Genomic DNA, 217425 nt, shown 5'->3' with positions numbered 1-217425 from the left:
TGGCCTCGCCAAACCAACGCTCCGCCGCGGCCGGATCTCCCGCGAGGGCGGCGACCTCACCGCGCGCCCGAACGCAGGCGTAGCAGTCGGTGGGCGTCCTTTCGACCAGTGCTTGCGCGGCGGGAATGTCGCCCATGCGCGCCAGCACCCGCGCCGCCTCCGGCCAGTCGAAAACCGGCCCGCCAACTTCCGCGCCGGGTTGGGGCCTGGCGAGGTCGCGAAAATCGCCGGTCTCCAGGGCAAGGCGACGAGCGAAGATCGCGCTGGCTTGAGGGTCCTTGGCCAAGATCGCGCTGCGCCCCGCCAGGGCCCGCGCCTGGACGACCTCGTGCGCGGCCAGCCGATGCCGAAGCTCATCAAGGGCCGCCTCGGCGGAATTGCCATTCCACTCCGGCAAGTTCTTTTCGATCGCGTAGAAGTCGGCGGCGGCTCGATTATCTCCCAGCGTTCCGGCGACTTCGCCCAGAGCCCCGTACTTCACGTGATCGCGCGATACCTGGGTCAGGCGTTCGTCCTTCGCACCGATCTTCAAGATATGCCGACGCGTTTTGAGCAACGCCTCGTCGTGGCCGAGAACCCGATGGATATCGGCGAGATTCCAGTAGCTCTTGACGAAGTCGGGGTACTTTTCCAGCGCCTCTTCGACCGCCACTCGGGCGCCTTGAACTTCCCCATCGATCAGGCGGAGGTTGGCCAGGCCGGTCAAGGCGAAGGGGCGATCCTCCACGGGGCCTGTCTGGCCCAGCTCCTCCAGCAGGACCTTGGCTTCTACCCTTTTTCCTTGCCCCCTCAACCACATGGCGTAGCGATACGGTTGAGTCCGGCGATAGATGTCCTCGGCAGCGCTGGAAATGAGCTTGTCGAACTCGGCCTCGGGTCCGCTGAACGGCTCGGCCGAGGCGTCGCCGACCCGCGCCGTGACGGTTAGTCCCCCCGGCGTTCTGAACACCTCGCCGGAGATATGGGTCTCGCGGCCCAACCAGTCCCGCAGCAGACGTTGAACTTCATCCAGCGAGACGCCGGTGTTGGGAATGGCGACCTTGATCCCGTCGCCCCAGTTGTTCTGGAAGCTGGACGCCGCCCGCGCCGTGTCGGTTTTCGCCTGCATGGCCGACAGCCGATCCAGCACCTGGTTGGCCACCGCGATGCCGTCCAGGCCCCGCGCGGCGAAATCCTGCGGCGTGCGGAACGGCTCGACGATCAAGGTTCTGGCCTGGCTGGCGTCCCAGGCCAGCCAGGCCAGGACGCCGGCGGCCACGACGCCTACGGCCCCCGTCAGAATCTTCAGGCCGAAGCTGGCCGTCTCGCTGGCGACCTGCCACCTCAAAAGCCGTTCGTGTTGAAGCAAAACCCGACGCGCGGGGCTGTCGGGCCGGCTGTCGAGACGCTCGGCCTCCATGGCGATCTCGATGGCGTCAGTCGTCGTCGGCGGTGCTTCAGACCTTCGCGCGTTTCGACGCGGCCGCGCCGCCGTACCGTCCGCCATGTTCGCGCCCCTCGCGTTCCCGAGCAAAGCCGGCTTCGGCGATGCCCGCCCCAGACGTCGAGGATGAGACGCTGCGATTTGCGACATGACCCATCTCCAGGACATGGCGGATCACGTCAACGCAGGTGTTGCCGATCGGGCCGTAGTTGCCGCCCCCAGTGTCAGTCTTGGCGACCTCGGCCGTCGAGTACGAGAGGATGTTGTAGAAGTCAGCCTCGCTGATCGTTTGAGCAGGACTGGAAACGCCCCCCTGGCGGCCGTCGGACGGCATCAGACCCGTGACCGCGGTGAGGTGGCCGTCAGCATTGCCAACCTCGAAATTGCCGCCGAAGCTGTAGCTCTGGGTCCCGTCGCTGATGGTGTAGGAGGCGTGGCCGGTAGGGCTCGTGCCCGCGCTTCCAGGTGCAAAGTAGGTTACGGTAAGCGTGTAGTTAGGCATGAATCACTCGTAAGACTTGCGAAGATTCCCGCCTAGGTGGCATCCAGGACGATTGCAATCCATCTTTGGGCGGATTAGTTGAGCGGTCCTTGTGTCGTGGAATCGCCTATGCCGCTTATCCTGCCGCCCCAAGTTCCGGGCCTCGTCCAGCCGGTTCGCCTCGAACAAACCTGCTCGACACAGACTGTCTCCCCGGCTGGATCGCTGCGAGCATCGTTCAACGCAAAAGGCCACGAGGCCACGGATTACGCGGCGGTCTGGTCAAGTAGCGTCCAGCCGAACCCGGAGATTTCGGGACAGTTTGCTCAGGCCTTGCCGGGCGCGACGGAGGCGCCCTACACCGCCTTGTTCGAAGTGAAGTTCAATCCGAGCCGCATCGACCAGCTGCGCGGCAAGAAGCCCCTGTTTCGGGTACGGTTCGCCGACGGCAGCCAGCAATCCCAGAAGGTCGTCGCCTTCCCCAAGACGGTGTCGGCCACCGGCCCGGCGATCCAATCGTTCGTCTTCAAAGTCGCTTCGCAACAGGCCTTCGACGCCGGGCTCGGCGTCGTCGCCTCTGTCGAGCTGCCGTCCGGCGGCAAGGTCATGAGCGCGACCTTCGATCGAGCGGCCGTGAGGGCTCCGGCGGAGCTCCTGACCCAAGTGAAGAGGGCGCCTTTTGCCTGGAACGGTATCGAGCGCTGGACCTGTACCTACAAGGGTTCGAAGTAGCGCAGATTGGGCGACAGGCCATCATCGTCAGCGCGCCGCGCTCGAACTACTGCACAAAGAACGGCAGAGGCCTTCGAACAAGGGCCGGATCCGCCGCTAACGCCGACTGAAACCAGCTTTTCGGAACCTGGTCCACCGACGCGCCGTATGCTGCGCGGACTGGCGTGCCTTTTGATGGGCTTGGCTTTGATGGCCGCGCTCAGGCTCAACATCGCCGCCAGCAGCGCTCTCTGGAGTTCACCATTAGCTGCTTTCGGCGTCGCCGACCTCGTATCCTAAAGGCTAATGAAGCGTAGGGAAGGTTGAGGCCGATGGTCTAGATCGCGCCACTAGCCGACCTTGGCACCGCTCCAGATTCCGGACATTTAAACACCGGCGCTGATTGCGGCCAGCGACGATGAGCATTGAATAGATTTATACTCATCGCGATTCGAAGGACGGGCATTGGAACAGAGGCCTATTGCACGTCGCTCCTCGCACGACCGTAATTGGCTCTGAATATCTTTAGAGATATCCGTGAATGACGCTAGAATTCCAAGCGCGTCATCACAGCCGAGATGGGTTGGTGGATCCAGTATTCGACCCGCATTTTACCGGTAAGGGTCTTTAGCGCCCGCGCATAGGCGGCAAGCTGCCCCGCCACCGTACACAGCCGCTCGCCATCGACCTGCAGCGTTCCCGGAAAGCTCTTATGGTCGATGATCGCATAGCCGTCGCCCAGATCGATCAGCAGGTCGGCGCGCCCGGCCAGAACCTGCAACCCGCTGAGCGCATGGATGGGCCATTCGGCCAGTTGCGCCGGCTCACCGAACCGCTCGCCGGTAAAGGCCCGCAAGCGATCGGCGATCGTCACTAGGTCGTCGGCCGGAACCTGCGGCACACCCCAACGCATCAGGGTCTCCTGCGCCCGCGCCAGTCTCGTCTCGCGCGCCGCCTGACCGTCATCGACCGCCAGATACCGGTGGATGGCTTCACCCAGCAACTGCAGGTCCGGATCGCCGACGAGAACGATACGCTCGCCCAGTCGCAAGGTTTCGGCGACCACGACCGCGCCGTCGGCCAGCACCGCATCGCTCGGACGGATCCGCAACGGCGGATGCAGCGCCGCCATCGTCTCGGGCCGGGCATATTCAACCGCGCCCGTCGGCGTGGCCGGTTCAGCAGGTTCGGGCGCGGCGCGCGCGGCAAAGGTCTCCGAGCCTGCCCCGACCGCGTCCAGGTCGAGCTTGATCAGGGGCAGGTCATCATCGCTGGTCAGTTCATCGAGCCATGCCTGGGCGCCGCCGGTGGTCGTCAGCGCAAGATGGTCGCGCGGCCTGGTCAGCCCCACATAGAGCACACGGGTGCGTTCCAACTGCTCGTCGATCAGGGCCGCCTGACCCTCCAAACTCGCGGGCGCGGTTTCGTCCAGGCCCACGCCTTTTTGCTGTTCGCCATACGGCCATGGCCAGAACCGCAGCACCCGCTGGGCCAGTGGCTCACGCCAGTCTGGCTTGGCCGCATCGACCGCGATCATTCCGAAAGGCGATCCCTTCGCCGCGGCGTCAAGCTCGCCGAGGATCACGATCGGCCACTCCAAGCCCTTGGCTTTGTGGTAGGTCATGATGTTGACCGCATCGGGATGGCGACTGGCGGGCTGTTGGGCCTCAGCCTGGGCGGCGATCCACTGGCAGACGCCCGTCAGCGTCACCGCCTGACGTTCGGCCTGCTGCTCCGCCTGATAGGTTTTGATCCGCTCCCGGAGCGCTTCGAGATTCTGCAGCCGCTGCTCGGCCTCGCCCCAGCGCAGCATCGTCGCCAGCAAGGTCGGAGCGTGCAGCAATGCGTCGAAGATCTCCAGCGGCGTTAGTTGATGGGCGCGCGCCCGGATCGCTGCGAGGGCCCCGGTGAGCGGCAGAGCGGCGGTCAGACTCGCCCGCGCGTCTGCATCGAACACGGCGGTGAACCAAGCATCGTCATCCGTCGCCAGACGCGCCAGTTCGGCCAAGGCCAAGGTGTCGCTGGCGTCGGCGATCCAGCGCAGCGCAGCCAACGAGAACTCGACTTCCGGCTGATCGAGCAGGCCCGCCCGCTCAACGGCCACCCGTACTCCTTGCGCCGATAGCGCGGCCGCCAAGCGCGAGATTTCCTTGTTGCCACGGCAGAGCACGGCGATGTCGCCGCCCCGGGCCTCGCGAACCCCGCCCTTTTTCAAAGTCACCGGCCAAGCGCCCGGCTCGGCCAGCAAGCCGGCGATGCGACTGGCCAGGAGCTCCGAACGCAGATCCTTGTTCTTGCCGGCGATGCTCCAGACCGAAAGCGCGGGCGGGGTGCCCGGCGGCTCACCGCGCTCCCAGTCCTTGAACTTGACCTCGTCCTCGGTCATGCCCACCCGCAGCATGTTAGGCGCGATGGCCGCGTTGACGAACTTGGCCAGGCTCGGACGGGTGCGGAACGAGCGACGCAGATAGCGGGTAGCGCCGCCGGTCGCCGTGACGATGGCCGCCGAGGCCGCGCTCGTCAGCGCCGGATCGGCGTCGCGGAACCCGTAAATCGATTGCTTGGGATCGCCGACCCACAGGTTCTGCCCAGCAATCTGCGACAGGGCCGTGAAAATAGCGATCTGGATCGGGCTAGAGTCCTGGAACTCATCGACAAACACAGCGCCGATCAATTCGCGCAGACGCGGCCCATTGGCCGGGTCGCTGATGATGTCGAGCGCCAGCATCTCCTGGTCGGTGAAATCTAGCAGGCCGCGCGCCTGTTTATAGGCGGCGAAGGCGCTCAGGCATCGTGCGGCGCAGTCGAAGATCCGCTGAATATAGCTTTCGATGTCCGCCCGCAGCCCGGGATGACGGGCGTGGGCCGCAGCTGCGGCCTTGACCTCGGCGAACATCGCCGCATCGGTCTTGGTCGCGCCCAGTTTCGCCAAGCGGGCCCAATCAGGCCAGGCGATCCGCTCGCCCGCGGTGATCGCACGCAGCGCCCGTTCGACGATCGGAACGTCCTTGTCGAGCGTGCCGCCCTTCAGGATCGCACGGCTTGCCTCGATCCGTCGCGCGCACTCGGCCAAGGCGTTCGCGAGCGCCGCATCCAGCACCTCGGCCGTCTCACCAGGCGCGGCCGCTGGCAACAGCGCCAGAACGCCCGCGGCCGAAAAAGCGGCGCAATGGGGTAACCGCTCCGCCGGCACGCCGTTGGAACGCGCCAGATCGACGGCCCGGCGCACCTCGTCCTGCCAGCCGCGAACATAGCGCTCGTGCAGCACGTAGCCGCGCGCCGGGACGGCGAAGCGCTCCGCGATCTCGGAAATCCCCGCGCCGCAAGCGTCAATGACGGGTCCCGTGGCCCGACCAAAGACCGCCTCTTGGCTCTCCTCGGCGATGACCTGGGTCACGGGCGAACGCCCCAGCTCGAAAGCAAATTCCGCGATCAACGAACCACAGACGGCGTTGACCGTGCCCACCCGCGCCGAAAGCATGGCCGCAGCCAGATCGGGTCGTCCCCGCTCGATCAGCGCGGCGCGTATGCGCCCCTGCAATTCGGCCGCGGCGGACTTGGTGAAGGTGGTCGCCAACAGGCGATGCGGCGCCAACCCGCCCTCGATCGCCGCGACGATGTCCTCCACCAGGCGATAGGTCTTGCCGGTCCCGGCGCTGGCGATGACCGTATCAACACGGCCTTGGGAAACGGCCTCGTTGGTCATGCCAATCCCCTTACGCGGCACAGGGTGGAATAGTCGCAGCGATCGCAGCGCACCTCGCGTCGAAGGGTCAACTGGCCAGGCAGTAGAGCCTCCACTCCCTCCACACCCGTCGCCAGAAGGCGACCTGTCGCCGCGCTCTGTCGCCAGATCGCCCAATCGCTTCGAATACCGTCCCAGGTCTCGGCGAAGGATCGCGCGCCCTCGACCGAACGGCCCACCAGGCCGCTGCCGCGAAGCGTCGCGAACTGGCGCTGATTGAGCAGATAGTAGCCGGCGCGATAGGGCGCATCAGGTGAAAGCAGCGCGCCATAGGTCGCCAACTGCACCGCCAGTCCCGACTTGAGCTCCTCGATCCGATGCCCCTCGCTTCGGGTCCACTTCAGATCGACGATGACCGCACGGCCAGCAGGGTCGCGGGCGACTAGGTCGATGGCGCCCCGCAGCGCGAGCAGCGCCTCGAAGGACCCGCTCACCTGCAGCTCGGCGGCCTCGACCACCAGGTTGTTTTCGGCCAGGGACCGGGCGAGCGCCGCCATGGCCGCCGGCAGGCGCTGGCGCGCGATGTTGAGGTCAACGGCCGCCTCGGGATGACGCAGCGGCGCGGCAAGACGATCGATCAGGCCGTCCAGCAAACCCGTGGCTTGCTCAAACGCCGCCTGCGGATCGGGCGGCGCTCCGGGGGCGAACACCTCGCGGGCAATCGCGTGTGCCAGATTGCCCAACAGCCGGTTGGCGTCGGGAATCGAGCGGACCCGGCCTGGCTGCAGGCGCGCGACATGCCGTAGCGCCCACAGCAGCTGACAAGATAGCAATCGTTCCAGCGACGTCGCCGACTGGGTCGCTTCATCGACGCGCGTGGCGAACCCAGCCGGCGCAGCCCATTCGAAACGGGCCGTCGGCAGCGGGCGGGCCGCGATAGGAGCTCGCTCCAAAACCGCCCCCGCCAGCGCCAAGGTCGGTCCGCGAAGCGCGGCCTCCAGCGTCACGGGCTCCGCGAGCGCGTCGAGCGCCGGCTTCAGACGATGGGCCAACGGATGGAGTCGTTCGTCACTGCTGCAGTCCAGGCCGCCCGTGAACAGCACCAGCCGGTCGCGGGCGTTCAACACCGCCCGCTCCCACCCCGCGCTGGCGGCGGCGGCGGCCAAGGTTGTCTCGTCGGCGGGACAACCGGCGGCGAGGAGTTCATCGCGCTCAACCTGTGTCCACGGCGCCCTGCCTGCCCCTTCCTGGGTGGCCACGAAATTCCACCACGCGACGGTCGAGCGTGGGGCCCATATCGCGCCGGCATGAGCGACACTGCGCCAGGCCGCCGCCTCGGGCGCGGCCTCGGGATTGACCAGCCCATCGGCCATGGCCTGACCGATCACTCGTTCCACCAGCAGCCTTGGCAGACGATCACGGCCGAGCGCCGCCAGGGCGCTGCGAACCTCGCCCGCCAAGCTTGCGGTGGCCGCATGCAAAAGCTCGCCCGTCGCGCCATGACGACGGGCGGCCCAAGAGGTCACGCGATCGCAAAGCGCCAGCGCCTGCGCCAAGGCCATGCCCGCGACCGGATCGGCCGCTTGCGGTTCCGTCCAGGCCCGCCACCGCGCCAGCCGCGCCTCGATCGCCGCCATCTCATCGGCCTGGCCTTGGGCGCGCTCGCGCTCCTGGTCTTCAATCGCCGTCCAGGCCGCCGCCCATTCAGGCCCGCCCCGTCCTGGCGCTTCCATCAGCGCGGCGGCCAGACGTCCGGCGGCCCGCGGGGCGATGGGCGAATCCGGGAAAACCAGCAGCTCCATCAAGGCGTGCGGATCGAAAGGCGCCCAGGCGCCCTTGAACGCCAGCAGCAGCAATTGCAGCGAGCCACGATGGACCGAGCGCCGGCTGCGCCCCGCGCGAGGCTGCCCCGCCGCCGCCAAGCCATGGTCGAGAAGGTCGGTATCCGCCTCTTGAGCGATCAAGGTCGTTGTACCATCGCCCTGCTGGGCGAACCACTGGCCAACGATCTCGGCGGCCAGAGGCTCGCTGGCGGCCGAAGCGAGCGTCACCGTGCCATCGGCCAAGTCCGCATCCGTGATCGTATACTCACCCAGCATCCAGCGTTGAAGCTTGCCCAACGCGCTGTCTGACGGCGCGGCGGGGGACGCAACCATCACCTCGATCGTGCAGCCCAGCACGCCCAGGCGCTCAACCAGCCGTTGTAGGGGCGAACTCAAGACCGCCGGCGGATCCATCATACGGATGCGGGCGAGCGGCGCCTGGTCAATGACCTGCAGCGCCGCCAGCACCGCCTGGACCCGATCGGACAGGCCTGCGGGCAAGTGCTCGGTCGCGCGCGCGGCCTCCGCCAGGTCCTTCAGGCGCGGCGCGACCCAGGCGCGATCAGGGCGCCAGCCCAGCCCGACCAAGGCGTCACGCCAGCCAAGCAGCGTCTGGGCTGTGGACCAAGGGTCCGTGACCAGCGATCGCGACCAGAAATAGCTGCCGTGCAGGCCTTCCAGCGCGGCCTGAAACGCCGCAACCCGAACGACCTGCGGCTTGACGGGGCCGCCAAGGCCCAGGCGCGTCTCCAGGAGCTCGACCAAGCCCAACGGCCCGATCACGGGCTGTCCGAGCCCGCCGTGTTCGCCGCCGCCGTGGTCGGGGCTTGCGCCGCCGTCCGCCCAGATTCCAAAAACGACGTCCATCGCCCGCTCCCCGTCCGCCTCTTTTACCGCCGCGCCTGAGCGCCGCAGCCAATACGGTTGCAACTAGCTAGACCATAATCGCCAGAGTTGTCACGGCGCATGACGGCCAGCGGATCGGGCGCGGATCGCCTCATCGAGGATAGGCGCATTCGCGCATGCCACCGCAGCAGGTCACGCCGCAGGTCTTGGCGTACTGGCGATACCGCGCCATCGCCCGCCGCCGGCGCCGCTCGGCGATGACCAGCTCCAGCAGCAAATTGCGCTGGATGCGGCCCCGCGGCGTCTTGGGCTTTCGCAGCCGGCGGGCGCCGACCCGTCCGCGCTCCCCCAACAGGCCCAACCCCGTGCTGGTGATCCAGGACGGCTGGCCGAAGTAAGCTTCCCAATAGGCCTCCTCGACATCGAGCCGCCGCGCCACCTGCAGGGCCCGCAGATGAAATCCGCCAGCCTCGCCGTGGTCGAGCGCGTTCCGCGGCGGCCAAAGCCCGGTGGCCTGGGCGATGGCCTGGCACGCAAGGAATTGCGACAGGTCCGACCACCAGGCCTCGGCGGCCTTGAGGGTGGTGATCGCTGGCCGGCGAAGGCCAAGGCAGAAGGTCTGATCGCCCTGGATGTGCCGCTCGGGGCAGGCCTTGGGCAGCAGCGTGCCCGGAACCACCTCGCCGACCGTGGGCGAAACGGCCGCCCGAATGGCCAGTTCCAGCCCGGGCGCGAGCCAAGGCTCGACCCGAGCCGTCCCGACAAGACGCTGGGCGTCCTGCGCCTGGGCGACGAACCAGTCCGGGGCGGCTTGCGCTAGCAGGTCGAGCGGCGCGGTCACAGGCGGGCGTGGGCCTGCAAGGCCACGTGACCGCGCGCCACCGCCGGCGCGGCGACACCCTGCAGCAGGCCCTGAGCGGCGGCGTAGGTGAGATTGCGCGCCATCCGGCCCGAGCCGAACAGCTGCTGGACCATCACCCCGCCCTCTCGGTAGGCCCGCTCGCCGATCGCGGTCTCGGCTCCGCCGCAGGACGACTGCATCTCTTCGGACACGCAGGTGGCCTTGCTGGACGAACAGCGGATGCTCGCCTCGCCGCGCACGCCCAGGCGACCGATCGGCGTTGCGCCGTACTCGACCCCGATGGCGATGCCCAGGCTCTCGATGCCGCTCAGGACCCGCTTGCAAAGATCGAAGGAGGAGCGGATCCCGCCGGCCGTCAACACGGCCTCCCGGATCGTCTCGCGCGGATCGACCTCACGCGCGCCGCCCACGGCGAGCACGCCATGCAGACAGTCGCCGATGAACCGGATCTTGCGTCCCTTGAAATCGGCCTGCAGCACCGCGGCCATCTCCGCGCGCAGGACGTGAAGGTTGGTCACGGCGCGGGCCACCTGGCCGGTCTGCATGGCGTTGTCGACATAGGCGGTGAAGCCGTCGATGTCGGCGAAGAGCGAGGCCAGGGAAATGCGGATCGTGTTGCTGGGCGGATGATCCTTGAAGTCGATCGTCCGCAGCGGCGGCTCGCGATAGTGGAAATTGAAGACCGCGGGCCGGACGCCGCCGCTGGCCTTGAGCAGGGCGTCCTGATCGGCCACGAAACCGGCATAGGCCTGATCGAAGCGCCGGCGGAAACGACTGGGTTCGCCGACAGCCCCCTGTCCTAGCATCCGGCGTTCGACCTCTTCGGCGATCCGGCTCGGATACAGGGTAGGCAGGCCGCTGCGGGCTCGGGCCGCCCGGGGCGTGAGATAGATGCCCGGCTCCTCCCCGGCGGCCAGCTTGGCCGCGTGATTGGCGGGCGAGCCGATGAAGAGTGGTTCGGGTTCGCTCCGGCGCCCGCTGTTGACCGCAACCGCCGGCCCACTGTCGATACCCACCCGCACCGCCGTGGCCAGCTCGCCGCCATAGCGACGTCCCGCCAGGGCCACCATCTCGCGGAAAGCCGCAGCGAAGGCGATGGCCTTCTCGATCCGTTCCCCCTCGTTGCTGGCGCCTTCCGGCGTCAGCACCACGGCGTGCAGCCGCGAGCCGTGGAAATCGACGCGCTCGATTTCAAATGCGGCAAGCAGGTGATCGCAGGCGCTGTAGTGCAGGTGCAGCAACTGCAGCGCCCGGGCATGGCTGGCTTCGGTTTCCCGGCCCGCCTCCATCAGGGCGGCGTTATAGTCGAGCAGGTTGGCGTAGACATGCACGCCATGGGTAGTCACAGCGCGGTTTTGCGGGACGAACCAGGCGCGTTCGGTGCGTCCGCCGCCGAGCGCGGCGGACGCTTCGACGACCTGGCGGCGCGTGCGCATGTAATCGGAGAAGTCGGCGACCCGCATATCGCCTTCAGGTGCCGACTGGCGGTGCTTGGCGATACGTTCAAGGGCGACGGATTGAGACCAGGCCATGTTCTTTCCTTTCCTACCGGCGAACGCCGGTGCGTTTGATGTGCTCGGCGATCTCGGTGCAGACCGGCCCCAGTCGCGGACGCAGGTCTTCGACCTTGCCCGGCGGATAGGTGAGCGTGGTGATGCCGCGCAGGTCCGAGGAGAGCTTGACCTGCGCGTTGCGCTGTTCGACCAGAATGGTTCGATCGCGGCTTAGCCGGCCCATGAACAGGCCCAGCTCGAAGGTGACGTTGTCGCGCGGGATCAGGCTGAGGTGATCGCGCGACAAGGTCACGTCGTCTCCGGCGATCACCGCAATGGCGAAATCGCATTGGTCCAAGGAGCGCTCCAAGGACTCGATAGTGTACTCAGAGGCGCGGAACACACCTTCGTCCCAGCGCGTCACCAGCATGTTCTCATATGAAAGGCCTGTCTGAACGGCCTTGGCGACGTCCAGCGCTTCGACCGAACTGATCAGGAAGACCCTGGGTTGGTCGTTGGCGGGTCGGATCAGGGTGTTGCGCTGCCGCAGCCGGTGAGCCTGCTCGATCGCGATTTCCTTCCAGACGGACGGATAGGCGTCGGCGATGTCGCTGAACGCGCGCCCGTCGACCCGCCAGGCGACGCCCGACTGCTCGACCACGATCGAAGCCGAACGGCGCAAGGTCGGGTCCAGCGCCGCGATCTCGCCGACATGATCGCCGGACCTGCGCTTGCTGACAGGCACGCCGGTCACTTCGGCCCGGCACTCGCCGGCCAGGATGAAATAGACCTCGGTGTCGTCACCGCCTTCGGTGATCAGGGTCTGGCCGTCGGTCAGCGGAACCGCCTCGCCGGCGTCCGCCAGCGCTTGAGCCAGCGCGACATCGCCGGCCACCAGCTTGGCCTTCCGGAGAGTTTGGACCACGGCGCGATGGCCATCTTGTCCTGAAAAGCGCTCGATCATCGCCACGTCCTGTCCCATCACCACTTCCACATGCCGCACGATGGTTGCCCCGCCGGCCAAAGCGCGCCACTCTGGTCGCGCATGCAAACTAGATGGGAATGAATTATATTCCCATCTAGTACCGAGATGGGAATATTTTTTATGCGTAAGCCCGACGAGTTTCCGAAGGCGGTCCAGCGCCGGTTCGAGTTCATCGAGTGGAAGACGTTCTGGGACGGCGGCGTACGCCGCGAAAGCTTGGAAAAGGCCTTCGGGATTTCCACGCCCCAGGCCTCGGTTGACCTACGCCACTATCAGGAAATCGCCCCGCGCAACCTCGACTACGACAAGCAGGCCAAGGCCTATGTCGCCGCGCCACGGTTCGCCGAGAAGCTCCTGGCTCTCTCGGCCGACAGATTGCTTCTCCAATTGCGCGCCTATCTGATGGGCGCGTTGCGCAAGGACGACCTTTGGTTTGCGACGCTGCCGACGGTCGACGCCGTGCCGGACATTGTCCGCACGGTCGAACCGCAAAAACTGCGTGGCTTGCTGGCCGCCATCCGCCAACGCCAGCAGATCACCATCGAGTACCAATCGCTGACCAACAGCCGCCGACGTCAGATCGCCCCTCACGCCCTGGCGTTCGACGGGCACCGCTGGCATGTGCGCGCGCTCTGTTGCGAGAACGACGATTTCCGCGATTTCGTAATCACCAGGATCGGTGAGCTTGGTGACGCCAAGCCGGCCGACTTCGATCCCGCCGCCGATCATGAGTGGAACCGCACCATCGAATTGCGGCTGGTCCCCCACCCTAGCCTGACGCCGTCGCAGCGCCAGGCGATCGAGTGCGACTACGGCATGGAAGCCGGCGTGCGGGTCATCAACATTCGCTTGGCCCTGACCTTCTATTTCATCAAGCGGCTGAACCTGGACCTGGAGCCCACGCTGGGTGAAGGCAAGCTCAGCCCTCAGCGCCTGCAGATCCAGTTGGAGAACTATGCGCAGGTGCGGCAGGCCATCGAGGCGGCCCAGACCGAGGCGGCGGCTCAGGTGCGGGCGCGCAAAGCCTTGAAAGCCATGGAGGGCTAGAACGCATCAGAGCCACGCGATCGCGAGCCCTGCCCCGCCACCGCATCGGACTCATGACAACGCCTCCGTTGACGAATCAACGGAGGCGCTTTGTCGTCAGCTGTGGATGCTAGGATCAGGCGCCGCCGGGGAAGCGGAACGGGACCTTCACCGAGCCGGTCTTGGCGCCCATCGGCAGTTTCTCGGCGATGCACATCGCGGCCTTGTCGAAGCCCTTACCGGCGGCGCTGTTGTCGACGACCTTGCACTCGCTCAGCTTGCCGGCGTCGGCGGTGCATTCCAGCATCACTTGCGCCGCATCGCGGGTGTTGGCGAACTGTTGCAGGCAGCGGCCCATCTGGTCCTCGAAGCCGCCCGCGGCCGACGCGGTTTGGGCGACCATCAGGCTGGCGGCGAAACCCGCGACGATGGCGATCGGATACTTCATGGCGCATGCTCCTGGAAGGCAACGTTCAATGAGCAGCGTCTTCGCAGCCGGGCCCTAAGGAAAAGCCAAGCTTTGCGGTTAATCATTTCCGTAAATCATGAACGCCGCGACCGGATCTGCGACACGGCGGCCCATAGGGTTGCGCACTAGCCCACGAAATGGACCCCGGCCATCGTCTGCGTCAGCACAACCCCCTTCTGCAGCACGATCGATTGCTCAACCTTCGCTCGATGCTAAGGTCAAGCTGAGGGGGAGTCGCACGTGCTGTTTGGTGTTCTGGATCCAGAAATCTTCACGGTCCTCTCCGGCCCCAATCGCCGGCTAAACGCCAAGATCCTCCTGAAGGTCTATGTCGAATGCTTTCGCTCGGACTTTCGCTTCCCTTCCCAAGCTGAACTCGTCGGCGTGATCTATGCCGGCCTGGCCGAACACGGCGAGCTCTGGCGTGACGACGATGACCTGGCCCCGCTCGACGACATCGCCGCGCCCAAGGGCCGTCGGTTCCGTCGCCGGCGGCGTCACGAAACCAGCGACGAAGCCACCAGCGTGGCCATGGTGCGGGCCCGCCAGCTCTATGGCCGACTGGTCGACACCGGCTGGCTGTCGGAGACGCGCTTTGGCCTGCGCACGACCGTCGCCATGCCGGCCGGGGCCCTGCGCCTGGCCGAACTGCTGTGTAATCTGGACGAAGGAGTCGCCGAACCCCTAGGCGGCCTGATCGTCGAGGTCCGCAACGCCCTCAACGCCGTTCGCCTCAACGCCGCCGAAAGCGCCCTGGGCCTGAACAAGGCCGCCCGCGACGCCACAGCCTTCGCCCGCTACCTGCGCAGCGTCCTGGCCATGCTGCAGGACGTCGATCGGCAGGTTCTCAATAGCACCACCCTGGCCGAACGGCTGCACCACTATTTCGATGACTTCGTCGAACGGGTGCTGCTGCGCGACTACGCCACCATCCTGACGACCTCGCACCCCTACCGCTTTCGTCGCCGGATCCTGGAGACCTTGCAACAGGTCGAGGACAGCCCCAGCGACCTATCGGCCATCGCCCAGGCCTATCTGGACGCTCGTCTGACGTCGGACATGATCGCCGCCCAGGACCTGGTGCAGGACGATTTGGACAAGATCCGCCGCGTATTCGACAGCATCGACGAGGCGTTTGAACGGATCCAGCAACACCGCTCGCGCCTGGAACTGCGCCTGCGCAACACCGTGCGCTTCGCTGGCCGCCGCGTGGGCGTGTTCCTCGAACGCAGCGAGGCCCTGATCCAGCGCCTGGACCGCCTGCAGGCCCTGCCCGACCAGCACGCCACGCTGGCCCCGCGCGGCCTGCTGTGGACCCAGCAGACGCCGCTGGCCGCCGAGCTGATGGCGCGCCCGCGCGGGCCGCGCTCGGCCGTGACCGGCGGCGCGATCGTTCTGGTGTCGAACGATCCGATCTGGGAACTGCGCCGTGACTTGGAACAACGCTATCTGGAGCGCCTGACCGTACGCCCCGCCCAGGTCCTGCGGTTCCTGGAGCGCCGCGTTCCGCCCTTCGGCCAAGGCGAGGCGGCCGATCTGTCCATCGAGACCATCGACGACTTCCTGGCTTTCGACGCCGTGCGTCAGGCGGCCAATCTCGCCATCGCCGGGGTCCAGGACGACACCTTCACCCGCCGCCTGCTTGAGCACTTCCGCTTCGCGCCCTCGTCGCTGGCGGTGACGCAAAACGCCTGGCTGCGCTGCTCAGGCTTCCAGATCCGCCGGATCGCCGACCACGTCACCCTGGAGGACGAGCTTGCTGCTTGAGTTCCAAGCCCTGGACGAACGCCTCTGGCCGCGGGTCAGGACGGCCATCGGCCGCCTTCTGCGCGACCAGTTCGTCCATACCGACGACCACGGCTCGCGCTCGATTCTGGAAACCCTGCACTCGGCCAAGGTCCGCACCTTCCTGGAATCCTACTTCGATGCGGCCGGTTACCGCATCATCTTCAACCAGATCGAGGGCTGGGCCGGCCTGCTGCCGGACCTGGAGACCAACAGCGCTCCGCGCATGCGCATCGACGAAACGCTGTTGCTGCTCCTGCTGCGCCGGATCTGGGAGGAAGCGGTTCAGACCGGCGACCTGCAGACGCGGGCCTGCGTGCTGATCACGCTCAACGAGGCCTACGACGCCTACCAGGATATGCTGCGCAATCGCCGGCCGGCCCTGTCGATCGGCGATTTCCAGACAGTGCTGCAAAACCTCGAGCGGCGCGCGGTCATCCGTCTGGGGCGCTTTGACGAAGAGCTGCAGGATCGCGAGCTGTCCATTCGCCCCATCGTCACGATCCTGGCCGGGGACGACTTCATGGCCGTGCTGGAACCCCTGCTTACGCGCCCTGAACTGGCCGACGACGACCTGGACGAAGACACCCCGGCGGAGACCGCGCCATGATGCAGCTGAGCCGCATTTCGCTGATCCAATGGCATCTGTTCGGACGAGCCGATCTCGACCTGGAAGGCGACGGCGCCATCCTGGGCCGCAATCGCTCGGGCAAATCGACCCTGATCGACCTGATCCAGGTGGTGCTGACCGGCGGCTCGGCGTCGTTCTTCAAACTCAACAGCTCAGCCGGCGAAGGCGGCAGACGCTCCGACCGGACCTTGAAGGGCTACTGCCTGGGGCAGATCGGGGTCGACAGCTTCCTGCGCAACCAAGGCATCACCCACATCGCCCTGGTGTTCGAGGACGAGACCCGCCAGCGTCGCCCGGTCACCGTCGGCCTGTGCATCGAAACCCCGCCCGGCGAGGACGCCCACGTCGTCGGCCGCTACGTGGCCGATGGTTTTGCGGCGTCATCGGAGGATTTCGTCGAACAGATCGACGATCAGACAGCGTCCGCGCCCTGGTCCGTCGTCCGCGCGCGACTGGAGACGGCTTGCCAGGCGGGCGGCGGCAGCCTGATCTGCTCCAACAGGTCCATCGGCCACGTCCGCGAGCTGATGCGGCTGCTGTTCACCCATCGACGGTCGCCCGATGCCGACCGCTTCGCCCGCGCCTTCGTCCTGGCGCTGTCGTTCGAAGAGATCCGTTCGGTCCAGGAGTTCGTTCGCAATCATCTGCTGGCCCGCAACGACATCGACATCGGCGAGTTGCGCGCCTCCATCCAGCGCTACCGCCAGATCCAACGTGAAATCCACGAACTGCACCGCCGCTTGGAGGCGGTCCGCGTCTTGCAGATCGAGGTCGAACGCTTCGTCGATCTGAGAACCCGCGTCGATATCAGCGCCGGCGTCAATCGCCTGGCCGAACTGCTGGAGTCGACCGCGGCGCTCTACACGCAGCTCGGCGACCTGAAGACCGCTCAAGCCGGCCTGATCTCCACCACCGACGAAATCTCGCGCTACGACGACGAGATCAAGGCCGCCGAAGACGAACTGACGAGCTTGCAGAACCAGCTGGCCATGAACAGCCAGGCCGGCCAGCGCGGCTATATCGAGTCGGAGATCAAACTCTTCCGCCGCGAGCGCGACGGCTACTTGGCCCGGGTGCAGGTTCGGTTCCTGGCCGCTGCGCGCGCCTGCGGACTGCTGCGCATGCGCGAACGCCTGCCACCGCTCAAACTGGGTCAGGTCCTCAACGCGCTCGAGCAGATCAAGACCGAGAGCGCGGACCTGAACCCGCCCGACTGGCCCCGAAATCCCGTCGCCATCGAAACGGCCCTGGCCCAGGCCGCCCATGCGGCGACGGAACGGCGCGCCAATGTCGCCGAACAGCGCAACGAAGCCATCCGCCAGGTCGCTGAATCCCTGGAACGCACCAAAGACCTGGGCCGGCGCCTGAGCGCGGCGCGCGACGGCCGCACCAGCCTCGACCCCAAGACCGAGGACTTGATCGCCGCCTTGCGGGCGGCCGGCATGCAACCGCGCGCCCTGTGCGAAGTCACCGAGGTCGTCAACGAAGACTGGCGCCTGGCGGCCGAGGCCCTGTTGGGACGCAGCCGCGAGACCATCCTGGTCGCGCCCGAGCATGCGGCCAAAGCGATCGAGATGCTGCGCTCGGGACGAGGCCTCTATGGCCAAAGCCGCGTGGCCAACACCCGCCGCCTGGCCACCGCGCCGCGCACCGCCGCCGACGGAACCCTGACCAGCGTGATGCGCAGCCACGACGAGCTGGCCCTGGCCTATCTGGTCTTCCGCTTCGGCTCAGTGCGCCTGGCGACGGATCAAGCCGATCTGCTCTCCGGCGGGCGCGCCATCCTCAAAGACGGCGCCCACTACAACGGCATCGAAGTGGAAATGCTCAAGGCCTATGGCGGGTTCAAGATCGGCAAGTCGGCCGCGGGCCTCATGCTCGAGGAGCTACAGACGGACCTGAAGGACGAGCAGCAGATCCTGTCGCGCCACGAGGACCATGTTCGTCATCTCGAGGAGGTCCTGGCCCGGCTGGACGAACTGTGCGCGCCGGTCGCGGCGGACGATGATCTTTCCAAGCTCACCGACCTGGTGACCCGGTGCGACGATGATCTGGCCAACCGGCATGCGCGCCTGGCCGAAATCGCCGCCACCGTGGATCCTCAACTGCAATCGGCCATGGATGAGGCGAAAAGCCGAGTGCGTCTCGCGCGCGAGGAAAAGGACATTCTGCTGACCGAGGCGGGCAGCTTGCGTTCGGACATCAAGGCGCGCCAGACCCGATTGGACGGCGGAGAGTCCGAGCTCGGATCACGCTGGCATTGCCGCAACAAGCGCCGCCGCTTCCGCGCGCAGGTCACCGGCCCGGCCGACTTCGCGCTGGTCCGCGCCGCCTACGAGCAGCGCCGCGAGGGTCAGACCCCCGCACGGATCGCCGCTCAGGCGCTCAAGGACGTCGAGCGCCTGAGCGAAGAGCTGAAAGTTTGCGACAACGCCATTCGCGACGGCCTGACAAATTATCGCTACAACTTCGACAGCGCCGCGCCGACGCCGGGCGCGGCCAACATCGTCTCGGAGGTCCGCCCCTGGGTCCAGGCCAATGTCGAACGCCTGGAATCCAACGAGCTGCTGGCCTACCGGCAACAGGCCGACGCGGCCGCCCTCCAGGTGGTCAGCCTGTTTAGGTCCGCCTTCGTGCATGAGCTCAACAGCCGCTTCTCGGCGCTCGAGGACGAGCTGGACCTGATCAACACCGCCCTGCAGGCCAGACCCCTGCACAACGAGGTTTATCGGATCCGCGCCGAGGTCCGCGACGACCTCAAGGGCCTGCATCACTTGGCCCGCGAGAGCGAAACCGATGACGCCACGCTGACGGCGTTGCTGCTCAACGGCGAGGCCTCCGACAGCCGGCACGCCGGCGCCCTGTCCTTCATCGAGCGCCTGCTGCAGGACGAGACGCTCGATGTCGCCGAGTATCAGGACTACCGGAACTACTATCTCTACGACCTGCGAAGCCGCGACGTGCGCACCGGCCATGAGCACAGCTTCGAGCGGCGACGCGGCACCGCCAGCGGCGCCGAACGCCAGGTGCCGTTCTATGTGGTCATCGGCGCGGCGCTGTCGTCGATCTATCACGGCACTCGCCGCAACGCCCCGCGCAGCGAACTGGGCATGGGCCTGGCCGTGTTCGACGAAGCGTTCAGCAAGATGGACGGCCCCAACCAACGCACGCTGCTGGAGTTCTACCAAGAAATCGGCCTGCAGATCGTCATCGCAGCGCCGACCGAAAAACGCGCCGCGGTGATGGAAAACCTTGACTGGGTCGCCGACGTCTACCGGGTCGACAACGCCGCCGCCGTCAAGTGCGCCTACGTCAAAGCCAAGGCACGCGAAGCCATGCGCCAGGCCAATCCCGAACACCTGTCCGAAGAGGACCTACGCGCGCTGCTCGCCAAGGCCGATGAGCCGGTCGCGTGACCCGTCGCCACAGCGATCCCCGCGCGCTAATCAACGATCTGATCGATCGGCTTGAGCGCAGACCGCAAGCCCAGGCCCTGCGCGCCTATCTCGACGAGGACGCCTTCCCCAGCGCCGCGGCGCGCGAAGCCTGCATCGAACAACTCTCGGCGATCGAACGCGAAGGCGGCGTCGCCATCCACCGCAAGCGGATCGACGGCGTCGCCCACATCCTGCATGTGCGCCTGACCAATCCCCAGGTGCTCTATCGTCGCCTGGGCCGCACCCCGGCCGGCGAACGCGCCAACCAGGCGCTAGACGCGTTGCGCACGCTCTATGCCGAAGACGCCCCGCTGACCGCGATCCTGGAGGAGGTCCAGGAGGGCTGGAGTCGCAGCGTCGCCAAATTAGGCCTGGAGACCGGTCGCGCCGACCTGCTGGCCAAGGCCCTGTTGCTGGTCGATGCGCTGCGCGCCCGACACAGCGCCATTGACCTTACGCCCTTGGACTATCGCACCTTCTCACGCCAGACGACCCACGACAGCAAGGCCCTGGAGCGTCTCACAACGCCAGTGCGCATGATCCTGGACCGGTTGGGCCTGCTGGACCCGGACGGCGCGGCCGACGAGCCGTTCTCGGTCTTTGGCCTGTCGCGACTGCCCCAGCCGTTTCTGGTCAGCGGCCCCCTTCAACTCGACGGCCAGGCGCTGCCGTCCCTGCTCTATCTCGGCCTGGACCCGGTCGAAGCGCTTCGGCTCGCCCCAGCCCGACCGGTCGCCTATGTGCTGATCATCGAAAACTTCACCTCATTCATCCGGCACGCGCGCGAACTCAATAGTGAGGGTGACGGCCTGGTGTTCTTCGGCGGCGGGTTTCCCTCGCGCGGCTGCCTGGACGCCATCATCCACCTGGCGCGCCAAGCCCAGGCGCCGACGTTCCATTGGGGCGACATCGATCCTGGCGGTCTACGGATCTTCGTCCACCTAGAGCGCGCCCTGGCGCCACACGGCGTCGCCCTTCGGCCGCACCTGATGTCGCCGACGCTGGTGCGGGCGCGGGGCCAGATCAAGCCGGACCGTCTGCGCGGTCTGAGCGGACCCGCGCCGACCGGCAGCGCCGTCAGCGACCTTTGGCAAACCATCGCCGCGATGTCGCCGGCGCTGGAACTGGAACAGGAAGCGCTGGACCCGCGCCATCCCCTCGCGCCAGGCCTCGATCAAGATCCTTAAACTCCGCCACTTCGTACAGCGCCGACTTAAGCGAGGGCGCGTGATAGCCAGACTGCAGACTAGCCGAACAGAATGTCGATCAGGAAAGAGCGAGGCCTGGTCGCTGCAAGGGCCTGAGCCGATCAGGCCGCCTGGAAGCAGACCTTCTTAACGGAAGCGAAGAGTCAAGAATCGACGTAGTCTTTAGCCGTGAAGTTGCGCGTTCTTGACCTCAAGTTGACGCGCTAGCCCGAAATCCAAAGGTCCACCCTGCCAACGCCCCTCAGCATTGCGGAGGCGCATTCGTCTCCGCGCCAACGCGCGATGGAACAGTAGTGAGGGTGTAAGCAACGGAATATGGAATGCCTCCCTGCCCGTTTGATCGGAGAGGCCCCTTTATTTTATCCGGGAAAAATTATAGCAATCTTATAGTACAGCTGGGCGAGGCGCCCACCACCGCAAGGATCCGCACGCGAGCGTGCTCACCCTAGCCTTAGCCAGCAGAAAGGTCCGAAGCTCAAATTCTGTTGAAAATAGCGATGAAAATCACCCCTGGAGGACCGGCTAAGAGTTTGTTTTCAAAGGATTTTAGGAAAATGGCGCGCCCGGAACGATTCGAACGTCCGACCCTCAGATTCGTAGTCTGATGCTCTATCCAGCTGAGCTACGGGCGCGCACTGCCTTTCGGCGAGGCGGGGGAAATAGCCCGTCCCTTCCGGGGACGCAAGCCCGGTTTGAAGGATAATTTCGAAAAGTTTCGCGCACCGGCGTTCGCCGACGGAAAGAGCCCTGCCCGACTTGGCTTCAGAGAGGCGAAATGAGCGTCTTGGGTGACTATCTGCACGTGACAGCGCCGCTCCGTTGGTGTCCATGGACGGCTTCGAACGGCGGGCAGGCCGTTCCCTGCATTCTCTACGAGGATCCGTATGCGTCGTATCGTGTCGCCTTCCCTGCTCGCTCTCGCCGCCTGTGTTCAACTGACGCTCGCCCCGGTCGCCGCCCAGGCCGAGTCGATCAAGCTGGGCATGCCCACGCCCAAGCCGGTGGTGAACTCCACGACCGCCAAGGGCATGGTCGCCGCCGCCAATCCGTTGGCGGTCGAGGCGGGCCTGCGGGTCCTGCGCGAGGGCGGCAACGCCGTCGACGCCGCCGTCGCCATCCAGGCCGTGCTGAGCCTGGTCGAGCCGCAGAGCTCGGGCCTGGGCGGCGGCTCGTTCCTCATGTTCTACGACGCCAAGACCGGCAAGGTGACGGCCTATGACGGCCGCGAGAAGGCGCCGCACGGGGCCGGGCCGGACATGTTCCTGGACGAGGCCGGCAAGCCTCTGCCCTTCGTCCGCGCCGTGGTCTCGGGCCGGGCGACCGGGGTGCCGGGCGCGGTGGCCATGCTGGCCCAGGCTCAGAAGGAACATGGCAAGGCCGCCTGGAACACCCTGTTCAAGGACGCCGAGCGCCTGGCCGCCGACGGCTTCATCGTCAGCCCGCGTCTGGCCGGGATGATCGTCAGCCGCGCGCCCCAGGCCTCGCAGCCCGACGCGGTGAAGTACTTCACCAAGCCGGACGGCGCCCGCTACCAGGCCGGCGACCTTCTGAAGAACCCGCTCTACGCCGAGACGGTGCGCCGCATCGCCGCCGAGGGTCCCTCGGCCCTGTACGAAGGTCCGATCGCCCAGGCGATCGTCGACCGCGTGAGCCAGGGCGAGCTGCCGGGCACGATCTCGCTGGAGGACCTGAAGACCTACAAGCCGCGCTCGGCCCCGGCCCTGTGCCGCCCGTGGAAGGTCTATACCGTCTGCGTGCCCAACCCGCAGTCCAGCGGCGTGGCCGTGATCCAGGCGCTGCAGATGCTGGAGCACACCGACATCGGCAAGCGCGGCCCGACCGACCCGGTGGCCTGGACGCTGCTGGCCCAGGCCGAGCGGGTCATGTACGCCGACCGCGACCGCTATGTGGGCGACCCCTCGTTCGTCACCGTGCCGGTCGAGGGCCTGCTGGACCCGAAGTACGTCGCCCAGCGCGCCAAACTGATCACCGACAAGGCCGGCGCGGCTCCGCCCTTCGGCCATCCCAAGGGCGCGCCCAAGGTCGGGATCGACATGACCAAGGAACCGGGCGGCACGACCCACCTGACGGTCTACGACCTGCAGGGCAACGTGGTGTCGATGACCACCACAGTCGAGAGCATCTTCGGCTCGGGCCGGATGGTCGGCGGCTTCTTCCTGAACAACCAGATGACCGACTTCTCGTTCTCGCCGAAGGAGAAGGACGGCGCGCCGGCGGCCAACGCCGTGGCGGCCGGCAAGCGTCCGCGCTCGTCGATGGTGCCGCTGATCGTGCTGGACAAGAAAGGCAAGTTCGTCGCCGCCGTGGGCTCGCCGGGCGGCAATGCGATCCTGTCCTATAACGTCAAGGCCATGGTCGGGCTGTTCTACTGGAACCTCAACATGCAGGAGGCCGTGTCGCTGCCGAACCTGGTGGCGCGGGGCGAGAACTTCTCGGGCGACGCCGACCTGTTCGGACCGGAGATGCTGGCGGCGCTCAACGCGCGCGGCGTGGCGGTCAAGGTCGGCCAGTTGGAGACCTCGGGCCTGCACGGCGTGATCGTGCGTCCGGGCGGCGTGCTGGAAGGTGGCGCGGACCCGCGTCGCGAAGGCACGGCCAAGGGGCTCTAGAGGCCCCTACTTTCTTTGTCGCGCGATAGCCGCCGAAACCGGCTTCCACTTTCGGCTATCGCGCTTGCCCTTAAGTGTGGGCCTGGTGCTCTTCCAGGCCAGCCTCGACCTCGGCGCGGGAGAAGACCTCCTCCTGGCCGTCGACCAGCAGCTCGGCGTCGGCCGCTTCCTGCACGGCGACCATGGCCGCCACGCGGCGCAGGGCGGTCGGGGCGTCGGGGGCCTCGACGGTGATCTCGTGGATGGGCGCGTGTTCGGGCGAGGCACCGAGCTTCACCGCGATGGTCCAGGTGGTCGTCATCGGATCCTCCTAGGATGCTGACGCGTCGGCTGCCTTGTCGCCAATTTCCGCCGGAGGCTCGGGCAGCGGCTCGGGAACGCCGGCCAGCGTCAGGTCGAACACCGAACCGCCCGGTCCGGTTTCCACCAGGATCAGGTCGCCGCCATGACCTTGAGCCAGCTCGCGGGCGATGGCCAGGCCCAGGCCCGTGCCGCCGCGACGGGCCGAGCCCACGAACGGCTGGAACAGGTTGTTGCGCGCCCGCTCGGGCACGCCGGGGCCGTCATCGGACAGGCGCAGTACGCTGAGGCCGTCGACGCGGCGCAGCTCGATGAACACCTTGCCCTTGCCGCCCCGGTCCGGCGCGCCCTCAATGGCCTCGCGGGCGTTGCGCAGCAGGTTGGTCAGGATGCGGTGCAGCTGGTCCGGATCGGCCGTCAGTTGCTCGCGCGGGCCGATGACGGTCTGCAGCTCCACGCCCTGAGGCATGAGGCCCGCGTCCTCGGCGGCCATATCGAGGGCCGGACGCAGGGCGATGGTCCGCACCACGGGTTCGGGCTCCTTGGACTTGCCATAGGCCATGACGTCCGAAGCCAGGGTGATGGCGCGGTCGAGGGCTCGTTCCAGGCGCGGCAGGGCCTGGGCCACCTTTGGGTCGCCCAGGGCGGCCAGGCGGTCGGAGGCCATCTGGGCGCTGGTCAGCATGTTGCGCAGGTCGTGGTTGATCTTGGCCACCGCCTCACCCAGCGCGGCCAGGCGCGCCTTGGACGACAGGGCGGCCAGCAGGTCGGCCTGCATGCGGTCGAGTTCGGCCTCGGCGCGGCCGATCTCGTCGCGGCGCTGCGAGACGGCGATGCGGGCGGCCGGATCGTCGGGATCGCCCCGGAAGGCTTCCATCGCCCGGGTGATCCGCTGCATCGGGCGGACCAGGAAGACGTTGAGGAAGGCGTAGACCAGCAGGCCGGCCAGGCTGGCGAGGAAGAGCGTCACGCCGGCCAGCTGCCAGAAATAGCCGACCAGCTTGGCCTTCAGCGGCGCATCGGGCAGCACGACCTCGACGAACTCGGCCTTGCGGAAGCGCGGCTCGGCCATCACGCGGACCATGGCGCCCTTGGGGCTGGTCAGGGTGAAGAACGGGGCTGCCAGCCACGAGCCCGGATTCTGGCGGCGCAGGTCCACGAGATAGGGCGTCTCGAATGGCTGCTTGGGCGGCAGGACCAGGCGCCGGGCGCCGTCGACCTGGACGGCGACGGTGACGGCCCCAGCCTGGTCGAACATCTGGTTGGCGACCGCGTCGCTGACCCGCAGCTCCGGATCCGATTCGGCGATGGTCGAGGCCAGCTCCCCGGCCCGCACGCGGTCCAGCAGCCACTGCTCCTCGAAGGCCGCCAGGGCCGGGGGCAGGATCAGCAGGCCGCCAAAGGCGACGACGATGGCGGTGAACAGCAGCAGGCGCGCCGACAGGCCGCCGGGCCACGGAAAGCGCTTCCGGGGCGGGGCGGGACCAGTCTCCGACGGCGGAACCGTTTCGACCATCCGGGGCGGCTACTTCTCGTCCAAAGGCTTTGGCAAAGGCGCGGCCTCGCGCCGTCTGCGCCAATGGCGCCACAACGGCGGCAGAAAGGCCAGAACGCCCATGCCGATAATTGGAACATAGATTCGCGGCGAGAACAGGGTCGCCAATGTCACGGGCCCGCCTTGGGCGAAGAGATGGCCAAGTCCCGCGCCGATTCCGGCATAGACGAAAGAGCTCGGGATCATGCCCAGCACCGAGGCCAGGACGAAGGTGCGGACGGGAATGTTGGCGATCCCGGCGGCGACATTGACCGCGAGCAGCGGGAAAGCCGGGATCAGGCGCAAGGTCAGCAGATAGTTGAACGCGTCTTTCCGAAGACCTTCGGCCATGCGCGCCAGGAAGGCGTCGGGCTTGCGGCGCAGCACGTCGCCGAAGGCGGTGCGGAAGACGAGATAGGTGATGGTCGAGCCGCCGCTGGCGCCCGTGACCGCCAAGGCGCCGCCCAGGGGTCCGAACAGGAAGCCGGAGGTCAGGGACAGGATCAGGGCGCCGGGCAGCGAGACCGCGACCGAGCTGACATAGATCGCCAGATAGATCGCCGCGCACAGGATCGGCTTCTCGGCCGCAAAGGCCTGCATCCGGGCCCCGCTGCGACGCAGAGTCTCCAGCGACAGATGCTCTGGGATACCGCTGGCGAAGGCGACGACAAACAGGATGACGATGACCGCGAGCGGCCCGAAACGGCGCAGCAGCGTCAGGGCCTGTGGTTGCGTCATGGAGCGCCGACGGCGTCCTCGACCGCGGTGAAGCCATCGGCCCGAAGACGAGCGGCGAGGTCGCGCTTGATGCGGGTGACGAGGCCCGGGCCGCCATAGACCAGAGCCGAATAGAGCTGCACAGCCCGCGCGCCGGCCCGGATCTTGGCGTAGGCGCCCGCGCCGTCGGCGATCCCGCCCGCGCCGATCAGGGCGACACGGCCAGCGGCGGCGGCGTGGAAGCGCTTGAGCACCGCCGTCGAGGCGCCCAGCAGGGGCGCGCCGGACAGGCCGCCGCCTTCGCCGGCTCGGGCCGACTTCAAGGTGTCGGGACGGGCGATGGTGGTGTTGCTGACGATGATGGCGTCCAGGCCCGCATCGACCACGGTCTCGACGATGGCCTCGACCTCGCCGTCCTCCAGGTCGGGCGCGACCTTCAGGAAGATCGGATAGTCGGCGCCGGAGGCGACCTTCAGCGCCGCGCGGGTTTCCTCGAGGCGGCCCAGCAACTCCTCGAGCGCCGCCTTGGTCTGCAGGGCGCGCAGGCCCGGCGTGTTGGGCGAGGAGATGTTGGCGGTGAAGTAGTCCGACAGGCCCCACAGGCGGGTCAGGCCGGTGACGTAATCCTGGATGCGGTCGGTCGCGTCCTTGTTGGCCCCGATATTGGCGCCGACGATTCCGCCCTTGCCCTGCCGATCCGACAGGCGCTGGGCGAACGGCTCCAGGCCGCCGTTGTTGAAGCCCATGCGGTTGATCACCGCCTGGTCCTCGGAGAGACGGAACAGGCGCGGGCGCGGGTTACCGGCCTGGGCCAGCGGCGTGACCGTGCCCGCCTCCGCGAAGCCGAAGCCGGCGGCCAGCATGGCGTCCGGAACCTCGGCGTTCTTGTCGAAGCCGGCGGCCAGGCCCACGCAGTTGGGCAGCTCCAGGCCGGCGACCGTCACCGCCAGGATCGGGTCGTCGGGTCCGCTCTCGCGCGGACCCAGGCCCAGCTTCAGGCCCTGGATGGCGAAGCCGTGGGCGTCCTCGGGATCGAAGAGGTGCAGGGCGCGGGCGGCGATGTCGTGAAGGCTCATGCGAGGTGGTCGCCCAGCTGCGGCACGCCATCGGCGTCCAATGCGAGCTCGACCTGGCTCAGGACTTCGCTGACCAGCAGCGGCCGGTAGAGGTGCGGGAACAGCGCCCCGCCGCGCGAGGCTTCCCATTTCAGGTCCTCGCCCAGCTCCTCGGCCTCGACGCCCAGGAGGACGAGGTCGGCCTGGTCCTTGAACCACTTGGCAGCGGTCTCCTGGGCTTGGTCGGCCGCGGAGAGATGGATGAAGCCGTCGGCGTGATCGACGGCCGAGCCTTCGAACTGGCCGGCGGCCTGGGCGGCGTCCCACTCGGCGCGGGACAGGATCTTGTAGATCAGGGTCATTCGCCGCCGGCTCCGCCGTTCTCGTTCGCGTACAGCAGGTGCTCCAGCACCGGCGGACCGCCCGGGTTCCACTTGAAGATCACGACCGTCGAGGTCGGGAAGCGGCCCCGCAGCTTGTTGGTCTGGATCGGCGAGGCGTCGCCCTGCAGGGCCAGTCGCAGGGCCAGCTCGTGCATGCCGGGATTGTGACCGACGACCATCACCGTCGCGGCCGCATCGCCGTCGTCCTCGATCGCCTGGACGATTTCCTCGGGATCGGCGTGATAGAGGTCGCGCAGGTGTTCGACCCGGGCCTTGGGGAAGCTGACGGCGACCTGCTCGGCCGTCTCGCGCGTGCGGCGGGCCGAGGAGACCAGCACCACGTCGGGCGAATAGGCCAATCCCGCCAACACCTTACCCATGACGGCGGCATCGGCCCGGCCGCTCTCGGCCAGGGCGCGTTCGAAGTCGCCGCCGCTCTGGGCGTGCCGCTCGGCCTTGCCGTGGCGCATCAGGATCAGTCGCTCCATGGCGCCCTCCATAGCCGTCTGGCGCGTTCGCAGGAAGCGCGCGGTTGACACCTTCTTCGCCAAGGGGTCCAAGCGGGCCATGGCTGCGCTCGATCTGGTCACACCCGTCCTGTTCGGCGGGGGAACCTGGCGGTTTCCCGCGAACGAACCCCTGCGGCTCGATTCCGGCGGAATGATCGAAGGCCTGGAGATCGGCTACCAGACCTATGGCGAGCTGAACGCCGACAAGTCCAACGCCGTCCTGATCTGTCACGCCCTCACCGGCGACCAGTACGTGGCCTCGCCGCACCCGACGACGGGCAAGCCCGGCTGGTGGTTGCGCCTGATCGGCCCCGGCAAGCCGCTGGATCCGGAACGCCACTTCATCATCTGCTCGAACGTGATCGGCGGCTGCATGGGCTCGACGGGCCCGGCCTCGACCAATCCGGCGACCGGCCGCCCGTACGGCCTGTCGTTCCCGGTCATCACCATCGCCGACATGGTCCGCGCCCAGGCGATGCTGGTGAAGGCGCTGGGCATCGAGACCCTGTTCGCCGTCATCGGCGGCTCGATGGGCGGCATGCAGGCGCAGCAGTGGGCCGTGGACTATCCCGAGCGCCTGTTCAGCGCCGTGGTCCTGGCCTCGGCCTCGCGCCACACGGCCCAGAACATCGCGTTCCACGAGGTGGGCCGCCAGGCGATCATGGCCGATCCGGACTGGCGCGGCGGCGCCTATGCCGACCACGGCGTCCAGCCCGGCAAGGGCCTGGCCGTGGCGCGGATGGCCGCGCACATCACCTATCTGTCCGAACCCGCCCTGCAGCGGAAGTTCGGCCGCGAGCTGAAGCGCGACGGCCTGTCGTGGGGCTTCGACGCCGACTTCCAGGTCGAGAGCTACCTGCGCCACCAGGGGTCCAGCTTCGTCGACCGGTTCGACGCCAACAGCTACCTCTACATCACGCGGGCGACGGACTATTTCGACATCGCCGCCGGCCATGGCGGCGTGCTGGCCAAGGCCTTCACCAAGGCCCGCCACGTGCGGTTCTGCGTGCTCAGCTTCACCAGCGACTGGCTGTATCCGACCGCCGAGAGCCGCCACCTGGTCCGCGCCCTCACCGCCGCCGGGGCTCGGGCCGCCTTCGCCGAGATCGAGAGCGACAAGGGCCACGACGCTTTCCTGCTGGACGAGCCGGTGATGGACGCGGCCCTGGCGGGCTTCCTCAGCTCGGCCGAGCGCGACCGGGGGCTTGTTTGACCAACGCGACCATCCGCGAGGACTTCCGCGAGATCCTGCGCCTGGTGCGCCCCGGCTCGCGCGTGCTGGACGTCGGCTGCGGCGAGGGCGCGCTGCTGGACCTCTTGACCCACGAGAAGCAGGTCGACGGCCGGGGCCTGGAGCTCAGCGCCAGCGGCGTGGCCGCCTGCATGGCGCGCGGCCTGTCGGTGGTGCAGGGCGACGCGGACCTCGACCTCGACCACTTCCCGGACCGCTCGTTCGACTACGCGGTGCTGTCCCAGACCCTGCAGGCGACGCGCAATCCGCGCCACGTGCTGGACGAGCTGCTGCGCATCGCCGACCGGGCCATCGTCTCGTTCCCGAACTTCGGCCACTGGCGCGTGCGCTGGTCGCTGCTGAGCCGGGGCCGGATGCCCGAGACCAAAGCCCTGCCGCTGCCCTGGTGGTCGACGCCGAACATCCACCTCTGCACCCTGGCCGACTTCATGGCCCTGACGGCGGATCTCAACCTGCGGGTCGACGCCAGCGCCGCCTTCGCCGGCAAGGGCGCGGCGCGGGCGATGGACCCGACCAGCGCCATCGAGAACTGGCGGTCCGAGACCTGCCTGTTCATGCTCAGCCGCAATGGCGCGGCGCCTCAAAGAAACCTCTACGAGGGGGAACCTCTGCCCGGTTCGGGCGATCTCTTCGACGGATGAAGACGCTTCGTCTCATGACCTACAACGTCCACCGCTGCGTGGGCACCGACCGCAAGCTCGACGTCGAGCGTGTGGCGGAGGTCATCGCGGCCGAAAGACCGGATGTCGTGGCCCTGCAGGAGCTGGACGTCCTGCGCGCCCGCACCAAGGGCGTCGACCAGGCCCACCGCCTCGCCGAACTTCTGAAGATGAGCTTCCACTTCCACCCGGCCATGACCGTGGAAGAGGAACTGTACGGCGACGCCATCCTGACCGCCCTGCCCGAGCGCCGGGTCAAGGCCAGGGGCCTGCCGCTCTACAAGCGCGTGCCGGGCCTGGAGCCGCGCGGCGCCCTGTGGGTCGAGGTCGAGGTCGGCGGGTCCAAGGTCCAGATCATCAACACCCACCTGGGCCTCGTGCCCCAGGAGCAGAAGCGCCAGGCCGCCGCCCTGCTGGGCCCCGACTGGATGGGCGACGACGCCTGGGTCGCGCCGGGGGTGGTGCTGGGCGACTTCAACGCCACGCCCTATTCGGCCACCTATCGGATGCTACGGACCGCTCTGCGCGACGCCCAGGCGCCGACGCCGGCCTGGCCGCGCCCGGCCACGGCGACCTTCCCGTCCAGTTTCCCGTTCATGCGGATCGACCACGTCTTCCTGACCAAGGGCCTGGAGACGCGCGGGGTCAGCTCGCCGTTCAGCCCGCTGGCCCGGGTCGCGTCGGACCACCTGCCGCTGGTGGTCGAGCTGGAGATCACGGCTGCAAGTGCTCCGGAGGCTCCGGCGGCGGCTCGGTGAGCCGGGCGATGTCGCGGCGCAGGCGGGCGCGACGGCCCCACGGGCGCCAGGCGTCGTCGGGCGAGATCGCGTCGCCCAGGCTCCAGTCGGCGATGAATTTCTGAGGCGCGGTCAGCGTCCGGGCCGGCACGGGCTGCAGCCGGCGCGGCGGGCCGCCCTTCACGTCCAGCGCATTGATCGCCGCCGCCAGGCCGCCCTCGCGCTCCACCGCCTCCAGCACGTCCTCGGCCGAGCGGTCGATGAAGTGGCCGACGAGCCGGCCCAGGAAAGCGCGGATCGTCTCGCGCTCCAGGTCCGAATGCCCCTCGAACGCCAGGTCACACTCGCTGTCCAGGCCGATGGAGCGGTTGTTCAGGTTGGCGCTGCCGATCCGCAGCATCCAGTCGTCCATGATCGTCACCTTGGAGTGGACGATGATCGCCCCCCCCTTCGGCGTATGGGCCGAGAAGGCCGAGAAGCGCTTGTGGACGTCGACCTCGCGCAGGCGGTTGATCGCCGCCGTGCGGGCGCTGTCCATGGTCAGCTGGTCGAAATAGCTGGGACTGCGGGCCGGGCCGATGGTCACCACCTCGGGGCCGTCCGGCTCGGCCAAGCGCTCGGCCAGGGCTTCGACGATGATCGGCGAGGTCAGGTACTGGTTCTCCAGATAGATCAGCCGCTGGGCGCGGCGGATCGCCGAGAGATGCAGCAGCATGCACTCGGTGACCTCCGGCCGGCCCTGCCAGGCGGCCGAGGTGCGCGCCACGGCGACCGGCATCCGGCGCAGGTCGGGCAGCAGGTCCTGGGGCCAGGGCGTCTCGTCCGGGCGCTCGGGGCGCTCGACCGGGTCGCCGCCCGAGGACGTCCAGCGGTCCATGAAAAGGTCGGCCATCGCCTCCCCCGCGCGCCCGTCGACCAGCATCGAGACCTCGTGCCGGGCCGGGTAGTGGCGGCCGGTCGGCAGGCGGCGCAGCGGGTTGTTGTCCAGGTGCCGGCAGTCGTCCCAGCGATCGACGCCGATATCGCCGCCGCTGACGAAGGCCGTGACGCCGTCGATGATCACCGCCTTCTGGTGATGGCAGGCGCTGGCCGGCAGGGTGGCGTCCAGCCGGTACTTCACCCGCGAACCGGCGAAGAACGCCGCCCCCCGATGCGGACCGAACAGCTGCGAGGCGGCGATAGGGAACGGCATGTCCCAGGTCAGCACCCGCACGTCCAAACCCGGGTTCAGCGCCGCCTGCCGCCGCAGGATCAGGCCGATGCGGTCGGCGTGGGTCGGGTCGCGGCTCTTGCGCACGCGGTCGGGATCCAGGCGCGTCAGGGGATCGAACACCCAGGCCAGGATCCAGATCGACTTCTTGGCCGACAGGATCAGCGGCTTCAGGGCGTCGAACGCCTCGTCGTTGTCGATGAACAGCGCCAGCCGGTCCGCGGGCTCGACCCGCCAGCAGTTGTATCCCGGTTGGAAGACGGAGGAGCTGGAACTCATAGGACCTGAACGCCGTGAGATGCGACAACGCGCGGGCCCGTGTTATGGCTCCGCTTGAGAATGGCATCCTGCACATTCGCGACGTGAACCCAACATGACCGCTTTCGACGCACCCAAGACCCCTCACGTACTCGCCGATCGCCAGAGGCTCTGGGCCTTCTGGCTGGGCTGCCTCGTGGTCACGGCCGGGGTCATCCTGCACGTACCGATGTACCTGATGGGCTCGAACAGCGGCTATCATCTGGCCGGCATGTCGATGGACCTAGGGATGACGATCGGCATGCTGATCATCCCGCCAGGCTGCGCCCTGGCCGGCTGGGGGCTGCTGCCCCGTCGCGGAACCGATCACAGCCACGACCACCACACCGTCGAGGTCACACCGCCCGAGGACGCGCCGTTGTCACGCGCTCACTGGGGCCTGATGCTGACCTTGGTGGTCGCCCTGATCATCGACATCATGAAGCCGGCCAGCCTGGGCTTCGTCGTGCCCGGCATGATCAAGGAATACGAGGTCTCCAAGGCCATGGTCGCCTGGCTGCCGTTCGCGGCCCTGACCGGCACGGTGGCCGGCTCGATCATCTGGGGGATCCTGGCCGACATCTTCGGCCGCCGCGCCTCGATCCTGCTGTCGGCGGTGATGTTCGTCGGCACCTCGATCTGCGGGGCCATGCCCGATTTCTGGTGGAACGTCGGCATGTGCTTCATGATGGGCGCGGCCGCCGGCGGCCTGCTGCCCGTGGTCTACGCCCTGCTGGCCGAGACCATGCCGTCGAAGCACCGGGGCTGGAGCCTCGTCCTGGTCGGCGGCCTGGGCGCGGTGGGCGGCTACCTCGCCTCCTCCAGCCTGTCGGCCCTGCTGCAGCCGGAGTTCGGCTGGCGGATCATGTGGTTCCTGAACCTGCCGACCGGCCTGATCCTGATCGCCCTGTCCGGCGCGATCCCCGAGTCCGCCAAGTTCCTGATGACCATCGGCCGGATCGACACGGCCCACGCGATCATGAAGCGCTTCGGCTCGGTCGTGCGCGAACGCGACGAGACCCCGGCCGAGGCGGCGGACCATCACCACGTCCTGACCGCCCCGCCGGTCGAGCGCCGCTACGCCGGCATGACCGCCGCCCTCAGCATCGCCGCCGTGGCCTGGGGCCTGGTCAATTTCGGCCTATTGCTGTGGCTGCCCGCCGAGCTGGTGGCCAAGGGCTACAGCATGGGCGTGTCCAGCAAGCTGCTGGCCAAGTCGGCCCTGATCGCCTTCCCGACGGTGTTCGTCTGCGCCTTCCTCTACAGCCGCTGGAGCACCAAGTGGTCGCTGGTCGGCACGATCGTGGTCAGCGCCATCGGCGTGGCGGGCGTGCTGCTGGTCGAGAACGGCGCCAGCCCGATCCTGCCGGTCGCCCTGATGATCCTTGGCGCCAACGGCCTGCTGGCCATCCTGCTGCCCTATGCGGCCGAGAGCTATCCGCTGCGGGTGCGCGGCCGCGCCACCGGCTGGATCGCGGCGTGCAGCAAGTCGGGCGGCCTGATCGCCCAGACCCTGGGCATCCTCGGCGCGGTGCCGGCCCTGAAGACGGCGGCGCTGATCATCATCGCCCCGCTGGCCCTGGCGGCCCTGCTGACGGCCTGGTTCGGGACCGAGACGCGCGGGCGGGATCTGCGGGAGCTGGAGCGCTAGCTAGCCCGCGATCGCGGCCGCGTCGCGCTCGCCAGTGCGGATGCGCAGGGCCTGCTCCAGGTCCATGACGAAGACCTTGCCATCGCCGATCTTGCCGGTGTTGGCCGTACGCTGCAGGGCCTCGACGACGGGCTCGAGCACGTCGGTCGGCACGGCGATCTCCAGCTTGACCTTCGGCAGCAGCTTCACCTCGTACTCGGCGCCCCGATAGACCTCGGTCTTGCCCTTCTGGCGGCCGTAGCCGCGCACCTCGGTGACCGTCAGCCCCGACGCGCCGGCCTCGGTGACCGCTTCGAGCACCGCGTCGAGGCGGCTCGGCTTAATCACGGCGACGATCATCTTCATGGCGGTGTTCCCGGGGAGCGAACGGTTGTTACGACTCCAAGCTAGGCGTCCGAGCGCTTCGCTCCAAGTAAGATCAGACTTCCAGACCGCTCGGCGCCTTATGAACAGGCGCCGGACGCCCTTCTGAGTGGCGTGCGGGCGTCGGTCCCGCCGGACTCGGCAGCAGAACGCCGGGCGCGAACACCCTCGCCCGAGCCCGATGACCGCGCGGCTTGACCGCGAAGGTCTGCTTGATCGCCTCCATCAGGATCACCCCGGCGAAGCGCGGCCACAGGCGCGCGCCGACCTGCTCAAAGCCCTCGGCCCAGCCAGCCATGGCCCCGAACGGCGGCACGTAGAGCGCTCGGGTCCAGCCGGCCGGCTCTAGGTCGGCCTCGCGGATCAGGCTCTCCAACTGGCTGCGGCTATAGGGGCGGCCGTGGCCGAAGGGCGTGGTCTCGGCCCCCGTCCAGGCGCCGTCGCGCGAGGAAACGGCCACGATCAGGCGGCCGGTGGGGGCCATCACCCGACCGATCTCGGCCAGCAGGGCGGCCGGATCGTCGGCCTCCTCCAGGGCGTGAACGGCCAGGACGCGGTCAAACATGGCGTTGGGCAGCGGCAGGGCGGTCTCTTCGACCAGGCACGCCTGGTTCCGACCGCCGTGCGGCCAGACCTCGACCCCCTGCTGGGCGGGCATGGCGGCCACGACCCGACGGGCTCGAGCCCGCGCCGCGTCCAAGAACGGGGTGGCGTAGCCGACACCCAGGACGTCGAGGTCGCGCGTGTCGCCCCAGGCCTCTTCCACCTTGCGGGTGAGCATGGTCCGCGCCGCACGGCCCAGGGGGGCGGCGTAGAACGCTCGGAGGTCCAGCACGTCGCGGCGCATTGAGTCTCCCAGGATCCAGGGCCATCCTTGTATTCGCGCCCGCGTCGCGGCGATAGAGCAAGCCGATGACCCTGACCGTCCACCAGTTCCCCTGCCTGTCCGACAACTACGGCTTCCTGATCCGCGACGAAGCCACCGGAAAGGTCGCCACCATCGACACGCCGGACGCCGACGCGATCCTCGACGAGCTCGACAAGCTGGGCTGGACGCTGGACCTGATCCTCAACACCCACTGGCATCCGGACCACGCGGGCGGCAACGACGCCCTGAAGAAGGCCACCGGCGCGACCATCACCGGCCCAGCCGAAGTGACGCGCATCGCCCCGTTGGACCGCGTGGTGCGCGATGGCGACGTCGTCCTGCTGGGCGAGACGCGCTTTACGGTCATCGACACCGGCGGCCACACCCTGGGGCACCTGACCTTCCACGACGCCGCCGATGGTATTGCCTTCGTCGGCGACACCCTGTTCGCCCTGGGCTGCGGTCGCCTGTTCGAAGGCACGCCCGAGCAGATGTGGGATTCGCTCTCCCGCGTCGCCGACCTGCCGGACGACACCACGGTCTATTGCGCCCACGAGTACACGGCCTCGAACGCCCGCTTCGCCCTGTCGGTCGACGACGACCCGGCGCTGAAGGCCCGCGCCGACGCGATCTTCGCCGCCCGCGAGCGCGGCGAGGCGACGGTGCCGACCTCCATCGGCGTCGAGAAGGCCACCAATCCGTTCCTGCGCGCGCCGCTGCTGCGGCCGAACGCCGCTACGCCAGCAACGGCGTTCGCCGAGATCCGCGCCGCCAAGGACAGCTTCAAGGGATGACGAGCGTGATCGAGAAGGGCCTCTCGGGCGATCTGGGCGCCAAGGAGATCGTGCGGATGCTGGACCTGGCGCCGCATCCCGAGGGCGGCTGGTACAGACAGACGTTCCAAGACGAGCCGGGTCCCGACGGCCGGGCCAAGTCGACCTGCATCTACTTCCTGCTGGAGGCCGAGCAAGTCTCGGTCTGGCATCGCGTCGACGCGGTCGAGACCTGGCACTGGTACGCCGGCGCACCGATCTCGATCACCCTCTCGCCGCCCGACGGCGCGGGCGTCACGGCCTATGTGCTGGGTCCGGACCTGCGCGCCGGCTGCCGGCCGCAGGTGGTGGTGCCGACCTCGTGGTGGCAAACCGCCGTCAGCCTGGGGGCCTGGACCCTCGTCGGCTGTACCGTCGCGCCGGGTTTCCGGTTCGAGGGCTTCGAGATGGCGCCCCCGGACTGGACCCCTTCTCGCGGCTGACCCCCACCCCTGCGTCAACCCGCCGCACATCCCCGATTGGGGTACCCATGGTGGGTAACTCGGTCGCATGGCGTCGTTACGTAAGCCATGCAAACCTTTTCACACCGGCTAAGATCCGGTCGCGGGGAACTGAGTCACCAAATGTCCGACGAGTACGCCAACGCGCGCGCGGCAACGCGCTACGCCACCGATTACATTCTGCGCTGGGTTGAAATCGCCAACGAGGTCCACGGTTCGGACCTGCTGTACGCCCTGGTCTTCACCACCCTCTGGGCCGGTAACTGCTCGCACATTCGCGGCGGTCTCTATGCCGAGGTCGACGAGGTTCCGCCGGATCACGAGCGCCGTCCGCTGACCGTGCGCCAGGTCGCCGACTCGCTGGACCTGCCCTACGAGACCGTGCGCCGCCGCTTCGTCGAGATGCTGGACAAGGGCATGGCCCAGCGCATCGGCCGCGAAGGGTTCATCGTCCCGCAATCCGCCCTGGCCAAGCCCGAAGTGCTGCAAGGCCTGAAGCGCTCGCACCAGAGCCTCACCCGCTTCCTGAAGGAACTGAAGACCATCGGCGTCGAAGCGGCGTAGGGTCGCGGCGCAACGACCACGCCGGAGGGGCGGAGATGTCTTCCGCCAACCGCGCCCTGCGGGGCCTGACGTGGCTGATGTTCCTGGTCACGGCGATGACCACCAATGTCGTCGGCGTGCTGATCCCCGAGGTCGCCCGCGCCTATGGCCTCAACCTCACCGAGGCCGGCGGATTGCAGTACGCCACCATGGCCGGCATCGCCCTGGCCGGTCTGTTCCTGGGGGGAATGGCCGACCGGCGGGGCCGCCGGACCACGGTGCTGGCGGGGCTGGCCCTGTTCGCCCTGGCCTCGCTGCTGATCGCCGCCAATCGCGGCCTCTGGCCCCTGCTGGCGCTGCTGTTCGTCAGCGGCCTGGCCATCGGGGTCTTCAAGACCGGCGCCCTGGCCCTGATCGGCGATCTGGCCCGCACGCCGGCCGAGCACACCCGCCAGATGAACGTCGTCGAGGGCTTCTTCGCCGTCGGCGCCATCGCCGGTCCACCCATCGTCGCGCGGCTGCTGGCCGCCGGACTGCCCTGGACGGCGCTGTACGGCCTGGCCGGCGTTTTGACCCTGGCCCTGCTGGCCCTGGCGGCGACGATCCGCTTTCCGAGCCACCGGTCGGAAGCGTCCGAGGGCTTCGACCTGTCGGCGACCCTGGCCATCGCCCGCGACCGCCACGCCCTGGGCTTCGGGGCCTGCATCTTCCTCTATGTCGGCGTCGAGACGGCTGTGTACGTCTGGATGCCCAGTCTGCTGGCGGCCGAGGGCGCCGAGGTCCTGCTGCCCGGCGCCTACGCGCTGTCGACCTTCTTCGTGCTGCGCGCCGTCGGGCGCTTCGTCGGGGCCTGGATCCTGGAGAGTTTGGGCTGGACCCGGGCCCTGGCGGTCTGCGGCCTGGCTATCCTGGCCTGTTTCGCCGGCGCCCTGATCGGCGGCTTGCAGGCGGCAGCGGTGCTGCTGCCGCTGTCGGGCCTCTTCATGTCGGTGCTCTATCCGACCCTGAACTCCAAGGCGATCAGCGGCTTCCCGGTCGCGCGGCACGGGGCGGCGGCGGGCTTCATCCTGTTCGTCACCTGCCTGTCGGCGGTGATCTCGCCGCTGGCCATCGGCGCGGTCAGCGACCTGCTCGGCGGACCTCGGGCGGGGTTCGGACTGGCGGCGGGGTTGGCGCTGGCCCTGGCCGGCGTGCTGGTCTTCAACGCCGTGAAGGACCCCAGCCGCGCGCGGCTAGAGGCTGCTGCCGCGCACGATCAGCTGGACGGGTGACAGGGTCGAGGGCGCGTCCTCGCCGGCCATGCGGCGGAACAGCAGGTCGACCATCGCCCGCGCGCCGAACTCCAGGTCCTGGCGGACGGTCGTCAGCGGCGGCGCGCTGTGGCGAGCCAGGACGATGTCGTCGAAGCCGACCACCGCCACGTCGCCCGGCACGGTCTTGCCGACCTCGCTCAGGGCGCCGACCGCAGCCAGGGCGATAACGTCCGAGAAGGCGAAGGCCGCATCGAACGCGACGCCCTTGGCCAGGAAGTCGGCCACCGCCTGCTGGGCCTCCTCAAGGGTGTAGGGCGTGGAGACCACCAGAGCCGGGTCGAAGGCGAGCCCGGCCTCGGCCAGCCCCTTCTTGTAGCCCTCGAACCGCTGGGCGGCCTCGGGCGCGTCCGTGGCGCCGAGGAAGGCGATGCGCTTGCGGCCCTGGGCGGCCAGGTGGGCGACGGCCAGGCGGCCGCCCTCGACATTGTCGCTACCCACCGCGCAATAGCGCTGGCCGAGCAGCTGGGCGCCCCAGACCACCATGGGCTTGTAGGTGTCGGCGACGACGTTCAGCGCTTCGTGCTGGGTGCTCTGGCCGATCAGCACCAGGCCGTCGGCGCGGTGCGACTGGATGATCCGATCCAGCCAGCCCGCCTCGGTGACGATCACCTTGTTGAGCAGCACGGAATAGTTGCGGCGGGTGATCTCGTCGGCCAGGCGGCCGACCATCTCCAGGAAGAACGGATCCGAGATCAGTTGCCCGGCCTCGTGGGCCAGGGGAATGATCACGCCGATGGTGTCGGTCTTGCGAAGACGCAGGCTGCGGGCCGACTGATTGACCACATAGCCGTGGGTCTGGGCGATCTCGACGATCTGGTCGCGCAAGGCCTTGGGGATCAGCGGATTGCCGGCCAGGGCCCGGGACACCGTCGAGATCGACACGCCCGCCATCCGGGCGATGTCGGCCATCTTCAGCCGCCCTCGCTCGGGGGCCTCGGCAATGTCGGGGCGATCCATCAGCAAACAATAGGGCCTTGCAGTCGGGCGGGGGAGCCTCGCTAGCGTCGCAATATGTCCGGTTGTGTTGCGGACGACAGCGCTATCGAGACGAGGGACAAGCGGGCACTGCTAAGACGGTCGGGTAAACGACCGTTGAGCGCTTATGGTTACGCTTGAAGCCCGGCGTTCGCTAGCGGTTGATGACCTTGACGATCCGCTTCGAGGACGGGCGCCCGGCAAGGCCCTGGCCCGGCGCATAGGTGATCACCAGGGAGCCATCCTTCATCTGGGCGCCGGGCTTGCGCCCCTCGGCGAGCAGGACGCGAACGATCTTGCTCAGCATCGAACGGTCGCCCTTGCGCGCCGCGCGCTCGAAGGCCTCGGCGGTCAGGGTCGCGGAGTCGGCGATCATGACTGAGGTCTCGGGGCGGGCGGCCTGGATGGTGGCGAACTCGATATCGTGCTGGGCCGCGCGGCTGGCGCGGGCGGCGGCGATGGCCAGGCGCTGGAACAGGGCGGCGACCGACAGCATGGCCGGCGGCTGGATCGACGAGGCCCGGCCCGACAGGGCCGCGGCCGCGCCCATCGGGGCGTCGTCCGTGAACAGGATCATCCCGCCGAGCTTGGTCACCCGCAGCACGGGCTCGCCCAGGTCGTTGCGATAGATGACGTCGCCGCGCGAGGCGGGCTGAGCCGACAGCACCCAGACCTCGGTGCTGTTGTCGAACTTCATCAGGGGCTGGGGCGCGGCCTGGTCGAAAATAAAGGTCCCGCCGGTCTCGGACGCATAGCGAGCCACGGGCGGAGCTGCGACTCGACGCGCCTCGGCCTGGCCCTTGTGGCCGAGCAGGGCGTCCCGCAACGAGTGCGGCAGCTGCTGGGCGTTCGCCGACGCCGCCATGACCATCAGAGCCGCGATGGTCAGGGACATCCGCGCCCCCAAATCGCCTAGCTCCGCCTTACAGAATTTCATGCGATCCGTACTGCCCGCCGACTGGGGCGAATCTTGGACGTCTTAACGTCCATTCCCCGAAGCCGGGCGCATGAGGCCAAACTGCAACAGCGGCCGTCAAGTCTCGGCTTCGGGGAGGTCGGTCCCTGGCTCTTAGGCCATGTACTGGCCGCCGTTCAGGCTGAGCGTGGCGCCGGTCACGAAACCAGCCCGTTCGCCCGAGAGGAACGAGACCATGTCGGCGATCTCCTCGCCCTTGCCGAGACGGCCGACCGGGATGCCGGCGACGATCTGGGCCAGGACGTTCTCCGGCACCGCCGCCACCATTTCGGTGTCGATATAGCCGGGGCAGATCACGTTGACCGTCACGCCCTTCTTGGCGTTCTCCAGGGCCAGGGCCTTGGTGAAGCCGATAAGGCCGGCCTTGGCGGCCGAGTAGTTGGTCTGGCCCATCTGGCCCTTCTGGCCGTTGATCGAGCTGATGTTGACGATCCGGCCCCAGCCGCGATCGCGCATGCCCTCGATCACCGGACGGGTCATGTTGAAGGCCGAGTCCATGTTGACCCGGATCACTTCCGACCACTGCTCGTAAGTCATCTTGTGCAGCATGCCGTCACGGGTGATGCCGGCGTTGTTGACCAGGATGTCGACGGGACCGAGTTCGGCCTCCACCTTCTTCACGGCCGCCTGGCAATCCTCGAACGAGCCGACATTGCCCTTCACGACCATCACGCCCAGCTCCTTGGCGCAGGCCGCGGCGGCTTCTTCATTGCCGGAATAACCGGCCGCCACCTTGTGGCCGTCGGCGATCAGTCGCTCGCAGATGGCTCGACCGATCCCGCGGGTGCCGCCGGTCACGAACGCAACTCTCGTCATATGTCTCTCCCGATCGCTCTTCTTATGGATGCGGATAATCCGCGCGGCGCACGCGACGCCGGACGCGGATCATCGTCCCGGTCCTAGGTTCAGACCGCTTCGACGCACATGGCAACGCCCATGCCGCCGCCGACACACAATGTGGCCAAGCCCTTCTTGGCGCCCGAGCGTTTCATCTCGTGGACGAGCGTGGTCAGGATCCGCGCGCCCGAGGCGCCGATAGGGTGGCCGATGGCGATGGCGCCGCCGTTGACATTGACCTTGGCCGGGTCGAGGCCCAGCTCGCGGACCACGCACAGCGACTGGGCGGCGAAGGCCTCGTTGCTCTCCACGAGGTCCAGATCGGCGACGGTCCAGCCGGCCTTCTCCAGCGCCTTCTTCGAGGCCGGGACGGGGCCGGTGCCCATGATCTCGGGCTCGACGCCGGCATTGGCCCACGAGGCGATGCGGGCCAGGGGCTTCAGACCGCGCTTGGCGGCTTCGTCGGCGCTCATCAGGACGAGGGCGGCGGCGCCGTCATTCAAGCCCGAGGCGTTGGCGGCGGTGACCGAGCCTTCCTTGGTGAACACCGGCTTCAGGCCCGAAATGCCTTCCAGGGTCGCGCCGTGGCGGATGAACTCGTCCTTGTCGACGATGGTGTCGCCCTTGCGGCCCTTGATGGTGACCGGGACGATCTCCTCGTCGAACTTGCCGCCCTTCTGGGCCGCCTCGGCCTTGTTCTGCGAGGCGACGGCGAACTTGTCCTGATCTTCGCGGGTGATCTGCCAACGGCTGGCGATGTTCTCGGCCGTCTGGCCCATGTGGTAGCCGTGGAAGGCGTCCCACAGGCCGTCCTTGATCATGGTGTCGATGAACTGCAGGTCGCCCATCTTCTGGCCGCCCCGCAGGTTCTGGGCGTGCGGCGCCTGGCTCATGCTCTCCTGACCGCCGGCGACGACGATCGTGGCCGAGCCGTCGGCGATCTGCTGAGCGCCGAGCGCAACGGCGCGCAGGCCCGAGCCGCACAACTGGTTCAGGCTCCAGGCCGGGCTCTCGACCGGGATACCGGCCTTGACCGAGGCCTGGCGGGCCGGGCCCTGGCCGGCGGCGGCCTGGAGCACCTGGCCCAGGATCACTTCGTCCACATCGGCCGGCGCGATGCCGGCGCGCGAGACGGCGGCCTCGATGGCGAGCTTGCCGAGCTCCGAGGCGGGTAAGCTGGACAGCGCCCCGTTGAACGAACCCACTGGGGTGCGGGCGGCGGAAACGATGACGATGTCGCTCATACGATAGCTCCCGTGACGATCTGACGTGACGCCTTCGCTGTTGCGGCGCCCGTTATTTTGCAATGCAGCATCAACTTGCACATACGAACCGTGTTCGTCCACGGACACATTTTCATGGCTTCGCGACAGCTCCAAGTCATCTGACCACTGGCGCCATGCCTTTGCATTAGCGATAGTGCGGTGCGAGAAGCGGATGTAACCGCTGTCCTAGGGAACGAAATGTCCGAGAACCCTGAAAAAGGCGAAACGGCCGCCGGGTCTGAAAAGTCGACCGGCCAGCGCGTGATCATCAAGAAATACGCGAACCGTCGCCTCTACAACACAGCGTCTTCCTCTTACGTCACCCTCGAACACCTGTCGGACATGGTGAAGGAGGGCGTGGACTTCGTCGTCTATGACGCCAAATCCAACGACGACATCACGCGGTCCGTCCTGACCCAGATCATCTTCGAAGAGGAAAATCGCGGCGGCGGCCAGAACCTGCTGCCCATCCAGTTCCTCCGCCAGCTAATCGGCTTCTACGGCAACTCGATGCAGGCCTTCCTGCCGTCGTACCTGGAAATGTCGCTGGAGAGCTTCTCCAAGCAGCAGGAGCGCATGCGCGGCCAGTTCGCGGGCCTGGCGCCTGGCAAGATCCCCGGCATGGGTGTCTATGAAGAGCAGATCCGCCAGAACATGGCGCTGTTCGACCGGGCCATGAAGATGTTCTCGCCGTTCGCCTATGTGCGCCCGGAAGACGCCGCGGCGGCCGCCCAGGCCGAGGCCGCGCCGGCTCCGGCCGCCGCTCCGGCCAGCGACGATTCCCTGGCCGACCTGAAGCGCCAGATGGAGGCGATGCAGGAGCAGCTCGCCAAGTTGGCCAACAAGCCTTAACCAAACCGGTCCAGCCGTTCTTAACCGTCTTGGCCCTAGGGTCCCAAGGTCATGAGCGACCCGATCGATCCCATTCGACGTCCCGGTCCCGCGCGCCGAGCCTTGCCGGCGCCGCGGAAGACCGATCGTCATGAGACCGACGACGAGACGGTGTTCGTGGTCGAGGACGAGGATTCCGCGCCGCAACCTCCGCCGCCGCGTCGCGAGGGCTTCGCCGCCTTCGCCGCCCATGTCCTGGGTCAGCCGGGCCAGAAGCGCGGGCTGCGCGGTGGGCAGGAAGTGCTCGACAACGCCAGATCGACCTATCTCGGCACGGAATATTCCGGCGAGGCCGACCGCCGTCCCAAGGCGGGCCTGCTGAAGAAGACCAACATCTAGCCTTTCAGGCGAGCCAGCTCGGCCTCCAGGGCGGCGACCCGCGCCTCCAGCGCCGCGATGCGCTGGGCGTCGCTCGCCGGCGGCGGACGGACACCGGCGCGCGAGGCGGCCTCGGCCGGCGTGACGCCCAAAAGCTCGGCGAAAGCAGACACTTCCCGCATCGACAGCTCGCGCTGGTCCTTGAAGGCCAGCGCCAGGTCGGCCTCGGTCATGCCGGCGGCGGCGGCGAGGATCACGCGCGAGAGCCCACGCTCGGCCAGCTGCTCATCGTACCAGGCGGCGTCGAAGAACAGAGCCATCAGCGCGCCCCGGCGATCTGGCGCCGATCTTGCTTAATCGAGGAGGCAGTCATCGCCGCGAGTCCGCCATGTCCATCGCCATCCGCATCTTCGACATCGCCGTCGTCGCCCTGATCTTCACGGCGCTGACCTAGGCAGTCCAGCATCCCGGCCCGCCCCCGCCCTTCGACAAGCTCAGGGTGAGGACGACTGGCACGGCGGTTCAATAGAAACCTCACCCTGAGCCTGTCGAAGGACGAGGTTTCGGCGCCTCCGCGTCTAAGCGCTCTCCAGCAGCATCATCGTGCCCTGGCCGCCGTCGGCGCAGATGCTGACGATGGCCCGCTCGCCCTTCGGACGGGCGGCCAGCTCCTTCACCGCCTGGCTGAGAATCCGCGCCCCGGTGGCCCCGAACGGGTGACCGAGCGCCAGACTGCCGCCGAACGGGTTCATGCGATCACGCGGGAATTCGCCCAGCGTCGCCCCGACCCCGGCCTTCTCCGACAGGAACTTGGCGCTCTCCCACGCCGCGATGTGCGACAGCACCTGGGCGGCGAAGGCCTCGTGGATCTCCCACAGGCCGACATCGGCATAGGTCATGCCGTTGCGGGCCAGCATGCGCGGCACGCCATAGGCCGGGGCCATCAAGAGGCCCTCGTGCTTCAGGTCGATCGAGGTGACCTCGTAGTCGACGATCTTCACCCTCGGCGTCTCGCCCGGCAGGCGGCCCATGCCAGCCTCGGAGCCGACCCAGATCGCCGCCGCCCCGTCGGTCAGGGGCGAGGAATTGCCGGCCGTCAGCGTGCCCTTGCCGCTGGTCTTGTCGAAGGCCGGACCCAGCTTGGCCAGCTTCTCCAGCGTCGAGTCCTTGCGCGGGATGGAGTCGCGCTTGGCGCCGCCGATCGGGATGACGAGGTCGTCGAAGAAACCGCTCTCCCAGCCCTTCACCGCGCCCTGGTGGCTGGCGAAGGCGATGGCGTCCTGGTCGGCGCGGGAGAGGTTCCAGTCCTTGGCCGTGATCTCGGTGTGCTCGCCCATCGACAGGCCCGTGACCCGGTTGGCGACCTTGGGGATGAACAGCCGCACGTCCTTCAGGTGCAGCGCCGTCAGGGCGTTCAGCTTGTCCTTGCCGGTCTTGGCGCCCTGGAACTTGCGGATCCAGTCCGAGAGGGCGACCGAAAGGCCGATCTGCACCCGGCTCATGCTCTCGACGCCGCCGACCAAGGCGAGGTCGCGGCCGCGCCCATCGATCATGCCCGCCGCCTCGATCGCGCCGATCATGCTGGTCGAGCAGGCCATGATCGTCGAGAAGGCCGGAATGGTCGGGTCGGCGCCGGCATCCAGCAGCACCTCGCGGGCTAGGTTGCTCCAGGTCAGGTTCGGGATGACCGTGCCCCAGACCGCGAAGTCCGGTCGCGCCCCCTTGGCCAGCATCGCCTTCACGACGGGGACCGAAAGCTCGATCGCATCATAGGACGCCAGCGGCCCGTCGACCTTGGCGAAGGGCGTTCGCACCCCGGCGGCGAGCCAGACGTTCGAGGCTGGCGAGGCGGACTTCTTGGCGGCGGGCATGGGTCAAACTCCGAAGCACGGAAACCTTGGCCTATATGGTGTCCCGCGCCGTCTCTTGTCGAATATCGCCATGACCTGCCGCAAGTTTCGGCTCCGGTCCGTCCCTTAGGCGCGGCGCCCTATTTGCGCGCGGACGCGCGGCGGCTTAATCCGACGGCATGAGCACCGATCTAGACCTCTCCAACCCAGAGCTTGAAGCCAAGAAGGCCCGCGCCCGGGCGTGGTTCGAAAGCCTGCGCGACCAGATCTGCGCCGAGTTCGAACGCCTCGAGGACGAGGCGCCCGCCGACCTCTATCCCGGCGAACCCGGCCGCTTCGAGAAGAAGCCCTGGGATCGCGCGGCCGGCGGCGGCGGCGTCATGGGCATGATGCACGGGCGCCTGTTCGAGAAGGTCGGCGTTCACGTCTCGACCGTGCACGGGACCTTCACGCCCGAAATGGCCAAAACTGTACCGGGCGCGGCCGAGGATCCGCGCTTCTTCGCGACGGGCGTCAGCCTGATCGCGCACATGACCAATCCGCGTGTGCCGGCCGTGCACATGAACACCCGCTTCATCGCCACGACCAGGAGCTGGTTCGGCGGCGGCGGCGACCTGACCCCCCTACTCGGCTACCAGCGCAGCCAAGACTTTCCGGACGCCGTCGACTTCCACGCCGCCTACCAGCGCGCCTGCGACAAGTACGATCCGGAGTGGCACGCCAAGTACAAGGCCTGGTGCGACGAGTACTTCTTCCTCCCCCACCGCAACGAGCCGCGCGGCATCGGCGGCATCTTCTACGACCACCACGACAGCGGCGACTGGGAGAAGGACTTCGCCTTTACCCAGGACGTCGGCCGAGCCTTCCTGGATATCTATCCCGAGCTGGTCCGCCGCCGCATGGGCGAAGCCTGGACGGCGGACGAGCGCGAGCAGCAGCTGGTGCAACGCGGCCGCTATGTCGAGTTCAACCTGCTCTACGACCGCGGCACGATGTTCGGCCTGAAGACCGGCGGCAATGTCGAGTCGATCCTCAGCTCGATGCCGCCCATGGTGAAGTGGCCTTAGAATCTAGAGCTTGATCGACAGCTCGACATCCTCACCGAACGGGATCGACAGGTAGCCAGCGTCCGGCGACCGCACCCGCGCCAGGTATTCCGGCGCGTAGTCGGCGTTGTCAGCGACGATCAGGGCGCCCGGCCGCAGGCGGCTTTCCAGCAGGGCCAGGACTTCGGGATAGAGGGCCTTGGCGCCGTCCAGCAGCACCAGGTCGATGGTCTCGGGCAGGTCGACGGCCAGGGTCTGGAGGGCGTCGCCCAGGCGGATCTCGACCAGGTCCAGCACGCCGCCGGCCGCCAGGTGCTCCTGGGCGCGCTCGGCCTTGGAGGGCTCGAACTCGGTGGTGATCAGGCGGCCACCTCCGTTGTCGCGCAGGGCGGCCGCCAGATGCAGGGTCGAGACGCCGAACGAGGTTCCGAACTCGACGATGTTCCGTGCGCCCGTCGAACGCGCCAGCATGTAGAGCAGCACGCCGGTCTCGCGCGACACCGCCAGCGGGAAGTCCTTCAAGCGACCATAGAGGTCGAGATACTCCGTCTTGCTGCGCATCAGCCGCTCCCGCTCGGCGGCGGGGACGTCGGCGAAGACGGGGCGGGCGTCCTCGCCCAGGGCGAACAGGCGATCCAGCAGGGGCGCCATCTTGGTCAGGGTGGTCATGGAAGTCTCCGAAAGCGCCTTGTCGCGCCGCCCTCAGAAATGCGACTAATTCGTCAGGTTTTGTATTCGCATTGCCGGACCGCACCGTGACCGACCGCTCAAGCCCCCGGATTTCCTCGCGAAAGCAGCCCAAGCAGGCCCGCTCGGCCGAGCTGGTGGCGACCATCCTGGAGGCCGCTGTTCAGGTTTTGGCGAAGGAGGGCGCGGCGCGTTTCACCACCGCGCGGGTGGCCGAGCGGGCCGGGGTCAGCGTCGGCTCGGTCTATCAGTACTTCCCCAACAAGGCCGCGATCCTGTTCCGGCTGCAGAGCGACGAGTGGCGAGCGACCACCGACCTCTTGAGCGACATCCTCGCCGACGGCGCCCGTCCGCCCCTGGAGCGCTTGCGCACCCTGGTCCACGCCTTCGTGAAGTCCGAGTGCGAGGAGGCCGAGATGCGCCTGGCGCTGAACGACGCCGCTCCGCTGTATCGCGATGCGCCCGAGGCGCGGGAAGCGCGGGTCTCGGGGACCGAGATCGTCCGGACCTTCATGCGGGAAGTGCTGCCCGGGGCCGACGAACCCGTACGCGTGGCGGCGGGCGACTTGATCACCACCACGCTGAAGGAAGTCGGCAAGGCTTTCTCCGAAACGCCGCGCACCGAGGCCGAGATCGTGGCCTATTCAGACGCCATGGCCGACATGTTCTGCGCGTATCTGGAAAGGCTCAGATCGGACCGTCGGTGAAGCCGCCCTCGCCCTTCGACGGGCTCAGGGTGAGGACGAATGCAAAGGTCGTTCAGTAGAAAACCTCATCCTGAGCCTGTCGAAGGACGAGGTTTACGGATCCTGGTCCGATACCGAGTTCACCCTAGGCCTTCGGGCACTTGGCCCCCGTATCGATCCACGCCTTGATCAGCTCGCCGAACTGAGCCTGGGTCCCGGGCGCGGGGGCGCGACCGGCGCCGGGGTTCCAGGCCCAGCCGACCAGGTGGTCCTGGGCCATGTGGTGGTGCAGCTCGGCCATCGACTTGCCGCCGTTGGTCGCCGGATTCTTGATCTGGCCGCAGATCACGCCCAGCGACTTGCCCTGCCAGGCCATCTCGGCCGGGGCCAGCGCCCATTTCGGGTCGCCGGGGATGCTCTTGATGTCCTGGCCCCAGGTCGGGACGTTGGCCTGGGTGTGGCACGAGAAGCAGGGCATGCCGGCCGGGCCGTGACCGCTGTCGCCCGCCACCATCGGCGGGTTGTGCGGATGCAAGTCATTGCCCTGCGTCGGCGCCCGCTGGACCGGGTGGCAGTTCAGGCAACGCGGGCTCTGGATCACCTTGCCCGCTTCCTGGAACAGGGCGACCGAGCGCGCTGCGGGGTCGGCGATCGACTGGAAGCTGGCTGCGGTCTTCAGCGCGACCGGGGCAGGAGCTGGTTTGGCGGCGTCAGGCGCGGCCTGAACGCTGGCGACGACAGCGCCGGCGGCGGCCAGGGTCCCTGCCAGGATAGCAATGGTGGCGATACGCATGAGCGTTCTCTCCGGAATGTCCGGACTCGAACGCCCCAGCTTACCCCTGAGTTTCCTGGGCCAGGAACCGACCGATCCACGCGGCCATGCGCGCGCGGTCGTTCTCGGCGCCCAGGCTGGCGATGGCGGCGTCGGCCTGCTCGTCGGTGAAGCGGGTTCCGCGCCTGGCCTCGATCAGCGCCTTGGCGTAGGCCGGCGTGAATTCCGGGTGGAACTGCATCGAGATCGCCTTGGCGTCGTCATAGGCCAGGACGCCGTAAGGGGTGAACGCGCTGCCGGCCAAGACCCGCGCGCCCGAGGGCAGCGCGACGACCTGATCCTGGTGCGAGCCCGGCACGGCGACATGGCCGGCCTCGTCCATCCACGGCTCGCGCTCGGAAACCTCATAGGCCTGCAGGCCCACACCCCAGCCCTTGTCGGACTTCTCGACCTTGCCGCCGAACGCCTCGGCCATGATCTGGTGGCCGAAGCACACCCCGACCAGCGGCTGCTCGCCCTTGGCCTGTTGCAGGAAGGCCTTCAGCGGCTCGATCCAGGGCAGCGGGTCATAGACCCCGGCCGCCGAGCCGGTGATCACATAGGCGTCGTTCTCGGCCGGATCGGCGGGCAGCTCGCCCTTCTGAACGTCGTAGACGCGGTAGCTGTGTTCCGGTCCCAGCAGGTCCTCGAACATCGCCGAATAGCTGCCGTAGGTGTCCGCGAGGTCGCCCGGCGGATTGCCGGTCTCGAGCAGGCCGATCTTCAACACACGCCTCCGAACTTTGGAACAGTGAACGCTAGTAGACCATCCCCTGGGCGACGGTCTTCAGACGTTCGATAGCGCTGAACTTGTCCTCGATGAAGTCCTGGTCGATCCACCAGACCTCGACCTCGCGCATGACCTCGCCGACGAGGGGCCCCTTGGGCACGCCGGCCTTCATGATCTCCTCGCCCGACAGCGGGAACGGCGGCGGCGACCAGGTCTCGGCCAGGGCCAGCAGGGCCCGCCATTGCGGCGCGGTGGAGTCGCGGCCCGAGCCGGCCCAGGCCAGCTTCACCCGGTCGCAGAAGGCGCTGACGCCCAGGTGATAGACGGCCCGGCGAGCCTCGCGCGGGCTCATCCACGAGACGATGCGGGGCTCCTTGCCGACCGCCGCGACGATGCGGTCGCGCTGGGCGTTGGGCAGGCGCAGGCGCTCGGCCAACTGCTCGGCGATCTTCGTGTCGTCGGGTTTCAGAGCGGCCAGGCGCAGCACCGGATCGTTCTCGAACAGCTGCTCGGTCTCGATGGCGATCAGAGCCTCGAAGCGGGCCAGCGACTTCACCGACGGCAGGATCGAGGACAGGACGCTGGTGGCGGCCATCAGGCGGAAGGCCGGGCGCGGATCTTCCGCGGCCAGCATCTTCATCAGCTCCTTCTGGGTGCGCTCGGCGGCGCGGCCCGAGACCATGCCCTTCAGCGCCTTGCAGGCGGCCAGGGCCTTCTGGTCGGGCTCACCCTTGCCGTACCAGGCCTGGAACCGGAAGAAGCGCAGGATGCGCAGATAGTCCTCGCGGATGCGGGTCATCGGATCGCCGACGAACACCACCCGACCCTCCTTGGCGTCGCGGACGCCGTGGCCGGTCGGGTCGTAGATGCGTCCCTCGACGTCGGCATAGAGGGCGTTGAAGCGGAAGTCGCGGCGCTCGGCGTCCTGCGTCCAGTCCTGGGTGAAGGCCACCACCGCCCGGCGGCCGTCGGTCGAGACGTCCTTGCGCAGGGTCGTGATCTCATAGGGCTGACCGCCGGACAGGGCCGTGATCGTGCCGTGGTCGACGCCGGTCGGGATCGCGCGCAGCCCCGCCTGCTCCAGGGCCTCGATGATCAGGTCGGGCGTCAGGGTGGTGGCGATGTCGATGTCATCGATGGGCTTGCCCATGACCGCGTTGCGCACGCAGCCGCCGACGAAGCGCGCGCAGCCGGCGCTGCCTCGCGCCTCCAGGGCGGCGATCACCGCCTTGGTCTCCGGCGACGTCATCCACGGCGCGGGGCCGATCGTCTCAGTGCTCACGCCAGAACTCCAGGTTCCCGACAAGGGAGGGGCGACATAGTTAGATAAATGACGCCCCCGTCACCAGTCAGGAAACACCCTGTTCGGAGGGGTTGTGGTCGCTTTCGTCGTAAAGCGCCTCGTAGAGGGACCGCAGCATCCCCGCCGTCGCCCCCCAGATGAAGCGATCGTTCCAAGGCATGGCGTAGAAATGCCGCTTGCCGCCGCTGGGCGCCTCGCGCGACTGGCGCTGGTGGTTGGCCGGATCCATCAGGAATTCGAACGGCGTCTCGAAGACGTCGGCCACCTCTTCCGGGCTCGGCACGAAGGTCGCCTTGGGGTCGATGAAGCCGACCACCGGCGTCACGTGGAAGCCCGTCACGGTCTGATAGCCATGCAGCAGGCCCGCCACGGTCACGAGGGCCGGATCGAGCCCGACCTCCTCCTGCGCCTCGCGCAGGGCCGTGCCCCAGGGCGTCTCGCCCGGATCGCAGCGACCGCCGGGGAAGGCGATCTGGCCGGTGTGGCTGCGCAGGGTGTCGGACCGGCGGGTGAGCAGGACGGTCAGGCCGTCCTCGTGCTCGATCAGCCCCACCAGCACGGCGGCGGGCCGCAGGGCGTGCGGATTGTCGACCTTCAGGCCCGGATTGAGGTCGTAGTCCGACTTCTTCGGGTTCGCGAGGCTGGGATCGTAGTCCGAGATCGGATGAAGGCGGCTGGTGATCCAAGCGCGGCGCTCGTCGCGAGTCATTCTGGAGTCGACCCCGGCGGAGCGATCGGGAAGAAGGCGCCGTTCGAGGTCACGCCCCAGACGCCGCCATGCGCCTGCGCCATCTCGGCCAGCTCGTAGAAGACTGGGCGGGCGATCAGCGCTTCGAGACCACGGCGCACGTGGACATAGGGGCGCGGCTCTCCGGTCTCGGGATCGATCTCGACACGGATCATGTTCTCGGGACCCGCCGCGACGGTGTCGCCGACATTGGTCTGGAAGACCAAGGCTTCGCCCTCACGGTCCACGCGGGTGGCGATGAACGGCGCGTCCTCGACCGTGATCTTCATCTTCTCGACCGGCGTGACCAGGTGATAGCCGTCCGGATCGAGCCGCAGCACGGTCGAGAACAGGCGCACCAGGGCCTCGCGGCCGATGGGCGTGCCTTCGTGGAACCAAACGCCGTCCTTGCGGATGCGGATGTCGATCTCGCCGCAGTGGGGCGGGCTCCACAGATGCACCGGCGGCAGGCCGCGCTCGCCCGCGGCTTTCGCGGCCTGGGCGACGCCTTCTAGTCCTGCCTTCGGTGGTGCGTCGGTCATCGCTGATCAGTTAGGCCCTTAGGCCTGCCCGCTCAAGCGATCGCGCCGACAGGTTTCGCGCCGGGAGCGATCGCGACAGGACCCGCCAGGCCCTCGTCGCTGGCGTCCTTCAGCGGCAGCAGGAGGACGCGGCGCTGATCCACCGGCCCCGGCATGACGACACCGGCCGTATGGGCGTTGGAGAAGCCGACCCGGCCGAAATAGGGACCATCCCCGACCAGCAGCACCGCGCGCCAGCCGGCGGCGCGGGCCGCCTCGACGGCGGTCTCGACCAGGGCCTGGCCGAGGCCCGCGCTGCGCTCGTCCGGATCGACGGCCAGCGGGCCGAGGAACGCCACCGGCTCGCCGCCGATGGTTACCGGCCACATGCGGCAGCAGCCGACGGGCTGGCCGTCGCGCATCGAAACGAACGAGCAGTCGCCCAGCAGGGCGTTGCCCTCGCGCAGGCGCTCGGACGACTTGGCGAAGCGGCCGGGGCCGAACACCCGGTCGATGAGATGGGTCACGGCCGCTTCCATGTCCGGGGTCTCATGGACCAGCGGCGGGAATGCGGGCTCGGGCGGAAGGGTCTTTTGAACGGAGGTCATCGGCCTTCGGAGAATGCGAAAGAACGTCGGGGGCTCCCGACGCGAAGGCGCGACCGGGAGGGCTTCAGATCGTGGCGCTTTCGCGCGTCATTCGTCGCAGGCGTCGCATCGCCTAGAACCTCCAAAAGAAGAGCGCGCTGTAGGGCCAAGGCTTTCTCAGGTCAATAACGTTGCAGTGCGGCACGAGCGCCCTATGTTGCCAGCCGATGTCCGAGCCCGTCGCCGAACCCGCCCCTGACACGTCTACCCGCGCCTTGTTGCGGGAGCGTGACTTCCTCCTCTTCTGGGTGGTGCGCTTCGTTTCCACCCTGGGGGTGCAGATCCAGTCGGTGGCCCTGGGCTGGCAGGTCTACGCTATCGCCCGCCTGACCCACTCGGTCGGCGAGTCCGCTTTCATGGTCAGCATGATCGGCCTGGCGCAGTTCCTGCCGCTGCTGCTGCTGACCCTGGTCGCTGGCGAGACCGCCGACCGCCGGACCCGCAAGCTGATCGTCGCCGCCACCCTGGCCCTGGACGCGGTCAGCGCCGGGGTGCTGCTGATCCTGGCCCTGATGGGCTCGCACCAGCTGTGGCCGATCTTCGCCATCTCGGTGCTGTTCGGCGCCAGCCGATCGTTCCTGTCGCCCGCCAGCAGCGCCATGGGGCCAATGCTGGTGCCGCGCCCCCTGCTGCCGCGCGCCATCGCCTGGCAGTCGCTGTCCTGGCAGGCCGGCTCGATCATGGGCCCGGCCCTGGGCGGGCTGCTGCTGATCCACTCGCCCGCCCTGGCCTTCGGCGCCGCGCTGGCCTTCTACCTGCTGGCCGCCCTGCTGGCCCTGGCGATCCGCAAGGACACCAAGCCCGAGACCCAGCCCGGCTCGCGCGTCGAGCTGATCAAGGAAGGCCTGTCCTACGTCTGGAACAACAAGATCGTCTTCGGCTCGATCTCGCTGGACCTGTTCGCGGTGATCCTGGGCGGGGCCACGGCCCTGCTGCCGGTGTTCGCCAAGGATGTGCTGCATATCGGCCCGGGCGGCTTTGGCCTGCTGCGCGCCGCCCCGGCCATTGGCGCGACCGTGGTCGGGATCTATCTGGCGTCCGTGCCGATCCGCCGCCACGCCGGCCGGATCATGTTCGCGGGCGTCGCCGTGTTCGGCTTCGCGACGGTCGTGTTCGGTCTTTCCAAGCTGGTGTGGCTGTCGGTCGTGGCCCTGGCCGTGCTGGGCGGGGCCGACATGCTGTCGGTCTATGTCCGCCAGACCCTGGTGCAGATCGTGACGCCCGACGCCATGCGCGGCCGCGTCGCCGCCGTCTCGGGCGTGTTCATCAGCGCCTCCAACGAGCTGGGCGAGGTCGAGAGCGGCGCGGCAGCCTGGCTGCTGGGCCCTATCGGCGCGGCGGTGTTCGGCGGCGCCGGGGCCATGGCGGTCACCGCCCTCTGGGCCTTCCTGTTCCCCGACCTGCGCAAGGCCGACCGGCTAGAGTAGCCCCGCCAGCTTGCGGATCCCGTCACCCGTCAGGCGGCGGATGATCCACTCGTCCATCGCGGCCGCGCCCAGGCTGTCATAGAAGGCGATCGACGGCGCGTTCCAGTCGAGGACCGACCACTCCAGGCGGCCCAGGCCCTCGTCGACGCAACGCCTGGCCAGGTTCGCCAGCAGCGCCTTGCCCGCGCCCGACCCGCGCGCCGACGGCCGCACGAACAGGTCCTCCAGCCATATCCCGTGCCGGCCGACGAAGGTCGAGTAGTTGTAGAACCACAGCGAGAACCCGACCGGCTCGCCATCCAGCTCTGCGATGTCGGCGAAGGCGCGCGGGTTGTCGCCGAACAGGGCCGCGGCCGTGTCGCTTTCGCTGGCCTGGACAGTATCCAGCAGCTTCTCATAGTCGGCCAGATCGAGGATGAACTGGTGGATCAGCCCCGCGTCGGCGGGCGTGGCGGAACGGATGGCGACGGGCATGGCGGTCTCTGCGGACTATCGGGACTTCGTTCTGGAGCAACTGGCCCCGCTGGGCCACATCACCTCGCGCCGCATGTTCGGCGGAGTCGGCATCTATGCGAACGGCCTGTTCTTCGCCCTGATCGACGACGATGTGCTCTATCTCAAGGGCGACGACGCCTTGAAGCCGGAGTTCGAGGCCGCCGGCTCGCACGCCTTCGACCCGTTCGGCGAGGGCAAGCCCATGGCCTATTGGGCGGCGCCGGCCGAGGCGCTGGATGATCAGGAGTTCCTGCTGGAGTGGTCGCGGAAGTCGCTGGAGGTGGCGGCGCGGGCAGCGGCGGGGAAGAAAAAGCGATAGCTACTCCCCGGCCCCTCTCAGCAGCAGGCTGACCAGGGGCCTGTTTACATAGTAGTTGCTGCGCCCTTGGCTATGCTTCTCCAGAAGTCCGTTCGCGGCCAAATCGTCCAGATATTTCGCTGCGGTCTGCCTGACTACGCCCAGTTCATTCTGGAGAAACTCGATACGCGTGTAAGGGTGCCGGAACAGGTTGTTGAGCAGATCCTGAGAGTAGATCTTCGAATGCTCCTTCCGCAGGCGGTCCTTGTATTGCGCCATCAGGAAGCCGACGCCTTGCACGAGCTCCAGCGTCTGCAAAGACGTCTCGGCGACGGCCTTGAGCATGTAAAGAATCCAGGCCTCCCATTGCCCCTCATCGCGGACATGCTGGAGTAGCCGGTAGTACTCGGCCTTGTGGGTCGTGATGTAGCGACTGAGGTACAGGATCGGGATGTCCAGCAGTCGCATCCTGGTCAGATAGAGGACGTTTAAGATACGGCCAATCCGGCCGTTGCCGTCTGGAAAGGGGTGAATACTTTCGAACTGGTGATGGATCAGCGCCATCTTGATCAGCGGGTCCAGTTCGCTGATTTCGTCATCGTTCAAGAACCGCTCCAAGGCGGTCATATGGCCGATGATCTCGTTTCGATCCTGCGGCGGCACATAGACCATTTCGCCGGTCGCGTCGTTGCGCAGTGCGGTGCCTGGCGTTTCCCGAAATCCTCCCTGGCTTCGCTTCAACACTTGAAACATCTCGATGATCGCGTTGTTCGTCAGCAACCTGTCGGTTTCTCGCAACCGGTCGAACCCGCGCTTTAGAGCGTCGCGATAGAGGGCGACCTCCTTTGCCGCCCCACCTTCTGGGCCATCCGGAAACAGTGTCGCTTGGAACATCTCGTCCTGGGTCGTGACGATGTTCTCGATTTCCGAGCTGGCGCGAGCTTCCTGCAGGGACAAGGTGTCGATCAGGATACCTTGATTGGGAATGGCGACCGCACGTCCCTTCAATTCCGCCAGATAGCGATGCGCGCGCGCGGCCTCACGCAACACCGCGACGGTTTCAAGCTCGCCTCGCGGCGGCAATGCCGGAATTTCATAGGTCGGCTTCAACACGTCGAACTCTACATGTTAAAAAAATAAGATTTTAATAACACGATTCCGGCACGTGTAAAAAAGTTCGCTATCCGCGAACGTGTCACCCGATCTTCACCCCCGGCGGCGGCTCGCTGCTTTCCGGCACGAAGAAGTCCGGCATCAGGGTCGCCGTCGGATCGACCTTGTACTGGTCGAAATCGCGCACGCCCTCGCCATAGAGGAAGGTGTCGTCGATCAGGAAGTTGCCGCTGAACTCGCGCGACGGCTTCAAGAACACCGCATGGGCCGCGTCGGCCATGATCTCCACCGTCCGGCAGTGGCGCAGGCCCTCCTCGCCGGTCAGGGCGAACTGGATGGCGGCGGTGGCGATGCCTGTGCGAGGCCACAGCGCGTTGAAGGCGACGCCGTCGGACTTGAACTCCTCGGCCATGCCCAGCACGCACATCGACATGCCGAACTTGGCCATGGTGTAGGCCACGTGCGAGCCGAACCAGCGCGGCGACATGTCCAGCGGCGGCGACAGCATCAGGACGTGCGGGTTCTCGGCCTTCTTCAGGTAGGGGATGCAGGCCTTTGAGGTGACGAACGTGCCGCGCGTGTTGATCTGATGCATCAGGTCGTAGCGCTTCATGTCGGTCGCCAGGGTCGGTGTCAGCGAGATGGCCGAGGCGTTGTTCACGCAGATGTCGATCCCGCCGAACTGGGCGACGGCCTTCTCGACCGCCTCCTGGACGCTGGCCTCCTCGCGGACGTCGACCACCAGCGGCAGGGCCTTGCCGCCCGCGTCCTCGATTTCCTTGGCGGCGGTGTAGATGGTGCCCGGCAGCTTGGGATGCGCCTCGGCCGTCTTGGCGGCGATGACGATATTGGCCCCGTCCCGCGCCGCGCGCAGGGCGATGGCCAGGCCGATACCGCGCGAGGCGCCGGTGACGAAGAGGGTCTTACCCTTCAAGCTCATGCGGATTGCTCCCGGGTTCGGATCAGGCTGAGGCCGGCGCAGACGAAGCCGGCGATGAAGCTCATTTTCGCCACGTGCGCGACGGGACCGTGATCCTTCAGCGCCAAGCCGACAAGCCCGATGACGAGGGCCACGATCCAGAGGCCGGCGGAGACCCGGAAGGCCTTGGCCCGTAGCAGGTCCAGGCTCCAGATCACCATGCCGATCGACCAGACGCTGGAGGCGATCATGTACGAGGCCTCGCCGAAGATCTTGGCCGACGAGGTCCGCACCAGCATCACGCCCAGCAGGCCCAACACGAAACCGGCCAGGCCCAGGATGCTGGCCCGCGCCTGGCTCGCCGACCAGACGCCCAGCATGCCGAGCATCAGCAGCAGGTCGATGGTCACGTAGACGAGGTGCGGCTGCGTCCCCGACAGACGCGGATAGATCAGGAACGGCGCGACGATGTCGATCACTGCCCCGGCGATCGTGGCGACGCCGGCCAGGCGCAGAACGGTGCGCTGCTGCATCAGGCGCCGGCTCCGGTGATCTTCACCGACAGCTCCCAAAGCCGATCGGCCGCTTCCGGGTCGAGCGCGTGGGACATGACGCCGTTCCAGGGCCGCTCCTGACTCCACGGGACGGCCTGGTTGCAGTCCTCCAGATAGAGCCCGCCGACGCCGTCCAGCTCATCGCCGACGGCGGCCCAGACGCTGGTGGCCGCGCCCTGCTCGGTCGACTTGAAGCCGTCGCGCGGCTTGTCGTTCTCGTCCAGCCAGCCCATGGCCCGCTGCTCCTCGATCGACATGTGCCGCTGCAGCGGGGTCATGATGCCGCCGGGCATGACGGCGTTGGCGTTGACGCCCTGATCCTTGAACCGCTTGTCGAAGCCGACCGCGAACAGGCTGTTGGCGGTCTTGGCCTGGCCGTAGGCCTCCCACTTGTCGTAGTCGCGGTGCTCGTAGTTCGGGTCGTCGAAGTTCACGCCGGCGCGGCGGTGGCCGATCGACGACAGCGAGACCAGCCGCGAGCGCTTGCCAGAGGCCTTGGCCCCCGCGACCAGGTTCGGGGCCAGCAGCACCGACAGCAGGTAGTGGCCCAGATGGTTGGTGCCGAACTGCATCTCGAAGCTATCGGCGGTGCGCATCAGCGGACTGGCCATGACCCCGGCGTTGTTGATCAGCAGGTTGACCGGCCGGTCTCCCCAGACGTTGGCGAAGTGGCGGACGGAGTCCAGGCTGGCCAGGTCGACCATGCCGAAGCTGGCGCGCTTGCTGCCCGCCTCTTCGTTGATCGCGTTGGCGACTTCCTCGCCCAGCTCCGGCTTGCGGGCGGCGATGATGACTTCGGCGCCGGCCAGCGCCAGGGCCCGCGCCGTCTCGACGCCGATGCCGGTGGCCGCGCCGGTGACGATGGCGACCTTGCCGGCCAGGTCATGGCCCGCGACGACTTCGCGCGCCGTCGATTTCGCCCCGAAGGGCGAGGTGATGCGATCGCTCATGATGGTCCTCCCTCGTATTTTTGTTGTCTGGAACGCTACATCTGGATGGCGGCGATCCCCAAGGCGATGGCCAGGCACAGCGGGCCATAGGCGCGGCGGTTCAGTCGCCAGAATGGGGTGCCCTCGGCATAGCGGAAGGCCGCCGGGACATAGGTCGCCACGCCTCGACCGAAGAAGACCACGAACAGCCCCCAGCGCGCGGCCTTGAGCCAGAGCGCGTAGGGCGTCGGCGGATAGAGGGTCGCCAGAACGAGCACGCCGCCCGTGGCCAGGGCCAGGGCGACGGCGGCGCTGGCCGCCAGGCTTGGCGCCTTCATGCCGCGCGTGCGGCCCACCACGTGCTCGACCATCGAGGTCTCGTCATGCCCCGGCCAGCGCCCACCGAACCCCCAGTAGAGGTGGATGGCCGCCAGCAGGAACAGGACCCCGGCGACGAGCAGGGCCAGCAGCACGGCTAGCCGACCTTGCTGAAGTCGGGGGCGCGGCGCTCGGCGAAGGCCATGAACGCCTCGCGGGCCTCCGCCGTCTGCAGGCGGGCGGCGAACTCGGCGCCTTCGGTGTCCATCAGGGCGGCGATCTTCTCGGCGTCGCGCATCAGGCGCTTGGTGACGGTCAGGGCGCCCAGCGGACGCTTGGCCAGCTGGTCGGCGGCGGCGCGGGCGCGGGTCCGTAGGTCGGAAAGCTCGGCCGAGCCGTTGGCGATGCCCCAGGCCACGGCGGTGCCGCCGTCGATGGCCTCGCCCAGGGCGAACATGGCGTAGGCGCGGGCATGGCCGATGCGGGCCGGCAGCAGCCAGCTGGAGGCGGCCTCCGGCACCAAAGCGAGGTTGACGAACGGCACGGTCAGGCGCGCGTCCGGCGTCACGAACACCAGGTCGCAGTGCAGCAGCATGGTCGTGCCCACGCCGACCGCCTGGCCCTGCACGGCGGCGACCAGCGGCCGGGTGGCGTGGGCCAGGGCCTTGAGGAAGCGGCCCACATGGCGCTCGCCGGTGAAGGCGCCGGTGGCCTGGGCGGCGAAGTCCTGCAGGTCGTTGCCGGCCGTGAAGCTGTCGCCATCGGCCTGGAAGACCACGACGCGGATGTCGGGATCCTTTTCGGCGGCCTCCAGACTGTCGGCCAGCACGCCGTACATGGCGTTGGAGAGGGCGTTCTTCTTCTCGGGCCGCGCCAGGGTGATGGTCATCACGCCGGCGTCGATCTCGACCTTGACCTGGTCGGTCATCGTTATTCTCCCTTGGGGAACTTGGTCTGCAGGCTGGAGAGCCAGCGGGCGACCACGCGGATCTCTTCGTCCGTGAAGCCGGCGGTCAGATGGGCGTTGATGCCGTCGAGGCCAGCCTTGGCCGCCTCGCGCGCGGCGCGGCCCTTCTCGGTCAGGTGCAGGCGCATGGCGCGGCCGTCCTTGGGATCGGCGCGACGCTCGACCAGCTCGGCGCGGGTCATGCGGTCGATCAGACCGGTCATGGCCGAGGGGGCCAAGTCCAGGGCGTCGGCGGCCTCGCCGATCAGCGCCCCCTCCTGGTCGCCCAGATAGAACAGCACCCCCGACTGAGCGGCGGTGGTGACCCCCTTGGCGGCCATCTTGCCCTCGATCCAGCGCTGGACGCGCCGGTGGCCGGCGTTGAGCAGGAAGATCAGGCGACGGTCGGCGGGCACGGACATGGCGGTCAGACTATGTTTCGCGTGCGAAATGTCAAACGTCTGTTTTTAGGCTTCGCTAGAAATTTCAGCCGCCGGATTGGCCCGGTACCAGGCGACGCCCGCCTCATCGACCTCGCGCCGTACGCGGCCTCGCCCAATCAGGCAATTGAGGTGCGCCAGCGCCTCACCGGTGGCCATGCCCAGAAGGTCGGGCCCGATGGGCCGCGCGAACAAGGCCCCGAAGGTGTCGACCACCCGCTTGGGCTCGGCGAGCTTCTTTTCCAGGCGCGAAAGGCCGCGCTCGTGCCCGGAAATCAGGCCGTCGATGCGGGTGTGCAGCCCCTCGAACGGGTCGTTGTGGGCCGGCAGCACGATGACCTCGTCCGGCACGGCTGCCTTCACCTTGGCCAGGGACCGCAGCCAGTCGCTCAGCGGATCTGCGTCGGGCTCGGTCGGGAACACCGAGACATTGGACGAGATGCGCGGCAGCACCTGGTCGCCGGAGATCAGCACATTGAGCTCCGGACACCACAGGCAGGCGTGGTCGGGCGAGTGCCCCTGCCCCGTCACCACTCGCCAGGTCTTGCCGCCGATGTCGAAGTCTTCGCCGTCCGACAGCCGGCGATAGCTGTCGGGCAGGGCGTAGATCGCCTTGCCGAAGCCGCCGAAGCGGGCCTTGTAGTTCTCGAGGGCGTCCTCGTCCCAGCCGGCGGCGTGGAAGAACTTCACCCCGTCCTCCGGCGCCTCGCGGCCGGTGTCGGCCACCAGCATGCGGCACTGGAAGTACTCCAGCCGGGTCATCCACAGCCGGCAGTCGAACTTGCGCGTCATCCAGCCGGCCAGGCCCACATGATCGGGATGCAGGTGGGTGCAGATCACCCGGGTGATCGGCTTGCCGCCCAGGGCCCCGACGAAGGCGCTGCGCCAAGCCTGGCTGGTCTCGCGGGTCTGGATGCCCGTGTCGACGACCGCCCAACCCTCGCCATCGGCGATCGCCCAGACATTGATGAACTGCAGCGAGCCGCCCAGCGGCATGCGCAGCCACAGGACGCCGGGCGCGACCTCGACCGCTTCGCCCGAGCCCTGCTCCGGCGTGGTCTCGAACGGGTAGACCAAACGGCCGACCTTGCGCGATTCCCGCGCCTCGCCCGTCTCCTCGTCTTCGAATCCGTCGCGCATTCCGTTCCCCTCAGGCGCCGTTCAACCGGCGCTCGTCCTTGATTTGACCCATTTTTTGCCTCCGAACCCAGCCATCATCACGCCTAGGTCGGACGGTATCTTGACCCATGAGGGAAGCACGCGCTTATGTCCGCGCGAGGAATCCACCCAGGAGATGTTATCCATGAAGCGTTTCGCGATCGGCCTGACGGCCGCCCTCGCGGTCGCCATTCTGACCCCTGCTGTCGTCATTTCGGCGCAGAAGGAAGAGAAGGGCAAGCCCGCCGCTGTCGATACCAAGGCGCGCGAAGCCGGGATGAAGGAAGCTCCGGCCCTGATCCAGGCCAGCGGCGCGGGCTGCACGGTCTCTGACGCCCGCTTCATCGGCGAGGACAAGAAGGCCGGCGCTCGCTATTTCGAAGTCGCCTGTAACGAAGGCATGGGCTTCGCGATCATCGCCAAGAAGGACGTGGCCCCGCAGACCTATACCTGCCTGGAATCGAGCCAGCCGGGTCCGGACGGCAAGAAGGGCGGCCTCGCCTGCCTCCTGCCGGCCAACGGCAATCCGAACGCCTCGCTGGCCCCCTACGTGAAGAAGGCCGGCGTCACCTGCGATATCGAGAACGCCCGCGCCATCGGCTCCGGCTCCAAGAACTCGTACTTCGAAGTCGCCTGTAAGGGCGGCGCCGGCTACGTGGTCCAGACCGTCTCGCCGATGAACGTCAACGGCGAAGTCGTCGTGAACAGCTGCCTGCTGTACGAAGAAGGCGGCAATGTCAGCTGCAAGCTGACCAACCGCGAAACCCAGCTGGCCGTCGTCGACACGCTGAACACCGCGGCCGCCGCGGCGGGCACGAAGTGCGATATCAAGGACAAGCGCTACGTCCTCAGCACCAAGAACGACAACTACTACGAAGTCGCGTGCGCCGACGGTAAGGGCTACGTCTATCAGCAGACGGCCGCCACCAGCGCCTTCGCCCGCGTCATCCCCTGCGCCCAAGCCGGCTTCGTCGGCGGCGGCTGCACCATGACCGACGCCGTCGCGGCCCAGACCGAGCAAGCCGGCTTCTACACCAAGCTGGCCGGCAAGGCCGGCTTCCCCTGCGACGTCGAGAAGTACGGCATGCTGCCGACCAACGACCCGAAGAAGGAAGTCGTCGAGCTGAAGTGCAAGAACAGCGACGTCGGCGCCATCGCCGTGTTCACCGCCACCGGCGGCACGATCTTCGATTGCCTGACCTCGGAGTTCAACGGCTACCGCTGCAGCTTCACCAAGAAGGACACGCAGTACGCCCGCCTGTCCAAGGACCTGGTCGGCTTCAACAAGGCCTCGTGCCAGGTTTCGGACGCCCGCATCATCGGTTCGAACGATCAGGCCGGCTTCGTCGAAGTCGCCTGCTCGGACGGCCTGCCGGGCTGGGTGCTGGCCTATCCGGTCGGCGTCGCCAAACCGGCGGCCAAGGAGTTCCTCTCCTGCGCCCAGGCCAAGGGCATCGGCGGCGGCTGCAAGCTGCCGACCAACAAGGTCAAGGGCTGATCCCAGCCTAGAGCCTGAACAAGCGAGCCCGCCCGGAGCGATCCGGGCGGGCTTTCTTTTTGGCCGGTCGCCCGGCTAGGCTCGGGCCATGCTCCGCGCCCTGACCTTCGCCCTCGCCTTGCTCCTCGTCGCCACCGCTGCCCAGGCCGGCGAGCGCTACGTCTCGATGGGCAGCTCCTACGCCGCCGGTCTCGGGATCGCGCCCTACCAGGACGGCGCTCCGGCGCGCTGCACGCGATCGACGCGGAACTACGCCAGCCAGCTGGCGGCCAAGCGGGGCCTATCCCTGGTCGATGTCGGCTGCAGCGGCGCGCGGACCGCCGCGATCCTCCAGCCTTGGGGCGAGCTGCCGGCGCAGGTCGACGCGGTGACGGCCGACACGGCCCTGGTCACCGTCACCATCGGCGGCAACGACATCGGCCTGGTCGGCGGCCTCTACGGCGGTTCCTGCCGCCAGCGGGGCGAGGCCAATTGCGCGCCCCAGACGAGCCCAACCGAAGCCGACTACGCGGCGCTGAAGGCGTCCATGACCGGCATGGTCGCCGCGATCCGTGAACGAGCGCCCAAGGCCCGGATCGTCCTGGTCGAATATCCCGTCATCCTGCCGTCGCAAGGCGCCTGCGCTGCCGCGCCTCTGGCCGATGTGGACGCCGACGCCGCACGGACCAAGGCCGCTCGACTGCTTGCCATTACCCGCGAGGCGGCCACGTCGGGCGGCGCGACCGTGATCACTACGTCGGAGTTCAGCCGAGACCACGACGCCTGCGCGACCGAGCCGTGGATGAACGGCTACCCCGCGCCGGGCGCCGCGCCCTATCACCCCAACCTGGCGGCCATGACCGCCATCGCCGAGGCGTTGGATCGGGCTCTGCCGCGCTAGGGCTGATCGACATTCAGGCTGAGGCCATATCAATCCGCTGCCTTCCTGGGCCTTGTGCCCAGGACCCATGTTTGAGGAAGGCGCGGATATTTTGGGTTTGCGCGGCCGGAAGGCCGTGAACTCTGTCCGACTTCTGTTGCACTTGAACCATGGGTCCTGGGCACAAGGCCCAGGAAGACAGGGATTTGAGCCAGACTGAGTGTCGATCCGACCTAGAGCGCCGCTTCGATCAGGCGCGGACCCGGGCTCGCCATGGCGTGGGCGAAGGCGTCGTCGAAGGTTTCGGCCGTCTCGGCCCGTTCGGCGGCCATGCCCATGCCCTGGGCCACCTGCACCCAGTCGATCCGGGGATCGCCCAGGTCCAGCAGCTTCGAGGCCGCCGGGCCTGGATTGCCGGCGCCGGTGCGGCCCAGCTCGATCCCCAGGATGCGATAGGCGTGGTTGGCGAAGACCACGACCGTGACGTCCAGCTTCTCGCGGACGATCGTCCAGAGACCCTGCACCGTATACATCCCCGCCCCGTCGCCGGTCAGGGCCAGGACCTTGCGGTCCGGGCAGGCCACGGCCGCGCCGATGGCCAGCGGGATGCCCTGGCCGATGGCGCCGCCGGTCAGCGACAGCCACTCGTGGGCGCGCGCGGCCTTGGTCTGGGTGAAGATCGGCAGGCCGGCGGTCACGGCGTCGTCGGAGATCACGGCGCCCGTCGGCATGTGCTTGGCGATCGACGCGCCGATGGCCCAGGCGTCGAAGCGTCCCGCCGGAGCGTCAGGCGCGTGATAGGTTTCGACCGTTCCCGTGGCCGGAGCGCCGATGGCGTCCGCCAGGGCGTTCAACGCCGCCGCCGCGTCGACCTCGCGACCGCACAGGGTCTCGACGGAGCAGCCCTCGGGCACCAGCACACTGGGGCGATCCGGATAGGCGAAGAAGGCCACCGGGCGCTGGGTCGAGACCAGCACCATCAGGTCGACGCCCTCCAGGTCCTTCAGGGCCTGCTCGCCGAAATAGGGCAGCTTGTCGGGCCGGAAACGCCCTTCGCCGCGCGCCTGGCGGGCGGTGAAGGTGTCGGTCAGCACGCGGACGCCGTGGGCGGCAAGCCGGCCGGCGGCGGCCAGGGCGGCCTCACCGCAAGCGCCCGAGCCGAGCAGCAGCACGGGCTTCCTGGCGAAACCCAGCGCCTTGGCGACCGTGTCGACGGCGGTCTTGTCGGGCGCGGCGAAGGCCGGCGGCGTGACCACTGGCCCCTTCACGGTGGCCGCGTTCCAGGCCGCATCGGCGGGCAGGACGAGACAGGCGTTGCCACCCGGCGTCCCGTAGCTGGCGACGATAGCCTCGGCGGCCAGCGGCCCGACGCTGTCGGCGCATTCGGCCGACTTGACCCACAGCGCGTTTGGCGCGGCCAGGGCGGCGATGTCGCTGTTCAGCGGCGCGTCAAAGCCCCGGTGATAAGTGGCGTGGTCGCCGATGACGTTGACCACCGGCGTATAGGCGCGACGGGCGTTGTGCAGATTGGCTGCGCCGTTGGCGTAGCCGGGTCCCAGGTGCAGCAGGGTGCAGGCGGGCTTGCCGGCCATGCGGCCATAGCCGTCGGCGGCCCCGGTCGCCACGCCCTCGAACAGGCACAGGACCGAGCGCATGCGCGGTTCACGGTCCAGGGCCGAGACGAACTGCATCTCGCTGGTGCCCGGATTGGCGAAGCAGGCGGTGACGCCGTTGTCGGCCAGGGTGGTGATCAGGGCGTCCGCGCCGTTCATGGTCTTCTCCGTACCGCTATGCCCCATGTCTCCGATATTTCGGGAAGGCTCTCAACACGATTGCGTCGATGCGGGTCGCCGTCGCAGTCTGTCGGCCAAAATCGGGGGAAAACGTTCCATGCAAGGGATGAGCGCGGCCGCGCGCTGGACGCTGATCGCGTCGGTGATCGCCGGCGTCAGCTATCTGGCGGCCTGGAAGCTGGAATTGCCTACAGGGATCGAGACCGCCTGGAAGGGCTCCGGGGTCGTGCTGCTGGCGCTCCACGCGGCGCTGCGGGCGCGAAACCTGGACGGCTGGCTGCTGGTCGCGGTGATGGCGTTCGGCGCGGGCGGCGACGTGCTGCTGGAGACCCACGGTCTGACCGTGGGGGCGGTGTCGTTCCTGCTGGGCCACGTGGTCGCCAGCGGGCTCTATCTGCGCCATCGCAAGGCCGGCGCGGTGGCGCCGCTGATCCTGATCCCCGTGGTCGTCGGCATCGCCTTCCTGCTGCCCAAGGACCGCGCCGCCGCGCCGGGCATCGCGCTCTACAGCCTGTTCTTGGCGGTCATGGCCGCCACGGCCCTGATGAGCCGATTCCCGCTCAAGACCGTCGGCCTGGGCGCGCTGATGTTCGTGGTCTCGGATCTCTTGATCTTCGGTCGCCTTGGGCCGCTGCCGGACAACCTGGTGGTCGGGCTGGCGGTCTGGGGCCTCTACTATTTCGGCCAGATGCTGATCTGCGTGGGGGTGGCGGGCTCTCTCTCAACCGCTCATCCCCGCGAAAGCGGGGACCCAAGCTGAGCGGACAGAGCTAGCCCTGAAACACCGCTTGGGTCCCCGCTTTCGCGGGGATGAGCGGAGTTGGTGTGATCAGAAAACCAAGACGCTGGAATCCGGGCTTTCCGCGAACAGGCGCGCCAGCTCCGTCGGTCTCCGATCCCGCGCCAGGGCCTGGTTGATGTAGCCCTTGTCGGTCAGCTCGCCGCTGGCCGCGTCGGGCGCGCCGTCCAGGATCAGGGCGCGGGCGACCTTGCCGCCGCCCTTGGCCGAGACGTTCAGGCGCGTGAGCCCCTCGACGATGGCGGTCTTGACCGCATCGCCGTCGCCCCCTCCTTCGGTCTTGAGCCGCTCGCAAGCCTTGGTGTCGAGGAACAGCATCAGGCCGACAACCGCCTGGCCCTCGCCGCAAACCACCGCGTCGGAGACCGCCCCGCCGATGGCCGACACCGCCGCCACCCGCAGGGCGCCAGCAGCCACGAAGGTCCCGCTGGTCAGCTTGAAGTTCTCCACCAACCGACCGTCGAACACCAGGCCCGCTGCCGGGTCCTCCGGATCGGCCAGCCGCGCGGCGTCGCCCAGACGGTAGAAGCCGTCCTCGTCGAAGGCCTGCGCGCTGGCTTCCGGCTGGTCCAGATAGCCCGGCGAGACCTGCGGCCCTTTCACCCGGATCTCGAACTTGCCGCCGTCTCCGGCTGGGACAAGCTTCACCGCCGTGCCCGGCGTCGGCAGGCCGACCATGCCCGAGCGGGCGTTCAGCCAGTGGATGTTGCAGGCGGTTGGCCCGGTCTCGGTCGCGCCATAGCCGGCCGCGAAGGTGATCCGCTCGCCGACGGTCCGCACCGCCACGGCCTGGACGCGGTCAAGGATTGACTGGGCCATCGACGCGCCGCCGTACTGCAGCACCCGGACCTTCTCGAAGAACCGGGCGGCCAGCACGTCGTCGCGCTCCAGCTCGCCGACGAACATCGCCCAGCCGGCCGGGACCATGTTGTGATAGGTCGGCGAGACTTCGCGGAGATTACGGACGGTCTCGGCGAACTTGCCCGCCACCGGCTGGCCGGCGTCGATGTACAGCGTCCCGCCCCGGTGCAGCACCATGTGCAGGATGGCGTTGGCGCCCAGGCTGTGGCTCCAGGGCGCGGAATTGACCAGCACCGGCGGCTCGAGATCGGCGTAGCAGCCCTGGATCTGGGCCGCGTTCAGCGCGATGTTGGCCTGGGTGCAGACCACCGCCTTCGGCAGCCCCGTCGAGCCAGAGGTCAGCAGCAGCTTGGCGACATCGTCGGGTCGGGCGACCGGCGCCAGCGGCGCGCTGTTGAGCAGGTCGCCGAAGGCGACATCGCCCGGCCGCGCATTGCGGCTGACCACCGTCGGCAAGCCCGCCAGGAACGGCGCGGCCAGGGCGTCGCCGAAGGCTTCGGCGTCGTCGGCATAGACCACCGCGGGCTTCAGCCGCTCGACCGCATTCCGCAGGCGCGCCAAGTCCGCGCCCTTCAGCCCGTACTGCGGCGAGACCGGTGCGGCCGGCGCGCCAAGGCTCATGGCGGCGTAGGCGATCAGGGCGTGGTCGATGCCGTTGCGGGCCAGGATCAGCAGCGGCTGACCGCGCGATAGGCTTAAGGCCGCGAGGCCGCCGGTCAGCGCTTCGATCCGGATCTTGGCTTCGGCATAGGTCACCGTCCGCCAGACATCGCCCTCTCGTTCGGCCAGCCAGACCCGGTCCGGCGCCTCGGCCGCCCAGCGGGCCAGGGGCTCGGTCACGGTCCGCACCGCGTCCGAATAGGGCATGGGATTGCGCAGGATCAGCGTCTCGCCGTCTCGCTCGACCTCCAGCGCGCGGGGCGCGTAGCGGGCGTCGCGGAAGGGGGCGGTGTTGAGGGTCGATCCGTCCATCACCCCTTATCCCGCGCTCCCAACGCTTGTTCAATCCGTCGCGAGCGCCTCGCGCCGGCGTTCCAGCCACATCCGCTCGGCGGGACCCGGATCGAGCGCCAGCGCGGCGTCATAGGCCACCCGCGCCTCGTCCGCCCGCCCCAGCCGCGCCAGGAAATCGGCGCGGGATGCGTGATAGGGCGCGAAGTCCTTGAAGGTCTCGGAGTTGAGCCCGTCGACTTCGGCCAGGGCCACCCCTGATCCTTCGACCTCGGCCAGGGCGACGGCGCGGTTGAGGCGAACCACCGCGTCGCCGCGATAGGTCAGCAGGGCGTCGTACAGGGCCAGGACCTCGGGCCAGGGCGCCGGCTCGTCGAGGCTCCCCCGCGCGCACCAGACGGCATGGATGGCAGCCTGCACCTGGCGCTGGCCGGGGCGTCCCAGCTTGGCGGCGCGATGCAGGAGGACCTCGGCCTCGTCGATCAGCGGCCGCCGCCACAGGGCTGGATCCTGCTCGGACAGCGGGACCATCGCCCCGCTCTCGTCCAGGCGCGCCGGCCGCCTGGCCTCGGCGTAGCGGACCAGGGCGGCCAGCCCCAGGCACTCGGGCTCGCGCGGCAGAAGCTCGACCAGGGTCGCGGTCAGGCCGAGCATCTCGCGGGCGTAGCCGGCATGGGCGCCCGCCCCGGCGGCGTCCTCGTGGGCCTTGGCATAGGCGACCTCCAGGGTCGAGAGCACCGCGGAAAGCCGCTCGGGCCAGGCCTCGGGACCGGGAACTTCGAAGGCGACGCCCGCCTCGGCGATCTTGCGTTTAGCCCGGACCAGCCGCTGGGCCAGGGTCGGCTCGCTGACCAGGAAGGCGCGGGCGATCTCGGGCGTCGTGAGACCGCACACCAGGCGCAGAGTCAGGGCGGCGCGGACCTCGGGCGCCACGGCCGGGTGGCAGCACACGAAGATCAACCGCAGCCGCTCGTCGGGGATCAGGCGATCGTCGCTGGCCATCAGCTCCTCCGCCGAGGGTTCGGGCGCGGGCGCATCGGGGGCGAGGCGCTGGCGGGTGCGGCGACGACGGACGGCGTCCAGGGCCGAGCGCCGCGCCACGGCGTAGAGCCAGGCGGCCGGAACGCGCGGGGCGCCATCCTTGGGCCAAAGGGCCGCCGCCTTGGCGCAGGCTTCGGCGAAGGCGTCCTCGGCCAGATCCAGGTCGCGGAACTGGGCGGCCAGGGCGGCGATCACCCGCCCCCCGGCCTCCCGCGCCGCGCGATCGAGGAGCGCCCCCGTCACCCGGCGTCAGCCCTCTTCGATCAGCGGACGGACCTCGATCGAACCGTCGCCGGCCATGGGCAGCTTGCGCGCCCAGGCCAGGGCGGCGTCCAAGTCGTCGACCTCGATGATGTAGAAGCCGCCCAGCTGCTCCTTGGACTCGGCGAACGGCCCGTCGTGCAGGCCGTACTGGCCGCGGGACTTGCGCACGGTCGTGGCCGTGTCGGGATTCTTCAACCCCGCGCCGCCGCGAAGCAGGCCCTTCTGGGTCAGTTCGCCGGCGAAGGCCTGGTGCGCCTTGATGATGGCCTGCCAGGCTTCCTGCTCGCTGTACTGGCTCTCGTCTTCGTAGATCAGCAGCATGTATTGCATCGCTTGGATCCTCTTTCGGTCATGCCAGGGTGGCTTCACCCTGGCTTCCGGACGAGAGACGCGCCGCTCCGGTCAGGTTCGACAAAGCACGGCGAAATTTCTTACAGCGCCATTCCTACATCGCCGGCCGGACTTCGACCTTGCCGCCCGGAGTCAGGGGAATCTTGCGGGCCCAATCCAGAGCCGCGTCGATGTCGGCGACGTCGACCAGATAGTAGCCGCCCAGTTGCTCCTTGGTCTCGGCGAACGGACCGTCATGCAGGCTATGGCCGTCGTCTTCCTTGTACAGCGACTTGGCCGTGGCCACCGGCTGCAGGCGCGCGGCGCTCCAGATGACGCCGGCCTCCTGGAAGCCTGCCTGCAAGGCTTGGTGGCCTGCCAGGATCTCCGGCATCTTCCCGGCGGCGGCGGCCTTCTGGAACTCGGCTTCGACGCCGTAGATCAGCAGCAGGTACTTCATCGCCATCTCCTTGAACCCAGCGCCCATCGCGCCGTCTGGCGGAGAGACGCGCGAGCTTGGCCGGAATCGACAGGGCGCCGAAGGAAAAGTTCGCGGACCTAGTGCGCCAGCGTTTCCAGGAACCGCACCGGCTCGCCGCGGCCTTCGGCGACGATCTCGTCGTCGCGCATGACCACGATGCCGCGCACGATGGTCGCCACCGGCCAGGCCTTGGCCTCGAAGCCGTCGAACGGGGTCCAGCCGGCGCGGTTGGCCATCTGCGCGTGGGTGATAGTCTTGCGGGCCTTCATGTCGACGATGGTGAAGTCGGCGTCGAAGCCCTCGGCCAGGCGCCCCTTGTCGGCCAGGCCGAACACGCGGTTGACGCCGTGGCTGGTCAGGTCGACGAAGCGCTCCAGGCTGAGCTTGCCGTCGACCACGTGGGTCAGCATCACCGGCACCAGGGTCTGGACGCCCGGCATGCCCGACGGCGAGGCCGGATAGGGCCGAGCCTTCTCCTCGCGGGTGTGGGGGGCGTGATCGGAGCCCAGCACGTCGGCGATGCCGGCCTCGATGCCGCGCCAGACGCCGGCCACGTGGTCGGCCGAGCGGATCGGCGGGTTCATCTGGGCGAAACCCTTCAGGCGCTCATAGGCCTCGGGCGCGACCAGGGTCAGGTGCTGGGGCGTGACCTCGACCGAGGCGACGTCCTTGTTCTGGGCCAGGAAGTCGATCTCTTCCTTGGTCGTCACGTGCAGCACGTGGATGCGCTTGCCCAGGTTCTTGGCGATGCGAACCAGGCGGTGGGTCGATTGCAGGGCGGCCTGGGCGTCGCGCACCTCGGGGTGGCTGGTCCAGTCGCCCGGACGGGCGAGAGAGCGGCGCTCGGCCAGGCGGTATTCGTCTTCCGAGTGGAAGGCCGCGCGGCGGTTGACGTGGCGCAGCACGTTCTCGACGCCCTCGTCGTCCTGCACGAGCAAGGACCCGGTCGAGGCGCCCATGAACACCTTGATGCCGCAGCAACCCGGGAGACGCTCCAGTTCGCCCAGGAAGGTCGCGTTTTCGTGGGTGCCGCCGACATAGAAGGCGTGGTCGGTGTGCATCCGGTTCTTGGCGCGCGAGAGCTTGTCGGCCAGGGCGTCCGGATCGGTCGTGGTCGGCTCGGTGTTGGGCATCTCGAAGACGGCGACCACGCCGCCCAGCGCCGCGCCGCGCGAACCGCTTTCCAGGTCTTCCTTCCACTCCAGGCCCGGTTCGCGGAAGTGGACCTGGCTGTCGATCACGCCCGGCAGGACCGTCAGGCCGGCGGCGTCGAAGATCTCGCCCGCCGAAGCCTGGGAAAGATCGCCGATGGCGACGATCTTGCCGCCGCGCACCCCGATGTCGGTGACGCCGCGTCCCGCGTGGTTCACCACCTCGCCGCCACGCACGATCAGGTCGAAGGTCTGGGTCATGGAGACGGCTCCTCGCAACGGGTCTGCGCGGTGGTAGGACCGCCCCGTCCCAGAGGCAACCGGAATTGCGGCTAGCCGGCGCCGCGCTTGGCTTTCCGCTTTGGCGGGACGGCCTCGACGACCGGCTCTCCTTCCGGCGTGACCGTCTCGACGGGCGGTTCCTCGGCCTCGGGCGCGATCACCTCGGCGACCGTCTCGACCGTGGCTTCGGCGAGCGGAACCTCCGCGACGGCGACAGGCTCTTCGGCAACCGCGGTCTCGACCACCGCTTCCGGCGACGAGACCTCGGCCTCAGGCTGCGTGCGGGCCAGCAGCGCCTTGGCGGCGCGGACCACGGTAGCGACCGGCAGGTCGCTCATGTGGCGGATGGCCTGGGACAGGTCGGGATCGATGGCCAGGAACTGCTCGAAGCTGCGCGGGCCGCGCACGGCCACGGCCTTGTCGCCCCAGGGGCCGTAACGCCGCTCGTCCGACGGCCCGAACAGGCCCAGGGTCGGCGTCCCCGCGGCGGCGGAGATGTGCATCAGGCCGGAGTCGTTGCCGATGAACAGCCGGGCCCGCTTCAGGCAGGCATAGGCGGTCAGCAGGTCGACCTTGCCGGTCAGGTCGATGCAGCGGCCGCGCGCGGTGGCCATGCGCAGATCCTCGACCATGCGGGTGTCTTCGGGACCGCCCAGGATCAGCAGCCGGCCGCCGGCCATGGGGCCGTCCTTGTCCAGCAGCTGGGCCGAGGTCTGGATGAACCGTTCCATCGGCCAGACCTTGCCGACCCAGTTCGAGGCCGGGCCCACGGCCAGGATCGGACCGCCTTCGCCCAGCAGCTCGTCGGCCAGGGCCTGCACCTCGGGCGTGATGTAGAGATGGGGCGGCGGCGGCTCGCCGTCGAGCTTCAGGGTGCGGGCGGCGTCGACCACCTTGTGCACCGGCTCGCCGGGCAGCTTCTTCCAGACCGCCCGCTTTTCGCGGCGCAGGAAGTGGGACGTCGCCGAACCGCGCAGGTCGACGATCAGGCCCCACTTCTTGTGGCGCACCTGGCGCCACAGCTTGAACCAGTGGCCCTTGCCCTTCCCCTTGGCCTTTTCCATCACGATCACGCGGTCCAGACCCGGGACGTGGGCGAACAGCGGCGCGGCCAGGGGGCCGGAGACGATCGTGAAGCGCGCGTTGGGGATCTGATCGGCCAGCATTTTGATCAGGCCGGACGAGAGCACCGCATCACCGATGCGTGTGGCCGTGATGAAGAGAATCGGGAAGGCCCGCTGTGTCATCGGTGCATGTATAGGCTGCTAGTTGAGTCGGCGCATCCCACGTTAACGGTTCAGCTTTCGCCTTTTCGGGTACTGGCGCTGGTGGGGACTCGGCGCCACATCTGCGGGCATGAGTTCGCCGACCACCGCCCATTTGTCGTCCCGCGCCGTCATCGCCGTATCCGGCCCGGACTGGCGCAGCTTCCTGCAAGGCCTGCTGACCCAGGATATCGACACCCTGGCGCCGGGCGAGCTGCGCTTTTCCGGCCTGCTGACGCCGCAAGGCAAGCTGCTCTACGATCTGTTCGTGGCGGGAACCGAGGATGGCGCCCTACTCGACGTCGCTGCCCAGCATCGCGACGCGATCCTGCAGCGCCTGACCATGTACCGCTTGCGGGCCAAGGCGACGCTGGAGGCCAGCGACCTGCCGGTCTTCGCCGTGTTCGGCGGCGAGGTGGCGGGCGAAGGCCTCTACACCGATCCACGCCTGCCCGGCCTGGGCGCCCGGGCCTATGGCGAGCGCCCCGCCGCCGCCGACGAGGACGCCTATGAGGCCCATCGCCTGGCGCTGGGCGTCCCCGGTCCCGCCGACTGGGGCAGCGAGGCCAACTATCCGATCGAGGCCGACTTCGACCTGACGGCCGGCATCGACTTCAAGAAGGGCTGTTTCGTCGGCCAGGAGACGACCAGTCGTATGAAGCGGCGCGGCACGATCAAGAACCGCATGCTGCCGATCGTCTTCGACGGCGCCCCGCCCGCGTTCGGCGCCGAGGTGCTGGCGGGCGAGCTTCGCGCCGGCGAGGTGCTGAGCGGACGCGATGGCAGGGCCATGGCCCTGCTGCGCCTGGACCGCATCGAAGGCGCGGAACTGACCGTCGAGGGCCGCTCCGTCCGCGTCGAATACCCGGACTGGCTGCCGCGCCCCTGACATTGCAGTGCGCGCCAAAGCGCACCACATGCTTCACGAAACAACGGTCTCCGAAATGCGGAGCCGGACGCTTTAGGGGCCATTCCAGATGAATCGTCGTGAAATCCTGCGCGCGGGCGTCGCGCTGACCGCCGTCGCCCTCGCCGGCCCCGTGCTGGCCGCCGACATCGACCGCTTCACCGTCGAGACGCGCGGCAAGGGTCCGGATGTCATCCTGATCCCGGGCCTATCGTCCTCGCACGAGATCTGGGAGTCGACCGCCAAGGCGCTGGAAGGCCGCTACCGCGTCCATGTCGTCCAGGTGGCGGGCTTCGCCGGCGCGCCGACCAGCGCCAATGCCGAGGGCAAGGTCGTCGCCGGTGTCGCCGAGGGCCTGGCCGCCTACATCCAGTCGAAGGGCCTGAAGAAGCCGGCCGTGATCGGCCACTCGATGGGCGGCACGATCGGCATGATGCTGGCCGCGCGCCATCCCGACCTGGTCGGCAAGCTGATGGTCGTCGACATGTTCCCGAAACTGGCGGCGGCCTTCTTCGGCCCGGACGCCTCGGCCGAGACCATCGCCAAGAACGCGGCCATGTTCCGCCAGCAGATCGAGAGCGCGCCGCAGGAGCAGTTCGTCGCCCAGCAAACCCAGACCATCGGCGGCATGGTGCTGACCGAAAGCGCCCGCCCGGCGATCGTCGGCCACTCGCTGGCCAGCGACCGCAAGGTGGCGGGGCGTTCGATGGAGGAATTGCTGATCACCGACCTGATGCCGGAGCTTCCCAAGATCACCGCCCCGACCACGGTGCTGTGGGCCTGGAACAAGGCCAGCCCGGCGCCGGCCGCGATGTTCGGCGGCTGGTACCAAGCGGCCTATGCGCCGCTGAAGGGCGTCAAGATCGTCCGCATCGACGACAGCGCCCATTTCATCATGGTGGATCAGCCGGCCAGGTTCATGACCGAGGTCGAGGCGTTCCTGGCTGGCTGATCACGTTCTGGATTTCAGTTAGCGGCAGCTGCCGTAGCGGTCCGGGGACGCGCCCGGGCCGCCGCGCCAGCCGGGAGGATTCTCCCAGTTGGTGCCGGGGCCGCCGCGCGGGCCGGGCGGGTTGTTGTCGTTGTCGAACCAGCACTTGGCGCGCGGATTCCACCAGCCGTGGCGAGGGTGGTAGTAGCCGTAGTCACGGTTGAAGTAGTAGCCATTCTTGTAGCGGAACTCGACGCGCTTGCCGTGCCAGCGGTAGTAGCGCCGGTCGGGCGAAGCGCCGGGACCGCCGCGCCAGCCTGGCGGATTCTCCCAGTTGGTGCCGGGCCCGCCGCGCGGACCGGGCGGGTTGTCGTCGCGGTCGTGGCGCTGAGCCAGGGCGGGCGTGACAGCCATGGCGGTCGTCGCCAGGGCCAGCATGGCCAGGGTCTTGAGGCGCTTCATCGGCGTCTCCTCGCTAGTGTTTTGATCCCTCTGGGGTGTTCAACGCGCGAGGTGTACGGCGCAGTTTCCGATGCGCTGATGTTCATGAAAAGTTCTGGCCAACCGCCGGTCTTTCTGCCAGCTTCGCCGCATGACCGAGATCACCCGCTGCACCTGGAAAGGCATGAACGGCGACCCGTTCTACGAGGCCTATCACGACGACGAATGGGGAGTGCCCGAATGGGATAGCCGCGCCCTGTGGGAGAAGCTGGTCCTGGACGGTTTCCAGGCCGGGCTGTCGTGGATCACCATCCTGCGCAAGCGCGAGGCCTTCCGCGCCGCCTTCGCCGACTTCGATCCGGAGAAGGTCGCCCGCTTCGACGAGACCGACCGCGCGCGGCTGATGGCCGACGCCGGCATCATCCGCTCGAACGGCAAGATCGACGCGGCCATTTCGGGCGCGCGGATCTATCTGGACATGCGCGAGCGCGGCGAGGACTTCGGCAAGTTCCTTTGGGACATGGTCGGCGGCGCGCCGATCCAGAACCAGTGGGAGGCCGGCCAGGTCCCGACCCAGACGCCGCTGGCGGTCGACATGGCCAAGGCGCTGAAGGCCAAGGGCTTCAAGTTCTGCGGACCCGTGATCGTCTATGCGTTCATGGAAGCGACGGGGCTGGTCAACGACCACCTGGTGACGTGCTTCCGCCATGACGAGTGCAAGGCGCTGGGGCACCGCCACTAGCGCTTGAACCCCCGTCCGCCCTGACCGAAGCTGCGCCCCTCAAGCGGGGCGAAGCGGCAATGGGTGTCATGACGAAGTTCTCGGGCGTGAGCCTTGCCCTTGTCCTGGCTGCGAGCGCGTCGATGGCGACGGCTGAGCCCCGTACGGCCGGGATCAAGGATCCCGACACCCGGGCCTGGTGGCAGATCGCCGAGGTCCTGAGTTCGGACGCCATGGACGGCCGCGATATCGGCTCGCCTGGTCACGACCGTGCCGGTCGCTGGGTGGCGGACCGGTTCAAGGCCGCCGGCCTGAAACCCGCCGGCGACGACGGGACCTTCTTCCAGGCCTTCCCCGTGCACGAAAGCAAGGTCGAGGCGGCGACGCTCGGCGTGGCCCGCGACGGACGCGAGACGGCGCTGAAGTTCCTGCACGACTTCAGCCTGCGCGCCGCCGACGACCTGCCGCCCGCCTTGGATGCGCCGTTGATGTTCGGCGGCTATTGCCGTCCGGAAGACCTGACCGCCGTGCGAGGCAAGGCGGTGATCTGCTTCGACAGCCGCCGCGCCGGCATGACGACCGGCGGCCAGCGCCTGGCCGCCGCCCAGGCCGCCGGCGCCGTGGCGGTGATCTCGGTGGCCGATCCCTATTTCACCATCGAGCCGGCGCGCTGGCCCGCCGCCTATGCCCGCTCGGTGACGATCAAGGACGGGCCGCCTCCGAAGACCGGCGGCTTCGTGTCGATCAGCCTGGCCGCGCCGGCGCTGAAGACCTTGATCGACGGCTCTGGCCAGGATGCCGACGCGATCCTCAAGGCCGGCGGGACCAAGGCGCCGCTGGCGGCGTTCGATGTCCCGGGTCGGCTGAAGGCCAGCTTCCGCGTCAGCAGCCGCGACTTCACCGCCACCAACGTCCTGGCCGTGCTGCCCGGCGCCGATCCCAGGCTGGCGGCCGAGACGGTGGTGCTGTCGGCGCACCTCGACGGCTACGGCCACGGCGAACCGGTCGCGGGCGACGGTCTCTACAACGGCGCGCTGGACGACGCGGCCTATGTCGGCTCGCTGATCCGTTTCGCCGAACGGCTGAAGGGCAAGCCGCGGAAGCGCACGATCGTCTTCGCGTCCTTCACCGGCGAGGAAAAGGGTCTGCTGGGCGCCAAGTGGTTCGTGCGCCATCCCACCGTCGCCAAGTCCAGCCTGGTGGCCAACATCAACCTCGACCAGCTGCGGCCGCTGTTCCCGCTGAAGCTGATGACCGTGATGGGCCTGGACGAAAGCGGCCTGGGCGAGACCGCGCGGCAAGTCGCGACGACCCAGGGGATCAAGGTCCAGGCCGACCCCGAGCCCGAACGCCGCCTGCTGTCGCGCGCCGACAGCTGGGACTTCATCAATATCGGCGTGCCCGCCGTCGGCTTCGTGTTCGGCTACGAGCCGCGCACCGAGGCCGAGCGCCGCTATCGCGAATGGTACGAGGTTCGCTACCACCGTCCTCAGGACGACATCGGCCAGCCCATGGACTTCGAAGCCGCCGGGGCCTTCAACCGCTTCTTCTACGCCCTGTCGGAGACGGTCGCCAACGCACCGGACCGCCCCGCTTGGCGCGCCGGCAGCCCCTATGCGCCCAAGCCTTGAGACGTCCTAGGGCTTCTGGCTGACCCGCACCCAGTCGACCTCCATCGTCACCGGCAGCACCGCCTCGTCCACGCCCTTGGCGTTCGCGCCCTCGGGCCAGCGGCCGCCGAAGGCGAGATTGAGGATCAGGTGGAAGGGCTTGTCGAACGGCGCCGCGCCCACGGCCTTGTCGTCGCGTTTCCAGTCGACCGCCGTGGCGCGGGCATATTCGCGGCCGTCGACGGACCAGGCGATCGCCTCGGGCGACCACTCGACGGCGTAAACGTGGAAGCTATCCGGCGAGGCAGGCATCGGGACGTTGTGACTGACCTGCCGGTGCGCGCCCGTGGCGTCGCCCGCGAAGTGGATAGTGCCGAACACCCGGTTCTCGCGACCGTCCGCGCAGCCTTCACAGGGCGCGCCGAGGTTCACCGTCTCGAGGATGTCGATCTCGCCGGACCGAGGCCAGCCGCCATAGGCGCCGGCCTCCGGCATCATCCAAATCGCCGGCCAGACGCCCTGGCCACCGGGGACACGGGCGCGGGCTTCGATCCGGCCATAGAGCCAGCTGGCCTTGCCCTTGGTCAGGATCTTGCCCGAAGCATAGTCGCCGGTCTTCATCGGCCCGGCGGGCCCCGCCCAGGGATTGGCCAGGCCCGTGGTCTTGCGCTTGATCGTGGTCAGCCGCAGCACGCCGTCCTTCACGGACACGACGTCGGGACTGTCGGAATAGCACTGCCGCTCATTGTTGCCGCCGCCCCCGCAGTCGACGGCGTGGGACCACTTGGAGAGATCGAGGCTGCTTCCTCCGAACTCATCGGACCAGACCAACTTCCAGCCGTCCTCGGCGAAGGCCGGCCCGGTCACCAGCACGGTTGAAGCGAGCGCAAGGGCGGCGAGTGGACGAAACACGGTCATGGCCGCGACCCTAGGCCGGGCCGCCCAACAATCCCATACCGGCGACATTCCCATCCTCGGCGAACGCGCCTAAACAGCGCCCATGCCGTCCGGACCCGACATGATGCTGGAGCTGGCCTGCGGACAGGGGCCTGTCTGCGGGGTGGACGAGGCTGGGCGCGGGCCGTGGGCCGGGCCGGTCAGCGCCGGGGCGGTGATCCTGGATCCCGACCGGGTGCCCAAGGGGCTCAACGACTCCAAGAAGCTCTCCGCCAAGGCCCGCGCGGCCCTGGAAGAGGAGATCAAGGCCGTCGCCATCGCCTGGTGCGTCGGCATGGCCTCGATCGAGGAGATCGCCGAGCTCAACATCCTGCACGCCGCCGGCCTGGCCATGCGACGCGCGGTCGAGGGGCTTGCGGTGACGCCGGCCTTCGCCCTGGTCGACGGCAACTACGCCTTCAAGCTGCCCTGCCCGATCAAGACCGTGATCAAGGGCGACAGCCTGTCGTGCTCGATCGCCGCCGCCTCGATCCTGGCCAAGGAGGCCCGCGACCGGATCATGGTCGAGATGGACGCGGTCTATCCGGGCTACGGCTTCGCCGGCCACAAGGGCTATCACGCGCCGATCCACGTCGAGGGCCTGCGCAAGCTTGGCCCGTCGCCGATCCACCGCTTGGGTTGGGCTCCGGTGAAGGCTGCCCTGGCTGGCGGCCTCGTCGTGAACGAAGAGCTAGATCTTTGATCGTCCACAGGTTTTGAGTCTGATCAGACTCAAATGGCGACGTCTTGTTCAGGTTAATGGCCCGGTAACCACGTCTGCTCACGTCGCATTTACCAGGAAGACTCATGATTCCGTTCGCTTTCTAAAGGAACGGGACCATGAAGTTCGGGCCGGAAACCATCATCCTGGGCGACTGCATCGAGCAGATGAACGCCCTGCCGGAGAAGTCGGTCGACCTAATCTTCGCCGATCCGCCCTACAATCTGCAGCTGGGCGGCGACCTGCTGCGTCCCGACAATTCCAAGGTCGACGCGGTCGACGACCACTGGGACCAGTTCGAGAGCTTCGCCGCCTACGACAAGTTCACCCGCGAATGGCTGAAGGCCGCCCGCCGCGTCCTGAAGGACGATGGCGCGATCTGGGTGATCGGCAGCTATCACAACATCTTCCGCGTCGGCGTGGCCGTGCAGGACCTGGGCTTCTGGATCCTCAACGACATCGTCTGGCGCAAGTCCAACCCGATGCCCAACTTCAAGGGCACCCGCTTCGCCAACGCTCACGAGACCCTGATCTGGGCGTCGAAGAGCCAGAACGCCAAGCGCTACACCTTCAACTACGACGCCCTGAAGATGGCCAATGACGAGGTGCAGATGCGCTCGGACTGGACCATCCCGCTGTGCACCGGCGAGGAGCGCATCAAGGGCGCCGACGGTAACAAGGCCCACCCGACCCAGAAGCCGGAAGCCCTGCTCTACCGGGTCATCCTGTCGACCACCAAGCCGGGCGACGTGATCCTGGATCCGTTCTTCGGCGTCGGCACCACCGGCGCGGCCGCCAAGCGCCTGGGCCGCAAGTTCATCGGCATCGAGCGCGAGGCCGAGTATCTGGAACACGCCAAGGCCCGCATCGCCAAGGTCGTGCCGATCGCGCCGGAAGACCTGGACGTCATGGGCAGCAAGCGCGCCGAGCCGCGCGTGCCGTTCGGCACCATCGTCGAGAGCGGCCTGCTGTCGCCGGGCGACACCCTCTACTGCGCCAAGGGCAACCACGCCGCCAAGGTCCGTCCGGACGGCTCGATCACGGTCGGCGACCTGTCGGGTTCGATCCACAAGATCGGCGCCCTGGTCCAATCGGCCCCGGCCTGCAACGGCTGGACCTACTGGCACTTCAAGACCGATGCGGGCCTGGCCCCCATCGATGTGCTCCGCGCTCAAGTCCGCGCGGGCATGAACTAACACCGGTAGTGGGGCGAGGCGTCGGCGTAGATCGACGGCTGGACGCGCTGTGGGAAGCGCTGCCCGGCCGATCCGTTAAGACGGATCGCCTTCCCACCGGGGTTCCTAGATCAGCCGCTCCGCCGCGCGGGCGGCCTTGAGGAAGACACTGGGCAGGGCGCCCAGCCCTTCGCGCGGCGTCCAGACGAAATCGCCGGTATTGGCGCCGTCGGCGGCGAACACCCTCAGCGTCAGCGAGAAGTGCGTGAAGACGTGCTCGACCGCGCCCTGGTCACGCCAGGCGGCGGAGACCGGCGCGGCGGCGATGGCCTCGGCGTCGCTGAAGGGTGTCGCACGCCAGTCGCTGGTCGGCAGGCCCAGCATCCCGCCCAGCAGCCCCTTCGGCGGCCGGCGGACCAGGGCGACGTCGTCGCCGCGCGTCAGGACATAGGCCACCCCGTGGCGGCGGGGCCGGTCGCCCTTCTTGGTCTTTCTCGGATAGGTCTCGGGCGCGCCGCCCTTGAACGCCGCGCACCAGGTCGAGATCGGGCAACGATCACACAGCGGCGACTTCGGCTTGCAGACCGTCGCGCCCAGATCCATCAGCGCCTGGGCCCAGTCGCCGGGGCGGTCGTCGGTGACGAGCTCGCCGGCCAGGGCCTTCAGTTCCGGCTTGCTGTCCGGCAGCGGCGTCTCGACGGCGAACAGGCGGGAGATCACCCGCTCGACATTGCCATCGACGACGTTGGCGGCGCGGTCGAAGGCGATGGCCGCGACGGCGGCAGCGGTGTAGGCGCCCACGCCGGGCAGGGCGCGCAGGCCCTCCTCGGTGTCGGGGAAGACGCCGCCGTGCTCGCCGGCCACGGCCCGCGCGCAGGCCAGCAAGTTGCGGGCCCGGGCGTAGTAGCCGAGCCCCGCCCAGGCGGCCATCAGGTCGCCATCCTCGACGGCTGCCAGATCCGACACCGTCGGCCAGCGCTGGGTGAAGCTCAGGAAGTACGGCGTGGCGTGCGGCACGGTGGTCTGCTGCAGCATCACCTCCGACAGCCAGACCCGGTAGGGATCGCTGCGCACGCCGCCGCGTCGGTCGGCCGGACCCACGCGCCAGGCCAGGGTCCGCGCCTGGGCGTCGTACCAGGCCAGCAGGGCCGAGCGGATTTCATCGCGCGCTTTCATCACTCCCTCGCCTACCGCGAAGGACGGCCGTCGTGCTAGCCTGAAGCATGGCCCGCCGCCCCCTGCCCACCGCCGAAGAAGCGCTCGCGATCCTGCGCAGCAAGCGGACCAAGCCCCAGCGCCGCCCACCGCCGCCCGCCGGCAAGAGCCTGGCGCCGCTGCTGAAGGACCTAGAGAACCGTTTCGGCCAGGGTCCGGCCGCCCTGCAGGCCCGCTGGCGCGAGATCGTCGGCGACACCCTGGCCCGGCGCACCGAGCCGGTCCGCATCATCAAGGGCCGCAACGGCGAAGGCGGTGCGCTGGAGCTGCGCGTCGACGGCCCCGTGGCCTCGCTGATCCAGCATCAGGCCCCGCAGATCACCGCGCGTCTCGACATGCTGCTGGGTAAGGGCGCGGTCACTCGCCTGCGCATCGTCCAGGGCCCGGTGAAGGCCGCCGCCGCGCCGGTCGCGCCGCGCCCCCGCCGCAAGCCGCCGTTGGACGCCGCGCTCGAGAAACAACTAGCCGACAGCCTCGCCGAACAACCCGACGGCGGCCTCAAGGACGCGCTGATGAAGCTGGGGCGCGGGGTGCTGCGCGAGCCGCGCTGAAGCCATTGACAACAGCCCTTCCGTCAAGCTGATGCGCCAGTCACGGTGACGCCCTTTTCGCTCGCTAGCGAGAATCGGGCTTAACTTCTCAATCGACCGCCGAAGGGCCAATTCATGCGTTCGCTGATCACCCGCGTCACCCTCGTCGCCGCCCTGGCGGCCAGCCTCGCCGCCTGCGGCCCCACGGGGACCAAGCTCACGGCCGACGACATGAGCATGGGCAACGCCGCCTCCAAGATTACCGTGGTCGAGTACGCCTCGGTCGCCTGCCCGCACTGCGCCGTGTGGAACGAGGAGGTCTTCCCGGCCTTCAAGGCCAAGTACATCGACACCGGCAAGGTCAACTACGTGGCCCGCGAAGCCCTGACCGGCGAACCGACCCTGGCCAACGCCGGCGCCATGCTGGCCCGCTGCGCCGGCAAGGATAAGTACTTCCAGGTCACCGACGCCATCTACAAGGCCCAGCGCACCATCTTCCAGACGGGCGACATGCGCGGCGAACTGCTGACCATCGCCCAGGCCGCCGGCATGAGCGAAGAGCAGTTCAACACCTGCCTCACCGACGAGAAGGCCGCCAAGTCCGCCGAGCGCATCGAGAAGATGATGAAGGCCGACAAGATCCAGGGCACCCCGACCTTCATCGTCAACGGCAAGAAGGTCGGCAGCGAAGAGGGCGGCGAAGTCACCCTGGCTCAGTTGGACGCCGCCATCGCGGAAGCCTCCAAGTAATGGCCCTCGACCGGCGCGCGCTGATCGCTACGGGCCTGGCGTGCGCCGCGGCCCCCGCCGTCGCGCAGGCCAAGCCGTTGCCGGCCCTGCCGGGCGACATGGTGCTGGGTTCGCCCAAGGCGCCGGTCCAGTTCGTGGTCTATGCCTCGGCCAGCTGCCCGCACTGCGCGCATTGGTGGACGGTCGAGCAACCCAAGATCCGCAAGGCCTTCATCGACACCGGCAAGGTGCGGCTGGTCTTCCGCGAGTTCCTGACCCCACCGCAGGAATTCGCGGCCGCCGGCTTCCTGCTGGCCCGCCGCGTGCCGGGCAAGTACTTCGAGGTGCTGACCACGATCTTCCAGCGCCAAGCCGCGATCTATGACAGCGACCAGCTGTTCGAAGGCCTGGAGGCCATCGGCAAGCAGTACGGCCTGACGCACGACCAGTTCGCCGCCGCGCTCTCCGACGAGAAGGCGCTGGAAGCGGTCAATGCCCGCTTCCGCCGCGCGATGGGCGTGGAGAACGTCGACAGCACCCCCACCTTCTTCGTCAACGGCGCGCTCTACGACAGCGAGGCGGACTTCGCCCTGCTCTCGAAGGCGTTCGCGGCCGCGGCGAAGGGCTAGGCCAGGAGGGACCGCGCCTCCGTGCAGTTCCAGCGCCTCCGCCTCTCGGGCTTCAAATCCTTCGTCGAGCCGACGGAGTTCCGGATCGAACCGGGACTGACCGGCATCGTCGGCCCGAACGGCTGTGGCAAATCCAACCTGCTGGAAGCCCTGCGCTGGGTGATGGGCGCCAACTCCGCCAAGGCCATGCGGGCCGGCGGCATGGACGACGTCATCTTCGCCGGCAGCGGCGCGCGACCGCCGCGCAACCACGCCGACGTCACCCTGACCATCGACAACGCCGACCGCACGGCCCCGGCCCAGTTCAACGACGACCCGATCCTGGAGGTCGTCCGCCGCATCGATCGCGGCGAGGGCTCGACCTACAAGATCAACGGCCGCGAGGTGCGGGCCCGCGACGTCCAGCTGTTGTTCGCCGACGCCTCGACCGGGGCCAACTCGCCGGCCCTGGTCCGCCAAGGCCAGATCAGCGAGCTGATCGGCGCCAAGCCGCAGAACCGCCGCCGCATCCTGGAAGAGGCCGCCGGGGTCTCGGGCCTCCACACCCGCCGCCACGAGGCCGAACTGCGCCTGCGCGCCGCCGAGACCAACCTCTCGCGCCTGGAGGATGTGGCCCGCGAGCTGGAGACGGCCCTGAACCGGCTTCGTCGTGAAGCGAGGCAGGCCGAGAAGTACAAGCGCCTGTCGGCCGAGATCCGCGCCGTGCAGGGCGCGGTGCTCTTCGCCCGTTGGACCGAGGCCCGCGATCACCTGGAACGCACCCAGAGGGAAGCCACCGAGGCCGCCCGCCTGGTCGAGGAGACCGCCCGCGCCAGCGCCGCCGCCCAGGTCGCCATCACCGACGCCGAGGCCGCCATGCCGCCGCTGCGGGAAGAGGCGACCATCGCCCAGGCGATCCTGGGCCAGCTGGCCATCCAGAAGGACCGCGCCGAGCGTGAGGCCGAGGCCGCCTCGGCCGAGTTCGAGCGGCTCGGGAGCGACCTGGCCCGCATCGACGCCGACCGCTCCCGCGAGGAGCAGGCCAAGGACGACGCCATCGCCGCGCTGGCGCGCATCGATCCAGAGCTGGAGGAGGTCCGCGCCCTGGTCGCCGCCGCGCCGGAGCGGGGTCCCGAACTGGCCGCCGCCGCCAAGGCCGCCGAGGAAACCCGCGCCACCGCCGAGGCCGCCGTCGAGCAACTGGCCGCCCGCGTCGCCGCCGAGGAGGCGCAAGGACGCGCCGCTGCGGCGCGCCTCTCCGAGGCAGAGGCCCGCGCCAATCGCACCAACCGCGCCCTCGACCAGGCCAAGGCCGAGCGCGCCGCCGTCGGTCCCGAGATCGACCCGGCCGCTGCCGACGCCCGCCAGCGCTTCGCCAATGCCGAGACCGCCCTGGCCGCCGCCCGCGCGGCGCTGGAGGAGGCCGAGAACGAGCGGGTGAAGGCCGCCGAGCAGGAGGCCCAGGCTCGCCAGCTGGCCCGCAGCGTCGAGGACCAGCTGGGGCGCCTGCGCACCGAGGCCCGGGGCCTGGCCCAGCTGACCGCGCCGCGCACCAAGAGCGGCCACGCGCCGGCTCTCGACAGCGTCGCGCCCGACAAGGGCTATGGCGCGGCCCTGGCGGCGGCGCTGGGCGATGATCTGGACGCGGCCCTGGACGCCAAGGCGCCCTCCTATTGGGGCGGCGCCGATGCGCCCGCGCCGGTCTGGCCGGACGGCGCCGAGCCGCTGGCCCCGCTGGTCAAGGCCCCGCCCGCCCTGGCCGCCCGCCTCTCGCACGTAGCCGTCGTGACCCGCGCCAACGGCGACGCGCTGCAGAAGCACCTGAAGCCCGGCATGCGCCTGGTCTCCAAGGACGGCGATCTGTGGCGCTGGGATGGCTTCGTGGCCCGCGCCGACGCGCCCAGGCCCGCCGCCGTGCGGCTGGAGCAGCGCACGCGCCTGTCCGAGGTCGAGGCCGAGATCGACATCATGGCCCCGCGCGCCGAGGCCACTTCCATCGCCCTGAAGTCCGCAGCCGACCGCATGCGCGCCGTCGAGGACCTGCTGCGCGACAAGCGCCGCGGCCCGCCCGACGCCGAGCGCCTGCTGAACGGCGCCCGCGAGCAGGTGGCCAAGTTCGAGCGGGAGCAGGCCCTTCGCGCCGCCCGCGCTCAGTCGCTGGACGACACCATCGCCCGCTTCGAGGCCGAGAAGACCGAGGCGGACGCGGCCCTGGCGCAGGCGCGTGAAGCGCAGGCCGCCGCCGCGACCTCGGGCGACCTGCAACCGCAGCTGGCTGAGGCCCGCCAAGCCTCGGCCCGGGCTCGCGAGGCCGCCAGCGCGGCCCGGACGGCTCTGGACGTCGAGACCCGCGAACGCGCCGGTCGCCAGCGCCGGCTGGAAAGCCTGGAGCGCGACCGCGTCGACTGGGCCAAACGCGCCGAGGCCGCCGGCAAGCGCACGGAATCCCTCGAAGGCGACCGCGTGAAGGCCGCCGCCGCCCTGGAGGCCGCCCGCGAGGCGCCGACGGCGCTGAAGGAGAAGCTGCTCGTTTTGCTGGACGAGTTCGCCGCCGCCGAGGCCCGCCGCGCCAAGGCCAGCGACGCCCTGGAGACCGCCGAGACCACCCGCCTGACCGCCGACCGCACCGCCCGCGCCGCCGAGCAGGCCGCCGGCGAGGCCCGCGAGAAACGCGCCTCCCTGGTCGCCCACCTGGACGGCGCCCGCCAGCGCTTCGCCGAGGTCGCCTCGGCGATCCGCGAGCAGGCCCGCATGGAACCCGAGGAGCTAGGTCGCCACGTCGCCGGCGAGGCCGTGGCCGTGCCGAAGGACGCCGCAGGGGTCGAGGCTCACCTGTTCGCCCTGGAGCGCGAGCGCGACTCCATCGGCCCGGTGAACCTGCGCGCCGAGGAAGAGGCCCAGGAATATGCCGGGCGTCTGGAGACCATGCGCGTCGAGCGCGCCGACCTGTCGGGCGCGGTGACCAAGCTGCGGGCCGGCATCGAGGAGCTGAACGCCGAAGGCCGCGAGCGCCTGCTGGCCGCCTTCGACGTGATCAACGCCAACTTCCAGACCCTCTTCCAGGCCCTGTTCGGCGGCGGCCAAGCCGAGCTGAAGCTGATCGAGAGCGACGATCCGCTGGAAGCCGGGCTGGAAATCTTCGCCTGCCCGCCCGGCAAGCGCATGGCCAGCATGAGCCTGATGAGCGGCGGCGAGCAGGCCCTGACCGCCAGCGCCCTGATCTTCGGCGTCTTCCTGGCCAATCCGGCCCCGATCTGCGTGCTGGACGAAGTCGACGCGCCCTTGGACGATGCGAACGTCGACCGCTACTGCAACATGCTGGACGAGATGCGCCGGCGCACCCAGACCCGTTTCATCGCCATCACCCACAACCCGGTGACCATGAGCCGCATGGACCGCCTGTTCGGCGTCACCATGGCCGAGCGCGGCGTGAGCCAGCTGGTCAGCGTCGACCTGAGCACCGCCGAGAAGCTGGTCGCGGCCTAGCCGCCGAACAAGGCCACCACGGCATGCCGCAGCGGGTTCGTCGGGTCCGCCAGCAGCTTCACCGCCATGGCGCACGAAATCGTCACCAGCAGCGGGCGGATCAGCTTGGGGCCGAAGCGCATGGCCAGGCGCGAGCCGATCTGGGCGCCGAGGAAGGCGCCGACGGCCATGGTCAGGCCGATGGGCCACAGCACCGCGCCCTTCAGGATGAACAGGAACAAGCTGCCCAGGTTGCTGGCGGCGTTGGCCAGCTTGGTGTGGGCCGTGGCGCGCAGCACGCCGTAGCCCAGCAGGGTGACGATCGCGACCATGTAGAAGGCTCCGGCCCCTGGACCGAAGATGCCGTCGTAGAAGCCGATCAGCGGGGCCACGAAACAGGCGAACGGGATCAGCGCCATGCGCGGCGCGACGTCCTCGGTCTTGAGGGCGCGCGAGAGGCCGAAATAGAGGGCGATGACGATCAGCAGCACGGGCACGACGGCCCGCAGCAGCTGTGGCGACAGCAGGCTGGCGCAGAGCGCGCCGCACAGGCCGGCGATCGCGGCGGCGATGGCGACCGGTATGCCGGTCTTCCAGTCGATCATGCCCCGTCGCGCGAAGGCGATGGTCGAGGAGATCGAGCCGAACGAGCTTTGCAGCTTGCTGGTGCCCAGGGCCTGGACCGGCGACAGGCCGGCCAGCAGCAGGGCCGGCAGGGTCAGCAGCCCGCCGCCGCCGGCGATGGCGTCCAGCGTGCTCGCGAGCGTGGCGACAACGAAGAGGGCGACCAGAAGTTCGAAATGGACCGAGCCCACGACGCCTCCCTTCCGCGAAGTCGAAGCCGAAACGAAAACGGGGACCCGAAGGTCCCCGTCCAATCCTTCAAGGGATCAGCTACCCCAGAGGCTGGCCCACTGGTGGGCGCGGTCAGCCTTGCTGTTGCTGGTCTTGCCCAGAGCGCGGAGCTCGTCACGAGCTTGCGCCTTCTCTTCCTTGCGGACGCGCATCTCGGCGGCTTCCGCCGTCTTGCGCTCTTTGCGCTCGGCGCGCTTGACAGCCATGATCGCCTCTTGGCGAGCGACGGCTTCCAGGCGGGCCAGTTCCTTGGCTTCGGCGCGGGCGGCGCGGACAGCTTCGAGTTCGGCGGCGCGAAGCTCTTCACGCTTGTCGAAATCGGGATCCTGGACGGTCGGCTTGGCCTTGAACTTGGCCAGCATGGCCTTCTTGGCTTCCTGCTGCGAGGAAATACGATCGGCGAATCCGGTGTTCTTCAGGTGCGACATGAATCTTCGTGTTGTTTGGAGGCGGCGGCTCTAAAGCCCAGATCGACGAAAAAATCAATGCGTCATCGGGTCCGTCGCCCCATGCCTATGAGGGGCGATGCCTAGAGAGCACGCTTTAGGTAGGAAGGGTTCCCGGGGTTCGGTAGCCCCGTCTTCGCAACTTCATCCGCCAAGAAAGGGGATGGTTTTGCCCCTCCCCGGAGCCAGGGGCTAATTCCTTAAGTATTCCCGCCACTTGACCCGCGAAGCGCTCGCCTTGACGCACCGCAGCGAGGTCTATAGGTTCCGCGCCGATCAAGCCGGCCGGAAATGCGCCTTTTTTGGCGTGTCCGCGGCGTTTTCGGACCTGCCGCTTCCCATGCCCAAGGCCGACGAACCGAACGACAAGGCCTTCAACAGCCTCGACGCTCGGCTCGACGCATTTGAGGCGAAGAAGGCGGCGGAAAGGCCGGTGAAAGCCGCGTCCGAGAAGGCCACCCAGGACGGCTACCGTCTCCTGGCGGATTTGATCGGGGGCGTATTGGTGGGTCTCGGCTTCGGCTGGTTGCTCGACCGCTACGTCCACACGAGCCCCTGGGGCATGGTCGGCGGTCTGCTGATCGGTCTCGGGCTCGCGATATTCTCCATCGTCCGCAAGGCGATGAAAATGAGCGCGCAGGCGTCGGCGCCGTCCCCTCAAGGGAATGCCGGCGGAGACACGGGAGACGGGTCAACCGTCCCCAAGCAGAAGAGAGACTAGGGCCGATGGCCGATCCGATGCACCAGTTCCAGATCAAGAAGATCGTGGAACTGCCCACCGTGACCGTTCCCGGCCTGGGCGCTATCGACCTGTCGATCACGAACTCCGTGTTCGCGATGATGCTGGCCGCCCTGCTGATCATCACCTTCTACAGCCTGGCCGCCCGCAAGGCCGTCGTGCCGGGCCGTCTGCAGGCGGTGGGCGAGATGCTCTACGGACTGGTCGATGGACTCGCGGAGTCGATCATCGGCCACGACGGCAAGAAGTTCCTGCCGTTCATCTTCACGCTCTTCGCGTTCGTGCTGTTCATGAACATCCAGGGCATGTTCCTGGTGTTCACCGCCACCTCGCAGCTGGCCGTGACCCTGACGCTGGGCCTGATGGTCATCCTGACCGTGGTCGCCGTCGGCTTCGCCAAAAACGGCCTGAAGTTCTTCAAGCTGTTCGCCCCGTCTGGCGTGCCCCCGGTGCTGTACATCCTGCTGGTGCCGATCGAGATCCTGTCGTTCCTGATCCGTCCGGTCACCCTGGGCCTTCGCCTGTTCGGCAACATGCTGGGCGGCCACGTGGTTCTGAAGATCTTCGCCGGCTTCGTGATCGCCCTGGGCGGTCTCGGCGTGCTGGGCTGGGCCGGTTCGGCCCTGGCCCTGACCTCGGTCGTCGCCCTGACGGCCCTCGAGTTCATGGTGGCCTTCCTGCAGGCCTTCGTGTTCGCGGTGCTCGCATGCGTCTACATCAACGACGTCGTGCACCTCGACAGCCACTGATCAACCTTTAGTCTTTCCAACAAATACCCTTCCTAAGGAGTCTCTATCATGGACGCTGCTGCAGCTAAGTACATCGGCGCTGGCCTGGCCATGCTCGGCATGATCGGCGCGGGCGTTGGCCTGGGCGTGATGTTCGGCAACTACTTCCAAGGCGCTCTGCGTAACCCGACCGCCGCCGCTCAAGAGCGCCCGATGCTGTTCCTGGGCATGGCTCTGACGGAAGCCCTGGGCATCTTCGCCCTGGTCATCGCCTTCCTGATCCTGTTCTCGTAATCCGACCCCTGGAGCGCGGCGCTTCATCGGAAGCGACGCGCTCCATGCTTTTGTTTTCTCGCGTCCTCCTGACGCCGGCCGTTCCTGGCCAGCTCGGAAGACGCTCTAGCTGAGAGGCGCCTTCGCCCATGGCGACGGAACATCACGGCACGACCGAGACGACTGAAGCCCCCAAGCACGAAAGCGGCGGCCTTCCGCAGCTGCAGTTCGAGCACTGGGGCGGTCAGATCGTTTGGCTGCTGCTCATCTTCGCCGTTCTCTACGTGGTGCTGTCGAAGGGCCTTCTGCCCCGCGTCAGCGGCGCGATCGACGAGCGCGGCGCCAAGATCGCCGGCGACATCGCCGACGCCCGTCGCATGAAGGACGAGGCTGAAGCCCAGGCTCGCGCCGCCGCCACGGAAGTGGCCGAGGCTCGCGCCAAGGCCCAGAAGACCGCCGCGGACGCCAAGGCGAAGGCTTCGGCCGAAGCCGCCGAGCGTCAGGCCAAGGAAGAGGCCGTGCTGGCCGAGAAGCTGGCTGCGGCCGAAGCTTCGATCCAAGCCGCCCGCGACCAGGCCATGAGCCAGGTCCGCGTGGTCGCCGAGGAGACCGCCAGCGCGATCGTCGAAAAGCTGACCGGCAAAGCGGCGACCGCCGCCGAGCTGAAATCGGCCCTGGCCTAAGGAGCTGAAGATGGAACACGAATCCCTGTTCAGCCTCTCGAACCCGGAATTCTGGGTTCTGGTCGCCTTGGTGATCTTCTTCGGCCTGCTGGTCGTGCTGAAGGTCCTGCCGGGCGCGCTGTTCGGCGCCCTCGACGGCTATGCCGCCAAGATCAAGGCCGAGCTCGACGAAGCCCAGAAGCTGCGTGAGGAGGCCCAAGGCCTGCTCGCGGACGTGAAAGCCCAGCGCGAGGAAGCCGAGCGCCAGGCGACGGGCATGCTGGAAGCCGCCAAGGCCGACGCCAAGCGTCTGGCCGAGGAAGCCAAGGAAAAGCTTGAGGAGCAGATCAAGCGCCGCGCCGAAATGGCCGAACGCAAGATCGCCCAGGCCGAGGCTCAAGCCGCCGCCGACGTGAAGGCCGCCGCCGTCGATCTCGCCGCGCAAGCCGCCGAGACCGTCCTGGCCGCCCGCCTCGCCGGCGCCAAGAGCGATCCGCTGATCGACACGGCGATCGGCCAGATGGGCGCCAAGCTGCAATAGCGGCGAGGGTCCGTCGGACAAGACAGAGGGCGCGGATCGCAAGGTCCGCGCCCTTTTTCTTTGCGCTCGCCCGGGGAAGGCCAAGGGGGTGACCAGGGCGGCTCCGGGCATGTAGAAGCGACGGACGCTTCGGCGACGAGACCAGTACAGCGAACCGATCCTCATGCTGCCCACGCCCGGCGATCCCGCGCCCGTCTTCAGCGCCTTCACCCGCGCCAATCCGCGCTACGCGATCGATACGGCCGCGGGCCGCTACCTGCTGCTGGCGCTGGTGGGCGATGGCGACGCGGCGTTCGTCGCGACGGTCGAGGCCCTGCTGGCCGAGCAGGCCGCGCTGCTGACCGGCGAAGCCATCGCCTTCTTCGGCCTGGTCCGCGACGAGGCCGTGTGGTCCGCGCGGGTGGATCAGGTTCCCGGCGTCCGCTGGATGCTGGATCAGGACGGCGCCGCGACCCGGGCCTGCGGCCTGGAGGACGACCGGACGAAATCGGGCTGGCTGCTGATCGATCCCGGCTTCCGCGTCCTGGCCACCCTGTCCCCCGAGGACACCGGCCGGCTCACCGAGATCCTGCCCAACCTGCCCGTCCCGGCCGCTCACGCCGGCGTCGAGCTGTTCGCGCCGGTGCTGGTCGTGCCGCGCGTCTTCGAACCTTCCCTCTGCCAGGCCCTGATAGACGCCTACGAGGCCGACGGCGGCCAGGCTTCGGGCTTCATGCGCGAGGTGGAGGGCAAGACGGTCGAAATCCGCGACGCCAGCCACAAGGTCCGCCGCGACCTCGTCCTGCCGCCCGGCGAGCTGCGCGAGGCCGTCCGCGCCCGCATCCATCGCCGCCTGGCGCCGCAGATCGCCAAGGCCTTCAATTTCGCCGCCACGCGGATGGAGCGCGACCTGGTCGCCTGCTACGACGCCGCCGACCACGGCTTCTTCCGGGCTCACCGCGACAACACCACGGCGGGCACCGCCCATCGCCGCTTCGCCGTGACCATCAACCTGAACGCGGGCGACTACGAGGGCGGCGACCTGCGCTTCCCCGAGTTCGGTCCCAGGACCTATCGGGCCCCGACCGGCGGGGCCGTGGTGTTCGGTTGCGGGCTGCTGCACGAGGCCCTGCCGGTGACCCGGGGCAAGCGCTACGCCTTCCTGCCGTTCCTCTACGACGAAGCTGCCGCCCAGGTGCGCGAGCGCAACGCCGGACATGTCGGGATCGAGGGGTACAGCTACACGGCCAAGCCGGCCGCCCAGGAGGCTTAGACGTCAGCCTAGACGCCAGGCCTAGGCGGGCTTGGCCATCTTCCGCGCCACGTAGCGCTTCACGCGCTTGCGGGTCTTCTTCAGCAGGCGCCAGCGGGCCTTGCGCAGGACCAGCTTCTCGGTGCGGAGCATCTGCTGCCAGACGACCAGCAGCACCTCCGGCTCGCGGCGCATCAGGCGGCGGATCGGGAAGACCAGCTTGGGGTGGCGCTTCTGCCAGCGGATGAAGGTCTTCCGCGCCGCGAACGAGTAGCGCAGCACGATCATCAGTCCAATGACGAGCAGCGGCAGGCCCAGGTGGCCCGGCAGCGGCGTCAGCACCGCGCCGGCCAGGATCACCAGCGTGCCGAAGCCGATGGCGATCCAGCGAAAGGCGCGCGCCGCGGACTCGCGCAGCAGCAGGGCCAGTCGCGCGCGGCGCCGAACCTTGTGCTTGATGTCTATGACGGCGGCGGAGGGACTCACCGCCCGTTACGCTTTAGGGCGCGACGCTTCAACGACTTGCGCCAGCGGACGGCCGCCCGCCACTTGCGCGGCACGATCAGGCGCTCGATGCGCAGGGCTTGTTGCCAGGCCACCAGCACGACTTCGGGCTCGCGGCGCAGCAGGCGACGCAGCGGGAAGATCAGCTTGGGGTGGGCATGCTGGAAGCGGACGAACTGCTTGCGCGCCTTGAACGAGTTGCGCAGCACCAGCATCAGTCCGACCACGGTCAGCGGCAGGCCCAGGGGACCGGGCAGCGGCGCGATCAGCGCGCCGGCCGCGATCAGCACGACGCCCAGGCTGACGAGCCCCACGCGCAGGAATCGCGCAATGAGCTCACGGGCGAGGTCATCGGCGGTGCGGCGGGCGCGCGGCATGGCGAGGGCGAAAGCAGTCATGGGAGGGACAAAACGAGCTTGCGCCTCGCTTGCTCCCTGGAAGATCCAGCTCGCCCCGACGCGCCCTCCCGATATGTGGAGGGATGAGGGCGCCGTAAAGGCGCCCTCTGGTCGCAAGGGGGTATGGAAAATGCTATTCAGCTGCGAGTGGCGCCGCTGCCACAGGTTTCCACCTCAACCGGGGCTTGCGGGCGGCCTGGGTCTCGTCCAGGCGCTTGAGCGGCGCATGGTAGGGCGCGCCCTTGAACCGCTCGGCGTCGCCGGCCTTGGCGGCGCCCGCGAGCGCGCGTAGCGCCGCGATGAAGCGATCCAGTTCCTGCTTGCTCTCGGTCTCGGTCGGCTCGATCAGCATCGCGCCGTGGACGACCAGCGGGAAGTACATGGTCATCGGGTGGAAGCCCTCGTCGATCATCGCCTTGGCGAAGTCGAGCGTGGTCACGCCGGTGCCTTCCAGCCAGGCGTCGTCGAACAGGGCCTCGTGCATGCACGGGCCTTCTGGGAAGGCCGGGCTCATCACGTCCTTCAGCTGGGCCTTGATGTAGTTGGCGTTGAGGACGGCGTCCTCGGCCACCTGACGCAGGCCGTCGGCCCCGTGGCTCAGCATGTAGGCATAGGCGCGGACATACATGCCCATCTGGCCGTGGAAGGCGCTCATGCGGCCAAAGGCCGTCGCGGCCCCCTCCTCGCCGGCGTGCTCGACCATCGAGAAGCCGTCGTCGCCGTGGGTCAGCCAGGGCGTGGGCGCGAAGGCGGCCAGGGCTTCCGACAGCACCACCGGACCCGCGCCCGGACCGCCGCCGCCGTGGGGCGTCGAGAAGGTCTTGTGCAGGTTGATGTGCATCGCATCGACGCCCAGGTCGCCGGGGCGGACCCGGCCGACGATGGCGTTGAAGTTGGCGCCGTCGCAGTAGAAGTACGCGCCCGCCGCGTGGGTCAGGCGCGCGATCTCGACGACGTCGCGCTCGAACAGGCCGCAGGTGTTGGGGTTGGTGACCATGATGGCGGCCACGTGGTCGCCGAGCTTGGACTCCAGGTCCGCCAGGTCGACGCGGCCGTCATCGGTCTGGGCGATCTCGACGACGGTGTAGCCGACGAAGGCCGCCGTGGCCGGGTTGGTGCCGTGGGCGCTGGTCGGGGCCAGGACGGTCTTGCGGTGGCCGTTGCCGGCCGCCTCGTGGGCGGCGCGGATGGCCAGCAGACCGCACAGCTCGCCGTGGGCGCCGGCCTTGGGGCTCAGCGCGACGGCGGGCATGCCGGTCAGGGTCTTCAGCCAGTGGGCCAGGCGGTCCATCAGCTGCAGGGCGCCCTGCACGGTCGACTGCGGCTGCAGCGGGTGGATGTCCGAGAAGCCCGGCAGGCGCGCCATCTTCTCGTTCAGGCGCGGGTTGTGCTTCATCGTGCACGAGCCCAGCGGATACAGCGCCAGGTCGATGGCGTGGTTCTTCTGGGACAGGCGCACGTAGTGGCGGACGGCTTCCGGCTCCGACAGACCCGGCAGGCCGATCGGCTCGGCGCGCAGCAGGCCGGCCAGATCGCTCGAAGGGGCGGTGGCGGCCGGCAGGTCGACGCCGGTCTTGTTCCAGCCGTCCAGTTCGAAGATCAGGGCCTCGTCCTGCAGCAGACCGCGACCGCCGGTCAGGGTCTCGTGACCACCGGCATCATTGGCGGCTTCGGGGCGCGTGGGGCGGCCGACGTTGTTCATGCTCATTGGCCCACCACCTTGGTCAGAAGCTTGGCGAAGAAAGTGATGTCGATATCCAGCGTGGTCTCGGTGGCCGCGACCAGCAGCACGTCGTCCAGGCCCGCGCCCGCGTCGAGGCGCGAGAACGGCACGCCAGCGATGACGCCGTTGTTGGCCAGGGTCTCGACCACGTCGGCGGCCTTGCCCGGCACGCGGATGGCGAACTCGTTGAAGAAGCGCGGGGTCAGGATTTCAACGCCCGGCACGGCCTTCAAGGCGTCGCGCAAGGCGACCGCCTTCTGGTGGTTCAGGGCCGCCAGTTGGCGCAGGCCGGTCTCACCGAGCAGGCTCATGTGGATCGAGAAGGCCAAGGCGCAAAGGCCGCTGTTGGTGCAGATGTTCGACGTGGCCTTGTCGCGGCGGATGTGCTGCTCGCGGGTCGACAGGGTCAGCACGAAACCGCGCTTGCCGTCGGCGTCGACCGTCTCGCCGCATAGGCGGCCCGGCATCTGGCGAACGAACTTTTCCTTGCAGGCGAAGAGGCCGACATAGGGGCCGCCGAAGTTCAGGCCGTTGCCGATCGACTGGCCCTCGGCCACGGCGATGTCGGCGCCCATCTCGCCGGGCGACTTCAGCAGGCCGTACGAGACGGCCTCGGTCGTCACCACGATCAGCAGCGCGCCGGCCGCGTGGGCGGCTTCGGCGATCTTCGTCACGTCGGTGACCGTGCCGAACACGTTCGGGGTCTGGACGACGACGCAGGCGGTGTCGGCGTCGATGGCGGCGATCACCGCATCCTCGGCGTCGACGGCCGCGGGCATGGCCTGGGTCGTGACGCCGGCCGCGTGGGCCAGGGTCTCGATGGTCTCGACATAGTGCGGGTGGACGCCGCCCGACATCACCGCCTTGTTCCGGCGGGTGACGCGCTGAGCCATCATCACGGCCTCGGCCGCGCCGGTCGAACCGTCATAGAGCGAGGCGTTGGCCACCTCCATGCCGGTCAGGGCCGCGACCTGGGTCTGGAACTCGAACAGGACCTGCAGGGTGCCCTGGGCGATTTCCGGCTGGTAGGGCGTGTAGCTGGTCAGGAACTCCGACCGCTGGATGATGTGGTCGACCGTGGCCGGCACGTGGTGGCGATAGGCGCCGGCCCCGCAGAAGAACGGTCCCTCCCCCGCGGCGCGATTGCGACGGGCCAGGCCCGCCATCTCGCGCTCGACTTCGATTTCGCCGGCGTGCAGCGGCAGGTCGACGGTTCCGTCGCGGCGGGCCGAGGCCGGCACGTCGATAAAGAGGTCGTCGATCGACTTCACGCCGATCGCGCCGAGCATCTCGACGCGGTCTTCGGGGGTGAGGGGAAGGTAGCGCATACTGATCCGCCGTTAGGGTCTGGAGAACAGCCGGGAGAGCCAGCTCTTCTTGCGGGGGGATGGGTCCGAAAGCGTCGGGCTACGGGAGTCCGACCAGGTCTCGAACGCCGGGGCGAGGGCCGCGTGTAGCGCAGCCGCACCGATCACCGGCTCGATGGGTAGAAAGTCTTCAGGCGGCCGACCGTCATTACCCGGCGTGCGCAAAGCACGAGCAGCGCCATCGGTCGGCAGGATAAACGACGCCGTGGCCTCGGCCAGGGCGAAGAGCGCTTCGGCGACGCCCGGCGTCAGGCCACGCAACGCGGCCATGCCGTCGAACCAATCGAAGCAGCCGCCGTCGCGAGCGACGATCTCGACACCATCCCGCTGCGCGCCGACGGACGCCAAAGCCGCCTCGATCGCCTGATCGAAAGCCGCTTCGGATGGCGTAGCGTCGGAGGCCTGCAGGAAGACGTCGAAGCTCATCTGGTTTTACAGCGTGCTCAGGAACGCTTCGTACGCGTCGCGGTCCATCAGGGCGTCGACCTCGGCAGGGTTCGACAACTTGATCTTGGCGAACCAGCCGCCGCTTTCCGGCAGGGCGTTGACGGTTTCCGGCGCATCGCCCAGCTCGGCATTGCCTTCGACGACTTCGCCCGAGACCGGAGCGTAGACGTCCGAGGCGGCCTTGACGCTCTCGACGACGGCGAGGTTCTCGCCCTGCTTCACGGTCTTGCCGGCTTCCGGCACTTCGACGAACACCACGTCGCCCAGCTGCTCGGCGGCGTAGGCGGTGATGCCGACGGTGGCCACGTCGCCTTGGACGATGACCCATTCATGATCTTTGGTGAAACGCATCTCTGTCGGCCCTTGATTAGAGTTTGCGGACGTAACGATTGGCGACGAACGGGGTAGCCACGACCTCGGCGGCCGCCTGCTTGCCACGAACGATGACCTTGAGCTTCGTGCCCACGGCCGCATAGGCCGGAGGGGCGAAACCGATGGCGATGGGGAAGCCCAGGCTAGGCGCGAAGCCGCCGCTGGTCACCTTGCCGATGACATTGCCGGCTTCATCGGCGATCTCGGCGCCTTCGCGGGCGGGGGCGCCTTCCAGCACCTTGAGGTTCACGCGGACGCGCGACAGCTCGCCGGCCAGCTCCTTGCCGATCCGGGCCGCGCCCAGATAGTCGCCGGCCTCGCGGCGCGACTTGCCGACGGCGAAGTTCAGGCCGCCCTCGATCGGCGAGACGGTCTTGTCCAGGTCATGACCATAGAGCGGCAGGCCGGCTTCCAGGCGCAGGCTGTCGCGGGCTCCCAGGCCAATGGGGCGCACGCGCTCGTCGGCCAGCAAGGTGTTCCAGATGCGCTCGGCGGCGTCGGCCGGAACCGAGATCTCGTAGCCGTCCTCGCCGGTATAGCCCGAGCGCGAGATGATCGCGTCGACGCCGAAGGCGGTCAGCGCCACGGTGTCCATGAACACCATCTGGGCGGCTTGTGGAACATGGGCGGCCAGCACGGCGGCGGCCTCGGGACCTTGCAGCGCCAGCAGCGCGCGATCCTCAAGGCGGGTCACCGTGGCCTCGCCGGCCAGGGCCTGCGCGATGATCTTGTAGTCGTTGTCCTTGCAGGCGCCGTTGACCACCACGAACAGGCCGTCGTCGTCAGGACGCGCGGTCATCAGGTCGTCGATGACCCCGCCCTCGGCGTTCAGCAGCACGCCATAGCGCTGCTTGCCGGGCTTCAGGCCCTGATAGTCGGCCGAGACGACCTTCTCGAAGCTCTTGGCCGGGTTCTCACCGCGCAGGCGGGCCTGGCCCATGTGCGAGACGTCGAACAGGCCGGCGTGCTCGCGGGTCCAGAGGTGCTCTTTCAGCACCCCGTCCTTGTATTGCACCGGCATGGAATAGCCCGCGAACGGCACCATGCGGGCGCCGAGCGCCACGTGGGCGTCGTACAGCGGGGTCTTCTTGAGGTCTTGATCGGACACTGGTGCGGGCTCCAAGCGGGGTCGGCGACGGGACCGGCGTCCGCCGGCAAGTCGCCCCCGCTGTCCCTTGGACCTGAGAGATTCCGGCCTTCCCCCTCTGCTGTTTGGGGTCAGCCTTGCTCCTTCGGCGAGCCGCCCTTTCGGGAGACTACTTTCCAGCGTTCCTAAACCCGCGCGGTCCTTTTGCCTGAGCGTTTCCGGGGCGGTTGCGCCTTCGGCCTCGGGATCGAATCCCGATGTCTCCCGCGAGGGTCGAGGGGGTCAATGCGGGAGGGTCACTCTAGAGTCAAGCTGGACCGGCCTCTTCCACTCCGATTTCCCCGGCGAATGCCGAGGCCCAAATTCATCCGGAGCGTCAGCCGTGCTTGCGCCCTACTCAGAGCACAATGACCAACGCACCTGGGTTCGATCTAGGCCCCGACATTCGCCGGGGAGATCGGATTAAAGGGATAGATCGCCGAACCAGTCGTCCTCGCCGATCGGCGGCCCGGGCGGGACGGCGACCTTGGCCCTGCCGTCCGCGACCAGGGCCGAGAGACGGCCACCGCTCTCGTCGGCGACGATACCGGCCAGGGCGCGGGCTTGAGCGCGATCGGCGCTGTCACCTGCCGTCACCGTCTTGAGCCCCTTACCCCAGTCGGCAAGACGCGCGCGGATCACGGCGGCGGCGGTGGCCGACAGGCTCTTGTCGTCCAGAGCCTGGGCCAGGTTCACGACCATCCGCTGGCGCACGCGGCGGGCCAGCTCGGCCTGGCGACCGGCCGCCTTGCCGTCGAAGGCGGCGAAGGCCAAAGCCTTGTCGAGCAGCCCCTCGACGCCAGGCTGGGCGGCGTCGCGGCGCTTGGCCTCGATCAGGCGGTTCAGGCGGGCCGGCGCGAACAGGTCGCCCCAGACGAGGTCGGCCGCAACCTCGGCCGTGGCCGGCAGATCGAACACCGGACCCTGCTGGAAGGTCTCGATCTCATAGGCGTGGTCGCCGCCCTGCGACTGGCCCGAGGTCAGGACGTCGAGCGTCTTGTCCGAAAGATCCAGCGCGGCGGGCGACAGCGTCCGCAGCAAGGCGTCGATGGCGGCGGTCTGACGTGCCGCCGGCACGATCTTGCTGGCCTCGTGACCGTCGCCCTCGGCGCCGTAGGTGAAGTCGATCCCACCGACCAGCTTGGCCGTCGCGTCCACCTGGTAGCGGTGGAAGATGTAGATCGGCACGACCACGCGGCGCAGGTCCGCCACCGACGCGCCCTTGGGCAGGTTCACCAGGCCGAAGCGGTCCAGAGCGATCTTGCGCACGGCCATCAGGTGGTCGAGCTCCACCACGGGATCGGAACCGTTGTCCCACACTGCGCCTACCGGATGCGGCGTATCGGCCGCGCGGGCGTCCTCGTCGGCGACGTAGCGCAGGCCGTCCGCCTGGCTCTTGTCGGCCTTGGCCTTCAGCCAGGCCTTCTCGTCGACACCCGCAGGGGCGACGCCGTACAGCCAGTCGATGGCGAACTTGTCCCAGGCCCCGACGCCGCGCCCATAGGCGTCCGAGAAGTCGAGCTGGCCGCCCTTGATGGCGATCCGAGCGGTTGGATAGTCCATCACCGAAGCGCGGTCGCCATAGGTGCTGGCCGCGAAATTGTGCTGCAAGCCGATCGAGTGACCGATCTCGTGCGGCGACAGCTGGCGCAGGCGGGCCAGGGAGATCTCGATCGGGTCGTTCGGTCCGCCCTTGCCGGTCTTGTCGGCGCCGAGCAGGCCTTCGAAGATCAGCCGGTCCTGGCGAACCCGTTGCGAGCCCAGCAGGACGTCGCCCTTGATGATCTCGCCGGTGCGCGGGTCGACCACCGCATGGCCGTACGACCAGCCGCGCGTCTGGCGGTGCACCCAGTTGACGACGCTGTAGCGGGCGTCGAGCGGGCTGACGCCCTCGGGCAGCAGCTCGACCTTGAAGGCGTCGATGAAGCCGGCGGCCTCGAAGGCCTGGTTCCACCACCGGCCGCCCTCGATCAGGGCCGAACGCACCGGCTCGGGCGCGGCGCGGTCGACATAGAAGACGATCGGTTTCTTGACCGGCGAGCGGGCCGCGGACGGGTCGGTCTTCTCCAGGCGGAAGCGGTGGACCAGGCGATAGACCAGCGGCTCGTTCAGCGGCGCGGAATAGTCGGCCACCGTGTGGTCGATGACGCCGACGCGCGGATCGTTCTGGCGCGGCTGGTAGCCGGGCTCGGGCAGGGCCACGAACGAGTGGTGCAGGGCCAGGGTGACGTTGCGCGGATCGGGGACGATGCCGCGCACCTCGGATCCGGGCTCGTCGCCGACGAAGGTCTGCACCGCCTCCAGCTCGACGTTCGTCGGGAAGACGTTCACCTCGCCGGTGTCGGCATAGGAGAGGCCGTCGTTCAGGCGGAAGTCGCCCTGACGGGTGCGCTTGAGGGTCTTGGCGATGCCTTGCGCGTCGCGGGTCAGGAAGGTGGTGACGTCGACCAGCAGGCCGTCGGCGCTCTCGGCCTCGATCACGTTCGACCAGACGCTGGAGCCTGGGAACGAGTCGGCCACGGCCTTCTTCTCGTCGACCGAACCGCGCGCGGCGTTGAAGCCCCAGTTCTCGAACTGGGCGATCACCTTCCCGCCCACGCGGCGGAAGGCGATGATCTGGGTGTCGCCGGGGGCCGAGCGGTCCAGCCCCGTCGGGTTCGAGCCCAGGCCGGCCCGGAGATAGGTCTGGTAGATATAGCGCCCGGCGATCCCGTCCGCGCCCGGCTTGGGCAGCAGCATCAAAACCCGGCCGTTCTTCTTGTCCACGAACACCGGGACGAGGCCGTCCTTGCGCTCGAGCCCGGCGGTCGCGTCGGCGAACTTGTCCGTGCTCTTGGCGGACGCGGCCGGCTTGGCCTTCTCGGCATAGGCGGGCGCGGCGATCGCGCCGACACAGACGCTCGCCATCAACATGGCGACCACGGACTTCTTCATGACCCCTCCCGACGCACTAAGGCGGCGGGACTGTCGGGCGGGTTGGGAGGGATTGCAACTGGCCGGCAGAGACACGGATCGACTTGCCTATCGATCAAGCTCTCCCACACCCACTTCCCCGGCGAATGCCGGGGCCCAGATGAAACCGAGAGAAGCTCAGGCTGAATCTGGGTCCCGGCATTCGCCGGGAAGATCGGTGTTGAGTGGGTGTTCTCAGCCAGCAGTTCGGGCGCAAGCGCACTCGCGACCTCGAAGAACTCAGGCAGGCTCGAGGCCTCGACAACCAGCCCCACTATGTTGCTCTCCGAAATCCAGACGCCGGCTTCGGCGTCCCATTCGGCGGAGACATAGGGCGGGCTGTGCATCGAGACCTGTCCTTACATCCGCTCCGGCGCTTCGATGCCGAGCAGGTCCAGGGTCAGTTCCAGCTGGCGCAGGGTGGTCTCGGCCAGCGACAGGCGCGAAGCCCGTAGCTCTTCGGTGTCCGCTCCCATGATCGGGCAGGCCGCGTAGAACTTCGAGAAGGTCTGGGCCAGCTTGTAGGCGTGCTCGGCCACGAAGTTGGGAGCCTTTTTATCATAGGCCTCCTGCAGGGCGCCCTCGAAGGCGTCCAGCAGCATGGCCAGGTCGCGCTCGGCCTGCTCATGGATCACGATCCGGCCGGAGGTCGCGCCGGCTTCGGAAGCCTTGCGCAGCACGCTCTTGATGCGCACCGACTGGTACAGCAGGTACGGGCCGGTCTTGCCCTCGAAGCTGGTGAAGCGGTCGAGGTCGAAGACGTACGAGGTGCCGCGGAAGTTCTGCAGGTCGGCGAACTTCAGGGCGGCGACGCCGACCTTGTGCGCGGTTTCCTCGAACTGCTCCTCGGAGAGCTCGGCGCCGAGGCCGGCTTCGCGCAGGCGCTCGCGGGCCTTCTCGCGGGCCATCTCGATCAGGTCGTGCAGTTTCAGGACGCCGCCCGCGCGGGTCTTGAAAGGCTTGCCGTCCGTGCCGTTCATCGTGCCGAAGCCGATGTGCTCCAGCGAGCCTTCTTCCGCATAGCCGGCCAGGTAGGCGGCGCGGAACACGGTCTCGAAGTGCAGGGCCTGGCGCTGATCGACGCAGTAGAGGATCAGGTGCGGGTCGAACGACTTGCGACGATCCAGGATCGTGGCCAGGTCGGTCGTGCCGTACATGGCCGAGCCTTCGGACGACACCACCAGCAGCGGCGGCACGTCCTGCTTGTCGCCCTCGCGGGCCACGCGGACGATGCGGGCGCCCTGGTCGGCGACCAGCAGGCCCTTGTCTTCCAGCTGGCGGACCATCGGGTCGATCAGGTCGTTGACGTCGCTCTCGCCCTTCCAGAGGTCGAAGTCGACGCCCAGGGCGTGGAACTCGCGCTCCAGGGCCACGCGGCTGACATTGACGAAGTGACGCCATAGCAGGCGGTAGCCGAAGCGGCCGTTCTGAAGCTCGGCGGTCGCCTTGCGGGCGCGCTCCTTGAACTCCGGATCTTCCTTCTGGCGGACAGAGGCGGCCGGATAGATGCGGTCGAGATCGGCCAGGGTGATCCGGCTTTCGAACTCGGCCATGACCTTGGCTTCGTCGGCCGACGAGAAATCGCGCGGGGCGTCCGGCAGTTTCTCCATCAGGGCGCGGATGAAGGCGTCCTCGTCGATGATCGCCGAAATGAGCAGCCCCATCTGGAAGCCCCAGTCGCCGAAGTGGGCGTCGCCCACCACGTCGTCGCCCCGGAAGCGGTACAGGCGCTTGATCGACTCGCCGATGATCGAGGCGCGCAGGTGGCCCACGTGCATCGGCTTGGCGACGTTGGGACCGGCATAGTCGATCAGGACGCGGCGCGGCTCTTCCAGCAGTTGGGCGCCGGCGCGGTCATCAGAAGCGATCTCGCGAACGCGGGCCGACAGGGCCTCGTCGCTGACGCGCATGTTGATGAAGCCGACCCCGGCGATCTCGACCGAGGCCAGGCGCGGGTCGCCCTTCAGGATCTCGACGACCTGCACGGCGATTTCGCGCGGATTGCGCTTGGCGCTCTTGGCGGCCGCGAGGGCGCCGTTGCACTGGAAATCGGCCAGGTCGGGACGGTCGGACGCGGTGACGCGTCCGAACTCGGGAGGCAGTCCGGCGGCCTGGAAAGCGGCCGCGGCCGCCTCGCTCAGGGACCGCTTCAAATCGTTCATTGCTTGGTGGTCGTCCCTGCTGGGGCAGCCTGGGCGGTTTGACCGGCGTTGACGCGGAAGCGCTTGCCCTCACGGTTGAAGGCGGCCATTTCCGGCGTGACGTCGAAGCCCAGCAGCACCTCGAAATTGACGCCGCTGACCTTGGCGTCGGCGCGCGGAATGGTGATCTGCTCGATGGTCTGGGTGGTGTAGACGCGATCCTGGCCCGGCGAGAAGCTCACCGGCAGGTCGAAATATTCCTTGGCGATCACCGACTGGTTCCGCTCGGTGACGGCGACCCAGTAGCGATAGACGTGCTTGTCGCCCTCGGCCTTCGGACCACGGCCCAGCTGGAACAGGGCCTCGATGCGGATCTTGATCGGCTCGTCGCTCTTGTAGGCGCAGCCCGAGGCGATGCTCTGGATCTCGCCTGTGAAGCCAGCCTGGGCGGCCGATTCCTTGCCGTCCTTGAAGTCGACATAGCGGCTGGCGTCGTACAGCACCTTCACATAGGGGCACGGGCCGGCGTTGCGCAGCTGTTGCAGCGGAGCCTTGGGCTGGTTCCACTCCTCGTCGCGCTTGCGCTTCTTGGCGGCGTCGTCCTCGCTACCGCCCTGGTCGCCGCGGTCGCCACGCTGGGCATGGGCGGTCGTCGCCGTCGCGGCGATCGAAACGGCCATCAAAGCGCTGAGGGCGAGCGAGAAGGTGCGGCGCATGAAACGTCGATCCGAGAAAAGAAGAGCCAAGCGGGGCCACAGCGCCCCGCCAGCGTCATGCAGCCTGATAAAGGCATATGCGTGACGTCGCAACGCCGCAGACTCCTGGCGTCACGGGCTTCGAGGCACTAGGTTCCGCGCCATGAACGCCGAGACCCCGATCCGACGCCCGATCTCCCTGGTGCTGGCCAGCCCGCGCGGCTTCTGCGCCGGCGTGGATCGCGCCATCCAGATCGTCGAGCGCGCCGTCGAGAAGTTCGGCGCGCCGGTCTATGTGCGCCACGAGATCGTCCACAACCGCCACGTGGTCGATCGCCTGAAGGCGCTGGGCGCGGTGTTCATCGAGGAACTCGAAGAAGCCCCCGACGACCGCCCGGTGGTGTTCTCGGCCCACGGCGTGCCCAAGTCGGTGCCGGCCGAGGCCAAGGCGCGGCAGATGATCTATCTCGACGCCACCTGCCCGCTGGTCTCCAAGGTCCATGTCGAGGCCCAGAAGCATTTCGACGCCGGCCGCGAGATCGTACTGATCGGCCATGCCGGCCACCCTGAGGTGATCGGCACCATGGGCCAACTGCCCGAGGGCTCGGTCACCCTGATCGAGGACCTGAAGGACGCCGCCGCCTGGCAGCCCAAGGACGCCTCGAACGTGGCCTTCCTGACCCAGACGACGCTGTCGGTCGACGATACGGCCGACATGGTCGCCCTGCTGCGCGAGCGCTTCCCCGGGATCGCCGCGCCGCACAAGGAAGACATCTGCTACGCCACCACCAACCGCCAGGACGCGGTCAAGCACCTGGCCGAACAGGCCGAGCTGGTGCTGGTGGTCGGCTCGCGCAACTCGTCCAATTCGGTGCGCCTGAAGGAGGTCGGCCTGAAGGCCGGCGCAACGGCGGCTCACCTGATCGACGACGCCAGCGGGATCGACTGGAGCTGGTTCGAAGGCGTCTCCCGCGTCGGCCTGACCGCTGGGGCCTCGGCGCCGGAAGACCTGGTGCAAGGCGTGATCGACGCCATCTCGGCCCGCTTCGACACCACGGTGGAAGAGCTGGTCGAGGCGCGGGAAACGATCACCTTCAAGCTGCCGCGCCTGCTGACCGCCTGACGGCCTGCAGTTGCGGGACCGAAACCCCGCCCTTCGACAAGCTCAGGGTGAGGTTTCTATTGAAGCGGCGCCAAAAGTAGCCCTCACCCTGAGCTTGTCGAAGGGCGAGGGCGGCAACCACCCTTGACCGCCGCCCTCGCGTCGAGCATCCCGGCGTCATGGCCGTCTATACCGACATCACCGACGCGGAACTCGAAGCCTTCCTGGAAGGCTACGACCTGGGTCTGCCCCTGGCGTTCAAGGGCATCGCCGAGGGCGTGGAGAACTCCAACTTCCTGCTGGAGACCGAGAGGGGTCGCTACATCCTCACGGTGTACGAGCGTCGGGTGAAGGCCGAGGACCTGCCCTATTTCCTCAACATGCTGACCTGGCTGGCCGACAAGGGCTATCCCAGCGCGCGGCCGATCCCGACCCGCAGCGGCGCCACGCTGTCCAGCCTGCGCGGCAAGCCGGCGGCGATCGTCGAGTTCCTGCCCGGCCTGTCGGTGCGCAAGCCGACGCCCGCCCACTGCCGCGAAGCCGGCGAAGGTCTGGCCTGGCTGCATCTGGCGGGCGAAGGCTATGCCGGCCGCCGGGCCAACGACCTCGGCCAAGCTTCGTGGTCGCCGTTGTTCGCCAAGCACCGCAAGGCCGCCGAGGGCCTGAAGCCGGGCCTGGCCGCCACCATCGACACCGACCTGTCGCAGCTGGCCCTGATGTGGCCGCGCAATCTGCCGACCGGCACGATCCACGCCGACTATTTCCCGGACAACGTCTTCTTCCAGTCGAACGGCAAGTTCGCCGCGGCGATCGACTTCTATTTCGCCTGCGACGACAGCTACGCCTACGACGTGGCCGTGACCCTGAACGCCTGGTGCTTCGAGGCCGACGGCAGCTTCAACATCACCGCCGCCAAGGCGCTGCTGAACGGCTATGAGCGCCGTCGCCCGCTGAGCCCGGTCGAGAAGGAAGCCCTGCCGATCCTGGCGCGCGGGGCGGCCATGCGTTTCTTCCTGACCCGCCTGGCCGACTGGGGCTCGACGCCCGCCGGCGCGCTGGTTCGGCCCAAGGATCCGCTGGAGTACGAGCGCAAGCTGGCCGTCCACCGCGAAGGCCTCGTGCTGTTCTGATGACGCCCAAGGTCACGATCTATACCGACGGCGCCTGCAAGGGTAATCCAGGCCCAGGCGGCTGGGGCGCCATCCTGTTCTACGGCGACAAGAAGAAAGAGATCTGCGGCGGCGAGCCGGCGACCACCAACAACCGCATGGAGTTGATGGGCGCGATCTCGGCCCTGGAGCTCTTGAACCGCCCCTGCAAGGTCGAGCTGCACACCGACAGCCAGTACGTCATGAAGGGCATCCAGGAGTGGATCCGGGGCTGGAAGGCGCGCGGCTGGAAAACGGCCGACAAGAGCCCGGTGAAGAACGACGACCTCTGGAAACGCCTCGACGCTGCGCGGGATCGGCACGACGTCGACTGGCGCTGGGTCAAGGGCCACGCCGGCCATCCGCTCAATGAGCGGGCGGATGCCCTGGCCAATGAGGGCCTGCGCAAGGCCAATCCGCGGGTGTTCTAGGCCTTCCACGTAACTCAGTATTACCCGTCATCCCGCGTTTTATGCGCGGGACCCATTTGTCCGCCGCGGGTGCGGAGCAGAATGGAACACTCACGAAGAAGCTGAACCATGGGTCCCGCGCATAAAGCGCGGGATGACGGGTTTGCGGGATGTTTGGGGAGTTCCTAAGCCGCCGCATCTAGCGCGAGCAGGCTGCCGGGCTGGTCGCCCGTCGCGAATGGCAGGCCCTCGTCCTCCCAGCCCGTGATCCCGCCGATCATCAGCTTCACCGGACGCCCCAGCTTGGCCAGGTTCAGGGCCGCGCGGTCGGCGCCGTTGCAGTGCGGGCCGGCGCAATAGACCACGAACAGGGTGTCGGCCGGCCACTCGGCCATGCGCTCAGCGGTCATGTCGGCATGGCGCAGGTGAATGGCGCCCGGCACGTGCCGTCGGGCATAGGCCTGTGGTTGGCCAACGACGTGCAGCAGGACGAAATCCATCTCGCCCGCGCGCATGGCGGCGCCGACATCCGAACAGTCGGTCTCCAGCGACAGGCGCGCGGCAAAGTGGGCGGCGGCGTCGCGGAACGACGCGGCGGGAATGGCGGATACAGAGCTCATGACGGCCTCCGTTGATGACGAGTGCAGACTTGCCCGAGGCTCCGCTTCCGCGTTAGCTGGCAAGATCGACATCGACCGTAAAGATTATGCCAAACGCCTCGCCATCCACTGGCCCCCTCGTCGTCGCCCTGGCCTATGACGGCCTCTGCACGTTCGAATACGGCGTGGCGGTCGAGCTGTTCGCCCTGCCCCGGCCGGAGATGGGGCCGGACTGGTACCGCTTCGCCACCGCCGCCGTGGAGCCCGGCGACCTGCGCGGGCTGGGCGGGGTGCGGATCGTCGGCGACGGCGGCCTGGAACTGCTGGACCAGGCCAGCGTCATCGTCGCCCCGGGTTGGCGCGGCATGGACCATCCCGTGCCCCAGCCACTGATCGAGGCCCTGCGCGCGGCCCATGTGAATGGGGCGCGGCTGATGTCGATCTGCTCCGGCGTCTTCGTCCTGGCCGCCACCGGCCTGCTGGACGGCCGCCAGGCCACCACCCACTGGCGCTATGCCGACGCCCTGCGCGAGCGGCATCCGGCCATCAAGGTCCAACCGGACGTGCTCTATGTCGACGAAGGCGACCTGCTGACCTCGGCCGGCAGCGCGGCCGGCATCGATCTTGGCCTGCACCTGATCCGTCGCGACTTCGGCCCCGAGGCCGCCAACACCGTCGCCCGCCGCCTGGTCGTGCCGCCGCATCGCGACGGCGGCCAGGCCCAGTTCATCCAGCAACCCGTCCCCAGCGTCCACGAAGCCTCGCGCCTGGGTCCGATCCTCGACCGCATGCGCGCCGACCTCTCGCGCGCCCACACCATCAAGGCGCTGGCCGACGCGGCGGGCATGAGCGAGCGGACCTTCCTGCGCCGCTTCGAGGCCGCCACCGGCGACACCCCGGCCCGCTGGTTGCTGGCCGAACGCCTGAACCGGGCCCGGGACCTGCTGGAGACCTCGTCGGTCGGGATCGAGCAGGTCGCGGAAGCCGTGGGCCTGGGCGCTCCCGCCCTGCGCCACCACTTCCGCCGCCAGCTCTCGACCACGCCGGGCGCCTATCGGGCGCGGTTCGCCAGGGCCTGAAGGACGAGAGCTTGAGACAGGCTTCTGTGGACGCCCGCGAAATCCGCTCGCCAGCGCCGGCCGGGTCTGCGAGTCAGCCCGCATGAAACTCGTCGGCTACTACCGGGTGCCGCCCGTGCGCGGGATCTTCTTCAGCCCCGCCCAAGAGGAGCGTCTCCTGCTGCTGGGTTGCGAGGAGGTTTTCAGCGATCGCTGCCTGGCCACCGGCGTGGTGCGCCCCGGCCTGCAGCGAGCGTTGGCGGCGCTGGAGCATGGCGGCGCGCTGGCGATCCCGAGCTTCCACGCCCTGGCCGGGACGATGGTCGACCTGCTGGACGTGGTTGTGGACCTGCGGACGCGCGGCCTGCACCTGGTCGTCCAGCAGCCCGAGATCGACACCCGCGCCGACGCCGGCCTGTTCGAGGCGGTGCAACTGCTGGCCGCGTTCAACGGCGAACGCCCGATGGTCCGCGCCGCCGAAGCCGCCCTGGTCGCCAAGGGCGGCAAGGCCGGCGGCATGAACGGGTTGAAGGCCGCGCCCCCGGCCGAAGCCGAGGACGCGCCGGAAGACGTCGAGGTTGAGGACTAGACCTTCAGGCGATAGCCCGTCTTGAAGATCCACCAGACGGCCGCCAGGCAGGCGGCCAGGAATACCGCCGTCATGCCCAGGCTGACGCCGACGCCCACGTCCGACTGGCCGTAGAAGCTCCAGCGGAAGCCGCTGATCAGATAGACCACCGGGTTGAACAGGGTGATCTTCTGCCAGATCGGCGGCAGCATCTTGATCGAGTAGAAGCTGCCGCCCAGGAAGGTCAGCGGCGTGATGATCAGCGCTGGCACGATCTGCAGCTTCTGGAAGTTGTCCGCCCAGACGCCGATCACGAAGCCGAACAGGCTGAAGGTTACCGCCGTCAGGACCAGGAACAGCATCATTACGAACGGGTGGGCGATCTCGAAGGGCACGAAGATCCGGGCCGTGGCCAGGATCAGCAGGCCCAGCAGCACCGACTTGGTCGCCGCAGCGCCGACATAGCCCAGCACCGTCTCGACCCACGACACCGGCGCCGACAACAGCTCGTAGATCGTGCCGGCCCACTTGGGCATGTAGATGCCGAACGAGGCGTTGGAGATGCTCTCGCCGAGCAGCGACAGCATGACCAGACCCGGGATGATGAAGGCGCCGTAGCTGACGCCGTCGATGGCCTGCATGCGCGAGCCGATCGCCGAACCGAACACCACGAAATACAGCGAGGTCGAGATGACCGGCGCCAGGATGCTCTGCATCAAGGTGCGGAACCAGCGCGCCAGCTCGAAACGGTAGATGGCCTTGATCGCGAACAGGTTCATTGCGGGGCCCTCACCAGGCTGACGAAGATGTCCTCCAGAGAGCTCTGGTCGGTCTTGAGGTCCTTGAAGTCGACGCCTTGCTCGGCGAGGCGGCGCAGCAGGTCGGCGATGCCGGTGTCCTCGGCCTGGGCGTCGAAGGTGTAGACGAGGTCGGCGCCGTCGTTGGTCAGGCTCAGGTGCGGATCGGACAGGGCGGCCGGAAGGGCGGCGAGCGGCTCCCTCAGGTGCACGGTCAGCTGCTTCTTGCCCAGCTTTCGCATCAGGACCGACTTGTCCTCGACCAGGATGATCTCGCCCTTGTTGATCACCCCGATCCGGTCGGCCATCTCCTCGGCCTCCTCGATATAGTGGGTGGTCAGGATGATGGTGACGCCGCTCTCACGCAGCTTGCGGACCATCTCCCACATGTCGCGGCGCAGCTCGACGTCGACGCCGGCGGTGGGCTCGTCCAGGAACAGGATGGTCGGTTCGTGGCTCAGCGCCTTGGCGATCATCACCCGGCGCTTCATGCCGCCCGACAGCGCCATGATCTTGCTGTCCTTCTTGTCCCACAGGGAGAGGTCGCGAAGGATCTTCTCGACCAGGGCGTCGTTGCGCGGTTTGCCGAAGAGGCCGCGCGAGAAACTGACCGTAGCCCAGACAGTCTCGAAGGCGTCGGTGTGCAGCTCCTGCGGCACCAGGCCGATCTTGGTGCGGGCGGCGCGGTAATCGCGCACCACATCGTGACCGTCGGCCAGGATCGTACCCTGGCTGGGGTTCACGATCCCGCAGATGATGCTGATCAGGGTTGTCTTGCCCGCCCCGTTCGGACCGAGCAGGGCGAAGATCTCGCCCTGGCGGATGTCGAGGTCGATCGTCTTCAGGGCCTGATGGCCGGACGCATAGGTCTTGGTCAGACCTGATACCGATATGATGGAAGTCACGCCTTCTCCCCTAGCGCGACGATGCAGCATCGCGCGTCCCTGCCAGCCTGAGGCTATTGCGGCCTCAAATGGTGTCTTACGGCGGACATAACAGGGGAAGCGTCGCGATCTGTCAGCAGACCGTCCTCAAGTCGGGATCTTGCGCACCTTCAGCACCCCGCCGTCGACGCCGGTGACCACCACTTCCTGGCTGATCTCGGGGATCGGCTCGTCGGTCTCGGCGGCCCAGTCCTTGCCGTCGATGAAGACCCGCCCCCGGCCCTGCTCGAAGGTCGACAGCACTTGGCCGCGCTGGCCGACCAGCCGTTGCAACGGGTCGTTGAGGTCTGGGCTCTTGGGCTCCAGCACCGGCCGCAGGTAGCGCTTGGCCAGCAGGGTCGTGGCGATGGTCAGGGCCGCGAAGAGGCCGACCTCGATCACCGGCCCCAGGTGCACGAACTGGGAGAACACCCCGACCACGAAGGCGCTGGCAGCGGGCCACAGCAGCCAGCCGGTCCCCGTGGCGACCTCGACCGCCAGGAAGATCGCCGCCACGGCCAGCCACAGCCAGAACGGATGCAGCGCGTAGAAACCCGCGATCGCACCCATGGCCTTAGGCTCCGCGCTTGCCGCCGGTCGGCGTCGAGGTGCTCGACGTCGCGGCGGAAGAGGCCGAGCGCGCCTGCGGCGAGCTGGCCCGCTGGGTGTCGGAGCCAAGGGTCTTGACCAGCTCGCTGACGCCCGCGACCGTGCCGGTCAGGCCGGCGAAGTCGGCGGGGACGATGACCGTCTTCTGCTGCGGGCTGCGGGCCAGCTCGCCGAAGGCTTCCACGTACTTCTGGGCGATGAAGTAGTTGATGGCGTTGACGTCGCCCTTTGCGATGGCTTCCGAGACGAAGGCCGTCGCCTTGGCCTCGGCCTCGGCTTCCCGTTCGCGCGCCTCGGCGTCGCGGAAGGCGGCCTCACGGCGGCCCTCGGCCTGCAGGATCGCCGACTGCTTGGAGCCCTCGGCCCGGGTGATGGCCGACTGCTTCTCGCCCTCGGCCTCGGTGATCACCGCGCGGCGCTCGCGCTCGGCCTTCATCTGGCGGGCCATGGCGTTGGTGATGTCCTGCGGCGGGGTCAGGTCCTTGATCTCGATCCGCGCCACCTTCACGCCCCACGGACCGGTCGCATGGTCGATGGTCGACAGCAGGCGCGTGTTGATCGAGTCGCGCTGGCTCAGCACCTCGTCCAGTTCCAGCGAACCGACGACGGTGCGCAGGTTGGTCTGGGCCAGCTGGGTGATGGCGTAGATCAGGTTGTCGACCCGATAGGCGGCGGCGGCGGCGTCCATCACCTGGATGAAGACGATGGCGTCGACCTTCACCGACACGTTGTCCTTGGTGATGACCTCCTGCTGAGGCACCTCCAGGACCTGCTCCATCATGTTGACCTTGCGGCCGATGGTTTCGAAGAACGGCGTCAGGATGGTGATGCCTGGCTTCAGCGTGCGGACATAGCGGCCGAAGCGCTCGACCGTGAACTCCCGCCCCTGGGGCACGATCTTGATCGCGCCGAACAGCAGGACGAACGCGAAACCCAGGAAGATCAGTACGACGATGCCGCCCACGATGGTGCTCCCAAACCTAACTTGAGGTGGAGCTTAGCGCGCACCCTCGTCGTCCGCCATGGAATCCCGCGTGACCGGGCGAACCTGCAGCATCGACTGCGAAAGCTTGCGGGCCAGGGCCTGCCCCTTGCGGGCGGCCTGCTGCTCGGCCTTGCGGCTGTCGGCGTCGCAGGTCGGGTATTCGCTGCGGCGCGAGGCGAAACCGGTGTTGAACCGTTCGCGCAGCTGGACGTCGAAGGCCTGGTCGGCCTGCTCGACCTCGGTCAGCCGCACCATGCGCGCGCGCCAGTACTGGTCGCCTTCGCCCTCGCAGGCCTGGCGCAGGGCGTGGCTCTCGCCCAGCGTATAGGCCAGGTCCAGCAGGCGCTGGCGCTCGCCCGCCTCGCGGTCTTGAGCGAGGGCCATTGGAGCGAGAACCGGCGTAACGATGAGGGCGCTCAGGAGGACGCCGATCAGGAACGGACGCGACATGACGCCCGTTATCGCCAATGCCGGGCGCGCTGTCACGAGGCCGCCCCAACAGGGCGAATCCGCCCCGCGACCGCCTGGGGACAAAATGTCCCCCGGTGTCAAAAAAGCTTGAGCTTAAAAGGCCTTGCGATCGCCACAGATGAGGCGTTCCCTGTGGATACTGCAAGGAGGTCTACCCATGACTGAGGTGCATTACGGCGTCGTGCGTGTCGGTGACCGCTGGTCGATCATCGGCGATAATCTGCGATTTGGCGCCTACGAAACGCGCGGCGAAGCCAGCGCCGCCGCCCGCCGCCTGGCGGAACATCCGGCCGGTCTCGGCTTGCCGGTCATGCTGCACGAGCAGGAAGAGGACTGGATCCTCTCAGGCCCCCGGCCTCTTAGCTGAGACGCGCCCCCAGGTTGGGGCGTGTTCGGAAGACTCTCGTCGTCATCGCGAAACTAAGCCGTGAGCTGCGCGCTTCTACGGGGCGCTACCACGGGAGGTTCGCATGACCGCCATCGCCCGCTTCGCCAGGTCCTCCGCCGACGGCGAGGCCGCTACGACCTTTTCGGCCAATCGGCTGCTCGCCGCGCTTCGCGCCGACGCGCTGGCTGAGCTGGCCCCGCACCTGACGCTTGTCGACCTGGGCGCGGACGCCGTCCTGTTCGACGCCGGCGACGATGTCGAAGCCACCTACCTGCCCTGCGGCCCGACCCAGGTGTCGCTGCTGGTCGTCACCGCCGACGGCCAGGAGATCGAGGCCGCCAGCATCGGCTTCGAAGGCGCCATCGGCGGGGTCGTCAGCGCGGGGTTCAAGCCCGCCTATGGCCGCGCCGTGGTGCGCGTGCCCGGCCACGCCTTCTGCATCTCCACCCATCGTCTCGAAGAGGTGAAGACGCGTCACGCCATCGTGGCCGACCTCTTCGATCGCGCCGCCGACGTGTTCATCGCCCAGATGATGCAGCTGGTGGCCTGCAACGCCCTGCACCCCATCGAGCAGCGCGTCTGCCGCTGGCTGCTGTTCGCTCATGACCGCTCTGGCGCCGAGCCGATCCGCCTGACCCAGGAGACCCTGGCCCAGATGCTGGGCGTCCAGCGCACGACGGTCAGCGCCGTCGCCCGCACCCTGCAGGACGCCGCCATCATCCACATCGGCCGCGGCCGGGTGGAGGTGCTCGACAGGCCGGGGCTGGAAAGGCGCGCCTGCGAATGCCACAGCGCGGTCGAGGCCCATTTCAAGCGCATCCTGCCGAAGGTGGAGCTCTAGACTCGGAAGGCGCTGGCCCTGGTCAGCGCCGCCTCGGCTTCGCTCATCAGCCGCGCCACGATCTCGCCGGCCGGCAGCACCTCGCGGACACCGCCGGCGCTCTGGCCCATGGCGAAGCAGGACTTGTCCGGGTCCAGTCCCTCGATCTGGCCGCCGATGCCGCCCATGGCCCCGGCCCGGATCGAGACCACGGCCTGCTGCGGGAAGGGCTGGATGTCGGCCGGCCGTGCCTCCCAGTCGCCGACATAGGGGTTCTTGCGCACCCGCATCGGCTTGCCCGAATAGCAGCGGGTGCGGATCGTATCCTCATCGGCCGCCTCGACCACCGCCTGGCGATAGAGGTCGCCGGCATGCGCTTCGTGCGAAGCAATGAAGCGGGTGCCCATCCAGACGCCTTGAGCGCCCAGGGCCAGCGCCGCCGCCAGGCCTCGCCCGTCGTGCAGGCCCCCGGCGGCGACCACGGGGATCTTCACGGCCTCGACGGCTTGGGCGACCAGCGGCAGGGTGCCCACAAGGCCTGTGTGCCCCCCGCCCTCGCCGCCCTGGCAGATGACCGCGTCGCAGCCGGCCTGCTCGGCCTTCACCGCGTGCTTCACCGCCCCGCAGACGACCATCACCTTCAAGCCGGCCGCCTTCAGGCGCGCGATGATCGGCAGGGGCACGCCGAGGCCGGCGATGAAGGAAGAGGCCCCCTCCTCGATGATCACCTCGACGCTGGCGGTGAGCGCATCGGGCGTGGCGGCCAAAAGGTCGACGCCGAACGGCTTGTCGGTGAGATCGCGGACCTCGCGCATCTGGGCGCGGATGAAGTCTGGCGAGGTCCCGGCCATGCCCAGCACGCCATAGCCGCCGGCGTTCGACACGGCCGCCGCCAACGGCGCGTACGACACCCCACCCATGCCGGCCAGCAGGATCGGGTGCTCGATGTCCAGAAGATCGCAGAGCGGCGTGCGCAGCCCCATGGGCTATCCTCCCCTATTTTCAGGAAGGATTTCCGTCGGCGACCGGCGCGGCAAGCCTGCCGCGAGGTCAGCGTCAGTCCGGGAAGCCCTAGCGGTGTTTCACCAGCTCGGCTTCGACATCCGACTCGCAGGTCCAGAAGCAGCTGGCCATGGCGGTCAGGATCAGGGCGATCAGCGTCAGGAAGCCGCGCGGCGGGGCCAGGCTGACGACGTCTTGGGGCGTCATCTCTTTTCGTTTCCTCTCACGACGCCCCGATCTGATGTCCAGGCTGCCGTGAGAGGAAGAGTTGCATCACGCCGCGGGCTTCGCAAGCCCATGTTTTACATGGCTTTTTATTGGACTTCAGAGTCCAAGAAACCGGAAACCTAGAAGATCGAGTACCCGCCATCGATGACGATGGTCGTGCCCGAGTGGTAGCTGGACGCGTCCGAGGCCAGGTAGACGGCCATACCGCCGAAGTCCTCGGGCTCGCCCCAGCGGCGGGCGGGGACGCGCGGGATGACCTTCTCGGCAAAGGCCGAATTGCCCTGGGCGCCGGCGGTCATGTCGGTGGCGATCCAGCCCGGCAGGATGGCGTTGGCGCGCACGCCGTAGCGAGCGTGCTCGACGGCCACCGACTTGATCATCGAGATCACCGCGCCCTTGGTCGCGGCATAGGCCTCGTTCCGCGCCGCGCCCTCGATGGCGGCCAGCGAGGCGATGCCGACCAGCGAGCCGCCGGCGTCGCCGGTCTTGGCCCGCTCGACCATGTGGCGGCAGGCCTCGCGCAGGGTGAAGAAGACGCCGTCCAGATTGACCGACAGCACCTTGCGGTAGGTCTCGGTCTTCATGTCGACGAAAGAGGGCGAGCCGTAGCCAATGCCGGCATTGGCGAAGACGCTGTCGACCCGGCCCATGGCGGCGACGGCCTCTTCCATGCCCTCGCGGACCTGGTCTTCGTCGGAGACGTCGACGGTCTGGGCCTTCACCCGGACGCCCAGGGTGGTCAGCTGCTGTTCGGCCTCGAGATTGCGCTCGGGGTTGGAGCCCCAGATCACGATGTCCGCCCCGGCCTGCGCCATCGCCTTGGCCATGCCAAAACCGATGCCGCGATTGCCGCCGGTGACCAGGGCGACCTTGCCCGACAGATTGAACGGCGCGTAGGCCATGGTCAGCCCTCCCTCATTCTTCTTGAAACAGTTGTTTGAAGAAGAGCGGGTCAGGCGCGGGCGGTCAAGCGTCCAGGGATCAGCCGCCCCAGAAGTGGAAGGTCTCCCAGCCCGCGCCGATGGCCGGGCGGGAAATGGCCAGGATGTCGGTGATCGTCAGGGCGACCTTGAAGATGAACTCGCTGACGCCGGGAACCCAGAAGATCAGGGCGAACAGGATCAGGAAGCCGACCCGCTCGACCTTGCGCATCCCCTCGCGGACGCCGTCGGGCAGGAACGGCCGGATGACGCCATAGCCGTCCAGTCCAGGCACGGGCAGCAGGTTCAGGATCAAGGCGCTGGCCTGCAGGAAGGCCAGCATCGACAGGGCGTTGCGCAGCGGCGGCGAGGTCACGAACGGCAGGGCCATGGCCAGGGCGATCAGGACGATCAGCGTCCCCAGCGGCCCCGCCAGCGAGGCCAGCGACCGCCAGCCCTTGGACCGCATCAGGTCCTCGCGCAGATAGACCGCCCCGCCCGGAAAGCCGATGCCGCCCAGGGCCAGGGCGATCAGCGGGAAGACGATAGTGGTGGCCAGGTCGGAATACTTCAGCGGGTCGAGGGTCAGGTAGCCCTTCTCGACGATGGTCGTGTCGCCGGCCTTGTGGGCGGTGAAGGCGTGGCCGAACTCGTGAATGCCGACGCTGAGGATCCAGGTCGCCGCGACGAAGGCGAAGGTGAAGAGGCCCAGCGGCGGGACCGCGCTCGCCACGGCCCAGCCGAGGCCGACGCAAGCGGCGATCAGGATCAGGGCGTTTGGGCTGATCGGGGCGCGGGGTGGCGCGGGCGTTTCGATGACGGTCATGGGCGGGATTGAGCATAGCCGCACCCCGTTACGCTAGAGCCGATCGTCCGCGCCCTCCATCCGCTCATCCCCGCTTTCGCGGGGATGAGCGGTGTTTGATTGGCTTAGATCGAGCCTACGACCCGAACCGCTCGTACGTCTCCACGATCACCCGCCGCGTCTCGTCCCATTCCACGAGCGCCATGGCCTCTTCCCGCGAGACGAACCGAGCCTCGGCCGCGTCGTCGCCGCCGACAGGCTCGCCACCTATCCAGCGCGCCGCGTAGTCGATCAGCACGTAGTGGCGGGTGATCTCTCCGCCGGGCCGAGCAGGAAAGACGCCGTCGACCACGTCGATCAGGCCCAGCAGCTCGGCGTCGACGCCGGTTTCTTCCCTCAGCTCGCGCAGCGCCGCGACCTCCAGGGTCTCGCCCCACTCCAGGCGACCGCCCGGCAGGCTCCACTGGTTCAGTCGAGGCGGCGTGCCGCGTCGGATCAGCAGCACCTCGTCGCCACGCAGGCAGACGACCCCGACGGTCGGGACGGGATGGTTCATGGAAAGCCCACCTTCAGGTCGACGCTGGACTTTACTCCGACGAAGGCCCCGCAGTCCTTCAGCCACTGCTCCGCCGCCGTCCGCCCGCGTTCCTTCAGGTCGGTCAAGAAGCTCCACTCGGTGTCGAACTTGGTGGCCAGCGACAGGTCGGCCAGTGGCTTGTCGGCGGTGATGGCGTGGACCAGCATCCGGCGGTAGCGGCCTCGGGCGGTGTCCTTCAGGAGCCCTTCGTCCAGCAGCTTCTGGACGAAGCCGATGGCCCGCAGCTCCGAGGCCAGCGAGGCGTTGAAGGTGATCTCGTTCAGCCGGTCCATGATCTCGCCCGGCGTCTTGGGCGTCTCTTCGCGGACGAACGGATTGAGGCTGACGATCAGGATGTCGTCTGGCGTGTCGTCATAGAAGAGCGGCCACAGCGGCGGGTTGGCCAGGAAGCCGCCATCCCAGTACGGTTCGCCGTCGATCTCCACGGCCTGGAACACCTGCGGCAGGCAGGCGCTGGCCATGATGTGGCGGGCGGTCAGCTCGCCCTCGCGGAAGATCACCGACTTGCTGGTCCGCACCGCCGTCGCGGCGATGTAGAGCTTGAGCGAGCTCTTCTCGCGGATCTGGCTGAAGGTGATCTCGGCCTCCAGCGTGTCGTGCAGCGGGTTCAGGTTGAACGGGTTGAACTCGTAGGGGCTGAACGACAGGGCCAGGGTCTCGGCCATCCGCCAGCCGGGCGTGTTCTTCAGCCAGTCAGCTCCGCCCCCGAAGGCGTTGGTCCAGATCGAGGTGTCGCCGAAGACGTTGCGGCCGCCCTGGCGGTTCACCTGCCGCCAGAACGAGTCCAGCCGCTTGCGGGCGCCGGCCTTGCCGTCGTCGATCAGCCCCTGGGCCAGGGCCACGGCGTTCATCGCGCCCGCCGAGGCGGCGGTCACAGCGCGGATTTCGAGATCATTCTCCTCGAGCAGGCGATCCAGGATCCCCCACTCGAACGCCCCATGCGAGCCGCCGCCCTGCAGGGCGAGGCTCAGCGTCCGGGGCCCGGACTTCTTCTTGAACGGCGGAATCGGCATGCGAACTCCCGAGGGACGAGCCCCCGATCAGTAGCGCTTCCTCCGAACTTGTCGTGAGTTATTGAGCGACCCAGCCGCCGTCGATCTGGAACGCCGCGCCATTGGCCGAGGCCCCGGCGTCGGACACCAGGTACAGCAGCATGCCGTTCAGCTGGTCGAAGGTGACGAACTGCTTGGTCGGCTGGCTGGCCAGGATGACATCCTTCATCACGGCCTCTTCCGAGATGCCGCGCGCCTTGGCCTGGTCGGCGATCTGCGCCTCGACCAGCGGGGTCTTCACGAAGCCGGGGCAGATGGCGTTGCAGGTGACGCCATGCTGGGCGACCTCGAGCGCCACCGTCTTGGTCAGGCCGATGACGCCGTGCTTGGCGGCCACGTAGGCCGACTTGAATGGCGAGGCGACCAGGCCGTGGGCCGAGGCGATGTTGACGATCCGCCCGCGACCCTGCTCCTTCATGATCGGCACGGCCGCCTTGATGGCGTGGAACGACGAGGACAGGTTGATCGCGATGATCAGGTCCCACTTGTCGTCCGGGAACTCCTCGACCGGGGCCACGTGCTGGACGCCGGCGTTGTTGACCAGGATGTCCAGCTCACCGAACTCGGCCTTGGCGGCGCGCACCATGTCGGCGATCTGATCGGGCTTGGTCATGTCGGCGCCGTGGTACAGCACCTCGACGCCGTGGGTTTCGGCCATTTCGGCGCGGGCGCGCTCGATGGCGTTCATCTCGCCCAGGCCGTTCATGACGATGTTGCAGCCCTGGGCGGCGAGCGCGTCGGCCATGGCGTGGCCGATGCCGCTGGTCGAGCCGGTGACGATGGCGACCTGCCCCTGCAAACCGAAATCGACGGCCATGCGGCGCGCTCCTGAGATCAATGCCCTAATGTGCTGCAATGCAGCATATAGCTCGCCGTTGCGAAGGGCGAGTGTTTATAAATTCACCAGTAGATGAATTCAGGGTTGCGGGCGAGCGAAAACCCAGTCGGCCGGCGTCGAAAGCGACGGCTGGAAGCGGTAGCCGTCGAGGTCGAAGCTCTTCAGCCCCTCGGCCCGATCGATGCGATTATCGATGATGTAGCGCGCCATCCGCCCCCGCGCCTTCTTGGCAAAGAAGCCCAGCACGCGCAGCTCGCCGCCCTTCTCTTCCTTGAAGTGGCAGGTCACGACCGGCAGCTTCAGGGCCTTGGCGTCGACGGCGCCGAAATATTCCTGGCTGGCCAGGTTCACCAGGGTCGGATCGGCGTGGCCCTCGGCGACGCTGTTCAGCGTCTTGGAGATCGTCTCGCCCCAGAAGTCGTAGAGGTTCGAACCGCGCTTGGTCTTCAGGCGCGTGCCCATCTCCAGGCGGTAGGGCTGCAGGGCGTCGAACGGGCGCAGCACGCCGTAGAGGCCAGACAGGATCCGCAGGTGGTCCTGCGCCCACTCCAGGGCCGGCCGGTCCAGTTCGCGGGCGTTGAGGCCGCCATAGACGTCGCCGTTAAAGGCGATCACCGCCTGCAGGCCGTCTTCCAGCTCGCTGTCGAAGGCTTGGAACCGCTCGCGGTTCAGCTTGGCCAGGGCGTCGGAGATGTGCATCAGACGCTTCAGGTCGGCGGCCGTCAGCTTGCGCGTCACCTTGGCCAACTCGACGATCTGGCTCTTGAGCTCAGGCGTCGTGAGCGGCAGCACCTCCTTGGCGGCGGTGAAGTCCAGCGACTTGGCGGGCGAGATGACCATCAACATGGTCGGGGAGATAGAGGGTTCGATCCGGCTTCGCTAGCGAAGGTTCGACAACGGAACGCTCACATTCCTGTTTCCAGGCGCAGCCGGATATCGCGGTAAGCGGCCGACACCAGATCGTGCAGCGCGGCGGCGTCGAGCTGGGCGCCCCAGCGCAGCTTCACGTGCCGCATGCGCTTGCCGCCGCCCTCCAGCAGACCGGCCGGATCGGCCAGCGCCGCGCCATGGAAGAAGCCGACATTGGCGTGGGCGCTGAAGGCGTCGACATAGGCGAAGGCCGCGTCGCCGACGCAAGCCGTCGGATGACCGTCGTGCAGCAGTTCCCGCACGTCCTCGCCGCAGTCGCGCAGCAGCTCGAACCAAGGCTGGACCATCCGGCGCAGGGCGCCGTCGCCGCCGGAGAACCACGCCTCGACGGTCGGATCGCGCTCAACGGCGCCGGTGAGCCGGAAGAGTTCGCTCATGCGGTGGAGAGTGACCTCTGCAGCCGGGTTGTCGAGAGGCGTATAACTTTCCATCTCGGAAAGTTTTCACTTGCCAACTTGGAAAGTGAATCGATATGACTTTCCGCAATGGAAAGTAAGGAGTTCGCCATGACGAGAGACGAAGACGCCCTGCGCATGCTGGCCGAGGTCCAGGCCGCCAACACCGCCATGGCCGAACGCGCCAGGGCGCCGGTCTGGTACCATCCGACGCTGGGCGTGCTGATGGGCGGTATGGCCGCCGTCCAGGCCGCGCCGATCGCGGGGATGCTGGCCTACTACGTCGTCTTCGCGTTGGGCGTGGCGCTCCTGGTCAGGGGCTACAAGCGCAAGACCGGGATGTGGGTCTACGGCTATCGCGCCGGCCGGACGCGGATCGTGGCGGTCTTGCTGGCCATCGTCACCGGCGTGCTGATGCTGAACTCGGCCTGGCAGTTCCGGGAGAAGCACGTGACCTGGGCCCCGCTGGCCACCGGCGTCCTGCTGGCGATCCTCGTCACCCTCGCGGGCTACCTCTGGCAGGCCGCCTTCCGGGCCGATCTGCGCCAGGGCGGCAAACAGTGAGCGCTGAACTCGACACGGTCATCCACGCTCCCAACCGCCTGCAGATGTGCTGCATGCTGGCCGCCGTCGACACCATCGACTTCGCCACCGTCCGCGAGGCGCTGGACGTCTCGGAGTCGGTGCTCAGCAAGCACGTGAAGACCTTGGAAGAGGCCGGCTACGTCAAGGTCCGCAAGGCCGCTTCCGAGGGCCGCCAGCGCACCTGGCTGTCGCTGAGCACCGCCGGTCGCAAGGCGCTGAAAGGTCACCTCGCCGCTCTCAAGGCGATGATGGCGGGGGTGCCCGAGGTCTAAGACGCCTCGACCTCGGCGAGCGGCAAGGCTATCCAGCCGGGTATGAACACCCTTGGCCTTGCCGCGGCCCTCCTGTGGCCGCTGCCCATGATCCTCGCCCTGCTGCTGACCGTCCGCGAGCGGGGCCTGCGGTTCCGCGTCATGTGGGCGCTGATGTGCTTCGTCGGCGTCGGCGCCTTCTGGATGGAAGGCTCGACCGGCAAGTGGGGCTTCATCCCCGTGGCGATCAACATCCTGGGCCCCGGCTTCCAGGCCGGGTTCTACAAGGCGACCGTGCCGGCCGGCGCCTTCGTGGTGATGCTTCTACTGTGGCTGCGCGCCCGCAAGCGGGCGCAGGCTGGCAAGGCCTAGGTCTCTAGAACAGCACGCTCTCTAGAAGAGAACTCGGGGGTTCATGATCCGCTTAGGGTCCAGCGCCCCTCGGATCGCCCGCAGGGCCGCGACCTCGATGGGGTCCTTGTAGGTCAGGGCCTCGCCCGTCTTCATCGCCCCCAGGCCGTGCTCGGCGCTGATCGAACCCGAGAAGGTCGCGGTGATGTCGTGGACGATCTTGGCTCCCGCCTCGCGCCGCGCTTCGTGGGCGTCGCCGTCGCCGCCGACCGGCTGCAGCACGTCGTAGTGGACATTGCCGTCGCCGACGTGGCCGAAGGCGACGATCCGCGTGCCCGGGAAGGCCTGTTCGATAGCCGCGTTGGCCTGCGCGATCAGGTCCGGGATCTTCGAGACCGGCACCGAGACGTCATGCTTCCACACCGCGCCCTCGGGCTTCTGCCCCGCCGAGTGTCCTTCGCGGATATGCCAGAAGGCCTTCATCTGGGTCTCGGTCTGGGCCACGGCCGCGTCGGCGATCAGGCCGCGCTCGAAGGCCCCGGCCAGCAGGCGCTCCAGCGCCGCATCGGCCGCGCCCGGCTCGCCGCTGGCGATCTCGATGAGCACGTACCAGGGGTGCGCCTCGGGCAGCGGATCGCGCAGGCCCGGCACGTTGCGGACCGTCAGCTCGAAGCCCAGCCGCCCCATCAGCTCGAAGGCCTCGACCGCGCCGCCGGTCTCGTCCTTGGCGCGGGCCAGGAGCTGGATGGCGTCGGCCGGCGAGGCCAGGCCGACGATGGCCACGGCCCGCGAAGCCAGGGGCGCGTGCAGCTTCAGCGAGGCCGCCGTGACGATCCCCAGCGTGCCCTCGGCGCCGATCAGCAGCTGCTTGAGATCATAGCCGGTGTTGTCCTTGCGCAGGCGCTTCAGCCCGTTCCAGATCTCGCCGTTGGGCAGCACCGCCTCGATGCCCAGCACCTGCTCGCGCATCATGCCGTAGCGCAGGACGGCCGTGCCGCCGGCGTTGGTCGAGATCAGGCCGCCGATGGTGCACGAGCCTTCCGAGGCCACGCCCACGGTAAAGCGGCGGCCGACCTTGGCGGCCTGTTGGTGAGCCTCGTAGAGCGTGACCCCCGCCTCCAGCACCATGGCGTCGTCGATCGAGTCGACGTCGCGCACGGCCTTCAGCTTCTGGGTCGAGAGCAGGATCTCACCGCGCGGAATCTGGCCGGCGACGAGGCCGGTATTGCCGCCCTGGGGCGTGATCGCCACGCCGTCGGCCGCGCAGATGCCGACCACGGCGGCGACCTCGGCCGTCGTGCGCGGGGTGACCAGCAGCGGCGTCTCACCCTGCCAGCGACCGCGCCATTCGACGAGGTGCGGCGCCAGCACGTCCGGATCCTGGCTCCAGCCGCCCTCGCCGAGCACGGCCTTCAAGCGGGAGACGACATCTGCGGGAACGGGCTTGGTCATGTGGCGGAGGATACGCTTTCGAGAGGGACGCTGTCAGTATATACTGCGATATATACAGAGGCGTTGATGGGCATCCTGATCAAGAACCCCGAGGCCGAACGCGCGGTGCGCGAACTGGCCGAGCTGACGGGCGAGAGCCTGACCACGGCGGTGGAAGTCGCGGTGAAGGAGCGCCTGGCGGCCAAGCGCCAGGAGAAGCCGAAGCATGTGCCGCGCAGCCCCGCGGAAATGAAGGCCCTCACGCGCCACCTCTTCACCCCCAAGGCGCGAGCCGGGCTTTTGCCGCCGATCACCAAGGCTGATTTCGACGAACTGTGGGAAACCCCCGGCGTCACTGACATCGACTCGTGAGCACGATCGTCGTCGACACTTCCGCCCTGGTCGCCGTCGCTCTCGAAGAGCCGGAGGGCGATGCATTTATCCAGGTTCTGGAAACGGCGGCCGACCTGCTCATCTCGCCGATGACCTATGTCGAACTCGGCAGCGTGCTGATCGGGCGCGACCATTTCCCCTCCCGCCATGTGTTGGAGGAATGGCTGGCCATCTATCGGATCGAGCTCGCCCGGGAGCCGGTCATCGACGCCGCCGCGCTCGACGCCTATCTGCTGTATGGAAAAGGCCGGCATCCAGCCCGACTGAACCTCGGCGACTGCTTCGCCTACGCCCTGGCCAAGGCGCTCGACGCGCCTCTGCTCTATAAGGGTGACGCCTTCAGCCGGACCGATATCCGCTCGGCGCTGGTCTAGCCCACGGCCGGGTCTGGAAGGCCCCGGATGTCGCGCCAGTATTCCTCGCGCACATCCTCGTCGATCACGGCCGGATCGCCCGCGCCCTTGAAGAGCCGGTCGGCGCCGTCCTTGCGCGCCCGGGCGATCCAGTACGGATGGCCGGTGACGCTGTCCTGGAAGTTGGCCTTCAGGCCCGAGTGGCGCAGCGCAAAGAACGTCTGGCCGGCATAGTGCAGGGTCTCGCCGCTCTTGGACGAGACGACCCGCCCGATCCGCGCCGGCCCGTTGATGCCCTTGGACTTGTCCTCGACGTACATGATCCGGGTCTTCGACTTCATCGGTCTATCCTATGAAACCGGCGGCGCGACGCAGCCGGTCATTGATGGCTTCGCCAAGGCCGTCCTCGGGGATCGGCGCGACGGCGATGGCCGAGGGCCGGATGCGGTCTGCGGCGCGCAGGAAAGCGAACAGGTTGGCGGCGGCTTCGGCCAGGTCGCCAGCGGGACTCAGATTGAAAACGCGCGGGCTCTCCGGCCAGTCTCCAAACGCGAGATAGGCCTCTCCAGCCTCAGGTGTCTTGGCGTTGATCCGCACCGGCGCGTCGGGAGCGTAGTGCAGGGCCAGACGGCCGGGCGAGCGCTTGGCGTCGTCCTCGGCCTCGGCCAGCGGGCCGACGATCTGCTGCAGCTGGACACGGGTCACGGCGCCGGGGCGCAGCAGGCGGGCCTCGCCTTCCAGCACGGAGACGACCGTGGACTCCAGGCCCACCGCGCACGGTCCGCCATCCAGGGCGGCGGCGGCCTTGTCGCCGGTCTCCGAGACCGCGTCGGCATAGGTAGTCGGGCTGGGCCTGCCCGAGCGGTTGGCCGAGGGCGCGACGACCGCGCCGCCGAACGCCTCCAGCACCGCGTGCGAGACCGGATGTCCCGGCACGCGGATCGCCACGGTGTCGAGGCCGGCGCGGGCTAGGTCGCAGACGGCGCTCGTGTCCTTGATCGGCGCGACGATGGTCAGCGGGCCTGGCCAGAATTCACGGGCCAGGGCGTAGGCGCGGTCGTCCAGGTGGGCGATCCGCGCGGCGGTCTCCAGGTCGGCGACGTGGGCGATCAGCGGGTTGAAGCGCGGCCGGCCCTTGGCCTCGAAGATCGCCGCCACGGCCGCCGGGTTCGAGGCGTCGGCCCCGAGCCCGTAGACCGTCTCGGTCGGCAGCAGGACCAGCCCGCCAGCGCGCAGGGCAGCAGCGGCGGCCGCTACTTCCGCTTGGCGGTCAGGCTGAAGCTGACCTTCACCTTCGCCGCGATTTCGTCCGTCGACGCCCATTCGCCCTGTCCAACTCCGAATGTCGTCCGATCCAGGGTGGTTACACCGTGGGCGGTCGCCGTGTCGCCGTCGATCTTCAGGGTGAACGGCAGGCTGAGGGGCTTTTTCACGCCACGCAGGTCCAGGGTCCCGTCGGCGACGTACTTGTCCTCGCCTGTCCGGCGGAAACCCTTGGCCGTGAAGATGGCCTTCGGGTGCTCGGCGGTGTCGAAGAAGTCGCCGCTGGGCAGGCTCTGGTCGCGCTGGTCGTCGCCGGTGGCGGCCGAGCCCATGTCGACGGCCACGGTGACCTTCGAGCGGTCCAGGGCGTCGGGCGAGAACAGGATGTCGGCGGTCCAGGTCTTGAACCGCCCCTCGATGGTGCTGTCGGACCACGAGGCGGCGAAGCCCAGGGTCGAACCCTTCTGGACGGTCCAGGCGACCGGGTCCTTCAGCGCGGCTTCAGGAACGACGGTCGTGGCTTCCGGGGTCGTCGCCGGCGCTTCGCCGGCCAGGGCGGGCGCGGTCGGCGCGGGGGTCGGCGCCGGAGCCTCGACAGGCTCGGATGGCGCGGGCGCGGCGGTCTTCACGGCCGGCATGTACAGGAAGCCGGCGGCGATCACGACGGCCAGGCCGGCGGCGGCCAGCCAGGCGCGGGGCTCCTTGAAGCCCGGACGCGCGCCGGGGGCCATGTGGCTCAGCACTTCGTCACGGTCGAGGATCTGGTGCTTGGCCACCGCGCCCAGGTGCAGGGCCAGCAGGACATAGGTCAGCTTGACCAGCACGCCGTGACCCAGCTCACCGGCCTCGCGCCACACGTGCTTGGCGCTTTCGGCCAGCTCCGGCAGCAGCGGGATGTGCGGCCACGGAACGGTTCCGTAAAGCAGGGTCGGGATGTTCACCCGGCTGGCCGAGACCATGACCCAGCCCGTCAGCGGCAGGCCGATCATGATCAGATAGAAGCTCCCGTGCACCAGGTGCGAAGCGGTCCGCTCCCAGGCCGGCTGACCTTCGGGCGGCGGAGGCGACTTGTGGGTCAGCTTCCAGGCCAGCCTCAGCAGGCTGAGCAGCAGGATGGTGATGCCGATCGACTTGTGCAGCTGGAACAGGGCGTAGGTCGTCGGCCCCTTGGGACCGTCGCCCATCCGCCAGCCCAGGATGATCTGGAAGATGATGGCCGCGGCGATCAGCCAGTGAATGAGGATCGCCACCGTCGTGTAACGCGTACGGCTCTGCGCCATGCAAATCTCCCAGATCCCCCAAAAACGCGAAGAGCGTTCGGCTTACTTCTTTTCGAACTCGACTTCGATGTTCAGCGTCACGTCGTCGGCGATCAGCGGAGCGTATTTGGAAACGCCGAACTCCGAACGCTTGATGGTGGTCGTAGCCGAGAAGCCGGTGCGGGTGGTGAGCGGAATCATGCCCGAACCGACACCATTGAAAATGACCTCCAAGGTCACGGGTTTCGTCACGCCGTGAACCGTCAGGTCGCCGGTCACCGTGCCGTGCTGGCCGTCGCCGACATTGATGGCGGTCGAGGCGAAGGTGATGGTCGGATACTTGGCCGTTTCCAGCCAGCCGTCGCCGGTCAGTTCCTTGTTGAACTTCACGCCGAACGCATCGCCGCCCGTGGCGGTGTCCAGCGAGGCCGGGTCGATCGTGACGTTGAGCTTGGTGGCTTCCGGCGACTTCGGATCGTAGTGGAAGTCGGCGTCCAGCTTGGTGAAGCGCAGGGTGTAGTTCGAGAAACCCATGTGCTTGAGCTTCGCGGTCAGCGAAGCATGGGTCTTGTCGAGCACGTAGTGGCCGGCGGGCAGGTCGGCCGGCTTGACCGACGAGACGCCCGGCGCGGCCAGGGCGGCGGGAGCCGTCAGGAGGACGACGGCGAGCGCGCCATAGGCGAGCTTGGAAGCAGCGAAGGGGCGGAACATCGGGGGAGGAACTCCAAACTAAAACAGTATCAGTTACGGTTTTCCAATTAGGAACTCGATCACGCCATGAAAGGCCCGGCTGATCACGAGGCCGTGATCGGCGGCACAAAACCGGGGGTGGCTTGGTGACGTCACGTCACCCCGCCTAAACAGTTGGCCGAGATTTGGAGCTTCCCAGGCCATGACCTACCGCGCCCCTGTTCGCGATCTTGCTTTCTCGCTCCGTCACGCGGCGGATTTCGGGCGGCTGGCCGACGCCTTCCCCGAGGCGGACACCGATACGGTGGCGGCGGTGCTGGAAGCGGCTGGGGCCTTCGCGGCCGACGTGCTGGCCCCGCTGAACCGCCAGGGCGACCTGGTCGGCGCAAGACTCGAGAACGGCGTGGTCCGCTGCGCGCCCGGCTTCGCCGATGCCTACAAGCAATTCGCCGAAGGCGGCTGGGCCAGCCTGGCCGCGCCGGTCGAGCACGGCGGCCAGGGCCTGCCCAAGACGCTGGAGGTCGCGGTGCTGGAGATGGTCCAGGCCGCCAACATGGCCTTCGGCCTCTGCCCCATGCTGAGCCTGGGCGCCATCGAGGCGCTGGAACTGTGCGGCTCGGACGACCAGAAGCACAAGTACCTGGCCAAGCTGGTCTCCGGCGAATGGACCGGCACCATGAACCTGACCGAGCCCCAGGCCGGGTCGGACCTGGCGGCCCTGACGACCATGGCGACCCCGGACGGCGAAGGCGGCTGGAAGATCACCGGCCAGAAGATCTTCATCACCTGGGGCGACCACGACGCCACGGACAACATCATCCACCTCGTCCTGGCCCGCACGCCCGACGCGCCGCCCGGGGTGAAGGGCATCTCGCTGTTCCTGGCGCCCAAGGTGCTGGTCGGCGACGACGGCGCGCTGGGCGAGGCCAACGGCGTTCGCGTCGGCGGGCTGGAGCACAAGCTGGGCATCCACGGCTCGCCCACCTGCGTCATGCTGTTCGAGGACGCCAAGGCCGAGCTGGTCGGGGGTCTGGGCCAGGGCCTGCCCAACATGTTCGTGATGATGAACGCCGCCCGCCTGCAGGTCGGGACGCAAGGGACGGCCATCGCCGAACGCGCCTATCAGCAGGCGCTGAACTTCAGCCAGGAGCGCGCCCAGGGCCGCTCGGCCTGGACCGGCGCCTACCCCTCGCGCCTGTTCGATCACCCCGACATCCGCCGCACCCTGGTGCTGATGAAAGCCCATATCGAGGCCGCGCGCGGCATCTGCCTGTCGACCGCCGTCGCCGCCGACCTGTCGCGCGCCGCGCCCGACGAGGCCACCCGCACCGCCGCCAAGCTGCGCGAGGAGTTGCTGACCCCCATCGCGAAATCCTGGTCGACCGACGTGGGCGTCTGGGTCGCCTCGCAGGGCGTGCAGATCCACGGCGGCATGGGCTTCATCGAAGAGACGGGCGCTGCCCAGCACTATCGCGACGCCCGCATCGCCCCGATCTACGAAGGGACCAACGGCATCCAGGCCATCGACCTGGTCGGCCGCAAGCTGATGCTGGGCGAGGGCCAGGCCGTCGGCGACCTGATGGACGACATTCGCGACACCATCGAGCTGCTGCTGGCCGGTGAACTCAAGGCCGTGGGCCTACGCCTGGAGGCGGCCCTGAACGCCGCCGCCTCGGCCACCGCCTGGCTGATCGAGCGCCGGACCAAGTCGATGCCGGACGCCCTGTCCGGCGCGACGGCCTATCAGAAGCTGCTGGGCGACACCGTCGGCGGCTGGATGCTGGCCAAAGGGGCCCTGGCGGCGGACGGCGAGGCCGATACGGCCTGGGCCGAGAGCAAGCGAGCCCTGGCCCGGGTGTTTGCCGAGGCGGTGCTGGCGCAGGTTCCTGGCGCGGCGGCCGGGGTGATGGTCGGCGCGGCGGACTTCGAGGCGATGACGCCTGAGGTTCTGGGGGCCTAAACGCGACGAAGCCGCCCCCGCCCTTCGACAAGCTCAGGGTGAGGACGACTTCGAATGCCGGTTCAGTAGAAACCTCACCCTGAGCCTGTCGAAGGGCGAGGTTTCGGCTCAGCTTACCCCCGGAAAAACGCCAGCAGATCCGCGTTGATCACCTCCGGGTGGGTCGTCGCCATGCCGTGCGGCAGGCCCGGATAGGTGATCAGCTTGCCGTTCTTCACCAGCTTGATGGCCAGTTGAGCGCTGTCGGCGATCGGGACGATCTGGTCGTCCTCGCCATGCAGGATCAGCACCGGGACGTCGATAGCCTTCAGGTCTTCAGTGAAGTCGGTCTCCGAGAAGCCCTGGATGCTGTCGTAGTGGGCCTTGGCGCCGCCCATCATCCCCTGGCGCCACCAATTGTCGACCAAGCCCTGGCTGACCTTCGCGCCGGGGCGGTTGAAGCCGTAGAAGGGGCCTTCCGGAATGTCGCGGAAGAACTGGGCGCGGTTGGCGACCAGGGCGGCGCGGAAGCCGTCGAACACCTCGATCGGCAGACCGCCCGGATTGGCTTCCGTCTTGATCATGATCGGCGGCACCGCGCCGATCAGCACGGCCTTGGCGACCCCGTCCTCGGCGCTGAAGCGCGCCACATAGCGGGTGACGACGCCGCCGCCGGTCGAGTGGCCGACGTGGATGGCGTTCTTCAGATCCAGAGCCTTCACCAGGGCCGAGGTGTCGGCGGCGTAGGTGTCCATGTCGTTGCCGGTGTCGGTCTGGCTTGAGCGACCGTGGCCGCGACGGTCGAAGGCGACGACGCGATAGCCCTGGCCCAAGAAGAACATCATCTGGGCGTCCCAGTCGTCCGACGACAGGGGCCAGCCGTGGTGGAAGACGACGGGCTGAGCGGTCTTCGAGCCCCAGTCCTTGTAGAAGATCTGGGTGTCGTCGTTGGTGATGATGAAGCCGCTGCTCATGTCCCTCAATCCCTTGCCTAGTAAGGCGTGAGGCTGTTCCCCGCCGCCGATGAGAGGACCTTGCCCGGGATCGTTTCGGACAGATATGGAAATGATCGAAACCTATTGTTTCCAAAATCACGCCCATTGCAATCAGGCATGAAAAAGGGCGGCCCGGACATGCCGGACCGCCCTCCTCCGTCGAAACGGATGTCTCGAAGCGCCTACAGCTGCTCGAGCAGGTACTCGGCCGACGAGACCTTGAACTGGCCGGCTTCCTCGACGTGCAGCTGGGTCACGACGCCGTCCTTGGCGACCAGCGAATAGCGCTGCGAGCGCGCGCCCATGCCGAACTTGCTGCCGTCGAAGTCCAGGCCGATGGAACGCGTGAAGTCGCCGTTGCCGTCGGCCAGCAGCAGAACCTCGGCGTCGATGCCTTGATCCTTGCCCCAGGCCTTCATCACGAAGACGTCGTTGACCGAGACGCAGGCGATCGTGTCGACGCCCTTGGCCTTCAGTTCGTCGGCCTTCTCCTTGAAGCCCGGCAGGTGCTTGGCCGAGCAGGTCGGGGTGAAGGCGCCGGGAACGGCGAACAGGGCGACGGTCTTGCCCTTGAAGATGTCGTCGGTGCTGATCGGCGCCGGCCCTTCGGCCGTGCTGGTCATGAAAGTCGCCGCGGGCAGCGTGTCGCCAACCTTGATCGCCATGGGCCGTGTTTCCTCGTGTGAGTTTGTCGTCGCGCCTGGAGATATCCCTCGGAAGGCCCATCGCCAAGGCGCCGAACGAGAACTCGCCAAGACAATCGCGGTTTCGATCACGATCGGACTTGAAAGCGTCACGCCTCGGGCCAATCCTCGGATCATGGCCAGCTTGATCGAAGACCCCGATGGCGAGGAAGACGGCGAGTTCCTGACGGGACGGCTCCTGGTGTCGATGCCGGGCATCGATGATCCCCGGTTCGAGCGGACCGTGCTGTACCTCTGCGCCCACGACGAGGAGCAGGCCATGGGCCTGGCCATCAACCGGCCGGTCGAGGGCCTGACGGTGTTCGAACTGCTGCAGCGCCTGGGCGTGAAATCCGAGATCCAGGCGCCCAGCGATCTGGTCCTGCTAGGCGGGCCGATCGAGCGCGAGCGCGGCTTCGTCCTGCATACCGACGACTTCAACTCGCCGGACTCGACTCTGCCGGTGGCCGACGGCCTGGGCCTGACTGCTACCCGCGACGTGCTGGACGCCATGGCCAGCCGCATCCGCCGCCCGCGCAAGGCGATGCTGGCGCTGGGCTATGCCGGCTGGGGTCCCGGGCAGTTGGAGCAGGAACTGCGCGACAACATCTGGCTGATCGCCGACGCCGACGAGGGCATCCTCTTCGACGAGGACCACGAGCATAAGTGGACGCGGGCCCTGGCCAAGCTGGGGATTTCGGCCGATCACCTGTCGTCGCAGGCGGGTCGGGCCTAGCTAGCCCCGCGCCTTCACCGGGGCGGCCCCATCCACATAGGCCTCGTTCAGATAGACCTCGGCTTCCTGCGGCGACAGAGCCGGCGCGTAGCCGAAGCCCTGACCGTAGTCGCAGCCCAGCGACTGCAGGGCGCGCGCCATCTCGGCGTTCTCGACGCCCTCGGCGACGACTTCGAGGTCCAGATCCTGGCCCAGCTTGACGACCGAACGCACGATCTTGGCCGAGCCGGCATTGCCGCCCATGGTGCGGACGAAGTAGCGGTCGATCTTCAGCGTGTCGAACGGCAGGCGCGTCAGGTACGACAGCGACGAGAAGCCCGTGCCGAAGTCGTCCAGCGCCAGGCCGGCGCCGGCGTCGCGCAGGGTGCGCAGGATCACCGCGGCCCGCTCGGGGTCGCGCATGATGTCGCTTTCGGTGACTTCCAGCTTCAGGGCGCCGCGCGGCAGGCGGTTGACGCGCAGGGTCTCGGCGACGTCGGCCACCAGGCCCGGGCGATCGATCTCGCCGGTCGAGAGGTTCACGCTGACGGTCAGATTGCCCATCGCCGGATGCGCGTCGCGCCAGACGGCCAGCTGCTTGGCGGCGGTGTGCATCATGTGCGCACCCAGATCGCTCATCAGCCCCATCTCTTCGATCAGGGGGAGGAACTCGTCCGGCGGCAGCATGCCCCGGCGCGGGTGGATCCAGCGGGCCAGGGCCTCGAAGCCCGACAGGGCGCCCGTCGACAGGCGCACGACGGGCTGGAAGTAGGGCATGATCTCGCCACGGGCGATGGCGCCGCGCAGGTCGGCCTCCAGGGCCAGGCGCGAGAGGCCGTCGGTCTCCATCGAGCGACCATAGGCGGCGGCCCCGCCGCGACCGGCGGCGGCGGCGGCCTCGACGGCCAGTTCAGCGCGGCGCAGCAGCTCGGCGGCGTCCGGCGCGTCGATCCCGCCCTCGGCCGAGACGGCGCCGATGGACAGGGTCGGGTGGATGTCGAAGCCGGCGACGCGCAGCGGCTGCTCCAGCGCCGAGCGCAGGATCTCGGCCGGCTCGTAGCCCTTGGGTTCGCACAGCACGGCGAACTCGTCCTCGCCGATACGGCCCAGGATGGCGTCGGCCGGGAAGGCGGCGGCGAGGCGCGAGCCCAGGGCGGCCAGCACCAGGTCGGCGCGTTCGTGGCCCAGGGCCTCGTTCAGGCGGCGCAGGCGATCCAGGTCGGCGACGACCATCTCGTGCATGCCGTCCTGGGAGAGGCGCTCACGGGCGCGGGCGATGAAGCTGCGGCGATCGAGCAGACCCGTCAGGTCGCAGCGCTCGGAGGCCGAGAATTTCGTTTCCGGGGCGACGACGCCGGCGGCGCGGACGCCCTCTTCCAGCCAGACGCCCCGCCAGATGCAGGTCTCACCGCCGCGCATGCGGAAACGGGCGACGACTTCCGAGCCGGGTTCGCGGACCTTCAGGATCTCTTCGGCCTGGGCGCGGTCTTGCGGCAGGGCCAGGGCGCGGAGGGCGGCGGAGGAGCATTCGGGGGCCAGCGGCCCCAGGCCGAGCGCGCGAGCCGCGCCGTTCAGGCGAAGGCGGTCGGCCTCCGGTTCCCAGATCCACAGCGTGACGTCGGCCCCGCCCAACGCTTCAAGCGTCGCGGTCGCATCCCAGATCCGTCGCTCACCGGTGCGAAACTGCATGCCCGTCCCAAACTCTTCGGTCCTGGTCCCGGCGCTACTCGGGCGCCACCAAGCCGAACAGACGATGATCTCGCCAACCGCCGTTAATTTTCAAATAAGCGCGGGCGTATCCTTCCTCTGAAAACCCGCATTTCTGCAGCAAAGCCGCTGAAGCGTGGTTTTCGGGCATGCATGCGGCCTCCAGCCGGTGGAGACTCAAGCCCTTGAAGGCAAAGCGGATCAGCGTGTCGACGGCGTCGCGCATGTGGCCCTGGCGGATATAGGGCTGGCCGATCCAGTAGCCGATCGTGCCGGTCTGAGCGACGCCACGCCGCACGTGGAAAAGCCGGATAGCGCCGACCAGGGCGTTGTCGGCGCGACGGAAGACGAAGAACGGATAGGCCTCGCCCGACTCCAGCTCGCGGGCATAGGCGCCCAGGCGGGCCCGGAAGGCCGCGCGAGTCAGGTCATGCTCGGGCCAGGTCGGCTCCCAGGGCTCCAGGAAGTTGCGGGACTTGGCGCGCAGCGCGGCCCAGGCGCGATGGTCGTGCGGGCGCGGCGGCCTAAGATAGACGGCGCGGCCTTCCAGCTGGAGACGGGGCCGGGATTTCAGGAACGGCAGCAAGGCGGACACGTACGAAGCTCTGGATCAGTCGACGCCGCCACTTTCCAACCTTAGGCGCCACCGGGTCCAGATGAATATCTGGCTCCGGCGAACAAGGAACGTCTGGCGCGCTTAACGCGCGCCGGACGAGAACAACGCCTTGTCGAACGCCTCGCCAGCCTTCAGCGCCGACTTGGCCCCGAGCACGGCGGTCGCGGCCTTGCCGGCGGACATCAGCCGGCGGCCCAGGCGCGCGACATCGGCGGGGGTCACCGCATCGACCTCGGCGGCCAGCTCGGCGGTCGGATAGAGACGGTCGAACAGCAGCACCTGCCCCGCCCCCTGCTCGGCGCGCGACAGCGGCTGTTCGCGGGCCATGAACATGTGGGCCTTCAACTGGGCCTTGGCGCGGGCCAGCTCGGCGTCCTCAATGCGCTCGGCCAGCTTGGCGATTTCCTCGGCGCAGACCTTGGCGGTCTCGACCGCGTCACCCGCCGCGCAGCCGGCATAGACGCCCAGCGCCCCATGATCGGCATAGGTGTCGGCATAGGCGTCGATATTGTAGGCGAGGCCGCGCTTCTCGCGGGCTTCCTGGAACAGGCGCGAGGACATGCCGCCGCCCAGGCACTCGGCGAAGATCCGCAGGGCGAAATAGTCCTGCTCGCGCGAACCGCAGGCCGGCAGCATGAAGACCAGATGCGCCTGCTCCAGCTTGCGGGCCTCGGCCTCCGGACCGCCGATGAAGGTCGCCGGCTCGGGCACGGTCGCGCCGAGCGTGGCGGGCAGGTCGCCGAAGGCGCGCTCGGCGGCGGCCATCAGCTCGGCCTCGTCGACCGCGCCCGTGGCGCTGACCACCAGGCGATCGGCGGCGTAGAGCGAGGCGCGCCAGTCCGACAGGGCCTCGACGCTGGCGGCGTTGACCGTCTCGTCGCTGCCCAGGATCGGACGACCCACCGGGTGGTCGCCCCAGGCCGAGCGTTGGATCAGGTCGAAGACGTAGTCGTCGGGCGCGTCGGCGGCCTCGGCGATCTCCTGGGCGACCACCTGCTTCTCGCGCGTCAGGTCGCCGGTATCCAGGGTCGGGCGGCGCACCAGGTCGGCAATGACGTCCATGCCCAGATCCAGGCCGCCCTTCAGGGCGCGGACCTGGAAGCTGGTGCGCTCATAGCCGGTGGCGGCGTTGATCGAGCCGCCCTGGTTCTCGATGACTTCGACAATGTCGCGAGCCGAACGGCTGCCCGCGCCCTTGAACACCATGTGCTCGAGCAGGTGCGACCAGCCCGACCGCGCCGGGTCCTCGTAGGCTGCTCCCCGTCCCGCCACGACCGAAAGGGCCAGGGTTTCAAGGCCCGGCATCGGGTCACAGACGACGCGGACGCCATTGGGCAGGGTGCGGAGGATCGTGGTCATGAGCCGCGGTATCTAGGCCCTCGCGGGCCTAAACACCAGTCCAGCCTCAAGTATTGGCCGCGAAGGTCCGCACGTAGGCCTTGATCGCCGCGCCGTCGGCGGGCAGGCGTTCGAACTTCTCTGGCTTCTTGGAGAGGTCCGGCGTCGCGCGCGGCGTGCTCGGCAGCAGGCCCGTGGCCGCCTGGACGGCTTCGGGGAACTTGGCCGGGTGGGCGGTCGAGAGCACCACCACCGGGATCGACGGATCGACGCGGACGCCTTGCGCGGCGGCCAGGCCGACAGCGGTGTGCGGATCGACGACCTCGCCGGTCTCGTTCAGCGTGGCCAGCATGGTCTTGGCCGTGTCGGCCTCGCTGACCGAGGCGCCACGGAACAGCTCGCGCATCCAGGCATGGGCGCCCGGCGGGATGTCCAGCAGGCCCGTATCGGCGAAGGCGCGGAAGGCGCGACCGGTTTCGGTGCCGTCGCGACGGACGGCCTCGAAGTACAGGCGCTCGAAGTTCGACGCGACCTGGATGTCCATGGCCGGGCTCTGGGTCGCGGCCACCGCGCCACGTGAATAGCGGCCGGTCTCGATGGCGCGGGCCAGGATGTCGTTGGAGTTGGTGGCGGCGGTCACCGAATGGATCGGCAGGCCCAGCTTCTTGGCCACGAAGGCGGCATAGGCGTCGCCGAAATTGCCGGTCGGCACCACGAAGGCCACTTCCCGCTGCGGCGCGCCCAGCGCCACCGCCGAAGTAAAGTAGTAGACGCTCTGGGCGGCGATCCGGGCCCAGTTGATCGAGTTGACGCCCGACAGATCCACCGCGTGGCGGAACTGGTCGTCCTGGAAGGCCTGCTTGACGATGGCCTGGCAGTCGTCGAACGAACCCAGCACCGAGATGCAGGCCACGTTGCCGTCGACGGCCGTGGTCATGAACCGGCGCTGCACCTCGCTGATGCGGCCTTCCGGGAAGAGTGCGACGATGCGGGCGTTCTTGCGGCCCCGGAACGCCTCGACGGCCGCGCCGCCGGTGTCGCCCGAGGTGGCGCAGATGATGGTCATCTTCCGCGACTGGCGCTCGAGCACGTAGTCGTAGAGACGGCCCAGCAGCTGCATCGCGACGTCCTTGAACGCCAGGGTCGGGCCGTGGAACAGCTCCAGCAGGTAGCGGTTCGAGGCGAGCTGCTTCACCGGGACGACGGCCGTGTGGGCGAAGCTGGCATAGGCCTCCTCGCACATGTGGGCCAGGTCGTCGGCGGGGATGTCGTCGCCGACGAACTTGCCGACCACGGCCGCCGCCACCTGAGCGTAGGGCTTGCCCGCGAAGGCCGCGATCTCCTTCGGGGTGAAGGTCGGCCACTCGGAGGGCACGTACAGGCCGCCGTCGGGGGCCAGGCCGGCCAGCACCGCATCCAGGAAGCCGATGGACGCGGCCTGGCCGCGGGTCGACACGTAGCGCATCAGGGTCTCAATCTCCGCCAGAGCATGGCGGCATAGATAAACAGCAGGGTTACGGCAAGACCGAACCACGTCAGGGCGTATTCCAGGTGCCGATTGGAAATTTCTGCCGGAAGCGGCGCGGGCGTGATTCCGGTCGGCGCGGGGGCCTCGCTCTCGGCCATCAGCACCAGCGGTGCGGCCTGGCGTTCGGGGAAGCGGGTCAGCACCTTGGCGCGGTCGCCGCCCAGCTGGGCGATCGGCGTCAGCACGCCGACGACGTGCTTGGGCGCCGGGAAAGCCTTGATCGGCGCGCTCACCGCGCCCGTCAGGCCAGCGACCACGCCCCGATCGACCAGGATCAGGTCGTAGGGACCCTCCTCGACGCCGCACGGGGCCTGGGCGCGCCAGACCATGTCGCCGTCGCGCACGCCATAGGCCAGCGGCAGGGGCGCGGCCTCGACCGGCGCGCAGTCGACAGACACGCGGGTCCAGGCGACGTCGTCGCCCTTGGCCTGGGCGGTCAGGACCTGGCTCAGCGGCGCGGCCGGGGCGGTCTTCAGCTTTTCGATCCGGGCGAGGACGCCTTCCTTCCAGTGCAGGCGCTGCAGTTGCCAGCCGCCGAGGCCACAGAGGATGGCGAACGCGATCGCCGTGGCGACCGTCAGGCCGACCGGGAAGCGGGGTTTCTGGGTGGAAGCCTCAGACATGGTCACGACCGGCCTCCGAAGCCTTCTGGGCGATCTGGGCGGCCACCATGAGGCCCTTGGCCGGACGCATGAGACCCAGGGTCAGCGCCAGCACCGCCGGCAGCCAGACGATCAGCAGCAGCCACACCGGCCAGTTCCAGGCGAACATCGAGAACAGCGCCCCGAACGCGCAGACCGCGCCGGCGATCAGGATCACGAAGGTCGCCGCGCCGTCGCCGGTCTCGAACTTGCCCAGTTCGAAGCCGCAGGCCTCGCAAGCCGGGGCCACCTTCAGGAAGCCCTCGAACAGGTAGCCCTCGCCGCAGTGGGGGCACAGGCCGCGCGCGCCGGCGGCGTAGGGGTTGGTCTTGGTCATGCGGGACTCTGAAACGAAAAAGGCCCGGAACGCTGGTTGGCGTTCCGGGCCCCTCTGATCTTCCGATCTTAGTGGGGCGTGCCCCCGAAGATCACGTAGATGAACGCGAACAGGAACAGCCAGACCACGTCGACGAAGTGCCAGTACCAGGCGGCCGCTTCGAAGCCGAAGTGCTGCTTGGGCGTGAAGGCGCCGTTCAGCAGGCGGATCAGGCAGACGATCAGGAACAGCGTGCCGACGAACACGTGGAAGCCGTGGAAGCCGGTGGCCAGGAAGAAGGTCGAACCGTACAGGCCCGAGTTCACGGCGGCTTCCGAGTAGAACAGCTGCTCGTGGTTGATGTGGCTGTACTCGTAGATCTGGATGGCGGTGAACAGCGCGCCCAGCAGCACGGTCAGGATCAGACCCCACTTGGCGCCCTTGCGGTCGCCGACCTGCAGGGCGTGGTGAGCCCAGGTCACGGTCGTGCCCGAGAGCAGCAGGGTCAGGGTGTTGACCAGCGGCAGGTGCCAGGCCGAGACGGTCTCGACGCCAGCGGGCGGCCAGGTGGCCCAGGCGGTGCGGACTTCCTCGATCGCCGACAGGGTGCGGTGATGATGGAACAGCGCCATCTCGAAGAACATCCAGAACCACGCCACGAAGAACATGACTTCCGAGGCGATGAACAGGATCATGCCGTAGCGCAGGCCGATCGAGACGACCGGGGTGTGGTCGCCGGCCTTGGCTTCCTTGGCCACGTCCGACCACCAGCCGAACATGGTGTAGAGCACGCCCGCGATGCCGGCGGCGAAGATGGCCCAGTTGCCCTTCTCGATGCCGAACACGCCGCCCTTGATCCAGCCGATGAGGCCGATCGCCATGACGGTGGCCGCGGCCGAACCCACGAAGGGCCACGGGCTGGGCGGAAGGATGTGGTAGTCGTGTTTGACGGCGCCGGCCATGTTGCTGCTAACCCTTATATCCCTCTGAGCACGGTCGCTGGTCCCCCCGCGCCGTGGTCGTTGTGAACGCTATAGCCCTCTCGACGGTGCGCCGCCAAGGGGTTCAACGATACGAGGCGTCGTCGCGGCCGCGACTTTGCCCGCTTTGTTATCTTCGACCGCCGGGAAGAACGTGTACGAGAGCGTGATCTCGTTCTTTCCCTTGGTCTCGGGATCGTCCGCGAATTGGGGATCCACGAAATAGACGACCGGGAACTCCACCGTCTGGTGAGGCTGGATCGTCTGGTTCGAGAAGCAGAAGCACTCCAGCTTCTGGAAGTACGGCCCCGCCGACTCAGGCACCACGTTGTAGAGCGCGCGGCCCGTCTGCGGCTTGTCGGTCGGGTTGGTGACCTTGAAGAAGGCCAGGCCCGTATCGCCGATGCGGATGTCCTGGCTGGCCTGCAGCGTCTGGAACTTCCACGGCAGCTCGCGGATGTTGGCGTCGAAGCGGATCTTGACCTTGCGGTCCAGGATCTTGCTCGGCGCCACCTCGGCCTTGCGGACCGTGCCGTCGAAGCCGGTGACCTGGCAGAACAGCTTGTACAGCGGCACGGCGGCATAGGCCGCGCCGACCATGCCGAAGAAGGCCAGGCCGCAGAACAGCGCGACCCGGCCGTTGCGGCGAGCCATCTGCTCCTGCTGGGTCAGCGGCGCCTTAGGGGTGGGGATGCGCGACATTGGCGCCGAGCCTCACGAGGGTGACCACGAAAACCATGATGACGAAGGCCACGAGACCCAGGCCGAGCGCGATGTTGCGCCCGTCCCTGGCCTTCTTGGCCGCGTCCCCAGGGGGCTTTACTTCGACGGGTTGGTTCACTTCAGCAGCTCCAGGGCATGCACACCCACCACGGCCTCGCCCAGCAGGGCGGCGAACATGGCGAAGAGATAGAGGATCGAGAACGCGAAGAGATTGCGCGCGGCCTTGGCGCCGGCGGCCTTTTCGTCCTCGGTGACGTCGTAGAGGGCCCGGTCGGCCACGCGCGGGTCGGCCGCGTCGCCGGCCTTGCTGGCGAAGACGCGCCAGGCCAGCAGCAGGAACACCAGGCCGCCCAGGCCCGCCACCGCCAGATAGACCGGGCCGCCCAGGCCGGTCAGCACCGGCGACAGGCAGATCGGGATCAGGATCAGGCTGTAGATCAGGATCTGCTTGCGCGTCTCCTTGGCGCCCTTGACCACCGGCAGCATCGGCACGCCGGCCTTGGCGTAGTCGGTGGTGACATACAGCGACAGCGCCCAGAAGTGCGGCGGGGTCCAGAAGAAGATGATGGCCACCATCAGCCAGGCGTTCAGCGGGGCCGAGCCCGTGGCCGCGGCCCAGCCGATGGCGGGCGGCAGGGCGCCGGCCAGGCCGCCGATGACGATGTTCTGCGCCGTCCAGCGCTTGAGCCACATCGTGTAGACGACGGCGTAGAAGACGATGGTGAAGGCCAGCAGGGCCGCCGCGAACCAGTTGATCGCAAACCCCAGGAACATCACTGACAGGATCGACAGGACGACGCCCAGCGAGGCGGCCTCCTCGCCCTTGACCTTGCCGGCCGGGACCGGGCGGCCGCGCGTGCGGCGCATCTGCTGGTCGATGTCGGCGTCGTACCACATGTTCAGGGCGCCCGAGGCGCCGGCCCCGACGGCGATGCACAGCACCGCGATCGCGCCCAGGAACGGGTGGATCGGCGCGCGGGCGGCCAGCAGGCCCGTCAGGCCCGTGAACACCACCAGCGACATGACGCGCGGCTTCATCAGCTGGAAATAGTCCTGCCAACGCGCGGCCTGGGAAAGATCCGGCTGCGACGTGTCGGCCTGGGCGGTTTCCGGGGTCATGGCGAGGGTCTTCGACATCGAGGGGAATATATCGGTCTTGAATGGGCGAAGGGCGCGGCCCGGACCCTTAAGGTCCCGACCGCGCCCCCGCGTCTTGGTCCGGTTACGGACGACAGAACACCTTAGTGGTGGCTGTCTTCCTTGATCACCGGCGGTTCGCTGAACTGGTGGAACGGCGGCGGCGAGGACAGGGTCCATTCCAGCGTGGTGGCGCCTTCGCCCCACGGGTTGGCCTCGGCCTTGCGGCGACGGATCGCGGCTTCGATCAGCACCAGCAGGAAGATGCCCACGCCGACGACGGTGATCATGTAGCCGACCGACGAGACGTAGTTCCACTTCGCGAAGGCTTCCGGATAGTCGACGTAGCGACGCGGCATGCCTTGCAGGCCCAGGAAGTGCTGCGGGAAGAACACCAGGTTCACGCCGACGAACATCACCCAGAAGTGGGCGCAGCCGAGGAACTCGTTGTACTTCACGCCCCACATCTTCTCGAACCAGTAGTAGAAGCCGGCGAAGATGGCGAAGACGGCGCCCAGCGACAGCACGTAGTGGAAGTGGGCCACCACGTAGTAGGTGTCGTGCAGGCTGTAGTCGATGCCGGCGTTCGACAGGACGACGCCCGTCACACCACCGACGGTGAAGAGGAAGATGAAGCCGATCGCCCACAGCATCGGCGTCTTGAAGTCCAGCGAACCGCCCCACATCGTGGCGATCCAGCTGAAGATCTTCACGCCCGTCGGGACGGCGATGATCATCGTGGCGGCCACGAAGTAGGCGCGCAGGTTGATGCTCATGCCGACCGTGTACATGTGGTGCGCCCACACGACGAAGCCGACGAAGCCGATGGCGACCATCGCGTAGGCCATCGCCAGGTAGCCGAAGACCGGCTTCTTGGAGAAGGTCGAGACGATGTGGCTGACGATGCCGAAGCCCGGCAGGATCAGGATGTACACTTCCGGGTGACCGAAGAACCAGAACAGGTGCTGGAACATGACGGGGTCGCCGCCGGCGGCCGGGTCGAAGAAGTGGGTGCCGAAGTTACGGTCGGTCAGCAGCATGGTGATGGCGCCGGCCAGGACGGGCAGCGACAGCAGCAGCAGGAAGGCGGTGATCAGCACCGACCAGGCGAACAGCGGCATGCGGTGCAGGGTCATGCCCGGCGCGCGCATGTTGAAGATCGTGGTGATGAAGTTGATCGCGCCCAGGATCGAGCTAGCGCCGGCCAGGTGGAGCGACAGGATCGCCAGGTCCATGGCCGGACCCTTGTGACCGATGGTCGAGAGCGGCGGATAGATCGTCCAGCCGCCGCCGAAGCCGTGGCCCGGGCCGCCGTCGACGAACATCGAGCTGACCAGCAGGACCCACGCGGCGACCAGCAGCCAGAACGAGATGTTGTTCATCCGCGGGAAGGCCATGTCCGGCGCGCCGATCATGATCGGAACGAACCAGTTGCCGAAGCCGCCGATCATGGCGGGCATGACCATGAAGAAGATCATGATCAGGGCGTGGGCGGTGACGACCGCGTTGAAGCCGTGCTTGCCCTTGAAGACACCGAGTTGAGCCAGCAGGCCAGTGTCGGTGAACACCTGGATGCCCGGCTCCATCAGCTCCCAGCGGATCAGGCCCGACAGGGCGCCGCCGACGAGGCCCGCCATGATGGCGAACAGGATGTAGAGCGTGCCGATGTCCTTGTGGTTCGTCGAGAAGAACCAGCGGGCGAAGAAGGGCGGCTTGTGGTCGGCGTCGTCGTGACCGCCGTGAGCGTCGTGAGTGTCTGCGGCGTGAGCCATCGGACTTCTATCCTACGATCGTATTCTTAGGCCGCCGGCGCGGCGGGAGCCGCGGCCGGAGCGGAAGCGGGGGCGGCGGCCGGAGCCGAAGCGGGGGTCGCGGCGGCGTCAGCCGGAGCGGCCGGCGCGGCGGCCGGAGCCGGCGGAGCGACCTTTTCCTTAACCCAAGCGTCGAACTCGGCTTGCGAGACCACGTGGATCTCGATCGGCATGTTCGAGTGATCGACGCCGCAGAGTTCCGAGCACTGGCCGTAATAGACGCCGGTCTTCTCGGCCTTGAACCAGGTTTCGTTCAGGCGGCCCGGAATGGCGTCGGTCTTCAGACCGAAGGCCGGCAGGGCGAAGGCGTGGATCACGTCGGCGCCGGTGACCTGGACGCGGACGACCTGGTTGACGGGAACGACCATCGCCTTGTCGGCGGCCAGCAGGTACGGGACCTTCTTGGCGTCGGCCTGTTCCTTGGTGAGGGGCAGCGAGACGATTTCGCTGATCTTCTGGTCCGGGTACTCGTAGCCCCAGTACCACTGATAGCCCGTGGCCTTCACGGTCATGTAGGGCGTCGGCATGTTGTTGTAGCCGAACAGCAGTCGGAACGAGAAGATCGCGATCAGCATCAGGATCAGGACCGGAACGACGGTCCAGATGATCTCGACGGTGGTGTTGTGGCTGAACTTGGCCGGGACCGGGTTCGCCTTCTTGTTATAGCGCACCACGATCCAGATCAGCAGGCCCAGCACCAGCAAGGTGATGGCCGTGATGATCGGCATCAGGATGACATTGTGGAACCAGATGGCGTCGTGCTTCAGCACCGAAGCGGCCGGCTGGAGGTCGATGGCCCCCGGCGTCGGCTGGCCCAGCAGATCCTCGGCGAGGGCGTTCCCCGCGAACATCCCAGAGAACACGATGCTAGCGGCGAGGGCGGACGCGCCCGTCATGAACCGCTGAATCCCCGAAAATTGCGCCTTCATATCCCTCACGGCCCGTTTCGGCGGCGATTTGGCTCTTGAAAAGAGCCGCGCCGCGCCGACTTGCACATTACGGCCCCTGTTCCAGCGCTCCGCAATCGACTTCGCGGACAGTGAGTCGCGCGCCGAAAGCGGGTCCGCCCCAAGGACCGGTCCGGTCGCTGCATACGCGCATCGCCAGCGGTTGCCAAGCGCCAGAGACCACGCGTGCGACATGGGATTGCCCGGTTATCCCCGGCTACGGGACCTCCAGTTGCGAACCCCTCTCATCAAGCCCAAAAACAGCCGTCCGCATCATTACGTATCATTCATGAGTAGGTACCTTGCGTTACTCAGTACCTGGCGATAGAAGAGAGCATCAACGGAGGCAAGGACGCCGTGCCGGAAACAATTGAAATCCAACTGAAGAAAGGCGTGCTGGCGCTCTGTGTGCTGGCCCTGCTCTCGCACGCCGACAGCTACGCCTACGAGATCGCCAGCAGGCTCACGAGGGACATCGATATGGGGGAAGGGACGATCTATCCGCTGATGCGCCGCATGCAGTCGGATGGGCTGGTCGAGACCTACCTGGTGGAAAGCCAGAGCGGTCCGCCTCGTAAATACTACCGCCTGACTGCGACCGGGCGCCAAAGCCTGGAACAGCAGAAGGCCGATTGGACCACGTTCGCCAATGCGGTGAACGACATCGTGGGAGCCGCCGCATGACCCGCGCCGAGTTCATCACCCGCCTGCGTCGCGGCCTGGCCGGCCTACCGGTGACCATGATCGCCGACGTCGTCGCCGACCACGAGGCCTATTTCGCCGACGGCCAAGCCGCCGGCCGCACCGAGGCCGAAGTCGCCGCCGCCCTGGGCGATCCCGATCGCCTGGCCCGCGAAGTGCGCGCCGAGGCCGGTCTGAAGCAGTGGGAGGAAAAGAAGAATCCTTCCAACGCCCTGGCCGCCGTCATCGCCCTTCTGGGCCTGGGCGCCCTCGACATCATGTTCCTGCTGCCCCTGCTGATGGGGGTGCTGGCCGCGCTGTTCGGGTTCCTGGTCGCCGTGGTGACCATGTTCATCTGCGGCGGGTTCATCTTCGCCGTCGGCCCGCTGAGCGCACCGCCCGGTGGCCCGATCACGGCCTTCCTGATCGGCCTGGGCTTCATGGGCCTGGCCACCTGCCTCGGCGCCCTGCTGACGCTGGTGACGGTCGGGGTCTTCAACGCGGTCGTCTGGTACGCCCGCCTTCACTACCGGCTGCTGAAGCCGGCCATCGAACAAGTCTGAGCGGAGAGGAGGGGACCATGTTGATCCGCAATACGCTCATCATCGCCGCGGCCAGTTTCGCGCTGTCCGTCGGCTGCTTCGCCGGAGTGGCGGCCATCGCCGGCCCGGAAATCATGAAGAACGGCTGGACCATGCCGTTCAACCGCGACGGCGACACCATCGTCATCCGTGACGGCGGCCACGTGATCCGGACCGGTCGGCACGTCCGGGTCCAGGGCGAGCGCCCCGTCCCGGCCATCGACCGCACCTTCGCCTGGACGGGCAAGGACGAGCTGATCATCGACCTGCCGGTCGACGTCGTCTTCGTCCAGGGCGCCGAGGCCAAGATCGTCGTGTCGGGCCCCAAGGACTATGTCGACCGCCTTCGCGTCGAGGGGGGCAAGATCACCCTGGCCGACAGCGACGACATCGACCACGACCGGTTGACCATCGACTCGTTCGGGGTGCGCGTCGAAAGCGACTCCGACCGCGTGAAGATCACCGTCATCGCGCCGGACGTCACCAAGTTCGAGGTCCGGGGCTCCGGCGACATCGACATCCGCAAGTACGACCACCCGAGCTTCGCGGTGAACGTCAGCGGCAGCGGCGACGTCGACGCCCAGGGCCGGGTGCAGGCCGTGACGATCGACAATTCGGGTTCGGGCTACATCAACCTGACCAACCTGAAGGCCAAGGACGCGGTCGTCGACGTCTCGGGCAGCGGCGGCGGCGCGGTGTTCGCCACCGAGAAGGTCAAGCTCGACATCTCCGGCAGCGGCGACGTCGAACTGCGCACCGAGCCCAAGACGATCAGCAGCGAGATCACCGGCTCGGGCGAGGTCCGCCGCGAATACTGATCCGTTTCACAAGCCCCTCAGCAGAGCTTGTGAAGAAGGGGCGGGGTGACGGACGCGTTCGGAAAGCCTACCTGTAGGCCCATGAACGCTCCTCTCCCCGCCTCTTCCCTTTCGATCCTGGACGCCGCCGGCGTCGATCCCGACCGCGCCCGTTCGATCCTGGGCGAGGCCCTGGCCGGCGCCGATGACGGCGAGCTGTTCCTCGAGCGCTCCGAGAGCGAGGCCTTCGTCTTCGACGACGGACGCCTCAAGAGCGCCTCCTACGACAGCGGCGAGGGCTTCGGCCTGCGCGTCGTGGCCGGCGAGACGGCGGGCTACGCCCACGCCGCCGAGATCAGCGAAGCCGCCATCGGCCGCGCCGCCTCCAGCGCCAGCCTCGCCAAGCGCGGCCACGCCGGCGTCTCGGCCGAGGGGCCTCGCTCGACCAACGAAAAGCTCTACGGCGAGGACAATCCGGTCAGCGCACCGGACTTCTCCGACAAGGTCAGCCTGCTCCAGGAGATCGACGCCTTCGCCCGCGCCCGCGATCCGCGCGTTGTCCAGGTGATGGCCTCGATGGCCGGCGAGCGCCGCGTGGTCGAGATCCTGCGCGCCGACGGCAAGCTGATCCGCGACGTCCGTCCGCTGGTGCGGGTCAATGTCCAGGTCACCGTCGAGAAGGACGGCCGCCGCGAAAGCGGCAGCGCCGGCGCCGGCGGCCGCGCCGGCTTCGCCGCCTGGATCTCTCCGGACAAGTGGCAGGACCAGGTCGACGAGGCTCTGCGCATGGCGCTGGTGAACCTCGACGCCGTCGCCTGCCCGGCCGGCGAGATGGACGTGGTCCTGGGCCCGGGCTGGAACGGCGTGCTGCTGCACGAGGCCGTCGGCCACGGCCTGGAAGGCGACTTCAACCGCAAGGGCATCAGCGCCTTCTCGGGCCGCATCGGCGAGCGCGTGGCCGCCAAGGGCGTCACCGTCTTCGACGACGGCTCGATCGCCGGCCGCAGAGGCTCCTTGACCGTCGACGACGAGGGCACGCCCACCGAGCGCACCATCCTGATCGAGGACGGCATCCTCGTCGGCTACATGCACGACCGCATGAGCGCGCGCCTGATGGGCATGAAGGCCACCGGCAACGGCCGTCGCCAGTCCTACGCCCATATGCCGATGCCGCGCATGACCAACACCGGCATGCTGGCGGGCAACGACGATCCGAAGGAGATGATCGCCTCGATGAAGCGCGGCCTCTACTGCGCCAATTTCGGCGGCGGCCAGGTCGACATCACCAACGGCAAGTTCGTCTTCCAGTGCACCGAGGCCTATCTGGTCGAGGACGGCAAGATCACCGCCCCGGTCAAGGGCGCGACCCTGATCGGCGACGGTCCGTCGGCCCTGACCCGCGTGACCATGATCGGCAACGACTTCGATTTCGACCCCGGCATCGGCGTCTGCGGCAAGTCCGGCCAGGGCGTACCTGTGGGCGTGGGCCAGCCGAGCCTGAAGATCACGGGCCTGACGGTGGGCGGGACAGCGGTTTAGGTCGCTAAGCGCCCCCTCCGTCACGCGGCTGCGCCGCGCGCCACCTCCCCCGCAAGCGGGGCAGGAGATGAGCCCCCTTTCTCCTCCCCCGTGAAACGGGGGAGGTGGATCGCTGCGGATACGCAGCGAGACGGAGGGGGCGCTCTCGTCCGCCTAAAGCACCCGCTCCAGGTACGTCACCGTCTTCTTCCCGCCGTGGATCTCGGCCGTCCCCACGGTCACGAACCCGAGCGCGGCGTGGAACCTGTCCGACGCCGGATTGGGCGGATCGGAATTGACCTCGCAGACGATGCGCTCATGCCCCGCCGCGCGCGCCGCCGCGAACAGGTCGTCATAGAGGGCCCGCGCCAGGCCCCTGCCCCGTGCGCTGTCGGCCACCACCACCCGGTCGACATAGACGAAGCTCGGATAGCGCTCGCAGAACCACAGGAAATTGACGCTGTCGTAGTCGGCGGCCTGGTCGAAGGTCAGCAGCAGGGCGTCGGCGACACCGACCCGTCGCGCGGCGAAGGCCTCGGCGACCAGGTGCGTCAGCCTTTCGGGCTCCAGCCACGACAGCTCCACCGCATGGGCGTTGTTCAGCGCCAGCAGCGCCGCGCCGTCGTTTTCGGCTAGGTCCGCCACCGTCAGCGGCGTCACGATGTCGGTCATCGGCCCCTCCATTCCTGCTCGCACCTATGGGTTCGCAAGGCCGGCCGCAAGGCGCTCCGCATCGCTGATCAACGACAACCTTTCAAAGGTTTAATCCACATTTCACGCTTGTAACTTCCATCGCCCCTCCGCGCCGCCCACGGTGCGACCCGAGGCGGGCCCTGGGGAGGGCTGTTGAGGGACAAACGCCAATGCTTGCGACCGCGCTGTTGATCGCCCTTGCGGGCGTGTCGCCGCTTGACGACGACCAGGCCATCGCGACGGCCGAGGCCTCCGCACCCGCCGTCGCGGCCCAGGACGTCGAGCCGACCCAGCGCGGCGTGATCCCCTATGCGCCCGAGTTCTTCGCCGCCGCCCAGCCCAGCACGGCGCTGGACATGATCAGCCGCCTGCCCGGCTTCTCGCTGGAGCAGGGCGACAACGCGCGCGGCTTCGCCGGCACGTCCGGCAACTTCCTGATCAACGGCGAACGGCCGACCACCAAGAACGAATCGCTGGAGGACATGCTGCGGCGGATCTCGGCCTCGACCGTGGAGCGCATCGACCTGATCCGTGGCGGCGCCCCCGGCATCGACATGCAGGGCCGCACGGTGATGGCCAACATCATCCTGAAGCGCACGGTGCAGGTTCAGAAGGTCGTCAACCTCCAGACCTACGTCTATCCGGACGGCTTCTTCGGCCCGATCATCGAGCTCGAGGGCTCGCGCCGCGAGGGCGACAACGCCCTGGAAGGCTCGCTGAAGGCCACCCGCGACCGCACCGACAACACCTTCGACGGCGGCGTGCGCCTGCGCACCGACGGCAAGGGCGTCCCGACCTCGAAGGACGCCCTGAAGGGCTACGACACCATCTACAACTACGTCCTGCGCGGCGCGGTCCAGCGCCCGATGCTGGGCGGCAAGACGCGGGTCAACGCCAAGCTGGAATATTTCGGCTTCGACCGCGACGTCACCGCCACCCGCGTCTTCCCCGCCCCCGCGCGCGAGCTGACCGGCGAGAACCTGAAGAACTGGTCCGGCGAGTTCGGCGCCCGCTACGACCGCAAGCTCTCGCCCGCCACCGACCTGCAGCTGGTGGCGCTGCAGAACCTGGGCCGCGAGACCTATGTCTCGACCTTCGAGGTCCCGAGCCTGTTCGTCGACTACCAGTCGCGCACCGACACCGGCGAGACCATTCTGCGGTCCGAGCTGAAGCACCGGCGGTCGGACAAGCTGTCGTTCGAGGCCAATCTCGAGGGCGCCTACAACTTCCTGGAAGGCGACACCCGCTACTTCGAGAACAGCAAGCTGATCCCGTTGCCGGCGGCCCAGGTGAAGGTCGAGGAGCTGCGCGGCGAGGCCTCGGGCAAGGCGATCTGGCGCGTGACGCCGAAGCTAAACCTGGAGGCCGGCGCGCGCCTGGAAGTCTCGCGCATCAGCCAGAGCGGCGACACCGACCTCTCCAAGTCGTTCTTCTATCCCAAGCCCCGCCTGCTCGCGACCTGGTCGCCGACCAAGACCGACCAGCTGCGCATCCGCCTGGAGCGCGAGGTCGGTCAGCTGGACTTCGGCGACTTCGTCTCGTCGGCCGGCACCGAAACCGGCACGGTGGACGCTGGCAATCCGGACCTTGAGCCCGACCGTCGCTGGACGATCGAGACGGCCTGGGAGAAGCGCTTCTGGGGCGGCGGCGCGCTGGTCCTGCTATGGCGCCATTCGGAGATCCAGGACGTCGTCGACGTCATCCCGATCAACAAGACCTTCGAGGCGCCGGGCAATATCGGCGACGGGACCAACGACTTCTACCAGGTCAACCTGACGCTCCCGACCGACAAGCTGGGGATCAGCGGCGGCCAGTTGCGGACGCGATTCTCGTGGGCCAATAGCGAGGTCACCGACCCGGTCACCCAGCTCAAGCGCCGCATCTCGGGCCAGACGCCCTTCACCTGCGACGTGCGCTTCACCCGCGACATGCCGGGTGGCAAGTGGAGCTGGGGCGCCACGACCTTCTGCCCCAACGAGCAGCGCAACTACCGGATCGGCGAGGTGCGCACGTTCACCTTCGAACAGTGGGTGGAAGGTTTCGTCGCGTGGCGGCCGCGCAAGGACCTGACCATCGAGACCATCCTGGCCAACTGGGCCAGCCGTCACAAGACCCGCACACGCGTCCTGTACGCGGGCAGCCGGGCCTCGGGAATCGTCACCCAGACAGAGAAGCGCGAGACGCCGTTCGAGCCCTATCTCTGGATCAAGGTGCGCAAGAGCTTCGGGTAGGAGCGGAAAGCGGCCTCCGCGGTTTGAGCCACCGCGAAGGCCGTTCCCACCCGTAGGTGAGGCGCGGCCCCTCCGCGCCTCCGTGAAGGGCCCCGGATCGTCGCCGGGGCCCTTCTTTGCTTCCGGCCTGGGTTAGGCCGAAACCGAGGAGTCCGCGACCGGCGTAGTGTCGGTGTCGTCCGCGCCGTGCGACCACTTCTTGAGGATCGGCGACAGGGCCAGGAACAGCACGCCCAGGCCGATGGCGATCAGGCCGATGATCTTGAAGACCAGCAGCGACTGGGTCATGGCGGCGGCGGGATCGAGGACCTGGCCGCCGATGGTCTCGGTCGAGGCGATGGCCGCGATCCAGCTGCCGAACAGGTTGGCCATGGCCAGGGCCATGTACCAGACGGCCATCACGAACGAGACCATCTGGACCGGCGACAGCTTGGTCATCTGCGACAGGCCGACCGGCGACATGCACATCTCGCCGCCCGTGTGCAGCATGTACATCAGCACCAGGAAGATCAGCGGCATCTTGAACGCGCCGCCGGCGAATTTCGCGCCGATCAGCAGGATCAGGAAGCCGCCGCCGACCTGGATCAACGACAGGCCGAACTTGATCATCGGGTTGGGGTTGATCCCGCGCGCGGTCAGCACCGTCCAGAGGGCGGCGAAGACCGGGGCGAAGATCAGGATCCAGCCGGCGTTGATCGCCTGGGTCTGGGCGGCGTTGAAGTCGGTGTTGACCCAGAACTTGCCGACCGTGGAGATGCCGGCGGCCGCCAGTTGGTCGGGCGCGCCCAGCACCACCGAACCGCCGAACCACTCGACCGGCTTGGACAGCAGCTTCAGATCGACATTGGTGGCCGCGAACAGGTTCAGCGACGACCCGGCCTGCTCGAACAGGGTCCAGAACACCACTGCGCCCAGCACCAGCACCGTGGCCAGCAGCAGGCGCTCGCGATCGACCTTGTCGCATTTCACAAAGGCGAACCATAGGATGTAGCCCAGCGAGCCGAACATGCCGGCCAGCAGGGTGACATTGACCACCGGCGTGTGCTGGACGACCAGGAACACGGCCACGACGGCCAGCATCGAGACGCCGTAGATGACCAGTTCGCGGGTGATCGGCCCTGCGACCTTCTCCTTCAGGTTCGCGCCCTCCGGCGGCTCGCCACGGCCCAGCAGCCAGGGCTTGCCCAGCACGAAGACGATGAAGCCGGCCAGCATGCCCAGACCGGCCGCGCCGAAGCCGGCCCACCAGCCCACGTTCACGCCCAGGATGCCGCACAGGATCGAGGCCCAGAACGAGCCCAGGTTGATGCCGAAATAGTAGAGGGTGAAGCCCGGGTCGCGGCGCGGATCGCCCTGCGGATAGAGCTGGCCCACCAGGGCGGCGACGTTTGACTTCATGAAGCCCACGCCGACGATGATCAGCGACAGGGCCAGCCAGAAGATGTTCAGGTACATCGGGTCGCGACCGGCGACGTCCAGCTTGTACGCGCCCTTCGGCAGCACGGCGGGCAGGCCCGCGTCGGCCGGCAGGTTCTTGATCGCGAAATCGCCCTTCTCGGTCGCGGTGACGTCGTAGGGCTTGCCCGCCACGATCATCTTGGCCACACGGTTGTCGCCCCGGCCGTCGGCCTGGAACTCGTAGGTGTGGCCCGCATAGGTCAGGGTCTGGACCGCCGGCTTGCCCTCGACCGCCATGGCCAGGTGGCCGGCGACCAGCAGGATGGCGCCGAACGCCACGGCCTTGCGGGTGCCCAGGTAGCGGTCGGCCAGGAAGCCGCCCAGCAGGGGCACGATATAGACCAGCGAGGTATAGGAGCCGTAGTGACCGCTGGCGACCTTGGGATCGAACAGGAAGTGCTGGGTCAGGTAGAAGATCAGCAGGCCCCGCATGCCGTAGTAGGAGAAGCGCTCCCACATCTCGGCCAGGAAGCAGATGATCAGGCCGCGCGGATGGCCTTTCAGAATCTGAAGAACGACGGGAATGCCGGTCACGAGCGTGACCAGAATGCCCGCGGCGATAACGATGTTCATACGCTAGCCTTGAAACGTGACGAGAGGCAGGGACCGACCCCCCAACGGCCTTCCGCTTTGCGGAAGGCCGTTGTTTCAAGGGTTTGGAGCGCGTCTGACGGGCGAAACCGTAAACACTTTCGCCCGACGCGCTCCGGTCAAATCATCCCCGCCGACCCCAATTTGGCGGGGAGAAGATCACGCGGCTGACGGTTTCACAAGCAACGGCTTGCCGGGCGGGTTTCGGCTTCCAATGTTGGCGTGAAGCCTTGCGGGCGCGTCGCGCGTTTGCATGACGAACCTCATGACGGACGGGAGCCCCACCATGAAAATCCCCGACGAAAACCACCCCATCACCCTCACCCGCGCCCCGACGACCGTGCGGGTCCTGTTCGAAGGTCACGAGATCGCCGACAGCGACGACGCCCTGGTGCTGGTCGAAGCCAACTACCCGCCGGTCTACTATTTCCCGCGCGACGACGTTCAAATGCTGTTCCTGCGCAAGACCGACAAGGTCAGCCACTGCCCCTACAAGGGCGACGCCAGCTATTTCACGATCTATCGCGACGCCAAGATCATCGAGAACGCGGTGTGGTCCTACGAGGCGCCCTATCCGGCCGTCGACCGGATCGCCGGCCGGGTGGCCTTCTATCCCGAACATGTCGAGTTCCAGCTCGGCGACCTGACCGCTGCCGAAACCGAGGCCGCCTTCAATGTCGACGAGGTGGTCCGCCACACCGACAGCGGCTCGGGAACCAGCCAGGCCGAGCACTGGAAGCCCAACGTCTCCATGCCCGACCCCGACCGGATCGAGCACGACGTCGACCAGCCCTACAAGGGCGTGGGCTCGCTCTAGTCGAGAGCGGCCGCCGCCTGCGCGCACGAGGCCTTGGGCAGCGAGAAGCGCGGATCGGTCAGGAAGCGCTCGTCCGTCAGGGTGCGCAGGAAGGCGACGATGTCGCTGACCTCGTTGTCGCTCAGCGTCATCGCCGCGCGATGGCGGCGGATCGTGCTCTCCAACGTGCGGGCCGAACCGTCGTGCAGGTAAGGCGCGCTGACCCCCACATTGCGCAGTGACGGGGTGCGGAACTTGCCATTGTCGGCCGTCCTGCCGGTGATGTCGCCCAGGCCCTGGTCGCCCGAGAACGGCAGGTCGATGCGGTGGAAGGCCGCTTCCGGCTTGCCGCCCGCCGCGTCCGTGAACAGGTCTCCGGCATGGCAGCTCGCGCAGCGGGCCTTGCCGGAGAACAGGCGCTCTCCGCGCTGCGCCTCGATCGGGATCGCCACGGCCTCGCCGCGCCTGGCCCGGTCGTAGGGCGCGTCGCGCGACACCAGGGTGCGCTGGAAGGCGGCCAAGGCCCGAGCGATGGCGGCCATGTCGACCGCGCCGCCTGTCTCGGGGAAGGCGGCGGCGAACAGCTTGCGATAGCAGGCCTGGCCGCCCAGGCGGGCGGTCAGCACCGCCTCCTGGCCATGGAAGCCCATCTCCACGGGCTTGGTCCCCGTGATCGGGATCAGGGCCTGGTCTTCCAGACGCGTCACACCGGGATCGCCCCAGGTCAGGCTGGCGAAGGCGCCGACATTAGCCAGGGTCATGGCGTTGCGTCGCCCCGGCTCGCCGTGCACGCCCGGCCGGGTGGCATTGGTCTCGGCGAAGCCATGCCGCTGCCCGTGGCAAGTGGCGCAGGCCATCGTCCCGTCGATCGACAGGTCGGCGTCGTAGAACAGCCGCCGACCCAGCTCGACACGGGCGTCCGAGGTGGTGCGCTGGGCCAGGCCCGCCGTGAAGACCAGCACCAGGCACAGGGCTCCAACGAGGCCCGCTACCCTGCTCCAGACCTCCAGCCGCACGTCCCGGTCCTGTCTACGGCTTGGCCGCGACCATGATCGCCAGGCTGGCCTCGGCATTGGCCGAGATCTGCACGACATAGGCGCCAGGGGTCAGGTCGAAGGTCACCATCTTGCGCAGGGTGGTGCAGGCCGGGCCGCGCCCGTGGGCGATCGACCGCGCGCCCTCGCCGTCCTTCAGCACATCGATCCACGCGCCCGTACCCAAGGCGATCACATAGGCGCCGGGCTTATCGATAGTCAGCGAGAACAGGCCGCCCTTGCTGACCGTGCCGCCCGGCTTCTCGGGCTGGATCGCGTAGGCGACGTCCGGCGTCGGCGCCAGGGTGGCCGCATAGGCCTGCCCCGGAACCAGGGCGGCCTTGGGCAAGCCAGCGGTCGAGGTGGCGGCGGTCAGCGACGCCTTGCTGGTCCAGCCGGCCAGCTCGGCCGGCAGGTCCTTGTCCATGGCGGCGCAGGCGGAAGCCGGCGCGGCGGGCGCCATCTGGGCGACGGCCGCGAACGGAGCCGCCAGCACGGCGACGGCGGCGAGGAGGGCGAGACGCATGGCGGTCATCTCCTAGAACTTGACCCGCAGGTCGGTGCGGAAGTTGCGGCCTTCCTCGGGGAAGCCATCGACCAGCTGGTACTTCTGGTCCAGCAGGTTGCGGGCGCCGACCACCACGTCGATCTTCGGCGTCACCTCGATCCGCGCGGTCAGGCCGAGCAGGACGTAGGCGCCGGTGCGGTAGTAGCGAACCGGGGTGATCAGGCTGCTCGATGTCACGGTCCAGCGCTTGGAGGTCGCCTCGACGCTGGGCGTCAGGGTCAGGCGATCCAGCGCCTTCCAGTCGGCATAGGCGAAGACCTTGTGGGTCGGCACGCCCTGCGGCCGGAACGCGGCGTTGGTCGGGTCGGTGAAGTCGCGGTGCAGGTAGGTGTAGTTGCCGCCGACCGTCAGGGCCGGCGACAGCGCCGCCGTCACCGAGGTCTCGGCGCCGTAGTACTCGCCGTCGCCGACATTGCGGGTCTGGCTGACCGTGCCGAACGGCGCGCCGAGGGCGACCGGGATGGCGATCAGGGCGTCCTTGACGTCGCTATGGAAGACAGCGCCCTCGACGCTGACGCCCGGCGCGAGATCGGTCTTGCCGCCCAGCTCCAGGTTCACGGCGCGCTCGGCCTTGATGTTCGGGTTCGGGATCGCCGTGCCGAAGCGCGAGGAGAAGCGCTCGAACAGGGTCGGGAAGCGGGTGCGCGACGAGACGCTGGCGTGCAGCTGGCTCGTCGCCGTGGGCCGCCAGATCAGCGCGCCCTGGCCGTTCCAGGCGCTGTCGTCGGTCAGGGGATAGGCCACCAGGACGTTGGTGTTGAAGTCCTGGGCCATCGACAGGTCGCGATGGTCTCGCGAGACACCGACCACCAGATCGACGTTCGGGCCGAACTCCTGGGTGTCCTCCAGGGCGATCGAGGTGGTGTCCTCGGTCGTGGTCTGGCGCGGCTCGACCAGGGCCGGGGCGAAGGTCTGCTGCCACTCGACATGCTCGTCGCGGCGATAGAAGGCGGCGACCTTCAGGGTGTTGCTCGGCGTCAGCGCCAGGTCCAGCTCGACGTTTCCGCCGTAGGCGACGTCGTCATAGTAGGAGCGGAAGGCCCGCCCCAGGGTCTGGGTGTTCTGCCGGGCGCTGTCGTACGAGAACAGGCCGTTCTCGAAGGTGTTCCGATAGAAGCGGGTCTTCAGATAGGCGTGCTCGGCGATCTGGGTGCGGGTCAGCAGGGCCAGGCTGTCGATGTTCCAATAGGGCCAGGTCCAGTAGCGCGTGCTGGCCGTGTCGGTGACGTGGAACGGCGCGTTCTTCGAACCCTCCTGGCGAGTGAAGGTCAGCGAATAGTCGTCACCCTCGCGCGGGGTGAAGCCGACCTTGGCGTTGACCCGCCAGTCCTCGCTGTCGGAGTGGTCGCGGTAGCCGCCATTCTCCAGCGAGGTCGGGCGATAGCTGTCCGGCAGGGTCCAGTGGGTCCGCTCGTTCCGCGCGCCGCTGAGCTGGGCGTAGAAGCGGTCGGTCCGCCCGCCGATCCGGCCCGAGACGGCCGTGCTGTTCAGCGAGCCGTCGGCATCGAAGCCGCCGCCCAGCCGCACTTCGCCTTCGAACGGGGCCGAGGGCGTGCGGGTGACGAGGTTGATCGCCCCGCCGATGCCGCCCGGCCCGTCGAGCACCGAGACGTAACCCTTCGAGACCTGCACTTCGGACAGGTCCGCCGTCAGGAAGCGCGCGAAGTCGATGCGGTTGTCGGCCGGCAGGAACACCCGCACGCCGTCGATCGACAGGGTCGTCTGGAAGCGGTCGAAGCCCCGGATGAATACCAGCCGCTCGTTGCGCGAGCCGCCGCTGTTGCCGGCGTTGGCGCCGGGGATCAGGTCCAGCGCCTGGTCGACGCTGACCTTGTCGAACCTGCGCAGGTCCTCGCCCTTGATCACCGAACCGCCGACCAGGCCACCGTCGCTGGCCCGCGCGGTCACCCGCACCTCGCCCAGCGCGTAAACGTCGCTGGCTTGAGCGTGGGCGGTTCCGGCCAGGAGGGAACCGGCGAGCAGGACGGATCGGAACAGCATCGAAAACCTCGTTATGTATTCGAGCTACATAACGAGACTCATCACGGCGCGCGACCTGAAACGTCGGGTGTTTCGAGAGAACGCCGACGTGCAAAATCCTTGTCATCCCGGAAGCCTCGTAGAGGCTGTCCGGGACCCAGGGGCGGCGCGCACCGCGCTTCGTCACCCCCTGGGTCCCGGCTCTACGCTGCGCTCCGGCCGGGATGACAAGAAAAGGTGCGGAAAATCAGTAGGCGCAGTCGGTGAACACGCGGCTGATATCGCCCTGCCATTCGCCGTTGTAGAGCGACAGCAGACGATCAGCCGGGGTGATCCCGCTGTCGGCGATCTGCTCCAGTTCGCCGAGATAGATGGTCTCGTCGAGGAAGCCGCCGTTCAGCTCGGCGCGGTTCTTCAGGCCCGAGCGAGCGATGGCCACGAAGTCCTTGGCGACGTCCCGGGCGGTGCGGCCGGCGACCTTGGCCTTGAGGCCCAGCTTCGGCACGTCGCGGCGCAGGCCCTCGCGGTCCTCCAGCGTCCAGTCCTTGCAGAGGTCCCAGGCGGCGGCCAGGGCGGCATCGTCGTAGAACACGCCGGTCCACAACGCCGGCAGGGCGCAGAGACGGCTCCAGGGCCCAGCATCCGCGCCGCGCATTTCCAGATAGGTCTTCAGGCGCACTTCCGGGAAGGCCGTGGTCGTGTGGTCGGCCCAGTCCTTCATCGTGGCGATCTCGCCCGGCAGTTCGGGCAACTGGCCCTCGATGAAGTCGCGGAAAGACCGGCCGGCGACGTCGATATACTTGTCGCCGCGCTTGACGAAATACATCGGCACGTCGAGCGCGTAGCGGGCGTAGCGCTCGAAATCGAAGCCGTCCTCGAACACGAAGTCCAGGAGGCCCGTGCGGTTCGGATCGGTGTCGGTCCAGACGTTGGCGCGGGCCGACAGGAAGCCGTTCGGCTTGCCTTCCGTGAACGGGGAATTGGCGAACAGGGCCGTGGCGATCGGCTGCAGGGCCAGGCTCATGCGGAACTTGGCGACCATGTCGGCTTCGCTGGAGAAGTCGAGATTGGCCTGCACCGTGCATGTGCGCAGCATCATGTCGAGGCCGAGATTGCCGACCTTGGGCATGTAGTTGCGCATGATCACGTACCGGCCCTTGGGCATGATCGGCACTTCGGCGCGCTTCCACAGCGGCGAGAAGCCGAGACCCACGAAGCCCAGGCCCAGTTCGTCGGCGACGGTCTTGACCTCGTCCAGGTGCTGGCCGGTCTCCTCGCAGATGTCGTGCATGGTCGCCAGCGGCGCGCCCGACAGCTCGAACTGACCACCCGGCTCCAGGCTGACATTGGCGCCGTTGCGCTCGAGGCCGATGATGACTTCGCCTTCCATGACGGGCTTCCAGCCGAAACGCTGCAGCCCCGTCAGCAGGGCGTGGACGCCCTTGCCGCCGTCGTACGGAACGGGTTCGTGCGAGCCCAGATAGAAGCCGAACTTCTCGTGCTCGGCGCCGACGCGGAAGCGCTCCCTGGGCTTGCTGCCTTGGGCGAAATATTCGGTCAGATCGGCGAGCGTCAGTTGACGCTCTTGGACGCTAGCGGTGTCGGCCATGCAAGCCGTCCCTCCCCAGGGTTTGCGATGCTGAGGGAGAAGAGGGCCCATTCTCTCCGCCGACGGCGATACTACTCGGTCTCGCCCAGTTGGGCGTTTTCTTTGCGAACCTCAAGAGGCGACCTTCGCCTTTTGCAACAGGTCGAATTCCTTTTAGGCGACCATTGCCCAGCGCTCTACGGGCGCTAGGCTAAGCCATGGTCCATTCACTTCCGCCCGAAATCCAGCTGGCGCAGGCACTTGCCGACGTTGATGAGGGCTTGAACATTGAGCTGGCGGAACACAAGGCCGAGTTCGGCGAGATACTAGCTTCCATTTTCCTGGCGACGGCAGCCCGTCGAATGATCGAGTTGGCCTGCTTGGGTGACGGCGGACACAAGACACTGAAAGCGATGGCTAGTCTGATCGAGGCTGCTCTGGTGGGCGATCAGATAGCGACGGACATGATCCGCCTTGGAATCGCCGACACATTCAATGTCGAAGGCGCCGCTGACTTGATGGCGCCGTTTGTTGGCCCCAAGCTTGGCTTCTGGCTCGGGGTGGCTCCCTAACGCCAGTCTCCGGCCGCCGCTTGCCACAAGGTCATGGCCGAGATCGCGGCCGTGTCGGCGCGCAGGATGCGGGGACCCAAAGACACCGGCGTGACGAAGGAAAGTCCCCGCAGACGCTCGCGTTCCTCGGGGGCGAAGCCGCCTTCGGGGCCGATCAGGATAGCCGCCGGACCGCCCGTCCCCGCCAGCGCCTCGATGGCCGGTTTCGCATCGCCGCCCTCGTCGCAGAAGACGAGGCGGCGATGCGGGTCCCACTCGTCGAGGATCTTGTCCAGCTTCTCGGGGTCCGGGATTTCCGGCACATCCAGGCGACCGGTCTGCTCTGCCGCCTCCATGGCGATGGCGTCCAGGCGGCCCAGCTTGACGAAGTCGACGTTCGTCCGCCGCGTGATCGTCAGACGCACCCGACGCGCGCCCAGCTCGGCGGCCTTCTCAACGATGGTCTCGACCCGGCCGCGCTTGACCATGGCGACGATCAGATCCAGGTCCGGCCCCAGGTGCATCGGCCGCGTCTGTTCCTCGGCCTTCAGCAGGCAGCCGCGCTTGGTCGCCTCGACGATGGTCGCGCGCCACTCGCCGTCGCGGCCGTTGAACAGCAGGAGCTCAGCCCCGACGGCCAGGCGCATGACCTGGGTCAAGTAGCGCGACTGGTCGACGGTCGGCACGACGCCGACGCCGGAGGAGAGATCGTTGGGAACGAAAAGACGGATCATTTCGTCCTTCTAGCCTAACTCGACTTTGAGGGGGTAGGCTCTGCTCATGAGCAAGTCCGACGACTACGACAACGAACTCATGCAGCTGCAGCTGGCCCTGATCGAGCTGCAGAAGAAAGCCATCAAGGACGGGGACAAGATCCTCGTCATCTTCGAGGGCCGCGACTCGGCGGGCAAGGACGGCACGATCGCCCGGGTGACCGAGCACCTGTCCAAGCGCGCCACCACCGTCGTGGCCCTGCCCAAGCCGACCGAGCGCGAGCGCAGCGAGTGGTACTTCCAGCGCTATGTCGAATACCTGCCGGCCTGCGGCGAGGCGGTGATCTTCAACCGCTCCTGGTACAACCGGGCCGGGGTCGAGCGGGTCATGGGCTTCTCGACGCCGGAGCAGCAGGAGCAGTTCCTCAAGGACGTGCCGGCCTTCGAGCGGATGCTGGTCGAGAACGGCCTGCGCTACGTGAAGTTCTGGCTCGACATCAGCCGCGACGAACAGGCCGAGCGCCTGAAGGCCCGCCGCGAGGACCCGCTGAAGGCCTTCAAGACCAGCGATCTCGACAAGGTCGCCCAGGACAAGTGGGACGACTACACCAAGGCCCGCGACGAGATGCTGATGCGCACCTCCAACGACGTCGCGCCGTGGATCTGCGTCCGCGCCGACCACAAGAAGGCCGCCCGCCTCAATGTCATCCGCTGGCTGCTGCACGCGGCCGGCGACAAGAAGCTGATCAAGGGCGTCGCCAAGCCCGATCCCAGCGTAATCTTCTCGTTTGAGCCAGCGGCGCTGGAGGACGGGCGGCTGGCGCGTTAGCGCCGCCCTCGCCCTTCGACAGGCTCAGGGTGAGGGCTACTCTGAGCGCCGCAGTGAAACCTCACCCTGAGCTTGTCAAAGGGCGAGGTTTCGTCTCACCGCTTCCGCCGCGCCGCCCGCCCCGCCGCGACTTCGCGGTTGCGCGCCACGCAGTGCTCGACGATCTCGCGCACCAGGTCCGGCGACAGCGGCGCGTCGGGCTGGAAGCGGATCGTGCCCTTGCTGGTCTCGAAGCCGGCCAGCCGATCGGCGAACGTCTCGATCACCGCGCCCGGATAGAAGGCGCAGTGCTTGGCGGCCGCGCCGAAGTGCACGAGGTTGCCGTGCAGCTTGAAGGTCGGCAGGCCATAGCTGATCGCCTCCACGGCCTCCGGAGCGACGGCGTGGATCTGACCACGCAGCAGCTCCAGGGCGGCCTTCTGATCGGCGGGCAGCTTGGAGAGGTAGTCGTCGACGGACGCGGCGGGGGGCTTCATCATCGGTTGGTCCTCCAGCGAGCGACCGATCTAGCCGCCAAACCAGGACGTCCGGGAAGTCCCGCCGCCGACATCGCTCTCGATTATTTCGCCCCGTACAGCGCCATGACGTCCTTGCGGAACGCCGCCCCGCTGTCGGGACGGCTGTAGAACATGTGGCCGCCCGGATAGTTGGACAGGGTCACCCGGCCGCCTGCGGTGGCCGGCATGGCGTCGACCACCAGGCGCGAGGCGAAGAACGGGCACGACAGGTCGTTGTAGCCGTGGACGATTAGCACCTTCAGCTTCGGATCCACCGACACGGACTTGCGCAAGTCGGTGACCGACTCGGTGTCGGCGCCCCGGCCGCGATCCCACATGCGGTTGACGTCGCCCGACAGCGCCTCGTAGCGGGCGTCCGGCTTCCAGCCGACGATGCGGGTGGTGAAGTCGACGATGGCGCTGGTCGTCGGGGCGATGATTGCGTCCAGGATCGGGTCGTTGACCTCCTGGGTCGGCGCGTTCGGGAAGGGGTCCAGCGAGGTGACGTTGCTGTCGTAGCGGCTGCCGAGGCGCCCCTTGTCACGGAACACCTCGCGCAGGAACGACTGGGTCTCCAGCTTGCCGCCCGCGCGACGGACATAGGCCGGATCCAGGCCCGTCATGGCCGAGACCTTGGCCGTCAGGCGATCCAGGGCGGCGGGGTCGGAGCCCTTCATCAGGTCGACCATGTACTCGCCGCGCGTGTAGTCCTCGACCGCCTTGATGCTGTCGACCGAAAGCTTGCCGTCGCGCTCCAGCTTGGCGGCGGCGATCGAGGGCAGGGTCCACATGGCCGGAAGCGGTGAAATCTCACCAGAAGCGCGGCCGGCGCTGGACAGCAGCGGCGAGACCAAGACGACGCCCTTCACGGCCACGCCGAGATCGGTCTGCAGGGTGTAGGCCAGGCGCGGCCCACGGAAGCCGCCGTAGCTCTCGCCGACCAGGTACTTGGGCGAGGCCAGGCGCTCGGTCTTGACCATGTAGTCGAAGACGATCCGCGACAGGTAGTCGATGTCCTGCTTCACGCCGAAGAAGCGCCGCTTGCTCTCTTCCTCGCTGACCAGCGAGCGCGAGAAGCCGGTGCCGACGGGGTCGATGAACACCATGTCGGTGAAGTCCAGCCAGCTGGCCGGGTTGTCCTCCAGCTTGGTGAAGGCCGAGGGGCTGTCGCCTTCCGCGCCGAACTGCACGCGCTTGGGGCCGATGGCGAAGTTCAGATAGACCGAGGCCGCGCCGGGACCGCCGTTGAAGGCCACGGTGATCGGCCGGGCCGGGTCGCGCGGACCGTCCAAGACGTAGGACGTGTAGACCACCTCGCCGACCTTCTTGCCCTTCTCGTCGCGCACCGGCAGCACACCGACCGTGGCGGTATAGGCGATGGTCTTGCCGCCGATCACGGCCGTCTGCTTGACCGACTTGTCGGCCGGCAGCGGCGGCAGGTCGCTATTCGATTTCTCGGCGGCCGGCTTGTCGCTTTTCTCTTGAGCGAAGGCGGCCGGACCGCCCATCGCCGCAACGATGCAGAGGGCCGCGACGCCCACCTTGAAAGACTGTTTCATGATCGCCCCTGAACTGAGGGTGAAATTGCTAAGCGAACCGGCGCAGCTTCACAACCGCGTGCGAGCGTGGTGCTGTGCGGTCAGTAAAGGGAGACGCCCGTGACGGACGCCAAGTCGGTTCGGACCACCGCCTTCATCCGGCTGGCCATTGGCCTGATCCAGGGGATCGCCCTCTTCCTGCTGCAGAAGGCCGACGAGTCGAAGGCCTGGCCGGCGACGGCGCCGATGCTCTACGCGCCGCTGCTGGTCTGCGCCCTGATGGTCCCGTTGCTGCCGCTGGCCGCGCTGTCAGCGATGCGCCGGACCGCCCTCATCGCCTGGACCGCCATCGCCGCCGCGCTGGCTGCGATCCTGGCCGTCCACGCCGCCTGGGCGGGGGCCGAGCCCCAGCGCCTGGGCGCCGGCCCGCTGTCGCCGCCGCTGTTCATTGCCGTCGCCGCCCTGCTGTTCATCGCCCACCACCTTATCCAACCCGCCGAGGCCGTCCGTCGCCCGGTCGCGCCCTATGCGGACTATTTCGATCTGGCCTGGACGAACGGGGTGCGGCTCTTCCTGTCGCTGGCCTTCACGGGGGCCTTCTGGCTGCTGCTGTTCCTGGCCGGCGCCCTGTTCAAGCTGATCGGCGTCAACGCCATCGAGAAGCTGACCCAGGAGACCGCCTTCGCCTTCCCAGCCACCGGCCTGATGTTCGCCGCCGCCGTGCACATGGCCGTGCAACTGACCGAGGCCCGCGCCGGCCTGGTGCGCGGGGCGCGGACCGTGGGCCTGACCCTGCTGGCCTGGCTGTCGCCGCTGATGGTGCTGATCGCCGGCGGCTTCCTGGCCACCCTGCCCTTCACGGGCCTGGCGCCGCTGTGGGGCACCAAGGCCGCCACCGCCCTGCTGTTGGCCGCCGCCGCGGCCCTGATCATCCTGATCAACGCCGCCTATCAGGACGGCGCCGAGCCGCCGCACTTCATCCCTCGCTGGGCGGCGCGGATCGCCAGCCTGCTGCTGATCCCCGTCGTGATCCTGGCCGCCTACGCCCTGTGGCTGCGGATCGACCAGTACGGCCTGACACCCGACCGGGTGTTCGCCACGGCCTACCTGGTGGTCGCGATCGGCTTCACCGCCGGCTACGCCATCGCGGCTCTGAAGCCCGGCCCATGGATGAAGCCACTGGAGCGCACGAACCTGATCATGGCGGCGGTGTCGGTGCTGCTGCTAATCCTGCTCTTCACGCCCATCGCCGACCCGGCGCGATTGTCGGTCGACAGTCAGGTGAAACGCCTGGAGATCGGCAAGATCGCGGCCGAGAAGTTCGACTTCCAGTTCCTGCGCTTTGACAGCCAGCGTTACGGGCGGGACGCGCTCGAGCGGCTGAAAGCCAGCGCCGACAGAGGCGTGGCTCGGCGAGCGCACGAAGCGAGCGCGGCAAAGGAGAAGGCTCCGGTCTTCGCTCGGTCGGGTCCGGACCTTTTGAAGGCGCCCGTCTATCCAGCCGGCAAGGCCTTGCCCGCGAGCTTCCTGAGCCAGGATCCGGCGTCCCATGACACCGGCTCGGTCTGCGCGTTTGCGGAAACCAACTGTTCGATCCTGCTGCTCGACGTCGACGGGGACGGCCAGGACGAAGTGCTGATGACCACAGGCGCGGCGTTCGACGTGATGAAGCTGAAGGACGGCCGCTGGCGTAGGGTCGCTATGGCGACCCCTTCCTGCGGAAACGTCGATATCGGCGCCGCGCTGAAGTCCGGATCGGTGCGACTGGACGCGCCGACCCTGCGCCAGGACCTGATGGTCGGCGATCAGCGCCTGCTGATGCGCCCGTTATCTGACAACTGCCCCACGTCCGCCCCGCCGTTGACGGCCGGGATCGTCACTCTCGATAAGGAATGACCTAGATCACGCCCTCGCTGATCGCATTCAGCCGCGCATAGACCCCGCCCCTGGCCGTCAGTTCGGCATGGCGGCCTTCCTCGACCACCCGCCCGCCCTGGAACACCAGGATGCGGTCGGCGCCGCGCACGGTCGACAGGCGGTGGGCGATGACGATCGTGGTCCGGCCCTCCATCAGCGCCTCGGCGGCGGCCTGGACGTGGCCTTCGGTCTCGACATCCAGCGACGAGGTCGCCTCGTCCAGGACGAGGATCGGCGCGTCGGCCAGGAAGGCGCGGGCGATGGCCACGCGCTGGCGCTCGCCGCCCGACAGCTTGACGCCCCGCTCGCCGACCAGGGTATCGTAGCCCTTGGGCAGGCGCAGGATGAACTCGTGGGCGCGGGCCTTGATGGCGGCGTCCTCGACCTCCTCGCGGGTGGCGTCCGGCTTGCCGTAGGCGATGTTCTCAAACAGCGTCCGGTGGAACAGAGCCGGGTCCTGCGGCACCACCGCGATGGCGCGGCGCAGGGAGGCCTGCTTCACCTTCGACACGTCCTGGCCGTCGATCAGCACGGCGCCGTCCTGCAGGTCGTGCAGGCGCTGGACCAGCTTGACGAAGGTCGACTTGCCCGAGCCCGTCGGCCCGACCAGGGCCACCCGCTCGCCCGGAGCGATCTTCAGGCTGAAGTGGTCGTACAGCGGCGCGCCCGCGGCCTTGTAGCGGAAGGTCACGTCGTCGAACGCGATCGCGCCGGGGCCGGGCTTGAAGTCCGGGGCGTTGGGGTCGTCGGCGATCTGCGGCGTCAGGCGCGTCCAGGCGGCGACGTCCTCGGCGTCGTCCAGGCCCTTCTGCAGCATGCGGATGTTCTCGCCCAGGTTCCGCAGGTAGCCGCTCATCAGCATGAAGGCGGTGATGGCGAAGGCGACGTCGCCGGCCGTGGCCGTGCCCTGCGTCCAACCCCAGACCATGGCCCCGGTCAGGCCCGCCTGCAGCACGACCAGCAGCAGGTTCTGGCCCAGCCAGACGTCGGTGAAGCGGCTCCAGGTGACCATCACCGCGTCGCGCCATTGCGCCGTCACCTGCGCCAGACGCTCGGCCTCGCGGGTCTCGGCGCCGAAGCTCTTCACGGTCGGGTTCGAGGTCACGGCGTCGGCCAGGGCCCCGCCGATCTTGGAGTCCAGGGCGTTGGACTTCAGGTTGCTGGGCCGCACATAACGCTCGGTGATCCACAGGTTCACGCCCAGATAGGCGACGACCACGACGAGCGAGATGCCGCCGGCCAGCGGCTGGCGGATCAGCATGGCGATCGACAGGCCGACCAGCACGATGACCCCCGGTCCCAGCCAGATGGTCACCGCGTCGGTGACGCTGTCATAGCCCCACATGGCCCGGGTCAGCTTGCGCACCGTCGCGCCGGCGAAGCTGTCGGCGTGCCAGTCCGACGAGAAGGCTTGCACCTTGGCGAAGCTCTCGTTGGTCATCTCCTCCATGTTCCGGGCCGCCAGCGGGATCCAGAACCGGTGGGCGATGTTGCGCACCACCGCGAAGGCGAAATAGACGCCGATGAACATGGCCAGCGCCGACCACGCCCCGGCGTCGCCGCGCGGCTTGGTGGCGACGGTGTCCACCAGGTGTCCCGAGGCGTAGGGCAGGGCCAGGTCGAAGGCGACCGCCACCAGCGTCAGGCCGACCCCGAAGCCGAACAGCACCGGCCGCCGCTTCCAGAACCGAGCGACAAAGCCCAGCACCTGGCGGTTCGACAGCGCGCGCTTGCGGGCGCCGATTTCGTCTTCGTCCTCGAGGGCGTCGGTCATAGTGGGGCTAGATAGGGATTTCTGACCCCTCCGTCACGGCGTCATGCTCAATCCGTGGCGGTCAACACCTGCTGTGTGCGAACCGTGACCCCGGCGACGTGGTCCGTCACCGCGGCCTTGACCGTGTAGCCGCCTAGCGGGTCCCGAGGCTCAAAACCTAGACCCACGCTCGCATCCGACAGGAAAAAGGTGTTGGCCGGCGGGGCCGGCTTGCCGCGATAGATCGGGACATCCTTGGGTTCGGCATAGACGCCGCCGTCCGGCTTGAGGATCTGGAAGTCCGCCGTCACCTGGCAGTTGCCGGCCACATCGGCCCTGCATCCCGCGAAGACGATGAACGTGTCGAGGGTTTCGCCACGCCGCGCGCTGGACCGGGTCTCCAGTCGCGCCGTTTCGGCGGGCTTGGCCCAATCGGCCAGGAATTTCTCGACGTCGCCGGTGGCGACCTGGACGATCCGGAACGATCCCGCCTCGGCCGAGGCCTGCCGCGCCTGGGCCGCCGAGACGGCGCCCAATATCGCCACGACCATCGCGCCCCACATCCATCGCCGCATGGCCGCCTCCCTCGCGAAATCGTCCCGACTTCACCAAGATCAACCTCGAGGTGCAAGACCTACTTCCGACGCTTCCGTCCACCGAAAGGCCGCCAGCGCAGGAACCAGACGATCGCCGGCCCGACCACCGGCACGCGCAGCATGGGCCGTACGGTGTGGGGGCGGGTCTTCAGGAAGCACAGCACCGCGCCGATCCAGAACACCGTCGTCGGCAGGCCCGGCGTGACGATGCCCACCGCCCCGGTAGCCAGCAATGCGCCGCCGATGCCGTCCAGCATCCAGCGCTCGGCCCGGGTCAGGTCGCGGCGCTTCTTGCGGGCGGGTTCAACGGTCATGCGGCGGGATCATGCAGGTTCAAGACTCGACGCTAGCGCGAGCGGAGGATCGTTCAAACCCCGCAGGAGGCACGTATGAGCGACCTTGCCTTTCCGAAAGGCCGCACGGCCCTTTTGCTGATCGATCCCTACAACGACTTCCTGGCCGACGAGGGCAAGCTGTGGCGGCGGGTGGCCGGCACGAAAGGCGCGGAAGGCCTGCACGACCACATGAAGGCGGTGATCGCCGCCGCCCGCGCGGCCGGGGTCGCGGTGTTCATCGTCCCGCACCACCGCTATGCGCCCGGCGATCTCGACCATTGGGACCATCCCAGCCCCTACATCCAGGCCAGCGCCCGGGGCCTGGTCTTCGAGAAGGACGGCTGGGGCGGCGAATGGCATCCCGACTTCGCGCCGGAGCCCGGCGACGTAATCGTGACCGAGCACTGGTCCAGTGGCTTTTCCGGCACCGATCTCGACATGCACCTGAAGCAGCGCAAGACCACCCACGTGATCCTGATCGGCCTCGCGGCCAACACCTGCGTCGAGGGCACCGGCCGCTCGGCCTCGGAGCTGGGCTATCACGTGACCCTGGTCCGCGACGCTACGGCGGCCTTCAGCGACGAGGCGCTGCACGCGGCGCACGACATCAACGGCCCGACCTATGCCCATGCGATCGTGAGTAGCGCGGAGGTGGTCGAGGCGCTTAGCTCGCTGAATTGACCGACCTTGCGTGATCCCCGCCCGTCGACAAGCTCAGGGTGAGGATCAGAGACGACCGCAGTAGAAACCTCACCCTGAGCCTGTCGAAGGGCGAGTTTCGTCGCTCAGAACGCCTCCGCCACCCCGCCGATGCGGCGCGTCGGACGACGGTCCAGGCCGCGCCTGACCCTAGGCCCGAACTTGGTCGCGGCGGTCAGCCGAGCGACCATCCCGTGATCGCCGACATAGGCGAACAGCTTGGCGGCGGCCGTCCAGAACGCCGTGGTCACCGGATGCGGCAGGACGATCCCCGCCCCGACGCCGGCCAGCAGCAGACTCCAGCCCGACAGGCGAATGGCGGTGGTGGTCATGGCGGCGTCTCCTGGCTGCGTGTTGCAAGGGACCTTCGCCGCGCCGACCGGATAAATCCAATTGATCGTTTTTCGCGAGAAGATCGATCTTCCCTATGGGACGCGTTCGAGCTCGCGGGTTAAGCCTCGCCGCATGACCGCCACTCGAAACCCTTCTGGCATCCTGCCCGACGCCGTCGCGACCAACTGGGTCGACCGCCATGCGCCCGAGCGCCTGCGGCCCTGGCTGAAGCTGGGCCGGTTCGATCGGCCGGCGGGGATCTGGCTGCTGATGCTGCCCGGCTGGCAGGGAATCGCCCTGGCGTCGGCCGAGCAGGGCCGCTGGCCCAATCCGCTGCTGCTGCTGGCCGTGTTCGTCGGCGCGGCCCTGATGCGCGCCGCCGGCTGCGCCTTCAACGACATCGTCGACCGCGACTTCGACGCCCAGGTGGCCCGCACGGCGATGCGTCCGATCCCGGCCGGGCTGATCACCGTCAAGCAGGCCTGGATGTTCCTGATCGGCTGCAGCCTGGTCAGCCTGTTGATCCTGCTGTGCCTAGGCTGGGTGGCGATCGGGCTGGGCGTGCTGTCGCTGGGCCTGGTGGCGGGCTATCCGTTCATGAAGCGGATTACCTGGTGGCCGCAGGCGTGGCTCGGCCTGACCTTCAACTGGGGCGCCCTGCTGGGCTACGCCGCCGCCACCCACCACCTGTCGTGGTCGGCCGCCCTGCTCTACGGCTCGGGGATCTTCTGGACCCTGGGCTACGACACGATCTACGCGATCCAGGACATCGAGGACGACGCCCTGGCGGGCATCAAGTCCTCGACCCGGCGCCTCGGCCAGCACGTCCAGATCGGCGTGGCGGGGTTCTATCTGACGAGCTTCGTCCTGATGGTGCTGGCCGGCTGGGCCGGGGACATCGGACCGCTGTTCCTGCCGCTGGCGGCGCTGTTCGCCCTGCACCTGTCGCGTCAGGCGGCGGCTGTGCGGGTCGACGACGGCCCGGCGGCGCTGAAGCTCTTCAAGTCCAACGCCATCGCGGGGCTGATCGTGTTCGTGGCCCTGGTAGCGGGACTGTGGAAGCCGGGTGTGAGCTTCTAGAACGGCCCCTGGCTGTACACACGGTCCATGACCTTGTTCAGCTCGCGCAGCCGCTGGTCGTAGCTGCGGACCAGGCATGCCCGGTTCGCCCCGCAGCGCCCGCGCGCCGCCAGCCAGGCCCGCTGGTCGTCCATGATCGCCCCACGCCCGCCCATCGGCACGAGGTGGCGGGTGATGGCGTAGAGCTGGTCCACCCGCACGTCCTGGTCGTTGAGGTCGCGATTGGCGCAGATGGCCTTCTCGTCGGCCTTGCGGGCCTTGGCGCAGTCGAAGCTGGCGGCGGCTGCCGGCATGGCGAAGGCGGAAGCGAGGACAACGGCAGAAAGCAGGCGGCGCATCTTGGGCTCCGGAGTGTGACGTCGGGTCATGCTGTGAGCCCTAAGCTGAATGTGACATGATCGTTCCATGGCCGTAGCCCCCCGCGTCAAACCGCAGGACCTGTTCACGCCCGACGAATGGACGCGCATCTCCGCGCGCTCGTCCTGGCGCGGCATCTGGATGGTGGCCCACGCCTGGGGCGTGATCGTCGCCGCCGGGGCGCTGTTCGTCTTCTTTCCCAATCCGCTGACCTACGTGCTGGCCGTGATGCTGATCGGCGCGCGGCAGCTGGGCCTGGCGATCCTGATGCACGAGGCCGCGCACGGCGGACTGCATCCGAACCTCAAGGTCAACGACTGGCTGGGCGAGAGGCTGTGCGCCGCCCCCACCGGCGCGTCCCTCGCCAGCTATCGCCCCTATCACCTGACCCACCACAAATACGCCCAACAGGCCGAGGATCCGGACCTGATCCTGTCCGCGCCGTTCCCGACCACGCGCGCCTCGCTGCAGCGAAAGATCATCCGCGACCTGACGGGCCAGACCTTTTTCAAGCAGCGCTTCGGCCCGCTGTTCGGAAAGATGAAGGCCGGCGGCGACCAGCCCAAGGGCGCGATCTTCGCCGGCGAAGTGGCGCGGCAGAAGCCGTTCCTGCTGTGGAACCTCGGCATCCTGGTCGTGCTGTCGGCGATGGGCCTCTGGTGGGCCTGGCTGGCGCTGTGGATCCTGCCGATGGCGACCTGGTTCCCGCTGGTCACTCGCCTGCGCAACATCGCCGAGCACGCCCTGGTGGCCAAGGACGAGCCCGACCCGTTCCGCCACGCTCGCACGACCCACGCCAACTGGCTCGAGCGCGCCCTGATCGCGCCCTACTATGTGAACTTCCACTCCGAGCATCACATGTTCATGCACACCCCGTGCTGGAACCTGCCGATGGCTCACCGGGTGCTGGAGAAGAAGGGCCTGACCGGCGGCATGCTGACCGCGCCGGGCTATATCGACGTGCTGAAGGCGGCTTCGAGCAAACCGGCGGTCGCCGCCTAACCCTGCCCGTGCTCTAAGGCCGGCATGATCGTCCAGACCCTGGAAGGCCGCCGCGCCTTCATCCGCGACAACACCCGCTTCCAGCCGACGCCGCACGCGCCGGAGGTGTCGCTGCATCTGGCCGACGAGATCACCCCGATCTGGAGACTGACCGAGGAAGCCCTGCAGGAGATCGGCCTGCCGCCGCCCTTCTGGGCCTTCGCCTGGGCGGGCGGCCAGGCCCTGGCGCGCTACATCCTCGACCATCCCGAGATCGTCGCCGGCAAGCGCGTGATCGACTTCGCCACCGGCTCGGGCATCGTCGCCATCGCGGCGATGAAGGCCGGCGCGACCAGTGTGCTGGCGGCCGACATCGACGTCTTCTGTGAGGCGGCCGTCGGCCTGAACGCCGAGGCCAACGGCGTCGAGGTCGCCTTCACCGACGTCAATCTGCTCGACGCCCCGCCGCCGGAAGCCGACGTCCTGCTGGCCGGCGACATCTGCTACGAGAAGCCCATGGCCGAGGCGGTGATGGACTGGCTGCGCCAAGGGCGAGCGGCCGGGGCGGCGGTGCTGATCGGCGATCCGGGCCGGACCTACTTCCGCAAGGATGACCTGCTGAAACTGGCCGAGTACCAGGTCGAGACCACACGCGAGCTCGAGGATTTCGCCGTGAAGCGCACGAGCGTCTGGACTCTGCCGTGACCGCGAAATAGAACATTTCAAGAACAAAACTCGAGGAGACCGCCATGCGGGAAGACGGCAAGATCGACTATATCGAGTGGCCCGGCGGCGACCTCCCGGCCACCAAGAGCTTCTATTCGGCCGCCTTCGGCTGGAGCTTCGTCGACTACGGTCCCGACTATGTGGCCTTCGAAGGCCAGGGGACGGACGGCGGGTTCACCAAGCCGCAGGAAGGCGCGACCGACCGGCCGCTGGTGGTGCTCTACGCACATGATCTCGAGGCCATGCTGGACAAGGTCGTGAAGGCCGGTGGCGTGGTCACCGCCCCGATCTTCGAGTTCCCGGGCGGGCGGCGGTTCCACTTCACCGATCCGTCTGGCAACGAGCTGGGCGTGTGGAGTGCGACGGGGGTCGAGTAGCCCTCAAGCCCAAAATACCCACCGTCATTCCCGCCCTTGTGGCGGGAACCCCTGGTTCAGCTGACACGTGAGATGCAAGCGGATCGCTGGCGATCCGCCTCTCACGCACCTGCGGCGGATAGAGGGGTTCCCGCCACGAGGGCGGGAATGATGGGAGATTTGGGGGTGGCAGGTTGGTCTCCCTTCCCCATCAAACCGTCACACACCCTGGCTAATGTCCGCCTCCTGACGATTAAGCCCGACGGGGCAGGGGCGAGATGAGCAACAAGAGCTGCGGCGGTTGCGGCATGTGCTGCAAGCTGATGGGCGTGGAGGCGCTGGCCAAGCCGCCCCACGCCTGGTGCGGCCATTTCCGCAAGGGCGCGGGCTGCGCGATCTATGTCGACCGCCCCACCGCCTGCGCCGACTTCGCCTGCTACTGGCTCAAGAGCGAGGGTCTGGGCGAGGAATGGCGGCCTGACCGGGCGCGGTTCATCCTGCATCGCGAGGACCAGGGCCGCCGCATGGTGGTCGAGGTCGACCCCGCCAGCCCCGAGGCCTGGCGCAAGGCCCCCTACCACGCCACCTTGCGCGCCTGGGCCCAGCGCGGCGCCGCCGACGGCCTGACCTTGAACGTGCTGGTCGGCCAGCGCGGCTTCGAAATCCGCCCCGACCGCGATGTCGATCTGGGCGTTGTGCGGAGCTTCACGGCATGACCGACACTCTGACCCTCCCCGCGCCCGCCGCCGGCAAGAGCTGCGGTTCGTGCGGCCTGTGCTGCAAGGTGCTGGCGATCGAGGCCCTGGAGAAGAAGGACGGCGTCTGGTGCGGTCACTTCAAGAAGGGCGGCGGCTGCGGCAATTACGAGCTGCGCCCCACCGCTTGCCGGGCGTTCCTGTGCCTGTGGCTGACTTCGGAGAAGCTCGGCGCCGAGTGGCGCCCCGACAAGTCCGGCTTCGTCATGTACCCCGACCGCGACGGCAAGCGCCTGAACGTGGTCGTCGACCCCGGCAAGCCCGCCGCCTGGAAGCGCGAGCCGTACTATTCCTACATCAAGTCGATGTCCCGCCGGGCCCTGGAAGGTTACGAGCTGGTGGTCTGCGTCGGCGACCGCCGCATCGTGGTGTTCCCGACCGAGGAGATCGACCTGGGCGTCCTCTCGCCCGATCGCAAGCTGGTCAGCGGCTATGTCGAACAGGACGGCGCGCTGACGCCGTTCGCGATGGTGCTGGCGGACGCGGAGGAGTTTCCTTCTCCCCTTGCGGGAGAAGGTGTCAGCGACGCTGACGGATGAGGGGTCGAAAGGCCTGTCCGGATAGCGGAGCGAGACCCCTCACCCGACCCACTTCGTGTGCCCCCCTCCCGCAAGGGGAGAGGGACTAGAACTTGGGATGGAACGACCGCGGCGCCCACGCGAAGTCCCGGACCGCCTCGGCTGAATCGAACGTCAGGTCCCGCCCCATCCGCGTGCCCATGGCCACGGTCGCGCCGGGATAGAACGGCTTGGCCAGGCGCATCAGCAGCCCGAACAGCCACTCCGGCATCGCCAATGTCAGAGGCCGCTTGCCCAGCCCCTCGAACACCCGGTCGACCATCGTCCGATAGGTCACGGTCTCCCCGCCCACTAGATTATAGGCCTTGTCCTTGGTCACCGCCGCATGGGCCGCCGCCAGCGCACCGACCGCAAGGTCCTCGGCATGCACCGGCTGACGAAGGCCCTCGCCCGCGCCCGACAGCGGCATGACGTGGAAGCGTTTCACCAGCCGCGCGATGCGGCTGACGTTCTCGTCGCGGCCTTCGTCATAGATCAAAGTCGGCCGCAGGATGGTCCAGGCGACGCCGTGCTCGGCGCACCATGTCTCGACCGCCGCCTCGGCCCCGGCCAGCTCCAGCGCCACGGCCCGCTCGCCCTCGTCCGGGGAGTCGACCTTGGTGAAGCGGCTGGTCGAGGAGAAGGCGATCAGCCGCCGCATGCCCCGCGCCTTCAGCCCCGGCAGGGCGGCCGGCAGCAACCAGATCGGCGACAGAGAGAACACCGTGGCCACGGCCGGCAGGTGATCGGCCAGGTGCGGGTCCTTCAAGTCGCCGTCCAGCCAGCAGGCATCGTCGGTCGGCGGCCGGCGGCTGACGGCGACCGGCTCCAGGTCCTCGGCCTTCAGCCGCGCCAGCAGGTGGCCGCCGATCAGGCTCGTGGCCCCCAGCACCAGGACCGGCGTCTTCAGGGTGTTCTCAGCGTCCATTCCCCTCATATAGTCGCGCTCCGAAAGGGCGGCCATGACCTACGATGACGTCAGAGCATTCGCGTTCAAATTGCCCTGCGTCGAGGACGGAACCGCCTATGGCCGGCCCTGCCTGAAGGCGCACGGCAAGTTCCTGACCCGCCTGTTCGAGGATGGCGAAAGCCTGGTCTGCCCCGCCGTGCCGTTCGACGAGCGCGACATGCTGATCGAGGCCGAGCCGGAGACCTTCCACTTCACCGACCACTTCAGGAACTACCGCTACGTCCTGATCCGCCTGGGTGGGGCCCATCCGGGCACGGTCGAGCGCATGATCCTGCGCCAGTGGCGGGCCACCGCGCCGAAGAAGGTGCTCAAGGCCTGGGACGAGGCCCATCCGCTGGAGACCCTGCCTTGAAAGGCCCGCTCGCCATCTGGCGCATCCTGATCGCCGCCGTCGCTTGCCTGGGTCCGGCCCTGCAGTACGGCCTGATGGTCTACGACGAGACCCTGGTCTCGGCCGCCGTGAAGTCGGTCGAGTTCTTCAGCTACTTCACGATCCTGTCGAACATGCTGGCGGCCGCCGCCCTGACGGCGCCCCTGGTCGCGCCGAGCAGCCGCTTCGCCGTCTGGGCCGAACAGAGCGGGCCGCGCGCTTCGATCGCGACGTACCTGACCATCACCGCCGCGGTCTATCACACCATGCTGGCTTGGCAGTGGCATCCGCAGGGCCTGCGCCTCTTCGCCGACACCCTGCTGCACACGGTGACGCCGGCCGCCTTCCTGCTCGACCTCGCCTTGCGCGGCGGCCAGGGCGAGGCGCGGTGGATCGCGGCGGCCAAGGCCATGGCCTTCCCGGCCCTGTTCGGCGCCTGGACCCTGGTCCACGGGGCGCTGTCGGGCTTCTACCCATATCCGTTCATGAACGTCGCCAAGCGCGGCTATCCGGCCGTGGTGCTGACCATGGTCGAGATGAGCCTGGCCTTCGCCGCCGTCGCCTTGGTCTTCATCGCCCTCTCGCGCGTTCGAGCCAAGGTGGCGCTCGGGAAACCCGCGCCTATATCGGCCTGACGCCTTTCTCGGAGTTCTCGATGTCCAAGCTCGTCCCCACCGTCCGCTCGGGCGACGTCCTGATGCCCGCCCTGGGCTTTGGCACCTGGCAGCTGGAGAACGGCACGGCCGTGCCGCTGGTGGAGAAGGCCCTGGAGGTCGGCTACCGCCACATCGACACCGCCCAGATCTACGGCAACGAGCGCGACGTCGGCGCAGGCATCAAGAACAGCGGGGTCAAGCGCGACGAGATCTTCCTGACCACCAAGGTCTGGATCGACAAGTTCCACGACGGTGATTTGCAGCGCTCGGCGGAGAAGAGCCTGGAGCGCCTGGGCGTCGATCATGTCGACCTGCTGCTGCTGCACTGGCCCAAGCCCGACGTGCCGCTGGCCGAGACCCTGAAGGCCTTGAACGAGGTGCGTTCGCGCGGCTGGACCCGTGCCATCGGCCTGTCGAACTTCCCCTCGACCCTGCTGGAGGAAGCCTCCAAGCTCTCCGAAGCCCCGATCGCCACCGACCAGGTCGAGTACCACCCCTACCTGTCGCTCAAGACCCTGAAGGCCAAGGCCGACGCGCTCGGAACCTCGATCACCGCCTGGTCGCCCTTGGCCCAGGGCAAGGTCGCCGACGATCCGGTGCTGGTCGAGATCGGCCGCGCCCACGGCAAGACGCCGGGCCAGGTCACCCTGCGCTGGCTGGTCCAGCAGGGCGTCATCGCCATCCCGCGCACCAGCAATCCCAAGCGTATCGAGGAGAACTTCGACATCCTCGACTTCAGCCTGACCGAAGCCGAGATGGCCAGCATCCACGGCCTGGCGCGCCCCGATGGGCGGCTGGGCGACTGGCTGGACAAGGCCTATGCCTGGGACGCTGAATAGCGGTCAAAAGCTCGGGAGGGACGAATGACCGCCTATCTGGTGCTGGATTTCGCGATCCACGACTTCGCGGGCTTTCGTCCCTACATCGAGGCGATCCCCGCCTTCATCGAGAAACACGGCGGTCGCTACATCGTTCAAGGCGCCCAACCCACGGTCATGGAGGGGGACTGGTCGCCCGAGCGAGTCGTCGTCCTGGAGTTCCCCTCTCGGGAAGCGGCCAAGGCGTTCCTGGACGACCCTGACGCCCAGGCGCTGTTCGCCATCCGGCATCGGACAACCACGAGCAAACTCATCCTGGTCGACGGCCCCGCCTAGGCTCGCGACGCCCGCGCGGTCGAGACCTCTACGTCCGCCGAGGCTGGAAACCCGACTGGACGCCCGTCGCGGGGAATGTTTCGTTCGACGTCCGCGGGATCTCATCGATCCCGCACTCCACCGGCGGGGGGCCGGCTGGAGCCTCCTGCGCACGGCGACGAACACGGCATGGAAAATCCTGGGAAGATCTCGCACCTCGTGATCGTCGGGGGCGGCACGGCCGGGTGGATGTCCGCCGCCTTCTTTTCCAAGATCTTCACGCCGCAGCAGATGCGGATCACCGTCGTCGAGTCGGCCGAGATCGGCACGGTCGGGGTCGGCGAGGCGACGATCCCGCCCATCACCTTCTTCAACCGGATCGTCGGCGTCGACGAAGGCCGGATGCTGTCGGCCACGGAGGGCTCGTTCAAGCTGGGGATCGAGTTCGTCGGCTGGGGCGATCCGGGCGAGCGCTACATGCATCCGTTCGGCGACTTCGGCGCGCCGATGGGCGGGGTGTCGTTCCACGGCTACTGGCTGCGGGCGCGCAAGCTGGGCTACGAGGCCGACCTCTCCGAATTCTCGATGAGCGCCATGGCGGCCAAGGCCGGCAAGTTCGACTGGCGGGTCGAGGATCCGCGCGACCCGCGCTCGACCCTGGCCCACGCCTATCACTTCGACGCGGCGCTCTATGCGGCGCTGTTGCGGCAGGTCGCCGAGGGGCGCGGCGTGCAACGCGTCGAACGCACCATCCGCGGTGTCGACCTGGACCCGCTCGACGGAACCGTCGCCTCGCTGGCCCTGGACGACGGCCAGTCGCTGGCGGGCGACTTCTTCATCGACTGCTCGGGGTTCCGGGGCCTGGTGATCGGCAAGGCGCTGGGTGTCGGCTACGACGACTGGTCGTCCTTCCTGCCCGCCGACCGCGCCGTCGCCGTACCCTCGGCGCGCTACGAGGACCCCACGCCCTATACGCGCGCCATCGCCGACAAGGCCGGCTGGCGCTGGCGGATCCCGCTGCAGCACCGCACCGGCAACGGCTACGTCTATGTCAGCGACCACATCGGCGACGACGAGGCCGCCGACACGCTGCTCAAGAGCCTGGCCGCCGAGCATCCCGACAACAAGGCGCTGGCCGACCCGCGCTTCCTGCGGTTCACGACCGGCCGCCGACGCAAGTCGCGCTTCCGCAACTGCGCGGCCATCGGCCTGTCCAGCGGCTTCATGGAGCCCCTGGAGTCGACCTCGATCCACCTGATCCAGCACGGCCTGATCAAGCTGGCCGGCAGCTTCCCGCGCGCCAGGAACGACCCGGCCGTGGCCGAACTCTACAATGACATGATGACCCAGGAGATGGAGCAGATCCGGGACTTCCTGATCTTCCACTACCACGCCAACCGGCGCGTCGGTGAGCCGCTGTGGGACCGGATGCGCCACATGGAGGTCCCGGATTCCCTACGCCACAAGATGGAGCTGTTCCGCACCCGGGGCATGACGATCTTCCCCAACCCGTCGATCTTCCAGGAGTCGAACTGGCTGGCGGTCATGCTGGGCCAGAGCGCGGAGCCCGAGGGCTACGACCCCCTCGCCGACCTGATGGACGAGCGCTCGCTGATGACCCAGCTCCAGCAGCTGCGCGGGACCTGCCGGCAGGCGGTGGAGCGGATGCCGAGCCACGGACAGGCGCTCGAGCGCTTCGCCGCCAAGCACGGGGTTCCCGTCTAGGCGCCAGCGAAACTCGATCCGTTTTCAGACGAAGCCGGTTTCATCCTGCCCTGAAAGCGCCTAGGTAAGCCTCAACCTGAGCATAACTTACCAGGGCCACGAGGATTAGGACCGGGACAATGGACGACGTGGGCGCGAGCCTCCAGGCGACGATGGCGGGGATGGGCCGGACGGCTCGCGAGGGCGCGCGTGCGCTTCGCCTTGCCACGCCAGAGCAGCGCACCGCCGCCATCCAGGCCATGGCCGCCGCGATCCGCGAGGACGCCGCCGCGATCCTGGCCGCCAACGCCAAGGACCTGGCCCGCGCCAGCGCCAACGGCCTGACCGCGCCGATGCAGGAGCGCCTGCTGCTGGACGAGGCGCGCCTGGAAGGCGTCGCCGCCGGCGTCGAGGCCGTCGCGGCCATTCCCGACCCCATCGGCGTCGCCACCTCGCGCTGGACCCGGCCCAACGGCCTGGACATCAGCCGCGTGCGCACGCCCATCGGCGTGATCGCCATGATCTACGAGAGCCGCCCCAACGTGACCGCCGACGCGGCCGCGCTGTCCGTGCGCTCGGGCAATGCGGTGATCCTGCGCGGCGGGTCGGAGTGCATCCACTCCAACCTCGCCATCCACGCGGCCATTGAGCGCGGCCTGAAGGCCGCCGGCCTTCCCGCCGCCGCCGTCCAGGCGGTGAAGACCTCTGACCGCGCCGCCGTCGGCGCGATCCTGTCGGGCCTCGACAAGTCGATCGACCTGATCATCCCGCGCGGCGGCAAGAGCCTGGTCGCCCGCGTCCAGGCCGAGGCCCGCGCCCCGGTGCTGGGCCACCTGGAAGGCCTCAACCACGTCTTCGTCCATGCGGGCGCGGACGCGAAGAAGGCCGTCGACATCGTCGTCAACGCCAAGCTGCGCCGGGTGTCGGTCTGCGGCGCGGCCGAGACTCTGCTGGTCGACAAGGCCGCCGCCGAAAAGCTGCTGCCCTCGATCGCCGACGCCCTGATCAAGGCCGGCTGCGAGCTGCGCGGCGACGCCGCGGCCCGCGCCATCGAGCCGACGATGAAGAAGGCGACGACCGAAGACTGGACCACCGAGTATCTCGCCCCGATCCTGGCCGTGGCCGTGGTCGACGGCGTCGAGGGCGCGGCCCGGCACATCGCCGCCTACGGCTCGGGACACACCGACGCGATCGTCACCGAGGACGCCGGCGCCGCCGACGCCTTCGTGGCGGCGGTCGACAGCGCCATCGTGCTGGTCAACGCCTCGACCCAGTTCGCCGACGGCGGCGAGTTCGGCTTCGGGGCCGAGATCGGAATCGCCACCGACAAGCTTCATGCCCGCGGCCCGGTCGGGGCCGAGCAACTGACGACGTTCAAGTATGTGGTTCGCGGGACCGGCCAGACTCGTCCCTGAGGCCGGCCGGCCCAACGCCCAGCGCCTCGGGTTCCACCTGGAGCCCGGGATGCGCGTCGGCCTGTTCGGCGGCAGCTTCAACCCGGCGCACGAGGGCCATGCCCACGTGGCCGAAACGGCCATGCGCAAGCTGGAGCTGGACCGCGTCATCTGGCTGGTGTCGCCGCAGAATCCGCTGAAGTCGTCGCACGAGACGCGGCCCTTGGCCGAGCGCGTGGCCGAGGCCAAGCGTTGGGCGCGCGGCTCGGGCATGATCGTCTCCGACGCCGAGACGCGGCTGGGCTCGCAGTACACGATCGACACCTTGCGCGTGCTGCGGGCTCGCTATCCGGGCGTGAAGTTCGTCTGGGTGATGGGCGCCGACAGCCTCGCCACCTTCCACCGCTGGCGCGGCTGGACCCAGATCATGCGCGAGGTTCCAGTGGCGGTGATCTCCCGTCCCTGGATCGCGCTGAAGGCTCGCACCTCGCCCGCCGCCCGCCGTTTCGCCTTCGCCCGCTGGCCCGCCAGCGCCGCCGCCAAGCTGCCGGACGCCAAGTCGCCGGCCTGGGTCTACCTCACCGGCCCGCTGAATTTTGCGTCCTCGACCGCGATGCGATCGCGCCAAAAGGGCTGAAAGCCAGGCTTTAGAAGCGTTGCGCGAACGCCTCTATCGACCGGGCGAATCGACGCGCGGAACGCGCCCCCTCACGTTTCGCCCAATTCCATGCTATGGGAGATATCCACAGCGACCCCATAAGGAGCAATACGCTGCGTAGCGACCCCGCGCTCAATGCGCACGAAGGCTCGGCCGGCGCCGAGTCCTCGAACGAATCCCCGGGCCTGAGTCTGCCCCTGGACATCAAGGCGCTGGAGCGCCTGATCCTGACCCGCCTCGACGACGACAAGGCGCAGGACATCGTCCACATCGACCTGACGGACAAGAGCTCGGTCGCTGACAGCCTGATCGTGGCGTCGGGCCGTTCGCACCGTCACGTCGGCGCTCTGGCCGATCACATCCTGCGCGCCCTGAAGGAAAACGGTTACGGCAAGGCGCGGGTCGAAGGCCTGCCGCATTGCGACTGGGTGCTGATCGACGCCGGTGACGTCGTCGTCCATCTGTTCCGTCCAGAAGTGCGCACCTTCTACAACATCGAGAAGATCTGGGCGGTCGACGCCCCGCACCGCACGGCGGCGAACTGACGGCGTCTAGCGACCTCGCCCTTCGACAAGCTCAGGGTGAGGTCTACGTGCATGCTCTTGAAACCCTCACCCTGAGCCTGTCGAAGGGCGAGGGTTTCAACGCACCCTCCCCATGAAGATCACCATCCTCACCGTCGGAAAGCTCGGCCGCATGGTCGAGGCGCAGCTGGCCTTGGACTATGCGTCCCGCGCCACCGCCTCCGGCCGCGCCCTGGCGCTGGGACCGGTCGATATCCTCGAGGTCGAGGCCCGCAAGCCGGGCAAGGCCGCCGAGGCCGAGGTGCTGCGTCCACACCTGGAGGGCGCCCACGTCATCGCCTGCGACGAGCACGGCAAGGTCCGGCCCAGCCGCGCCTTCGCCGAGCACCTGGGTCGCCTGCGCGACGATGGGACGCGCCGGGTGGTGTTCCTGATCGGCGGCGCCGATGGCCTCGATCCCTCGATCCTCGCCACGGCCAACGAAACCATGGCCTTCGGCCCGCAGACCTGGCCGCACGCCCTGGCCCGGGCGATGCTGGCCGAGCAGATCTATCGCGCCGCCACCATCCTGTCGGGCTCGCCCTATCACCGCGATTGAGGCAAGAGACTCCGCGATGCTCCGCTCGCGACTCGTCATCGGCCTCGTGATCCTGACCCTCGCCGTCCCCACGGCCGTGGTTGGCTGGCAGCGCGCCGACCGCGCGGTGGAAGCCCAGCGCGCCAAGGACCGCCAGCAGGCCGCCGACACCCGCCGCGAGATCGAGGACCTGCGCGGCGAGCTGGACCGCCTGGACCACGCCCGCATCGCCGCCGGGGTCGATGTCGACGCCAAGCGCGCGCGGCTGGAGGCCCTGAACGCCCGCGAGAACGCCATCCTGGCCGATCTCGGCCGTAACCGGCAGCGGCTGTCGCTGCTGCTGTCGGCGTTGCAGCTGTTCCGCCGCGATCCGCCGCCGGCCCTGCTGGTCTCGCCGGGCAACGCCCGCGACGCGGTGCGGGCCGCCATCCTGATCCAGGCCATGACGCCCGACCTGCAGCACCGCGCCGACGTCTATGGTCGTCAGGCCACGGCGATCGGAACCCTGCGCCGCGAGGCCGCCGCCGCCTCGGCCGAGCTCTTCACCGCCGAAAGCGCCGTCGCCGACCGCAAGGGCGAGATCGAGCGGCTGATCATCGAGAAGACCCAGCTGGAGCGCGCCTACGCCCAGGAAGCCCTGGCCCAGGAGAACGAGCGCAAGACCCTCGGCGCCCTGACAGACGGCCTCGGCCGCGTCGAGGCCACGGGCCCGCTGGTCCTGCGCCCCCCCGCCGGCGCCGTCGTCCGCCGCTTCGGCCAGGAGATGCCGGCCGGCGGCAAGTCGCCGGGCATGACCCTGCGCACCGAGAAGGGCCAGACGATCACCGCCCCGGCCGCCGGAACCGTCGAGTACGCCGGCGCGCTGAACGGTTGGGGCGCGGTGCTGATCCTGCGCTCGCAAGGGGCCTATCACCTGGTCCTGGCGGGCCTGGACCAGATAACGGCGTCACCCGGACAATCTGTCGCGGCAGGCGCCCCCATCGGGAAGATGCCGGATCATGTATCTTCCGAGCCGGAACTCTATCTGGAGGTCCGTGAGAACGGCGAACCGGCGGACCCGGAACGCTGGCTCAAACAGGAGTCGCGGTAGACGGCTTTTTCAGTAATGGTGGCCGCAATTATACCGCCGGCTGCTGATAGTGGTTGGACGGGGCTAAAATCAGTTCGCGACGCCGCGCGTCGCCAGGGAGCCTTCTGGGCCTAATGCGCAAGTACCTGCTCATCGGCGTTTCCGCCTTCGTCCTTGGCGCTGGCGCCATGGCCTATGTCAGTCCCATCGCCCAGGCGAACAACGCCCCCAAGACCAAGACCTACAAGATGCTGGAGCTCTTCGGCGACGTGCTGGGCACGGTCGAGGACCAGTACGTCACCGAGGTCGACGACAAGAAGCTGATCGAAGCGGCCCTGGACGGCATGCTGACCAGCCTGGACCCGCACTCGGGCTACCTGTCGCCCGACAGCTACGAAGACATGCAGGACACCACGCGCGGTGAGTACGGCGGCCTCGGCCTCGAAGTCACCAGCGAAGAAGGCGTCGTGAAGGTCATCTCGCCGATGGACGGCACCCCGGCCGCGCGCGCCGGCGTCCAGGCGGGCGACTACATCACCTCGGTCAACGGCCAGAGCGTGCTGGGCCTGACGGTCACCGAAGCGGTCAAGCAGATGCGCGGCCAGCCGGGCGAGGCGGTCACCCTGACCATCGCCCGCGACAAGACCGATCCGTTCGACGTGAAGCTGATCCGCGAAGTGATCAAGCCGAAGGCCGCCATCGCCCGCATGGAAGGCGACTACGGCTACATCCGCCTGCCCGGCTTCAACGAGAAGGCCACCGACGCGGTCGTCAGCTCGATCAACGACCTGAAGACCAAGAACCCGCACATGAAGGGCCTGATCTTCGACCTCCGGAACAATCCGGGCGGCCTGCTGGACCAAGCCGTCGGCGTCGCCGACGTGTTCCTGGACGGCGGCGAGGTGGTCAGCCAGCGCGGCCGCGATCCGCGCAACATCCAGCGCTACAACGCCCGCAGCGGCGACCTGCTGAACGGCCTGCCGATGGTGGTGCTGGTCAACCAGGGCTCGGCCTCGGCCGCTGAAATCGTCGCCGGCGCCCTGCAGGATCGCCACCGCGCCGAGCTGGTCGGCCTGACCAGCTTCGGCAAGGGCTCGGTGCAGACCGTGATCCCGCTGCGCGGCGGGGCCGACGGCGCCCTGAAGCTGACCACGGCCAAGTACTTCACGCCGTCGGGCCGCTCGATCCAGAAGACCGGCATCGCCCCGGACCTCGAGGTCGCCCAGACCCGCGACCAGGCCCAGGACATCGCCAACCGCGTCTGGTTCAGCGAAGCCAGCTTCAAGAACGCCCTGAACGCCGACGAGGGCAAGGCCCGCATCGGCGCCCACACGCCGGCCGAAGCGCCGCCGACGGGCTTCGACGACAAGAAGGACGACTTCCAGCTGCAGCGCGCCATCGCCGTGCTGAAGGCCGGCGGCGTCGCCAATACGCCCAAGCTGCCCAAGCCGGCGGCCAAGGTCGCCGAGGTGACCGCCAAGGCCGCCGCGGCGGCGGGCGGCGGCAAGGCGCCGGTCAGCGAGAACAAGTAAGGCTTCCACGCCTTCGACAAGATCAGCGCCGCCTCGGGAGACCGGGGCGGCGCTTTTCGTTTGCCCCTAAACGGCCTTGGCCGCCTCCGCCGCGCGCAGCAGGCGCAGCACGTTGCCGCCCCAGATCTTCGCCAGATCCTCGCGGGTGTAGCCCTCGGCCAGCAAGCGTTCGCTGATCTTCCAGTAGTCCGAGGCGTCGTTCAGGCCGATCACCCCCCCGCCGCCGTCGAAGTCGATGCCGATCCCGACGTGATCGACCCCGGCCACCTTCAGGGCGTGGTTCAGGTGGTTCATGAAGTCCTCGAAGGTGGCCTTAGGGACCGGGTACTTGGCGTCGATCGCCTTCATCTCGGTCATGAAGCCGGCGCGCTCGGCCTCGCTCATCTTGGCGCGCGCCCCGGCCTTGGCCCGCAGCGCGGCCACCGCCGCGTCGCGCTCGCCGTTCTTGGGCGTCTCGATCAGATAGCTGGAATAGGCATCGACCTGGATAACGCCGCCGCTCGCCGCCAGGGCCTTGATGCGGGCGTCGTCGACATTGCGCGGATGGGCGAACACCGCCTTGCAGCCCGAGTGAGTCAGGATCACCGGCGTCTTGGAGAGCGCGATCAACTGATCCAGCACGTCGTCGGACGAGTGTGAGCCGTCCAGCACCACGCCCAGCCGGTTGGCCTCGGCGACAAACTGTTTCCCCAGCGGCGACAGGCCATGCCACTCGGGCGTGTCGGTCGAGCTGTCGGCCATGTCGTTGTTCTTGAAGTGGGCCAGGCCCGAGATCCGCACGCCCAGCGCGTAGAAGGTCGAGAGCAGGCTGACGTCGCCATCCATCGGATAGCTGTTCTCGACGCTCATGAAGACCACGCGCTTGCCTTGGGCGACGATCCGTTCGGCGTCGTCGGCCTTCAGCGCCAGGGCGAACTTGTCGCCATGCCTGGCGACCATCTCGTGGATCTCGACACCCCTTATCAGCGCCGCGTCGCGCGCCGCCCGCGTCGCCTCGGGCGTCCGGGGCCCCTGCGTCGTGAAGATGGCGAAGAAGCCGCCATCCAGGCCGCCCTCGACCATGCGCGGATAGTCGATCTGCGAGCCGTCCTTGTCGGCCGAATGGCGGTCCAGGATGTCCCAGCCCGGCCGGCCGAAATTGGCGGGCGTGTCCAGGTGGGTGTCGAGGGTCAGCAGGCCCTCGTGCAGCTTGCGGGCGGCGGCGGGATCCGCCGCGTGAGCGGCGCCGGCGACCAGGGCCAGGGCGGCAGTCGTGGCGAGGAGAAGACGGGTCATGGGTACGCTCGCAAAGGGCCCGGCCGGCCGTTGCAGCGGCCGACCGGACAGCGGGGACTAGAAGTCGGCGGAGATCGTGAACTGGATCGTGCGCGGCGGCGCCGGGCGGAAGCTGGCCGCCGTGTTCACCGTGGTGCTGATCGTGCCCAGATAGTCCTTGTCGAACAGGTTATCGACGTTGACCCGCGCCTTGATCTGGCTGAGCGGCCCGGCCGAGAAGCCGTCGCCGATGTCGATATAGGCATTGACGATGGTGTAGCCGCCTACCTTCTCGCTGTTGACGAAGTTGGTGAAGCGGCTCTCCAGGTGGCGGGCCGAGACGTTCATCAGAAGGCCGTCGAACGGTTCCAGCGTCACGCCGCCCTGGAACACCCAGTCGGGGAAATCCGGCACCTTCTTGCCGGCGACCGCCAGGGTGATCGGGGCGGCCGTGGTGCTGGCGCGGTAGTTCAGGACGTCATCCTGGAACTTGGCGCTGTTGTACGAGACGTTGGCGTTGAAATAGGCTTTGCCGGCGAAGATCTCCGGCTTCCACTGGCCGCTGAACTCGACGCCCTTGGCCTTCACCGCCCCGACGTTCTGGTAGAAGGTCTCGGTAATGCCGCCGCCGCCGGGCACCAGGGCCGCGAAGGCCTGGAGCCGGTTCTTGAACTCGGTCTGGTACGCCACGACCGAGGCGTTGAACGTCTTGTGGTTGGCGCGATAGCCCAGTTCCCAGTTGGTCGAGGTTTCGGGCTCGGGCGCCGTGACCGTCGGGCTGGCCGCCGAGAAGATGTCGTCCGCGCCGCGCGGCAGGGCCATGTTTTCCGAGTACGACGCGAACACCTGGTCGCGGCCGGTCACGCTGTAGACCGCGCCAACTTGCGGCAGGAAGCTGTCCTTCCAGTTGGCCTTCAGGATCGGGTGGCGCCTGTTGATGTAGTCGTTGGGGTTGCGATAGCCGGCGATCTTGTAGTCGATGTCGGTGGCCTTGAAGCCCAACTCCAGCTTCAGCTTGGCCTCCAGCAGAGTCAGGGTGTCCTTGACGAAGAACTGCTGGGTCTCGCGCAGCGACTTGTAGTCCCGCTGGGCGTGGACGCGCTCGTTGAACAGCGGCTTGCCGTCGGGATTGCCGTTCTCGACGTTGTAGCGGTTCTGAGTGCGGTGATAGTCGTCGTTCTCCAGCCAGAGGCCGGCCTCGATCTTGTTGAAGCCGACATGCCAAGCGACCTTGGCCGTGACGCCCTGCCGGATGCCGTCGATGCCCGACAGGCCGTACTGGATGCCCCTGGGCGCGAACAGGCCCGGTACGATCAGACGCTCGGCGTTGTAGCTGGCCAGCGAGGTCGCATACGCCTCGGGCGAGACGCCGTAGCCGCCCTTGTCCTCGTAATAGGCCGTCGTGGTCAGATCGAGGTCGTCGGTGATCGGCGTGTTCAGCGTCAGGCCGTAGAGGTGGTCCTTCCGCTTGTTGACCGCGAACTTGTAGTACTGGGCGTAGTTGGCGTTCGAGTACGGCACCCCGGCCACGGCCTCGGGCAGGCTGCCGGTCGGGATCGACAGCGCCGTGCCGAACGGAACCGAGGTCGGCACCACGCCCAGATAGGCGAAATAGCGCCCCTTGCGGCCGAACACGTCGCCCGCCGTTCCGGCGTACTGCGCCAGGGTGATCGACGGACTGTCATAGTCGAAATAGTCGTTGTGGACGGTCTGGAAGCTGATGTCGCCGCCGTTGGGCAGGTCGTACTTCAGCTTGCCCTCGTAGTGCTTGCGATCGATCGTACCCGGGCCGCGCCACAGGTCGCCCTTGATCCACGACCCGCTGACATACCCCGTCAGCGGCCCGACCTGCCCCATCTCCAGGCGCAGGAACGTGCGGCGCAGTTGGTCGCTGCCGAAGGTCTGGCTGATCGCGCCGCCGGCCTCCTTGGACGGAGCCTGGGTGAAGTAGTCGACGATAGGACCAAGCGAGGCGTAGCTGGGCAGGGCCACGTCGCCGGCCCCGGCCGAGGCGGTCACCCGCAGCAGGTTCTCGTTGTCGACATAGCGATAGATCGGGCTGCCGCCGAACTGGTCGCTGCGCCCCATCGGGATGCCGTCCAGCAGGAAGCCGATCTGCTGGAAGTTGAAGGCCCGCACCGAGACCGAGTTGCCGAACTCGTACATGCCCAGGGCGTCGTTGGCCTGGACGTTGAAGCCCGGCAGGCTCTCCAGCATCTTCAGGCCGGTGATCCCCGCCGGCGCCGACAGCAGCGCCTCGCGGGTGATGGAGACGGTCGCCGTGGCATGGTCGGTGCCGATGGCGACGCTGGCTTCCGACAGGCGCTTGCCCGTCACAACGACCGTGTCCAGTTCGGCGGCCTTTTCGGCTTCCTGAGCCAGAACCGGCGTCGCGCTTCCCAGAACGGAGGCGGCGAGAAGCAGCGCCCTAAGGCGAACGGCGGCGTGTGCAGGTCTGCGAGTGGTCATGACTATCCCCAATCATTTTGACCAGGGCAGCGTCATCAACCCGTCATCATCGGTAAATCCGAAAACATTCTGGATATAAGAATATATTCACAAAGTGAAAACACTGACCAATCGTGCTTCATTTGTGAACATTGAAAATGTACTAACCTCAACACTCAATGGGTATGCCACGAAAGTCATATATGACGATCGCGTTCATTGTATTTGACCTTATCGACATATGGGATCCGTTAGATCGGCATGGGCGCACGCGTGGGTCTGGGCGGGCCAGGACGGCTCGCCTTCGCACCCCCGCTGTCCTTGGGCCTGAGAGATTCAGCGCCCCGTCTCTGGCGGACGGGCGGTCGCCTTGCTCCTTCGGCGAGGGCGCATGCCCTGCTTTCCAGCGTTTAGCGTCTCACGCGGTCCTTCTGCTTGAGCGTTTCCGGGGCGGTTTCGCCTTCAGCGCCGGGCCGGGGCCCGATCTCTCCCGCGAGAGGCTTTCCAGAAAAGGGCCTGGGCCGCGCCCGTCAACCGGTCCGCCCCGTCACGAAACACCCTCCGCCTTCAACGCCTGCCTCGCTTGCAGAAAACGCCAATTCCAGCGGCGCCCGCGTCGCCGCGTCGCAGCCCGATCCTCGACCGGCCACATCTCGTTAACCATATATTCGAAGCTTCCCCGCTAGCCTGGCAGGGTCATGGCCGTCTCGTTCTCGCGCAAACCCGCCTATGCCGCCGCCGCGCCTGCTCCGGCCGCGTCCGGCGACCTGCGCGCCAAGCTGATGGCGGCCGTCAGCAATCCCTACATCAGCGCCAGCGGCGCGGCCTGCCTGTTCCTGGTCTCGCTGGCGACGCTGGTCCTGGTGACCAGCGACCCGCACGCCGGCTCGCCGGTGATTCGCCTGCCGCTGACCGAGATCGGCGCGACCAAGAACGCCCCCGACGGCTGGCGCGAAGCCCTGGGCGGCGATCCGGCCCACGAGGCCGAACTCGTCCCCGGCCAGCTGGGCCTGTCGCGCGATCCGTTCGCGGCCCACAAGGCCGAGGTCGGCGCCGAGGGCGCACCAGAGGGCCTCGAGAACCTGCCGCCGATCCAGCAGGGCCCGGGCCTGGCCCAGGCGCCGATCGCCGGCCTGACCGCGCCGGGCCCCGGCGGCGGTCCGCTGCCGATCATCGGCGCCGATGGCCGCACCGCCGCCGAAGCCTATGCCCGCCCCTTCAAGCCGAACGGCCGCCCCAAGGTGTCTGTCGTCATCGGCGGCCTGGGCCTCAACGCCCAGACCACCCGCGCGGCCATCGAGACCCTGCCCGGCGAGGTGACCCTGTCGTTCGCCCCCTATGCCGAGGGCCTGCAAGGCTGGATCGACCTGGCCCGCGCCCACGGCCACGAGGTCCTGCTCGAGACCCCGATGGAACCGGCGGACTACCCGTCCAACGACCCCGGCCCCTACACCCTGATCGCCGCCAACCGACCGGAAGACACCGTGCGCAAGCTGGAATGGCTGATGTCGCGCGCCACCGGCTATTTCGGCCTGTCGAACTATCTGGGCGCCCGCTTCGTCGAGAGCGACCAGGCGATGACCACCTTCAACGCCGTGCTTAAGGCGCGCGGCCTGGCGTTCGTCGACGACGGCCTGGCTTCGCGTCGCGCCGGCCCGATCCCGCGCGCCTCGGCCGACCGGGTGATCGACGACGAACTGTCGGCCAACGCCATCGACACCCAGCTGCGGGCGCTGGAAAACGGCGCGGCCGGTCGTGGCCAGTCGCTGGGCTCGGGCTTCGCCTATCCGGTGACGATCAACCAGGTGCGCATCTGGGCCGCTGGCCTGCAGGCGCGCGGCCTGCAGCTGGCGCCCGCCTCGGCCCTCGCCCACCGATAAGCATATAACCTTCGGCATACTGGCGCGCCGCGAGAACTCGTGGAACAACGCTCGCCATGACCGAGCCGGACTACCCTAAGCATCGCCCGAACGTCGGCGTCGTCCTGTTCCACCAGGACGGCCGTGTCTGGCTGGGTCGTCGCAACAAACAGGCCCCGCCCCACAACTGGCAGTTCCCGCAAGGCGGCGTCGACGAGGGCGAGGACCTGGAGGTCGCCGCCCGTCGCGAACTGGCCGAGGAGACCGGCGTCACCTCCGTCGAACGGCTCGGCCGCACCGAAGGGTGGATCACGTACGACTTCCCGCCCGAGGTCCTGGCCGACAAGAAACATTCGCGCGGCTGGCTTGGTCAGAAGCAGGTCTGGTTCGCTTATCGCTTCACCGGCGACGAGGCCGAGATCGATCTGGAAGCGGACGAACACGTCGAGTTCGACGCCTGGAAATGGGGCAGGCTCGACGAAGCGCCCGAACTGATCGTACCCTTCAAGCGCGGGGTGTACGAAGCGGTGGTCGCCGCGTTTGAAGGGTTCGCGCGGGGCGGCTGATTTTCGGCCCGCGTGGTGGGGAGAATGGCATGGCGGACACGGTTCTGCTGATACACGGCTACGGCTGCGCGGGGGACGTCTGGGGCCCTGTCGCCGCACACCTGAGAGCTGAGGGCTTTCGCGTCGAGACGCCGACGATCCGGTCGGCGGTGCGGACTGTCGACGGCCCGCGCGCGGGTCTCGCCGGCCTGACCCTGGCCGACTATGTCGCCGAGATGAGCGCCCTGGCCCAGACCCTGGCCAAGGAGACCGGCAAGAAGCCGCTCGTCATCGGCCACTCGATGGGCGGCCTGATCGCCCAGAAGATCGCCGAGGCCGGCCATGCCGCTGGCCTCGTCCTGTTCGCCCCGGCCTCGCCGGCCGACGCACGCGGAAGAACCAGGCTCACGCCCGTCTTCACCTTCCTCAACATGGCCCTGCAGTCCAAGCCCGAGACCCGGGTGGGCAAGATGTGGAAGACGGGCTTCAAGTTCGGGGTGATGAACCTCGTGCCGCCCTCGCGTCACGACGCGCTTTACGCCACCATGGTGTTCGACAGCGGGCAGGTGCTCGCTGACCTCGCCTGGCCGCACAAGGACCCGAACCGGGCCGCCCATGTCGACGCATCCAAGGTCACCGTGCCCGTGCTGGTGCTGGCCGGCGCCCAGGATCGAACCACCCCGGCCGAAGACGTTCGCCTCGTCGGCAAGAAGTACGCCGGCGCCGACTACATCGAATATCCCAACAACGCCCACTATCTCATAGATGAGCCGAACACGATGAAGATCCTCTCCGATGTGATCGCCTGGCTGACGGGCAAGAAACTGACCCCGGCCGCCGATGCGGCTCCCGCCCCAGCGCCGGCTCCGACCCCTGCGCCGGCCCCGAAGGCCGCCGAGCCCGCGCCTGCGCCCGCTCCGGAACCGGTGAAGGCTCCCGAGCCGACACCCGCCCCGGCTGCTGCGGCTCCGGCGCCCGCCGCCGCGCCCGCGCCGAAGAAGGCTCCGGCCGCCAAGGCGCCCGCCAAGCCGAAGGCCGAGGCCAAGCCGAAGGCGGCTCCGAAGCCCAAGGCCGCTCCGGCCGCCAAGCCCGCTCCGGCGGCGAAGGCTCCCGTCGCCAAGGCCGCGCCGAAGAAGGCCGAAGCCGCTCCGGCCAAGGCGCCGGCCGCCAAAGCCGCTGCGCCGAAGGCCGCCGCCAAGCCCGCCGCCGCCAAGGCTGCTCCGGCCAAGGCCGCGCCCAAGGCTGAAGCCAAGCCGGCCGCTCCGGCCAAGGCCGCGCCGAAGGCTAAGGCGGCTCCGGCTGCGAAGCCCGCCGCCGCCGCGAAGGCCCCGGCCGCCAAGGCCGCGCCCGCCGCTCCGAAGGCGGCTGCGAAGCCCAAGGCCGAAGCCGCGCCCAAGGCGCCGGCTGCCAAGGCTCCCGCCGCTAAGCCCGCCGCGAAAGCTGCTGCTCCGAAGGCCGCTGCTCCGAAGGCGCCCGCCGCCAAAGCCGCCGCGCCCAAGGCCGCCGCCAAGCCTGCGACAAAGGCGCCCGCCAAAGCCCCTGCCAAGCCGAAGAAGTAGGTGTAGGCTGATCCCCGCCGACTGCTTCGTCGGCGGGGTTTACTGTCGGGGTTCATGCGCGCACCGGTGATCATGGTCCACGGCGCCTTCTGTGGCGGCTGGACCTTCGACGCGTTCCGTCAGCCTTTCGAGGCGGCGGGTCATAGCGTTTTGACGCCCGACCTGATTGGCCACGATGGCGCGAGCAGCGCGGCCGGGGTCTCCATGACCGACTACGCCCGCCAGATCGCGCGGTTGGTCGATGCGTGCGAGACGCCGCCGATCCTGATCGGCCACTCGATGGGCGGCCTGGTCGCCCAGATGGCCGCCAGCCGGGCCAAGGCCTCCAAGCTGATCCTGCTGGCCCCGTCCGCGCCCTGGGGCGTCTCGGGCGCGAGCCTGGAAGAGGCGGCCTCGGCCATGAGCCTCTACGCCCTCGGTCCCTACTGGCTGCAGGCGATCCCGCCGGACTATGGCGTCGTGCGCCGCTACAGCGTCGACAAGCTGGCCCGCCCCGAGCGCAAGGCGATCTTCGCCCGCATGACGGCCGAAAGCGGCCGGGCGCTGTGGGAAACGCTGAACTGGTGGCTGGATCCGTTCATGACCACCTCGGTCTCGCCCCCCGGCTGCCCCGTGCTGGCCATCGCCGGCGGGCAGGACGTCATCCACCCGCCAGCCACCGTCCGCCAGACCGCCGCCCGCCTGGGCGGCGCGGTCGAAGTGTTCCCGAAGATGAGCCACTGGCTGCCTGGGGAACCGGGTTGGGAAGCGGTGGCGGAGCGGTGCCTTGATTTTATCGGCGCCGAGGGGCGCCAAGCGGCCTAGGCGCCGAAACCCCACCCTTCGACAGGCTCAGGGTGAGGTTTCTACTGAGAGGCCTCAAAAGTAGTCCTCACCCTGAGCGTGTCGAAGGGCGAGGACGGGCCCGCTACGTCGACGCTAGACCGTCGGCGAAAACACCTTCAGCCCCAGGATCCCCGCCACGATCAGGCCCAGGCACACCAGCCGGGCGGCCGTCGCAGGCTCCTTGAACAGCACGATGCCGACGATGGCCGTGCCGACCGCGCCCACGCCGGTCCAGATGGCGTAGGCCGTGCCCAGCGGCAGGGTCTTCACGGCCCAGCCCAGCAGACCCATGGACAGCACCAGGCTGACCGCGGTGAGCGCGATCGGGATGGGTTTGGTGAAGCCTTCGGTGAACTTCAGGCCGACGGCCCAACCCACTTCGAAGACACCGGCGATAAGGAGAATGATCCAGGCCATGACGAGCCCCTTTTCAGGTGGGGTCGTCCCCAGACAAAGCAAAAGGCGCGGGGGTCGTCCCCCGCGCCTCGCTTAAATAGGTCCAGAGCCCTCGAGGGGCAAGGCGAGCCTTAGCGGCTGGTCGTGCTGTACAGGACCTGGGCGCGCTCGAAGTTCTTGCCGACCGAGGTCTCGTCCAGCTTCTTCAGGCGCATGTACACGAGGCCGGCGTGGCCGTTGGCCCAAGCGTCGTCCCACGAGACGGTGAAGCGGCGGAAGTCGCTGCCGATCGTCTGGTCGTTGCGGATCAGGCGCAGCTGCGGGCTGTTTTCCCAGGTCGCGTAGTCGTGCAGGGCGTTGGCCAGTTCCTGGGCCTGCTCGGGGGTCTGCGCGTAGTCGATGGTGATCGTGCAGACGTTCTTGTTCGAGCCCGGGTTATCCAGGGTGATGTTGTAGGGCTTCTCGAGCGCCAGGACCCACTGCTCCTTCTTCTTCTTGAAGCCGTAGTCCTTGACCAACTGCGCGAAGTCGCCGCCGGCGACCGACGGCTTGCAGATCTTGTCCAGCACGTCCATCAGGCGGACCGACAGCGGGTCGGTGGTGCGCGGACCGCGAACCGGAGCCGTATAGGTCTCGGCCGGAGCCGCGGTCGCGGCGGGCGCGGCCACCGGCGGAGCAGCCTGGTCAGCCGGAGCCGGAGCGGTTTGATCGGCCGGAGCCGGAGCAGCGGCGGGAGCCTGAGCGGGCGCGGCGGCCGGAGTCGGCGCGGCGGTTTGTTCCTGGGCGACGGCGGTGGTGACCGCGCCGAAGGCGATCAGGCTGGCGAGCGCAAGGCGCATAGGCTGGTTATCCCCAACAAGACAGAGGTCGGCATTAAAACCGACAGGCGGTCCCTCGCAACCCTTATGGCTACGGATTGAGACCAAGATTAGGCCACAAATGTAATTTTCTTACTTATGGCGCGGCGGATGGTCACTCCGGACATGAAAACGCCCCCGATCCAAAGGAATCGAGGGCGCATTCAAAGCGTATCGCGAGCCTGAATCAGGCCGCTTCGACGGCGTGCTCGGCCAGGATCGTCAGGCCTTCCGGACCGACGTCGGCAAAACCGCCCTGGATGTCGAACACCTTGGTCGTCGCGCCGTCCTTCACGGTCACCTTGCCTTCGCGCAGCGTGGTCATGAACGGAGCGTGGTTGGCCAGGACGCCGAAGTCGCCTTCCGCGCCGGGGGCCTGGACCATGTCCACGTCGCCGGAGAAGAGTTCGCGCTCGGGGGCGACCAGGGAAAAGTGCAGCTTGGCCATCAGTTGAAGGTCTCCTCGACGTCGCCCAAGGCGGCTTCGATGTCTTCGTCGGTCTGGATCTCGGTCCCGCAGAACGGGCAGAAGTGGATCGTGGCCAGCATCAAGCCGGTCTCGCCCTCTTCTTCCCGCTCACCGAGGTTCAGCAGGATCAGACCGCTGTCATGCTCGATGAGACCGGCGTTGGTGTCCGGGGACACCGCCTCCGCCAGCTCTTCGCAGCAGAATTGGCCCAGATCGGCGTCTTCGGTCATCAGACTTCAGCCGCCATCTTTTCGGCCTTGGCCACGGCTTCCTCGATCGCGCCGACCATGTAGAAGGCGCCTTCCGGCAGGTGGTCGTACTCACCGTCCACGATGCCCTTGAACGAGCGGATCGTGTCCTTCAGCTGGACGAAGGCGCCCGGCGTGTTGGTGAACTGCTCGGCGACGTGGAACGGCTGCGACAGGAAGCGCGAGATCTTGCGGGCGCGCGAGACGACCAGCTTGTCGTCTTCCGACAGCTCGTCCATGCCCAGGATGGCGATGATGTCCTTCAGCGACTTGTATTGCTGCAGGACTTCCTGGACGCGACGGGCGACCGTGTAGTGCTCTTCGCCGATGACCAGCGGGTCCATGATCCGCGAGGTCGAGTCCAGCGGATCGACGGCCGGGAAGATGGCCTGGGCGGCGATGTCGCGCGACAGAACGGTGGTGGCGTCCAAGTGGGCGAACGAGGCGGCGGGCGCCGGGTCGGTCAAGTCATCGGCCGGGACGTAGATGGCCTGGACCGAGGTGATCGAGCCCTTGTTCGTCGAGGTGATGCGCTCCTGCAGGTTGCCCATCTCGGTGGCCAGGGTGGGCTGATAGCCCACGGCCGAGGGGATGCGGCCCAGCAGAGCCGACACTTCGGCGCCGGCTTGGGTGAAGCGGAAGATGTTGTCGACGAACAGCAGCACGTCCTTGCCTTCTTCGTCGCGGAAGTATTCCGCGATCGACAGGCCGGTCAGGGCGACGCGGGCGCGGGCGCCCGGGGGTTCGTTCATCTGGCCGTAGACCAGGGCGCAGCGCGAACCTTCGGTCGAGCCGTTGTTGGCCTTCGGGTCGACGTTGACGTTCGACTCGATCATCTCGTGATAGAGGTCGTTGCCTTCGCGGGTGCGTTCACCCACGCCGGCCAGAACCGAGTAACCGCCGTAAGCCTTGGCGATGTTGTTGATCAGTTCCTGCATCGTCACGGTCTTGCCGACGCCGGCGCCGCCGAACAGGCCGATCTTGCCGCCCTTGGTGTAGGGGCACATCAGGTCGATGACCTTGATGCCCGTGACCAGCACTTCAGCGGTGTTGGTTTGTTCAGCGAAGGTCGGGGCGTCGCGGTGGATGGGGCGCGACAGGTCCGACTGGATCGGGCCCTGCTCGTCGATCGGCTCGCCGATGACGTTCATGATGCGGCCCAGCGTGCCCGGACCGACCGGAACGCGGATCGACTCGCCGGTGTCACGGACGGGCTGGCCGCGGACCAGGCCTTCGGTGGCGTCCATGGCGATGGCGCGGACGGTGTTCTGGCCCAGGTGCTGGGCGACTTCGAACACCAGGCGCTGGCCGGTGGCGGTGTTGGTCGTCTCGACGGCGTTCAGGATCGCCGGCAGAGCGCCGTCGAACTCGATGTCGACGACGGCGCCGATGATCTGGACGAGGCGGCCGGTGGCGCCATCCAGGTTCACGGCGGCGTTGGCCGGAGCGGCGGCTTTCGGAGCGGCCGGCTTCTTGGCGGCCGGAGTCTTAGCAGCGGCGGGAGCCTTAGCGGCGGCGGCAGCCTTCGGAGCAGCAGCGGCCTTGGGGGCGGCGGGCTTCTTGGCGGCGGCGGCGGCCGGCTTTTCAGCGGGGGTCTTGGCCATGGCGTGCGGTCTTTCGGTCTCTGCGTGCTTGTGTCGTTAGGCTTGGATCAGACGGCTTCGGCGCCGGAGATGATCTCGATCAGCTCCTTGGTGATCTGGGCCTGGCGGGAACGATTGTACTCGAGGGTGTAGCGCTTGATCATGTCGCCGGCGTTGCGCGTGGCGTTGTCCATGGCGGTCATCTGGCTGGCATAGAAGCCGGCCATGTTGTCCAGCAGGGCCGACAGGATCTGAACCGTCAGGTTGCGCGGCAGCAGGGTCTCGAGGATGGCCTCTTCCGAGGGCTCGTACTCGTAGACCGCCGTCGGACCGGTCGGGGCTTCGACGCCTTCCACGGTCGCCGGGATCAGCTGCAGCGCCGTCGGGGTCTGGATGACCACCGACTTGAAGCGGCTGTAGAACAGCGTGACCACGTCGATGTCGCCGGCCTCGTAGAGGCGCGTGACGACGTCGGCGATCGGCTGGGCCACCGACAGCGTGAACTGGCGGTAGGCCGACAGGTCGAAGTTCTCGACGATCTGGCTGGCGTACAGGCGCCGCAGCTGGGCGGTGACCTTCTTGCCGACGCAGACGATCTTGACGTCCTTGCCCTGGGCGATCAGGCCGTCGATGTGCTGGCGCGCGGCCCGCACGATCGACGAGGTGAAGCCGCCGGCGAGGCCGCGATCGGCCGCCGCGACGACGATCAGGTGACGATCGTCACGACCCGTGCCGGTGAGCAGGGCCGGAGCCCCGTCGCCCGACACGCCGGCCGCGAGATTGGCGATGACCGAAGCCAGGCGCCGAGCGTAGGGACGAGCGGCCTCGGCCGCGTCCTGGCTCCGGCGCAGCTTCGCCGCCGCCACCATCTGCATCGCTTTCGTGATCTTTTGCGTCGCTTTGACGCTCGAGATCCGATTGCGCATTTCCTTCAAGCTGGCCATTCGGCGCTACTCTCTCCGAGCGTTCCGAGGGGGCTTAGGCGAAGGTCGCCGAGAAGCTGTCGAGCGCGCTCTTCAGCGTGTTCTCCAGATCCTTGTCGAGGGCCTTCTTCGTGCGGATGCCGTCCAGCAGGTCCTTGTGGGCGCTGTGCAGGCGGGCCAGGAACTCGGTCTCGAAACGGCGAACCGACGAGGTCGGGATCTTGTCCAGATAGCCGCGCGTGCCGGCGTAGATCACGCAGACCTGCTCTTCGACCGACTGCGGCGCGTATTGCGGCTGCTTCAGCAGCTCGGTCAGGCGCTCGCCGCGAGCCAGCATCTTCTGGGTCGAGGCGTCCAGGTCCGAGCCGAACTTCGCGAAGGCGGCCATTTCACGATACTGGGCGAGTTCGCCCTTAATCGGACCGGCGACTTGCTTCATGGCCTTGATCTGGGCCGACGAACCGACGCGCGACACCGAGATGCCGACGTTCACGGCCGGGCGGATGCCCTGGTAGAACAGGTCGGTTTCCAGGAAGATCTGGCCGTCGGTGATCGAGATCACGTTGGTCGGGATGTAGGCCGACACGTCGTTGGCTTGGGTTTCGATGATCGGCAGAGCCGTCAGCGAGCCCGAACCGTTGTCTTCGTTCAGCTTCGCGGCGCGTTCCAGCAGGCGCGAGTGCAGATAGAACACGTCGCCCGGATAGGCTTCGCGGCCCGGCGGGCGACGCAGCAGCAGCGACATCTGACGGTAGGCGACGGCTTGCTTCGACAGATCGTCATAGATGATCAGGCCGTGCAGGCCGTTGTCGCGGAACCACTCGCCCATGGCGCAGCCCGAGAACGGGGCCAGGTACTGCAGCGGGGCCGGCTCCGAGGCCGAGGCGACGACGACGGTCGTGTATTCCAGGGCGCCGTGCTCTTCGAGCGTCTTGACGATCTGGGCGACGGTCGAACGCTTCTGGCCGATGGCGACGTAGACGCAGTAGAGCTTGGCGCTCTCGTCCTTGCCGGCGTTGGCGGCCTTCTGGTTCAGGATGGTGTCGATGGCGACGGCGGTCTTGCCGGTCTGACGGTCACCGATGATCAGCTCGCGCTGGCCACGGCCGACCGGGATCAGGGTGTCGATCGACTTCAGGCCGGTCTGCACGGGCTCGTGCACCGACTTGCGCGGGATGATGCCCGGAGCCTTCACGTCGACGCGGCGACGCTCGGTATATTGGATCGGGCCCTTGCCGTCGATCGGCTCGCCCAGCGGGTTGACGACGCGGCCCAGCAGGCCACGGCCGACCGGAACGTCGACGATTTCGCCCAGGCGACGGACTTCGTCGCCTTCCTTGATGGCCTGGTCCTGGCCGAAGATCACGGCGCCGACATTGTCGCGCTCGAGGTTCAGGGCCATGCCCTTCACGCCGGCCTTCGGGAATTCCAGCATTTCACCGGCTTGGACGTTGTCCAGGCCGTAGATGCGGGCGATGCCGTCACCGACGGACAGCACCTGGCCGACGTCCGAAACGGCGGCTTCTTCGCCGAAGTTGGCGATCTGCGACTTGAGGATGGCCGAAATCTCGGCGGCGCGGATGTCCATGGTCTTCTGGGCTCTCTGCGATCTAATTTTTTCGGGGCGCTTAAATTAAAGGCTTAAGCGCGCTTCAGGGCGAATTTCAGGGAATCGAGCTTCGAACGGAGCGAAGCGTCGAAGAGACGCGAACCGACGCGCACCTTCAGACCGCCCAGCAGGGACGGATCGACGCGCGTGGAAACTTCGGGGGTCTTGCCCAGGGCCGAGGCCAGGGCGGCTTGCACGCCCTTCAGCTGGGCGGGCGAGAGGGCGGCGGCCGAGACGACTTCGGCCGTGACGACGCCGCGGTGCTTGGCCGACAGCTCGGAGAAGGCGGTGATGGCGCCCAGCAGGTCGCCGGTGCGGCCGTTCGAGGCCACCAGACCCAGGAACTTCGTGGTCAGCATGTCGAAGCGGGCCTTCACGGCCACGGCGACGAGACCCTTGCCCTTGTCCTCGGCCGAGAAGGCCGGCGAGTCGATCAGGCGGCGCAGGTCGGCGCTGTCGGCGATCATCGCCTTCAGGCTCTTAAGGTCGCTCTCGACCTTGGCCAGGTTGCCGTTCTCGATCGTCAGTTCGAAGAGGGACTGCGCATAGCGCTGACCCGCATCCGTCGCCTTGGTTTCGTCCGCCACTTGGTATCCGCCCGGTGCGTTGCAATGGCCGCCGACAAGAAGGTGAACTCTCATCACGGCTTAAAGACTTGAGCGCGCTTATGAAAAGCACATGGAAGGCCGACGCGTCCGCATCGCCCTGTCCGAAGCCGCGCGCCTGATAACACGGGCCTTTCGCAGTCGCAACCAAGCGGGCGCGACCAAGCGGGCGGTCAGGCCTCGGCGCGACGGAACACGGCCGATGCGGAGGCCGCCAGAGCGCCGTCCTGACGACGCAGTTCGGCCTGGGCGAAGACCAGGCTGCGCGTGGCGCGCTCGACCCAGGCCTTGGGGGCTAGGTCGTCCGTGGACGCCGGGACGCCATAGTCGACTGTCATCGACGTCAGGCTGGTTCCCTCGCCCGCGGCCTTGCGCAGCACGGATTCCAGCTGGGCTGAGAGGCTTGTGTCCATGGCTTTCAACTAGTCCTCCCGCCGGAAAAGAAAAGAGGCGGCGGAAAGATCCCGCCGCCCCGTTTAGGCGAATGCTCGAGGAAACAGCCAGACAGGGCCGGAGAAACGGCGACCCCAAAGCGTCTGGTACTCAGATAAAGCGCAGTACGTGTTCTTACTTAGCCGAGGCCAGGGCGGAACCGCCCTTGGCCGAGGCGTTGCAGCGGGTCAGGTCTTCAGCGTCCAGCGACTTGGTTTCGCCGCCGAAGGCCGAGACGCGGCCCACTTCCTTGGCGAGGGCCTTGCAGGCCACCGCGGTGAGAGCCCGCGAGGGGGCTTGGGTCGAGACGCACTCGGCGCCTTCGCAAACGAAGACGGCGCCACCGGCGACGACCTTGGTCTTGGCCGCCAGCGGCGAGTCCAGGGCGACGGCGATACGGCCATCGGCGAAGGCCGAGCCAGCGAACATGACGGTGGTGAGGGCGGCGACAGCCGCCAGCGAACGGAGCTTCATGGGAAAGCCCTCCGACGTTGGGGAAGTTGGAAAGATCGTTGATCGGCGATAAGCTATGTACTGGCCGCTCAGCCCTCTCACCCCGCCTGGGGCGTCAGCGCCGGTATCCCCACCGGTGCTTCGGGTCCGAACTAAGCACCGCTTAGATATCAGTGATAAGAAATTGCGCAAGCGGAATTTCGTACGCGCACCGATTTTTCGGAAAACAGCGGTTTGCTTCCGAAGTTGACGAGTTGGGGTCGGAAACGGCGAGGTTCAAGGGGTGGCTGACGCGTCGGCCCCTTCGCAAAAAACCCGCCACAAGGGCGGGAATGACGGAATGGTATGGAGAGCTCCGAAGCCCGGCGCCTACAGCCCCAGGATCGAGTCGATCCGGCTCTCGGCCTTGGCGTGGATGGCGCGATCCTCGACCATGCCTTCGGCGCGGGCGTAGCGGCCGTCCTTGCCGACGCGGCGCTTGATGCCCTCGGCGCTGAGGACCAGGTCCTTCTTGGAGTCCGTAAAGGAGCCCATCACCACGGCCATCACCGAACCGATCAGGGCGGCGGCCACCGGGCCGACGGCGCCGATCCAGCCTTCGCCGAAGATGGCCTGCAGGCGCTCGATCAGCAGCTCGCGATTGACCTGTTTCTCCATCACCTGGACCATCCAGAGCACGCCGCCCTCGATGGTGACGGCGATCAGCACCGGAATGACCACGCCAAGGATCCGCGGCCGGAGGAACATTCCGAGCGCGGCGCCAAGGATCGCGAAGGCGGCCATGGTGATCATGGCGGAAACCCTACGCCCGGCGCGGTCAAGGACCCGTTAAGCCCGCTCCGTTCTGCGTTCCCAAAGGGCACGGTTGGCCGCGACAGCTTGCCGCGCTTAGTCTCCTCCATAACCAGAAGACGAGCGCAGGGAGGCTTTGCCATGGACTTCCAATTGCCACCGGAGCTGACGGCCTATCTCGCCGAGCTCGACGCCTTCATCGAGAAAGAGATCGCGCCCTTGCAGGCGCGCGACGACAACGAGCGCTTCTTCGACCACCGCCGCGAATGGGCCCGCACCGACTGGGACGGCGGCGGCCTGCCCAAGCATGAGTGGGAAGAGCTGCTGGCCAAGGCCCGCAAGCTGGCCGACCAGGCCGGCCACTACCGCTTCGCCTTGCCATCAGCCTACGGCGGCAAGGACGGCTCCAACCTCTGGATGGCGGTGATCCGCGAACACCTGGCCGCCAAGGGCCTGGGCCTGTTCAACGACCTGCAGAACGAGCACTCGATCGTCGGCAACAACCCGTTCGTGCTGATGGTCCGCGACTTCGGCCGGCCCGACCAGCAGCATCTGATCACCGACATGCTGGACAAGGGCGCCTTCCGCCCGACCTTCGGCCTGACCGAGCCCGAGCACGGCTCGGACGCCACCTTCATGGAGACGCGCGCCGTCCGCGAGGAGCACCACGGCGAGGCCGGCTGGCGGATCAACGGCCAGAAGATGTGGACCACGGGCATGCACGCGGCCACCCACTGCTGCCTCTTCGCCCGCACCAGCGGCGAGGACGGCGACGCGCGCGGCATCACCTGCTTCCTAGTCCCGGCCCATGCGCCGGGGGTGAAGGTCGAGGAGTACCTCTGGACCTTCAACATGCCGACCGACCATCCGCGCGTCAGCTTCACCAATGTCTGGGTTCCCGAGAGCGCGATGTTCGGTCCCGAGGGCGGGGGCCTCGCGCTCGCCCAACACTTCGTGCACGAGAACCGCATCCGTCAGGCGGCTTCCAGCCTGGGCGCGGCGACCTACTGCATCGAGGAGAGCATCAAGTACGCGCGCGCGCGCAAGCCGTTCGGCAAGGCCCTGGCCGAGAACCAGGCCATCCAGTTCCCGATCGTCGAGCTCTCCACCCAGGCCGAAATGCTGCGCCTGCTGATCCGCAAGACCGCCTGGGACATGGACCAGATGACCAAGGTCGAGGTCGAGAAGCGCCTCTCCGACAAGGTCTCGATGTGTAACTACTGGGCCAATCGCCTGTGCTGCGAGGCCGCCGACCGGGCCATGCAGATCCACGGCGGGCTGGGCTATTCCCGCCACAAGCCGTTCGAGCACATCTATCGCCACCACCGCCGCTACCGGATCACCGAGGGCAGCGAGGAGATCCAGATGCGCAAGGTCGCCGCCTGGCTGTTCGGCTACATCGGCCCCCGCAAGCAGGCGTTCGCGGAGCTCTGAGTTCCAGCCCTCCACATGTCGAAGGTTTAATCCTGCGCCACCTGACGTAGTGTCATCGCCGCGCTATCTAACATCGGTACGCGAGCATACATGTTCGCATGGAGGGACTTGATGAACCGTCTGGCTCGTAACGCCGCGCGCGCCGCTCTGATCGTCGCCATTCCCGCGACCCTCGCCGGCTGCGGGATCAACACCATCCCCACCCAGGACGAGGCGACCAAGACCGCCTGGGCCGAGGTCCAGAACCAGTACCAGCGCCGCGCCGACCTGGTGCCGAACCTGGTCGCCACGGTGAAGGGCTACGCGGCTCAGGAGAAGAGCGTGCTGGTCGAGGTGACCCAGGCCCGCGCCAGCGCCACCCAGGTCAAGGTCGACGCCTCGACCATCAGCGACCCGGCTGCCTTCGAGAAATACGCCGCCGCCCAGGACCAGCTGTCCGGCGTGCTGGGTCGCCTGATGGTGATCCAGGAGCAGTATCCGGACCTGAAGTCGAACCAGAACTTCATGGCCCTGCAAAGCCAGCTGGAAGGCACCGAGAACCGCATCACGATCGCGCGGCGCGACTACAACGAGACCGCCCAGAAGTACAACACGACCCTGCGGACCTTCCCCAGCGTGTTCTGGGCCAAGACGATGTACAGCGGCCAGAAGCCGGCCCAGCTGTTCCAGGCCTCGGCGGCGGCGCAGAGCGCCCCGGCCGTCGACTTCAGCGCGCCGCCGTCGGCGGCCCCGCCGAAGGCGCAGTAAGTGCACATCTTCCGCTCATCCCCGCGAACGCGGGGACCCAAGCCGAGCCTGACGGTTTCGCGCGACGTCAGCGCGGCCAAGACCGCTTGGGTCCCCGCTGGAGTTTATCCTCGGGCGCGCGCTTCGCGCGACCCGTGGGCAGGGATGAGCGGGTTCTTGGTGATGTTGGTGGTGACCCTAGTGGTCGCCCTCCCCGCCCTCGCCGATCCTAAGTTCCCGTCCCTGACCGGCCGGGTGGTCGACGAGGCCCAGATCCTGTCGCCGGACGCCGAGCGCGACCTGACGACCAAGCTTGAGAACCTCGAAGCCACGACCGGCCGCCAGCTGGTCGTGGCCACCGTGCCCTCGTTGCAGGGCTACGAGATCGAGGACTACGGCTACAAGCTGGGCCGCACCTGGGGCATCGGCGACAAGGACAAGGACGACGGCGCGATCCTGCTGGTCGCGCCCAACGACCGGAAGGTGCGGATCGAGGTCGGCTACGGCCTGGAGCCGGTGCTGACCGACGCCCTGTCCAGCGTGATCATCCAGAGCGCCATCCTGCCCAAGTTCAAGGCCGGCGACCTGGAAGGCGGCGTGGTCGCCGGGACCAATGCGATCATCGACCAGCTGGCCGCCCCGGTCAGCGCAGCCCAGATCCGGATCGAAGAGGCCGAAAAGCCCGTCCACCACAAGGCCAAGGGCTCGCCGATCGTTGGCTTCCTCATCCTGCTCTTCATCATCTTCCTGTTCTCGAACCTTTTCCGACGCCGACGCCATCGCGGCGGCCTGGGCTCGGCCCTGCCCTGGATCATCCTGGGCGCGCTGAACAACGGCGGCCGAGGCGGCGGAAGCTGGGGCGGAGGCGGCGGCTGGAGCGGCGGAGGCGGCGGCGGCGGGTTCTCCGGCGGCGGCGGATCGTTCGGCGGCGGCGGCAGTTCGGGGAGCTGGTGAGATGGCGACACGCATGACCCCACAGGACCTCGACCGCATCGCCGGCGCGGTCGCCGAGGCCGAAAAGACCACGGCCGGCGAGATCTTCTGCGTCCTGGCGCCCGAGGTGTCGGACTATCGCGAGACGCCCCTGGTGTGGGCGGCGGCTGCGGCGCTGGTCCTCCCGGCGGCCGCCCTGTTCGCGGGGTTCCGGCCCGAGATGCTGACCCGCCTGTTCGGCGGCTGGAGCGTCGGCCATCACGCGGCCATGGACGGGGCGATCCTGTCGGCGCTGTCCACCTATGTGATCCTGCAGCTGACGGTGTTCGTTGTCGCGGCCCTGGTGGTCTCGATCCCGCCGGTCCGCCGCGCCCTGACGCCCGGCTCGCTGAAGGCCGCCCGGGTCAAGCGCGCGGCCATGGAACAGTTCCTCAGCCACGGCCTGCACGTCACCCGCGACCGCACCGGGGTGCTGATCTTCGCCGCCCTGGCCGAGCACCGGGTCGAGGTCATCGCCGACGAAGGCATCTACAAGGCCGCGCCCGACACGGCCTGGGACGAGGTCGTGGCCGACCTGGTCGGCGGCCTCAGGCAAGGCAAGGTCGCCGACGGCTTCGTCGCCGCTGTCGGCCGCGCGGGCGCGATCCTCGCCGCCCACGTCCCACCGCGCGGCGACGACCGCAACGAACTGCCCGACAGCCTGACTATCCTGCCGAGGCGCTGATGTCCGCCCTCGTCGAGTTCGCCCTGGAGGTCGGGTTCGAGATGGTGGGCGCGCTGATCGAGAGCGTGCTGGACGCCCGCTACAAACGGCGGCAGGGGCTGAGCTGAGATGGCGTGTGGGGGGCGTCATCTGGGCCTGTTCTTCGTCCTGACCTTCGCGATCACCTGGGGCGTCGGCGGGCTGTGGCTCCTGTTCCCCAAGCCGCTGACCGCGTTGCTTGGCCCATTCGCCTATGGCTCCCCGGCCTATCTGGTCGCCGCGTGCGGTCCCAGCCTGGCGGGCCTGGCCCTGACACTGGCCGAGGGCGGACGCGCCGGACTGGTCGCCTTGCTCCGTCGCCTGGTTCCCGGAACGGCGCTCACCTTCGCGGTCGCCGTCCTGGCTCTGCCCGCCATCGCCCTGGCGCTCAGCCTGGCCGTGCCGGCGCCCTGGCCGGTGAAGCCGCACGCCGTCCTCGTCGCCTCGCCGCTGCTTCTGCTGACCACCGCCCAGGTCGTCCGCAATGTCGGTCCGCTAGGCGAGGAGTTCGGCTGGCGCGGCTATGCCCTGCCCCGGATGCTGGAGCGCTGGTCGCCGCTGACGGCCGGGACGATCCTGGGCCTGGCCTGGACGCTCTGGCACGTGCCGGCCTTCCTGTTCTCGGGCATCGTCGTGACGCCGCTGTCGGACATCGGCTGGTACGCGCTGGGCACCGTCGCCCTGTCGCTGCTGATGACCTGGCTGCACGTGAAAGGACGCGGCAGCCTGCTGGTCGCCGGCCTGATCCCCCACGCGATCATCAACGCCATGGGCGCGACCGGCGCCTGGGCCACACGCCCGGCCGAGGCCGTGGCATTGGCGATCGTGAGCCTGGCCTTGTTCGGCTTCTGGCCAGCCCGCCCGCGCCCCAGCTGACCTCTCCACGCTCCGGCGCGGGATACGAACGCCGGCTCGCGCGCTTCTTAAGGTGAGGCTTCCGGGAGTTCGCCATGTCCGATTTCGACACCTTTCTCGAAATCCGCCGCCAGGCGGCCCGGGCCTATGTGAACGGCAACGCCGGCCCGCTGGACCAGCTGGTCGCCACGGCCTGTCCGGCCAGCTTCTTCCCGCCGCGCGGCGGACACGAGGAAGGCGCCGACTGGGTGGCCAGCATCTATGCGCGCGACGCCGGAGCCTTCGCCGAGGGCGGCGAGACCACGCTGGAGATCCTGCACAGCGACTCGACGGGCGACCTCGCCTACTGGACCGGCCTGCAGCACGCGACGGTGCGGCTGGCCGGCCATGACGAGCCGGTCGAGATGCACCTGCGGATCACCGAGCTGTTCCGGCGCGAGGACGGCGCGTGGAAGCTGGTCCACCGCCACGCCGATCCCCTGGCCGAGGCGAAGGCGGAATAGAAAAGCACGGGCGATATTGAGCTTGGCCTTGGTCAGCGTCTGGCCTCCCATACGGGCAGAACAAGAGCCCTGAGGAGGAAGCCCATGGCCAGCATCGACCCGACCCGCGAGCAGTTCGACGCCTTCAAGGCCCTGCCGCGCGACACGCCGATCCAGATGCTGAACCTCGTCAGGCTGAGGGCGCTGGCCGACTATCCCGAAGGCCACCCCAACCACGGCAAGGGGATGAGCGGCCTGGACGCCTATCGCGAATACGGCCGCACCACCGCCGCCCTGTTCCAGGGCCTGGGCGGCCGCCAGGTCTGGGCGGGCCGACCCGAGGTCGTGGTCACCGGCCCGACCGACGAGCGCTGGGACCTGGCCTTCATCGCCGAGTATCCCAACGCCGGCGCCTTCCTGGCCATGGTCACGAACCCTGACTACCGAGGCTTCGTCCAGCACCGCACCGCCGGGGTCGAGGACTCCCGCCTGATCCGCCTGTCGCCCCTGACGCCGGGCGAAGGCTTCGGGGAATAGAAAACGGGCGGCCGCCGAAGCGACCGCCCGTCTCCGTTCGTCGAAGGTGTCTACCCCCTAGAACGACTTGCGGACCGTCACGCCCATGGTGCGCGGCTGGCCGACCGAGTAGCCGAGGCGAGCGCGGCCGCCCCGTTCGCGGTCGAACGACAGCAGGGCGTTCTCGTCGAACAGATTGTTGACGTAGAGGGTCAGGTCGACCCCGTCCTGCATCTCCAGGCCGGCGCTCAGATTGACGATCTCGTAGCTGGGCAGCTTGAGGTTGACGACCGTCGGGACCGTGCCCGTCGCCCCGCCGAACGGCAGGCCCGACACGAACGAGCGCGGGTTGTTCTCCTGGTCGCTGGCCTGGGTGAAGCGGGTGCCCACGTGCTGGAGCGACGCCTTCAGGTAGCCGTTGACGCCCTCGCGGACCTCGTGGCTGTAGGTGACGTCGAACGAGACCTGGAACTTCGGCACCGACGGCAGGCGATTGCCGTCCCGGATGCCGCCGATCACCGCGCCCGTCCCGTCCTTCACGGTCGAGTCGAACTCGGCTTCCAGCAGGCTGCCCGAGAAGCCTATGTCGAGACCCGAGGCCAGGCGCGCGGTCAGCTCGGCCTCGACGCCCATGGTGTGGGCCTTGGCCACGTTGAACACGACGCGCGACGAGCACGAACCGGCGTCCAGCGTCGTCTGCAGGTTCTTGATGTCGGTGTAGAAGGCCGCGGCGTTTAGGCGGACCCCGCCGAAGCGAGACTTCACGCCGCCTTCGTAGTTCCACAGCGTCTCGTCGTCATAGTTCTGGTAGCCGCCGAAGATCGCCTTGTCCTGCGCCGAGCAGAGCGGGAGGTTCAGCGGATCGTTGACGCCGCCGAGGCGGAAGCCCTTCGAGGCCTGGGCGTTGAAGGTGACGGTGTCCGACGCCTCGTAGCTCAACAGGAAGCGCGGCGTGAAGCCGTCCGACGAAGTCGTGTCGGTGCGGTTGTCGCCGTTGGCGAACAGGCCGCCCGACTTGAACTGGCGGGTTTCGCTGAAGTCGTAGTAGCGGCCGCCCGCCGTCGCGGTCAGCTTGCCCATGGTGTAGTTCACTTCACCGAACAGGGCCTTCTGCTTGATGTCGTAGGGCAGGTAAGCGTTGTAGGGCGAATTGGCTGGGAAGCCGTTGGCCACGGCGGCCGAGGTGCCCGCGCCCAGCACGGCGTTGGTGTAGGCGTCGTAGCCCGGGGTCGGCAGGCGCTGGTTGTAGACGCGGTCGACCTTCGAATAGAAGCCGCCGATCACCCACTGGAACGGACCTTCGCCCGTCGAGGCCAGGCGCAGTTCCTGGGTGAATTGTTCGAGGTCGGTGGTGTCCACCAGCTTCGACGGCAGGGTCACCGCCGCGGCCGGGAAGCCGAGATCGACCGAGACGCTGCCCGTCAGGGCGCTGGCGTCGCGGTTCACGGCGATGTCGCGGTTGATCAGGCTGGTGACGCTGGTCAGGGTCGCGCCGTCGAAGTTCACATTGGCCGTCAGGTCGGCCACACTCGTGTTGTCGGCGAAGCTTTCGTCCAACAGCAGGTACTGCTCGCGCTCGCCCAGGGCGATCTTCGGACGGGTCGTGGTGTTGTTGTTGGCGAAGAGGTTGAACACCTCCTGGCGATTGAAGCCGCCGGCCCGTATCTCCTGATAGACGATGCGCGGGGTGAAGTTCACCTGCTCGTTCGGCTCGATGTAGAACGACAGGCGCCCGCCGCGGCGCGTGCCGCCGTTGACGTTCTTGTCGACCTTGCCGCCTTCCTTGCGGGCGTCGATGAAGCCGCCGTACTCGGTCAGATAGCCGACGGCGCGCATGGCGACCTTGTCGGAAATCGGAATGTTGACCGCGCCCTTCACGTGGCCGCCGAAGTCGCCGCCGCCCACCAGGTTGGCGCTGGCTTCGAAGGTGCCTTCCTTGACGCCCAGCTTGGGCTGGTTGGTGATGTAGCGAATCGTGCCGCCCACCGAACCCGAGCCGAACAGCGTGCCTTGCGGACCGCGCAGGGTCTCGACGCGGTTCAGGTCGAAGAGGTCGATGTCCGGGGTGAACAGCGACAGCGAGATCACGGACTCGTCGAGATAGACGCCGACCTGCTCCTTCACGCCCGGCTGGTCGCGCACGACCTGGCCGGCGGAGACGCCGCGCACCGACACTTGGCTCTGGCCGGGGCCGAGGTTCTGGATCGTCAGACCGGCGACGTTGCGCGACAGGTCTTCCAGGGTCACGGCGCCCGAACGCTGGATGTCCTTTTCCGTCTGGGCGTTGATCGAGAAGGGGATGTCCTGGATCGTCGCGTCGCGCTTGGTCGCGGTGACGATGATCTCGTCGATGGCGTTCTGGTCGGCCTGCTGGGCGGCCGCGAAGGCCGGAACGGCAAGAATGCTTACAAGCGCGCTGGCGCCCAGCAGCGCGCGCGCGCGACGGCGCGACATGGCGTTGGTCATGGATACCTCCCGTATGTTTTTGGCGTTCTTGGAGTCGTGCTCCCGACGCAACTGCAGCGTTCATCACGGAATCGAGGGAAGTCAACGCGAAACGAAGGTCAGCAGAATCAGGGATTTAGACACCGGTGACACTGTGATCACAATGTCACGCTCGGCCCCTTCGGGGCACGATTTTCCTTTACGCACGCGTGATCTTTCGCACCGCAAAAAGTCGGTCTAGGGTGGCGGCAATTCAAACTAATGTTTTAACGGGGAGTGCGCCTCAATGCGCGAAGCGGTCATCGTCTCTTACGCCCGCACGGGCCTGGCCAAGTCAGTTCGTGGCGGCTTCAACAACACGCACGGCGCGGCGATGGCCGGCCACGCCATCCAGCACGCCGTATCGCGCGCCGGCCTTGACGGGGCCGAGGTCGAGGACGTGGTCCTGGGCTGCGGCGGTCCCGAAGGCGCCACCGGCATGAACGTGGCCCGCAACGCGGCCATGTGGGCCGGCCTGCCGATCACCACCTCGGGCCAGACCGTCAACCGCTTCTGCTCGTCGGGCCTGCAGGCCATCGCCACGGCCGCCAACTATGTCCGCAACGACGGCGCGGGCGTCGCCATCGGCGGCGGTGTCGAGTCGATCTCGCTGGTCAACGCCGGCGGTCACATGAACCGCTACCACATCACCGAAGAGAAGCTGCTCAAGACCCATCCGGCCCTGTGGATGGCGATGATCGACACCGCCGACATCGTCGCCAAGCGCTACAACATCAGCCGCGAGTACCAGGACGAGTACTCGCTGCGCAGCCAGCAGCGCATCGCCGCCGCCCAGGCCGCCGGCCTGTTCGACGACGAGATCGTGCCGATGGCCACCAAGATGAAGGTGGTCAACAAGGAGACCAAGGAAGAGAGCCTGGTCGACTACGTGGTCACCAAGGACGAGTGCAATCGTCCGGAAACGACCCTGGAAGGCCTGGCCAAGCTCGAACCCGTCAAGGGTCCGGGCAACTTCGTCACCGCCGGCAACGCCAGCCAGCTGTCGGACGGCGCCGCCGCCGTGGTCGTGATGGAAGCCAAGGAAGCCGCCAAGCGCGGCCTGGAGCCGCTGGGCCTGTTCAAGGGCTTCGCCGTCGCCGGCTGCGAGCCCGACGAGATGGGCATCGGTCCCGTCTTCGCCGTGCCGCGCCTGCTGGAACGCCATGGCCTGAAGGTCGACGATATCGACATCTGGGAGCTGAACGAAGCCTTCGCCTCGCAGTGCCTCTACAGCCGCGACCGCCTGGGCATCGATCCGGAGAAGTACAACGTCAACGGCGGCTCGATCGCCATCGGCCACCCCTTCGGCATGACCGGCGCCCGTTGCGCCGGCCACCTGCTGCTGGAAGGCAAGCGCCGCAAGGCCAAGCTGGGCGTCGTCACCATGTGCATCGGCGGTGGCATGGGCGCGGCCGGTCTGTTCGAAATCTTCTAGGCCAAAAGTTCCACTGAACGCGTCAAAAAAGGCCGGGAACCGTCAAGGCGGTTTCCGGCCTTTCTATGGGATCGAGACGTCTCGCCCCCCCGGGCGCGGGTCTTGAACCCAGCGCGGACGGGGCCATTTCAGCGTCCGTCAGCGCCCGCGATTGTCGCCCCACGACGCAGACCAGAGATAGGACCATGGCCAGCAAGGCCTTCTTCGCCGTCGCCCTCCTGATCGCCGCCGCCATCGGCCTGGCGCTCCCGACCCCGAACGCGAACCACGCGCCCCCGCCGACCAAGTCGTCGTTCGAGACGATCGCCCTGAACAAGGGCTGAGCCCGAACGGAAAAGGGCTCCCCGGTCGCCCGGAGAGCCCTCGTCGGTTCACGTGACCGTCAGGACGATCAGAACTCTTCCCAGTCCTCGCTGACCGCGACCGCGGCCGCGGCCGAGCCACGGCCCGGACGGGCCGAGACGGTCGGACGGCCGGGAGCCGACGGCGCCGAGGCGGCCGGCGGGCGATAGGTCGTGCGCGCCGGACGGGCGGCCGGCGCGGCGGCGGCGCTCTCGGCCACGCGGAAGCGCGAGACCATGTCGGCCAGCGACTTGGCTTCGCTCTTCAGCGAGTGGGTCGCGGCCGTGGCCTCTTCCACCATGGCGGCGTTCTGCTGGACGACCTGGTCCATCTGGTTCACGGCCGTGTTGACCTCGTTCAGGCCGGTGGCCTGTTCGCTGGCCGAGGCCGAGATTTCCTTCACCAGGGCGTCGATCGAGGCGACCTGTTCGACGATGCGGTTCAGGGCCTCGCCGGTCTGGCCGACCAGATCCACGCCGGTCTCGACCTGGGCGGTCGAGGTCGAGATCAGGGTCTTGATCTCCTTGGCGGCGTCGGCCGAGCGCTGGGCCAGAGCGCGGACTTCCTGGGCGACGACGGCGAAACCACGGCCGGCTTCACCAGCCCGGGCGGCTTCGACACCGGCGTTCAAGGCCAGGAGGTTGGTCTGGAAGGCGATCTCGTCGATCACGCCGATGATCTGGCTGACCTGGCTCGAGGAGGTCTCGATCTCGGTCATGGCCGAAACAGCCTGGCTGACGATGCGGCCGGACTTCTCGGCGTCGGCGCGGGCGGTGGCCACGACCTGCGAGGCTTCCTTGGCGCCCGAGGCGGTCTTGCGGACGGTCGCGGTGATCTCGTCCAGCGCGGCGGCGGTCTCTTCCAGGCTGGCGGCCTGTTGCTCGGTGCGACGCGACAGGTTGTCGGAGGCCTCGGCGATCTCGTCCGAGCCGCTGTTGACCCCGCCAGTGGCTGAACCGATGGCCTGGATGGCTTCCTGCATCCGCTCGGCGGCGGCGTTGAAGTTGGTCTTCAAGCTCTCGGCCTTCGGCGCGAAGGTCGTGGTGATCCGGTGCGTCAGGTCACCCGAGGCCAGGTGGTCCAGGGCCTCGTTGAGGGCCGAGATGGCGATGGCGTCGTTGCGGGCGACCTCGGCCTTCTCGGCTTCGTTGGCGGCGCGCTCGGTGTCAGCGGCCTGGCGTTGGGCCACGGCGGCGGCCTCGATGCGGACCTTCTCGGCTTCGGAATCCTTGAAGTAGGCGACGGCGGCGGCCATGTCGCCGATCTCGTCCTTGCGGCCCTGGGCCGGCACGGCGACGCTGCTGTCGCCCGAGGCCAGACGGCGCATGGCGTTGGTCATGGCGGTCACCGGCTTGGCGATGGCGCCGGTCAGCAGCAGGCCGCCCGCGATGGCGATGCCGGCGGTGATCAGGATGCCGATGGCCAGCGCCAGGGTCGACTCGACCGAGGCCTTCTTCTGGGCGGCGGCTTCCGTCGCCAGCTCTTCCTCGGCGTTCTTGGTGATGGCCTCGATGGCGTTCTCGACCGGCTCGACGGCCTTGTCGGCGACACCGTCGTGCTTGACCAGCTCGACGGCCTGCGGACGGGTGGCCGGATCGGCGCCCAGGCTCTCGCCCGGCTCGATGGCTTGCTTGCGGTACTCGGCATAGGCGGCGTCGACGGCGGCGATGCGCGCCAGGTCTTCCTCGTCGCCGTTGGCCAGGGTGCGCAGTTCGTCCAGGGCCTTCAGGAACTTCGGCTTGTGGGCCTCTTCCAGGCGCTTGACGTAATAGTTGTCGCCCGACAGCAGGAAGCCGCGCAGCGAATTCTCCTGGCGGGTCAGGCGGAAGGCCGCCGTGTCCGCCTGACGCAGCATCTCATAGGCGCGCTCGGTCCGCTCCACGGAGTGGGACAAGCCCACTTTGTTAGCATACAGCGCCACGCCCATGAGCATGATCGTGGCGAGCATGACGGCGAACACCGCCATGAGCTTGTGGGGGATTTTCAGGTCGCCAAAGGACACTGGCCGGCTCCTTGTAAAGGGTTGCGGCCGCTAAACCTCAGATAACACTACTATTTGACTGAGTACGGTTCGCGGGCGTTACCCGACCAAGTGCGCCCGCAACTGTTGCCGGGGCATTAACCGTGATGTGGCGGGATGTCGCAGATCCAACTATCCCGCCACTTTTTTGGTCAGTGGGCCTCATCCCAGTTGAGCGCCGCGCGGGCCTCGACCGTGAGCGGCACCGACAGGGCCACAGCCGGATCGGCGGCCTTTTCCATGACGCTGCGAACCACTTCGCAGGTCCGATCGGCCTCGGCCGCCGGGACTTCGAAGACCAGTTCGTCGTGCACCTGCAGCAGCATCTTGGCCCCGAGCCCGGCGGCCGTCAGGGCGGCGGGCATGCGGATCATGGCCCGGCGCATAACGTCCGCCGCCGCGCCCTGGATCGGGGCGTTGATCGCCGCGCGCTCGGCGAACTGCCGATGCGCGGCCGACTTGGCCTCGATGTCGGGGATGTTAATCTTCCGGCCGAAGATGGTGGTGACATAGCCGTGCTCGCGCACGAAGGCCTTGGTCTTGTCCATATAGGCCTGGATGCCGGGGAAGCGCTCGAAATAGGTCTTGATATAGGCCCCGGCCTCGCCCTGGCCGATGCCCAGCTGGTTGGCCAGACCGAAGGCCGAGATGCCGTAGACGATGCCGAAATTGATGGCCTTAGCCCGGCGGCGGATCATCGGGTCCATGCCCTCGATCGGCGTGTCGAACATCTCCGAGGCCGTCATGGCGTGGATGTCCAGGCCCTCCTGGAAGGCGCGCTTCAGCTGCGGGATGTCGCCGATGTGGGCCAGCAGGCGCAGCTCGATCTGGCTGTAGTCGGCGCTGATCAGCACATTGCCCGGGGCGGCGATGAAGGCCTTGCGGATCTTGCGGCCTTCCTCGGTGCGGACCGGGATGTTCTGCAGGTTCGGATCGGACGAGGACAGACGCCCCGTCGTCGTCGCGGCCAGGGCATAGGAGGTGTGGACCCGGCCCGTGCCTTCGTAGATCGCCGCGATCAGGTTCTCGGTATAGGTGCCCTTCAGCTTGGACAGCTGACGCCAGTCCAGCAGGACGCGCGGCAGCTCGTGCTCCAGGGCCAGGCTCTCCAGCACGTCGCTGTCGGTCGACCACTGGCCGGTGGCGGTCTTCTTGCCGCCCTTCATGTTCATCTCGCCGAACAGCACGTCGCCGATCTGCTTGGGGCTGCCCAGGTTGAACGGGCGACCGACCAGCTCCTGGGCGCGCTCCTCGAACTTGGCCATGCGCAGTGAGAACTCGTTGGAGAGCAGGCGCAGGGCTTCTGGGTCCACGCGGACGCCGTTGTTCTCCATCATGGCCAGCACGGCCGGCAGCGGACGCTCCAGGGTCTCGTAGACCGTCGACAGCCCCTCGCGCGCCAGGCGGGGTTTGAGCACATTGTAGAGCCGCAGGGTGACGTCGGCGTCCTCGGCGGCATAGGCCGTCGCCTCAGGCAGGGCCACGTGCTTGAAGCTGATCTGGCTCTTGCCCGTGCCGCAGACCTGCTTGAACGGGATCGGCTTGTGGCCCAGCCACAGCTCCGACAGCTCGTCCATGCCGTGACCGTGCAGACCCGCCTCCAGCACGTAGCTGATCAGCATGGTGTCCTCGATCGGCGCGACCTGGATACCGTGCCGCGAGAGCACGGCGATGTCGTACTTGGCGTTCTGCGCCACCTTCAGCACCGCCGGATCTTCCAGCAGCGGCTTGAGGGTCGCGATCACGTCGGCCAACGGGATCATCTCGATATCGGCGGGCGCTTCGAAGGCCAGGCCGTCGGCCTTCTCGCAGTGACCGACCGGGATGTAGCAGGCCTCGCCGGCCGCCACGGCCAGGGAGACGCCGCACAGGCCGGCGGTGGCCGAGCCCAGGGCGTCGGTCTCGGTATCGAAGGCCACCACACCCTTGGCCGTGGCCTTGGCGACCCAGGCCCTCAGGGTGTCGAGGTCGCGGACGCACGTATAGGCCGCGTGGTCGATGCTGACCGGCTCCGCCACCGGATTGGCGGCGGCGCGGGCGGCCGCGCCCATGTAGGAGACGCTTGTGACGGGAGCCTTCGGCGGAGGCGGCGCGCGCTCACCGGCCGGACCGCCCAGCGTGCCGGGCGCCATGGCCGCCGAGCCGTCGCCAACCCGGCGGGCCAGGGTGCGGAACTCCATCTGCTCCAGGAACGCCGCCAGGACCTCCTTGTCCGGCTCGCGCACCTTCAGTTCGTCCAGCGGCTGGGGCAGCGGGGTGTCGCAATCCAGCTTCACCAGGGCCCGCGACAGGCGGATCTGGTCGGCGAACTCGATCAGCGTCTCGCGACGCTTGGGCTGCTTGATCTCGCCGGCCCGGGCCAGCAACGTGTCGAGATCGCCATACTCGGTGATTAGCTGGGCGGCGGTCTTGATACCGATGCCGGGGGCGCCCGGAACGTTGTCGACGCTGTCGCCGCACAGGGCCTGAACGTCGACGACCTTGTCGGGATAGACGCCGAACTTCTCGAACACCTGCTCGCGCTCGATGCGCAGGCCCTTCATGGGGTCGAACATCGAGACGCCGTCGCCGACCAGCTGCATCAGGTCCTTGTCGGACGAGACGATGATCGCCTCGCCGCCGACGTCGCGGGCCTTGCAGGCATAGGCGGCGATCAGGTCGTCGGCCTCGTAGCCCGGCAGCTCGATGGCCGGCACGCCGAAGGCCAGGGTCGCCTCGCGCACCAGCGGGAACTGCGGGATCAGGTCCTCGGGCGGCGGCGGACGGTGGGCCTTGTACTTGTCGTAGAGCTGGTTGCGGAACGTCTTCTCGGAGTGATCCCAGATCACCGCAAGGTGCGTGGGCGTGTCGCCCTGCATGTCGCGCAGCAGCTTCCACAGCATGTTGCAGAAGCCCTGGACGGCGCCCACCGGCAGGCCGTCGCTCTTGCGGGTCAGCGGCGGCAGCGCGTGATAGGCGCGGAACAGATAGGCCGAGCCGTCCACGAGGAAGAGCCGGACGGTCGGGCCGTCCTGGGTCAGTTCGGAAGCGTTCGGAAGCGGAGGCGCGGCGACGTCGGTCATGGCGGGCAACATAGGGGGCCGGACGTGCGTCGGGAACCCTCTGGCGAGCCGCAAAAGGATGGCCTAAACTCGACTTAAGGTCGAGCGACGAAGGGTCGTGCGCTGGCCGGTTCCTGGGGTTTCCCGTGCTGTCGCGTACCGCTTCCTTGGCCCTCCTGCTGGCCCTGCTCACGGCTGGCTTCTCCACCAACGCCCTCGCCCAGATCGACGACGAGCCACCGCCCAGCGGCTGGCGGCCGAACTTCGTCGGCCGGGTTCCCGATTCCAAGATGAAGGCCGCCTTTCCGAAGGGCGCGACCGTCACCGGCAAGGCCCTGCTGGGATGCGTCGCCGGCAAGGACGGACGCCTCAACGACTGCAAGGTGCTGCGCGAGGACCCTGTCGGCCAGGGCTTCGGCGAGGCGGCGCTGTCGGTGGTCGGCTACGAGCGGATCGCGACCAAGGACGCCCAGGGCGACTCGGTCGAGGGCCGCCCCGTCCGCACGGGCTTCGAGTTCCTGGCCCCCGGCGACGCCAATCCGGACTGGATCCGCAAGCCCGACGGGCGCGAGATCGCCAATGTGTTCCCGAAGACGGCGCTGGAGAAACGCGAGGGCGGTCGCGCCACCATCAAGTGCAAGGTGACGGCGGAGGGGTTCCTCGACGGCTGCAAGGTCGTCCATGAATCGCCGGAGGGCATGGACTTCGGCCGCGCCGGCCTGCAGCTGGCCCCGCAGTTTCGCATGTCGCCCAAGATCCGCGGCGGCAAGGCCGTGCCGGGCGGCGACGTCACCATCCCCATCGTCTGGGAGGAGCCGCGCGGTTCCGCGCCGCTGAACACCACGCCCATCGTGCTGGATCCGCCGTGGAGCCGCGTCCCCACCCAGGCCGAACTCGCCGCCGCCTGGCCCAAGGGCGCGGCCGGCCTGTCGTCCGGCCAGGCCGCTCTGCGTTGCGTGCTGATGAAGACCGGCCAGTTGCGCAGCTGCGACGTGATCAACGAGAACCCGCGCGGCAAGGGCTTCGGTCGCGCCGCCCAGGACCTTTCCAAGCTGTTCCAGGTCAATGTCGATCCGGCCGAGGCCAAGACCGTCAAGGACTACAAGGTCGACCTGCCGTTCCGCTTCCGCGACCCGGCCGCGCCCGACGCGCGCAAGCTGACCAAACCGCGCTGGATCCGCACCCTGTCGGCCGAGGGCATGGCCAACGTCTATCCCGAGGCGGCGGTGAAGGCCGGGGTCAAGTCGGGAAACGCCTCGGCGACCTGCACCGTCACCGCCACGGGCGAGCTCACCGACTGCAAGGCCGCGCGCGAAAGTCCCGCCGGCCTCGACTTCGGCGCGGCGGCGGTCGCGGCGGTCAAGGTCATGCGCATGAACCCCTGGACCACGGAGGGCGACACGGTCGACGGCCTGGTCATCACCATCCCGATCCAGTTCACCCTGGAGGACGACCTGGCGCCGGCCAAGCCGAGCGGCCAGCCCTAGACCTGACCGATTATTCACTCGCCAGGCGACCCGACGGGTCTAGACTGACGGCTTCCGGAGGGAGCCCATGAAGCCGCTGATCCTCGTGTCCGCCCTGCTGTTAGCCGGCGCCGACCACGCCCAGACGCCCTCCGCCAGGCCGTGCCAAGAGCCCGAGCGCCGGCAGTTCGATTTCTGGGTCGGCGACTGGGACGTCTATCCGACCGGCAAGGACGTGCTGGTAGCCCACTCCAGGATCGAGAACCTCTACGGCGGCTGCGGCATCCGCGAGAACTGGATGCCGCTGAAGGGAACCGGCGGCGGCAGCCTGAACAGCTACGTGCCGCGCGAGAAGGGCTGGCGGCAGACCTGGGTCGGCTCCGGCGGCGAGCGGGTCGAGTTCACGGGCGGCCTGTCCGGCGCGGCCATGATCCTGACCGGCGACGCGCCCGGTTCGGCGCCCGGCGAGGGCAAGCTGACCCGCATGACCTTCACCCCCGAAGCCGGCGGCGCGGTGCGCCAGTTCGGCCAGGCTTCGAGCGACGGCGGTAAGACCTGGACCGCCAGCTTCGACTTCACCTACCGCCCTCGCAAGCCCGGCTGATCGCCCCGCCAGCTTTCCTTGCCTTGCACGCGGGGGGCATGAGGCGTACGGGAACCACGCTCCGCGCGGGACGCGGGCAAGACAGCATTCAGGAGAGCGCGATGGGTTACCGGGTCGCCGTGGTCGGCGCCACGGGCAATGTGGGCCGCGAGATGTTCAACATCCTCGAGGAAGTCAAATTCCCGGTCGACAAGATGCACGCCATCGCCAGCCGCAAGTCCATCGGCGTGGAAGTCTCGTTCGGCGCGCAGATCCTGCGCTGCGAGGACCTGGAGCAGTTCGACTTCTCGACCGTCGACATCGTGCTGATGAGCGCCGGCGGGTCGATCTCGGCCGCCTGGGGCGAGAAGATCGGCGCCGCCGGCCCGATCGTCATCGACAACAGCAGCCACTTCCGGATGGACCCGGACGTGCCGCTGGTCGTGCCGGAAGTGAACCCGAACGCCGTCGACAAGCTGCCCAAGAACATCATCGCCAACCCCAACTGCTCGACCGCGCAGCTGGTCGTGGTGCTGGCCCCGCTGCACGCCGAAGCCAAGATCAAGCGGGTGGTCGTCTCGACCTACCAGTCGGTTTCCGGCGCGGGCAAGGAAGGCATGGACGAGCTGTGGGAGCAGACCAAGGGCGTGTTCGTCCTGGGCGCCCCGCCGCCCAAGAAGTTCACCAAGCAGATCGCCTTCAACGTCATCCCGCACATCGATGTGTTCATGGAAGACGGCTACAC

The 217425-nt window shown here is 68.1% G+C and carries 226 protein-coding genes, 1 tRNA gene, 1 pseudogene and 2 riboswitches (2 of these 230 cut by a window edge); of the genes and pseudogenes, 98 read left to right on the top strand and 130 right to left on the bottom strand.

Annotated elements, in window-relative coordinates; translation table 11 throughout:
- Both AC07NN_RS01430 and AC07NN_RS01425 read right to left on the bottom strand, forming a co-directional pair.
- Nucleotides 1-1486, bottom strand: partial view of a tetratricopeptide repeat protein gene (locus AC07NN_RS01430; RefSeq protein ID WP_494637368.1) — the 5' portion only. It extends 371 nt beyond the left edge of the window; only the first 1486 of its 1857 coding nucleotides appear in the window; it begins with the start codon at nucleotides 1484-1486; its stop codon lies beyond the left edge, outside the window.
- Nucleotides 1437-1925, bottom strand: coding sequence for a hypothetical protein (locus tag AC07NN_RS01425; protein WP_494637367.1), 489 nt, complete (start codon nucleotides 1923-1925; stop codon nucleotides 1437-1439). The genes AC07NN_RS01430 and AC07NN_RS01425 overlap by 50 nt, the downstream gene beginning before the upstream one ends.
- 108 nt (nucleotides 1926-2033) lie before the next feature.
- Here AC07NN_RS01425 and AC07NN_RS01420 point away from each other — a divergent pair, with 108 nt between their 5' ends.
- Nucleotides 2034-2636 (top strand): hypothetical protein, encoded by a 603-nt coding sequence (locus tag AC07NN_RS01420; protein WP_494637366.1) that lies wholly within the window; start codon nucleotides 2034-2036, stop codon nucleotides 2634-2636.
- Between the two features lie 526 nt (nucleotides 2637-3162).
- Here the strand turns inward: AC07NN_RS01420 and AC07NN_RS01415 are convergent.
- The 5 genes from AC07NN_RS01415 to AC07NN_RS01395 form a co-directional block, all read right to left on the bottom strand.
- Nucleotides 3163-6321 carry a UvrD-helicase domain-containing protein gene (locus AC07NN_RS01415; protein WP_494637365.1) on the bottom strand — a complete coding sequence of 1053 codons (3159 nt, stop codon included), beginning with the start codon at nucleotides 6319-6321 and terminating at the stop codon, nucleotides 3163-3165.
- Nucleotides 6318-8990, bottom strand: coding sequence for a PD-(D/E)XK nuclease family protein (locus AC07NN_RS01410; protein ID WP_494637364.1), 2673 nt, complete (start codon nucleotides 8988-8990; stop codon nucleotides 6318-6320). The genes AC07NN_RS01415 and AC07NN_RS01410 overlap by 4 nt, the downstream gene beginning before the upstream one ends.
- Nucleotides 8991-9120: 130 nt before the next feature.
- Entirely contained in the window at nucleotides 9121-9810 is a 690-nt protein-coding gene (locus AC07NN_RS01405) for an E2 domain-containing protein (RefSeq protein WP_494637363.1), read from the bottom strand.
- Nucleotides 9807-11363, bottom strand: coding sequence for an adenylate/guanylate cyclase domain-containing protein (locus AC07NN_RS01400; RefSeq protein ID WP_494637362.1), 1557 nt, complete (start codon nucleotides 11361-11363; stop codon nucleotides 9807-9809). The genes AC07NN_RS01405 and AC07NN_RS01400 overlap by 4 nt, the downstream gene beginning before the upstream one ends.
- Nucleotides 11364-11376: 13 nt before the next feature.
- Nucleotides 11377-12306 carry a TIR domain-containing protein gene (locus AC07NN_RS01395; protein WP_494637361.1) on the bottom strand — a complete coding sequence of 310 codons (930 nt, stop codon included), beginning with the start codon at nucleotides 12304-12306 and terminating at the stop codon, nucleotides 11377-11379.
- Between the two features lie 123 nt (nucleotides 12307-12429).
- Here AC07NN_RS01395 and AC07NN_RS01390 point away from each other — a divergent pair, with 123 nt between their 5' ends.
- Nucleotides 12430-13356 carry a helix-turn-helix transcriptional regulator gene (locus AC07NN_RS01390; RefSeq protein WP_494637360.1) on the top strand — a complete coding sequence of 309 codons (927 nt, stop codon included), beginning with the start codon at nucleotides 12430-12432 and terminating at the stop codon, nucleotides 13354-13356.
- 115 nt (nucleotides 13357-13471) lie between these two features.
- Here the strand turns inward: AC07NN_RS01390 and AC07NN_RS01385 are convergent, their stop codons facing one another.
- A complete protein-coding gene (locus AC07NN_RS01385) occupies nucleotides 13472-13783 on the bottom strand; it encodes an energy transducer TonB (protein WP_494637359.1) in 312 nt (103 codons plus the stop codon).
- Nucleotides 13784-14044: 261 nt separating this feature from the next.
- Here AC07NN_RS01385 and AC07NN_RS01380 point away from each other — a divergent pair, with 261 nt between their 5' ends.
- The 4 genes from AC07NN_RS01380 to AC07NN_RS01365 are packed head-to-tail and all read left to right on the top strand — an operon-like array spanning nucleotide 14045 to nucleotide 20844.
- Nucleotides 14045-15571: a Wadjet anti-phage system protein JetA family protein gene (locus tag AC07NN_RS01380; protein WP_494637358.1), complete on the top strand. Its 1527-nt coding sequence runs from the start codon at nucleotides 14045-14047 to the stop codon at nucleotides 15569-15571.
- Nucleotides 15561-16199, top strand: coding sequence for a DUF4194 domain-containing protein (locus tag AC07NN_RS01375; RefSeq protein WP_494637357.1), 639 nt, complete (start codon nucleotides 15561-15563; stop codon nucleotides 16197-16199). Before AC07NN_RS01380 ends, AC07NN_RS01375 begins: the two co-directional genes overlap by 11 nt.
- Nucleotides 16196-19636, top strand: a complete 3441-nt coding sequence (locus AC07NN_RS01370) for an SbcC/MukB-like Walker B domain-containing protein (RefSeq protein WP_494637356.1) — start codon at nucleotides 16196-16198, stop codon at nucleotides 19634-19636. Before AC07NN_RS01375 ends, AC07NN_RS01370 begins: the two co-directional genes overlap by 4 nt.
- Complete coding sequence (locus AC07NN_RS01365) at nucleotides 19633-20844, top strand: Wadjet anti-phage system protein JetD domain-containing protein (protein WP_494637355.1); 1212 nt, start codon at nucleotides 19633-19635, stop codon at nucleotides 20842-20844. Before AC07NN_RS01370 ends, AC07NN_RS01365 begins: the two co-directional genes overlap by 4 nt.
- 576 nt (nucleotides 20845-21420) lie before the next feature.
- Here AC07NN_RS01365 and AC07NN_RS01360 read toward each other — a convergent pair.
- Nucleotides 21421-21497, bottom strand: a tRNA-Arg gene (locus AC07NN_RS01360).
- A 252-nt stretch (nucleotides 21498-21749) separates the two neighbouring features.
- Between AC07NN_RS01360 and ggt the strand changes: the two genes are divergently transcribed.
- Nucleotides 21750-23495, top strand: coding sequence for a gamma-glutamyltransferase (ggt, locus tag AC07NN_RS01355; RefSeq protein ID WP_494637354.1), 1746 nt, complete (start codon nucleotides 21750-21752; stop codon nucleotides 23493-23495).
- Nucleotides 23496-23565: 70 nt separating this feature from the next.
- Here the strand turns inward: ggt and AC07NN_RS01350 are convergent, their stop codons facing one another.
- Genes AC07NN_RS01350 through AC07NN_RS01325 form a run of 6 tightly spaced genes read right to left on the bottom strand, consistent with a single transcriptional unit; the run spans nucleotide 23566 to nucleotide 27972 of the window.
- Nucleotides 23566-23796 carry a hypothetical protein gene (locus AC07NN_RS01350; RefSeq protein ID WP_494637353.1) on the bottom strand — a complete coding sequence of 77 codons (231 nt, stop codon included), beginning with the start codon at nucleotides 23794-23796 and terminating at the stop codon, nucleotides 23566-23568.
- A 9-nt stretch (nucleotides 23797-23805) separates the two neighbouring features.
- Nucleotides 23806-25311 (bottom strand): sensor histidine kinase, encoded by a 1506-nt coding sequence (locus AC07NN_RS01345; protein ID WP_494637352.1) that lies wholly within the window; start codon nucleotides 25309-25311, stop codon nucleotides 23806-23808.
- A gap of 9 nt (nucleotides 25312-25320) precedes the next feature.
- A complete protein-coding gene (locus AC07NN_RS01340; RefSeq protein ID WP_494637351.1) occupies nucleotides 25321-26067 on the bottom strand; it encodes a TVP38/TMEM64 family protein in 747 nt (248 codons plus the stop codon).
- Nucleotides 26064-27122, bottom strand: coding sequence for a quinone-dependent dihydroorotate dehydrogenase (locus tag AC07NN_RS01335; protein ID WP_494637350.1), 1059 nt, complete (start codon nucleotides 27120-27122; stop codon nucleotides 26064-26066). The genes AC07NN_RS01340 and AC07NN_RS01335 overlap by 4 nt, the downstream gene beginning before the upstream one ends.
- Nucleotides 27119-27463, bottom strand: a complete 345-nt coding sequence (locus tag AC07NN_RS01330) for a DUF952 domain-containing protein (protein WP_494637349.1) — start codon at nucleotides 27461-27463, stop codon at nucleotides 27119-27121. The genes AC07NN_RS01335 and AC07NN_RS01330 overlap by 4 nt, the downstream gene beginning before the upstream one ends.
- Nucleotides 27460-27972 carry a SixA phosphatase family protein gene (locus AC07NN_RS01325; RefSeq protein ID WP_494637348.1) on the bottom strand — a complete coding sequence of 171 codons (513 nt, stop codon included), beginning with the start codon at nucleotides 27970-27972 and terminating at the stop codon, nucleotides 27460-27462. Before AC07NN_RS01325 ends, AC07NN_RS01330 begins: the two co-directional genes overlap by 4 nt.
- 79 nt (nucleotides 27973-28051) lie before the next feature.
- Between AC07NN_RS01325 and metX the strand changes: the two genes are divergently transcribed.
- The 3 genes from metX to AC07NN_RS01310 are packed head-to-tail and all read left to right on the top strand — an operon-like array spanning nucleotide 28052 to nucleotide 30662.
- Nucleotides 28052-29206 carry a homoserine O-acetyltransferase MetX gene (gene metX / locus AC07NN_RS01320; protein WP_494637347.1) on the top strand — a complete coding sequence of 385 codons (1155 nt, stop codon included), beginning with the start codon at nucleotides 28052-28054 and terminating at the stop codon, nucleotides 29204-29206.
- Nucleotides 29203-29886 carry a methionine biosynthesis protein MetW gene (gene metW / locus AC07NN_RS01315; protein WP_494637346.1) on the top strand — a complete coding sequence of 228 codons (684 nt, stop codon included), beginning with the start codon at nucleotides 29203-29205 and terminating at the stop codon, nucleotides 29884-29886. Before metX ends, metW begins: the two co-directional genes overlap by 4 nt.
- Nucleotides 29883-30662: an endonuclease/exonuclease/phosphatase family protein gene (locus tag AC07NN_RS01310; protein WP_494637345.1), complete on the top strand. Its 780-nt coding sequence runs from the start codon at nucleotides 29883-29885 to the stop codon at nucleotides 30660-30662. Before metW ends, AC07NN_RS01310 begins: the two co-directional genes overlap by 4 nt.
- Here the strand turns inward: AC07NN_RS01310 and AC07NN_RS01305 are convergent.
- On the bottom strand, nucleotides 30619-32130 hold the full coding sequence (locus tag AC07NN_RS01305; protein WP_494637344.1) for a phospholipase D-like domain-containing protein: 1512 nt from the start codon (nucleotides 32128-32130) through the stop codon (nucleotides 30619-30621). The two genes, AC07NN_RS01310 and AC07NN_RS01305, sit on opposite strands and share 44 nt — an antisense overlap.
- Nucleotides 32131-32224: 94 nt before the next feature.
- Here AC07NN_RS01305 and AC07NN_RS01300 point away from each other — a divergent pair, with 94 nt between their 5' ends.
- Nucleotides 32225-33799, top strand: a complete 1575-nt coding sequence (locus tag AC07NN_RS01300) for an MFS transporter (RefSeq protein ID WP_494637343.1) — start codon at nucleotides 32225-32227, stop codon at nucleotides 33797-33799.
- Here AC07NN_RS01300 and AC07NN_RS01295 read toward each other — a convergent pair whose 3' ends face one another.
- Nucleotides 33800-34144 (bottom strand): P-II family nitrogen regulator, encoded by a 345-nt coding sequence (locus AC07NN_RS01295; protein WP_172273841.1) that lies wholly within the window; start codon nucleotides 34142-34144, stop codon nucleotides 33800-33802.
- Nucleotides 34145-34217: 73 nt separating this feature from the next.
- Nucleotides 34218-35009, bottom strand: coding sequence for a class I SAM-dependent methyltransferase (locus AC07NN_RS01290; RefSeq protein WP_494637342.1), 792 nt, complete (start codon nucleotides 35007-35009; stop codon nucleotides 34218-34220).
- Between the two features lie 65 nt (nucleotides 35010-35074).
- On the opposite strand from AC07NN_RS01290, the gene gloB reads away from it, so the two are divergent.
- The 4 genes from gloB (at nucleotide 35075) to AC07NN_RS01270 (ending at nucleotide 38117) form a co-directional block, all read left to right on the top strand.
- Nucleotides 35075-35824 carry a hydroxyacylglutathione hydrolase gene (gene gloB, locus AC07NN_RS01285; RefSeq protein WP_494637341.1) on the top strand — a complete coding sequence of 250 codons (750 nt, stop codon included), beginning with the start codon at nucleotides 35075-35077 and terminating at the stop codon, nucleotides 35822-35824.
- Nucleotides 35821-36285: a cupin domain-containing protein gene (locus AC07NN_RS01280; RefSeq protein ID WP_494637340.1), complete on the top strand. Its 465-nt coding sequence runs from the start codon at nucleotides 35821-35823 to the stop codon at nucleotides 36283-36285. The genes gloB and AC07NN_RS01280 overlap by 4 nt, the downstream gene beginning before the upstream one ends.
- A 141-nt stretch (nucleotides 36286-36426) precedes the next feature.
- The gene (locus AC07NN_RS01275) at nucleotides 36427-36867 is read left to right on the top strand and encodes a hypothetical protein (protein ID WP_494637339.1); all 441 of its coding nucleotides are present in this window, start codon (nucleotides 36427-36429) and stop codon (nucleotides 36865-36867) included.
- 35 nt (nucleotides 36868-36902) lie between these two features.
- Nucleotides 36903-38117: an MFS transporter gene (locus AC07NN_RS01270; RefSeq protein ID WP_494637338.1), complete on the top strand. Its 1215-nt coding sequence runs from the start codon at nucleotides 36903-36905 to the stop codon at nucleotides 38115-38117.
- Here AC07NN_RS01270 and AC07NN_RS01265 read toward each other — a convergent pair.
- The 4 genes from AC07NN_RS01265 to AC07NN_RS01250 all read right to left on the bottom strand — a co-directional run bounded on the left by AC07NN_RS01265 (nucleotide 38079) and on the right by AC07NN_RS01250 (nucleotide 42191).
- Nucleotides 38079-39068: a LacI family DNA-binding transcriptional regulator gene (locus AC07NN_RS01265; protein ID WP_494638161.1), complete on the bottom strand. Its 990-nt coding sequence runs from the start codon at nucleotides 39066-39068 to the stop codon at nucleotides 38079-38081. The two genes, AC07NN_RS01270 and AC07NN_RS01265, sit on opposite strands and share 39 nt — an antisense overlap.
- A 220-nt stretch (nucleotides 39069-39288) precedes the next feature.
- A complete protein-coding gene (locus AC07NN_RS01260; protein ID WP_494637337.1) occupies nucleotides 39289-40071 on the bottom strand; it encodes a DUF4908 domain-containing protein in 783 nt (260 codons plus the stop codon).
- A 132-nt stretch (nucleotides 40072-40203) separates the two neighbouring features.
- On the bottom strand, nucleotides 40204-40926 hold the full coding sequence (locus tag AC07NN_RS01255; RefSeq protein ID WP_494637336.1) for a beta-ketoacyl-ACP reductase: 723 nt from the start codon (nucleotides 40924-40926) through the stop codon (nucleotides 40204-40206).
- An 89-nt stretch (nucleotides 40927-41015) separates the two neighbouring features.
- Nucleotides 41016-42191, bottom strand: coding sequence for an acetyl-CoA C-acetyltransferase (locus AC07NN_RS01250; RefSeq protein ID WP_494637335.1), 1176 nt, complete (start codon nucleotides 42189-42191; stop codon nucleotides 41016-41018).
- 219 nt (nucleotides 42192-42410) lie between these two features.
- On the opposite strand from AC07NN_RS01250, the gene phaR reads away from it, so the two are divergent.
- Both phaR and AC07NN_RS01240 read left to right on the top strand, forming a co-directional pair.
- Entirely contained in the window at nucleotides 42411-43064 is a 654-nt protein-coding gene (phaR, locus tag AC07NN_RS01245; protein ID WP_494637334.1) for a polyhydroxyalkanoate synthesis repressor PhaR, read from the top strand.
- Between the two features lie 51 nt (nucleotides 43065-43115).
- Nucleotides 43116-43442, top strand: a complete 327-nt coding sequence (locus tag AC07NN_RS01240; RefSeq protein ID WP_494637333.1) for a hypothetical protein — start codon at nucleotides 43116-43118, stop codon at nucleotides 43440-43442.
- Here AC07NN_RS01240 and AC07NN_RS01235 read toward each other — a convergent pair.
- Nucleotides 43439-43741 carry a helix-turn-helix domain-containing protein gene (locus AC07NN_RS01235; protein WP_494637332.1) on the bottom strand — a complete coding sequence of 101 codons (303 nt, stop codon included), beginning with the start codon at nucleotides 43739-43741 and terminating at the stop codon, nucleotides 43439-43441. The two genes, AC07NN_RS01240 and AC07NN_RS01235, sit on opposite strands and share 4 nt — an antisense overlap.
- A gap of 68 nt (nucleotides 43742-43809) precedes the next feature.
- Here AC07NN_RS01235 and AC07NN_RS01230 point away from each other — a divergent pair, with 68 nt between their 5' ends.
- Complete coding sequence (locus AC07NN_RS01230) at nucleotides 43810-43875, top strand: hypothetical protein (protein WP_494638159.1); 66 nt, start codon at nucleotides 43810-43812, stop codon at nucleotides 43873-43875.
- A 124-nt stretch (nucleotides 43876-43999) separates the two neighbouring features.
- Here the strand turns inward: AC07NN_RS01230 and AC07NN_RS01225 are convergent, their stop codons facing one another.
- The gene (locus AC07NN_RS01225; protein ID WP_494637331.1) at nucleotides 44000-45292 is read right to left on the bottom strand and encodes an acetyl-CoA C-acyltransferase; all 1293 of its coding nucleotides are present in this window, start codon (nucleotides 45290-45292) and stop codon (nucleotides 44000-44002) included.
- Between the two features lie 158 nt (nucleotides 45293-45450).
- On the opposite strand from AC07NN_RS01225, the gene hemF reads away from it, so the two are divergent.
- Nucleotides 45451-46338, top strand: a complete 888-nt coding sequence (gene hemF, locus AC07NN_RS01220) for an oxygen-dependent coproporphyrinogen oxidase (protein WP_494637330.1) — start codon at nucleotides 45451-45453, stop codon at nucleotides 46336-46338.
- 3 nt (nucleotides 46339-46341) lie between these two features.
- Here the strand turns inward: hemF and AC07NN_RS01215 are convergent, their stop codons facing one another.
- Nucleotides 46342-46986 carry an O-methyltransferase gene (locus AC07NN_RS01215; protein WP_494637329.1) on the bottom strand — a complete coding sequence of 215 codons (645 nt, stop codon included), beginning with the start codon at nucleotides 46984-46986 and terminating at the stop codon, nucleotides 46342-46344.
- An 86-nt stretch (nucleotides 46987-47072) separates the two neighbouring features.
- Between AC07NN_RS01215 and AC07NN_RS01210 the strand changes: the two genes are divergently transcribed.
- Nucleotides 47073-47711, top strand: coding sequence for a TetR/AcrR family transcriptional regulator (locus tag AC07NN_RS01210; RefSeq protein WP_494637328.1), 639 nt, complete (start codon nucleotides 47073-47075; stop codon nucleotides 47709-47711).
- A 124-nt stretch (nucleotides 47712-47835) separates the two neighbouring features.
- Here AC07NN_RS01210 and AC07NN_RS01205 read toward each other — a convergent pair whose 3' ends face one another.
- The 7 genes from AC07NN_RS01205 to AC07NN_RS01175 form a co-directional block, all read right to left on the bottom strand.
- Nucleotides 47836-48483, bottom strand: a complete 648-nt coding sequence (locus tag AC07NN_RS01205) for an Isoquinoline 1-oxidoreductase subunit (RefSeq protein ID WP_494637327.1) — start codon at nucleotides 48481-48483, stop codon at nucleotides 47836-47838.
- 40 nt (nucleotides 48484-48523) lie between these two features.
- On the bottom strand, nucleotides 48524-49228 hold the full coding sequence (locus AC07NN_RS01200) for a glutamine amidotransferase-related protein (RefSeq protein ID WP_494637326.1): 705 nt from the start codon (nucleotides 49226-49228) through the stop codon (nucleotides 48524-48526).
- A 31-nt stretch (nucleotides 49229-49259) separates the two neighbouring features.
- Nucleotides 49260-50513 carry a CCA tRNA nucleotidyltransferase gene (locus tag AC07NN_RS01195; protein ID WP_494637325.1) on the bottom strand — a complete coding sequence of 418 codons (1254 nt, stop codon included), beginning with the start codon at nucleotides 50511-50513 and terminating at the stop codon, nucleotides 49260-49262.
- Between the two features lie 67 nt (nucleotides 50514-50580).
- A complete protein-coding gene (locus AC07NN_RS01190) occupies nucleotides 50581-51243 on the bottom strand; it encodes a CoA pyrophosphatase (RefSeq protein ID WP_494637324.1) in 663 nt (220 codons plus the stop codon).
- Nucleotides 51240-51803: a DUF1285 domain-containing protein gene (locus AC07NN_RS01185; protein WP_494637323.1), complete on the bottom strand. Its 564-nt coding sequence runs from the start codon at nucleotides 51801-51803 to the stop codon at nucleotides 51240-51242. Before AC07NN_RS01185 ends, AC07NN_RS01190 begins: the two co-directional genes overlap by 4 nt.
- 32 nt (nucleotides 51804-51835) lie before the next feature.
- Nucleotides 51836-52390: a GNAT family N-acetyltransferase gene (locus tag AC07NN_RS01180; RefSeq protein WP_494637322.1), complete on the bottom strand. Its 555-nt coding sequence runs from the start codon at nucleotides 52388-52390 to the stop codon at nucleotides 51836-51838.
- Nucleotides 52391-52454: 64 nt separating this feature from the next.
- Nucleotides 52455-52499, bottom strand: coding sequence for a hypothetical protein (locus tag AC07NN_RS01175; RefSeq protein WP_492085959.1), 45 nt, complete (start codon nucleotides 52497-52499; stop codon nucleotides 52455-52457).
- Between the two features lie 97 nt (nucleotides 52500-52596).
- Here AC07NN_RS01175 and AC07NN_RS01170 point away from each other — a divergent pair, with 97 nt between their 5' ends.
- Complete coding sequence (locus AC07NN_RS01170; protein ID WP_494637321.1) at nucleotides 52597-53856, top strand: MFS transporter; 1260 nt, start codon at nucleotides 52597-52599, stop codon at nucleotides 53854-53856.
- Here AC07NN_RS01170 and AC07NN_RS01165 read toward each other — a convergent pair.
- Nucleotides 53848-54330, bottom strand: coding sequence for a GNAT family N-acetyltransferase (locus AC07NN_RS01165; RefSeq protein WP_494637320.1), 483 nt, complete (start codon nucleotides 54328-54330; stop codon nucleotides 53848-53850). The two genes, AC07NN_RS01170 and AC07NN_RS01165, sit on opposite strands and share 9 nt — an antisense overlap.
- Here AC07NN_RS01165 and AC07NN_RS01160 point away from each other — a divergent pair.
- Nucleotides 54317-54670 (top strand): TfoX/Sxy family protein, encoded by a 354-nt coding sequence (locus tag AC07NN_RS01160; protein ID WP_494637319.1) that lies wholly within the window; start codon nucleotides 54317-54319, stop codon nucleotides 54668-54670. The genes AC07NN_RS01165 and AC07NN_RS01160 overlap by 14 nt on opposite strands.
- Here AC07NN_RS01160 and AC07NN_RS01155 read toward each other — a convergent pair whose 3' ends face one another.
- From AC07NN_RS01155 to AC07NN_RS01120, 8 genes are all read right to left on the bottom strand, one after another.
- Entirely contained in the window at nucleotides 54671-55762 is a 1092-nt protein-coding gene (locus AC07NN_RS01155) for a Fic family protein (RefSeq protein ID WP_494637318.1), read from the bottom strand.
- A gap of 82 nt (nucleotides 55763-55844) precedes the next feature.
- Complete coding sequence (locus AC07NN_RS01150) at nucleotides 55845-56702, bottom strand: SDR family oxidoreductase (RefSeq protein WP_494637317.1); 858 nt, start codon at nucleotides 56700-56702, stop codon at nucleotides 55845-55847.
- Nucleotides 56699-57214 (bottom strand): hypothetical protein, encoded by a 516-nt coding sequence (locus AC07NN_RS01145; protein ID WP_494637316.1) that lies wholly within the window; start codon nucleotides 57212-57214, stop codon nucleotides 56699-56701. The genes AC07NN_RS01150 and AC07NN_RS01145 overlap by 4 nt, the downstream gene beginning before the upstream one ends.
- Nucleotides 57214-58185, bottom strand: a complete 972-nt coding sequence (locus AC07NN_RS01140; protein WP_494637315.1) for an SDR family NAD(P)-dependent oxidoreductase — start codon at nucleotides 58183-58185, stop codon at nucleotides 57214-57216. The genes AC07NN_RS01145 and AC07NN_RS01140 overlap by 1 nt, the downstream gene beginning before the upstream one ends.
- A 35-nt stretch (nucleotides 58186-58220) precedes the next feature.
- On the bottom strand, nucleotides 58221-58637 hold the full coding sequence (locus AC07NN_RS01135) for a DUF3995 domain-containing protein (RefSeq protein WP_494637314.1): 417 nt from the start codon (nucleotides 58635-58637) through the stop codon (nucleotides 58221-58223).
- Nucleotides 58638-58639: 2 nt separating this feature from the next.
- Nucleotides 58640-59410, bottom strand: a complete 771-nt coding sequence (locus AC07NN_RS01130; protein WP_494637313.1) for an enoyl-CoA hydratase-related protein — start codon at nucleotides 59408-59410, stop codon at nucleotides 58640-58642.
- Between the two features lie 2 nt (nucleotides 59411-59412).
- A complete protein-coding gene (locus AC07NN_RS01125; protein WP_494637312.1) occupies nucleotides 59413-59850 on the bottom strand; it encodes a MarR family winged helix-turn-helix transcriptional regulator in 438 nt (145 codons plus the stop codon).
- Nucleotides 59851-59895: 45 nt separating this feature from the next.
- On the bottom strand, nucleotides 59896-61008 hold the full coding sequence (locus AC07NN_RS01120; protein WP_494637311.1) for an MBL fold metallo-hydrolase: 1113 nt from the start codon (nucleotides 61006-61008) through the stop codon (nucleotides 59896-59898).
- A 154-nt stretch (nucleotides 61009-61162) separates the two neighbouring features.
- On the opposite strand from AC07NN_RS01120, the gene AC07NN_RS01115 reads away from it, so the two are divergent.
- Both AC07NN_RS01115 and AC07NN_RS01110 read left to right on the top strand, forming a co-directional pair.
- Nucleotides 61163-62524 carry a hypothetical protein gene (locus AC07NN_RS01115; protein ID WP_494637310.1) on the top strand — a complete coding sequence of 454 codons (1362 nt, stop codon included), beginning with the start codon at nucleotides 61163-61165 and terminating at the stop codon, nucleotides 62522-62524.
- Between the two features lie 88 nt (nucleotides 62525-62612).
- A complete protein-coding gene (locus AC07NN_RS01110) occupies nucleotides 62613-63404 on the top strand; it encodes an SGNH/GDSL hydrolase family protein (RefSeq protein ID WP_494637309.1) in 792 nt (263 codons plus the stop codon).
- 212 nt (nucleotides 63405-63616) lie between these two features.
- On the opposite strand, the gene AC07NN_RS01105 is transcribed toward AC07NN_RS01110, so the two are convergent.
- Nucleotides 63617-65155, bottom strand: a complete 1539-nt coding sequence (locus tag AC07NN_RS01105) for an acetolactate synthase large subunit (RefSeq protein ID WP_494637308.1) — start codon at nucleotides 65153-65155, stop codon at nucleotides 63617-63619.
- Nucleotides 65156-65273: 118 nt separating this feature from the next.
- Here AC07NN_RS01105 and AC07NN_RS01100 point away from each other — a divergent pair, with 118 nt between their 5' ends.
- Complete coding sequence (locus AC07NN_RS01100) at nucleotides 65274-65936, top strand: lysoplasmalogenase family protein (RefSeq protein ID WP_494637307.1); 663 nt, start codon at nucleotides 65274-65276, stop codon at nucleotides 65934-65936.
- Between the two features lie 69 nt (nucleotides 65937-66005).
- Here the strand turns inward: AC07NN_RS01100 and AC07NN_RS01095 are convergent, their stop codons facing one another.
- The 6 genes from AC07NN_RS01095 to AC07NN_RS01070 all read right to left on the bottom strand — a co-directional run bounded on the left by AC07NN_RS01095 (nucleotide 66006) and on the right by AC07NN_RS01070 (nucleotide 72583).
- On the bottom strand, nucleotides 66006-67808 hold the full coding sequence (locus AC07NN_RS01095) for a feruloyl-CoA synthase (RefSeq protein ID WP_494637306.1): 1803 nt from the start codon (nucleotides 67806-67808) through the stop codon (nucleotides 66006-66008).
- 30 nt (nucleotides 67809-67838) lie between these two features.
- Nucleotides 67839-69071: an RNA polymerase sigma factor gene (locus AC07NN_RS01090; RefSeq protein ID WP_494637305.1), complete on the bottom strand. Its 1233-nt coding sequence runs from the start codon at nucleotides 69069-69071 to the stop codon at nucleotides 67839-67841.
- Between the two features lie 6 nt (nucleotides 69072-69077).
- The gene (locus AC07NN_RS01085; RefSeq protein WP_494637304.1) at nucleotides 69078-69422 is read right to left on the bottom strand and encodes a YciI family protein; all 345 of its coding nucleotides are present in this window, start codon (nucleotides 69420-69422) and stop codon (nucleotides 69078-69080) included.
- A gap of 115 nt (nucleotides 69423-69537) precedes the next feature.
- The gene (locus tag AC07NN_RS01080) at nucleotides 69538-69882 is read right to left on the bottom strand and encodes a YciI family protein (protein WP_494637303.1); all 345 of its coding nucleotides are present in this window, start codon (nucleotides 69880-69882) and stop codon (nucleotides 69538-69540) included.
- Nucleotides 69883-69980: 98 nt separating this feature from the next.
- Nucleotides 69981-71315 carry a dihydroorotase gene (locus tag AC07NN_RS01075; protein ID WP_494637302.1) on the bottom strand — a complete coding sequence of 445 codons (1335 nt, stop codon included), beginning with the start codon at nucleotides 71313-71315 and terminating at the stop codon, nucleotides 69981-69983.
- Nucleotides 71316-71386: 71 nt separating this feature from the next.
- Nucleotides 71387-72583: a glycosyltransferase family 9 protein gene (locus AC07NN_RS01070; RefSeq protein WP_494637301.1), complete on the bottom strand. Its 1197-nt coding sequence runs from the start codon at nucleotides 72581-72583 to the stop codon at nucleotides 71387-71389.
- Nucleotides 72584-72692: 109 nt separating this feature from the next.
- Here AC07NN_RS01070 and ygfZ point away from each other — a divergent pair, with 109 nt between their 5' ends.
- Together ygfZ and AC07NN_RS01060 are read left to right on the top strand one after the other, a co-directional pair.
- On the top strand, nucleotides 72693-73490 hold the full coding sequence (ygfZ, locus tag AC07NN_RS01065; RefSeq protein ID WP_494637300.1) for a CAF17-like 4Fe-4S cluster assembly/insertion protein YgfZ: 798 nt from the start codon (nucleotides 72693-72695) through the stop codon (nucleotides 73488-73490).
- 88 nt (nucleotides 73491-73578) lie between these two features.
- Entirely contained in the window at nucleotides 73579-74460 is an 882-nt protein-coding gene (locus AC07NN_RS01060; protein WP_494637299.1) for an alpha/beta fold hydrolase, read from the top strand.
- A gap of 18 nt (nucleotides 74461-74478) precedes the next feature.
- On the opposite strand, the gene AC07NN_RS01055 is transcribed toward AC07NN_RS01060, so the two are convergent.
- Nucleotides 74479-74901, bottom strand: coding sequence for a hypothetical protein (locus AC07NN_RS01055; protein ID WP_494637298.1), 423 nt, complete (start codon nucleotides 74899-74901; stop codon nucleotides 74479-74481).
- Nucleotides 74902-75031: 130 nt separating this feature from the next.
- Here AC07NN_RS01055 and AC07NN_RS01050 point away from each other — a divergent pair, with 130 nt between their 5' ends.
- Both AC07NN_RS01050 and AC07NN_RS01045 read left to right on the top strand, forming a co-directional pair.
- Nucleotides 75032-75622, top strand: coding sequence for a DNA-3-methyladenine glycosylase I (locus AC07NN_RS01050; RefSeq protein WP_494637297.1), 591 nt, complete (start codon nucleotides 75032-75034; stop codon nucleotides 75620-75622).
- A 122-nt stretch (nucleotides 75623-75744) separates the two neighbouring features.
- A complete protein-coding gene (locus AC07NN_RS01045; protein ID WP_494637296.1) occupies nucleotides 75745-77232 on the top strand; it encodes a M28 family peptidase in 1488 nt (495 codons plus the stop codon).
- Nucleotides 77233-77238: 6 nt separating this feature from the next.
- Here the strand turns inward: AC07NN_RS01045 and AC07NN_RS01040 are convergent, their stop codons facing one another.
- Nucleotides 77239-78123: a glycoside hydrolase family 16 protein gene (locus tag AC07NN_RS01040; RefSeq protein ID WP_494638157.1), complete on the bottom strand. Its 885-nt coding sequence runs from the start codon at nucleotides 78121-78123 to the stop codon at nucleotides 77239-77241.
- An 88-nt stretch (nucleotides 78124-78211) separates the two neighbouring features.
- Between AC07NN_RS01040 and rnhB the strand changes: the two genes are divergently transcribed.
- Both rnhB and AC07NN_RS01030 read left to right on the top strand, forming a co-directional pair.
- Nucleotides 78212-78850, top strand: a complete 639-nt coding sequence (rnhB, locus tag AC07NN_RS01035; protein ID WP_494637295.1) for a ribonuclease HII — start codon at nucleotides 78212-78214, stop codon at nucleotides 78848-78850.
- Nucleotides 78851-78987: 137 nt separating this feature from the next.
- Nucleotides 78988-80064, top strand: coding sequence for a site-specific DNA-methyltransferase (locus tag AC07NN_RS01030; protein WP_494637294.1), 1077 nt, complete (start codon nucleotides 78988-78990; stop codon nucleotides 80062-80064).
- A 105-nt stretch (nucleotides 80065-80169) separates the two neighbouring features.
- Here AC07NN_RS01030 and mutY read toward each other — a convergent pair whose 3' ends face one another.
- On the bottom strand, nucleotides 80170-81219 hold the full coding sequence (gene mutY, locus AC07NN_RS01025; protein ID WP_494637293.1) for an A/G-specific adenine glycosylase: 1050 nt from the start codon (nucleotides 81217-81219) through the stop codon (nucleotides 80170-80172).
- Between the two features lie 47 nt (nucleotides 81220-81266).
- Between mutY and AC07NN_RS01020 the strand changes: the two genes are divergently transcribed.
- The 4 genes from AC07NN_RS01020 (at nucleotide 81267) to AC07NN_RS01005 (ending at nucleotide 86611) form a co-directional block, all read left to right on the top strand.
- Complete coding sequence (locus AC07NN_RS01020) at nucleotides 81267-81809, top strand: DUF721 domain-containing protein (protein WP_494637292.1); 543 nt, start codon at nucleotides 81267-81269, stop codon at nucleotides 81807-81809.
- Between the two features lie 114 nt (nucleotides 81810-81923).
- Nucleotides 81924-82538 carry a DsbA family protein gene (locus AC07NN_RS01015; RefSeq protein ID WP_494637291.1) on the top strand — a complete coding sequence of 205 codons (615 nt, stop codon included), beginning with the start codon at nucleotides 81924-81926 and terminating at the stop codon, nucleotides 82536-82538.
- Entirely contained in the window at nucleotides 82538-83146 is a 609-nt protein-coding gene (locus tag AC07NN_RS01010; protein ID WP_494637290.1) for a thioredoxin domain-containing protein, read from the top strand. Before AC07NN_RS01015 ends, AC07NN_RS01010 begins: the two co-directional genes overlap by 1 nt.
- Nucleotides 83147-83167: 21 nt before the next feature.
- Nucleotides 83168-86611, top strand: coding sequence for a chromosome segregation protein SMC (locus AC07NN_RS01005; RefSeq protein WP_494637289.1), 3444 nt, complete (start codon nucleotides 83168-83170; stop codon nucleotides 86609-86611).
- Here AC07NN_RS01005 and AC07NN_RS01000 read toward each other — a convergent pair.
- Nucleotides 86608-87381 carry a TSUP family transporter gene (locus tag AC07NN_RS01000; RefSeq protein ID WP_494638155.1) on the bottom strand — a complete coding sequence of 258 codons (774 nt, stop codon included), beginning with the start codon at nucleotides 87379-87381 and terminating at the stop codon, nucleotides 86608-86610. The two genes, AC07NN_RS01005 and AC07NN_RS01000, sit on opposite strands and share 4 nt — an antisense overlap.
- Nucleotides 87382-87480: 99 nt before the next feature.
- Nucleotides 87481-87873, bottom strand: coding sequence for a DUF6481 family protein (locus tag AC07NN_RS00995; RefSeq protein ID WP_494637288.1), 393 nt, complete (start codon nucleotides 87871-87873; stop codon nucleotides 87481-87483).
- A gap of 358 nt (nucleotides 87874-88231) precedes the next feature.
- Between AC07NN_RS00995 and AC07NN_RS00990 the strand changes: the two genes are divergently transcribed.
- The 6 genes from AC07NN_RS00990 to AC07NN_RS00965 all read left to right on the top strand — a co-directional run bounded on the left by AC07NN_RS00990 (nucleotide 88232) and on the right by AC07NN_RS00965 (nucleotide 92086).
- A complete protein-coding gene (locus tag AC07NN_RS00990) occupies nucleotides 88232-88612 on the top strand; it encodes an AtpZ/AtpI family protein (protein WP_494638153.1) in 381 nt (126 codons plus the stop codon).
- A 5-nt stretch (nucleotides 88613-88617) separates the two neighbouring features.
- Complete coding sequence (locus AC07NN_RS00985; RefSeq protein ID WP_494637287.1) at nucleotides 88618-89379, top strand: F0F1 ATP synthase subunit A; 762 nt, start codon at nucleotides 88618-88620, stop codon at nucleotides 89377-89379.
- A gap of 48 nt (nucleotides 89380-89427) precedes the next feature.
- Nucleotides 89428-89652 (top strand): F0F1 ATP synthase subunit C, encoded by a 225-nt coding sequence (locus tag AC07NN_RS00980; RefSeq protein WP_004615714.1) that lies wholly within the window; start codon nucleotides 89428-89430, stop codon nucleotides 89650-89652.
- Nucleotides 89653-89780: 128 nt separating this feature from the next.
- Complete coding sequence (locus AC07NN_RS00975) at nucleotides 89781-90314, top strand: F0F1 ATP synthase subunit B family protein (protein WP_494637286.1); 534 nt, start codon at nucleotides 89781-89783, stop codon at nucleotides 90312-90314.
- Between the two features lie 10 nt (nucleotides 90315-90324).
- Entirely contained in the window at nucleotides 90325-90834 is a 510-nt protein-coding gene (locus AC07NN_RS00970) for a F0F1 ATP synthase subunit B (protein WP_494637285.1), read from the top strand.
- A gap of 163 nt (nucleotides 90835-90997) precedes the next feature.
- Nucleotides 90998-92086: a 2OG-Fe(II) oxygenase family protein gene (locus AC07NN_RS00965; RefSeq protein WP_494637284.1), complete on the top strand. Its 1089-nt coding sequence runs from the start codon at nucleotides 90998-91000 to the stop codon at nucleotides 92084-92086.
- A 21-nt stretch (nucleotides 92087-92107) separates the two neighbouring features.
- On the opposite strand, the gene AC07NN_RS00960 is transcribed toward AC07NN_RS00965, so the two are convergent.
- The 11 genes from AC07NN_RS00960 to AC07NN_RS00910 form a co-directional block, all read right to left on the bottom strand.
- Nucleotides 92108-92551 (bottom strand): hypothetical protein, encoded by a 444-nt coding sequence (locus tag AC07NN_RS00960; protein ID WP_494637283.1) that lies wholly within the window; start codon nucleotides 92549-92551, stop codon nucleotides 92108-92110.
- The gene (locus tag AC07NN_RS00955) at nucleotides 92548-92967 is read right to left on the bottom strand and encodes a hypothetical protein (RefSeq protein WP_494637282.1); all 420 of its coding nucleotides are present in this window, start codon (nucleotides 92965-92967) and stop codon (nucleotides 92548-92550) included. The genes AC07NN_RS00960 and AC07NN_RS00955 overlap by 4 nt, the downstream gene beginning before the upstream one ends.
- Nucleotides 92968-93100: 133 nt before the next feature.
- Complete coding sequence (gene gcvPB, locus AC07NN_RS00950; RefSeq protein ID WP_494637281.1) at nucleotides 93101-94675, bottom strand: aminomethyl-transferring glycine dehydrogenase subunit GcvPB; 1575 nt, start codon at nucleotides 94673-94675, stop codon at nucleotides 93101-93103.
- On the bottom strand, nucleotides 94672-96018 hold the full coding sequence (gene gcvPA / locus AC07NN_RS00945; protein ID WP_494637280.1) for an aminomethyl-transferring glycine dehydrogenase subunit GcvPA: 1347 nt from the start codon (nucleotides 96016-96018) through the stop codon (nucleotides 94672-94674). Before gcvPA ends, gcvPB begins: the two co-directional genes overlap by 4 nt.
- A gap of 12 nt (nucleotides 96019-96030) precedes the next feature.
- Complete coding sequence (locus AC07NN_RS00940; RefSeq protein WP_494637279.1) at nucleotides 96031-96483, bottom strand: hypothetical protein; 453 nt, start codon at nucleotides 96481-96483, stop codon at nucleotides 96031-96033.
- Between the two features lie 6 nt (nucleotides 96484-96489).
- Nucleotides 96490-96894: a glycine cleavage system protein GcvH gene (gene gcvH, locus AC07NN_RS00935; protein ID WP_494638151.1), complete on the bottom strand. Its 405-nt coding sequence runs from the start codon at nucleotides 96892-96894 to the stop codon at nucleotides 96490-96492.
- The gene (gene gcvT / locus AC07NN_RS00930; RefSeq protein ID WP_494637278.1) at nucleotides 96872-97999 is read right to left on the bottom strand and encodes a glycine cleavage system aminomethyltransferase GcvT; all 1128 of its coding nucleotides are present in this window, start codon (nucleotides 97997-97999) and stop codon (nucleotides 96872-96874) included. The genes gcvH and gcvT overlap by 23 nt, the downstream gene beginning before the upstream one ends.
- Nucleotides 98000-98149: 150 nt before the next feature.
- Nucleotides 98150-98240, bottom strand: a riboswitch (glycine riboswitch).
- A gap of 185 nt (nucleotides 98241-98425) precedes the next feature.
- Nucleotides 98426-100936 (bottom strand): zinc-dependent metalloprotease, encoded by a 2511-nt coding sequence (locus AC07NN_RS00925; RefSeq protein WP_494637277.1) that lies wholly within the window; start codon nucleotides 100934-100936, stop codon nucleotides 98426-98428.
- The gene (locus AC07NN_RS00920; RefSeq protein ID WP_494637276.1) at nucleotides 100933-101301 is read right to left on the bottom strand and encodes a DUF1902 domain-containing protein; all 369 of its coding nucleotides are present in this window, start codon (nucleotides 101299-101301) and stop codon (nucleotides 100933-100935) included. Before AC07NN_RS00920 ends, AC07NN_RS00925 begins: the two co-directional genes overlap by 4 nt.
- A 12-nt stretch (nucleotides 101302-101313) precedes the next feature.
- On the bottom strand, nucleotides 101314-103116 hold the full coding sequence (locus AC07NN_RS00915; RefSeq protein WP_494637275.1) for an arginine--tRNA ligase: 1803 nt from the start codon (nucleotides 103114-103116) through the stop codon (nucleotides 101314-101316).
- On the bottom strand, nucleotides 103113-103811 hold the full coding sequence (locus AC07NN_RS00910) for a Tat pathway signal sequence domain protein (protein WP_494637274.1): 699 nt from the start codon (nucleotides 103809-103811) through the stop codon (nucleotides 103113-103115). Before AC07NN_RS00910 ends, AC07NN_RS00915 begins: the two co-directional genes overlap by 4 nt.
- A gap of 142 nt (nucleotides 103812-103953) precedes the next feature.
- On the opposite strand from AC07NN_RS00910, the gene ispH reads away from it, so the two are divergent.
- The 3 genes from ispH to rnhA all read left to right on the top strand — a co-directional run bounded on the left by ispH (nucleotide 103954) and on the right by rnhA (nucleotide 106471).
- Nucleotides 103954-104913, top strand: coding sequence for a 4-hydroxy-3-methylbut-2-enyl diphosphate reductase (ispH, locus tag AC07NN_RS00905; RefSeq protein WP_494637273.1), 960 nt, complete (start codon nucleotides 103954-103956; stop codon nucleotides 104911-104913).
- Nucleotides 104914-105071: 158 nt separating this feature from the next.
- Nucleotides 105072-106022, top strand: coding sequence for a homoserine kinase (gene thrB / locus AC07NN_RS00900; protein ID WP_494637272.1), 951 nt, complete (start codon nucleotides 105072-105074; stop codon nucleotides 106020-106022).
- Nucleotides 106022-106471, top strand: coding sequence for a ribonuclease HI (gene rnhA, locus AC07NN_RS00895; protein ID WP_494637271.1), 450 nt, complete (start codon nucleotides 106022-106024; stop codon nucleotides 106469-106471). The genes thrB and rnhA overlap by 1 nt, the downstream gene beginning before the upstream one ends.
- A gap of 164 nt (nucleotides 106472-106635) precedes the next feature.
- Here the strand turns inward: rnhA and AC07NN_RS00890 are convergent, their stop codons facing one another.
- Nucleotides 106636-107070 (bottom strand): rhodanese-like domain-containing protein, encoded by a 435-nt coding sequence (locus AC07NN_RS00890; protein ID WP_494637270.1) that lies wholly within the window; start codon nucleotides 107068-107070, stop codon nucleotides 106636-106638.
- An 86-nt stretch (nucleotides 107071-107156) separates the two neighbouring features.
- Between AC07NN_RS00890 and ftrA the strand changes: the two genes are divergently transcribed.
- Together ftrA and AC07NN_RS00880 are read left to right on the top strand one after the other, a co-directional pair.
- Nucleotides 107157-108128, top strand: coding sequence for a transcriptional regulator FtrA (gene ftrA / locus AC07NN_RS00885; RefSeq protein ID WP_494637269.1), 972 nt, complete (start codon nucleotides 107157-107159; stop codon nucleotides 108126-108128).
- A gap of 82 nt (nucleotides 108129-108210) precedes the next feature.
- Nucleotides 108211-108696, top strand: a complete 486-nt coding sequence (locus tag AC07NN_RS00880) for a recombinase family protein (RefSeq protein ID WP_494637268.1) — start codon at nucleotides 108211-108213, stop codon at nucleotides 108694-108696.
- Here the strand turns inward: AC07NN_RS00880 and AC07NN_RS00875 are convergent.
- The 5 genes from AC07NN_RS00875 to AC07NN_RS00855 all read right to left on the bottom strand — a co-directional run bounded on the left by AC07NN_RS00875 (nucleotide 108693) and on the right by AC07NN_RS00855 (nucleotide 112439).
- Nucleotides 108693-109454, bottom strand: a complete 762-nt coding sequence (locus AC07NN_RS00875) for an ABC transporter permease (protein ID WP_494637267.1) — start codon at nucleotides 109452-109454, stop codon at nucleotides 108693-108695. The two genes, AC07NN_RS00880 and AC07NN_RS00875, sit on opposite strands and share 4 nt — an antisense overlap.
- Complete coding sequence (locus AC07NN_RS00870; RefSeq protein ID WP_494637266.1) at nucleotides 109451-110407, bottom strand: ABC transporter ATP-binding protein; 957 nt, start codon at nucleotides 110405-110407, stop codon at nucleotides 109451-109453. The genes AC07NN_RS00875 and AC07NN_RS00870 overlap by 4 nt, the downstream gene beginning before the upstream one ends.
- A gap of 96 nt (nucleotides 110408-110503) precedes the next feature.
- The gene (locus tag AC07NN_RS00865; RefSeq protein ID WP_494637265.1) at nucleotides 110504-110965 is read right to left on the bottom strand and encodes an NfeD family protein; all 462 of its coding nucleotides are present in this window, start codon (nucleotides 110963-110965) and stop codon (nucleotides 110504-110506) included.
- A 4-nt stretch (nucleotides 110966-110969) separates the two neighbouring features.
- The gene (locus tag AC07NN_RS00860; RefSeq protein ID WP_494637264.1) at nucleotides 110970-111968 is read right to left on the bottom strand and encodes an SPFH domain-containing protein; all 999 of its coding nucleotides are present in this window, start codon (nucleotides 111966-111968) and stop codon (nucleotides 110970-110972) included.
- A gap of 33 nt (nucleotides 111969-112001) precedes the next feature.
- Nucleotides 112002-112439, bottom strand: coding sequence for a TIGR02301 family protein (locus tag AC07NN_RS00855; protein WP_494637263.1), 438 nt, complete (start codon nucleotides 112437-112439; stop codon nucleotides 112002-112004).
- Nucleotides 112440-112617: 178 nt separating this feature from the next.
- On the opposite strand from AC07NN_RS00855, the gene AC07NN_RS00850 reads away from it, so the two are divergent.
- Both AC07NN_RS00850 and AC07NN_RS00845 read left to right on the top strand, forming a co-directional pair.
- The gene (locus AC07NN_RS00850; protein WP_494637262.1) at nucleotides 112618-112827 is read left to right on the top strand and encodes a hypothetical protein; all 210 of its coding nucleotides are present in this window, start codon (nucleotides 112618-112620) and stop codon (nucleotides 112825-112827) included.
- A 103-nt stretch (nucleotides 112828-112930) separates the two neighbouring features.
- Nucleotides 112931-113689, top strand: a complete 759-nt coding sequence (locus tag AC07NN_RS00845) for a Crp/Fnr family transcriptional regulator (RefSeq protein WP_494637261.1) — start codon at nucleotides 112931-112933, stop codon at nucleotides 113687-113689.
- On the opposite strand, the gene AC07NN_RS00840 is transcribed toward AC07NN_RS00845, so the two are convergent.
- The 9 genes from AC07NN_RS00840 to AC07NN_RS00800 form a co-directional block, all read right to left on the bottom strand.
- Nucleotides 113686-114651 (bottom strand): NAD(P)H-dependent flavin oxidoreductase, encoded by a 966-nt coding sequence (locus AC07NN_RS00840; RefSeq protein ID WP_494637260.1) that lies wholly within the window; start codon nucleotides 114649-114651, stop codon nucleotides 113686-113688. The two genes, AC07NN_RS00845 and AC07NN_RS00840, sit on opposite strands and share 4 nt — an antisense overlap.
- 88 nt (nucleotides 114652-114739) lie before the next feature.
- A complete protein-coding gene (locus AC07NN_RS00835; protein WP_494637259.1) occupies nucleotides 114740-114877 on the bottom strand; it encodes a hypothetical protein in 138 nt (45 codons plus the stop codon).
- 140 nt (nucleotides 114878-115017) lie between these two features.
- Complete coding sequence (locus AC07NN_RS00830) at nucleotides 115018-115800, bottom strand: SDR family NAD(P)-dependent oxidoreductase (RefSeq protein ID WP_494637258.1); 783 nt, start codon at nucleotides 115798-115800, stop codon at nucleotides 115018-115020.
- 79 nt (nucleotides 115801-115879) lie between these two features.
- Nucleotides 115880-116644, bottom strand: coding sequence for a site-2 protease family protein (locus AC07NN_RS00825; RefSeq protein ID WP_494637257.1), 765 nt, complete (start codon nucleotides 116642-116644; stop codon nucleotides 115880-115882).
- A 115-nt stretch (nucleotides 116645-116759) separates the two neighbouring features.
- Complete coding sequence (locus AC07NN_RS00820; RefSeq protein WP_494637256.1) at nucleotides 116760-117179, bottom strand: NUDIX hydrolase; 420 nt, start codon at nucleotides 117177-117179, stop codon at nucleotides 116760-116762.
- Nucleotides 117176-118234: a patatin-like phospholipase family protein gene (locus tag AC07NN_RS00815; RefSeq protein WP_494637255.1), complete on the bottom strand. Its 1059-nt coding sequence runs from the start codon at nucleotides 118232-118234 to the stop codon at nucleotides 117176-117178. The genes AC07NN_RS00820 and AC07NN_RS00815 overlap by 4 nt, the downstream gene beginning before the upstream one ends.
- Before the next feature lie 58 nt (nucleotides 118235-118292).
- Nucleotides 118293-119090 (bottom strand): 3-hydroxybutyrate dehydrogenase, encoded by a 798-nt coding sequence (locus AC07NN_RS00810; RefSeq protein WP_494637254.1) that lies wholly within the window; start codon nucleotides 119088-119090, stop codon nucleotides 118293-118295.
- Between the two features lie 99 nt (nucleotides 119091-119189).
- Complete coding sequence (yaaA, locus tag AC07NN_RS00805) at nucleotides 119190-119957, bottom strand: peroxide stress protein YaaA (RefSeq protein ID WP_494637253.1); 768 nt, start codon at nucleotides 119955-119957, stop codon at nucleotides 119190-119192.
- Nucleotides 119958-120016: 59 nt separating this feature from the next.
- Nucleotides 120017-120418, bottom strand: coding sequence for a DUF1801 domain-containing protein (locus AC07NN_RS00800; protein ID WP_494637252.1), 402 nt, complete (start codon nucleotides 120416-120418; stop codon nucleotides 120017-120019).
- 129 nt (nucleotides 120419-120547) lie between these two features.
- Here AC07NN_RS00800 and AC07NN_RS00795 point away from each other — a divergent pair, with 129 nt between their 5' ends.
- From AC07NN_RS00795 to AC07NN_RS00785, 3 genes are all read left to right on the top strand, one after another.
- Entirely contained in the window at nucleotides 120548-121000 is a 453-nt protein-coding gene (locus tag AC07NN_RS00795; protein ID WP_494637251.1) for a hypothetical protein, read from the top strand.
- Entirely contained in the window at nucleotides 120997-121293 is a 297-nt protein-coding gene (locus AC07NN_RS00790; protein WP_494637249.1) for a transcriptional regulator, read from the top strand. The genes AC07NN_RS00795 and AC07NN_RS00790 overlap by 4 nt, the downstream gene beginning before the upstream one ends.
- 87 nt (nucleotides 121294-121380) lie before the next feature.
- Nucleotides 121381-121644 (top strand): hypothetical protein, encoded by a 264-nt coding sequence (locus AC07NN_RS00785; RefSeq protein ID WP_494637247.1) that lies wholly within the window; start codon nucleotides 121381-121383, stop codon nucleotides 121642-121644.
- Between the two features lie 21 nt (nucleotides 121645-121665).
- Here the strand turns inward: AC07NN_RS00785 and AC07NN_RS00780 are convergent, their stop codons facing one another.
- Nucleotides 121666-123075 carry an FAD-binding oxidoreductase gene (locus AC07NN_RS00780; RefSeq protein ID WP_494637245.1) on the bottom strand — a complete coding sequence of 470 codons (1410 nt, stop codon included), beginning with the start codon at nucleotides 123073-123075 and terminating at the stop codon, nucleotides 121666-121668.
- 66 nt (nucleotides 123076-123141) lie between these two features.
- Here AC07NN_RS00780 and AC07NN_RS00775 point away from each other — a divergent pair, with 66 nt between their 5' ends.
- Together AC07NN_RS00775 and AC07NN_RS00770 are read left to right on the top strand one after the other, a co-directional pair.
- Entirely contained in the window at nucleotides 123142-123426 is a 285-nt protein-coding gene (locus AC07NN_RS00775; protein WP_494637243.1) for a type II toxin-antitoxin system VapB family antitoxin, read from the top strand.
- Nucleotides 123423-123821 (top strand): type II toxin-antitoxin system VapC family toxin, encoded by a 399-nt coding sequence (locus AC07NN_RS00770; protein ID WP_494637242.1) that lies wholly within the window; start codon nucleotides 123423-123425, stop codon nucleotides 123819-123821. Before AC07NN_RS00775 ends, AC07NN_RS00770 begins: the two co-directional genes overlap by 4 nt.
- Here AC07NN_RS00770 and AC07NN_RS00765 read toward each other — a convergent pair.
- From AC07NN_RS00765 to AC07NN_RS00750, 4 genes are read right to left on the bottom strand one after another with little or no spacing between them, the layout of a single operon-like run.
- Entirely contained in the window at nucleotides 123818-124141 is a 324-nt protein-coding gene (locus tag AC07NN_RS00765; RefSeq protein WP_494637240.1) for a 1-deoxy-D-xylulose-5-phosphate synthase, read from the bottom strand. The genes AC07NN_RS00770 and AC07NN_RS00765 overlap by 4 nt on opposite strands.
- A gap of 4 nt (nucleotides 124142-124145) precedes the next feature.
- Nucleotides 124146-125123: an L-threonylcarbamoyladenylate synthase gene (locus tag AC07NN_RS00760; RefSeq protein ID WP_494637238.1), complete on the bottom strand. Its 978-nt coding sequence runs from the start codon at nucleotides 125121-125123 to the stop codon at nucleotides 124146-124148.
- The gene (locus tag AC07NN_RS00755; protein WP_494637237.1) at nucleotides 125054-126343 is read right to left on the bottom strand and encodes a cytochrome b/b6 domain-containing protein; all 1290 of its coding nucleotides are present in this window, start codon (nucleotides 126341-126343) and stop codon (nucleotides 125054-125056) included. Before AC07NN_RS00755 ends, AC07NN_RS00760 begins: the two co-directional genes overlap by 70 nt.
- Nucleotides 126344-126385: 42 nt before the next feature.
- A complete protein-coding gene (locus AC07NN_RS00750) occupies nucleotides 126386-127033 on the bottom strand; it encodes a YceI family protein (protein ID WP_494637235.1) in 648 nt (215 codons plus the stop codon).
- 181 nt (nucleotides 127034-127214) lie between these two features.
- On the opposite strand from AC07NN_RS00750, the gene AC07NN_RS00745 reads away from it, so the two are divergent.
- Entirely contained in the window at nucleotides 127215-128972 is a 1758-nt protein-coding gene (locus tag AC07NN_RS00745; protein ID WP_494637234.1) for an acyl-CoA dehydrogenase family protein, read from the top strand.
- A 113-nt stretch (nucleotides 128973-129085) separates the two neighbouring features.
- Here the strand turns inward: AC07NN_RS00745 and AC07NN_RS00740 are convergent, their stop codons facing one another.
- Both AC07NN_RS00740 and AC07NN_RS00735 read right to left on the bottom strand, forming a co-directional pair.
- Complete coding sequence (locus tag AC07NN_RS00740; protein WP_494637232.1) at nucleotides 129086-129925, bottom strand: alpha/beta fold hydrolase; 840 nt, start codon at nucleotides 129923-129925, stop codon at nucleotides 129086-129088.
- A 203-nt stretch (nucleotides 129926-130128) separates the two neighbouring features.
- Complete coding sequence (locus AC07NN_RS00735; protein WP_494637230.1) at nucleotides 130129-130611, bottom strand: peroxiredoxin; 483 nt, start codon at nucleotides 130609-130611, stop codon at nucleotides 130129-130131.
- A gap of 154 nt (nucleotides 130612-130765) precedes the next feature.
- Here AC07NN_RS00735 and AC07NN_RS00730 point away from each other — a divergent pair, with 154 nt between their 5' ends.
- The gene (locus AC07NN_RS00730) at nucleotides 130766-131365 is read left to right on the top strand and encodes a YqgE/AlgH family protein (protein WP_494637228.1); all 600 of its coding nucleotides are present in this window, start codon (nucleotides 130766-130768) and stop codon (nucleotides 131363-131365) included.
- On the opposite strand, the gene AC07NN_RS00725 is transcribed toward AC07NN_RS00730, so the two are convergent.
- From AC07NN_RS00725 to coxB, 12 genes are all read right to left on the bottom strand, one after another.
- Nucleotides 131366-133033 carry a putative bifunctional diguanylate cyclase/phosphodiesterase gene (locus AC07NN_RS00725; protein ID WP_494637226.1) on the bottom strand — a complete coding sequence of 556 codons (1668 nt, stop codon included), beginning with the start codon at nucleotides 133031-133033 and terminating at the stop codon, nucleotides 131366-131368. It abuts the gene before it with no gap.
- A gap of 34 nt (nucleotides 133034-133067) precedes the next feature.
- Entirely contained in the window at nucleotides 133068-133646 is a 579-nt protein-coding gene (locus AC07NN_RS00720) for a GNAT family N-acetyltransferase (RefSeq protein ID WP_494637224.1), read from the bottom strand.
- A gap of 102 nt (nucleotides 133647-133748) precedes the next feature.
- Nucleotides 133749-135026, bottom strand: coding sequence for a M16 family metallopeptidase (locus AC07NN_RS00715; protein ID WP_494637222.1), 1278 nt, complete (start codon nucleotides 135024-135026; stop codon nucleotides 133749-133751).
- 46 nt (nucleotides 135027-135072) lie between these two features.
- On the bottom strand, nucleotides 135073-136470 hold the full coding sequence (gene thrC, locus AC07NN_RS00710) for a threonine synthase (protein ID WP_494637220.1): 1398 nt from the start codon (nucleotides 136468-136470) through the stop codon (nucleotides 135073-135075).
- Nucleotides 136470-137156, bottom strand: coding sequence for an SURF1 family protein (locus tag AC07NN_RS00705; RefSeq protein ID WP_494637218.1), 687 nt, complete (start codon nucleotides 137154-137156; stop codon nucleotides 136470-136472). Before AC07NN_RS00705 ends, thrC begins: the two co-directional genes overlap by 1 nt.
- Entirely contained in the window at nucleotides 137149-137511 is a 363-nt protein-coding gene (locus tag AC07NN_RS00700; protein ID WP_494637216.1) for a DUF983 domain-containing protein, read from the bottom strand. Before AC07NN_RS00700 ends, AC07NN_RS00705 begins: the two co-directional genes overlap by 8 nt.
- A gap of 68 nt (nucleotides 137512-137579) precedes the next feature.
- Entirely contained in the window at nucleotides 137580-138452 is an 873-nt protein-coding gene (locus tag AC07NN_RS00695; RefSeq protein WP_494637214.1) for a cytochrome c oxidase subunit 3, read from the bottom strand.
- 69 nt (nucleotides 138453-138521) lie between these two features.
- Nucleotides 138522-139172 carry a cytochrome c oxidase assembly protein gene (locus AC07NN_RS00690; RefSeq protein WP_494637212.1) on the bottom strand — a complete coding sequence of 217 codons (651 nt, stop codon included), beginning with the start codon at nucleotides 139170-139172 and terminating at the stop codon, nucleotides 138522-138524.
- The gene (locus tag AC07NN_RS00685) at nucleotides 139150-139311 is read right to left on the bottom strand and encodes a cytochrome c oxidase system small membrane protein (RefSeq protein WP_494637210.1); all 162 of its coding nucleotides are present in this window, start codon (nucleotides 139309-139311) and stop codon (nucleotides 139150-139152) included. Before AC07NN_RS00685 ends, AC07NN_RS00690 begins: the two co-directional genes overlap by 23 nt.
- Entirely contained in the window at nucleotides 139308-140330 is a 1023-nt protein-coding gene (gene cyoE / locus AC07NN_RS00680; RefSeq protein ID WP_494637208.1) for a heme o synthase, read from the bottom strand. Before cyoE ends, AC07NN_RS00685 begins: the two co-directional genes overlap by 4 nt.
- A 104-nt stretch (nucleotides 140331-140434) precedes the next feature.
- Entirely contained in the window at nucleotides 140435-142102 is a 1668-nt protein-coding gene (ctaD, locus tag AC07NN_RS00675) for a cytochrome c oxidase subunit I (protein WP_494637206.1), read from the bottom strand.
- A 26-nt stretch (nucleotides 142103-142128) separates the two neighbouring features.
- A complete protein-coding gene (gene coxB / locus AC07NN_RS00670; protein WP_494637204.1) occupies nucleotides 142129-143070 on the bottom strand; it encodes a cytochrome c oxidase subunit II in 942 nt (313 codons plus the stop codon).
- Between the two features lie 375 nt (nucleotides 143071-143445).
- Here coxB and AC07NN_RS00665 point away from each other — a divergent pair, with 375 nt between their 5' ends.
- From AC07NN_RS00665 to tldD, 4 genes are all read left to right on the top strand, one after another.
- On the top strand, nucleotides 143446-143772 hold the full coding sequence (locus AC07NN_RS00665) for a PadR family transcriptional regulator (protein WP_494637202.1): 327 nt from the start codon (nucleotides 143446-143448) through the stop codon (nucleotides 143770-143772).
- A complete protein-coding gene (locus tag AC07NN_RS00660; protein ID WP_494637200.1) occupies nucleotides 143769-144332 on the top strand; it encodes a DUF1700 domain-containing protein in 564 nt (187 codons plus the stop codon). The genes AC07NN_RS00665 and AC07NN_RS00660 overlap by 4 nt, the downstream gene beginning before the upstream one ends.
- A 17-nt stretch (nucleotides 144333-144349) precedes the next feature.
- Nucleotides 144350-145168 (top strand): GIN domain-containing protein, encoded by an 819-nt coding sequence (locus AC07NN_RS00655; RefSeq protein WP_494637198.1) that lies wholly within the window; start codon nucleotides 144350-144352, stop codon nucleotides 145166-145168.
- Nucleotides 145169-145249: 81 nt separating this feature from the next.
- Complete coding sequence (tldD, locus tag AC07NN_RS00650) at nucleotides 145250-146686, top strand: metalloprotease TldD (RefSeq protein WP_494637197.1); 1437 nt, start codon at nucleotides 145250-145252, stop codon at nucleotides 146684-146686.
- A 153-nt stretch (nucleotides 146687-146839) separates the two neighbouring features.
- Here tldD and AC07NN_RS00645 read toward each other — a convergent pair whose 3' ends face one another.
- A complete protein-coding gene (locus AC07NN_RS00645; RefSeq protein WP_494637195.1) occupies nucleotides 146840-147337 on the bottom strand; it encodes a GNAT family N-acetyltransferase in 498 nt (165 codons plus the stop codon).
- 191 nt (nucleotides 147338-147528) lie between these two features.
- On the opposite strand from AC07NN_RS00645, the gene AC07NN_RS00640 reads away from it, so the two are divergent.
- A complete protein-coding gene (locus AC07NN_RS00640) occupies nucleotides 147529-149589 on the top strand; it encodes a TonB-dependent receptor plug domain-containing protein (protein WP_494637193.1) in 2061 nt (686 codons plus the stop codon).
- 132 nt (nucleotides 149590-149721) lie between these two features.
- On the opposite strand, the gene AC07NN_RS00635 is transcribed toward AC07NN_RS00640, so the two are convergent.
- On the bottom strand, nucleotides 149722-151620 hold the full coding sequence (locus tag AC07NN_RS00635) for a peptide MFS transporter (RefSeq protein WP_494637191.1): 1899 nt from the start codon (nucleotides 151618-151620) through the stop codon (nucleotides 149722-149724).
- 142 nt (nucleotides 151621-151762) lie between these two features.
- Nucleotides 151763-151852: pseudogene (locus AC07NN_RS00630) on the bottom strand (hypothetical protein); the annotation flags it as partial.
- Between the two features lie 72 nt (nucleotides 151853-151924).
- Here AC07NN_RS00630 and AC07NN_RS00625 point away from each other — a divergent pair.
- Entirely contained in the window at nucleotides 151925-152455 is a 531-nt protein-coding gene (locus tag AC07NN_RS00625) for a DUF427 domain-containing protein (RefSeq protein WP_494637189.1), read from the top strand.
- Here AC07NN_RS00625 and AC07NN_RS00620 read toward each other — a convergent pair.
- The 4 genes from AC07NN_RS00620 to AC07NN_RS00605 all read right to left on the bottom strand — a co-directional run bounded on the left by AC07NN_RS00620 (nucleotide 152452) and on the right by AC07NN_RS00605 (nucleotide 157625).
- Complete coding sequence (locus tag AC07NN_RS00620; RefSeq protein ID WP_494637187.1) at nucleotides 152452-153450, bottom strand: cytochrome-c peroxidase; 999 nt, start codon at nucleotides 153448-153450, stop codon at nucleotides 152452-152454. The genes AC07NN_RS00625 and AC07NN_RS00620 overlap by 4 nt on opposite strands.
- 13 nt (nucleotides 153451-153463) lie before the next feature.
- Entirely contained in the window at nucleotides 153464-153994 is a 531-nt protein-coding gene (locus AC07NN_RS00615; protein WP_494637185.1) for a homogentisate 1,2-dioxygenase, read from the bottom strand.
- Between the two features lie 12 nt (nucleotides 153995-154006).
- A complete protein-coding gene (locus AC07NN_RS00610) occupies nucleotides 154007-156037 on the bottom strand; it encodes a TonB-dependent receptor plug domain-containing protein (protein WP_494637183.1) in 2031 nt (676 codons plus the stop codon).
- Nucleotides 156038-156263: 226 nt separating this feature from the next.
- Complete coding sequence (locus AC07NN_RS00605; RefSeq protein ID WP_494637181.1) at nucleotides 156264-157625, bottom strand: glutamate--cysteine ligase; 1362 nt, start codon at nucleotides 157623-157625, stop codon at nucleotides 156264-156266.
- A gap of 197 nt (nucleotides 157626-157822) precedes the next feature.
- Here AC07NN_RS00605 and AC07NN_RS00600 point away from each other — a divergent pair, with 197 nt between their 5' ends.
- Nucleotides 157823-158176: a hypothetical protein gene (locus AC07NN_RS00600; protein WP_494637179.1), complete on the top strand. Its 354-nt coding sequence runs from the start codon at nucleotides 157823-157825 to the stop codon at nucleotides 158174-158176.
- Here the strand turns inward: AC07NN_RS00600 and AC07NN_RS00595 are convergent.
- Complete coding sequence (locus AC07NN_RS00595) at nucleotides 158173-158889, bottom strand: 16S rRNA (uracil(1498)-N(3))-methyltransferase (protein WP_494637177.1); 717 nt, start codon at nucleotides 158887-158889, stop codon at nucleotides 158173-158175. The two genes, AC07NN_RS00600 and AC07NN_RS00595, sit on opposite strands and share 4 nt — an antisense overlap.
- 46 nt (nucleotides 158890-158935) lie before the next feature.
- Between AC07NN_RS00595 and ppk2 the strand changes: the two genes are divergently transcribed.
- Nucleotides 158936-159697: a polyphosphate kinase 2 gene (ppk2, locus tag AC07NN_RS00590; protein ID WP_494637175.1), complete on the top strand. Its 762-nt coding sequence runs from the start codon at nucleotides 158936-158938 to the stop codon at nucleotides 159695-159697.
- A 95-nt stretch (nucleotides 159698-159792) separates the two neighbouring features.
- Here ppk2 and AC07NN_RS00585 read toward each other — a convergent pair whose 3' ends face one another.
- Both AC07NN_RS00585 and AC07NN_RS00580 read right to left on the bottom strand, forming a co-directional pair.
- Complete coding sequence (locus AC07NN_RS00585) at nucleotides 159793-160176, bottom strand: iron chaperone (RefSeq protein WP_494637173.1); 384 nt, start codon at nucleotides 160174-160176, stop codon at nucleotides 159793-159795.
- A gap of 80 nt (nucleotides 160177-160256) precedes the next feature.
- On the bottom strand, nucleotides 160257-161753 hold the full coding sequence (locus tag AC07NN_RS00580; RefSeq protein ID WP_494637171.1) for a S10 family peptidase: 1497 nt from the start codon (nucleotides 161751-161753) through the stop codon (nucleotides 160257-160259).
- Nucleotides 161754-161852: 99 nt separating this feature from the next.
- Here AC07NN_RS00580 and AC07NN_RS00575 point away from each other — a divergent pair, with 99 nt between their 5' ends.
- Nucleotides 161853-163628 carry a DUF4153 domain-containing protein gene (locus AC07NN_RS00575; protein WP_494637169.1) on the top strand — a complete coding sequence of 592 codons (1776 nt, stop codon included), beginning with the start codon at nucleotides 161853-161855 and terminating at the stop codon, nucleotides 163626-163628.
- Nucleotide 163629: 1 nt separating this feature from the next.
- Here AC07NN_RS00575 and AC07NN_RS00570 read toward each other — a convergent pair whose 3' ends face one another.
- Genes AC07NN_RS00570 through AC07NN_RS00560 form a run of 3 tightly spaced genes read right to left on the bottom strand, consistent with a single transcriptional unit; the run spans nucleotide 163630 to nucleotide 166312 of the window.
- Entirely contained in the window at nucleotides 163630-165423 is a 1794-nt protein-coding gene (locus tag AC07NN_RS00570; RefSeq protein WP_494637167.1) for an ABC transporter ATP-binding protein, read from the bottom strand.
- A 47-nt stretch (nucleotides 165424-165470) separates the two neighbouring features.
- Nucleotides 165471-165977 (bottom strand): hypothetical protein, encoded by a 507-nt coding sequence (locus tag AC07NN_RS00565; protein ID WP_494637166.1) that lies wholly within the window; start codon nucleotides 165975-165977, stop codon nucleotides 165471-165473.
- Nucleotides 165978-166036: 59 nt separating this feature from the next.
- Nucleotides 166037-166312 (bottom strand): DUF454 family protein, encoded by a 276-nt coding sequence (locus AC07NN_RS00560; RefSeq protein WP_494637164.1) that lies wholly within the window; start codon nucleotides 166310-166312, stop codon nucleotides 166037-166039.
- Nucleotides 166313-166387: 75 nt separating this feature from the next.
- Between AC07NN_RS00560 and AC07NN_RS00555 the strand changes: the two genes are divergently transcribed.
- On the top strand, nucleotides 166388-167014 hold the full coding sequence (locus tag AC07NN_RS00555; RefSeq protein ID WP_494637163.1) for a cysteine hydrolase family protein: 627 nt from the start codon (nucleotides 166388-166390) through the stop codon (nucleotides 167012-167014).
- A 104-nt stretch (nucleotides 167015-167118) separates the two neighbouring features.
- Here the strand turns inward: AC07NN_RS00555 and AC07NN_RS00550 are convergent, their stop codons facing one another.
- Nucleotides 167119-167364: a hypothetical protein gene (locus AC07NN_RS00550; RefSeq protein WP_494637162.1), complete on the bottom strand. Its 246-nt coding sequence runs from the start codon at nucleotides 167362-167364 to the stop codon at nucleotides 167119-167121.
- 133 nt (nucleotides 167365-167497) lie between these two features.
- On the opposite strand from AC07NN_RS00550, the gene ubiA reads away from it, so the two are divergent.
- Nucleotides 167498-168445, top strand: coding sequence for a 4-hydroxybenzoate octaprenyltransferase (gene ubiA / locus AC07NN_RS00545; RefSeq protein ID WP_494637160.1), 948 nt, complete (start codon nucleotides 167498-167500; stop codon nucleotides 168443-168445).
- Here ubiA and AC07NN_RS00540 read toward each other — a convergent pair.
- Nucleotides 168442-168813 carry a lysozyme inhibitor LprI family protein gene (locus tag AC07NN_RS00540; protein ID WP_494637158.1) on the bottom strand — a complete coding sequence of 124 codons (372 nt, stop codon included), beginning with the start codon at nucleotides 168811-168813 and terminating at the stop codon, nucleotides 168442-168444. The genes ubiA and AC07NN_RS00540 overlap by 4 nt on opposite strands.
- 37 nt (nucleotides 168814-168850) lie before the next feature.
- Here AC07NN_RS00540 and AC07NN_RS00535 point away from each other — a divergent pair, with 37 nt between their 5' ends.
- The 5 genes from AC07NN_RS00535 (at nucleotide 168851) to AC07NN_RS00515 (ending at nucleotide 172159) form a co-directional block, all read left to right on the top strand.
- On the top strand, nucleotides 168851-169804 hold the full coding sequence (locus AC07NN_RS00535; protein ID WP_494637157.1) for a fatty acid desaturase family protein: 954 nt from the start codon (nucleotides 168851-168853) through the stop codon (nucleotides 169802-169804).
- 24 nt (nucleotides 169805-169828) lie between these two features.
- Nucleotides 169829-170488 (top strand): class I SAM-dependent methyltransferase, encoded by a 660-nt coding sequence (locus AC07NN_RS00530; RefSeq protein ID WP_494637155.1) that lies wholly within the window; start codon nucleotides 169829-169831, stop codon nucleotides 170486-170488.
- 44 nt (nucleotides 170489-170532) lie between these two features.
- Nucleotides 170533-170886 carry a VOC family protein gene (locus AC07NN_RS00525; RefSeq protein WP_494637153.1) on the top strand — a complete coding sequence of 118 codons (354 nt, stop codon included), beginning with the start codon at nucleotides 170533-170535 and terminating at the stop codon, nucleotides 170884-170886.
- A 257-nt stretch (nucleotides 170887-171143) separates the two neighbouring features.
- On the top strand, nucleotides 171144-171581 hold the full coding sequence (locus AC07NN_RS00520; RefSeq protein ID WP_494637151.1) for a YkgJ family cysteine cluster protein: 438 nt from the start codon (nucleotides 171144-171146) through the stop codon (nucleotides 171579-171581).
- The gene (locus AC07NN_RS00515) at nucleotides 171578-172159 is read left to right on the top strand and encodes a YkgJ family cysteine cluster protein (RefSeq protein ID WP_494637149.1); all 582 of its coding nucleotides are present in this window, start codon (nucleotides 171578-171580) and stop codon (nucleotides 172157-172159) included. The genes AC07NN_RS00520 and AC07NN_RS00515 overlap by 4 nt, the downstream gene beginning before the upstream one ends.
- Nucleotides 172160-172244: 85 nt before the next feature.
- On the opposite strand, the gene AC07NN_RS00510 is transcribed toward AC07NN_RS00515, so the two are convergent.
- Nucleotides 172245-173105 (bottom strand): NAD-dependent epimerase/dehydratase family protein, encoded by an 861-nt coding sequence (locus AC07NN_RS00510; RefSeq protein WP_494637148.1) that lies wholly within the window; start codon nucleotides 173103-173105, stop codon nucleotides 172245-172247.
- 34 nt (nucleotides 173106-173139) lie between these two features.
- Here AC07NN_RS00510 and AC07NN_RS00505 point away from each other — a divergent pair, with 34 nt between their 5' ends.
- From AC07NN_RS00505 to AC07NN_RS00455, 11 genes are all read left to right on the top strand, one after another.
- Nucleotides 173140-173499, top strand: coding sequence for an MmcQ/YjbR family DNA-binding protein (locus tag AC07NN_RS00505; protein WP_494637146.1), 360 nt, complete (start codon nucleotides 173140-173142; stop codon nucleotides 173497-173499).
- Nucleotides 173496-174152 carry a Pr6Pr family membrane protein gene (locus AC07NN_RS00500; RefSeq protein ID WP_494637145.1) on the top strand — a complete coding sequence of 219 codons (657 nt, stop codon included), beginning with the start codon at nucleotides 173496-173498 and terminating at the stop codon, nucleotides 174150-174152. The genes AC07NN_RS00505 and AC07NN_RS00500 overlap by 4 nt, the downstream gene beginning before the upstream one ends.
- Before the next feature lie 20 nt (nucleotides 174153-174172).
- On the top strand, nucleotides 174173-175012 hold the full coding sequence (locus AC07NN_RS00495; RefSeq protein WP_494637143.1) for an aldo/keto reductase: 840 nt from the start codon (nucleotides 174173-174175) through the stop codon (nucleotides 175010-175012).
- 24 nt (nucleotides 175013-175036) lie between these two features.
- Nucleotides 175037-175327: a DUF1330 domain-containing protein gene (locus tag AC07NN_RS00490; RefSeq protein ID WP_494637141.1), complete on the top strand. Its 291-nt coding sequence runs from the start codon at nucleotides 175037-175039 to the stop codon at nucleotides 175325-175327.
- Between the two features lie 168 nt (nucleotides 175328-175495).
- Nucleotides 175496-177031, top strand: coding sequence for a tryptophan halogenase family protein (locus AC07NN_RS00485; protein ID WP_494637139.1), 1536 nt, complete (start codon nucleotides 175496-175498; stop codon nucleotides 177029-177031).
- Nucleotides 177032-177150: 119 nt separating this feature from the next.
- Nucleotides 177151-178425: a glutamate-5-semialdehyde dehydrogenase gene (locus tag AC07NN_RS00480; protein WP_494637137.1), complete on the top strand. Its 1275-nt coding sequence runs from the start codon at nucleotides 177151-177153 to the stop codon at nucleotides 178423-178425.
- Complete coding sequence (locus AC07NN_RS00475) at nucleotides 178391-179041, top strand: nicotinate-nucleotide adenylyltransferase (protein WP_494637135.1); 651 nt, start codon at nucleotides 178391-178393, stop codon at nucleotides 179039-179041. Before AC07NN_RS00480 ends, AC07NN_RS00475 begins: the two co-directional genes overlap by 35 nt.
- Nucleotides 179042-179175: 134 nt before the next feature.
- Nucleotides 179176-179607: a ribosome silencing factor gene (gene rsfS / locus AC07NN_RS00470; protein ID WP_494638149.1), complete on the top strand. Its 432-nt coding sequence runs from the start codon at nucleotides 179176-179178 to the stop codon at nucleotides 179605-179607.
- 112 nt (nucleotides 179608-179719) lie between these two features.
- Complete coding sequence (gene rlmH / locus AC07NN_RS00465) at nucleotides 179720-180184, top strand: 23S rRNA (pseudouridine(1915)-N(3))-methyltransferase RlmH (RefSeq protein ID WP_494637133.1); 465 nt, start codon at nucleotides 179720-179722, stop codon at nucleotides 180182-180184.
- Nucleotides 180185-180200: 16 nt separating this feature from the next.
- The gene (locus AC07NN_RS00460) at nucleotides 180201-181253 is read left to right on the top strand and encodes a murein hydrolase activator EnvC family protein (protein ID WP_494637131.1); all 1053 of its coding nucleotides are present in this window, start codon (nucleotides 180201-180203) and stop codon (nucleotides 181251-181253) included.
- A 113-nt stretch (nucleotides 181254-181366) separates the two neighbouring features.
- On the top strand, nucleotides 181367-182764 hold the full coding sequence (locus AC07NN_RS00455; protein ID WP_494637129.1) for a S41 family peptidase: 1398 nt from the start codon (nucleotides 181367-181369) through the stop codon (nucleotides 182762-182764).
- A 66-nt stretch (nucleotides 182765-182830) separates the two neighbouring features.
- Here AC07NN_RS00455 and AC07NN_RS00450 read toward each other — a convergent pair whose 3' ends face one another.
- Complete coding sequence (locus AC07NN_RS00450; protein WP_494637127.1) at nucleotides 182831-184039, bottom strand: dipeptidase; 1209 nt, start codon at nucleotides 184037-184039, stop codon at nucleotides 182831-182833.
- 57 nt (nucleotides 184040-184096) lie between these two features.
- Entirely contained in the window at nucleotides 184097-186499 is a 2403-nt protein-coding gene (locus AC07NN_RS00445; RefSeq protein ID WP_494637126.1) for a TonB-dependent receptor, read from the bottom strand.
- Between the two features lie 380 nt (nucleotides 186500-186879).
- A riboswitch (glycine riboswitch) is annotated at nucleotides 186880-186969 on the bottom strand.
- 195 nt (nucleotides 186970-187164) lie between these two features.
- On the opposite strand from AC07NN_RS00445, the gene AC07NN_RS00440 reads away from it, so the two are divergent.
- The 4 genes from AC07NN_RS00440 to AC07NN_RS00425 are packed head-to-tail and all read left to right on the top strand — an operon-like array spanning nucleotide 187165 to nucleotide 191233.
- Entirely contained in the window at nucleotides 187165-188346 is a 1182-nt protein-coding gene (locus AC07NN_RS00440) for a divergent polysaccharide deacetylase family protein (RefSeq protein ID WP_494637124.1), read from the top strand.
- Between the two features lie 56 nt (nucleotides 188347-188402).
- The gene (locus tag AC07NN_RS00435; protein ID WP_494637122.1) at nucleotides 188403-188891 is read left to right on the top strand and encodes an RNA pyrophosphohydrolase; all 489 of its coding nucleotides are present in this window, start codon (nucleotides 188403-188405) and stop codon (nucleotides 188889-188891) included.
- Between the two features lie 29 nt (nucleotides 188892-188920).
- The gene (locus AC07NN_RS00430; protein WP_494637121.1) at nucleotides 188921-190429 is read left to right on the top strand and encodes an alpha/beta hydrolase; all 1509 of its coding nucleotides are present in this window, start codon (nucleotides 188921-188923) and stop codon (nucleotides 190427-190429) included.
- A gap of 54 nt (nucleotides 190430-190483) precedes the next feature.
- Nucleotides 190484-191233, top strand: coding sequence for an alpha/beta fold hydrolase (locus AC07NN_RS00425; protein ID WP_494637119.1), 750 nt, complete (start codon nucleotides 190484-190486; stop codon nucleotides 191231-191233).
- A gap of 114 nt (nucleotides 191234-191347) precedes the next feature.
- Here AC07NN_RS00425 and sugE read toward each other — a convergent pair whose 3' ends face one another.
- From sugE to AC07NN_RS00370, 11 genes are all read right to left on the bottom strand, one after another.
- A complete protein-coding gene (gene sugE / locus AC07NN_RS00420) occupies nucleotides 191348-191671 on the bottom strand; it encodes a quaternary ammonium compound efflux SMR transporter SugE (RefSeq protein ID WP_494637117.1) in 324 nt (107 codons plus the stop codon).
- 110 nt (nucleotides 191672-191781) lie between these two features.
- Complete coding sequence (locus tag AC07NN_RS00415) at nucleotides 191782-192489, bottom strand: hypothetical protein (protein ID WP_494637115.1); 708 nt, start codon at nucleotides 192487-192489, stop codon at nucleotides 191782-191784.
- A 205-nt stretch (nucleotides 192490-192694) separates the two neighbouring features.
- Nucleotides 192695-192955, bottom strand: coding sequence for an ATP synthase F1 subunit epsilon (locus AC07NN_RS00410; protein WP_066686484.1), 261 nt, complete (start codon nucleotides 192953-192955; stop codon nucleotides 192695-192697).
- Entirely contained in the window at nucleotides 192955-193206 is a 252-nt protein-coding gene (locus tag AC07NN_RS00405) for a hypothetical protein (RefSeq protein ID WP_494623164.1), read from the bottom strand. Before AC07NN_RS00405 ends, AC07NN_RS00410 begins: the two co-directional genes overlap by 1 nt.
- On the bottom strand, nucleotides 193206-194828 hold the full coding sequence (gene atpD, locus AC07NN_RS00400) for a F0F1 ATP synthase subunit beta (RefSeq protein WP_494637113.1): 1623 nt from the start codon (nucleotides 194826-194828) through the stop codon (nucleotides 193206-193208). The genes AC07NN_RS00405 and atpD overlap by 1 nt, the downstream gene beginning before the upstream one ends.
- A 47-nt stretch (nucleotides 194829-194875) precedes the next feature.
- Nucleotides 194876-195751 carry a F0F1 ATP synthase subunit gamma gene (locus AC07NN_RS00395; RefSeq protein WP_494637111.1) on the bottom strand — a complete coding sequence of 292 codons (876 nt, stop codon included), beginning with the start codon at nucleotides 195749-195751 and terminating at the stop codon, nucleotides 194876-194878.
- Between the two features lie 34 nt (nucleotides 195752-195785).
- Nucleotides 195786-197318: a F0F1 ATP synthase subunit alpha gene (atpA, locus tag AC07NN_RS00390; protein ID WP_494637109.1), complete on the bottom strand. Its 1533-nt coding sequence runs from the start codon at nucleotides 197316-197318 to the stop codon at nucleotides 195786-195788.
- 53 nt (nucleotides 197319-197371) lie between these two features.
- Complete coding sequence (locus AC07NN_RS00385) at nucleotides 197372-197926, bottom strand: F0F1 ATP synthase subunit delta (RefSeq protein ID WP_494637107.1); 555 nt, start codon at nucleotides 197924-197926, stop codon at nucleotides 197372-197374.
- Between the two features lie 191 nt (nucleotides 197927-198117).
- On the bottom strand, nucleotides 198118-198357 hold the full coding sequence (locus AC07NN_RS00380; RefSeq protein WP_494637105.1) for an acyl-CoA thioesterase domain-containing protein: 240 nt from the start codon (nucleotides 198355-198357) through the stop codon (nucleotides 198118-198120).
- A gap of 154 nt (nucleotides 198358-198511) precedes the next feature.
- The gene (locus AC07NN_RS00375) at nucleotides 198512-198850 is read right to left on the bottom strand and encodes a DUF8200 family protein (RefSeq protein ID WP_494637103.1); all 339 of its coding nucleotides are present in this window, start codon (nucleotides 198848-198850) and stop codon (nucleotides 198512-198514) included.
- Between the two features lie 348 nt (nucleotides 198851-199198).
- Complete coding sequence (locus AC07NN_RS00370; protein ID WP_494637101.1) at nucleotides 199199-199621, bottom strand: hypothetical protein; 423 nt, start codon at nucleotides 199619-199621, stop codon at nucleotides 199199-199201.
- A 141-nt stretch (nucleotides 199622-199762) separates the two neighbouring features.
- On the opposite strand from AC07NN_RS00370, the gene AC07NN_RS00365 reads away from it, so the two are divergent.
- From AC07NN_RS00365 to AC07NN_RS00335, 7 genes are all read left to right on the top strand, one after another.
- Nucleotides 199763-201055, top strand: a complete 1293-nt coding sequence (locus tag AC07NN_RS00365; RefSeq protein ID WP_494637099.1) for an acyl-CoA dehydrogenase family protein — start codon at nucleotides 199763-199765, stop codon at nucleotides 201053-201055.
- Nucleotides 201056-201145: 90 nt separating this feature from the next.
- Nucleotides 201146-201802, top strand: a complete 657-nt coding sequence (locus AC07NN_RS00360; protein WP_494637097.1) for a LemA family protein — start codon at nucleotides 201146-201148, stop codon at nucleotides 201800-201802.
- Nucleotides 201803-201946: 144 nt separating this feature from the next.
- Nucleotides 201947-202735 (top strand): TPM domain-containing protein, encoded by a 789-nt coding sequence (locus AC07NN_RS00355; protein WP_494637095.1) that lies wholly within the window; start codon nucleotides 201947-201949, stop codon nucleotides 202733-202735.
- Nucleotide 202736: 1 nt separating this feature from the next.
- Nucleotides 202737-203438 (top strand): TPM domain-containing protein, encoded by a 702-nt coding sequence (locus AC07NN_RS00350; protein ID WP_494637094.1) that lies wholly within the window; start codon nucleotides 202737-202739, stop codon nucleotides 203436-203438.
- A gap of 108 nt (nucleotides 203439-203546) precedes the next feature.
- On the top strand, nucleotides 203547-204332 hold the full coding sequence (locus AC07NN_RS00345) for a CPBP family glutamic-type intramembrane protease (protein WP_494637092.1): 786 nt from the start codon (nucleotides 203547-203549) through the stop codon (nucleotides 204330-204332).
- 74 nt (nucleotides 204333-204406) lie between these two features.
- Nucleotides 204407-204814 (top strand): YybH family protein, encoded by a 408-nt coding sequence (locus AC07NN_RS00340; RefSeq protein WP_494637090.1) that lies wholly within the window; start codon nucleotides 204407-204409, stop codon nucleotides 204812-204814.
- Nucleotides 204815-204898: 84 nt separating this feature from the next.
- Complete coding sequence (locus AC07NN_RS00335) at nucleotides 204899-205330, top strand: DUF1330 domain-containing protein (RefSeq protein WP_494637088.1); 432 nt, start codon at nucleotides 204899-204901, stop codon at nucleotides 205328-205330.
- A 57-nt stretch (nucleotides 205331-205387) separates the two neighbouring features.
- Here the strand turns inward: AC07NN_RS00335 and AC07NN_RS00330 are convergent, their stop codons facing one another.
- Nucleotides 205388-207775, bottom strand: coding sequence for a TonB-dependent receptor (locus AC07NN_RS00330; RefSeq protein WP_494637086.1), 2388 nt, complete (start codon nucleotides 207773-207775; stop codon nucleotides 205388-205390).
- A gap of 265 nt (nucleotides 207776-208040) precedes the next feature.
- On the opposite strand from AC07NN_RS00330, the gene AC07NN_RS00325 reads away from it, so the two are divergent.
- On the top strand, nucleotides 208041-209228 hold the full coding sequence (locus tag AC07NN_RS00325; protein WP_494637084.1) for an acetyl-CoA C-acyltransferase: 1188 nt from the start codon (nucleotides 208041-208043) through the stop codon (nucleotides 209226-209228).
- Nucleotides 209229-209413: 185 nt separating this feature from the next.
- Nucleotides 209414-209551: a hypothetical protein gene (locus tag AC07NN_RS00320; RefSeq protein ID WP_494637082.1), complete on the top strand. Its 138-nt coding sequence runs from the start codon at nucleotides 209414-209416 to the stop codon at nucleotides 209549-209551.
- 68 nt (nucleotides 209552-209619) lie between these two features.
- On the opposite strand, the gene AC07NN_RS00315 is transcribed toward AC07NN_RS00320, so the two are convergent.
- On the bottom strand, nucleotides 209620-211572 hold the full coding sequence (locus AC07NN_RS00315) for a methyl-accepting chemotaxis protein (RefSeq protein WP_494637080.1): 1953 nt from the start codon (nucleotides 211570-211572) through the stop codon (nucleotides 209620-209622).
- A 170-nt stretch (nucleotides 211573-211742) separates the two neighbouring features.
- The gene (gene polA / locus AC07NN_RS00310) at nucleotides 211743-214652 is read right to left on the bottom strand and encodes a DNA polymerase I (protein ID WP_494637079.1); all 2910 of its coding nucleotides are present in this window, start codon (nucleotides 214650-214652) and stop codon (nucleotides 211743-211745) included.
- A gap of 125 nt (nucleotides 214653-214777) precedes the next feature.
- Here polA and AC07NN_RS00305 point away from each other — a divergent pair, with 125 nt between their 5' ends.
- The 3 genes from AC07NN_RS00305 to AC07NN_RS00295 form a co-directional block, all read left to right on the top strand.
- A complete protein-coding gene (locus AC07NN_RS00305) occupies nucleotides 214778-216118 on the top strand; it encodes a TonB family protein (RefSeq protein ID WP_494637078.1) in 1341 nt (446 codons plus the stop codon).
- A 67-nt stretch (nucleotides 216119-216185) separates the two neighbouring features.
- On the top strand, nucleotides 216186-216701 hold the full coding sequence (locus AC07NN_RS00300) for a hypothetical protein (protein ID WP_494637077.1): 516 nt from the start codon (nucleotides 216186-216188) through the stop codon (nucleotides 216699-216701).
- Nucleotides 216702-216802: 101 nt separating this feature from the next.
- Nucleotides 216803-217425 carry the 5' portion of an aspartate-semialdehyde dehydrogenase gene (locus AC07NN_RS00295; RefSeq protein WP_494637075.1) on the top strand. The gene runs 406 nt beyond the window's last position, so the window shows 623 of its 1029 coding nt (coding positions 1-623); it begins with the start codon at nucleotides 216803-216805; its stop codon lies beyond the right edge, outside the window.

This window comes from Caulobacter sp. GW821-FHT09H08 (assembly GCF_059415885.1).
This window is presented reverse-complemented; position numbering and strand designations above follow the sequence as displayed.

Excerpts from the sequence above, each read along its gene's own strand:
- AC07NN_RS00490 (WP_494637141.1), top strand. The coding sequence starts at position 175,037 with ATGACCGCCTATCTGGTGCTGGATTTCGCGATCCACGACTTCGCGGGC.
- AC07NN_RS00635 (WP_494637191.1), bottom strand. The coding sequence starts at position 151,620 with ATGAACATCGTTATCGCCGCGGGCATTCTGGTCACGCTCGTGACCGGC.
- AC07NN_RS00605 (WP_494637181.1), bottom strand. The coding sequence starts at position 157,625 with ATGGCCGACACCGCTAGCGTCCAAGAGCGTCAACTGACGCTCGCCGAT.
- AC07NN_RS00745 (WP_494637234.1), top strand. The coding sequence starts at position 127,215 with ATGACCTACCGCGCCCCTGTTCGCGATCTTGCTTTCTCGCTCCGTCAC.
- AC07NN_RS00645 (WP_494637195.1), bottom strand. The coding sequence starts at position 147,337 with ATGACCGACATCGTGACGCCGCTGACGGTGGCGGACCTAGCCGAAAAC.
- AC07NN_RS00865 (WP_494637265.1), bottom strand. The coding sequence starts at position 110,965 with ATGGGTGCGATCGCGGGTTTCTACGCGCTGCATCCGTTCTGGCTGTGG.
- AC07NN_RS01165 (WP_494637320.1), bottom strand. The coding sequence starts at position 54,330 with ATGCCCGTCGCCATCCGTTCCGCCACGCCCGCCGACGCGGGGCTGATC.
- AC07NN_RS00580 (WP_494637171.1), bottom strand. The coding sequence starts at position 161,753 with ATGAAACAGTCTTTCAAGGTGGGCGTCGCGGCCCTCTGCATCGTTGCG.
- atpD (WP_494637113.1), bottom strand. The coding sequence starts at position 194,828 with ATGGCCAAGACCCCCGCTGAAAAGCCGGCCGCCGCCGCCGCCAAGAAG.
- AC07NN_RS00320 (WP_494637082.1), top strand. The coding sequence starts at position 209,414 with ATGGCCAGCAAGGCCTTCTTCGCCGTCGCCCTCCTGATCGCCGCCGCC.
- AC07NN_RS00875 (WP_494637267.1), bottom strand. The coding sequence starts at position 109,454 with ATGAACCTGTTCGCGATCAAGGCCATCTACCGTTTCGAGCTGGCGCGC.
- AC07NN_RS00715 (WP_494637222.1), bottom strand. The coding sequence starts at position 135,026 with ATGACCACGATCCTCCGCACCCTGCCCAATGGCGTCCGCGTCGTCTGT.
- AC07NN_RS00450 (WP_494637127.1), bottom strand. The coding sequence starts at position 184,039 with ATGACCCGTCTTCTCCTCGCCACGACTGCCGCCCTGGCCCTGGTCGCC.
- AC07NN_RS00975 (WP_494637286.1), top strand. The coding sequence starts at position 89,781 with ATGGCGACGGAACATCACGGCACGACCGAGACGACTGAAGCCCCCAAG.
- thrB (WP_494637272.1), top strand. The coding sequence starts at position 105,072 with ATGGCCGTCTATACCGACATCACCGACGCGGAACTCGAAGCCTTCCTG.
- AC07NN_RS01425 (WP_494637367.1), bottom strand. The coding sequence starts at position 1,925 with ATGCCTAACTACACGCTTACCGTAACCTACTTTGCACCTGGAAGCGCG.
- AC07NN_RS01105 (WP_494637308.1), bottom strand. The coding sequence starts at position 65,155 with ATGAACGGCGCGGACGCCCTGATCACCACCCTGGCCGACAACGGCGTC.
- AC07NN_RS01075 (WP_494637302.1), bottom strand. The coding sequence starts at position 71,315 with ATGACCCAGACCTTCGACCTGATCGTGCGTGGCGGCGAGGTGGTGAAC.
- thrC (WP_494637220.1), bottom strand. The coding sequence starts at position 136,470 with ATGCGCTACGTGTCGACCCGCGGCCAGGCCGCGTCCATCGGCTTCCTG.
- AC07NN_RS01085 (WP_494637304.1), bottom strand. The coding sequence starts at position 69,422 with ATGCAATACATGCTGCTGATCTACGAAGACGAGAGCCAGTACAGCGAG.
- AC07NN_RS00475 (WP_494637135.1), top strand. The coding sequence starts at position 178,391 with ATGTGGTTCGCGGGACCGGCCAGACTCGTCCCTGAGGCCGGCCGGCCC.
- AC07NN_RS00495 (WP_494637143.1), top strand. The coding sequence starts at position 174,173 with ATGTCCAAGCTCGTCCCCACCGTCCGCTCGGGCGACGTCCTGATGCCC.
- ubiA (WP_494637160.1), top strand. The coding sequence starts at position 167,498 with ATGACCGCCACTCGAAACCCTTCTGGCATCCTGCCCGACGCCGTCGCG.
- rnhA (WP_494637271.1), top strand. The coding sequence starts at position 106,022 with ATGACGCCCAAGGTCACGATCTATACCGACGGCGCCTGCAAGGGTAAT.
- AC07NN_RS00870 (WP_494637266.1), bottom strand. The coding sequence starts at position 110,407 with ATGCTGCATCGTCGCGCTAGGGGAGAAGGCGTGACTTCCATCATATCG.
- AC07NN_RS00695 (WP_494637214.1), bottom strand. The coding sequence starts at position 138,452 with ATGGCCGGCGCCGTCAAACACGACTACCACATCCTTCCGCCCAGCCCG.
- AC07NN_RS00755 (WP_494637237.1), bottom strand. The coding sequence starts at position 126,343 with ATGGCGCAGAGCCGTACGCGTTACACGACGGTGGCGATCCTCATTCAC.
- AC07NN_RS00880 (WP_494637268.1), top strand. The coding sequence starts at position 108,211 with ATGAAACTCGTCGGCTACTACCGGGTGCCGCCCGTGCGCGGGATCTTC.
- gcvPA (WP_494637280.1), bottom strand. The coding sequence starts at position 96,018 with ATGCGCTACCTTCCCCTCACCCCCGAAGACCGCGTCGAGATGCTCGGC.
- AC07NN_RS01205 (WP_494637327.1), bottom strand. The coding sequence starts at position 48,483 with ATGCGTATCGCCACCATTGCTATCCTGGCAGGGACCCTGGCCGCCGCC.
- AC07NN_RS01370 (WP_494637356.1), top strand. The coding sequence starts at position 16,196 with ATGATGCAGCTGAGCCGCATTTCGCTGATCCAATGGCATCTGTTCGGA.
- AC07NN_RS00985 (WP_494637287.1), top strand. The coding sequence starts at position 88,618 with ATGGCCGATCCGATGCACCAGTTCCAGATCAAGAAGATCGTGGAACTG.
- AC07NN_RS00375 (WP_494637103.1), bottom strand. The coding sequence starts at position 198,850 with ATGAAGCTCCGTTCGCTGGCGGCTGTCGCCGCCCTCACCACCGTCATG.
- AC07NN_RS00440 (WP_494637124.1), top strand. The coding sequence starts at position 187,165 with ATGGCCGTCTCGTTCTCGCGCAAACCCGCCTATGCCGCCGCCGCGCCT.
- AC07NN_RS00365 (WP_494637099.1), top strand. The coding sequence starts at position 199,763 with ATGGACTTCCAATTGCCACCGGAGCTGACGGCCTATCTCGCCGAGCTC.
- AC07NN_RS00595 (WP_494637177.1), bottom strand. The coding sequence starts at position 158,889 with ATGATCCGTCTTTTCGTTCCCAACGATCTCTCCTCCGGCGTCGGCGTC.
- AC07NN_RS01070 (WP_494637301.1), bottom strand. The coding sequence starts at position 72,583 with ATGACACAGCGGGCCTTCCCGATTCTCTTCATCACGGCCACACGCATC.
- AC07NN_RS00565 (WP_494637166.1), bottom strand. The coding sequence starts at position 165,977 with ATGCGGCGATGGATGTGGGGCGCGATGGTCGTGGCGATATTGGGCGCC.
- AC07NN_RS00510 (WP_494637148.1), bottom strand. The coding sequence starts at position 173,105 with ATGGACGCTGAGAACACCCTGAAGACGCCGGTCCTGGTGCTGGGGGCC.
- AC07NN_RS00915 (WP_494637275.1), bottom strand. The coding sequence starts at position 103,116 with ATGAACGATTTGAAGCGGTCCCTGAGCGAGGCGGCCGCGGCCGCTTTC.
- gcvPB (WP_494637281.1), bottom strand. The coding sequence starts at position 94,675 with ATGAGCATGAACAACGTCGGCCGCCCCACGCGCCCCGAAGCCGCCAAT.
- AC07NN_RS00345 (WP_494637092.1), top strand. The coding sequence starts at position 203,547 with ATGGCGTGTGGGGGGCGTCATCTGGGCCTGTTCTTCGTCCTGACCTTC.
- ppk2 (WP_494637175.1), top strand. The coding sequence starts at position 158,936 with ATGAGCAAGTCCGACGACTACGACAACGAACTCATGCAGCTGCAGCTG.
- AC07NN_RS00800 (WP_494637252.1), bottom strand. The coding sequence starts at position 120,418 with ATGAGCGAACTCTTCCGGCTCACCGGCGCCGTTGAGCGCGATCCGACC.
- AC07NN_RS00825 (WP_494637257.1), bottom strand. The coding sequence starts at position 116,644 with ATGACCGTCATCGAAACGCCCGCGCCACCCCGCGCCCCGATCAGCCCA.
- AC07NN_RS00855 (WP_494637263.1), bottom strand. The coding sequence starts at position 112,439 with ATGTCGCGTCCGTTCCTGATCGGCGTCCTCCTGAGCGCCCTCATCGTT.
- AC07NN_RS01390 (WP_494637360.1), top strand. The coding sequence starts at position 12,430 with ATGCGTAAGCCCGACGAGTTTCCGAAGGCGGTCCAGCGCCGGTTCGAG.
- gloB (WP_494637341.1), top strand. The coding sequence starts at position 35,075 with ATGACCCTGACCGTCCACCAGTTCCCCTGCCTGTCCGACAACTACGGC.
- AC07NN_RS01185 (WP_494637323.1), bottom strand. The coding sequence starts at position 51,803 with ATGACCGACGCACCACCGAAGGCAGGACTAGAAGGCGTCGCCCAGGCC.
- AC07NN_RS00655 (WP_494637198.1), top strand. The coding sequence starts at position 144,350 with ATGTTGATCCGCAATACGCTCATCATCGCCGCGGCCAGTTTCGCGCTG.
- AC07NN_RS00625 (WP_494637189.1), top strand. The coding sequence starts at position 151,925 with ATGAAAATCCCCGACGAAAACCACCCCATCACCCTCACCCGCGCCCCG.
- AC07NN_RS00845 (WP_494637261.1), top strand. The coding sequence starts at position 112,931 with ATGACCGCCATCGCCCGCTTCGCCAGGTCCTCCGCCGACGGCGAGGCC.
- AC07NN_RS00810 (WP_494637254.1), bottom strand. The coding sequence starts at position 119,090 with ATGGCCGTCGATTTCGGTTTGCAGGGGCAGGTCGCCATCGTCACCGGC.
- AC07NN_RS01010 (WP_494637290.1), top strand. The coding sequence starts at position 82,538 with ATGGCCCTCGACCGGCGCGCGCTGATCGCTACGGGCCTGGCGTGCGCC.
- AC07NN_RS00725 (WP_494637226.1), bottom strand. The coding sequence starts at position 133,033 with ATGCAGTTTCGCACCGGTGAGCGACGGATCTGGGATGCGACCGCGACG.
- ispH (WP_494637273.1), top strand. The coding sequence starts at position 103,954 with ATGAACGCCGAGACCCCGATCCGACGCCCGATCTCCCTGGTGCTGGCC.
- AC07NN_RS00330 (WP_494637086.1), bottom strand. The coding sequence starts at position 207,775 with ATGACCAACGCCATGTCGCGCCGTCGCGCGCGCGCGCTGCTGGGCGCC.
- tldD (WP_494637197.1), top strand. The coding sequence starts at position 145,250 with ATGAACGCTCCTCTCCCCGCCTCTTCCCTTTCGATCCTGGACGCCGCC.
- AC07NN_RS00815 (WP_494637255.1), bottom strand. The coding sequence starts at position 118,234 with ATGCCGATTCCGCCGTTCAAGAAGAAGTCCGGGCCCCGGACGCTGAGC.
- coxB (WP_494637204.1), bottom strand. The coding sequence starts at position 143,070 with ATGAAGGCGCAATTTTCGGGGATTCAGCGGTTCATGACGGGCGCGTCC.
- phaR (WP_494637334.1), top strand. The coding sequence starts at position 42,411 with ATGTCCGAGAACCCTGAAAAAGGCGAAACGGCCGCCGGGTCTGAAAAG.
- hemF (WP_494637330.1), top strand. The coding sequence starts at position 45,451 with ATGAGCACCGATCTAGACCTCTCCAACCCAGAGCTTGAAGCCAAGAAG.
- AC07NN_RS01295 (WP_172273841.1), bottom strand. The coding sequence starts at position 34,144 with ATGAAGATGATCGTCGCCGTGATTAAGCCGAGCCGCCTCGACGCGGTG.
- AC07NN_RS00980 (WP_004615714.1), top strand. The coding sequence starts at position 89,428 with ATGGACGCTGCTGCAGCTAAGTACATCGGCGCTGGCCTGGCCATGCTC.
- AC07NN_RS01045 (WP_494637296.1), top strand. The coding sequence starts at position 75,745 with ATGGCGACGGCTGAGCCCCGTACGGCCGGGATCAAGGATCCCGACACC.
- AC07NN_RS00570 (WP_494637167.1), bottom strand. The coding sequence starts at position 165,423 with ATGACCGACGCCCTCGAGGACGAAGACGAAATCGGCGCCCGCAAGCGC.
- AC07NN_RS01400 (WP_494637362.1), bottom strand. The coding sequence starts at position 11,363 with ATGGCCTGGTCTCAATCCGTCGCCCTTGAACGTATCGCCAAGCACCGC.
- AC07NN_RS01015 (WP_494637291.1), top strand. The coding sequence starts at position 81,924 with ATGCGTTCGCTGATCACCCGCGTCACCCTCGTCGCCGCCCTGGCGGCC.
- AC07NN_RS01100 (WP_494637307.1), top strand. The coding sequence starts at position 65,274 with ATGCAAGGGATGAGCGCGGCCGCGCGCTGGACGCTGATCGCGTCGGTG.
- AC07NN_RS00840 (WP_494637260.1), bottom strand. The coding sequence starts at position 114,651 with ATGGGGCTGCGCACGCCGCTCTGCGATCTTCTGGACATCGAGCACCCG.
- AC07NN_RS01130 (WP_494637313.1), bottom strand. The coding sequence starts at position 59,410 with ATGACCGACCAGGTCAAGGTCGAGATCGACGCCGGCGTGATGACCATC.
- AC07NN_RS00920 (WP_494637276.1), bottom strand. The coding sequence starts at position 101,301 with ATGCACAGCCCGCCCTATGTCTCCGCCGAATGGGACGCCGAAGCCGGC.
- AC07NN_RS00785 (WP_494637247.1), top strand. The coding sequence starts at position 121,381 with ATGATCCTCGCCCTGCTGCTGACCGTCCGCGAGCGGGGCCTGCGGTTC.
- AC07NN_RS00780 (WP_494637245.1), bottom strand. The coding sequence starts at position 123,075 with ATGACCAAGCCCGTTCCCGCAGATGTCGTCTCCCGCTTGAAGGCCGTG.
- AC07NN_RS01115 (WP_494637310.1), top strand. The coding sequence starts at position 61,163 with ATGTTATCCATGAAGCGTTTCGCGATCGGCCTGACGGCCGCCCTCGCG.
- AC07NN_RS00410 (WP_066686484.1), bottom strand. The coding sequence starts at position 192,955 with ATGGCCAAGCTGCACTTTTCCCTGGTCGCCCCCGAGCGCGAACTCTTC.
- AC07NN_RS01290 (WP_494637342.1), bottom strand. The coding sequence starts at position 35,009 with ATGCGCCGCGACGTGCTGGACCTCCGAGCGTTCTACGCCGCCCCCCTG.
- AC07NN_RS00910 (WP_494637274.1), bottom strand. The coding sequence starts at position 103,811 with ATGCGCCGCACCTTCTCGCTCGCCCTCAGCGCTTTGATGGCCGTTTCG.
- AC07NN_RS01020 (WP_494637292.1), top strand. The coding sequence starts at position 81,267 with ATGGCCCGCCGCCCCCTGCCCACCGCCGAAGAAGCGCTCGCGATCCTG.
- AC07NN_RS00370 (WP_494637101.1), bottom strand. The coding sequence starts at position 199,621 with ATGATCACCATGGCCGCCTTCGCGATCCTTGGCGCCGCGCTCGGAATG.
- AC07NN_RS00335 (WP_494637088.1), top strand. The coding sequence starts at position 204,899 with ATGGCCAGCATCGACCCGACCCGCGAGCAGTTCGACGCCTTCAAGGCC.
- sugE (WP_494637117.1), bottom strand. The coding sequence starts at position 191,671 with ATGGCCTGGATCATTCTCCTTATCGCCGGTGTCTTCGAAGTGGGTTGG.
- AC07NN_RS00540 (WP_494637158.1), bottom strand. The coding sequence starts at position 168,813 with ATGACCCGACGTCACACTCCGGAGCCCAAGATGCGCCGCCTGCTTTCT.
- AC07NN_RS00705 (WP_494637218.1), bottom strand. The coding sequence starts at position 137,156 with ATGTCTGAGGCTTCCACCCAGAAACCCCGCTTCCCGGTCGGCCTGACG.
- AC07NN_RS00795 (WP_494637251.1), top strand. The coding sequence starts at position 120,548 with ATGACGAGAGACGAAGACGCCCTGCGCATGCTGGCCGAGGTCCAGGCC.
- AC07NN_RS01310 (WP_494637345.1), top strand. The coding sequence starts at position 29,883 with ATGAAGACGCTTCGTCTCATGACCTACAACGTCCACCGCTGCGTGGGC.
- AC07NN_RS01150 (WP_494637317.1), bottom strand. The coding sequence starts at position 56,702 with ATGAGCTTGAAGGGTAAGACCCTCTTCGTCACCGGCGCCTCGCGCGGT.
- AC07NN_RS00750 (WP_494637235.1), bottom strand. The coding sequence starts at position 127,033 with ATGTTCCGCCCCTTCGCTGCTTCCAAGCTCGCCTATGGCGCGCTCGCC.
- AC07NN_RS00730 (WP_494637228.1), top strand. The coding sequence starts at position 130,766 with ATGGCCAGCTTGATCGAAGACCCCGATGGCGAGGAAGACGGCGAGTTC.
- AC07NN_RS01160 (WP_494637319.1), top strand. The coding sequence starts at position 54,317 with ATGGCGACGGGCATGGCGGTCTCTGCGGACTATCGGGACTTCGTTCTG.
- AC07NN_RS00765 (WP_494637240.1), bottom strand. The coding sequence starts at position 124,141 with ATGAAGTCGAAGACCCGGATCATGTACGTCGAGGACAAGTCCAAGGGC.
- AC07NN_RS00970 (WP_494637285.1), top strand. The coding sequence starts at position 90,325 with ATGGAACACGAATCCCTGTTCAGCCTCTCGAACCCGGAATTCTGGGTT.
- AC07NN_RS00485 (WP_494637139.1), top strand. The coding sequence starts at position 175,496 with ATGGAAAATCCTGGGAAGATCTCGCACCTCGTGATCGTCGGGGGCGGC.
- AC07NN_RS01415 (WP_494637365.1), bottom strand. The coding sequence starts at position 6,321 with ATGACCAACGAGGCCGTTTCCCAAGGCCGTGTTGATACGGTCATCGCC.
- ctaD (WP_494637206.1), bottom strand. The coding sequence starts at position 142,102 with ATGGCTCACGCCGCAGACACTCACGACGCTCACGGCGGTCACGACGAC.
- AC07NN_RS00700 (WP_494637216.1), bottom strand. The coding sequence starts at position 137,511 with ATGACCAAGACCAACCCCTACGCCGCCGGCGCGCGCGGCCTGTGCCCC.
- AC07NN_RS00955 (WP_494637282.1), bottom strand. The coding sequence starts at position 92,967 with ATGACTGCTTTCGCCCTCGCCATGCCGCGCGCCCGCCGCACCGCCGAT.
- AC07NN_RS00555 (WP_494637163.1), top strand. The coding sequence starts at position 166,388 with ATGAGCGACCTTGCCTTTCCGAAAGGCCGCACGGCCCTTTTGCTGATC.
- AC07NN_RS01120 (WP_494637311.1), bottom strand. The coding sequence starts at position 61,008 with ATGCGCGACGGATTCGAAGACGAGGAGACGGGCGAGGCGCGGGAATCG.
- AC07NN_RS00520 (WP_494637151.1), top strand. The coding sequence starts at position 171,144 with ATGAGCAACAAGAGCTGCGGCGGTTGCGGCATGTGCTGCAAGCTGATG.
- AC07NN_RS00615 (WP_494637185.1), bottom strand. The coding sequence starts at position 153,994 with ATGCGTCTCGCCCTCCTCGCCGCCGTCGCCGTGCTGGCGGCTCCGTTC.
- AC07NN_RS01330 (WP_494637349.1), bottom strand. The coding sequence starts at position 27,463 with ATGACCCTGATCTACAAGATCCTGTCCCGCGCCGAGTGGGACGCCGCC.
- AC07NN_RS00585 (WP_494637173.1), bottom strand. The coding sequence starts at position 160,176 with ATGATGAAGCCCCCCGCCGCGTCCGTCGACGACTACCTCTCCAAGCTG.
- AC07NN_RS00965 (WP_494637284.1), top strand. The coding sequence starts at position 90,998 with ATGCTGCCCACGCCCGGCGATCCCGCGCCCGTCTTCAGCGCCTTCACC.
- AC07NN_RS00340 (WP_494637090.1), top strand. The coding sequence starts at position 204,407 with ATGTCCGATTTCGACACCTTTCTCGAAATCCGCCGCCAGGCGGCCCGG.
- AC07NN_RS00835 (WP_494637259.1), bottom strand. The coding sequence starts at position 114,877 with ATGACGCCCCAAGACGTCGTCAGCCTGGCCCCGCCGCGCGGCTTCCTG.
- AC07NN_RS00940 (WP_494637279.1), bottom strand. The coding sequence starts at position 96,483 with ATGAGCTTCGACGTCTTCCTGCAGGCCTCCGACGCTACGCCATCCGAA.
- AC07NN_RS00850 (WP_494637262.1), top strand. The coding sequence starts at position 112,618 with ATGACTGAGGTGCATTACGGCGTCGTGCGTGTCGGTGACCGCTGGTCG.
- AC07NN_RS01275 (WP_494637339.1), top strand. The coding sequence starts at position 36,427 with ATGTCCGACGAGTACGCCAACGCGCGCGCGGCAACGCGCTACGCCACC.
- AC07NN_RS01030 (WP_494637294.1), top strand. The coding sequence starts at position 78,988 with ATGAAGTTCGGGCCGGAAACCATCATCCTGGGCGACTGCATCGAGCAG.
- AC07NN_RS00460 (WP_494637131.1), top strand. The coding sequence starts at position 180,201 with ATGCTCCGCTCGCGACTCGTCATCGGCCTCGTGATCCTGACCCTCGCC.
- AC07NN_RS01410 (WP_494637364.1), bottom strand. The coding sequence starts at position 8,990 with ATGGACGTCGTTTTTGGAATCTGGGCGGACGGCGGCGCAAGCCCCGAC.
- AC07NN_RS00550 (WP_494637162.1), bottom strand. The coding sequence starts at position 167,364 with ATGACCACCACCGCCATTCGCCTGTCGGGCTGGAGTCTGCTGCTGGCC.
- AC07NN_RS00775 (WP_494637243.1), top strand. The coding sequence starts at position 123,142 with ATGGGCATCCTGATCAAGAACCCCGAGGCCGAACGCGCGGTGCGCGAA.
- atpA (WP_494637109.1), bottom strand. The coding sequence starts at position 197,318 with ATGGACATCCGCGCCGCCGAGATTTCGGCCATCCTCAAGTCGCAGATC.
- AC07NN_RS00355 (WP_494637095.1), top strand. The coding sequence starts at position 201,947 with ATGAGCGGGTTCTTGGTGATGTTGGTGGTGACCCTAGTGGTCGCCCTC.
- rlmH (WP_494637133.1), top strand. The coding sequence starts at position 179,720 with ATGAAGATCACCATCCTCACCGTCGGAAAGCTCGGCCGCATGGTCGAG.
- AC07NN_RS00660 (WP_494637200.1), top strand. The coding sequence starts at position 143,769 with ATGACCCGCGCCGAGTTCATCACCCGCCTGCGTCGCGGCCTGGCCGGC.
- AC07NN_RS01235 (WP_494637332.1), bottom strand. The coding sequence starts at position 43,741 with ATGGCTCTGTTCTTCGACGCCGCCTGGTACGATGAGCAGCTGGCCGAG.
- AC07NN_RS00640 (WP_494637193.1), top strand. The coding sequence starts at position 147,529 with ATGCTTGCGACCGCGCTGTTGATCGCCCTTGCGGGCGTGTCGCCGCTT.
- AC07NN_RS00425 (WP_494637119.1), top strand. The coding sequence starts at position 190,484 with ATGCGCGCACCGGTGATCATGGTCCACGGCGCCTTCTGTGGCGGCTGG.
- AC07NN_RS01240 (WP_494637333.1), top strand. The coding sequence starts at position 43,116 with ATGAGCGACCCGATCGATCCCATTCGACGTCCCGGTCCCGCGCGCCGA.
- AC07NN_RS00610 (WP_494637183.1), bottom strand. The coding sequence starts at position 156,037 with ATGCTGTTCCGATCCGTCCTGCTCGCCGGTTCCCTCCTGGCCGGAACC.
- AC07NN_RS01055 (WP_494637298.1), bottom strand. The coding sequence starts at position 74,901 with ATGAAGCGCCTCAAGACCCTGGCCATGCTGGCCCTGGCGACGACCGCC.
- AC07NN_RS01350 (WP_494637353.1), bottom strand. The coding sequence starts at position 23,796 with ATGACGACCACCTGGACCATCGCGGTGAAGCTCGGTGCCTCGCCCGAA.
- AC07NN_RS00525 (WP_494637153.1), top strand. The coding sequence starts at position 170,533 with ATGCGGGAAGACGGCAAGATCGACTATATCGAGTGGCCCGGCGGCGAC.
- AC07NN_RS01255 (WP_494637336.1), bottom strand. The coding sequence starts at position 40,926 with ATGACGAGAGTTGCGTTCGTGACCGGCGGCACCCGCGGGATCGGTCGA.
- AC07NN_RS00380 (WP_494637105.1), bottom strand. The coding sequence starts at position 198,357 with ATGGACACAAGCCTCTCAGCCCAGCTGGAATCCGTGCTGCGCAAGGCC.
- AC07NN_RS00990 (WP_494638153.1), top strand. The coding sequence starts at position 88,232 with ATGCCCAAGGCCGACGAACCGAACGACAAGGCCTTCAACAGCCTCGAC.
- AC07NN_RS00890 (WP_494637270.1), bottom strand. The coding sequence starts at position 107,070 with ATGAGCTCTGTATCCGCCATTCCCGCCGCGTCGTTCCGCGACGCCGCC.
- AC07NN_RS00415 (WP_494637115.1), bottom strand. The coding sequence starts at position 192,489 with ATGCGCCTTGCGCTCGCCAGCCTGATCGCCTTCGGCGCGGTCACCACC.
- yaaA (WP_494637253.1), bottom strand. The coding sequence starts at position 119,957 with ATGTTGATGGTCATCTCGCCCGCCAAGTCGCTGGACTTCACCGCCGCC.
- AC07NN_RS00820 (WP_494637256.1), bottom strand. The coding sequence starts at position 117,179 with ATGAACCATCCCGTCCCGACCGTCGGGGTCGTCTGCCTGCGTGGCGAC.
- polA (WP_494637079.1), bottom strand. The coding sequence starts at position 214,652 with ATGACCGACGTCGCCGCGCCTCCGCTTCCGAACGCTTCCGAACTGACC.
- AC07NN_RS01250 (WP_494637335.1), bottom strand. The coding sequence starts at position 42,191 with ATGAGCGACATCGTCATCGTTTCCGCCGCCCGCACCCCAGTGGGTTCG.
- AC07NN_RS00300 (WP_494637077.1), top strand. The coding sequence starts at position 216,186 with ATGAAGCCGCTGATCCTCGTGTCCGCCCTGCTGTTAGCCGGCGCCGAC.
- AC07NN_RS00690 (WP_494637212.1), bottom strand. The coding sequence starts at position 139,172 with ATGTCGCGCATCCCCACCCCTAAGGCGCCGCTGACCCAGCAGGAGCAG.
- AC07NN_RS01080 (WP_494637303.1), bottom strand. The coding sequence starts at position 69,882 with ATGAAGTACCTGCTGCTGATCTACGGCGTCGAAGCCGAGTTCCAGAAG.
- AC07NN_RS00360 (WP_494637097.1), top strand. The coding sequence starts at position 201,146 with ATGTTCGCATGGAGGGACTTGATGAACCGTCTGGCTCGTAACGCCGCG.
- metX (WP_494637347.1), top strand. The coding sequence starts at position 28,052 with ATGGCTGCGCTCGATCTGGTCACACCCGTCCTGTTCGGCGGGGGAACC.
- AC07NN_RS01420 (WP_494637366.1), top strand. The coding sequence starts at position 2,034 with ATGCCGCTTATCCTGCCGCCCCAAGTTCCGGGCCTCGTCCAGCCGGTT.
- ggt (WP_494637354.1), top strand. The coding sequence starts at position 21,750 with ATGCGTCGTATCGTGTCGCCTTCCCTGCTCGCTCTCGCCGCCTGTGTT.
- AC07NN_RS01305 (WP_494637344.1), bottom strand. The coding sequence starts at position 32,130 with ATGAGTTCCAGCTCCTCCGTCTTCCAACCGGGATACAACTGCTGGCGG.
- AC07NN_RS00925 (WP_494637277.1), bottom strand. The coding sequence starts at position 100,936 with ATGAAGAAGTCCGTGGTCGCCATGTTGATGGCGAGCGTCTGTGTCGGC.
- AC07NN_RS01385 (WP_494637359.1), bottom strand. The coding sequence starts at position 13,783 with ATGAAGTATCCGATCGCCATCGTCGCGGGTTTCGCCGCCAGCCTGATG.
- AC07NN_RS00435 (WP_494637122.1), top strand. The coding sequence starts at position 188,403 with ATGACCGAGCCGGACTACCCTAAGCATCGCCCGAACGTCGGCGTCGTC.
- AC07NN_RS00395 (WP_494637111.1), bottom strand. The coding sequence starts at position 195,751 with ATGGCCAGCTTGAAGGAAATGCGCAATCGGATCTCGAGCGTCAAAGCG.
- AC07NN_RS01145 (WP_494637316.1), bottom strand. The coding sequence starts at position 57,214 with ATGCAGCAGCGCACCGTTCTGCGCCTGGCCGGCGTCGCCACGATCGCC.
- AC07NN_RS00530 (WP_494637155.1), top strand. The coding sequence starts at position 169,829 with ATGATCGTCCAGACCCTGGAAGGCCGCCGCGCCTTCATCCGCGACAAC.
- rnhB (WP_494637295.1), top strand. The coding sequence starts at position 78,212 with ATGCCGTCCGGACCCGACATGATGCTGGAGCTGGCCTGCGGACAGGGG.
- AC07NN_RS00560 (WP_494637164.1), bottom strand. The coding sequence starts at position 166,312 with ATGACCGTTGAACCCGCCCGCAAGAAGCGCCGCGACCTGACCCGGGCC.
- AC07NN_RS00325 (WP_494637084.1), top strand. The coding sequence starts at position 208,041 with ATGCGCGAAGCGGTCATCGTCTCTTACGCCCGCACGGGCCTGGCCAAG.
- AC07NN_RS01060 (WP_494637299.1), top strand. The coding sequence starts at position 73,579 with ATGAATCGTCGTGAAATCCTGCGCGCGGGCGTCGCGCTGACCGCCGTC.
- mutY (WP_494637293.1), bottom strand. The coding sequence starts at position 81,219 with ATGAAAGCGCGCGATGAAATCCGCTCGGCCCTGCTGGCCTGGTACGAC.
- AC07NN_RS01335 (WP_494637350.1), bottom strand. The coding sequence starts at position 27,122 with ATGAGCCTTCACGACATCGCCGCCCGCGCCCTGCACCTCTTCGATCCC.
- AC07NN_RS01180 (WP_494637322.1), bottom strand. The coding sequence starts at position 52,390 with ATGACCTCCGTTCAAAAGACCCTTCCGCCCGAGCCCGCATTCCCGCCG.
- AC07NN_RS00430 (WP_494637121.1), top strand. The coding sequence starts at position 188,921 with ATGGCGGACACGGTTCTGCTGATACACGGCTACGGCTGCGCGGGGGAC.
- AC07NN_RS00405 (WP_494623164.1), bottom strand. The coding sequence starts at position 193,206 with ATGACCGAAGACGCCGATCTGGGCCAATTCTGCTGCGAAGAGCTGGCG.
- cyoE (WP_494637208.1), bottom strand. The coding sequence starts at position 140,330 with ATGTCGAAGACCCTCGCCATGACCCCGGAAACCGCCCAGGCCGACACG.
- AC07NN_RS00455 (WP_494637129.1), top strand. The coding sequence starts at position 181,367 with ATGCGCAAGTACCTGCTCATCGGCGTTTCCGCCTTCGTCCTTGGCGCT.
- AC07NN_RS00535 (WP_494637157.1), top strand. The coding sequence starts at position 168,851 with ATGGCCGTAGCCCCCCGCGTCAAACCGCAGGACCTGTTCACGCCCGAC.
- AC07NN_RS01345 (WP_494637352.1), bottom strand. The coding sequence starts at position 25,311 with ATGGTCGAAACGGTTCCGCCGTCGGAGACTGGTCCCGCCCCGCCCCGG.
- AC07NN_RS00480 (WP_494637137.1), top strand. The coding sequence starts at position 177,151 with ATGGACGACGTGGGCGCGAGCCTCCAGGCGACGATGGCGGGGATGGGC.
- AC07NN_RS00830 (WP_494637258.1), bottom strand. The coding sequence starts at position 115,800 with ATGGCCTACGCGCCGTTCAATCTGTCGGGCAAGGTCGCCCTGGTCACC.
- AC07NN_RS00760 (WP_494637238.1), bottom strand. The coding sequence starts at position 125,123 with ATGGGCGTCGACGGACGAAATCGCGGCGAAGGTGAAGGTCAGCTTCAG.
- AC07NN_RS01095 (WP_494637306.1), bottom strand. The coding sequence starts at position 67,808 with ATGGACGGATCGACCCTCAACACCGCCCCCTTCCGCGACGCCCGCTAC.
- AC07NN_RS01225 (WP_494637331.1), bottom strand. The coding sequence starts at position 45,292 with ATGCCCGCCGCCAAGAAGTCCGCCTCGCCAGCCTCGAACGTCTGGCTC.
- AC07NN_RS01395 (WP_494637361.1), bottom strand. The coding sequence starts at position 12,306 with ATGGGACAGGACGTGGCGATGATCGAGCGCTTTTCAGGACAAGATGGC.
- AC07NN_RS01280 (WP_494637340.1), top strand. The coding sequence starts at position 35,821 with ATGACGAGCGTGATCGAGAAGGGCCTCTCGGGCGATCTGGGCGCCAAG.
- AC07NN_RS01325 (WP_494637348.1), bottom strand. The coding sequence starts at position 27,972 with ATGGAGCGACTGATCCTGATGCGCCACGGCAAGGCCGAGCGGCACGCC.
- AC07NN_RS01125 (WP_494637312.1), bottom strand. The coding sequence starts at position 59,850 with ATGTCCGTGCCCGCCGACCGTCGCCTGATCTTCCTGCTCAACGCCGGC.
- ftrA (WP_494637269.1), top strand. The coding sequence starts at position 107,157 with ATGCCAAACGCCTCGCCATCCACTGGCCCCCTCGTCGTCGCCCTGGCC.
- AC07NN_RS00600 (WP_494637179.1), top strand. The coding sequence starts at position 157,823 with ATGGTCCATTCACTTCCGCCCGAAATCCAGCTGGCGCAGGCACTTGCC.
- AC07NN_RS00505 (WP_494637146.1), top strand. The coding sequence starts at position 173,140 with ATGACCTACGATGACGTCAGAGCATTCGCGTTCAAATTGCCCTGCGTC.
- ygfZ (WP_494637300.1), top strand. The coding sequence starts at position 72,693 with ATGAGTTCGCCGACCACCGCCCATTTGTCGTCCCGCGCCGTCATCGCC.
- AC07NN_RS00515 (WP_494637149.1), top strand. The coding sequence starts at position 171,578 with ATGACCGACACTCTGACCCTCCCCGCGCCCGCCGCCGGCAAGAGCTGC.
- AC07NN_RS01300 (WP_494637343.1), top strand. The coding sequence starts at position 32,225 with ATGACCGCTTTCGACGCACCCAAGACCCCTCACGTACTCGCCGATCGC.
- AC07NN_RS01050 (WP_494637297.1), top strand. The coding sequence starts at position 75,032 with ATGACCGAGATCACCCGCTGCACCTGGAAAGGCATGAACGGCGACCCG.
- AC07NN_RS01260 (WP_494637337.1), bottom strand. The coding sequence starts at position 40,071 with ATGAAATTCTGTAAGGCGGAGCTAGGCGATTTGGGGGCGCGGATGTCC.
- AC07NN_RS01140 (WP_494637315.1), bottom strand. The coding sequence starts at position 58,185 with ATGAGCGATCGCATCACCTCGCCCTTCGGGGCGAAATCGACGGCGCGC.
- AC07NN_RS00735 (WP_494637230.1), bottom strand. The coding sequence starts at position 130,611 with ATGGCGATCAAGGTTGGCGACACGCTGCCCGCGGCGACTTTCATGACC.
- AC07NN_RS01190 (WP_494637324.1), bottom strand. The coding sequence starts at position 51,243 with ATGACTCGCGACGAGCGCCGCGCTTGGATCACCAGCCGCCTTCATCCG.
- AC07NN_RS01110 (WP_494637309.1), top strand. The coding sequence starts at position 62,613 with ATGCTCCGCGCCCTGACCTTCGCCCTCGCCTTGCTCCTCGTCGCCACC.
- AC07NN_RS01265 (WP_494638161.1), bottom strand. The coding sequence starts at position 39,068 with ATGGCCGACATCGCCCGGATGGCGGGCGTGTCGATCTCGACGGTGTCC.
- AC07NN_RS01340 (WP_494637351.1), bottom strand. The coding sequence starts at position 26,067 with ATGACGCAACCACAGGCCCTGACGCTGCTGCGCCGTTTCGGGCCGCTC.
- AC07NN_RS01170 (WP_494637321.1), top strand. The coding sequence starts at position 52,597 with ATGTCCGAGCCCGTCGCCGAACCCGCCCCTGACACGTCTACCCGCGCC.
- AC07NN_RS00740 (WP_494637232.1), bottom strand. The coding sequence starts at position 129,925 with ATGAGCAGCGGCTTCATCATCACCAACGACGACACCCAGATCTTCTAC.
- AC07NN_RS00350 (WP_494637094.1), top strand. The coding sequence starts at position 202,737 with ATGGCGACACGCATGACCCCACAGGACCTCGACCGCATCGCCGGCGCG.
- AC07NN_RS00995 (WP_494637288.1), bottom strand. The coding sequence starts at position 87,873 with ATGTCGCACCTGAAGAACACCGGATTCGCCGATCGTATTTCCTCGCAG.
- AC07NN_RS01270 (WP_494637338.1), top strand. The coding sequence starts at position 36,903 with ATGTCTTCCGCCAACCGCGCCCTGCGGGGCCTGACGTGGCTGATGTTC.
- AC07NN_RS01215 (WP_494637329.1), bottom strand. The coding sequence starts at position 46,986 with ATGACCACCCTGACCAAGATGGCGCCCCTGCTGGATCGCCTGTTCGCC.